The organism is Natronosalvus rutilus, from assembly GCF_024204665.1.
Taxonomy (GTDB): Archaea; Halobacteriota; Halobacteria; order Halobacteriales; family Natrialbaceae; genus Natronosalvus; species Natronosalvus rutilus.
In genome coordinates this window covers 1,009,955-1,239,250 of the sequence record NZ_CP100355.1, presented here as the reverse complement: position 1 = coordinate 1,239,250, position 229,296 = coordinate 1,009,955, and the positions used below count along the sequence as shown (strand labels likewise).

Below are 229,296 nucleotides of genomic sequence, written 5' to 3'. Positions count from 1 at the left end.
GAGAACCACCAGCCCGGCAAAGACGAGCAGACAGACGAGGAACAAGCCGAGTCTGGTCGCGACGTCGCCGAAAAACGGCGGTTGCGTGAGCGTGTAGTACACCCCGAAGTACGCCCAGGAGCCGATGACGATCGTCAGACCATGGACAATCGTCGCTCGAACAGGGGTGCGCCGGAGATGGACAGCCACGAGCGCAGTGAGTGTGAGTGCAGCCATCATCGTACTCAAGTGATGGGTAATGGGAAGCACCACAAGAGCGGTCGCGAACACGATGAACCAGCCCAGGTGCTGGGTCCGCAGGAGACGGTGAAACGCCACCGCACTCACGATGACGAGCAATATGCCGAGTACCTCATAGGAGACGGCGGCCGTTCGTCTGAGATACAGCCCCTCCGTGGCGAGAACGAGGCCGGCGACGGTGGCAACGGCGAGCGTTCGCCGGGCGTCCCAGCCACGATTGTGTGCGATTCGACGCGCGAACGCGAACGCGAACAGGCACGGGACCGTTCCCACGAGGGCAATCGTCGGCTGGCTGATCGAGAGCACGTGCACGCCGGTGACGAGCTGGAGTTGGCTCAGCAGAACCGGGAACACAAACCCCTGTGGATTCGACTGGAGCGGGATGTCGCCAGCAGTGAGGATCTGGCCGGCCTGGGAAGCGAACTTGAAGCCATCCGGGTTGAACGGCAACGGTGTCCAGTGTCGAGGCGCCAGCCGGATGGCGACGCCGACTACGAAGACCAGGGCGACGGCCAGGACTGTGCGGTCCCTCCGTCGACCCCCTCGGCCCGAACGCTCAGCCATTAGCGGTAATAACCCCGTCTCAACCCAAGTAGATTTGCTTCGTTCTCTGTAGTGGAACGAGTGTACAGGCATGAAGGACGTAGTCTGCATAGAGGTGTGCGTTCACGACGGACACCGACGCCGATGATCGTGGCGTGTACCGACTGCTGGGTGGTTGTCTCCCGTGGCTCGACAGAGACGGCGATCGAGTGGCCACTGCGTCGACTGTCACCTCGAGGGTGACAACCATGTCCCAGTCAACACCAGCAATAACTTGGTAGAAGGGATTACCAGCGTTCGGGTCCAATCCGCTCGTATGGCAACAGCCGTCACGGTTGACTAGACCGCAAAATCACGCCTCGAGGAGTTACAGGTGGAGATCCGGCTCCGAACGGGGGCGAAGGTTACCCAACCAGAACTCCTGTCTTGGTTGATCGAAAATGCGTACGAATCGCCGGCTTTGTGGAAATTCTCGGCAGTTCATACAAACAACATGTGGTATACACAGCGCGAGTCTCTTATTTGGATGAGGTCTCGTTGTCGGTAAGTCGATGCTTCAGGAAGTAGCCCACGCCCCCGAGTACACCGAGCGCGCTACCAATGCCGAAACCGGGCATGTCGTCACTGTCTGTCTTACCGTTCGGTGTCTCATCCTCGGTATCGGCCGATAGATCAGTCTCGGTGTCAACCGATGCGTCGTCCTCCGTGCCAGCTGATGGATCATCCTCGGTATCGTTTGATGCGTCATCCTTGGTGTCAACCGATGCATCATCGTCGGTTTCGTCTGGTGGTTGCGACTGTATCTCGAAATTCGACACGCGGAACCACGTCGTTCCATGATCGCCTGCCGAACACGCTCCCGACGGTGCGATGCCGATACGCACCTCGAGTGGCCCTGTTCCCGAGACGGTCTTCTGGACGTGTCCACGCGTGGTCCCACCTGCTGAGATTTCGAAGACTTGCTCGTCGTACAGATCTGGATTCCCAACGCTTCCCGTCCAAACGGGCGCCCCGTCCTCAAGCACCTGCACGTACGGCCGCTCCCACCACCCTTCAGCCTCAATTTCGTAGTCGAACGAGAGGAATACGCGTTCGTCGTTGATCGCCTGCGTTACCGACCCGCTGGAACACTGATGGACCCGAACCGTGAACGCCGTCTCGGTCCCTTCGACCGACGCGTCGTTCTCGACAGCCGTTTGCCAGGGTCCAATCGAATCCGATGCCGTCGGTGCTGTCTGTAAGGTGTCTGGATTCCGGTCGCCGAGGACGAAGTACTGCGGGTCGGGTGGAATCTCCGGGAGTGATTCGGAGCGAACGTATCGGTCAAGCCACGACGAGAGCGACGACGACCCACTCGCTTCAACAACCGCGGCCTCGAACCCTGCAAACGTGCTCAGATCGAATTCGTCCGTGGTGAACACGTCGTTGAGCGTCGCCGCCCCGTCCGAGACGCGCTGTATCTCGGCATCGAGTGCCGCCAATACGTGTGCACCCTTGTCGTAGTCCGCCATCGTTCGCTGCACCAGTTCTGCATCGGCTAACACAGCGTCTCGAGAGCGGTCGGTAGTAACCGCCTCCAAAAACGCATCAAACGTTCCCGCGCCCACGTTTAGTGCCACGAGATAGCCATAGTACTCAGCTATCGCTTCCTTCAACCAGTACATATCGCCACCGCCAAACACGCCGAACAGCGTGTGTACGTACTCGTGCGTCGCCACACTCTCGATGTCCGTGATTCGAGCAACGGTGGCGTGCATCACGACATCGTTTCGAATCGCGTAGCCGCCGGGTCCACCCCACAAGCGTGGGACGACAAACACAGCCATCCGGTCACGTGGAATTCGTGGCGCAATGGCGCTCTCGGCGAACGCGTATGCATCCAGCAGTTCCTCGTGCGGGACGGACCTCTCGACGCCCTCCGGAACGACGATCGTCATTTCCGTCCCTGCCGCCGACCGTGTGTACGTTTCTGCTGGTCCGGCGTAGACAAACCCGTCTCCCACGAACCCTTCTCCCTCGATGGACAGCGTCCGACGTTGCCGAGGTGCCTCACCGCTATAGCGAAACGGCAGCGACGGTCGGAGGCGCGGTTCGAACGCCACATCACCGACGGCGTACGTCCCTGGAACGCCGTCGGGTAGTGTCATCCCATCAGGCCGAGTCTCGATAATCAGCCGAGGTGTCGTCTTCCCATCCCACCGGAAAGAGGTGGCATCTTCGCGTGAAACGCCGCGTGTCTCGCGAACCGACGCCTCTCCCCACTCGAGTTTGCCAATCGTGATCGTCAGTTCCGCGATCGTATCGGGAATGTCGTATTCAAACTCATAGACGAATCGACCCGCATCGGCCTCGTATCGAACGTGCCCGTTCTCGGTGAGCACATTATCGGTCCTCGCAACGCTCGGCGATCGCGCCACCGCCATCGCTGACTGACTGGCCCCAGCCACGCCACCAGCCAGCACACCGGTTGCAGTCCCAAGGAAATATCGGCGTTCCATTAGCAGAGGGTCGATCCAAATAGTTGATAAATATAGTCATATGATTCAACCAATGTCATCGGGGTTCGAGGGCGTTCCACTCTAGTGTTGCTACCAGCACAAACTGCAGGGACTGGCACACGCGTTGGTGACTTCGAAGAGTGGCGAGTACGAGATCAGCGAGGCGTTTGACCTGCTGCTCCAGATTGGACGCACGATTGACGCGATCGGCATCGACGGCTGGTGAATCGACGTCGGCTACCCCGAGGATCGGGATGAAGCCGAACGGTTCCAGGAGGGTACTGAAGAGAAGGTTGCTGTGTCCTCAGACGACTACGGCCGTTCGGCGCAACCTTGCTCTTGGGAGTTGAGATTTTACTCATCGGTGCCACCACCCGTATCATTCCCAGTAGCGCCTGGCGATTCGTCCGCAGGTGTCTCTGTACCCGCTTCTGGTTCTGGAGCAGGCTCCTCGGGAGGGGCGTCCGACTCACCGGATTCTCCGGATTCATCTTCTGGGTCGGCCGGATCTTCCGCTCCCGATTCGTTTTCGTCGTCGGGCTCTGTGGCTGGCTCGTCAGAGTCGTCTTGGTCGGGTTCCCCAGTCCCAGCCTCGGATTCGCCACCGTCATCATCGTCAGTCGCACCACTGGCAGCGGTCACCGAAACCGTCGTCGAGGCGCTGTCGTCGCTCGTTCGTACGGTAACCTCGAACGAGACGTCCTGGTCGACGGGATAGGTGGTATAGCCGAGTTCGACGGGGTGTGTTGCCTCCCCAGCCACCGTCACCGACTGTGAGTCGACGACTTCACCCCCGACCACCAGTTCGATCGTATCCGTCCGCTCGGCCGTCGCCTCGTTCGTCAGCGTGGCCACCACCTGTAGGTGCTCGCCACCTTCGACCGGCGCGTTCGTCTGATCGATCACGACCGTGAGATCGCCACTGGCGGATCCGGTATTTTCATCGTTGTCGTTAGCCGTGATCGGTGCCTCGAGGACGACCTCTCCAGCCGCGTTCTGTACGATGACGAGATCACCGTCTTCGTTCCAAACCTGCTGGCGTTTTTCGCCCCAATACAGTGTCTCGTCTGTATCCTCGCCTTGGCCACTGACAATGGTCACATCGGCACCCGGTTCGAGCGTGAACCCACTTGGGAAGTCAAACCGCCGTAGATTCACACCTACACGGCCGCCGTCTTCCCGATCGCGGAGGGTCCAGCCGGTCATCTCGAGCGACTCATCGCCAGTGTTTCGTAGCGTGATGTATTCCTCGTCGGGATCATTGCCAAGGATGTCGTACTCGACGAGCGCGAGCGAGCTAGACGCACGACCCGTGGGGTCGTCAGCTTCGTCAGTCGACTCGTCTTCGTCGGACGGATCGTCCTCCCCATCCGAAGAGTCCTCGTCGGTCGCGCCGTCGCCCTCGGACGCGGCGTCGTCACCCCTAGTGGGTTCGGTCTCCCTGACCGCTTCGGGATCGCGATACATTTGGACGAGACTCGTCTCGGCTTCGAGATCGGTCACGATCGTACTCCACGCGCTGCCATCGCCGGCGAGTGCGCCACGGCCGGGACCGACGTCGTGTGATTCCGTCCAAATCGTCTCCCCCTCTTCGACGAGGACGAACTCGCCCTCGCCGCGGTCGACGACTAAGCTTCGGTGACCATCGTCAGAAACGCTGAGATCCTCCCCAGCCCACATATCGACGTCGGTGCTCCAGCGTTCCTCACCCGTGGTCGACTCGAGTGCAACAAGCGTCCCGTCGGGTTCCGACGAAAGAATCGTCTCCCCATCGCCCGACAGCGCGATCCACCCGCTATACTCCTCGCTCTCCCAGAGGAGGTTCCCTTCGAGGTCGAGAACGATCGTCCGCCCATCGTCCGTCCCGGCCGTCACCACCTCGTGTGCCGTGGAAATTCCGACCGAGAGGACGTCTTCATCGTGGTCGTGGTGCCACAGCTCGGTACCGGTGTCGTCGTACAGTCGGATGCCCGGTTGGCCGGTGGGTTCGGTTCCGTCGTCCCAGTGGTGGGCCGCCCCGACCGCGACGTACTCGCCTTCGTCGGCGAGTGCGACGGCAGACCCGGCTGCATCCTTGAGGGGCGCCGACCACAGCACCGAGCCTTGGCCGTCCGTGACTCCGACGCTGCCGGCAGCGTCAGCCGGGTATGAAACGGACGCTATGAGATCACCATCGGCCGTCGCGTCGATGTCCCACAGGCCGCGATGTTTGATGAGTGGCCCGGCACCGGCGTCGAGATCCAGCGGGCTGAACCGGTCGGCGTCCATCCAGGCGACGATCGCCGTCTGGGGTTCACGCACGAGGAGATGGCTGACGGCGCGATCGACGCCGAGCGAGAGCACCTCGCCGTCGCGCTCGGCGTCGTAGACCAGCACATTCCCGTCGTCGAAGCCGTACACGACGATGTCGCCCGAGGCGGCGAGGCCGGTTGTGAGTCCGGGTTGGTCGTACGTGTCCGAGACGGGCTGGTCGATCGCGGCCTTAGCCTGAGACGCGGGTGAGCGGTGACTCCCACCTCGTGCCGTAACGGAGGCAGCCATCAGACTGGCCCCCACTTCCATGAGATGTCTGCGCCGCATACCCGAGGCTACTACAGATGCCGTACTAAGAACATATTCACGACTGGCCTGATGGTCTGACAAATTGGCCTTCCGAACCGCTGGTCAGCAGCTACCAGGTCAGCCCTTCGTAGATGATCCCGTCTCGAGGCTCGATAATACAGCGGCCGTCGACGACGACCGGGGTGGCCATGTCGTCAAATGCTGAGTCGAAAGTAGTAAACTCGTCCTAGTAGGTAACTACGAGAGCGCCGTTACCTCCGTCACGTGCTTTCTTAGCCGAACCGGCGTACTTGATGTCGGGAAAGCAGCCGGCTACGTGGTCAACGGCGCGGTCGTAGACAGCGCCATTGCTGCCCTACGTCTGCATGCTTCGAACCAAGTTTAGCGAGTGATTATTCACAGATTATATATTTATTGACTTATAATTCAAACGCAATCTCTTGTACGAATATGATACATATAGAAATCTGGCTCCGGACATATCCACACATACAACAGATAGTAATCATTTAGATCGGTGGGCAGAAAGCGAGTAGAGAGTTTGAGACCAGCTAAGATACATCTTCCATAGTTTCTAGACATTGGTGCAATATTCACAGCAATCGATTCGAACTGGCGTCAGTGTATACGAGGCAGGCGAAATAACACAGATACTTCGGATTTTAAAAGAGGGACGAACAAGCAGTCGATAACACTGTCGTGGTTCCACTTGATACGATCGGGGGAGACCGTAACGAACACTGGCCAGCAACTCCCACATGGATCACATGTCATTTATATATGTATGTATATATTATTATAAATAATAACATGCTATTTTTCTTTTCCTATGAAATATAGAATTTGATTAAATAATTTATTGTTATCAAATTATTATTGGATGGTTGTCACAACTGGACAGTCTGCATTGAGAAGGATAGACTGAGCAACACTTCCAAAAACGGCTTTTCCAGCTGGGGAACGTTTTCGCCCTGCAACCACAAGATATCGGGCTTCCTGTTCACTAGCGTACTCGACAACACGGACTGCTGGGTCTCCCATTAACCCGACTGCCTCATACGAGGAATCAAGCACTGAGGTGGCTACCTCATCGGCGATCTCTGCCGCCACTTCTCGGACTTCATCCATACTGAGCGCGATACCGGTATCATCTACGTTTGTTTTTTCTAAATTGACGAACTCAGAGCGGGTCAACACATGCACAACATGAATAACGTCGTCGAATGCCTTCGCCAGGGCGTTTGCCTCGTGAAGAACATTCGCTGCTCGCTCAGACTTATCAACAGCCGCTATGATTGCCATGACATCGCTTAGTGTGACAATGACTTATTGGTATCGGCACAATCTGCCCGATAACGGTACAAGGAAGCATTTGATTTGGTTTCTCTCAGGAATCTAATAATTAAATTTATTTAAGTGATTCTGACTGATAGAAGGCCAATTCCACATTGTGGAAATCCAAACAAGAGTTCAGAGGTAATACAGACAGGGCATTACAGAACTACGCCTGTAATCTCGATCATAGAAACCTTATGAAGAATAGGTCAACCGGAGTTTTATTTCGTCTGCCACGGCCAATAGAACCTGTGAAAGTTCACCACGAAGACGATCGTCAAGCATACGATTAGTCGGACCGGAAATACTCATTGCCCCAATCAACACGTCTTCTTTTCCGACTATTGGAACTCCAACGCTTCGTAAGCCAACGATCCGTTCTTCATCGTTGATTCCATAGCGACGGTCCGCGACAAGGTCCAACTCCTCACGAAGAGCGTCTTTTTCGGTGATTGTGTTTTCGGTCTGTTTTGGAAGGCAAATTTCCGAGAGAATCCGGTCACGTTCGTTGACCGGGAGCATAGCAAGGATGCACTTTCCGGCAGCAGTTGAGTGCAGATGTACGCGTTTTCCAATCCGCGAGTCCGTCTGTACTGCTTGCTCTCCAACTTCATGGCAGATATGTACCGCTTGCCCGTACTCAAGGACTAAAAACTGCACACGTTCACCGGTTTGTCGTGCAATTTCTTTCGTCTTCTCCTCAAATAGCGGAAAGGCCTGTTGTCGATTCCGAGCATGAATTCCATGATCGAGGAAGCGAAGACTGAGCTGATATTTGTCACCCTCCCGGACGACATACTCCAGTTCCTCCAGTGTTTTTAGATAACGGTGCACCGTACTCGGTGGAAGGTCGAGGTTTGTAGCGAGGTCGGTTAGCCGTGTCCCATTACTGTTTTGGATCTCGTTTAGGATATCAAACCCATTGACGAGTGTCTGCATTGGTGTGGTTTCAGCCGTCATTGGTACCACCCTTATCACGACACCACATAAGTTTTCACATAGTGGAAACCACAACTCTAACACCTCTCGCTACATCTCGAAAATTCGAGCATAACGTATATATATGATGATAAACCATTTTACTGTGGGATGCTAGATAATGCCAAAGTGAACCGCCGGACGTATCTCAAATCGGCCGGTGTGTTCGGGACGGTTGCTATAGCGGGTTGCACATCGAGCGACAACGGTGAATATCCATCAGAAGAAATTGTACTGGTAAATCCATATCCGCCAGGTGGTGGGACTGACGTCTACTTCTCACCGTTTGTCGACGCGATGAGCGATGAGTTTGGGGTTGACGTTAGCCAGGAGTATGAATCCGGTGCCGAAGGGGCAATTGCGCATCGAGAAATGCATCAGTCCGATTCACAGTATCGATTTACGAATATTAACATCCCACTCCATACGCTCGTCCAAATCGAACAGGATGAGCCTGGCTATGATCTACGTGAGTTAACGGGGATTGGAGGCTTCGCATGGGACTCGGTCATCATCGTAACGCCAGCCGACTCCGACTACGATTCCATTGAGCCTCTCCTCGAGGCGTTCCAGTCGGGAGATCTCGACACCCTCGGCGGCGTCGGGGCGGGGAATACGTTCCACATGACCGCCTGGCAGATGCAACAGCAGTGGGATCTCGATTACGATCAATACGTGGGATATGACGGCGGTGGATCGCTCATCTCGGCCGTGCTTCGGGGGGAGGTTGACGCCGGCGTTGTGGGTGTTGTTCCTGCGACACAATACGTTGATGAAGGCGAAGTCAACGGAGTCATCGTCGTTGGTGATGAGCCACATCCCTCCGTGCCGGACGTCGATATCTCCGGGGACTACGACTTGGGTTCGGTCGCAGATACGGCTCTATTCACGCGGAGCCTATTCGGGACACCCGAGCTCGATGAGGACCATCAAGAGGTCATCGCTGAGGGATTCCAAAACGTCCTTGAGAGCGATGAGATTCAAGACTGGTCGTCGGAATCGGGGAACCCGATTATTCCCGAGGGACCAGAGTCGGCCCAAGAGAAACTCGATCAATCGTTCGATATCCAAGAGATCTACGACGAGTTCCAGCAGGAGACGGGCGAATAACCAGTCAGACGATGTGTTGGCCGACGCGTTTTATGCCAAACTCACGATGACCAAGCATTTCGGCTGCAACCGGACGGCCGCTAGCAACTGCTTCAATCGTCTCCGTCACGCGTTCACCTGCTTCATCAAGTTCCATTCCATCGGTGATGACTTCGCTCACATCAAGGTCGATATGGTCGGCCATCGCGTCGACGGTCTCCGGATTCCCACTCACTTTGATCACGGGGGTAATGGGCGTACCGGAGGGGTTTCCATTCCCAGTCGAGAAGATGATAACTGTCGCCCCACCAGCAATCATACCCGTCATTGACTCCTGGGCCGGCGCAGGGGTATCCATGAAATGAAGTCCCGGTTCACGAGGGGTTTCTCCGTAAGCGAGCACTGACTGAATCGGTTTCGACCCGCCTTTCTTGATCGCACCAATCGACTTCTCCTCGATCGTCGTTAACCCACCCTCAATATTGTCCTTGACAGGGTTGGATTCATTGATGTTGATCCCGATTTCCTGGGTCCGGTCCTGAACGTAATCCACGATCGCTTCGATCTCATCGGCAACCCCTTGATCGACCGCACGCTCGAGTAAATCGCGTTCAGCCCCCAGAATTTCGACGCTTTCTGAAAACATCCCGCGACCACCCGCGTCTATGACCGCATCGACGGCTCGACCGGTCGCGGGATTGGAGGCGATGCCGGACGTCGTATCGGAGCCCCCACACTCTGCACCAACGACGAGGTCGCCCAGATCTGCCTCAGTGGTTGGAACACTCGAGACCTCTTGTTTGATGGTAGTGGCCTTGCGGACGGCTTCACAGGTCGCACTCGGTGTCCCCTGTCCAAGAATTGTAACGCCGGCGACCGGCTTTCCCGTCTCAGCGATCGCCTCAAGAACAGGATCGATCTGTTGTTTCGTGTACCCGACGACGATGGCCCCACCGACGTTTGGATTACATCCGACGCTAGCGAACGTCTCTCGTTGGATGCGCTTATCCTCCCCTTTCAATGCTCGACCGTGCTGGTTGTAAACGGGGATGACTCCCTCGACCTCCGCCGCAACGTTTCGAGCGAGGGTATTCGAATAGGTGACAACGGAGAGGACGGCAACATGGTTGCGAATACCGATACTACCATCTGGGCGCTCATACGCTTCGAATGTAGCCATAATAGGAAGTTGGCCAAGAGAATCTTATAGTTTGTGGTCACCCGAGTCAGGAGATCGGTGTTATAATCATCGGATGTGAAACGATTGGGCGGGCAGCATGCCTCGTCGATATCCGTTTTTCTCATGTCGTCTGAACTCATGGACAACGAAGAGCCAATTGACTGTGCCGATCGACATTGTCGACACTGAGGCCCGCGAGCGGAGGCCAACAGTCAAGGCGGATGGCAGTCAAGCGAAGACTAGCACCCCAGTGCCGGAAGATTTTAGTCGTATCCAGACGGTCTCAGGATATGAGCATCCTCGTTACCGGCGGATACGGTAATCTCGGATCGAACATCACGCTTCGGCTCGCCGAAGCGGGGTATGAGGTTCTCGCACACGGGGTCAATCCGGATGAGCCAGACTATCTCGCGGCCCAGCCAGCCGAGGTTAGAGATCGAATTACGCGCGAGACAGCCGATCTCCGGGAACGAGACGAGCTAGCAGCCCTCTTTGAGCGCCGAGAAATTACCGGTGTCATCCACTCAGCAGCACTATTGCCGTATGTGTCTCGAGAGTTGCAAGCAAACGTTGAAATAAACGCTACTGGAACGCTCGCGCTGCTCGAACTTGCAGCAACACACGGTATTGACCGATTTGTATACGTAAGCTCCGGCTCAGTCTATCCAAACCGTGGCCCGGACGGTCAACCATACCATGAGTCAGAGCCAACCGCTCCGTCAATCGAGCGTCCATACTCGATCACAAAGTACATCGGCGAGCTGTATTGTGAGTACTTTCGGGCAACTGAACGGCTGGAGACAGTGAGTGTGCGCGTCTCTCGTCTCTGGGGGCCACCAGGGGCAGCAACTGGTGATTGGGCGTATCCGATGGACCGTCTCGTCAACGCAGGGCTTGAGGGGCGCGCTGTCGTGCACGAGTATGGTGGGGACCATCCGAACGATTACACCCATCACCGGGATGCCGCCGATGGGATCGTCCGTGCATACGAGGCGCCTACGTCACGCTTGAAACAATCGGTCTACAATATCTCCGGTGGACGGCACGTGACGGTTTCGGAAATCGCTGACATCTGCCGGAGTGAGTTCCCTGAGGTGGAATTCGAGTTCGGAGCGGGATATTGGTATGAACTTCGCCAGAGCATCCGACCACCGTTCGATATTTCTGCAGCCCGACGCGATCTGGGCTATAACCCAGCCTCCTTCGAGCGGCGGCTTCGAGACTATATCGAGTATCGACGCGCCCTCCCGGAAAAGAATAAGTAGGTGTATCTCAATTTCATATCGTATGTCGGACGCTGTAGTTATGAACCAAGCAGATAACGTGGCAACGGCGACGTCCACGCTCACAAAAGGCGACGTGATCACGTTAGGCGATCGTACGGTAGAAATCATTGAGGAGATCCCCTTCGGGCATAAAATCGCGTTACAGCCGCTTTCGATCGGCGATGATATCGTGAAGTATGGCCTCCAGATAGGATCCTCCGTAGACAACATCGACACGGGTGGGCACGTCCATATCCACAATGTCGAGAGCAACTACGGTCGTGGCGACCGGTAGCACGAGTTATCCCAAAAACTCGAATACTTCTCCAAACGTCCACGGGATGCCAAGAAGGATGTACCCAGCAACGACCATCAACGTGATGAGCGCCGTGATCGCTACGCGCCGTTTCTGCGTTCCGTAGCCAAATGCGACCAAGGAGCCATAGACGTATGGCACTGTCGCCAATAAGAAGCCGATCGCGTAGACTCCGATCACATAAACGGCGAAGAGAAGAGCCACAATACCTACGTTCCGGGTCGAGAACGATTGAGTCTCACTGATCTCTCCGTAGTCGATCGCCTCAGTTGAGCTGGTAACCGAGTCCTGGATATCTGCTGGCAACAGTCGCAACACTACGAGAAGGGCAAGAAGCCCCAACACTATCCCCGCCGTGAGCTGTGGATACATCGCCCCCGCCGATGAGTAGTCATCGCCCCCAAGGTAAATCCAAATGGCAAACGCGGCAACGAGGATCAAAAAGATCGTCTCGGAGTCAAACCAGGTGCGAATATCTGTCATTGCTCCCTATTCGTGAATAACATGTTTATACATTGTGCTCGGAGAATGGGTGGACACGAAGTGGTGGCCGGGATGACTGAGCTATCGAATCCCGTTCAGCGCGGCCCCAAGTCGACGGCTGATCGCTTCTAACCCCTGACGAACGTCAAGGAACGATACAACAAGTACTAGAACGGTAATGAGGACTAATGCGAGTGAAAGAGGCCGTTCGAGAAAAACCATTGGTGACCCACCTCCGATCTGGAGCGACCGATACAGGTTCACCTCAGCCGTCGGCCCGAGAATAATTCCCAGCAATAAGGCAATAATCGAGAAGTTATTTCGTATCATCACATATCCGAGCAGCCCGAAGAACGTAAGCTGGACGAGGTCGCCGAAGTTAAACCGGATGCTGTAGGCCCCAAGGAGTGAGACGACGAGAATAGCGGGGATGAGGAGTTCGTGATCTAGTATTGTCACGCGACCGAAGTAGGGGGCGAGCCAGTACATCGAAATCAGAAATACACACCCGAGTAAGATCCCCGCAAATAGGACATAGAGGCTGTCCAGATGCTGGGAAAACAGCGTTGGTCCCGGCTGGAGCCCCATATATAACAGCGCGCCGATCATAACTGCTGTCGTCGAATTACCGGGGATGCCGAACGTGAGCGTCGGAATGAGACTGCCCGAGACCATTGCGTTGTTCGAGGATTCAGAGGCAACAATCCCTTCGGGGTTGCCGTCACCGAAAGCGATTGGTGGTTTCCGGCGCAACGACGCCGTAACTCCGTACGCGACAAAATTTGCCACTGTTCCCCCAGCTCCCGGGACCGCTCCGACGAACAGTCCGATTAGTGAGGAGCGAACCACAGTCATCTTGTATCGGAACACATCCTTGATGCCCTCGAGTCGACTCCCGAGTAACTCTGCCGACTCAGAGATCTGTTTCCCCGTGCCAGCAAGCCGCATCATCTCAGTGAGCGCAAAGATTCCGACCAATGCAGGGATAAATTGGACTCCATCGTAGAGATATAGTGACCCGAAGGTGTATCTGACTTCACCGGTTGTTTCAGCAACACCGATAGACATCATCAAGAGACCAAAAAAGCCAGCGATTAAGCCTTTCAAGACATTTCCCTGAGTTGCAACTGCAATCACCGCAATCCCGAGGACAGCCATCATGAAGTACTCCGGCGATCCAAATAGCAAGACAAATTCACTCAGGACCGGCGTTGCCAAGATGACAATCGTAATTGCGAGTACACCGCCAATAATCGATGCCGTGATGGAGACGGAAAGGGCAGTGATCGCCTTTCCTTGTTTCGACATCGGATAACCATCAAGGGTCGTACACGCTGACGCACCCGTCCCGGGGATGTTTAAGAGGGTCGCTGAGATCGAACCGCCATAAATTCCGGTAACGTAGGTACTTCCCAGTAACAACAATGCCACGGGTGTCGAGAAGAAATCCAAAAAGGGGATCATCAATGCAATCGTAATCGGCGGTCCGAGACCGGGTATTGCACCGAACGCTAGTGCAATAGCCATCCCCACAAAAAGGATAATGACGACCTCCAGTGACAGAGGAACACCGAGCCAGAGCAACATAGCATGGTAACACTTTCACAAGGCAATATAGTTTTCGACAGAAGAGGAACATGAACGCCCCAACAATTATATCGCTGACGTGAATAGCACTCGTTCAGAGGCATCTAGTGGCATGACTGTTGAGCAGATCTGGGCAAATCACTCTCGTGACTGGATGGGAACGATTCTTGCCCTCATCACTGTAGTTCGCGCTGGTGTGGAGAGACCGTGATCAGCATCTGGACTCGATACCTCCCGGGCATACTCTTACTCGTCGGCCTAGCCCTCGTAGCACGAGTCGTAAGTCTCGTTGTTCCGGCCAATCAGTTAGTGGGGGCAATTGTGCTCGGAGCACTCGTGGGAAACGTGGTCGGGACCCCACCCCGGTTTGACCCTGGTATCCAATCATATAATCATTGGCTTAAGATCGGCATCGTGCTGCTTGGCGCTCAATTGATTATTGGCGACCTCTTTGCAACCGGACCACTGGTCGTGCTCCTCGTTCTCGGTGTCCTCATCGTTGTCCTCGTCGTTACCGAACTCGTCGGCCGAAATCGCGGTGTCAACCCACGGATGCGGTCGCTTCTCGGTGCAGGTATCGGAATCTGTGGCATCTCAGCCGTTGTTGCCGTCGCCGAGGGAATCCGAGCTCGACAAGAAGAGATTGCCTACGCCGTCACGACGATTCTCGTTTTTGACGCCGTTACCCTCGTTCTCTACCCGCTCGTGGGGACTATACTGAACCTTGAACCGGTCACGTTTGGCATCTGGGCGGGTCTGACTATGTTCTCAACAGGTCCTGTCGCCGCGGCAGGATTCGCCCATTCAGGCGATGCTGGTACGTGGGCAGTTCTCACGAAACTTGTTCGCAACAGTTTGCTCGGCGTAATTGTTATCTGGTTTTCACTTCGCTTTTCAGGGAGGGACCTGGAGAAGGAAAATTATGGCTTACAGGTTTGGCAATCATTACCGAAGTTTGTCATTGGCTTTTTTTTGCTCGCGGCCCTTGCGAGTGCCGGCGTGTTCTCCGCGCCACTGCTCTCGTGGTTCGATCGGGCGTCGCAGTGGGCGTTTCTCATCGCGTTTGTTGGCCTCGGTTTCGATCTGCGACTCACCAGGATGCGAGCGGCGAGTCTTACCCCCATGCTCGTTACGTCTGTCGTGTTCGTGACCGTCAGTCTCCTCACGCTAGCCCTCCTTCTCGTCATCCTCTAACGTTGTCAGTGTCTGACAGCGAGAGTTAGGAATAGAGTCTAATCTGTCTGGTTTCTCTCGACAGAAAAGGTCTGGAGTAGGCCACCGACACCCTCTTGCTCGGTCAGGGCACTTACTGGACACAGTATTACTTTGGGCGGTCCAGAACAATATTTGCGTCCTAATTAGAGTCAAAGATTATATAATAAATTTCTATTATGAAAGTGTCTGGTTAGTAAGGCACATATTAAGAAATACTCTATGATCCATATAGTTTAGAGTTTCTGATTATAAATGACAAATTCACATCTTTGCGGTATATTATTGTGAATTTTAGTTGATCATGCGAGTAGAATGTGTTCAGGTAGGTATACGTATTATAGAATTGATCGACAAGCCGTTGGTGTTAATTTGTACTCACAGAAAGCCCTTTACGTTCACAAGAGGAACTCTAATCTACTTTGTTGTATATCGACACTCACTAGAGTGACGAACAGTTGTGTTTATTATCCACACTACCATGGCCCACTGTTATTTTATTATCAATCCATATATATTTCTAATAGAGGTTAGAGAATAGACGGGGCCAGATTCAATTGCCCATCCTTGGGCTGATTATGATGGAGGCACCACTCCATGAGGGTTGCTCGTCAGACTGGAACATTAACGGTAGACATCGGGTCGAGGGTCTCTTCAAGACCGCTAGTAGAGATCGTTGTGGGGCAGACTCCGCTCTTAAGGCGGATACAACGTCTAGAATAGGAAAGCGGGGCAAACGCCGGGTATCCAGAGATTAGTATTACTTCACGGTGATCGTATCGTTGCGACGAATTCGGCCCTCCTCATCCCACAAGACGACTAGCAGTGCATCACAGTCGGGACAGCCCCACGCAGAATAGCCCTTGTGTGTCTTCTCTTCGAGTTCGCTCTGGCATCTTTCGCACATAGCCGATTTCAATCTATTCAAAGCACGCATTAGGGGTCAGTCACCCGTGTAATTGGAGTAGTGACATTTCAACCTTGTGGCCTGTGAGGCTACCTCAAAGCGACACAGTGAGAAGCCACAAGAGAACTCTCTCAACAGATTACCCCAGCAGAAATACGCCGTTCGTTACTGGCCTTTCTGGGAGACTGGCGTCCGTCCGCGCTCTTCCAGTTCCTCGTCTGCTTCGTCAGTATCTCCCTGTCCTCGGTTACTGGCGATGTGCTCCCAGATCTCTGTACAGCCGGCGCCGTCCTCCAGGTCATCAAGATGTTCGTCGTAGTGTTCGGGTTCATCGTCCATGTTACTCAAACTCCTAGTAACTTGATCACGAGCATCTCATATAAACTCTCTGGAAATGATTGATAAGTCACTGTTTTCGAATGATGGGTGGTCTAGTACCCCCCCCCCCCCCCCCCCGGCGCCATCGTCCCTGCGGATCGTTAAAGCGAGACAGCCCTCATACCCAGATAATAGCTCGCCACGATGATGCGGTTGCGCTCTTAGAACAACTCGATCTGAAAGAGTATGAGGCGACAGCTCTCGCCCATTTCTTAGAGTTTGGTCGAGCAACGGCGCCAACCATCTCTGAAGCGACCGGGATCCCCAAAGCACGGGTGTACGGCGTCCTCGAGTCGCTTTCGGATAAGGGATTCATCAAAATCATCCCCCGCTCGGCCAAAGGAATACTAGGCGAAATCACCCACAGAAATTCTCAATCGGGCCGTTGAGAGCCAACGTCAGGCGTACGAGGCCTACTGACAGGGGATTGATGGCTTCGTGAGGGATTTATCGGGCAGTTCGAAGCGCAGTGTCAGGCAGCGAGTCAAACCATTTCCCCCACGGAGGAGTTATTCTATGTCGTGGATGTCGGTGACCCGAGTGAGCACGAGACCCGAACGCTCTATCAGGAGGTCGACTCCCACATCTATATTATAACGAAGATTGAGTACCTCACCAAAGTAGAGCCTGATCTCCAAAAGGCCCTCGAATGCGAGATCAATGTACGCATCCTCTTCCTCGATCCAAAATATCTCTCAGAAAAGAACGAGGCCATCCAATCCGGGATCGTACGTGAGATCCAAACCTCGTATCCCGACGTCGACTATCGCTTCAGCAGTCAGATCCTCCCGTGGCGGGGCACCTTTATCGACCCAAGACTGGACTACGACTTCGGTCGGGCCGTCCTCCTCGTCGAAGCGAAGGAGATCCCGTTTCATATGCGACAAGCGGCCGTCACCGAAAACGGGGCGTTTATCGCCGGGCTCAGACCGTACTTCGATCTCATCTGGGAGTTCGACAGCGTACCCACCCCTGCAACCCAACTCAAATTAGGGGCCTCGAATACTGTCGAAAACGAGTTAGGAGGATTTCTGTTGGAGGAGCTCGCGGATACTCTCTTCTACGCTATGTTTGACCTCCCATCCGAGGTCCTCGCTGGTGCGGGTCGTCTCAATCGAGAAGTTCGAGACCAGGGTTTCGCCCGTCCGTGGGTTTTCGACCAGTTCGATTGGGGGCTCGCGCCCGGTTTCCTCACCAGCAATGGCAGCGACCAGTTCAGCCATCTCGTGGACGCTCGGGTCCTCGTCGGTACCAACTGCGTATTTCGAGAGACCCGTCTCACCCGCCTCGAGTTGCTGGACGAGTACCTCCGCACTCCGGACGTAGACGCGAGCAACGTCTTTGACGTGCACGAAGTTGCGTGACTGCGTTCCCGGTTCGTAGACGGTGAGCGGCTCACCTGCGAGCGCGCGGTTGACGAAGAAGTTGATCACGGTCCCCTTCGAGACCACGCGCTCGCCAATTCGGTGTTCGCCATACAGGTTCGATTTGAGATAGAGGTGGGCCGGGAAGGCATCCGTGGCCAGCGTTTCGATGACCTGCTCGCCGAGGTATTTGCTGCGGCCATACCAGTTGAGTGGGTCCCGGGGGTGGTCCGTCGTGATCGGGAATTCGACTGGGTCGCCGACGAGCGCCATCGAGGCGGGGAAAATCAGGCCGGTGCCGTGTTCGCGACAAAACCACGCGATGTCGGTGGTCGCCTGGACGTTGACGTCGTGGGTCAATTTGGAGTGACGCTCACAGTCGTCGACGCCGCTGATCGCCGCCAGGTGCATCACGATATCGGCCCCCTCAAGCACCTCGTACAGGCGCTCACGGTCGCGAACGTCGACATGCTCGATGGTCGTCTCGCCGATCTCACGAATTGTTCCTCGATAGAAGTTATCGATCGCGGTGAGCTCCCAGTCAGGGTGGGTCTGTTGGAGTTGGTGGACGACGCGGCTCCCGATGTAACCGGCAGCGCCGGTCACCACGATCGATGGGTAGTCAGTCATTGCTGAACCCCTCTTGAGGAGTCTGGTAGATAGGTGATTCCATTTGGTTGTCACCTGTGTGCTGCTGGGATCGGAAACGGCGAGCGAGATCCCGAACCCCGTCGCGCACGGTCCACTGCGGCTCGAAATCAGTCTGTGCGACGCGGTCGAAGTTGACGTGATAGGACGGGCCGGGATTTTCGTCCTCGAGATACGTCACCTCGAGGCCAGCACCGAGTTCGTCACGGACGATCTCGGCGATCGTTTCCACGCGGTAGTTCTCGTCGTTCGACCCTACGTTGTACACTGCGTCCGCCCAGCGGTCGGGGGCACACAGCGCCTGGTGGTAGGCTCGCGCGGCGTCCTGGACGTGAATGAATGGGCGCCAGTTCGTGCCATCCCCGTAGACCGTGAGCGGGCGGTTAGTCAGCGCGCGGAAGACGAAATGATTGACGACCAGGTTAAACCGAATGCCCGGTGAGTAGCCGTAGTTGGTGCTCATCCGGAGGGCAGTCCCAGAAAACGCACCCTCGTCGATATACTCTCGGAGGAGCTGTTCCCCCTCGTGTTTCGTCCGGGCGTACGGGTTCAGCGGGTCGGGGGAGGTTCGTTCATCGATGTCGGTGCTCGTCGCCCGGCCGTAATTGTTACACGACGAGGCGAAGACAACCCGATCGACATCGTTTTTCTGAGCCGCATTTAGGACGTTCCGAGTCCCCTCGAGGTTGACGGCAAAAGTTTCATCTTCGCGATCGTGTGTGGACGCTGCCCCCGTGATCGCGGCCAGGTGGATCACTCCATCGACCTCGCGCATCGCGTTTTCGACCGTCCCGTAATCGCGGACATCGCCGCGAACGAACGTCAGCGTCTCGGCAAAGCAGGCGTCGATGAGATTCGCCGGCGAGCCCGTCGCGAGCGAATCCAGGACCGTGACTCGGTGGATCCTCTCATCAGCCTGGAGCCGCGGGATGAGCGTGCTGCCGATGTAGCCACAGCCTCCTGTAACAAGTACGTGCATAGAAAAGGGTGCGCCTCAGTTCGCCTCGTAGGTGAGTTCGGCCTCGTCTGTGTCTTCGGTCTCCCAGTCATCAAGCACGCCGGGGAGGAAGCGATCCTCGTAGGCCGTGATCGTTTCCTGGCGGTCGACGAGCGTGTTCAGGACCTGGCGGATGCCCTCCTCGAAGGTCTGGCGCTGCTCGCCGATCAGGTCCATATAGCGGTCGTTTTCGATCTCCATCTTGTGGGTCTCGTCCTCGTCGCGGGGGTTCTCGAAATGCTCGACGGCGACGTCGAGGTCGAACTCATCGGAGACGTCGGCGATCGTCTCGGCGATCTCGACGATGCTGATCGCGCGCGTGACCTGGTTATAGACGACGTGGTCGGCCGGCCGGTCGTCCGGGTCGGCCAGGGCGACTTCAGTCAGGCCCTCGACGGCGTCCTCGAGGCTGATGAAGGGTTTGCGCTGCTCGCCCTTGCCGTAGACGGTCATCGGGTAGCCAGCGATCGCCTGGGCACAGAAGCGGTGGGCAACGACGCCGAAGTAGTAATCGAAGTCAAACCGGGTCGCCAGCCGTTCGTCGGCGGCCGTCTCGTCGGTTTCGGTCCCATAGATGATGGCGGTTCTCACATCGGAGATCGGGATGTCGAACTGCTTGTGTGCGAGGCGCATATTCGCCGCGTCATGGCTCTTGGTGAGGTGATACCACGAGCCCGCCATTGCGGGGTAGGGAACTTCGTCGCGTTCGCCCTGGTTCTCCATCGTTGCCCCACCCTCGGGGATTGGGAACACCGGGGCGCCGTAGACGCCGGTCGTCGTCGTCTCGACGAAGTGTGTGTCAGTCAGGTCGTGTTCTTCGAGCCCCCACAGCAGGTTGCGCGTCGCCTGCATGTTGTTGTGCTGGGTGTAGTTCGCGCGCTCGCCGTTGATCTGGGAGTACGGCGCCGAGGGCTGGGCGGCCGTGTGGACGATCGTCTCAGGTTCGTGGACCGAGAGGAGTTCGTCGACGAACGCCTTGTCCGTGAGGTCGCCCTCGACGAACGAGAGGTTGTGCAGATCATGTACGTCGCGGGCAGCCTCGAGACGCTCGGCCGGCTCGGCGACGGGCGTGGCGCTCGTGCTGCCGACCTCTTCGACCCACGCCCGGCGAGCGAGGTTGTCGACGAGGACGACGCGGTCATCAGTTCGCGATGCAATGCGAAGCGCGGTCGGCCACCCGAGGTAGCCATCCGCGCCAGTGAGGAGTATCGTCATGGTTACTCAAGTTTTGAATGACTTGACCGGTTCAAAAACTTGTTGCTTCAATGACGGTGTCATTATCGGTCAGGCCTGAAAACCAGTATGTTACCATTAACTGTCTAGATAACCAGAAAACATATATTGATGAGATGACCGACAGGGCTTTAACCGAGGATTAACATAACAATATGTTGTAGGATTTCGCAGGAGCATGCAAGGAAAATCAGATAGGGGGCTCATATGGACGTAGTGACAGTCGCGCTCACAGGCATCGCCGTAGCGCTTCTCGGTTGGGGATTCAATCGATATCGAACACAGTTTATCAAGACCGACCTGCTCATCGCAGGGGGGCTTGCAGCCGGTATTTTGACCTTCGTTATTCTACCTGGGCTGTACGATCTCCTGGGGACGGTCCTTGATATCAATCAGCGATTCGTCCTGTTGGCGCTGCTTGCGCACCTGACGACGCTCGCGATTATTCTCTACTTACTCGTCACGATTCGGGAGACAAACGAACGACTGTCGGATCTCGTTCGGAACATTTCGGCGAGTCAGGCTCCCCAGACCGACGGTGGCGAACGCACGATCTTCATCGTGATCCCGGCGTACAACGAGGGTCAAACGATTCGCTCGGTCGTCGAGCAATTGCCAGAACGCATCCATGGCTACGTCGTCCAGCCGCTGGTCGTCTCCGATGGCTCGACGGATGATACCGTCAAAAACGCCAGGCGAAACGGGGCGATGGTTGTCGAACACCCGATCAACCAGGGTCAGGGCGGTGCCCTGAAAACGGGCTTCCACATCGCCCGTGAACAGGGGGCGTCGATCGTCGTCACGATGGACGGCGACGGCCAGCACCCTGTTGAGGAACTCGAAGCGTTGGTGGCACCCGTTATCAATGGGGAGGCCGACTACGTCATGGGCTCGCGGTACAAGGGTGATAATCGCTCGGGTAACAGTCTCGTTCGCGAGAGCGGGATCTGGGCGTTCACGTGGCTGATTAACCTTCTGACGAAAGCGGAGATCACCGACTGTACGAACGGCTATCGAGCGATCCGAGGCTCTCGCCTCGAGGAGATGCAACTGACCGAAGAGCGGTTTAGCGCCCCCGAGTTGATCATCGAAGCGCGCAAGAACGGCCTTCGCATCAAGGAAGTGCCCATCACGATCGAAGCCCGCCAGGCTGGCGAGACGAAAAAGCCCCAGTTCGGCTATGCCGTTGGATTGACGCGGACGATTTTGACGACCTGGATTCGGTGATCATGGTCAAACGAAAATTGGCTCCTGAGATGCGCTTAGCGTGTTTTACACTGGATTTAGAAGATGACTGGTACTTCAACGAACCTGGTTTCGATCACCTCACCTTCGAGTACATTGATGAGTTCATTGAACTCGTCTCTTCACTTGATATCCCAGTCACCGTATTCGCAGTCGGAAAGACGCTGGAGAAATTCCCTGAAGATGTCGCTTTGCTACAAGATAAGTTAGACTCTGAATTTCATCTCCATTCTTACAGCCATGACATTACAAAGAGTTACGATTTCGAGGAAGAGGTCGCGAAAGGGATCGATGCGTTCGAATCTTTCTTCAAGAAAAAACCCCGAGGATACCGAGCGCCACAGGGAAATATCGAGCCTGGAGAAATTCGTCACCTCGATTCTGTCGGATTCGAATTTGATTCGAGCATTTTTCCGTCGTTTCGACCAGGGATCTATAGCAATCTCGACAAACCGCTGCATCCATATTCGCCGCCAGGAACCGAACAGATCGTGGAGTATCCGATCGGTGCCATTCCTGGGGTTCGGCTCCCAATCTCTCAGAGTTACGTAAAACTCCTCGGTCGGCCGTATCTCCGGTCGTTCAAGTACGTCCCACTTCCGAACGTCGTCGTAATTGACTCTCACCTTCAGGACTTCTATCGGACGGCGTCTCACGACAACCTGTCGACGCCATTACGCCAGATCCACAAGCGAAATCTAGGTAACTCTATCAAACTCTTTAAAACGCTCGTTCGCTACCTTCGGACGAGAGGGTACAAGTTCGTGACACTGACTGAGATTCACGACGGCAAGGTAGCGCTATGAATGTTCTCCTCCTTACGATGAATGAACCGATGTACATGCCGCGGTATCTGGAGCCACTGTTAGACGAGTACTCCGACGATATCTCAAACGTTGTGATCGCCCCACACCCGGGCGAGGGTCTATTGACAACAGCACGGATGCGGTACAGGATGTTCGGACCAGCTGTCTTCCTCCGCTACGGGTTTCACTTTGCAGGTGGGAAGTTCCTCGGAGCACTGCCGTATACGATTCAGAAGTCACTCATGGACCGATACTACTCCGTTCCGTCCCTCTGCAAAGCAAACGGCATTCCAGTCCAGACAGAGATAGACGTAAACAGTGAAGAATTCCGGTCAGAAGTCCGTGAGCAAAATATCGACTTAATCCTTTCGATCAGCTGCGGACAGAAACTGGGACCGGAACTGTTGTCGATTCCTGAATACGGAGCGATCAACCTTCACGGTTCGCTGCTTCCGAATTACCGCGGTCGCGCGACGGCATTTTGGGTACTGTATCATGACGAAGACCACAGTGGTGTGACTGCTCACTACATGAACGAAGCACTCGACGAAGGTGACATCGTTCTCCAGCGGAAGTTTCCCATCTCGGACGACGATACGATGCACGACGTCTATAATAAGGTCGTCAAGACGGGAGGAGAACTCGCCAAGGAAGTTATTGATCGAGTCGAGGCCGGGGAAATTGAGACTCAATCGAATCCAGTTGAAGACGGCGGATACTACACACTTCCTGGTCCAAAGGAACGACATGAGTTTCGTAAACAAGGAAATAAATTCCGATAGATGAATCTGCTTTACATCACGAAGACGTCGCCACTTGGTGACGCTGGAGGTGGGGAAAAACGAGCGCATGAGGTGATGTCGGGACTGGCTGAGAGAGGCCATGATATCGTTCTCCTCTGTGGCAAGACGGATCCAGAGCTCCCGAAGCGGACAACGGTTGACGGGTACGACGTACGTCACGTGACGTGCATACCGTCACTTTTCTTTCGCTTTCCAACAGCCAGTTTCTACGCAACACGCTACCTCTTTGCTTTTCTGAGTATCCCTGTCCTTGCTTGGATGCTGTTGCGAAACGAATTCGATGCCGTGATCGAGAACATGACGCCATACCCGACGCTCACCGTAATCTTCGCGAAACTGGCAAGGGTGCCGATTTTTGCGATCCAGCATGAATTCTATGATCGGTCATGTTACCGGACGTATGATCCAATAACTGCGACTATCCAATTGTTAGTTCAGAACATTCTTCGAGTGTTTTCTTACACAGCAATTATCGTACCGACATCTCACATCGCGAAAAAGTTAGAACAGTATGGAATCCCTCGCTCTCGAATCGTTGTAATCCCCAATGGTGTTGATGTAGAAGGGTATCAAATGTCTGATGTTGAGCATCGCCCGCAAGAATTGGTTACAGTTGGACGGCTCAGCAAGCGGAAAGGGCAACATTTCCTCCTTGAGTCATTTGAAGACGTTCTTACCGAGTATCCAAAAGCACATCTTCACATCGTTGGCAAAGGACCCGCAATGGATAGCCTCATGAGAACAACACACGACTTAGAGATTCAGAATTCCGTAACGTTCCACGGTTTTGTGTCCCATGAACGGAAGAGAGAACTGTTGAATACATCCGACATTTTTGTGTTTGCTTCCCGCCAGGAGGGGTTTGGCCTGGTCCTCTTAGAAGCGATGGCAGCTGGTCTCCCAGTCGTTGCAAGGTCGTTACCGGTCTATGAGGACTTCTTCCAGGATGGGACTAACGGACACCTCCTTAACTCAAATGATCAGGATACGTTTACAAATATGGTGCAGCGTCTGTTAGAAGATAGGGACAAACTCGAATCAATTCGATCAGTGAATGAGCGAACTGCAAAGCAATTCTCGTGGGATTCAACGGTAGATCAAACTGAAGCGCTTCTAATAGAGGCCACGTGAGATACAGATATGAGTAACCAAGATCCAGAGAAGAATATCAGTGTATTATTGCTAGCAGAGGATTTCTATCCCAAAAAATCGGGGGGCGCCTTTATCGATTGGAACGTTGCGAAACATCTCACTGACTGTGGAGACAATGTGACTGTTGTTACGACTCGAATAGCCGGAACGAAAAGTAGAGAGGCCGCCAGTAATGTTGACATCAGACGACCCTTCCCCGGTTCACCCGAAAATACGCAACCGAATTCACTTTATGGGCAGCTGCGACGGATTCTCTTTGTATTCCTTGTCTTCCCTTATCTTATCCGACTGATGTGGAATCGTGAATTCGATGTGATTTACTCAACGAACCACCTCTTCCACCCTCTTGCAGCAGTACTTCGGGTATTATTTGGAGTTCCACTCGTAACGTTTGTCGGCTATTCGCCAAGTATCCACGATAATGTTAGTCTAACTGACCCATTAGTGCTTTTAGAACGCATGAACTTCCGATTCTTTATGGGTGATAGAGCATTATGTCGAACACCTTCAATTGAGAAGGAAATTAGTCGTTTATCAGGCGTACCTATTGCAAGATTAGAAGGGATTGTTGATCCAGAAGAGGTCAATACCGCGATTACCCAAGAAGATACAGTCAAATTGCCACCAGAGAATGAGACGGAGGACACAGTATGGCTTATTTTCGTTGGTCGGTTAACTACGCTCAAGAATCCAATCAAGGCAGTCGATCTACTTTCGAACCTCCCAGAAGATTATTCTCTACTCCTAATTGGACACGGACCACAACGTGATGCCGTGGAAGATTCGATTCACCAAAAATCACTTGATGAACGAGTATTTTTAGCTGGCCAACTTCCGCATAAGCAAACACTTAGAGCCATTCACGGTTCTGATCTTCTTCTTCTTCCCTCAAAGATGGAATCCTATGGAGCTGTTGTCTTTGAAGCTTTATCGCTCAACACCCCTGTTCTTGCCACACCAGTCGGGATCCTCCCGTCCATTAACCATCCCCACCTTACGATTGCACAAGAAGAAGAGTTCGAGAAGATTCTTCCCAAGGTTGATCTTGAGACAAATACCGGTGTTGACGATGAAACGTTAGAGCGGTTTTCAGTCAATCGTTTCACACGAGAGGCACGTGCTCATCTGATTAAGGTTACATCGTGACGTCTTTTATAAGACGGGCGATTTCTCTTTTCTGATATTCAGAGGAGAATAGACCTCTGTTTTTCCATGTTCCGTCCCATTCCTTCCGAACAAGCCGATTAGCCATCTGTTCTTCAGTCTGAACAGTCTCTTCGACAACGAAACTTATGTCTCCTGCATCTCGCGCAACAACAGGCAACTCACTTTGGAGGGCTTCTAAGATTACGAGGGGAATACCTTCAAATTGTGATGGGTGTACATAGACTGATGCCGCTCGATAATAGTCTCCGATCTGTTCACGAGCGACGTATCCAGGCAAGACAACATCTTCAGACGAAAATCGATTCTTAAATATCTCTCGGTAAGGGCCCTTCCCAACGACTACAAACTGGAAGTCGGTTTTCACTAAAACCCGTTCTATTACTCGCTCTAAAAAGGACATCCCCTTTTGGCGAGAGAGACGACCGACAAAGAGCGCAATAGGGCGATCCGTCTTAAGATCCAGATTCGCTCTGACTGCTGCCACGTCGTCGGCAGGAAAAAAGCGGCTTTTATCCGGTTGAGGTGGGGGAATAAGATGAATATTAGAATTAGACACACCTCTAGTTTTAATTGATTGCTTTAGATTTGGTCCCAGTGAGACGACCTTATCGGAAAGAAATAGCGGAATTGATCCGATGATATTGTCTAGTAGAAAGACGGCGGGTGAATATGGTAGTTCATATCCACGGTATTCATTGAAAACATCACCACTAAATCTAATGATGGCCGGTACGTGATGACGTTTTCCGGCTGCTGCAACACCTAGTCCATGTGTCTGATATTTCCAAAGTTGTATTACAACATCAGGATCATGATCTAAAATATAGTGGGATACATGAGTATATGAATCTTTAATCTTTCCGAAAGGGGTTGGAGACCGTGCTGTAGAAACCGGATGGATTCTTGAATCCATTTGAACAGACTCAGGTATCTCAGACCCACCAATGAGGTCAGTGTCGTGGTTTGCTTGTGAGAGTGCTTGCACCCAGGTTTTAAGAACATTATTAATATTTGAAATATGATCTGAGTTAGATCCCAAGTAGATACCCACTTTCGCCATTACCAAGACAGTTTAGGCCATTAGTTATTCAACCTTCGGAAGTAACACAATGCTCGATCAAAATAGTTATCAAATTGGAAACTTGTTCTAACAGTTAAATTGGAGTCAAGTAGTAGGACTAACCAAAAACGATAAAGGTATCTTCTATAGTCGTAGACAAAGAGGCAATGGACCATCGCAGTTCTATTCGTCAAGTCCGGTTTCTTACTGTGATAGGCCTATTATTACTAACGGCTGGATTTTGGAGTGTTCGTTTAACTCCACTCACAGGTTATGAATTGTCAGTGTATACACCACATTTACAATATTGGGTAGCAATCACAATCACACTAACCATAATAGCCCTGTTAGTTATGTTTTTTGGTGATGTCCAAGGTAAATATTCGGGACTCTTAGGCATTTTAGCCATCATATATATAACCGGATTTCCACTCTTGCGAGGATACTATTTTTATGCACTCTCAGATGGGTTTGGTCATTTAGGATATGTTCGTGATGTCGGGACATATAGCATAATTCAAAGGACAAATTTGTATCCAGGAATGCACCTTGAAGCAGGGATCATCGGTCTTATAACTAGTCACAGTCCAGAGACGTCAATAATGCTAATGATCCCAATGGCTGTGTTGCTTTTTACTCTCAGTGTCGGGGTTGCCGTTCGAAGGTTAACTAACCACCAAACGAGCACCTCAGTTGGAGTACTAATGTCATTATTCATCGCTCCAAACATGTCTGCTCAAAACCCACTTCTTGAACCTACACCTAGTTCCGTAGCCATATTTTTCTCAGCATTTCCAATACTAGTGCTCTTATTTTTAATAGACCAGCGAAAATGGCAGTACACTACTATACTCTTGATTTCTTTCGTTTCACTTCTCTTGTTTCATCCACAATACGCAGTTGCCTTCATATTATTCACAGCCACAGTCAGCTTTTTAATATATCTACTGCCGACTAGAATACCAGGGAGAATTTCTAGAGATACAGGAATTCTGTCCATTATACTAGGGATCCTCATATATGGCTGGATAATTGATAAAACAGGAATGCGCGGTGCATTAGTTTATCTGATGAGAAGTGTTCTAGAGATAGGCGAGACTAGTTCTGCTGGTATTCAAACTCGAGGTGAGGGACTAGCAGCTGTTGGTACATCTATTATCGAAATTGCACTAAAAATCCTTTCTCCAAAAATTTTTCTATGTATATTAGCCGTAGCAACCATCATTAGAATCGAAGCAGTACGAAGATCGCGTCTCAGAAGGTGGTATTTGTCGCATGCTAGTGTTTATTTTATATCGTGTTCAACAGTAGCATTATTTATCATTGTATATTCCTCAATAGGACAACTGATCCAAGCAGTTCGGTACTCAGCGTTTCTGTTAGTTTTCATAACTATATTTGCCGCACTTGGTGTAGGGATTTCACAGAAAAACAGACTTGGTTCACTCAAAATAGGACTGACCATTATACTAATTATCTGTCTAGTAGTTACAGTGCCTGTATACTTTTTATCACCATACATTTATCAGGGTTCGCCGAATACTCCTGAGAGCGAATTTACAGGCTACGATATCACCTTCACATATCAAGGAGAAGCTGGTGTTGCCACCACTCGAGGGGAACCAGATCGGTTTTGGACAGGCTTATATGGTGACTATGAAAACCGAGTTCAAGGGCCAAGAAGTGACAACAAGGTATTAGCAGATATAGACTCAAATCGGGCGGAATCGTATTATGTACCATACCATTGGAATAGTAGCACACCATCGGGGGCTATTAGCAAAGAGATATATGTAATTTCGAGTGAGCGTGCCAAAGAAATTGATGTTGAACTTTATAGCGGGTTACGATTTACTAAAGATGAATTACGCCTTCTAGAAACAGACACAAGGTCAAAGAAGATTGTGGACACAAAAGGCAATACAGTGTACCTAGTTCATCCCATGGAATGAAAATCCTCAAACAGGATTAGATGCTAACCAAGGAAAATATGCCACAATAAGGCTCTATCTAGATGAGAGTTTGAGGAATGAGCAGGTGGTGGCGAGGAGTGTACATGCAACTCGCCAACCTGTGCTCAGAGGGACCTTGGATGTAGATTGTGATGAGGTTTGGGAGAACGGCCGCACCCCGACACTCGTCAAGGTGTGCGGGATGCGTGTGCATTCGATGGGAGTGTCGGTTCGAGAGGTCGTCGAAGTGTTCGAATTACACGGAATTGACTGTTCTCACGGCGCAATCTGAAACTGGACGCGCAGGCTTTCAGAGACTCAGAGCAACCCCCGATGGCTCTACGGTTGGGGTCGTGGTCAACGAGAAACAGATCGAGGTCGATGACGAATGAAAGCGGTTGTGTGCCGCGATCGACACCGAATCCAAGCTTCTGCTCGAGATTTACGTGCTCAGTCGTTGCGGGGTCAGTCCCGTGGCGGCGTTTTTGCACCGTCTCACCGAGAAACACGATCTCAACGAAACAGACATCTCGTCAGTGCTGGTGGCTATCTGACTGCTCTTGCTCGTCACAAATTGAGTGGCCAGCTCGATTACAGCGAACGAACCACAGTGAAAAATGGCATCATTCGATAAATAATCTAATCCCACTCCCATGTGAATATATTAAAATCTAGTTAGAGATACCCCAAATCTTCCAGGTGCTGCATTGGTGCATCAATTTCCGTCATATTCTCTTCGCCATTATTTTTCACACGTGATTCGACCCATTCCCTGATTGCAGTCATATCTTCAGGGAGGCCACCTTTCTCAGTTGTAGAAACCATTGATCTAAAAGAGTGAACACCAGGTTGAGGATCATCTGTAGCTGTTGTCTGCATCCCATGATCTGATACTATGAGAAGCCGATCCACTTGATCATGGAGCCAACCAACAAGTTCATCTACTTCGTTATAAATTGACTCCAATTTTTCCGGACGCTTTCCATACAAATGACCCATATGATCTAAAATATGGACGTGAGCGCCAACAACCGGTGTGCCAGCTTGAGACATTCCTGAAAGCCATCCAATTCCTTTTCCCGCATTAGCTAGATGATTCCGTCTAAAATTTTGCTCGCTCATAGATTTATTCTTAACAGCTGAAAACCATTCTCCTTCTTGCTCCCAATCAGGACAAGATGTTAACCCAGGCCAATTATAGACATCACCATTATTAAACATATGATCAAGAGAAGTCTTAGTCTCATGACCTTCCACCGAATGTTTAATTTTAATTGCCGGTGATTTAAGCAGTTTTGGTAACCTTGTTCCAATCTCTTCCAAGAATCTAAATCCCCTATTCTTTTTTTCCCAAGAAGATGGTAGAGTAACGCCGTGCTGATCTGGAAAGACACCTGTTGCAATTGTTGGCCAGACCTCATACGTTGCTGGCACATCAAGTGAATGAGCAAACGTATCAATACCATTATGATTTGACAGAAGGAGATTTTCACAGTCCCATTTTTTGACTAGATCATAATCGGCAGCATCAAGCCCAAGTACAACAAATGTATCTGACATAGCCCTAAATACTCCTATTAAATAATAATTGTTTTGACTTCCGATTCTGGGTTAGGTGTGCTAGTAAACATCAGGGTGTTCAGTCTAATCATCAAGTGTCATCACATATTCTTCAAAAAGTACGAGGTATTATTTAATGCCTTAATTCTCAAGGGCGGATAAATCATTATCAAACAAAAATATATCACTGCTCCAATTCCAACGACTGCAAAAAGCATAGGTAGAGAATTAATTACGATTAATGACTGAACTCCGCGAACTGCTATTGCCATACCAATACCTGCAATCATACACCAGGTGACCTCATAATAGGGGAACTCTATTCGCACATATGGTCTCAGATATGACAGAACAAGTAGGGTATAAACAGTTAGGGCAACACCAGTAGCAATCGCTGCCCCAGTGATACCAAATCTCCAGATCAGCAGGAAATTAAGTATAATATTTAGCGATAGGCTAATTGTCCTAGCTTTAGCAACCAATTCCGGATGGTCAATGGCTCTTAGTGCCCGGGAAAAAATTTCAGTTATTGCTTGGACAAAATTAATTAGCATAAAAATTATTAAAGTAAGCCAGGCAAGAACGAATTCCGGCCCAAAAAGAAGAGAGAGAATTTCACGTGATAACAAAATACTGCCGAAGAAGGCGGGTATGACAAATAATAATGAAGGGGTAATTGCATTGGATAATAGCGACTCAATTCGTTTTCTATCCTCATCGGCTTTCCACTCGCTTACTTGGGGGAAAATCGTTGTTGCTATAGTACTGCTAAATAAGGTAACTACCACGCCGATCCTCCAAGCCATTTCGTAGGCACCAACATGTGTTTGTGGGAGAAACAGACCGATAACTGCCACATCCATCCAGCTGTAGAAGGAGCCGCCGACTGCACCTATAAAACTGTATTTTGAGTACGTCCAGAGTGAGGTTGCATGTTTCCAAGAAACAGGGCCAAGTTTTGTCGAACTTTTTGACATACCCCACAGAAACACAGTTCCAAAACCAAGTATGAGGCTATATATAAGTCCAAGGTAGCCAAATCCCCTCCAGACAAACAATGCCCCAATACCAACCCAAATCGCTTGTCTAATGAATTGTAACGATGCTGTTTCTCCAACACGCAACTCACCTCTCAATGTCCGAATTGCCACCTCAGAAATAGAATTCAAAAAAAGAGCTATGATAAGTAAAAGAGTCACTTGCCCACCCATATAATTATTAATGGCGTCTTTGGTTATGAATAAACCGATGGACAAGACCGTTGAAAAGGCAAGTTTGAGAACCAAGCCAGTTGTTAAAATTTTTCCCGCATTTGACCCCTCACTTATTCGTTTTTCTATACCTTCTTGCACACCCATATCGGCTGGAACTGTGAGTATGGACAGCGAAGCTTGAAATAAGAAAAAAATCCCTATTTGTTCTGCACCGAGTTCACGGGCAAAGTACATAAGTCCTAAAAATCCTATAAATTGCGATCCAATTCTAGCACTAAATAACCGAACAACAGAACGTTTTATATCCATCAGAAATATAGTAATAAATTAAACGTCAGGAATGTATACCGCACACACTTCACGAATTCCCTCTTTGAACATAACCGCCGGCTCCCAGCCGGTTTCCTCGCGGATTTTCGTTGAATCAGCACACGTATCGTGGACGTACACGGAGTCCGGGATCGGATTCTCAACATACTCGGGTTCGACCTCGGTCCCAAGTTCCTGGTTGAGTAACTCCACAACGGTATTGAAGTCGTAGGCCTCCCCGGTGCCGAGATTATAGATGCCATCGAGTTTGTGCTCACCGGCTAACTCGAGACCGTGGACAATATCGGAGACGTGTGTGAAATCCCGCGTCTGGGTGCCGTCTCCATAGATAACGGGCGACTCTCCGTTCGCAATATCGTCAGCGAACTGTGCGATCACGTTCGCGTACTCACCTTTGTGTTCTTCAGCGCCACCGTAGCCCTGGTATACCGAGAAGAAGCGCATGCCGGCCATTGTCATCCCATAGTGGTTCGAGAAGTACTCGGCGTAGCGTTCACGAGCCAGCTTCGACGCCTCGTAGCCGGTGTTCACGGTCACGTCCATCGCTTCAGGTGAGGGTTCGGTCCGACTGCCGTAGATTGAGGACGTTGAGGCATACACGACCGTATCACACCCATCCTGGCGAGCTTGCTCGACGACGTTGACGAACCCCTCAATGTTCACTCGTGCCCCCTGACAGGGATCCTCCTCGTGCATCGCATATGATGAAAGCGCGGCGAGGTGATAGACGACATCGACGTCCGTTGGGAGATCGTCCTCGAGGACGCTCGCCTTCACGTACTCGACGTCAGCAGAGAGGTTCTCAGGCGTTCCCAGATATTCGTCGTCAACAACGATTACATCATTGTCTGATGAGAGGGCATTCGCAAGATTCGAACCGATAAATCCGGCTCCCCCAGTTACCAGAACACGTTGGTTTTCCATGCACCAAAGAATGGAATATCTACGTAAATACTTTCTGACATTGATTGTTTCCGAATGGGATGCATAAGTTCATTCAAGTTATTAGTATTTCTTCTCCCATCTAGTAATAGGCACATAAATGGCCTCAAGCTCGAGCAGGCCGTGAATAATCGCAATCTCAATCAGTCGGATTCTACCCCATCCGAACGTGGGGCGTGACGCTTAGTCCGACGTGCTCGTGGCCGGGTTGGGAACCTCCACCGCTGACTGACTCCCGGATCGATCACGATACGTTCCCAACGCCCCATACAAGCCGATTTCCTCTCCGAGGGGCGAAAAGGCAAGCGTCGGCCGATCGACGAAACAGAATTCCGCGAGGTGGCACTCGATGCCCTCGAGTATCCATTCCTCATTGTTCAGTGCCACGCCACCACCGAGAGTCACTAGCCCGGGATTGAACGCATTACAGAGCGTGCCGATGCCGGCGGCGTTGTAGCGACTTATCTGCTCTAAACACGATTGCGCGAACTGATCGCCCGCATGGACGGCCTCGAAGACTGCGGGCGCGGAGAGCTCGTCGTCCTCGGCCACCGTTCGCGTGAACGCACTCTCATCTGACGACCACTCGTCATCGGTCTCGAGTCGATGAGTCACATATTGTGGAATGCCCCGACCCGAACAGAACGCCTCCCAGGCACCGGTGACCCCGGTACTCGAGAGGTCGCTCTCGGGAGCCACCGACAAGAGTCCGAACTCCCCGGCCTGGGCTGATTCACCTCGAAGGGGATGACCACGATCGACGACGCCACCACCGATCCCCGTCCCAAACGTGAGGTGGAGGAGACAGTCGTGATCCTCACGCCGTCCAAAGTACCACTCGCCGAGTGCTGAGGCCGTGCAGTCGTTCTCGAGATACACTGACAGGTCGAACGTGTCTTCGATCGGCGTCCGCAGATCGATCTGTTCGATCAGGTCGCCCGCGGGCGTATCGAACTTTTGAATGTGCCCCGCCTTAGCATCTACCAGCCCCGGTGCAGAGATAGCAACCGCATCGAGGGGTCTGATCGACTGCAACTCCTCGAGTCGCTCGAGGAGTTGGGTCTCGAGTCGGTGGGCTTGGGTCGGTTCGGTCGATACGTCAGTTATAAAATCGCCATTTGGTGTCCCAATAGTAGAGTGGAAATTGGTGCTGCCAATGCCGAAGAGAGCGACGAAAGCCATACGAGATACACCCAAATCTGGCATATAATTATTTTGGCTGATATCGATTGCATGCCGGACAACCGTCGAAAGGGGGGTATACCGTCTATTTCGACAATAGGGCAACAGAGTCGTGCAAATCACCAATATAGTAACCGGCTAACTCCGGTTGAAGAACACCTGATTCACTCACCACCGTCACTATTTACTACCGTCTCCGGTCATTTACCCGTAATTCCGCAGAGTCTGTTCAACGCAGTCGGATTTCGATTGAGCCGACCTGATTATCGGCACAACTAGTCCGACGTGCTCGAGGACGAGTTAGGAACCTACATAGCCGACTGACTCCCGGTTCGATCACGATACGTCCCCACCGTACAAGCCGAGTTCATCACTGAGCGACGAAGCGAGCGTTGGACGTTCTACGAAACAGAACTTCTCGAGGTAGCGCTCGATACCTTCGAGTAGCACCGATTCGTTGTTCAGCGCGATGCCACCGAGGTCACCAGCTCCGGATTAAAAGCGTTGCAAGTGAGCCAACACCTTCAGCGTTGTACCGACTGATATGGGCCAGACACGATTGAGTAAACGAATCCCCGTTGGCGGCCTTGGAAACAGTTACCCTCGTTAGCATCGCTTCTGTAGCCATCGTCTACGTGCTGTTCTCATTATATCCCTCAAACACTCTCATCCGACGATTAATCTCGATCTGATAAATGGCGCTGCGCTTCGGCGAACATTCCTGGCCAGGGATCGGGAGCCACGTTCAGTACCTTGTACTTTTCATGGAAGGTCTCGAGCCATGCAGCCGCCTCTCCAGTGAGTACTAAGTCCTCAGGTGATTCAATGCCACATTCCGCGCGTTGGCTCTCAGGAGCCATTCCTTCCAGTGTCCGGTGACACGGCCCACACACCGAAATCAAATTTGCCGGGTCGTGCGGATCCTCACCGGCTGCTCGCAACGTTTTCTCGGGGACGATATGGTGAACGTGTAACGCACGACCACTTTCGCCTGCATCAACGCCCCCACACCGAAGACAGCACCCATCCCGCATACGGATTGCATTCGATATCCACCGAAAGTCTCGCCCTCGAGAGGTTCCGTCGGTGTAGTTGGGATGTCGCTCCCCTAATTGAAGATAGGTGGTCCACGCTTTTCCACAAATGCGTCTGCAGTAATGATGCTGGTCAGCCTCCCATTCACGGGCTTCGACCGGTGTCCCACACCAATTACAGTGCACGGTGACCACCGTCTGTTCATCATGAACAGTGGCCATGTGGATTCGAAGCCCCTTGGTTCCCTGGAACTCCCTTTCACAATAGGGACAGGGTTCCAGTGCAGTCTCGTCGTTAGGTTGATTCTTGGTCTTCATCCTCAAGCACTCGTCCGTCCGTATCGGCCTCGATTAACTCGATGAGTCGTTGTTCGAGGCTTTTCGTCCGTGGAACCGTCTCTTTCCACGCGTTCCACGTCTCGTCGTCGACCTGAAATTGATATTTGACCATGCATCCGTTTCGACAGGTTACGCCATTAGCGTTTCTTACTGTGTGTCTGGAATACTTAAACTTTGTTAGTCTAACTAAGTCTTAGTAAGTACTAAGTCGCTAGCGATCAGAGTCAGAAGTAGAGGCACAAGCGGCCACAAAATCTGCGGCCCGATGCTGCAACATCGAGCCTTGTGCCTTGGGTTAAGGCAATGACGACTACGACGACCACGCACGAAACCATTTCGGCCGGATCGACACAACCAACCACCATCCTCGAGCACCTGGACTCTCACTACATCTACCTGGGCGAGAACACCGAAGGCAGGCACCACCATCTCGAGGAACAATCTGCAACGGTCTACCTCACCGACCACCCACCGGAACGCTTCCGCCCCACCAACGCCGCGATTTACTGGTTTCACATCCATGGAGATCTCGAGCACGCCGAATCCTTTTCCTTGCAAAGCGTCCGCGAGTGGGTCACATACATCGACCACGTCTGCGGGTGGACGACTCCACCACTGCTGATCGACGCCACATTCATTCAGGGAGGGTTCAACTGATGACCCCCATCCACCTCACCGAAGATGACACCCGAATCGTCCTCACCCTCGAGCACCCCATCACCCCCGGCGACCTCGAGCGAGCCTACTGCGCCCTCCTCGAGGCGATGAATCAATGATCATCCTCGAGTGGACACCACGGGAGGGCCGCCCACGAAAAATTGTATTCGACCCCCAATCCGACCAGGCATGTGCGTGGCTTCGGTGTGAGTACGAACACCGGAACGGTGCGTGGCGCCTGTGTGGCTGTGAGCCCCTCGAGTCGCTCACGCTCGACCATCGGGGCACGGATCCCGCGACCGATCGCCCGCGCCACGGCGGTGATTGCGATGTGTGAGGGCCTCGAGGCCATCCACGACCGCCTCGCTGCCCTCGAACACGAAAACGACCACCTCACCGACCGCGTCGCAAGCCTGGAGACCGACCTCGAGCGCGCCCAGGAGACGATCGCGACCCTCGAAAGCGAGATTCACGACCTCCAAACTGCAAACGCGGCCCTCGAACGCGAAACCACAGATCTCCACGACCGCCTCGAGACCCACGACACAACCCTCACCCAGACCACGGCCCTCGCCGAGGCCACCCGCAAACGGACGGGAACCAACAAAGCCCGGATCGAGGAACTCCAGGCACGCGAACTCGAGAAGGGCGCCCACCTCCGTGACGAGCTGGTCGACCCCGAAGATATCAACGTCGTCGGCGACTACCTCGAGCGCTTCACCAAGGAAAGTGGACAAACCTACGTCCGCCTGCCCGATCACGACGATCCCCTCAAGCGTGGGGGTTCACCAACACTTACTCACGGCGATCTCCTCCCCATCCAGCAACTCGCCCGAATGGACGCGGACATGCTGCGTTCGACGACGAACGCCCTCCCCACGAGACTCGCGGCGAACCTGTGGAAGGCACGGACAGACTCGAGTGTGGGTGACGACCCCTGGACGAACGGCTGTACCTCGATCAGGGAGTACGTCAAAGCCAGCGACCTGAAACACTGGATCCGCCGCCAGGAACCGGGCGTCAGTGATTCGTATGCCAAAAAGCTCGTCTCGCGAACTATCGACGCCGTCCTCGACCTCTCGAACAACCGTCTCGCCGTCCGCAAACGCACGGAACGCAAGAACGGCCTCGAGTACACCGAACGCCGACTAATCATCCCGACGGACGCGGAGATTCCAGGCGAAACCAAGGGGGCCGACACGAAGCCACCGGAGACAGCTGACGTCCTCGGATGACCATGGACAGGGTTCGATAGGCTCCCTCGAGAGAGGCCAGACATCTCAAACAAATAACTGAACCGCGCGCTGGAACGGGTTGTTGGTGGGGTAGTTACTGGCTAGTGGATCGATCGAGCAGTCGTCGGCAGTCACTACAAGAGACCCACTGTACTGCACACCGAAGACGACGACTGTCCATGGGGGACACACCTGAGAAGGAGACCCCTCGGAACTTCCAGGTTTCGAGGACGAGCTATAGTTGGAATCCGACATCATCCATCAATTTTTCCTGCCGGGATTTCTCGACCTCGAGTTTGACGGTTTGGCCGATTCGCTGTTCCTGGTCGATGGTCCGGGTCAACTCCTTTCGAATCTTGAGTTCGAGCGCCAGCTCCCCGGCCGCCTGGGCTTCCTCGGCCATCTGGTGGAGCCGATGGCGAATCTCTTGCAGTTCGACCAGCGGGGAGACGTCTCGCGCCTTGCCCGAGCGGTACAGGTCCGAGAGCCACGTCTCCATGGTCGACAGATCCTCCGCGATGGTGTCCTCGGCGACGTCATACGTCTCGGCGAGGTCGGTGATCACGTCCTGTTCGTCCTCGCCGAGGATGACGACTCGTTTCCACAGTTCCCGCCGTCGGTTTTGTAAGTCCGGTCGCATGGCTTTCCCCCTGGTGGGCCAGTGATCACCACCGCCCATCCATATCGGGCCAGATGTGGCAGAATCTAGCACGCGACTTGAGAGAATAAAGCTTTGCCATCAACGGCGGCGTCCCGGCGTGGACCCTGCAGTCCGCAACGAAAGCCATAGGTTTGTGCTGCCACCGTCGACGAAAAGGGACTGCACCGGTCAGCCACAACCACCACGAGTAAAACAGACGCCTCGGGCATTTTCCATTGCGTGAACAGACAGATTTCAATACTCCTCGTCCGGGATCTCTGGATCGGCCGCGGGAGGCCATCACTCCGCATCAGGAGTGTTGTGGACGTTACGCGCCGCGTTGGCCTCCGCTACCCACGTCGGATCGAACGTGGTCTGGATCTGTTTGACCCGCCCCTCCCGACCCTTCGATTCGATCCACGTCTCGATCAGGCCCATCGTCTCGAGATCAGTGAGGACATCCCGAATCGCTCGATCGCCGATCCTCGCCGCTGATGGAATCTCAAACTGGTCATACCCTTGCTTGATCTGCGCGGTCGTCACTGGCTGACTGATCTCGCCCGTCGCGTCCTCGATCCACGAGGTGATGGCTCTGAGAACGAGGATATGTTGGAGCGGTAACCGGGACAGTTGCTCGACGATCATCGCCTTCTCGACGTGCTCGAGGTTCACGTCGATGCACTCACCTGTCACCGTCTCGAGGGCCTGCTCGTTCGCCGTCTCGCCGGCCTGGCGAAACAGCGTGAGTGCTTTTCGAGCATCCCCCCAGCGCATGGCGGCGTTCGCAATGCCATAGGTTCGAACCGCCTCGGGGAGAGCCCCCTCACGGAAGGCCTGCTTGAGGCGTGGTTCCAACACCGCCTGTAACGCTGTCTTTTCATACGGCGGGAAAAAGACCGCCTCGTCGCTCATCGCGCTCTCGACCCGACTGTCCAGACGCAGGTCGACTTCCATCAGTTGATTACTCAACAGCCAGAGCGAGAGGTTGATCTCGCGTTTGAGTTTGCCCTCCCCGCGCAACAGGCGATAGAAAAAGTCGTTAGGGTCATAGTTGGTGTCGTGTTGGAGCTGGTCGATCTCATCGAGGATCACCACCGTCCACGCGGGGTAGGCCTCGAGGGCCTCCCAGATTGCCTCAAACACCCCATCCAGTCCCACGTACGCCTTCTTTTTCTCGCCGGTCAACGCAACACAGATCTCATTGGCCGCGCTGAAGATCGTCCGACACTCCTTGAGATTGACGTACTCGACAGCGACCTGGTCGTGACGAGCGGCGAACTCCTGGGTCACCCGTCGCGCCGTCAGCGTCTTCCCGGTGCCGGGTGGCCCATAGATTGAGACCGTCGGCGGCAGATATCCCTCGTGGACGCCGTTCAGGATGGTCGCTAACTCACGTTCCTGGGCCTCACGGGCGACAATCTCGGCGGGGTCGGCCAGCGGATCGAGCGCCCCCTTGTCGGCAAACACGCTCTCGGTCGGGGCGGTGTCGTCGAAGAGGTCGTCGTACTTGCTCATGGGCTCCAGCGGAACTATGGTGGCTCTCGCGCGCCCAGCGGCCAAAAGCCGTTTGTCACGAGAACGTGTGTGTTCGAAACTCTGAAGGATCGAGACGGCCACGTTTGGTCTCCGCTGAGACGGCCACCGCCGTGTTCTCGACGCGTTGTCTCGAGAAGTCAGCGTGAGATTGAACGAACCCATCCCCCGTGGAACACTATCGAGAACTCGTTCCAGCGGAGCCGGTTCAACTCCCGACACAAGAGTTCCAGGATATCGACTGGCGGGTTGTCCAGTAGCTGGTGCCGTACGTTCTTTGAGTGGTTTCTGGGCCATCGACAGCAGCCAGCATCGGCTGGGCGAGGAGACCGAAGGGCGCAAGGCCTCGTTTGCCGTGGTGTTCGCCGCCTTGCTCAGCGAGTACTGTTCGGCAGAATGTGAGGAAGGGTGAGAAGATAACCGGCTGGTGAACATCCTGGCGGGGTTCTTCGCCCGACTCTACGCAACCGGTTGTTCGCTTCGAGAAAGACGAGCAAGCCTTGAATGAATTGACACTAAACAGCCTCACCAAGTATCTGTACCACTGGTCCTATAATCTGATAAATATCCAGGTCAGCCGGTAACTTCGTCGTCGTGGAGACGGTATAAGTAATATTATTTATATAATCTACAGCAATCAGTCTTGTGAGAAAGGCACAATAAACGGAGGGCCGATACGGATTCTCGCTGTCGCAATTTGTGGACGATGGAGGACTGAGCGAGTCGCTGCTGTTCTGTATTGCTTGGCCGAGAACACGCTTCTCCAGCCTGTATTTCTCGATAAATACTGGGGGCTATCTGTCTTCACGATCTCGGTTAAGCAGAGGTATTAGCTTAGCTAGAGTTGCCACAATCATACCGAAAAGTCGTTTCAGGCGTTCAAAACACACCTTGGCCGTTTCTTGAGTCGTGGGTGAGGAGTCCGTAGGGCATGAGAGTCTATCGTGGATAACATATACACTGCTATTCCACATAGGACCCCGATCAATCATATATCTTATGAATATGTCAGAGGGGGACTAGACAGTACGATAATATATAAATTAAGATTTATATCGAAAGTCCAGTTACAGAATGACAGCGGCGAATATCCTGGCATACTCGCATCTATCTTGCTTTCACAAGCGATCAGGTGCATCGCAGAGTTGGCTGAGCGGGTGTAGAAGCGACATGCCGGACTCCCTCCACGTCTACTCACTGACCAAATCACCCGAGTTCACGACCGCTATCCTCCGAATAGATTCAGAGAACTGTTTGATTGAGACCAGTATTCACGGATATAATGGGCAGAATATTTCGGTAGTCGCGAAACAGAGGATCCAGTTACGCTATTGCCGAAACCCCATCCGGTTATCAATTGTAATTCTATAGCGTTGGTTGATATGAGGCTACGTGGTCGGCATTCGGTCTGTGCCATCAGAGCCATCCCGAAGACAGCCCCGTCCCCTTTCTCTTCCAACTAAACTTTCGCTGATAGCGAAATGCGGACCTCGACCAATTTCTGACAGGGATTACAAACCTAGGTGTGTAATTGGAGGGAGAACCGGTTCGCATTATCCTGTCTTCGCTACGAGACCAGTCGGTCCGCACCGACCTCACCTGCGAAGTCAAACTATCGCCCAGCGTCTCGTACCTTTACAGCTGGACAGTAGTATCGGTGAATTCCCGTCAATCAGTGATTAGCGTTCAGGTCCAGCCACTGGAAGAAGGGATCGTGCCCAACTGTTTCGCTCATCCCGAAATCGGTTCGATCAGGACCGACATGGAGGACACACTCGTCGCAAAGAACGCGATCGCGTGTCTATCGAAAGGAGAGCGGGTCTGATTGCTTGGCACGGATTGTGGAATAAACAGGAAAAAAGCAACCACGGACGAGAAGATAGTAAGCCATATGTGACGGTAACCCATGTGTGTAGCCAACAATGGAGCAGAATTCAGAGAACCGAGGGGGAATCAAAGCGTCGGAGACGACTTTCGATATTATCGAAACGATTCACGAGGCTGGCCACATACGACTCGTGGACCTTGCTGAGGGCATCGGTATTGCGAACAGCACGGCGTTTGATCATCTCGCGACGCTCGAGAGGCGCGGCTACGTCATCAAGGACCCTGAGGGGTACCGACTGGGGTTGAAACTGCTCGACCACGGTATGCAGGCAAAAGACCACTATTGTGAGTTGCTCGATGCCGCTGAGCCGGTGCTCGAACAGCTCGTCGAGGAAACCGATGAGGCTGTTAACCTCGTCGTCGAAGAGCACGATCACGCCGTGTACATTGCGCGCTTGACCGGTGACCGGGGCGTGCCAACGAATTCCTGGGTCGGAAAGCGCAAGCAGATCCATACGCTCTCGGCAGGCAAAGCGATTCTTGCGCACTTACCCGCCGAACGTATCGACGAACTCGTTGGTCGGACGGGACTCGAAGAGGTGACGGCGAATACGATCACCGCTCGAGACGCCCTCAAAGATGAGCTCGAAACGATCCGTGAGCGGGGCGTGGCGTTCAACAATCGCGAGTCCCACGACAGTATTCGTGCCGTTGGCGCCCCGATCATCCTCGATGACACGGTTCAAGGTGCGGTGTCGGTGGCTGGCCCAGCCAGACGACTCACTGGTGAGTATTTCGAGACTGAGATTCCCGATCTGTTATTGGGGGCCGTAAACGAGATCGAACTCAAACTCGCCTACCAGTAATCGGTTTCGGGTGGAGGTTCGAGCAAACTGTCCCGTGACTAGCCAGTCGAGAGAGGTAGTCGATACAAAGAATTATATTACCGGTGTTGATATACCTCGTGTGATGCTCGACTTTGTAGAGTTAGAGGCGGGTCTAGACGCTGAAGAGCGCCTCATCCAGGATAGCGCCCGTGAATTTGTCGACGAGGAGGTTCGCCCCGGGATCGGCGAGCACTTCGAGAACGGCACCTTCCCCACGGAATTAATCCCCGAGATGGGCGAAATGGGCTTTTATGCGCCCAATCTCGAAGGGTACGGCTCGCCGAACGTTTCCGAGACCGCCTATGGATTGCTGATGCAGGAACTCGAGGCCTGCGACTCCGGACTTCGATCGATGGCCTCGGTCCAGGGCGCACTCGTGATGTACCCCATCCACGCCTACGGGAGCGAGGCCCAGAAAGAGGAGTGGCTCCCGAAACTCGGGGCGGGCGAGGCCGTCGGCTGTTTCGGGCTGACGGAACCCGAGCACGGATCGAACCCATCGGGGTTAGAGACGAACGCCGAACGCGACGCAGACGGCTACGTCCTTAACGGGTCGAAGACCTGGATTACCAACTCCCCAATCGCGGACGTTGCGGTCGTCTGGGCGAAGGATCGCTCGAGTGACGCCGCGGGTGGCGATGCGGTTCGCGGCTTCCTCGTGGAAACGGATCGCGACGGCGTCAGCACGAACAAGATCACCGAAAAGCTCTCCCTGCGTGCCTCCATTACGGGCGAGATCGGCCTGAACGACGTGCGCGTCCCCGAGGAGAACGTGTTGCCAGGCGTCGAAGGCATGAAGGGGCCGTTGTCGTGTCTCACCCAGGCACGCTACGGCATCGCCTGGGGCGCCGTCGGCGCGGCCCGCGATTGCTTCGAGACCGCCCGCCAGTACGCGACCGACCGCGAACAGTTCGGCGGGCCGATCGGCCGGTTCCAACTCCAGCAGGACAAACTGGCGGAGATGGCCACTCAAATCACGCTCGCCCAGTTGCTGGCTCACCGTCTCGCGGAGTTGAAAGCGTGCGGTGAGTTGCGTCCACAGCAGGTCTCGATGGCAAAGCGCAACAACGTCCGGATGGCCCGCGAGCAGTCGCGCGTCGCCCGCGAGATGCTGGGCGGAAACGGCATCACCACTGACTACTCGCCGATGCGCCACCTGGCAAATATGGAGACAGTCTACACCTACGAAGGCACCCACGACATCCACACCCTCGTATTGGGCCATGATCTTACTGGAATTCCCGCCTATGAGCAGTGAGAACACAGATGGTTGGAGAAGCACGCGAACCAGAGACTGAAGCGGGCCCGCTCGAGGGGGTGACGGTCGTCGACGCCTCACAGGTCCTCGTCGGTCCGTTTTGTACGATGCAGTTAGGCGATCTGGGCGCGGACGTGATCAAGGTCGAACGGCCAGGGAGCGGCGATCAGACCCGCGGCTGGCATCCACCAACGTTCGGAAACGGTGAGGAATCGCTCAGCGCCTACTACGCGAGCGTCAATCGCAACAAACGATCGATCACGTTGAACCTCAAGGACGAACGCGGGCGAGACATCCTTCGCGACCTCGCCCGCGATGCGGACGTGTTCGTCGAAAACTTTCGGGTCGGAACCACGGAGCGGTGGGGTCTGGACTATGAAGACCTCGCCGCCGTGAATCCGGATCTCGTCTACTGTTCACTCTCGGGATACGGCGAGTGGGGGCCGTACGCCGAGCGGCCGGCCTACGATTTGATCATGCAAGCTGAGAGCGGGATGATGAGTATTACCGGCGAAGCCGACGGAGATCCCGTCCGGGTTGGGGTCGCCATCGCCGACCTTGGCGCAGGCATGTATGCGACCCAGGCGATCCTGGCAGCACTCTTTCGCCGGGCGTTCGCCGATGCCGGCGGCCAGAAAGTGGACGTCAGCCTGTTCGATGGGCAACTCGCCTGGATGTCCTACATGGCCAGTAACTACTTTGCGACCGGAGAGCCGCCTGAGAAGATGGGATCAAGACATCCGACGATCGTCCCGTACCAGGCGTTCTCGACGACGGACGGGCACGTCGTCGTAGCCGCCGCCTCCGAAAAGCTCTGGCAAAACCTGTGTCACGCCCTCGAGCGACCGGATCTCCTCGAGGACGAGCGGTTTCGCTGTAACGCTGATCGCGTCGATCACCGCGACGCGCTGGAAGGGATTATCGCGGAAGAAATCAAGCCGTACGAAACCGACGAAATCGTCACGCTCCTTGAGGCAGCGGACGTCCCGGTGTCGCCCGTTTACGACATGGCAGACGCCTTTGCCCATCCACAGGCTAAGGCCCGTGGGATGAAAGCCACGGTCGAACATCCGCGCGCTGGGACTGTCGAGATGCCGGCAAGTCCAATGCATCTGTCGGCGTCGGCGACGACCGTTCACCGACACCCACCTGACCTCGGCGAGCACACAGAGGAAGTGCTCTCAGAACTGGGGTATGAGGCCGACACGATACGGAACCTCGAGGACGATGACGTCGTCTAACCCGCCGACCGACTGGCTGAGTGCCCGAGATGCCCGGTGGCGAGGACGAACGCCATCTGCGGGGCATCGCACCCGCCGGTGGCGAGAAGAGCACGACGACTGGCAACGGGGAAAACGATGAGTACGACACGCATCGCCGGTACTGGGCTTACCCGCTTCGGCGTTCACGAGGGGCGCTCTGGCCGGGATCTTTTCGCCGAAGCGGGGCTGGCAGCGCTCGCGGACGCCGGGATTTCACCCGAAGCGATTGAAGAAGTCTACTACGGGAATTTCATCGGCGAACTCGCCGAGGAGCAGGGGCATCAGGGACCGCTAATGGCCGACGCGATCGGTGTGGCTGCACCGACGAGGCGCCTCGAGGGCGCGTGCGCCTCGAGCGGACTGGCCGTCCGTGACGCCGTCCGTGCGATCGAAGCCGGCCAGACCGACGTCGCCGTCGTCGGCGGAATGGAGCGCCTGACCAACATGGGGACGACCGCGGTGACCGGTGGATTGGCGACGGCCGCCGACGCCGTATACGAAGGGCAGGCCGGGGTCACGTTCCCCGGGGCGTACGCACTGATGGCGCGAGCCTATATCGAAGCATACGGCGGCTCGAAAACCGACCTCGCCCACATCGCGGTCAAGAATCACGCGAACGCGGCCGCAAATCCAGACGCCCACTACCAGCACGAGATTACCGTCGAGGAGGCACTTGAGGCGCCAATCGTCGCCTCGCCGCTCGGGCTGTACGACGCGTGTCCGATCAGCGACGGCGCTGCCGCCCTCGTCCTGGTGAGCGAACGCTTCGCCGAGTCTCACGGCCTCGAGGCGCCGACGGCGATCACCGGTTCCGGGGCCGGGTCCGACCGACTCGCCCTCCAGGACCGAGCGTCGATGACGTACACGCCTGCGACTGAAAGCGCAGCCACTGAGGCGTACGCGGCCGCCGGAATTACCTCACAGGACGTCGATCTGGCTGAAGTCCATGACTGCTTTACGATCGCAGAGGTGCTGGCTCTCGAGTCCCTTGGCTTCATCGAGCGCGGCGAAGGAATGGGGTTGGCTCGAGATGGTGTGACGACCAGAGGCGGTCGATTACCAGTAAACCTCTCAGGTGGGCTAAAGGCAAAGGGGCATCCGGTCGGGGCGACGGGCGCCGCCCAAGTTGTCGCCGTTGCCAGGCTGCTCGCGGGGACCCACCCTAACGCGTCGGCCGTGCCGAACGCGAGGGTTGGCCTGGCTCACAACGCCGGCGGAACGGTTGCGACGGCCACCGTCCACATCGTGGAGGTGATCGAGTGACCGACGAGACCACCGGCGGATACGAAGCCTTCCTCGAGGCCGTCGACGAAGGTGAACCGTTTGCGCTCGCCTGTCCGAACGAGCACTGGTGGCTTCCACCGCGGCGTATCTGTCCAACTTGCGGAGCGACGGAGTTGACGCCCGAGCCGGTTCCGACAGTCGGCGCTCTCGAGACGTACACCCGGATCGAGATTCCACCGCCTGGGTTCGGCGATGACGCCCCGTATACGACCGCGGTTGCGGCCTTTGGACTCGTCAAGATGACCGGGCTGTTGCGAGGGGTCGACCCCGATGATGTCGAGGTCGGCCAACAGGTAACGCTTTCACTCGAGGAAACGGCTGCAGGTGAGCGAGTGGTTGCGTTTCGGCCACAATAACGTCGAAGCGACAAACTCGAGGAAACGGCGTCAGAGCAGAACCCGAGCGGCGGCGGGAAGAACCCGGTCGTGGCTGTCGATCCTTAGTCGGCGAGCGATTCGGGAATCGACAGCTCAACGTCGAAAAGCGGCGCGTACTGCTGTGCTCCGTAGACGTCACCCTCGCCTGGCCCTCCGCTCGGCTGTGGGCGAGAGAGCGTGAACTTGAGCGCTTTCGCAGGGTCGAAGTAGACGAACACGTTGATCTTTTCGAGTGGGATGTCATACAACGCTGCGATGTCCTCCTCCGTGACGAGTCGGTTGTCTCGGACGTACTCATACACCGCTTGGTCCGAAAAGATGACGTCGAACGTGATGTGGTCCACGCTCGCGTTTTTGCTCCGCACCGTTTTCGTGAGTTCGTACAGCGTTTTCTTAGGCATCGGCCTCACCTCCGACGGTCGTGTATTCAACCTCATGGAGTGCCCGTGGATGATCGAGTTCGAGGAGGTGGTTGACCGACCACTCGTAGGCACGATTCGCCTTGAACACCTCGTCTGACATGAACGCTGCCGTCCCAGCGGTGCCCTTGATTCCCGGTAACCGAACGTAGAAAAAGCTGCTGCCAGCGAGGCTCGTCACCTCTTTGGCCACCTGTTCGGTCGGGGCGATGCCTTCGACGACGACCGCGAGTTCGTGACTGGCCGTCTCGACGGTGGGCTCTAACTCGCCCATCACACCGTTTTTGCCGTAGACGTGGTAGTGCACCTCGTACTCATCGTCCTCGAACTGCTCTGCGACCTTCTCACGGGAGTACGCGATCGCCTCGTCAATCTGTTCGATGACTTTCGGGTCACGAAGACCAACGACCTTGATACGGCGCTCACCGACTGCACTCGCCCCCTCGAGTTTGACCTTATAGGAGTCGCTGTCGTGGAAGACGGGGCCGCTCACGCGGGTTCGTTCGCCGTCGACGGATTCATACACGCAGTTTTCCATATCGACGTACCCGCCCGGCACGTGTTCGACGTTGGGATCCGCTCGTTCGTACATCGCGTGGCCGGCAACGGATTCGGGTGTCGTATGCTGGTACTCAGAGAGAGCCTCAAGGACGACCTCCTCCTCACGGATCGTGCCCATGATGCTTTCTTTGCCCGCGAACGGCTTGGCGAGGAAGGACGCACACTCCATCACTTTCCCCGAAAAGTACGCGATGTCCTTTGGCATTCCGGACCAGATAGCCGGCGCGGCGAAGATCGCTGGATCGACCGCGCGACCGCAGATAATGACGTCGGCCCCACCGTCGAGGGCCTCGATTATCGGTTCGACGCCCATCGCCGCAACGATGGGGTCGGTCTCAGCGATCGTCTCGGTGTCCAGTGGTGCCCGGTCGTGGAGTCCTTCGACGACCTCGCCGCCATCGATACGCTGGATCAATGACTCACGGTCGACGTCCGAGTAGATGGTCGCGAGCGTGAACTCATCGAGGTCGTATTCGTCGGCAGTCTCATTGATGAGTCGGACGAACTGGTCGACGCCTCGATTCGAACCGGTGTCGGAAGCGGACCCGATAATCATCGGGACGTCGAGTTGGCGACTGCCCCGAAGCATCAATTCGAGGTCGTGTTGTTGCCATTTCTCTTCACACACGGGGGTATCCGATCCGAACGGTTGGGGGCCGATGTCGTTACTACCAGAGTCGGCGCAAATAAAATCCGGCTCCTTCTCGACGCCTCTCCAGAAGCTCTCTTCCTCGAACGGGACGGTCGCAAGATGCCCCGTCGGGCAGAGGATATCTACTTCTTCCATTTCGTAAACCAACTGGAGAAGCATCCTCTCCGCACTTATACTTTGTTGTGACCTGGAGTCGCTCTCCGAACAGGAATGATCGTTCAGCGGCTAGTCGCTATCTCTGTGGTCGAGTCGCGTACGGTACCGACGGAGGCCGTTGGTCCCCCAATCTAGAGCTTGTACGCGAGATACATCGCAAACAACGAGTACGCCAGCGCACCCATCGTGACCTCCAGTTCATACGAATGCGGGAGCGAAAACAGATACAGAAACAGGAGGTACGGCAAACAGAGCCCCACGCTGATTCCGACATTCCACTGCGTCGGGGAGAGCCCCAGCGAGCGGCGAACCCGCTCTCGCAGTGGCATGGCCCGTTTCGACTCCGAGAGCGGCGTCGCAACGACGCTCTCGCCAGGTGTGTCCATCGCCGGGGGATCCCGGGTCGAGTCGGGTCGTCCGTCCGATTCAGTCATAGTGATGTGGAGATGCGAGAGCGACGATATTAGTACTTTGCACCCGGCGTTGGCTGTCGGTTGCTCACGGGGCCTTTAGCTGAAGAAGAGGGCGCTAAGCCCCCGTCCTCAAGGAGCGAGGCGAAGCCGAGCAAGTAGGGCGGGGATACAGCGCCCGCACGACTCGCAACCGATTCTAATCAGAACAGCTAACACATCACAACCACTAGCAGAGAGCAAGTCGCATGGAGTACAGTCCACGATACCGTCTCTTCCCAACGACCGAGCAACGGGAGAGTCTCGACTGGACTCGTGACATCGTGCGACAAGTCTACAACAACGCGCTCCACGAATTCAACCAAATCCCAGAGGACGAAGGCACGCTTCGACAACGCGTCTGGCGGGTCCGCGACACGCTGCCCCAACTCAAGCAACAGTGGACTGACCTGAAACACGTCTACTCCACTGTGTTGCAAAAAGCCGTCGAGCGCATTCGAACTAACATCACCAATCTCGGTAAGCTGAAAGCCAAGGGGTACGATGTTGGCTCGTTAAACTGGAAGAAACCGCGAGAGTACAGGAGTTTTACGTATCGGCAATCGGGCTTCGAACTCGACACCAAGAGTGGCCCACGAGGCCGAGCGATACTCCGACTCACAAAGGTGCGCGGCGACACGCTGGAAATCCCTATCCGAATCCACCGTGACCTTCCAGAACACGACGCTATCAAGGAAGTTACGGTGAAGAAAGAGCCCACGGGAGCGTGGTACGCCTCGTTCTGCATCAGTACAGACAAACCAGCGAAACCAGAGCTCGACGAGATAGACACCAGAGATACAGTCGGTATCGACCTCGGTGTACTCAACTTCATCCACGACTCGGACGGCCGGTCCATCGAACGGCTCGAGTTATCCGTCGACCGAGAGCGACTCGAACGCGAGCAACGCTCGCTCTCTCGCAAACAGTACGAGTCGAACAACTGGGAGAACCAGCGACGTCGAGTCGCGAAGGTTCACGCGAGAATGTCGAATAAGAAGCGCGATTACAAGCACAAGCTCGCGCATTTCTACGCGACGGAATACAACGCCGTGTTCGTCGAGAATCTCGATGTGACGTCGATGCTCGAAGCCGATGGCAACGCACGGAACAAGGCCGAAGTTGGCTGGAGTGATTTCCGTGCAATTCTCGAACACCACTGTGACAAGCACGGCACCCACTACGTTGAGGTAAACCCTCGTGGAACGACGAAAGAGTGTGCGTCGTGTGGTGTGGAGACCGAGAAGCCAGTATGGGTTCGAGCACACTCGTGTCCGTCATGCGGGTTCGAGTTGGATAGGGATTGGAATGCAGCGTTAAACGTGAAATCACGTGGTCTAGAGAAACTAGGAGTGGTTCACTCCAAAGCAACGCCTGTGGAGACTGCGACCGCTGTGGACTCGGTTTCCGTGTCTGCAAGTCGCGTCGTAGAAACGGGAAGCCCCTGCCTCAAGGAGCCGCCGAAGGCGGCGAGTAGGCAGGGGTAGTTCACACTAAGTAGGCATTGAGGATCGTCAGATTTCGACGCAACCCATCGATCATCTCGTTGTGTTCCTCAAGCACGGCGTGGGCCTGTTGGAGGTGAAACGCGATCTCGTCACCGGTCGATCCGTCCGACGGGAGGTCACCGCGTTCGATAGCGACCAGGTTCGATTCCACAGTGGAGATCGCCTGTGACATATGTAGTCTAAACGACTGGAGGAGATCGATACGCCGCTCTAGTTTGGCAAGTGCCTGGTCACGGTGGCGAACTGCCTGATCGACGGACAAATGGTCAGTCGCCTGTTGAAGCTCCTCGAGTTCGGATTCCTCCGACTCGAGGAGAGACTCCAAGCGTTCGAGTGCAGCCGATTGTTGCTCGAGGATCGTTCTAGTCTCGGCGAAGGGGTTGGAGTTCGGTTCCGAGTCCTCGAACGCCTCGATCTCGCGCTCAACGGTCTGGCGACGTTTCTCGTCGAGTGCTGCGAGTCGGTTCACGAGGTCCGCCGTTTCGACGAGGGTAGTCATCGGTGTGGCACGTGGATGTCGTATCTGGCCGGTGCAGGATTATAGTAGTTACTACCGACGGCTCTCGGGGCCGCGTAACGAGCGGACTCATCCCCCCACAACAGGCGAGGAACCAGTTCATCGTCTGTTCGGCCAGAGATCAGTATCTGCGGGAGAAGAAACCTATAAGTGGGTGGAGTTGACACTGATGTTGTGAGGCAGTCACATGGCTACCAGTAGGCGAAAACTACTCGAACAGATCGGAGGGGCAGGCGCATCGCTCGGTGTGGTTTCACTCGCAGGATGTTTCAGTGGTGGAGAAGATACAGACCTCGGAAACAGGGAAGCGACGGCAGATCTCCCGTCGGAGGCCCGCGTCGAGGAGATGACCCACTATACCACGACCGAAGCATACTGGTCGGAGCGGTTCCATGCCGTACAACTGGTCGACCAACGCCTGACCGAACACCTCGGACTGCCGGTCGAGCCGAAAGGGCTCGAACTCTCTGCCTGGCCGGAGTACCAGACGGAAGGGCGCTTTGGGTTCTGGTCGAGCAACTGGTCGTCTGGAGACGGCGATCCAGACAGCCAGCTGATGGACACGTTCACCACGGACGCCGGATCGAATTACTGGCGATACTCGAACGAGGAGTACGACGAAATCGCCCGTGAACAGCGAAGAGCGACGGATCCGGACGAGCGCCAAGAACTGGTGTATGAAGCCCAGCGCATCCTCGGCGAAGAACGTCCCGAAAGCCAGATCGTGTACAACTATCGGACACACGCGATCAACAACGAGCGGATCGACGAGGATTCGGTCGTGCTCAATTTCATGGGCATTCGGAACATCTGGAACCTCGTGTCCATGGAGCCGCTCAACGACGAGGGCCGGACGATCGTCACGAACAATTTCGATCCGACCGACTCACTGAATCCCCTCCATCAGAACACTGTCGAAGCGCTGCGTAACGTCTGGGGCGTCGAGCTCACGCATGACTACCTCTACCAGACGGATCCAGAGATGAACCCGCAGCCGTGGGCCGCTGAAGGTCACGACTGGGTGGACGAGACGACGATCGACGTCCAACTCAGATCTGACCTGGTCGCTCACGACGGCGAGTCGATCACGGCTGAAGACGTCGTCTTCACGTTCGATCTCATCCTCGAGACCGAACCGCCAATCTATACGAACATCGTCAACACCGTCGTCGACACGGTCGAGCAACGCGGCGACTACGAAGTGCGCTTCGTACTCGGTGAGCCGTATGCGCCGTTTATCACGAGTACGCTCGGTCGCGTTCCAATTCTCCCCAAACACTACTGGGAAGAGATCATGGCCGACACGGGGAACGAAGACACGCCGTGGGAGATCTCGTTTATCGACCGTGATCTCGTCGCATCCGGCCCGTTCATCAAAGGGCGCTGGGAGCAAGGCGAGCGACTCGAGTTCGACGCCTTCGAGGACCACCCATTTGCCGCCCCCAACATCGATAAACGAATCGAGCGTAACCTCGCCTCGCGTGACGCAGAGATTAACGCCCTCGAAAGCGGGGAGTATGACACGTTCGAGACGTGGTTCGGTAGCCCATCCGACCTGAACGAACTCGCCGAAGAGAACGAGCACATCTCGATGGTCAAACACCTGACTGACACGCGAATGGCGATGTGGTCACAATGTGAACGCAAGCCGTTGGACGACGTCGCCGTCCGTCAAGCAGTCAACACCGTCGTCATGGCTACCCAACAGGAGATCATCAGCGAAATCTTCGACGACATCGCGGACCCTGCCTATTCGCCGATTAGCCCGTCACTCGAGTTCTGGCACAACCCAGATACACCAGTTTTCGAGGGTGGGCCCGAGGCCGCGGTCGAACTCCTCACAGACGCCGGATACCGATGGGATGAAAGCGGCCACCTCCACCTTCCAGAGGGCGAAACCGTCAACTAACCGGCGTCTCCGGATCAGGTAATTATATTTGTGAATAGCAACACCATCACCTATAAGCAGGAATAAACATGATAAATCGGAAATATTTGGCTCGGCGATTAGCATTGATGGGTGTGTCGTTTTTCATCGTAGTAACCATCCTGTTTTTTCTCTTTAGACAGGTCCCAGGTGGCCCCACAGCCCACCTCGTCGCAACCGGCGTCCCCCAAGACGTCCAGGAACGAGTCATCGAATCTTACGGCCTAAATGAACCCCTGTGGAAACAGTACGTTCTGTATATCACAAACGTTTTCCAGGGGGATTTGGGCCACTCGTTCTACTATAATCGGCCCGTCATCGACATCATCGGCGATCGGTTTTACAATACGATCATCTTGATGATGACCGCGATTCTCCTCGCGTATACTGTGGGCACGTATATCGGCGCCCAACTCGCCTGGATCCGTGGGTCGTCGATGGAACGGAAGGGGATGGTTGCGGTCCTCTTTTTCCGGTCCATGCCCGCGTTCTGGACGGGGATCCTCCTGCTGTACATTTTCGCATTTCAGCTGGAACTGTTCCCCCTCGGCGGGGTCCGAGGCATCGATGCCGACTATTCGACACAGTTAGGAAAGTTCTTGAGCGTCGACTTCCTGCATCACCTCGTGTTGCCGGTGCTGAGTATCGCCATCTTCTACGTCGGGTTTCCGATTTTGTTGATGCGGTCGAACATGCTCGAGGTGTTGACCGAAACGTACATTTTCACAGCACGAGCCAAAGGTGTTGCAGAGCGTCGAGTGATGCTGAGCCATGCAGCGCGAAACGCGATTCTGCCGATCGTGACGGCGTTGGGCATCGAATTCGGGTTTGCAATTGGCGGCCAGGTGCTCATCGAAACTGTCTTCTCATGGCCAGGACTCGGAAGGGAGATGGTCGATGCTTCGCTGCGAAATGATTATCCGCTCGCACAGGGGACGTTTATCCTGCTCTCGGCGATGGTCATTTCGATGAACTTCATGGCCGACCTCGCCTACACATACCTCGATCCGAGAGTCGAACTTGATCAAGAGTAATACCATGACAACGAAAGAATACACAACCGGCCAGTCGGGATCGAGCAGGGTGGAGAAGTACGTTCAAAGCGTCCGTCAGATCCTCAAAGAGCAGGGCCGGGTGTTCATCCAGTCACGGATGGCTCTCGCCGGGGTTGCGATCCTGCTCTTCTATACGTTCGTCGCCATCTTCGCGCCGATCCTCGCCCCGTATGGCCCACAAGAGCGCCACTATGCAGCTGATGGGTCCTGGATGAGCCTCGAGCCACCGTCACTCGCACACCCGCTTGGGACGACCGAGTCGGGATACGACGTGTTGTCCCAGGTGATTATGGGCTCTCGGATCGCCCTGTTCGTCGGATTACTCGGTGCGTTTATGGTTGCCGTCATCGGCACAGCCGTTGGCGTCGTTGCCGGGTACTACGGAGGGGCGGTCGACGAGGGACTCATGCGCTTTGTGGACATCCTCTACGGACTGCCGTTCGTGCCGTTCGTGATCGTGATCACGCTCATCTTCACGCCGAGCATCTGGAACATCATTTTCGGTATCGCGCTCCTGTACTGGCTGTCGACCGCTCGTGTCGTTCGGTCGGAAGTCTTATCGATCAAGGAACGGCCGTACATCGAGGCAGCACAGGCGAGCGGTGCGAGTCATCGTCGAGTCATGTTCGTACACGTTCTTCCGAACGTGTTGCCGATATCGGCGCTGTATGCGGCGATCGCGGTCGGCTATTCGATCACGGCCGAGGCCAGTATTTCGTTCCTCGGGTTCGGCGATCCAAGCGTCGCCTCCTGGGGGGTGATGCTCAACCAGGTCTATCACACGCAATCGCTCGAAGCCTGGTGGTGGCTCCTCCCACCGGGGCTTTCGATCACGCTCGTCGTAATGGGCGCATACCTCGCTGGACGAGGCTATGAAGAGATCGTCAACCCACAACTCCGAGAACCTTAACCGATGACTGAGACACACACTTCACTGGATTTCGACGAGAGCGCACCGGTCCTCGAGGTCTCACAGCTCGAGGTGAGTTACAACACGCGCGAGTACGGGAAAGTGACCGCAGTCGACGACGTGAGCTTCGCCGTACAGGACGACGAAATATTCGGCCTGGTTGGCGAGAGCGGCTGTGGAAAGAGTACCGTGGCCAAGGCCGTCCTCAACCTCTTGCCACGAAACGGCGCTATTGAATCAGGGGCCGTACGCTTCAAGGGCGTCGATATCACGGACCTCACACGCGAGGAGATGGACGCCCTTCGCTGGGAGCACATCTCCGTGATCAGCCAAGGTGCGATGAACGCGTTGAACCCAGTCCATCGAATTTCCGATCAAATCCTCGAAGCGATACAGACGCACCGGGATGTCTCGACTGCCGAGGCGCGTGATCGAATCGTCGACCTCTTCGAGTTAGTCGGGCTGGATTCCCAGCGGATGGACGAGTACCCCCACCAGTACAGCGGCGGGATGAAACAGCGCGCATACATCGCGATGGCGCTCGCGCTCGAGCCAGACATCATCATCGCGGACGAACCGACGACGGCACTCGACGTCATCGTTCAGGATCAGATCCTCAGGCAGATAAAAGAGCTCCAGTCCGAACTGGGGGTGTCGATGGTCTTGATCTCTCACGATATCAGCGTCATCGCCGAAACGTGTGAACGACTCGGCGTGATGTACAGCGGAAAGATGATGGAGTCGGGGAATCTCCAATCGATCTTCGCCGAGTCACACAATCCGTATACGTTGGGTTTGCAGAACGCATTTCCGACCCTCAAAGGGGAGAAACAGGACCTGATAAGCATCCCAGGAAGCCCACCCCCGATCACCAATCTTCCCTCAGGCTGTCGGTTCTACGACCGATGTCCGTTCGCGGAACCGGGCTGTCTGGATGCTCATCCTCCGCTCACGGAAGTGAACGACGATCATTATTCTGCGTGCTACCGCCACGAAGACGCCGAAATGATGCGCGAACAGGCTCGTGAACGTGACACGTGGCAGAAACAAGATCCGCACGCGGAATCGACAGAAACCAACGCCGCAGCGGTGGGCGAGGGTGAGACAAATGAGTAACACGAACGCGAGTACAACACAGATGGCTTCGACAACAGAAACGCCGGGTGTCGTCATGGAGTGTGAGTCCCTCGAGAAACATTTCCCCGTCAATCAGGGCCTGTTAGATATGCTCAGAGGGAAGGAACCGGATCAGGTCCGCGCGGTCGATGGGATCGACCTCCAGATTCGCGAGGGAGAGATCGTTGGACTGGCGGGTGAATCCGGATGTGGAAAGACGACGTTCGGGAAGACGCTTATCCGATTGCAAGATCCCACCGGTGGAACGATACGCTACAGGGGCGAGGACGCTACCGGTATCGATGGAGCCGAGTTGAAAGCGTTCCGCCGGAACGTCCAGATCATCTTCCAGGATCCCTTCGAAAGCCTCAACCCGCGTCTTACCGTCGAGAAAACGGTACGTGAACCGCTGAAAGTTCACGGAATTGGCGACGAGGAGGAGCGGTACCATCGAGTGACCGAGGCACTCGAACGTGCGGAGTTACGGCCAGCAGAATCGTATATCGACAAATACCCACACCAGTTGAGTGGCGGTGAAAAACAACGCGTCTCGATCGCTCGCGCGCTCGTGCTCGAACCGGATTTCCTGCTCGCAGACGAGCCGGTTTCGATGCTCGACGTGAGTATTCGGGCGGGCGTCCTCAATTTGCTCCAGCGGCTAAACGACGAACTGGGGATCACGATGCTGTTTATCAGTCACGACCTCTCCTTGCTCCGGCAGGTGTGTGACCGAGTCGGGATCATGTATCTCGGACGGCTCATCGAGTTAGGGGAGACCGAATCACTGATCGAGCAGCCATTACACCCGTATTCGAAGGCGTTACTCGCTGCCTCACCGGAACCGGATCCGTTTGCCGACCGGGACCACGTCGAGCTGAGCGGGTCGATTCCAGATCCGATCAACCTCCCCTCGGGCTGTAGGTTCAAAGACCGGTGTCCAGAACGTGAAGTGATCTGTGACCATATCGATCCGCCGCTGCTCGACGTCCAGACCGGGGTCAACCGAAAGGCAGCCTGTCATCTGGTCTATGATGACGCCGATAAAACGCGGTTCGAGGAGGCACTCGAGTCCGAAACGGAGGTTTCGGAAGCATGACCCGGTCATCGAACGCGGCCACAAGCGCGGTCGAAACCCGGGCCAACGCGGAACGGCTCGAAGCAGCGGGACGAAGGCGTGGCGAACGAGCAAAAAACGCGATCAGCCAGAACATCGAACGGTTCACGACAGCCCTCGAGCGCCAGAGTCATGACCCACACTCACTCTATGAGCGGGTTCGAGACCGCGACGAACTCCTCTCAGCGGAATCACGAGCGACGATACGCGGGATTTCGACAGCAACCGGAATCAGCGTCGACAAATTACTCGCCTACAATCTCTATCGAGAGCGCGTCTTTGGGAGAGGCTGTACGGCTGCGATCGCTACTGGCGACGCGATAGGTCCGGACGGGACGCTGTTCTTTAAACACAGTGACGCCGGGATCAGCGACGCGTTCGAGGGCCCAGCCTATCATCAGAACCAGGAGATCAACGTCGTTCGCGTCGAAGACGAGCCCGATTCGAACGCGAGCATACTCATCGCTGGTGCGGGCGTGACCGGGATGAAAATGGGCGTCAACGAACACGGACTCGCGATCGGCAGTACCTTCTCACGAACGACGACGTATACCGCAGACGACCAGAGCGAAGACGACATCGAAGTCTCTCAGGGGAGTCGACGCAGTGAGTACATGCGGGAGGCGCTCCTCGAGTGTGACTCGGCCAGGGAGGCGACAGCCTATCTGGCCTCACGTCTCGTTACCGAGCCGATGGATACACCGGGAAACATCCTGATCGCCGATCCGACCGAAGCGATCGTACTCGAAGGAGAATACGATCACATCGCTAGCGAGGCGACCCGAAACGGGCTTCTCGCTCGGGGAAACACGTTCGAACTTCTCGACGAGCTGGCGGTATCGCGTGAGGAGTATGCCTCGACCCATGCGCGATACGATCGAATAGTCGAACGATTACACGAGGAGTATGGGTCAATCGACATCGACACCCTGCAGCGCGTGTCCGTCGACCACGAAAACGGGCCTGGGGGGCGCTCGATCTGCGTGCACCCGGACGAGACGGACACAACGACTGGTGTTGACCACACCGACGATGATAACAGTGCAACGTGTTCGTCGGTACTCTGGCACCTTGACCCGAGTGAACCGGCTGAGAGTCGCCTCTACATCGCTCTTGGGACACCGTGTACTGCGTGGCGAACCGAGGCGCGAGAGGGATGGATCTGTCTGTCGCCCACTGATGGCATCGATGACGTGCCCGAATCGTTCTTAAATGGCGAAGCCTGGCTCGAACACTATCGTCCTGACGGCCCGATCGATGCTGACGTCGCGTTAACATCGCTCGAGGAGCACTAGGGCTCGAAATGGCCGCAATCAGACATAGACCGATAGTAGTCGTTAGAATTTTTCACGCAGAGATTGTGGGTCCTTGCAATGGAACATCTTGACGAGATCTCTGTCGAGGAGTTGCAAAACACCCTCGACAACGTCGACGGGAAAAGCCGACACAACGGCTATTGGCCGCGATTACGTACAAGAACGGTGTTCAACTGATTGAACTTACCGAGTGATACGGGGTTGAACGGAAAACGATCTACAATTGGCTCACGCGACTCGACACGGACAAGTCGCTCGAGCAGGCCGTCACTTATATAATTTATTTGGGAGAAAATAGAAACTCTCGGAAAACTATCAATATCAGCTCGAAGCAACCGTCCACGAATCTCCCGAGGAGGTAGGGCTCGACACGCCGGCGTGGACGCCAGCGCTGGTTCAGCAGTATCTTGCCGAGACCTATGATGTCGAATACTCACTCCCGAGCTGTCGGCGGTTGCTGAAAGAAGCGGATTGAGCTACCAGAAACCGCGACATACAGCCGCTGAGGCTGACGAAGACGACCAAGAGGCGTTCCACGACAAACTCAACAAAAGCGGCGGAAGCTGGACGCTACCGTAGTCTATATCAATCAACCCAAGCAATCCGTGCAAGTCGAGCCGGGTGCCGCATGGTTTCTGTGCGACACGCAGCCAGCTGTCGGACTCTCTGGGCAACGTGACTGGACGTATCTGTTGGGCGCGATCACCGAGGACGGTGATCGCTTTTTCTCCCGGTTCGAAGCGTACGTCACCGCCGATCACGCGAATATTTCATTTTCACAGTATGCAAAGCGTTCAAAGATGATTCGCTCGTTGTGCTCGATGGAGCGCCGTATTTCTAGGCGTCAGCCGTCACGGGCCGCCTGGTCCGTGACGACCTCGCCTTCGTCACGTTACGGGCGTACTTTCCCGAACTCGATCCGGTCGAAGAGTGCTGGAGACAACTCCAAACGACTCTCAGCAACCGGTTCTTTGAGTCACTTGCTGAGCTTACAACAGCGATCGACAACGTCCTCGACCAGCTCTCGGTTCCAAAAGTGAGTAACTATTTCTAATTACAGGACATCGAGGAGAAAGCCCACGACTTCAGTCGTGGGATGAATCCGACACTCCGCTACCCGAACCACTCTCGATAGCAGGCCTGAGTCTCCCATGCTAATCCATACGTTTACGAACCAATATTACGTAGTACGGAGTGATGAAGCGAGCCAACCAGTTCGACGTTCGCCCTCGCTCTACAAAAGAGCGAGAGGTGTTCGTTCGCTGGTTGGATGCTTCTGCGAGTCTCTGGAACGAGACCAACTACGCTCGTCGCCAAGCCTTCCTCACAGACGAAAGTGTCTGGGACGCCGACACCGGAAGGCTCGAATGCAAATACAAAGGCGTCCTCAGTAGTTCGGTCGCCCAGCAACTCATCCGCAAAAACTCCGAAGCGTGGCGGTCGTTTTTCGCCAGTAACGAGAAGTACCACGCCGGGAAACTCGATGCACGTCCGTCGCCACCGGGATACTGGGGCAACGAAGACGACGGACGAGTGCTTCGCACCTACGTCCGAAATGACCAGTACACCCTTGAGTTCGTGAACCGGTCCCGGCTCGAAGTCCCGATTGGCTCCGAACTTAAAGACGAACTCGGGCTGAACCGCAATCAGCGCCTTCGCGTTGAGGTTGCGGGCGACCCGAAGTGGAGCGGCAAACAAGGCCGACTCGAACTCGTGTACGACGAACTCGAAGAGACGTTCAGGGCTTTCCAACCAGTCACCATCGACAGTTCTCGACTGGATTCACCACTGGCTTCGGAAGAAGCCGCTCTGGACGTTGGCGCGAACAACCTCGTTGCCTGCACGACAACGACCGGCTCCCAATACCTGTACGACGGACGTACCTTGTTCACGGAGTTCCGTGAAATCACGGAACAAATCGCACACTATCAGTCGCGTCTCGAAGACCAACACACGTCCAGCAAGCGCATCGACCGTCTGTACCGAAAGCGCACGAACCGCCGCAACCACGCCCAAGACAGTCTCGTCCGCAACCTCGTGGAACGACTGCACGAAGAGGGCGTCTCAACGCTGTACGTAGGCGACATCAAGGGCGTTCTCTCGACGCACTGGTCGCCGCGTGTGAACGAGAAGACACACAACTTCTGGGCGTACCGGCGGTTCATCGACCGCCTCGAAGACGTGTGCGAGGAATACGGCATCACGGTCGGGGAAGAACCCGAAGCGTGGACGAGTCAAGAGTGCCCTGTATGCGGTGAACGCGACAATACACGTCGCCACGAGGATTCGTTGGCGTGTCCATGCGGGTTCGAGGGACACGCAGACCTCGTAGCCTCAGAATCATTCCTGAGACGGCAATCAGCAGTCGGGTCGATGGCACGGCCCGTGTACCTCAAGTGGAACAATCACGATTGGCGAGGTCACCACAGCCCGCCCTCCATCGCGGAGACAATGGCCAACGAGGCGTACACAAACCAGAGTACCGCACCGAGCGGGAATGTCGCTCTCGGGGACTCAGACGACTGAGACTCCCACGAGAGGAATCCCACGACTTTAGTCGTGGGTGGATGTCAATACTATAATGGGCGGCCCTTTTGGCACCAGTGACCCCCACAGACTCTTGGTTGATACGTTAATAGAATGCGACGCTCTTTGAGAGTAGCACACTCCACCACTACCTGCTCGCCGCAGGCGATGCGAGCAGTCGAGAATGTGTGTGGAAGCGACATCTCGCCGGGAGAGACACCGGGTGGAGACATTTCGCTCAGCACGTCGGGCGCTTTGCAAGAGGTGGGTTCCAGGGGACTCCACAACTAGTAGTGCTTCATCGGCGATCGAGGCGGATACTCCGACCCTTGCGGTCGGGGTTGTTGACCATCCTCGTTCGGCCGGGAGCGTCGCTACGGCTCACCGGCACTGGAGACAATCACGCACCCGACTCGCGAGGCCAGAACCGCGCGAGAAACGAGCCAGTGCCCGCAAGCACCAGGAACCCGAACGCGGCCACCTGCACCCACGTCCCGACCCGGAACGCCAGAACATCACCGTTTGGGACCCCAAGCGAGGCAATCGCAAGGGAGCAAACGGCGGCCAGTACCCACAGGCTAGCCTGGCTCGGGTTCCAGGCATCGGGGATCATCGCTGGATACTGCGAGAGATAGACCACGACCAACACGACCCCGGCCGCAAGGCCTGCCGTGAGCACGACCGCGGGGGTAAGCCAGACCGTGGTCACCTCCCCTGGACAGCCGAGCTGTCCCGGCTTGGGTTGCTCTGAACACATCTGGGCCTGGGGCAGGAAGGCACGCAAGACGTACAACGCGGCCGCCACGAGGGCAAGCCCCTCCCCGGGAGTGGCGCCCTCGAGATCAAACCACCACACCGTCCGACCGGAGGTGGCTGTGGGTTGGTCTTGCCAGGGGTCCTCAGCGCGCATGTTGGCTCACCCGGGGCCAACACGGAGATAATTCTGTTGCTCGTCCTCGGGGAGGTTGTGCGGTGTACAGGACAGCCGTGGAGCACACGCGCGGAGTTCTGGGGCACCCCGGTTGACATCCACCCACGACTGAAGTCGTGGGCATTCTCCTCGAATCTGTGTAAGCAGCTCTGGACAAGAGCCTGTCGAGTGTCGTTTATCTTCGTAGAGAGCCATCCACTTGCAGTGGATGTTCCCTGTCCAAAGTGTCTGTATGCTCCTTGCGAAGTGGTTGCTCGCGAAGTCATTGAGCAGGGGCTACGAACGACGTTTGAGTGTGGCGACTGCGGACATCGTTGGGATGTGGTCTTCTGATCAGTTTCGACTCTGAAGACTGCGAATCGATCACGGTCACTCCGTAATCAGCCCTCGGTATCTTCTTGTTGTTCCTGTTCGAGGCGTTGACAGCCGCTCACTAACGAATCGGGGATCTCGGTCGAAGCTGCGTGTAAGGCTTCAAAAACGACAGCGACGCGATCGAACTGCGGGCCTCGACCTGCAACCAACGGATCGGGCTCCCAGTCGATGAAACTCCGATCAGCCAATTTCGGCAGATGGTGATGGTGCAACTCCTGTCGAAGGTGTTCAGGATCACCAGGGTTGGTGGGGTTGATCGCACTCTCTGGTAACGGGACGGTGGTGTCTGGTGGGGCATCTAATAACGAGCTGATGAGTTGGCGGCGAGGTTCAGCTGAAAGGACCTCGAACACGCGATCCCACCCTTCGGTCACACGTCGTCCATCCCCATGTTGTTTGACTCGTGCTACCATACCAATCACTTGGACCCCTTCACAATAAGTGGTTCCCCTAATAACAGAAACTGTTATTACTTAAATATCGAGCTACGAGGCGAAATCTCTCTTCAAACCGGGTGCGTTCATGACATACCATGGTAACAACTCCTGAGTCTGCACTGAGCGTTTACCATCCACACAAACTGAACCGAATCGAGTGCGACATTCGCGCGCTGTATGCAACATCACTGTTGAGACCTATCACCGAGTGAGGATTTCAACACAGCCAGATAGACTTCGCTCCCCGCTCTCTCTATTCGTCTCTCTGCCGCCGCCTATGAGATGAACTCCTTGATAATCCGGCCTTCAGCCCGATGCAGAACGCCGCTGGCCGCCGATTGATTGACTTCAAGCGTTTCTGCCAGCTCAATGAGCGTACAGCCGCGAGGACTGTCGTAGTAGCCGCGTTCAACCGCTTCAGTAATGACCTCCCGTTGGCGCTCGGTCAGGAGTCCGCTCGCATCGTCTGATTGCGTGACCGACACGATTTCATAGGGGATGTCAGCCGCCGCTAACGCGGTAGTGAACTCCGACAACTGCTCCTGTGAGCCGATCAGTTCACCTGCTATCCACCCGTCGCGGATGATGAGGGGAAGTCGCGGAAGGTTCCCTGTCGTGATTCTCGCCTCATACGTTGACGGCATCGGGAACACCAACTGGGTCAGTACCATCCCCTCGTCGGAATGGAGCACTTCGTACGAGCGCACCTCCGGTGACTCGTCGAATCGGCGAACGATGGCGTCCTCGACCGGTGTCGTTACCTCGACCAATTCGAGCACGCCATCGTCTACGGGATGGGTCGCCAGGATCTTGAACTCGGTGTCCGAGAAGTCCGTCGAGACACCAGCCAGCCAATTGTCGTCATCTGCCCCAATATTGACCTTCAGGTGTACATGTGGCATAACACGCTGGAGTTAGCTGACGAACGGCTTAACAGACTCGCGGATAGCTTAAACGGGTGAATGTATTCACGCGTAAATCCGTGGCCTCGCTCAGCGTAGCAGCACCATGCCACCTATGGCAACTTCGCTCGAAAATAAGACCTCCCACAGGTCATCGAACGGGTGGCGGTTTGGCCGGGGATCACGACAGGTGAAGGACAATTCTGGTGGAGCGCCCTGACTCGTCCCACTGTCCTAGTAGAGAATATCTATGAGCACAATTGAAACGGTCATCCCCGTCGTGCAAGGACTACTCGGACTCGCCATGGTGGGTGCGGGCAGCGCGAAGATACTCGGCATCGACCTCGCGAAAAACGACTTTGAGCGGTACGGCTACCCCCAGTGGTTTTTCGTCGTGACCGGTGGTATCGAGGTTGTCGGCGGGCTCGGGTTGCTCATCGGGCTCGTGTTCGCGCCGATTCTCGCTGTCCTCGGCGGAATGTTAATCGCCGCCACGATGCTCGGGGCCATCTTGACGCATCTCTTCCGGGTTGACGATCCTCTCTGGAGATCAGTCCCGCCAGCGATTTACCTCATAGCCGGACTCTTCGTCACGGGTTTCCTGCTGCTCTCGTTTTAGCAGCGCGGTGAGGGTTCTTAAGCCCCGTCCTCAAGGAGCGACCGAGGGAGCGAGTAGGGCGGGAATCCAGCACCCGCACGACTCTCACCCAAAACTAATTACAATATATAACAAACCATAACTCATAGACGAAAGCACGTCGAATGGAGTACAGTCCACGATACAGACTCTTCCCCACGACCGAGCAACGGCAGTGCAGCACCAGCTCAGCAGACTATCGTTTTTCTGGCAGCTCGAGGCTGCTGCATACAGAGGATGAATGCAGCACAGCAGAGTTATTCATTCCGCGCTATTACTTCTGAACTATCCACTCAGGTCCCGGCGGTAGTGATCGATGCTTCAATGTCGAGAATGTCGGCAAAACAGGAGATCGTTGTAACCGATTACATGACCTCGTCATAGAACAGGGAAATCGGTTGGAAGATGAAGAAGTTCTCCTCCCGAACGACACACCACTGCCACCTACCCGTTGCAGGCCAGCCTTCCCATTTTGAAGCGAGATGACCGCTCTCGCGTAGGCAAGCCACACTTCTCAACCCCGTTCCGATGTGAAACGTCCACCACCAGAAGACATTTACTGATTTACAAGAGATGGCAGAATAGTAATGAAACGACGAACCCTCCTGGCGGGCGTCAGTCTCGGGCCCGGTCTCTTTGCAGGCTGTCTGGGCAGAACGCCTAAAGCCGATGGAAATCAGACAAACACCACCAATGGCACGTCCCCGTCTACAGAGAACAACACCACCCAGATGGATGACGCCCAGTCTAGCGAAATCGAATACGAGCAATGTGAAGCTCCCTATGTAAACCCCAACAAAACTGAACTCCCTGCACCGGCTCAAAAAGAGATAACGACTGCACTTCAAGGAGGTGAATATGAAACGACCAACGATCTTATTCTCCCGCAGGTATTTGATATTCAAGAATCATATATTAAAATGGATAGGACAGATGGAAGGACAGTCTACTATACTGCAAACGTAGAAAAAGACGGAGAGATCAACCGTCTCTCCCTCACGGAGGAGTTCCCCCCTGTCGGCTCACTGTATTTTAGAAACATAACACCAGAGATACGTACATTCGATATTCGCCTGGTCTATCATGCGGATATTACTACTGACTCTGCCTACAAAGGGCAGGGTGACGTGCTCTTCGACGAGACGGTGGAACTCGCGGCATTAGACAAGGTGGAAGGTCACAAAGTAGCATTGCTTGACTATGGAGAATACCGATTTGGAACTTATCGTCTTGAGATTAGCGTAGATGGCGAAAACGATGACGTGGTATGGAGTATGTCGGAAGAACACGATGCGCTCGATAATGCAATAGAATATACAGGTTCTGGAGAACTGTCCCCGCCTAAGCGTAGACTTTCAGAATACGGAACCCTCCGTAATTGCAGTTGGGACGAAGACGGCAATCTAGTTTCAGGCCTAGGATCACACTAACGACGATGGCTCCCGATTTAAATCATCGACGTCATGAGCGTGAGACGTATGCTACGTGAAATTTCTATCTTTAGTTCGTCATTCTGACAACTATCAGTAGGAACGTTTTCGGTCCATTATCTGCTTGTCCTGTACTGAGCGATCATCGTCTGCACAAATCAAGCCTGATCTCGTGCAACATTCGCGCTGTGAGTTCAGCACGGGTTGTTCGAACCATTCCGTTTCTGTCAGGAGTGGCGTGCCCAACCCGGAGTATATATTCAACACGACTGTATCTTTGTTTAATTGTCTCAAATAATTCAAATCTTCAGTATCGGTACGAACATTCTGTGTCGTCGCGAGATAGGACTCAACAGGATCTGCTATCGATGGTCACAGTTCGGCCTCCAGTTCACTCGTCAGTCTCCGGAATCCGCGACTGACGACTGTTCGTCCACCAGAACGGTGCCGGTGCTAGTGACGGTCACGTTGCATCCGGCGTACGGAAATGTGACCTGCCAGTTAGCGTCCTCGTCGGTTGCGGCAGGTGACAGATTGGCGAGCGCGTCAGGATCTATGGTGTTGTAAAGTGGCGGAAGTGATTCACCACGCCCCTCACCCGACCCAGGGCTGTCTGACGGTAACACTGGGATGTTAGTGACGGCACTGACTGCGTTGAGAACGGCTTCGACCACAGTCTCGTTGCCGTTCGGACTGTATTCAAATGTGTGTAGGTCCGTCGCAGGTGAGTCCCCCTCATCGACCTTACTACCCATTCTTACATATTGTTGATTGAGCATCGGTTTACCGCTTGCCTACAATTATGGAGGTCTTTTAAATACTGCTGTCACTCCTCACTACCATCATCCGTGGAATCGTGATGTGCGATAGTACTTCTGAGAAGATTTTGGTATCCCCGGCGAAGGCGGTCTGCAAACGAGGGGCGCGAAATACCGAGTTGGTCGGCAAGCGTTTCGAGGTCAGTAGCACGGGGGTGGTCGTAATAGCCTTCATTGAACGCGAGGAGTAACGCCTCGTACTGATTAGCGGTGAGGCCGTACTCATTACCTGCCTGCATCTCAGCCAGCGACTTCAGCCGTGTGAGTCGGGTGTTGATGTCGTGGTCGGCACAATATTGCTGAAACCCCGAGATTTGGGTTTGGTCTTCGGCGCGGAACTCGAACGTCCAGTGGTCGTGCGTGCCGACCGCCGACAACAGCGTGAGATCGTTATCAGGGACGGCGGTGAGGACGCCTTCCACGGCAGGGTTCCACTGGGCACGATATAACCCCCGGTTTTCGATGGAATCGATGCACGTTACCGACTCAAATGCTGATTCAGTTGTCAGGCTGCTTTGAATGTCGTCATTAGAGATGTCGTTTACCCAGAAATACGGGAGGAGGCCTTGGTCGGTGGGAACAACACGCTCTATCTCGACCGTTGCGTGCGGCAGGTTATCGAAAATTCGACCCAACGGGAAGTCCTCTGCCGGGATAGTGAACTCTGCGATGGTCGTCATACCAGCAGTCACAACGGCGAAGTGGAAAGTAGTACACTCTATTCGAGTCGCGGCTGAACCTACAATATCGATCACTGTCGTAGAACAGTTCATCTCTACTACAGTATTATTCGACAGGGCCTGACAGAGTGGAAGCAAGAACGGGCTCTCGAGCAGTTTTGCGAACACACGATCAAACTCCGTCGGGCGGCCGAACTCGCCGATGTGACCTACGTTGAGATGGTGTCGCTGGCCGTCGAGGAGGGCATCGACATCGGCTACTCGACCGCAGACCTCGAACGCGACCTCAAGCGGATCTGATGGTCGTCATTGATAGAAATCTCTCCCCGAAACCGTATCAAAGGTATCAGTCATCTACCCACTAGCCAGTAGAGTAATGTATCTATGTTCACATGTGGTAGTTGCGTGAGGGGGAGGGGCTCCAGTAGCCAGTCACAGCCGTGACACCCAACCCATACAATTGGCGTTCTCCTCACGTTTGCGCACCGAGTGGCTCCCATAGTTACTATTGAGAAGCAGTCACGTCTGGTACATCGAGTAGGCTGAAAACGGGAGAGGGGAGCGCTGACCCAGGTCGATGGTGGTAGCAGGGTGATAGCAGTGGAAGGTCGGTATCAGTGCGCCCCTCCCCATGTTGGGTTAGTAACACTATCCGAAAGAGTTGATGGACCCGGCAAGGGTGAAGGGGTTCTGAGTGCAGCCCCGAAAAGCATCACGCAATATCCCGACTCGTGTCATCGACCCACGACTGAAGTCGTGTGGAGGATGTCAATCTGTAGGTGAGTTTTGGAGGCGCTCCCAGATTTGCAAGCACTCCGTACACAGGTACCCGGCGTATCCGTCAACGACATGCCGGGTCACACACGTCTCGTCCCCACACCGTTCACATTCCATTGAACCCCCGGAACCGAATTGTCACTCAGTAAGATAGTATTTTCGGCCAACAAGGAAGTGAACGGGCAAGACGGTGTGTGACCGTCACACGTCGACGTAGCGGGCTTCCCACTCGCGACGGTCCTGGATCAGTTCGAGCCCCGTGTCAGAGATCATGTAATAATTCGTTCGCCGGTCAAGTTGCCCTTTCTCGACGAGAGCTTTGTTGACCAGCGTATCGAGATTCGGGTACAGTCGGCCGTGGTTAATATCGCTATTGTAGTACTGCTCGATTTCGTCTTTAACGTCCTGACCGGATGGCTGATCGGCACCGGCAATGACGTACAGCAGATCTCGCTGGAATCCCGTGAGGTCGTGCATGCTCTCGAACCCGATGATCGGTTGGGATATTGTAATAAACGCCATACACGATACTCACGCGTATTTTTGTGTCCCTACGCAGTCCCCAACGGAATATCTAAAGAGCACAAAGAAATCCGGCACACGTTGCACACGCTACACCGATATTCTATTCGTGCATCGCTCTCGAACGTCCAACTCGTGACGATTCCACGTCTGTCGAATCTACCGGAGAACGGTCTCACATCTCGAAGAACCCGTTCAAATTTTGGGAGACACAATTCGCGGAGTGCAATGACGTCCACCCGAAACCGGCAGTAGGTCATCGACAGTCAAGTAGCTCCTCGAGTAGGCTTGAAAGCCGCATAGGTATAAATTATATATATACTGTTGATCTACTATGCCGTATGAGGCATGACAGTTCAACAACCGACACGGCTGATAACCCTACCAAGTGGTCATCGGTCGGCCTCCCACTGCCAATCCGAGATACCAATCTCTTCAAGCACAGCGCAAGTTCGCATATTCTCCAGTTCCTCGCAGATAATCCTGATATCGATGTATCGATCCGTCAACTTGCACGTGTCACCCCAACGAGTGAGCGTGCGACTCGTGAAGCCGTCAATACCCTCGAAGCGAACGGGCTGATCGAGACAACTCACGAAGGGAACGCCCGTCGTGTCCGAATCAACAAAACACGACTCGACAAGCCAACGGATCCGATCCGTACGATCCCACAATCAGCGTTCCAGACCCCGGTGCGCATTGCTCGCCACTATATCACTGAACAACTCGCAGATGTCAACGGGATTATTCTCTTTGGAAGTACGGCACGCGGGGAGGCCGACCGCCAATCGGATATCGACTTGTGGGTACTCGTTGGTGAGGATCACATGCGTCAGCGTCACGAGGCAAACAAACTCGTCAAGCAACTCGAGGAACTCTATATTCCATCAACAATTGGGATAGCAACTCCCGAACACGCTGATTTCGAATCAAACTGGCCGGCGATTACGGCACAACTCGAAAACGAATCGTCTGACGACCCCTCGGCAGAACGGTATTCATTTGAAATTATTGTCGAAACTCCACAATCGATACTCGCCCAGCGAGACCGGGTCGATACTGAGGCGTTGTTCGGTGATGGGATCACCCTTCTCTCGACAGAGACCCTTGAGCGAGTGAAAGTGGAGATAATATCCGATGAGTGACCGGGGGAGCTACTCGAACAAATTTCTGCGGCAGAAGACGCCTTTGGGCACGCCTACGGCCAACCGACGTTCGAACCAGAACTGGACGCGGCTCCGGGAGCAGACGATGGAAAAATTCAGATCCAGAAAGCGTGTCGCCTCCTTGAGTTGATACACCGACTCGACGAACTCGGCGACTACTATGGAGCGGTTCTCGAGCACTCATTCATCGTTATCGAACATACGCTTCAGGGATACCTCATTTCTATTGCTGGAACCGACCCGAAGGAACTCCGAATTGACCTCCTCCACGCCCTGAAGGACGTGGAATCCGACCATCGGATTTCCGCCGAGTGTGACGTTCGAGGTTCCAACCCGCACTCAAGGGGAACCAGAGACACTCTGGCGAAACTCTCGTTTTCTCCCCTATATAGGGCTGTGGCCCGGTCAACCAGGCCCCACCGAATACCATGTCATCGCCGTGTGACGAACAGACCGCGTTCGTCACCGCCCCTTGTCTGTTCAGGGCCGGCATCTCACGGTATTCGTAGTACTTCATGGGACGCAGGGGCACACAAAAACGATTACGGTGGAAATCCGACTCGGCCACCGACAGCGGGTGTCGCACCAGGCCTACCGCTCGACCTACGCCTGAAGACGCAGGTATGCGCTCGAAAATCATATCATGACTCTCCGTATGAGTTCGCGAAAGGACAAGTGCCCCTTGAGGACGCGACAATCCAAATGCTGAAAGCGTTATATGATACCCGTCGAACAGAACACTACTACGGAACAACCGTCACGACAGAAGCCCAGGCAAAACGCATGCGAGACGTAGCAACTACCGTCCATTCTCATATCGTGATGTTCGATCATGAAACCGAACGATACTGTCGGTGTCCATCAACAGGGTACTGATCGGCAACGAGAAATCGTTTCACTGAAGGGTTGTTCGAGCCGTTATCGGCCAGTCTTCGAGTGAGACACCCCAATAGCGCACCAAAGGCGCCGACTGTCCACGGGTCACTCGAACGACGGAACCAACTCGAGTTCCACCATTATCTCCATCGGCGGCCGGGATGGCGACAGCCGACGCAAGTGACCCCGTCGGCAACCGTCTCCTCTTTCACCTCCGGAACCGGAATCGTGCCAGCTATAGGCTTCACAAGACATTCTTCGGTGAATGCTCGACACCCCACGAGTTCGGCTGTTCGCCCTTGGCATCCTTCTCCTCGCTTTCGTCGGCCTTTTTGTCGCGTACGGCGCCCTCGAGCCCGATCCTGCCCTCCACGACTACCCAGGTGATGAAGAGCTCGCAATCGATTACGACCGCTACGTCGGCCAGCAAGTCGACATCGGAGGGACGGTAATCGCCACCGACCCACTGACCATCGAGGTCGACCACGAGCACGGCACCGACACGTACGTCATCCGGAACGGCCCAGAAACAGCCGTCGGCCAGGACCTGCGTGTGTTCGGGACCGTCAGGCCAGATGGGGAACTCCTCGCTCAGGAGACGATTGTCCAAGAGCGCTGGGAACTGGCCTATATGTACCTCGTCTCCCTTCTCGCGGCGGGGTGGCTGGTGGTACGCGCGCTTCGGCACTGGCGCGTCGACCCCCAGGCGCTCGCGGTCATCCCCCACAAGGAGGACGCCGATGCCTGAGTTGCTCACCCACGTCCTCGTCGGGTTCACGCTGGCGACCGTCCTGTCATGGTACACTCGGTGGCTCACGGCCCCGTACGTGACTGTCGCGATGGTTGGCGCGGTCACGCCGGATCTCAGCCGATTCGATCTCCTCTTCCCAGCCAAGGCGATTGAAGCCGCACTGGGCATCCCCTTCGACTGGTGGGCGTTCCATACCCTCGGGGGCACCGTCCTCGTCGTCGCCCTCGGGGGCCTCCTGACACCAACTGCCTACCGGCGTGGCGTCGTCGCGATGCTCGCTCTCGGGGCGCTATCTCATCACGGCCTTGATCTCCTCCTGGTCAATCCGTCGGGCTACGCCTATCCCGTGTTCTGGCCGCTCACCCAGTATCACCCGCCCACCCCAGGCTTCTATTTGAGTAGCGATCGCTGGCCTGCCTTCTTTGCCGGAGTCGGTGCCACGGTGGTCTGGGCCATCGATCACCGCAGGTAAGCCGCACACGAGCCGCTCAAGAGCCATGAAGACACACCGATAGTGCTCCAATCGTGTTCTCGACGGGTTGAACAGCCGAGACTGCATGAGGTTACACGCCGCGATCAACAAGCTCGGCCTCGCCAGTGATCCCATTGACGGCGGTCACCCGCGCGGTCGTCTGAATCTCCGTAATGTCTCTCTCGAGAAGGCAGACGACTCGCCATCGATTTTACAGACAAGTGTCCTGTCGGGTTGTTCGCCGACGATGTCGACGATCACTTTCTTATCCGATTCGGATCTTTCGCCCAGAGGCTCGACACACCGTCAACACTCGCTGACGTCTGTCGGCATGCCCTCCGGCGCATTGTTCGCGCTTTCCCGTAATGTCTCATAACGCACTACACGATGCACGAGTAATAACACGTGGGCGAACAGTCGTACTGGCCCGGGTGATAGTCACCTACGTTGCCACTGTGCGAGTAACGCTCAACAAGCCAGTGACCCGATGCTACCCCTTCCCTGCGCAAGTTACACTGCCGGTATTACTTGTTCGTCACTTCTATCTCCTGATAAATGAGGTTGAGATACGTGATTTCGGGGTTTTTGACCGGCTGACCGATTTGTGGGTCAAGCCATTTCAAGGCCTCGTGATGGGCGATCATTGGTGTCCCGCCGGCATCGACGGCACCGAGAACGACCGAACCGTCGAGATAGGCGTTCCCGCTCCAGTCCCCGACGTTGGAACTGCCGTGGTCACCGGCTGGCGCATAGATGATCCCCTCGAAGTAGGTATGCCCGGCCATCTCCAGCTGAAAGTCTGAGGTCCCATACACCTGGAGATGCTCCGCATCGATAGATCCAGGACCCGGATCGTTCCCCTGACGGTCAGAATGCGTGCCCCGACACGTATTCTCATCGAGACACATCTGACTGCTCGAGAGCGAGAGATCGCCTGTCGTATACAGTTGAACGTCGTTGTCACCCCAGTTTTTGACGCGGAAATCGTGGTCAATGTGTATATCGCCATCCACAACGAGCACCACGTCGCCATCGGTGAGATCAACGACCAGCTCCTCACTGAGATCAATTTCGTCTGCATAGTACGTACCCGCAGTGACCGTTCCGCCATCGAGTTGACCCACGTGAGTGTAGTTAGCTGTGGCGTTCGCGACGAGGGCTGTAATCTCATCATCGATCGGGTCGAGGGAGTCGCCGACAGTGACCTCACCGCTGATGTTCGCATTGCCACCCAAGTTAGGATCCTCACGGGCGTGAACGGCGTTCTCAAAGGGGGTTGGCCGATCAATACGGCCCAGATTGACCGTGACTTTGCCTTTGTCACTTCCCGGGATCGGTTCGGCGATGACGCCACGGTCGCCGACTTCATTGGTGAAGTACTGCTCCCACCCGCCCCAGTACCGGCTTTCGATCGTGATCACGACGATCTGGTTTTCGACGATATGGTTCTGGCCCTCGACAGCGGTGACGTTGAGTTGCAACTCATCCGAGCGCAGTTCCTTCTCGCCGACGGCCTCCATAAGATGATAGTTGAGGGCGTTTTCCTCGTCGTCGTATTCGATCTTCGGTTTCGACACCATCCGGGCGTCCTCACCAGTGCCCCGAAAGACAGCCCCCGCCTCGAGGGCGACGACCGAGCCGCCGTGGCCTCGATACTCGACGGCACCAAACTGAATCGGGTCGGCGTACGCTGCATCGAGGTCTTCGTACTCGATCTGGATCGAGCCAGCATCATCCCGGATGACTGTTCCACCCTCACTCACCCCCAAGGAGATAGAGTGCGTCGTTTCTGGGGATTGAGCCTGGGACGTCATAGCCTGTTTGAGCTCGACGAAACTCTGTTCGGCCCGTTCGTCTTCGGCCTGGTTCTGGGTCGCCGTGATGAGGTCGGTCCCAACCGCCATAATGGTCAGTGAGCTAATGGCGACAATACCGATGAGGAGCACCAAGCCAAGGACTGGGGTAACCGCCCGTGTATCTGTGTTCATGAGAGCGCGATCAGGTAGTTAATGTGATATCTATTTTCAAGAGATATGATGGTTGTGGCCGGAACGGGGGAGAGCACTTCCAGCAAAGGGAGTAATCGGATGTTCGACTCTACAAACTTTGGAGAGCTAATCTTGCGCCCTCTGTGTGCCTTGTTTGAGGACCAGGGAGTCGGCTGCAAGCTGACGACTCATCTTCTCAGTCGTCCTGTTGGTGGGAGTGAAAAACCTCGATACTCGAGAGTGGGCGTTCAGTTAGGATGGTCCCATACGGCCAATACGATTACGTCCATTGAGACCAATCTGCTAGTAGCGCGGGGGAGGGGGTCGTCGTTGCTAACGGTGCCCTCACAGCCAACCAGCACCAACCATCATTGTTACCTCCGCGCTATCTTTAAGCAGCGAGAGAATCCCGCCGTTCACGGCGAGCGTGTTCGCACCAGACGTGTCTGTAACAGGACAGAGCCGAAACAGCACGACATCGATACAGCGGTCTCTAAACGCAGCTCGAAAGGTGTTATCCGTGAAGGACCACTGTGGGTCCATCACCACCACGTATATTGACGAAAAAGGTCGCTCTGTCGAGGGATGTTTCGAAGAACCGTGTCTCGAGAAGGGCATTATCCCGGGTCACACCGTCGCTGGCGTCTGTCCGTTGAGCGACTGGTGCGGTCGTTGCACGGTATCGAGAAGAGAGGAGAGGGAATTCGGTGCTCTCGAGTACGGATGTGAACCGTTAAGAACGGAACGTGGCGACCGGCGTTAGCGTCGCCGGGCGATCAACAACGCACCCGCCAGCATCGCAACGAGTGCACTCAAGCCACCGAATCCGGGGACGGTATCTGTATCGTCGTCGGCGTTCACCGGATCCTCATCAACCTGGTCAGCAGCCTCGGATGAATCGTTGTCAGCGTCGGCCGATTCGTTAGTCTCGGCTGATTCATTAGCGTCGTCCGATTCATCGGTGTCGGCTGAGTCGTCCGTTTCGTCCGAATCGTTATTCTCGTCCGATTCGTCAGTGTCAGCCGGGTCCTCGGAGTCTGCTGGGTCATCCTCTTCAGCCGGGTCCTCATCGTCTGTCACGGTCACCGTGGCCGTGGTTTCGTCATCTGCCGTCTGAATCGTCACGGTGGCCTCACCTGCCGTCTCAGGGGCAGTGACCTCGAACGTGAGGGTGTCATTAGCACCAGCCGCAACCTCAAGTGTATCCTCGCCGACGACCTCGTCGTCAAGGGTAAGCGTCACGTCAGCTGTCCCGGCTTCCTCACCGGTATTGGCGACCAGGACGCTCACCGGAATAGACTCGCCCGCTTCGACCGTCGTCGGCAGATCAAGCGCGCCGAGATCGAAACTCGCCGGTTCGCTCGGGGTTGGTGCGGGCATCGATGGTGGGGAGGGAGCTGACCCGCTGTCATCGGACTTGTCTTCCTCTACGGTCTGTACGACGAACCCCTGGTCGCGCAGACGTTGGACAGCCGGCTCTTGGTCGGACGACTCGAGGGTCAGATGCCACGTATACTCTCCGTCATCGAGGGTGTCTGCATCAACGGTGAACGCGAACTCGCCGGCGGAACCGTCGTGCTCGACCGGCTGAGAGAGGACCCGCTCGTGGGTGGTTCCGTTAATCAGCTCAAAGGTCGCGTTCCAGGACTCGTCGACGGTACTGTCTCGTGAAATTGTGACATTGATGTCACCATCGGTGCTGTCCTGTTCGAGGGTGGCTTCATAGCCAATACCCATGAGCCGCTCGTCAGTCGTACCGATGGGGACGTTACGTTCGGCATCGACGAGGGAGATCTCGTACGTCGAGAACGTACTCGCGTTCTCGAACATTTCGTGGTCGCCATCAACGTCGACTGGTATCGTGGTGGCAGAGCCATCAGGGGCGATCGCCTCGACGAAAAGCCCCTCTTCAGGAAGAAGGGTACCGGAGGAATTGTACAGTAAGAACGCGATCCGGTCGGCCGGAACGGATACTGTACTCTCGTTTGCGGTGACGGTCACCGACTCACCGGTTTTCGTGTTGTTGATCCAGAAGGTGGTGTTCGCTTCGCCACCGAATTCGACCGTCGCATCGGGTACAGTCGTCCGAATAGTCGGTGCATCGGCGTAGACGCCACTGTCACTCGTGGTGGTCCCATCGCCGTGTTCAATCGCGGTATGGCCACCGACCGACACCGGCTCGGTCACCGTCTTGGTCGTACCGTTATCGTCCGTCACCGTCAGCGTGACGTCGTAGGTATCGATGGTATCGAACGAGTGCGTGACGACAGAGCCCGTTGCGGTGGCCCCGTCACCAAAGTTCCACTCGTAGGCCGTGAGATTCCCGATTGACGCAGATGCGTTAAACGTCACCGTCTCGTTCACATCAGGTTCGGTGGGATCGACATCGAACTGCGGGACGGTTGTATTCTCTTCGAGGACGACCTCCGGGGTCATGTTATCCGTGACCTCGATCGTCTGCTCGTACGTCCGGTTGACGAACCGGTTGTCCCCTTCGGGCGGTTCAACCACAATGTCGACGGCACCGTTCAGCTCCACGCCGGATTCCTCCCCGAACTGGATTGTCCCGTTTTCGGTTGTGAGATTAGCGATGCCAGCCTTCGCATACATCTCCGTATTATTATGATAGAGCCTCGTCCACGCACCGGTGACCGGGTCACCGCCCTCATCAACGACCGTCACATCGACCAGATGACCCTCGGGAAGCCGCGTAGTCTCGAGGGCGGAATCGGTGTCCCCGGGAACGGTGGCAACGGCGTACATATCGACGAAGCCGTCGCGCGTAATATCACTGAGATTGCTATGGCGATAGTACTGGAGCTGGTACGGGTCGACTCGGCTGGGGAGCGTCAACGCGTACTCGCCACGTTCATCGATCGTTACCGTTTGGTAGCCATCGTCGGTGAAGACGAGGATCGTGTCACCAGCTGCCGTTTCGCCATTGGCGAGTTCGAGGGCGCCGGAGATTTCGGTCGAATTTCGGACGCGAGTGTCGCCAGCGAGTATAGCGATCAAACGGATCATCCGACAGAACAGTCACTGAGTGCGAACGCTTTTATTACCGGTGGGCCATGACGGTGTATGCAGCCCAGGTCCTCCACCCTGGCTATCGGGGCCGCCCTCCTCGTCGTGGTGAGCCTCGCCCTCGCCGGTCCCGTTGGCGGGGCGGGCTACGAGCTCACAGTGGCGGAGTCGATCGCGACACCTCCACAGACGGTCGATATCGAGGGCGAAACGTTTCCCGTCGAGGGAGTCGCCGCGATCGAGCCCGGCGATCCAATTGTGACGACTGTGCGTGCGCCTGCAGGATTCCGCCTCTATCTCTATAACGAGGCCGGTCAGAGCGAGTATAAGGAGGGCTGGGACCACACCGGCGGAACGATGCATGTGACGCTCGGCACCGCTGATGATGCACTCGATACCACGACGCTCGAACCCGGAACGTACCTGCTCTCCCTTCGGGATAATGAACGTCGGTCCGTCCACCCGGTCGTTATCCAGGGGTATGAGATTTCCCTCAAGGCACCGTCTAGCATCGAGCCTACTGAGGACATCGAACTCACCGCGACCGTTGAACCGATTGTTGTCGATGGCGAGCCAGTGCTCTCCGATAGTCCAGATGAAGTAACGGTTGCCCTCTGGGATGGCGAAAACGCGGCCGAGGTGACACTCGAACACACCGGAGCAGGTGAGTACGAGGCAACCCTCGATGCGGCAACGCTCGGAGCGGGGACTTACGAACTCTATGGCGGGGTCATGGAATCGAATCCCGATGGTGAGTACCCGACGGCGATCGCCGTCACTGACGGCCCCGAACTGACAATCACCGAGGAGTCAAGTGGGTCAGATGAGGCTCCAGGGTCGGGCGGTTCGACCGGTGGCGGCGACGTTGACGAGAGTGAACCGACGAAGCCGGAGACGAATCAGACGGAGGAGGACACGCAACTCGATGACCGCTCAGACGACAACGAGAGCACTGACTCGGGGGACGAGCTGGACAACACGAATGACACCGGCGACGAGGTAGTGGAGGACGATGACGGACAACCAGGCGAGGAGAATACGGCCAACGAGTCCGAAAACGGATCGACACCGGACGGAGAGAACTCGACAGCGACACCTGATCGACCAGACAATGAATCAACCGTCCTCAAACCCAACAAAACCGGATCCAACGACGGGCAATCGGAAACGGAGTCAGATGAACTCGGAAATCCGAGTGGGGTGTTGACACTGATTGGAATCATCCTTGGGCTGGGTGCAGTACAAAGGCGACAGACCCACTGAACTCAGTATTCAGTGGTCGCAAGGATTAACACCTATGAGTTTGAGTTGCTACTATGAAAGGTCACAGCAGAGTAAGTATTCTATTACTTGTCCTTTTGGTCGCTCTCGCACCGATAGCCGGGGCGATAGGGACTGTTGGTGGGACAACACAAGCAACCAACTCATCGACTGCAATCGATTCGAGCGAACGCGTTCAGGTCGCCGATAACGTCTATCTCTGGGACCGGTCGCCAGTCACGCTCAGAGCCGATCCAACTGCTGAACAGGCCGTTTCAGTCGGCTTTCAGATGGACCTCAATAGCCCGAGCGGGAAGGACTATCCGGACTTCAGAACGAACCTGACCACCTTTACTAAAGGTGAAGCTATCGACGTCCACTTCGACGCGAGCAAAGGCCAGTCCTCGAGTTCCTTCGACACGGGAGAAGAAATCCAGGTGCTGAAAGTCAAGACCAGAGGAGACGGCGTCGACGAGCTCGCCACCGGTAATGTCCACGAGATGTTTACCGAAGACACGCTGGAGTCGCTGAACACCAACGAGAACGTGACATTCACGCTTGAGAACGAGTCCCTCAGTGACGAAACGTTCACGCACACGTTCACGCCCGACAGCGAAGGCGTCTATACGGTGATTGCCGCTGCCGGCGACGGGCTCCGCGAGGATGACGGCAATCTCGAGATCGTCGACGAGACGACGGTCGTTGGTGCTGACGTCCTCCCCGTCCAGGATGAACGGTCAGCAGTTACCGTCGACGATAGTGAGACGCTCCCGGGTGATACCCTTTCCTTCGACGTCGATGCATCTACCCTCGGCGACAACCTCGAACACACGGTCGTGGTCTACGATGACTCGACGCTCAATTCGGAGAGTAATTTCTTCGTCCTGAATATCACCGAAGCCATTACGAGTGACTTCTCGGCCGAGGATGTGACGATCGAACACGATATTACGACGATAAACGGTGTCCATAACCTCGATAATGAGCGGTCGGTTTCAGGACCAACGGGTGTCGACACGGTCGTCGACTTCATCACGGGAGATATGAATGGACCCGTGATGAAGCCCACTGGCGACAGTGTCCTCAACGCCTCATCAACGGTGATCGCCGGAGCGAATGCGGATACTACCATCGAGGTCGAGACGCGTGATGACTGGTCCCAAGGCGAGTATCGCTGGCTCCATATCGCCACTGACCCTTCGACAAACGCGATCCAGACGAATACGGGAACGGTCGACCTCACCGAAGAGACTAGTGGCGGATCACCACCGCCGGGACCACCGGCACCACCAGGACCGCCAGCACCACCAGAGGACCCGCCAGCACCGCCGGTTGAGCCTGACCCGATCGCGATCGGCCACGAGTATCAGACGGCGCTCTTCGACGAGAAGACCGGCCTCCCGGTAGCCCGATTCGGCGACCAGGTGCCCGTACGCTCAGTCGTCTTCGATTCCGACGTCGAACTCGAGGTACTCGTCCAGGCGTACGACCTCGAAAACGCGCCGAAAGCCGTCAAGAGCGTGCCCGGGAAGGCCCTGTCGCTCCAACGGATCTCCGTCTCTGAAGGCTACGAAGCGACGCCCGGCACAATCACGTTCGTCGTCGATGCGGACCGCAAATACGACACGGACGCGGTGACTGCCTTCCGCTACAATGAAGAGAAACACGAGTGGGAAGCACTCGAGACCGACGTCATCGATAGCGCCGATGGCCAGTTGGTCGTCGAAGCCGAGACGCCGCACTTCTCGTATTTCGCTGTCGCGGAGACAGCCGAGTCCGAGCCAACGGAACCAACGGGACCAACGGCCGAGATCGAGATCCAGCCAAATTCGACGATCACCGACGGTGACACGGCGACACTCTCAGCCACCGGCTCCGACCCCGGCAGTGGCGAGATCGTCGGCTACGAGTGGAAGCTCGACAACGAAAAGCTCGGCGATGGCGAAACCGTCGAAGTCACGCCCGAGCCAGGCGAGTACGAGGTCGAACTGACGGTCGTCACCGACGAGGACTTAGAGGATACGACGACGGCGACGCTGACCGTCGAGGAAGCCAGCAGCCCACCCAACAAGGGCGCACAAACCCATCAGGTCGAGATCACCGTGCTGGACAACGAAGGCGAGCCGATCGGGGACGCCACGGTGACCATCGACGATCAGACGGCAACGACGAACGCCGATGGCGATGCCAAGTTCGACCTCGAAAACGGCGAGTATACGGTGACCATCGAGGCCGATGGGTACGAAACGGTCACCCAGAGTCTCACTGTTGACGGCGAGGCCACCGAAATGGTCATCGAAGCCGCCTCTGACGCCCCTGATGAGGACGGCTGGCCAACGTGGCTGCTCATCATAGTGGGTCTGCTCCTGCTCGCACTGCTCGGTGGTGGGCTCTACGTGTGGTATCTCATGGATGAACACGGCCTCGAGCCGAACGAGATCCCCGGTCACATTCGTAAGGATCTCACTGAGCGCTGGGAGTGGTATACGAGCTAGGCCGCGTTTGGCTACCCTGCTAAGAGTGTAGCAGTCGGTGCGGATGTCCGCGACGGGTGGCCACTAGAACTCGTAGCCTCGGTCGGCCAGCCAGTCGTCGTCAAATAGCGTATCAAAGTACTGTTCTCCACCATCACACGCCAGTACGGCAATTTCTGAATCGGGGTCCTGCGTGGCGATCTCGTGAGCAACGAAGAGGGCAGCCCCCGACGAACCGCCGATCAGTATCCCGTGTTCGTTCGCAGCGCGGCGTGCCTGACGGAACGAGTCGGCGTCAGAAACGCTCCGGACGTCGTCGATGTACTCGAACCACATCGTCGGTAATTTCTCCCCCTTTCCAAGGCCCTCGACGTCTGTGCTGTGTTCGCCGTCTGTCTCTCCATCGAATGCGGTGCTAATGTTGGATTCGATCGCATCGACCCCGATGGTCGTAATAGACGAATCGTACTCCTTTACCCACTTCGCGATCCCGGACATCGTTCCCCCGGTCCCCATCGGAGCGATCACGTGCGTCAGATCGGGATATTGATCCGTGAGTTCGGGACCAGTCCATCGTGAGTGGACTTCGGGATTCAGTTGATTCGTGTACTGGTCGAGCCAGACGCCATTTCGCTCCTCGGCAATCCGTTTGGCTTCTGTACGATAGTACCGCTCGTCGTCAGCAGAAACGTCAGGGCAGGCAACGAGCTCCGCACCCAGCGCCTCCACGTAGCCGAGTTTTTGCGGGCTATTTTCGATCGGGGCAGTGATGACTGCATCGTAGTCACGTCGATTCGCAACGAGTGCTAACCCGCCGGCAGTGTTGCCGGAGGAGGCTTCGACGAGAAGATCACCCTGAGATATCACACCCCGCTTTTCGAGAAGCGTGACCATCCCGAACGCAATTCGATCTTTCATCGAGCCAGTCGGGTTCTCAAATTCAGCCTTTACGTTGATATTTCCCTCTGCGGGCGACGTGGGATACGGAAGCAGGCTCGTATTCCCAATCCTGGCCAGGACGGGATCTGTGATATCTCTAGAATGGAAGTCCCGTGAGTCAGACTCCCTGCTGGCCTGTGATATATTAAGTTCCGTCATTTACCTAGGGCGTTTCCTACCACATATTTCGTATTTAAGTATTGTGTTCAGTTTAGTGTAAAGTCGGATTGTATAATAGAACCAGACCTCCTCTCGCACCCGAGGACACGGATAGGTGTCAATATCGGATCGAGGAGCAGACGACGCAGTCGAGGCACCAGGGGACGTGGCACCACGAGTTGCTCTGGAGTCGCCCAACGGGGAGACTAATGGAGAGACTCGAGCGAGGACTCGTCCAACAGTCGCCAGATACAGACGACCGAGTGTGGGGACACAAACCAGGAGGCCGAACATCGGGAGGACGACGAACAACTCGAGCGATTCCTCGGGAACGATTCCACAAAGCGCGTCGGTGACGCCGGCGCTGCGAGGCATCGGTCCTCGAGCAGGCCGTCGTGATCACTCCTCGAGCGTTTCGTCGGTGAACTCGAGCGTCGTCACGCCGTCTGCGGTCCGTTCGCCACCGTCTCCCGCAGACTCCACGATGGGAGCGTTCTCGAAGAGCAGGCGACGACCCAGTTTCGAACTCCGGTAGGCGGTCGCCTCGTCGTGAGCGACGGCCAGACCGTGCGTCTCGAACGTTCGGCATCGGTTGGTGACGTGTGCCGCCGAGTACGGGAGGTTGAGGGCGAGACTCTCGGTGGTGACCCAGCCGAGGTGGGCCGCGAGTTCGACCAGGATTGGCCGATCGGACGGGTCCATCCACTCCACGTCGTCGGACATGCGATACAGGGAATCCGTCACCGTCGCCCTGCTTCAATCTACGCCGCTGTTTCACATCGTGATTCTGGGACGTGCTCGAGATGTAACCCCCAGTCACGAGTAAGCATCGCTGTTAAAACCCTCAATTTGATAGGTTTTAACTGAAGGAGAGGGCATTAAGTCCCCTTCCTCAAGGAACGAGGCGAAGCCGAGTGAGTAGGCAGGGTTAGTTCATCCAGTTAGATCGAACTCAGTACTGTCACCGGACAGGGTGCGTTGTTGACCACGTATTCGACGTTGGGACCGAAGAATGCTCGCTGGGAAATGGGTCGAGTGTTCGTCCCCATCACGATCACGTCAGCACCGTTTCGATCAGCGATGTCGACGAGTTCCGCACCAGGTTTGTCTGATACCGTAACCGTGGTGACGACCTTCGCCCCGAGCCGTCTCCCGAGTTCTGCGTCGCGGTCGACGATTCGATTGCCGATGTCCAGCTGATTCGTGAGGTCGGGACTATCGACGAACTGGTCACTCAACCCTGGGCGAGCGACCACGTGTGCGATCTCGACCAAAGCGTTCTCCTCGGCTGCGATCGTGAACGCCACCTCAGCTGCGTGGCGGCTAGCCTGAGTCCCGACCGTCGGCAGGAGGATTCGCCGGATCGGTTCGTCTATCTGCCCTGGGTCGCGCTTTACGCTCTCGGACGTACTGACGACCATCGTTGGACACGGCATTTCCTGGATGACGCGATCGATCGTCTCGCTGAACAGCGGCCCGTCGGGATCGCTCCCGAGGGTCCGTTCGCCGACGACGATCATATCGTACCTGACGTCCGCGTTCTCGAGAATCGTATCCGCCACGCTACCGGGAGCGTTGCGTACGAGCCGTCGGATCGAACCCATTTGTTCTCCTAGCCGCTCTTCGAGCCCCGTGAGAACGCGTTCGGCCGATTCGGATTCGCCTTGCTCCGTCGTCTTCGAGTCGGTCTTTTTCCGGCCAAAGAGACGACCGCCAATCCAGCCATAGCCACTGTCGGCAGTCGACGCGTCGGAACCGTCGATGTAGAGGAGGTCCAGATCGGTCCGGAGGGGCCGGAACAACGGCCCGATGAGCCGGGCAGCGTACTGTGTGTCGACGGTTCCTCGCGTTGGCAACAGAACGCGCGTAAGATTGTTCACGAAGCTCTCCTTCAGATACTTCTCCCGCTCGATGCGCCTTCGTTCCGCATCGCCCATCTCGATCTTCGGAATCGACCAGCGCATGATAGCGGGCGCCATCAACGACGTCGCAATGGCGACCGCGACGATGATACTGTACATGCTTGTCGTCAAGATACCGAGTCCGAGACCGATCGTGGCGACAACGATCTCCATCGCCCCACGGGCGTTCATGCCGCCGCCGATCGTGATCCCCTCCCACCTCGACAGTCCGGCCAGTCTCGAACCGACCATGGTCCCGCTAAATTTACCGAAACAGGCGATTGCGAAGACGACGACCCCCACGGTGAACACGGTCGGATCTGCCAGTGCAGCCACGTCCATCCGTAGGCCCGCGATGGCGAAGAAAAGCGGCGCGAAGATGGAGAGCGTCATCGTCTCGAAGCTCCGTCGAACCTGGTAGTTGAATCGTTTCACCTGGCCGACCAACACACCGACGACGAACGCACCGAGAATCGCCTCGAGTCGCATATACTGGGTGATCGCTCCCGCGGCGAGTGCAAAGATCATCAGCGTGGATAGCAACGCGGCGTCGCTACCGACGGCATTATCGACCCATCGAATAGTCTCCGCAACGACGCGTCGTCCGACCGTAAATGCGACGCCGAGAAACACAACCACCGACAAGACTGTGGTCGCAGCCGAGCCGAGATCAACGACCCCCGTTCGAGCGAGTCCGGCGACCGTAGCCAGCAGGATCCAGCCGATCGTGTCGTCGATCATCCCTGCTGCGAGAATCAATTGACCAATGTCGCGTCGGATGACGTCCAGTTCAATGAGGACTTTCGCGATGACCGGAATTGCCGAGATGCTCATTGCAGTCGCGATAAAGAGGCTGAACACGAGGCGCTGACCGGGCGCCCCGATGAACTCGACGGGCAAGTACCACCCCAGTGCGAAGCCGGTCGCAAAGGGGACGACGATACCGCCGACCGAGAGAATAGCTGCTGTTCGCCCCTTGCTGATGATGAGATCGATGTCCGTTTCGAGGCCGGTGACGACCAGCAACATGATGAGTCCGATCCAGGAGACGACTTCGAGGAGGTGGAACTGACTCTCCGAAACCGCAAATAGCGACTCGTACACAGTAGGTGCGACGATGCCCAGGAGAGACGGCCCGAGGAGGACGCCCGCGAGCAATTCTCCAACGACCGCTGGTTGGCCGATCGAACTGAACGCCTCACCGACTAGTCGTGCGACGAAGAGCAGTAACGCCAGCTGTACGATGACGAGAAATAGTTCGTGGTGACCGAGTGGTTCGATAACTACCATCTCTCCATCTCCCAACTACTATGGTAGGCGTGCTACTCCGGCGAGATGCTTTATTCACCCTCCTGTGTCTGATGATATAATTTGTCAGCAATATTTAATAGGCGCTGATAGGTATCTCCGTTCTCGACTCTTTCCCCCTCTCGGTAGCATACTAGCCGGAATCATAATGAATGCGAAGGTGATACCAAGCACGTCTCCGTCCTTGGTGTCGACCTCGGCATCACAACCATCGCAACCACCTCAACCGGACGATTCTGGAGCGGTAGCGAACTCAATCACTGGCACCGAGAATATGAAAAGCGGCGTGGTGACCTGCAACAGACTGGCACGCGCTGGGCACACGAAAACGTCCAGCGAGTCGGTCACAAACAGACCGGACGCTTTGAGCAGATGCTTCACACCATCTCGAACGAACTGGTAGAGGAAGCCCTCGAAAACGACTGTACGCATCTCGTGTTCGAGCAACTCAAAGGCATCCGTGAACGCTTGCCGCACGCAAAAGCGGTTCACAAGTGGGCGTTCCACCGGTTGTTCGAGTACATCACGTACAAAGCCGAGTCGAAAGGGCTTGAGGTGAAACAGATTAATCCGGCGTACACGAGTCAGCGTTGCTCGAAGTGTGGCTTCACCCACGAGGAGAATCGTCCACACACCAACGGTCAGGACGAGTTCAAGTGTCTGAAGTGTGGGTATGAAGTTCACGCGGATTACAACGCGGCGAAGAATATCGGCCTGAAGTATCTCCGCGACCAGCAAAAGTCTGGGCGCGGAGGCGCACCCGTAGGCGTGCGCTTGAACAGCGGGATGATGAACGTGAACGGCGAGTATTCGTCTACCCCGTTGACGGGTTAGAACGGGAGTCCACGCTGAATGCCACGCCCTTCAGGGCGTGGTAGCTTACTACTGCGTCCGATTCTTTGTTCCAGTTCCTCGAGAAGACAGGCACCGGTGTCAGTACGGATAGCTCCCGTTCTATTGTTCTTTGATGCTGATCCCGTTTCCAACTCTCGATTGACATCGCAATCCATCGCCCAGACTACCCCCGACACGCACACGACGTCCTCGTTCGCACTGGATTGAGGACTGATCCGCGCCCTTGCGGACGATAAATTCTACTTCACATAAACATACGATCTTCAGGGAAGTCATAGCCTCCTGAGGGCCGTTCACCGCTTCCAAAGCGTTCCATTTGATTGGCGAGTTCCTGATAGTACTGTTTAACCTCGTCGGCGCGACGGCGGAGTTCTTCCTCATCGATCGTAAACTCATAAATGCGCTGAAGCGCTTCGAGGAAGAGTAAGGCCGAATCGAAATCGGGACCTGGCGGATGAGTCGGGGTGATAAGAGCGCCAGTTGGTGGTGCCTCACCGGTGAGATTTGAGGTTATCAGCTCGGAGGCAATGCCATCGAGGTAGCCTCCTTTGAGCGGTTTGATGTCAGTATTTTCCAGTTGTTTCGTTCGGTAGGATGTAGGCGCAACATAGAATACATCGTGTTCGTCGGGCCCGTGTGGGAATGGAACTCCGTGAAGAACAGTGATCTCACCAATTCCAGCCGATGACGCCCATTCTAGGAGGGCTTCAACGAACGAATCTACTGCCCAGGTAGGGATGAACAGTTCGCCAACGAGTACCGACAGATCAAGATCTGGTAGGTCGTAGAGACGTAGTGGCAAGCGCGGTTCTCCTTCTTCAAAAGGGGTTATGTCAGGGACATTTCGTGTCAGGATGTGGCCGAACTCTGTAGAATTGTTATTCTTGATGAGATGGTCCACAGCGGTGAGTCCAGCTAGTCCAACTGTTGATACCCCTATGACAAGCGTCTCGCTGGGAGAGACATCTGCCGAGCTAGTCACCTTGAATGAAGGTTCAGAAGGCATATCAAACGTACACGGTCCATCATTATAATGCCGCCACCATTCAGATGGGGAACGTCGACACTCGTGGAGAACCCAGCGCCTCGAGGACGGCGACGACGACGGCCACATGAAGTCCGTCCTGGTGGACCCGACGCATGCAGACCGCTGAAAGCGTCACAAGGACGATCTCGAGGATTGCTTCTAGGATACCGAGCTGAGCCCCTGGTACACGACCGAGGTTACAGCGCCAATGGTTTGGCTCTCGAAGTCCATCTCTGCCAAATGGGACAAACAGGAATTCCGCTGGCTGAGGTAGCTCGGAATTGGCTCCAGCGTGAAAATAAAAAACGCTATCGAGACTTTGACTTTGAGCGGAAGGAAGCGGAGTGGGAACTCGTTGGGGAACTTCTTTGTCAGTGCCCGTTTCAGGCCGCATTTATTTGGCAACACCATATCACGTGGTATGCAACAGAGCTGGATAAGACGGAATTTCTACGTCTCAGAGTAATTGACGGACCAGCAGACAGTTCCTGGCGAAAGCTCTCGCCGGATAATACGATACGAGGGGCCGCAAAGCGCATCATCGAATCGGAATTACCGGATACGTTCGAAGATATTGACGTAGCACATATCAGGCGGCTTGCTGACAGTTTCGAAACGACGATGCACGAAGAACGATTGACACTCTTTCAACCCGATCCTGATGAAGCGTCGATTGTCGTGGATGGGAACCACTATTCGACGGCGAAGGCGATTCATCAGATCCGAAGTGGCGCGTACGACCCGCAACCAGTCTATCTTGGGGTTCGTCAAGACTGTACGATACACGACGATGGTTACTCGTAGCTGACGATTGAACGGAAGCCACCGTACGCCATGCGCTCCGGATCGAAGGGCATCTCCTCTTCGTAGTTGTCGGAGTCCATTGTGGGATCTTCCATCACCTTCGCGTTCACTTCGTCGCGGTGGTCCCGCGACTCGAAGACGATAAATGAAAATACAACTGTCTCGTCGCTCTCTGTGTCTGCGAGTTGTGGGAAGGTCACCATTGGCATGCCGTCCATGTCGGGCTCCATGTCGTCTCCGACGCCTTCGAAATACTCGAGAGCGCCGTGTTTGATCCAGAGCTTTCCGGCCTCGCTGGCCATTTCACGGTATGCATCGAGCTGTTCGTTCAGGACCGGGATGACGAATCCATCGACGTATCGTTCCATAGCTTACGTAAGGAGGACGCGAGAGGAATTGAACTTTTTTGCACCAATCGAGAGTTATCTCAGGAACGAATTTTGCCCTTCTTCATACATCCTCTAAACCGGCCACGTCTTTCTGACAAGACCGGGTAGTTCATTTAGTGTGTGCTGAACTCAGGATGCTAATGTCACACGAGATGAGAGGTGACCTACGAGAGTCGGTGATCACTCAGTACAGGGGAAGTCCCATGAGGAATTTACTGAAAGGAGTTCTGCTGACGATAGAGATACAGAATAAGAAGAAGAGAGAGTGCGGCTGTGATTATAGAGATTAGGCGAGAAAACCCATGACTTCAGTCGTGGGAGGATGTCACCTAATCTGTACGTGCTCCCTTTGGTTCAGAACCATCAAGTCCTAGTTCTTCTGTGCCGGTAGACTCAGGCTCTTCCAGTTCAACACGCTCACGTTCCCCGGTAATGCGTATTAACTCAACTTGATGTTGATTCTCGGCGTGGACATTGAATTCTGTCTGCCCCCGTTCAAAGGTCTCATAGAGGCGGTCCAGGCCGCACGTATAACATTTACACTGATATTTGCTACTCTCCATTCTTTCCCCCACGAGTGTCTCTCTTCGACTGTAATTCGATGTCCTGCCCGTTGTAGGTGAATGAGACGGAGACGAAACCGCTATCGTGGGACAACACAGCCCCGAGGGCTTCAAGATCAATTACGTCGTAAAGAGGAGGGTGTAAGTCGGCAGGGCCGACACCTTCCATCTCCGCAATGGCCGAGATAATCTCTGTGATGACTGTGTCACTCCCATCAGGTTCACAGTATAAACTAATGGATTGTGCCATACCCACACATTGTACTCCCGAGACAAATAGATTGCGCACAATCGAGGAGCGAATATGAAAAAATCAGATTAAATTTGACTTTCCCAAATTGTAGTGGTAAAAATATCTGCCGTAGTCTTTTATTCCTCAGAAATTGTTTCTTCGCCGAAATGATTGAATGGTCGGTTGTGTTCGTATCGCTGGAGTTGTTCCCGTTCAATTGTTAGTCCCAACTCGTGTAATTTTTCAGTGATTGTGTTAATCTCCTCTGAATCTTTCGTTACGGCCAATGAGCGAAGATTCTCGGTGGCGCTCAGCATCTCGTCAACGCGTACCATATGGTCGATTTGAAGGATTTCCTTAGCAAGTTCTTCGCGTTGTTGAGGAGGAGCCGTACAGATAAACTGGAGTCGGATTGGGAACCCAGCTTTCTCGTAGTTGATGCTGGGTGCGTACCCTTCGATAACGCCGGCTTCTTCTAATTTCTCGATGCGGTTACGCACGGTCTGAGCGGAAACAGGGAGGTGTTCGGCCATATCAACCGGTGTTTGATGTCGGGCGTCCTCCTGCAATAGGTGGAGAATACCGTAATCGATCTCATCGAGTTCGGCCATATTCTTCGGTTAACGGGCTCAGACATAGATTCTTTGGACTGCAACCAATCCACAGACGAAGCCGTGTGATGGAAACGCCTTGTTGCACTGTGCGAGCGAGACCGCACACCATCACGAAACGCTGTCAGGAACACGGCCAACACTCCATCCACCACCAACTCGGGGAAAAAGAAGAACGCTACACCGAGTGGATTCTTCACCGGATGTCCCGAGTCGTGGTGGAGTTCGCCCAATAGTTCTCGAACCCAACCATCGTGTTCGAGGACTTGAGTGGGATTCGAGACGCCATCAAGTACGGAACGTACATGAATCGGCGTCTGCACAAACTCCCGTTTCACAAGTTCGAGAAACAGGTTCGCTACAAAGCAACGTGGAACCAAATTCCGTGCGAGACGGTTGAGTCACCGTACAACTCGAAGTCGTGTTCGTGTTGTGGGCACCGTGGCTACCGTCAGGGTCAGCGGTTCCGGTGTACGAATGACTCGTGTGAGGTTCAGCAAGACCACGCTGACCGGAACGCAAGTGTGAACGTGGCGTGGCGAGCGTGGGCGAAACACGCTAACGTGGACGTTGAATCGGTTAATTACCGGACTCACAAAACCCAACCCCAAGTTCGGTTGGTGCGTCTGTCCGGGTGGGGGCGTTCAGTAAACCGCCCATCTTCATCCCGCGAAATCGCTTCGCGTGGAGTGTTTACGACATAGGCTGAGGGAACAAGAAAAGCCACGGGTCACCCGACCCGTGGTCGTTAACTTGCATAGACTCCCGACTGTCAGACACAGGCCAACGAGGGAGTCGAACGAGGCCAACGGCTTTCCAAATCGATACCGTAGGTTGAGTGATGGCAGCGTATGAGATTACACTGCTGATTATAGCAATTGCGCTCTTCGGGACTGTCCTTCTCCCTCGGCTGCTCGAACATCGTCCACTCTCGTTTCCAATCATCTACGTCGGGGTCGGGTTCACCATATTTGCGTTCGTCCCCGGGGTTCCCGTCCTCGATCCGATCGAGAACTCCTACCTGACTGAACGACTCACTGAACTCGTCGTTATCATCTCGCTCATGGGCGCCGGATTGAAGATTGACCGCCCGTTCTCGATCCAGCGGTGGTCCGCAACATGGCGGTTGCTCGCCATCGCATTACCCCTCACGGCAGGAATCATGGCGTTACTGGCATGGAAGGTTATGGGCCTGTTTCCAGCTACAGCTATCCTACTCGGGGCGGTGCTCGCCCCCACCGATCCGGTGCTCGCCTCCGGTGTCGAAGCAGGCGCGCCGCTGACGGAACTCGAAGAGGAACAGGACCCCCAGTACGAGTGGGGGACAGTTCGGTTCGCGCTCACCTCCGAAGCCGGCTTCAACGACGGGTTGGCCTTTCCGTTGACAAATCTGGCCATCGCTGCAGCCGGTGCGGCGCTCGCAGAGGGGGCATCTCTGGCGTGGCTGATCGACTGGGCGCTGGTGGACGTTCTTTACAAGATTTTGGCCGGGGCCGTGCTCGGCTTGATTATCGGCGAGCTCGTCGCTCGCTTGTTGTTTCGCTTACCTGCGACGGAGAGCCTCTCCGAGATGGTGACCCGTGGCGAAGAGGTGATGGCAGGCGTCGAAGCGCTAGCCACGACCCTGGTCGCTTACAGTGTGACGGAACTCCTAGGGGGGTACGGTTTCATCGCAGTCTTCGTCGCCGCACTGTCGCTCCGCCATTTCGAGTGGGAACACGAGTACTACGTCGAACTGCACGATTTCGCTGTCGTCGTCGAACGACTCCTAATGGCGACGGTACTCGTGTTGTTCGGGGGTGCTATCGCTGGAGGATTACTTGGGCCCCTTACCTGGCTCGAGGGACTGATGGGGCTGGCGCTTCTCGTCGTGATCAGGCCGGCGGTCGGCATTCTAAGCTTCCTCGGTACCACGGCCACCTGGCCGGAACGTATCGTGATCGCGTTCTTCGGTATTCGTGGTATCGGGTCGTTCTATTATCTCTCCCACGCATTAGCGGAATCGTCGTTTCAAGAGAGAGAACTCCTCGTTGAAGCGGGTGAGCTCTGGGCCTTCGTCGGCTTCGTCGTCCTCATGTCGATTATCCTGCACGGCGTGAGCTCGAGCGCAGTCATGGACGCCTACGATCGATGGCGGCGGAGACACCGCGAACCGGGGAACGAGTAGCTATGTGCCCCACCACACGTTCTGCGTCCACTGTATTCCACCGAGACTCTTGGCAAAACTCGGAGAACCTAAGCGTTGTTCCAGCAACTGCATCACCTGGACTGATCGACCCTACTCTTCGTTGATTGACTCTTCTCGCACACTACATGTGCATTCAGCACGCTATTTGGAACACCTCACGGGATGAGAATTTTATCTAACCCTGACGGGTTCTGTCACAGCCGGATCGCCGCGATTACCAACCCAAAGTATGTTCATGGGCATTATCGTACGTATCACCACCAATGAGTTCCGAGCCAGAGAGTGGCCCGACTGGCGCGACGCTCTCGTATCGCAAAATCCTCGAACGGGAGATGGAAAACGCGCTCAAAGAGATCGAACGGCCAGCTACGGGGGTGTTCCTGTCGGGGGTTTCAGCAGGCCTCAATCTGAGCTTCGGTGCACTCTTCATGGCGATGGTCTTGACGTTCTCCACTGGTTTCGACTCAGAACTCACGAAACAGGCCACGTTGGCAGGTATCTCTGCGATCGCGTTCCTGTTCGTTGTCGTTGGACAGACGGAACTGTTCACCGCACACACTACAATGGCGATTCTTCCGTTGCTCGACGGTCGTGCATCGCTCACGGAAGTCGCCCGCCTCTGGAGCGTGGTGTACATCGCTAATCTGCTCGGCTGTGCTGCATTCGTTGGGTTGATCGTAGCAATTGGCTCGCCGATGGGGATAGCGGAACCGGCGTCGTTCGGATCGCTCGCTGATGCGCTTCTCGGATTTCCCTGGTGGGTGATCCTCCTTTCCGGCGTCATCGCGGGGTGGTTGATGGGGCTGGCGACGTGGCTGTCTGCTGCCAGTCGAGATACCATCGGCCGGATTGTGTTCGTCCTCCTCGTAACGGCGTTGATCGGCTTCGGACCGTTTCACCATTCGATCCTCGGAACCACAGAAGTACTCTCCGCGATGGTGCTCACAGACACGGTTACCCCTGTTGAATTCGGGTCATTTTTGGTGTTCACCACGCTGGGAAACATCATCGGTGGCGGGGTTTTCGTCGGGTTGATCAACTATGGCCACGTCGCATTAGCGGGCGAACAACAGGACGTCGATTTTGAGTCGAGGGATGGTGGGGAAACATAAGATGTCACCAGCGCTGATGTTCTTCGCTAGAACATAGCCGACTTTTGATGTCCCGTGCCGCAGAATTATCTAGCTTGCTGGAATAGGAACTGTAGAGCATTCATGTCCGGATCTTATTCACCAGAAGAAGGCGAAATCCACACCTATGAGCGGACGTTTACGAAAGCGGATGTCCGCCAATTTGGTGAGGTCTCAGGAGATCAGCAAGCGATCCACACTGAACCTGACGAAGCAGGCCGCTTAGTCGTCCAAGGATTGCTCACCGCTACCCTCCCGACGAAAATCGGTGGGGATCTAAGCTATATCGCGAAGACGATGGAATTCGACTTCCTCCAACCAGTGTATACCGGAGACACAATCCGGTGTGAATTGAAAACCGAAACAGTCGAAGAACGCGACGATCGCTATACGCTCTCGAATTCTGTCGTGTGCACCAATGAGGACGATGAAACGGTGATGGAGGCACACATCGACGGCCTCATCTGGAAAGAGTAGGATTTCAACGGCGTTTCTGCTTTGTCTCAAATTTCCGAAATTCGGTCTTCGGTCTCGTCGAGGACAAACGCAACTGCGTCGCGATGGTCGACTACTACTGACTGAGGATGGATTTAACACCGAAGGAAGGGAGGACCATGTTAACCAACATTCTCCAAATTCGTGAACTGCTGTTGATTAATTAGATACATCAGAAGCGAGCCTTATGCTCAGAATTCCTGTGAAGATATGAGACCCACCTCAATCGTCAGAAGTGGGGGTAACCATACTCCAGTTGAGATCCTCTCGTTCTTCAGGGTGGAAAGTGTCATCTTACACGAAGTCAAGGAGAAGCCCACGACTTCAGTCGTGGGAGTAGTCACAGGTCGTCGGCCCACTCCGCAGGGAGGATGCGTAGCAGGCCGTCGCTCGCGAGATCCTCGGTCGTAGCGAATAGGATATCATCGCCGCCGATGACGGCAGTACCGCCGCCGAATACCTCGTCCCAGTGGGTGAGGACAGCGTCGGGGATCGGTAGTTCGCGGACGTCCTGGCCGATTTCACTGCTGGCGACGTACTGCATCCCGTCGCGGCCCTGGATAGCGTCGTAGTCGAGGGAGACCAACACCGCGTCGTCGCGTGCGCGGATTCCCCAGAACGCCTCGGTCGAGTGGGCCAGATAGCCCTGGTTGAACGCTCGCTGTGGCGCCGGAACCTCACGGCTCTGCCTGTCGAAGGCCGCCTCGCCCAGACGATCGATATCCGCTGTTTCGGTGCCATCGTCGGCGTCAGTGTCCTCCTCGGTCGTCGTTTCGTCGCTCGACTCTTCCTCGCCATCGGTATCCGTCGTCTCGTCGCTCGACTCTTCCTCGCCATCGGTATCCCTCATTTCACGCTCGGTCGTCTCCGAGAGGTCCTCGCTCCCGAGACCGGTGTCGACAATCTCGCGCTGGCCGACCGATGCCGGCTCGACGTCAGATTCGGACTCGAGCCCCGATCCCACGTCCTCGACATCTGGGGACGTGTCAGCGACCTCCACGGCCGTCTCACCGATGGTGTGATCTTCCTCCCCGACGCTGCCGGCCTCATCGGCGACTGCATCGACGTCAGGCGACGTGTCTACCACGTCGGTTTGCTCGACGTCAGGCACCTCGCCGCGGCTGCGGGACCGCCGCTGGTCGAGCGCGGCTGCTATGAACCCAGCTCCCAGGGTGACCCTGGCGAGCCCGCGCTCGTGCTCGCCGGCCAGGAGCGCTCGGATACCGCTGAGGAGGCCCGTCCCCCCGATAATTGCCGTTATGGTACCCGATTCGACGCCGCGCCGGAGATATGGTGCTGCCCTCGAGAGGTACTCACGGCCGCTTCTCGCCGCGGCCCGCACGGTTTCGACTTCTGACTTCGACGCCGATCGTGCGCTGGTGTCGGTCTGGTTCACACCGGACTGTTCGGTCGCGACGCACAAACCCTCACCGCCATATCTCCCAAATATTTAACATTAGTTACGCCCAATTGCCGCGTTGCTGAGTAGATACTCTGTCTGGCGCACACGGTTTTATCGACGATTGAGAGTTCCAACAGAGCCGAATAGCTTACACGCTGACACGCGCGAGCGATTCCAGAGGGTTGCTCGACGAATACGACCGAGATTCATTTCGTTTCTGGTTGGCCACACGGGCTCCTCGAAACCACCCAGCGTTTAACTCTCTCGAGGATTAATGAGTGGTAATGGAGCGCCTGACTTCCCAGACAGAACACGAAACACAGACAGAGCACGAAACCACTGGAGAAGAGGGTGTTCGAACCTGCCCGGAGTGTGATTCGACGTCGCTCTCGAGAAGCGCAGACGGAAGTGAGATTAGCTGTGAGGACTGTGGACTGATTCTGGAAGAGGAGACGATCGACCGCGGGCCGGAGTGGCGAGCGTTCAACGCGGCCGAGCGCGACAGCAAGTCGCGCGTCGGTGCGCCGACGACGCAGACGATGCACGACAAGGGGCTCACCACGACGATCGACTGGAAGAACCAGGACGCCTACGGGCGCTCTCTCTCCTCGGAAAAGCGCAGCCAGATGAATCGGCTGCGCAAGTGGCAAGAGCGAATCCGAACGAAGGACGCCGGCGAGCGAAACCTCCAGTTTGCGCTCTCCGAGACTGACCGGATGGCCTCCGCTCTGGGCGTTCCGCGCTCCGTTCGAGAGGTCGCGAGCGTCCTCTATCGCCGCGCGCTCGAGGAGGACCTCATCCGCGGGCGGTCCATCGAGGGCGTCTCCACGAGCACGTTGTACGCGGCCTGTCGGATGGAGGGGATTCCGCGATCCCTCGACGAAATTGCCGCCGTTTCGCGGGTCGACCGGATGGAGATCGGCCGCACGTATCGGTACATCTCGAAGGAACTCGGCCTCGAGATGCAGCCTGTCGACCCGAAGAAGTACGTCCCTCGCTTCTGTTCCGAACTCGAGTTGCCCGAAGAAGTGCAATCGAAGGCCAACGAGATTATCGACACCACGGCCGAGAAGGGAATGTTGTCGGGGAAGTCACCGACGGGATATGCCGCAGCCGCCATCTATGCTGCAGCGCTCCTCTGTAACAAGAAAAAGACCCAGCGGGAAGTCGCGAACGTTGCCCAGGTGACCGAGGTCACGATTCGAAATCGATACCAGGAGCAGATTAGCGCGATGGGCATTCACGAGTAGTCGAAATCCGCCTCGTTGCTCGCCAGAGGGGTTCCGGTTCTGTATTAGGAACATCCCTCGAACAACGCCTCTCCCCGTGTCGATTAGTTGAACTGATTCGGTTCTGGAATCGCTTTACCAGTCATTAAAACCGTGTCATCTGGCGAAATGGAGCGTGGGTGGGTTCAACCTCGTGCTATCGTTCTCATGTTTTAAATATGATTTCGAAATAGCGCACGTTGATGAGCAACTCGCGAAGCCCTACCGATCCGAGTGGAAACGGGCGAAGCGCAGATAATACGACACGGAAGGCATCAGCGAGTAGTGCTGGGCACATGTCCGAATCAACAGTAAAAGCCGGTTCTTATCAGGAGGTCGAACAGGGAGAGACGTACGCTCACAGAGAGTATGGGCTGGTCGAAATCTCTGGAATCTGGAAGGGAACCGAACAACTCGAGCGGGTTCGTTACATGGACGAGAAGGATACGATCATCGTTCGATTTACGACACGTAACTCCGACGAACGAGCACGTGAGTTCGCGGAAACGTTCACCAACTTTGTCCGTGACCTCGAGTAAGAAAGTCTCAGAAAATCCGGCAGAAGTAAGTGTGCTTTTTTTAACTAACGGCATTGACCGATCACAGTATCGGTACAAAGCCGCTCACCGCCCGACAGCGTCCACGTACGATCGAATCCCACGAGTCTGTCCGTGTGCACCGCCAGAGATCCGGTTCGAACTAACGATGATTGAACGGCAGAACCCATGCTCACCAGATCAACCCGGGCCATCCTGATCGCAGCCGTCGGAATCGTCCTCATCCTGCACAGCTTTGCGGCGACCGGGATCGTCGTCGGAGAATCAACGAGCGAACCCACGACACACAGTCGTAACGATGCGGGGCTGATCAAGCCCCCCGATACGGTCGATAGCAAGTCGTCCGAGACGACACTCTCGGTATCGCCCTCCACGGTCACGTCCATCGTCTTTCTGGCTGGGCACGCCTACTCCGGGAGTTCCGATCCGCTAGAACACGACGTCCGCCAGGACATTTACGAGACGGTCCACCAGACGTCCGGGATCTACATCGGTGATCTTCGGGAAACCCACGACCTCCACCGCTCGACCCTCCGGTATCACCTCGAGGTGCTCGAACAGGAGGAGTTACTCGCCTCCGAGACGGTATTTGGGAAGATCTGGTACTATCCTGCCGGGAGCGACACGAATCAGCTCCGCGCCGCACTCACGCACGAACCGACCGGAGACATCCTCGAGGCGATCGCTCGCCTCGAACCCGTCAGCGTAACGGATCTCGCGAACGAAGTCGACCGGTCTGACAGCACGGTGTCACACCATCTGGAACGCCTCGAGGATAAAGGACTGGTCGAACAGGAACGTGGTAGCACGACGGTACTTTCACGGTTGGCACCAGAGGCCCGTGCCGAATTCGAAACGACGTCGGAGCTGGGACAGTGGACAGATTGACGAAGAGCCAGTCCCTCCACCACCTCGGTTAATGGCTATTACCTGTCAAGTTTGAAGGATTGGTCAGAACGCCCATATCAAACGGATTCGAACATCCGGGTATGGAGGGATAACGCGATGAAAGTCGTGAACAATCAGTTGCCCTCCTTTCATCAGTCGGCAGATATCTTGCTCGTCGAAGACAACGCTGGCGACGTTCGTCTTACCGAAGAGGCCTTCAAGGACGGGCAAATCGCGAACACGCTCTACGTCGTGAACGACGGCGTTCGCGCCCTGGACTTTCTCTACCAGCGTGGTGAGTACAAGGATGCGCCGCGGCCCCACGTCGTCCTCCTCGATCTGAGCCTCCCGCGAATGAACGGCGACGAAGTTCTCCAGAAACTTAGAGCTGATCCCGAGTTCGAACGGCTTCCGGTCATCGTCCTGACGACGTCAGAAGCGCAACACGACTTCGTGAGATCGATCGTCCCCGAGGCCGACGCCTATCTCGAGAAGCCGATCGACCCCGATGACTTCATCGATACCGTCCGTACGTTCGAGTCCGTCTGGCTGTCAGTCGGCTGGGCGGAAGAACGAAGAGAGTGACGGTTGGTCCGGGCAGTCATCTCTCGACGTGATCACTCCCCGAGCGTTTCGTCGGTGAACTCGAGCGTCGTCTCACCGGTCGCGTTCCGTTCGTTTCCGTCCTCCGTACCTTCCGCGATGGACGTGTTCTCGAAGAGCAGGCGGCGACCGAGCCTCGAGATGCGGTAGGCAGTCGCCTCGTCGTGGGCGACGACCAGGTCGTGCATCTCGAACGTTCGGCACCGTTTCGTGACGTGCGAGGCCGAGTAGGGCAGATTGAGCGAGAGACTCTCGGGAGTGACCCACCCGAGATGGGTCGCGAGTTCGACCAGGATCGGTCGATCAGACGGGTCCATCCATGCTCCGTCATCGCGCATACGTACACGTGACCCGTCATCGGTGCCCCCCATCAATCTACGCTGCTGTCGCACGCCGTGAGTCTGTAGACCGAAAGCTGTAAGCATTCTCCTCAAATCTCCGTACGTCGCGTCGCTCGTTCGGACCCGGACTGAGTCACAGTCCCGGCGTCCGTCACTATCTTTAAACAACGAGAGAATCCCGCCGTTCACGGCGGGCGTGAATCGCGTCGGTCGACTACATAAATCACGAACTACAGCACACCGAGTACCCCACGAAACAAGGTTTAATACAATTGGCCTCCTGAATCTGGTTAGGCCAAATGAAGTACAACCTTCAAACCGGGTCGCACACGGTATACGCGCTCCAATATCACTTTGTGACCGTCACGAAGTACCGTGCGGCTATCCTCACCGAAGAAATCGCAGAACGTATCGGTGAGATTGCGAACGAACTCTCGGAGGACTTCGGGGTTGACATTCAGAACGTGAATGGCGGGGCCGACCACATCCACATCCTGTTCACCGCGAAACCGACCACTGACATAACGAAGTTCATCAATTCGCTAAAGGGCGTGACGTCACGGAAGGTTCGGAGCGAGTACCCTGAAGTGAAACAGACGCTCGAAGATTCGTTCTGGCAACCGGGATACTTCCTCGCCAGCACGGGGCAAGTGAGCATTGACGTTCTCATGGACTACGTGGAGGATCAGTAATGTCGGCCACGGCGAACAAGACTCTCGAAGCAACACTTGCCCCGCCAACAGCGCACAAAGAGGAGAAGCTACAGGATACCCTCGAGACGTACCGCGAGGCGCTTCAGGATGCGTTTGCCTCCGGTGCAGATACGATGGGCGGAGTCTCCGAGGTAGTGACACCGTTCAACCTTCCGTACCAAGCGAAGGCTGCACTCTGTAGCTACGTCAAGAAGCTCCGAACGACGTACAATGCCCGTGAGATCGACGACGAACATCCGCTCCGACTCACGAACCAGGCTGCGACGTTCGACCACTCGAGCGAACGTGAGTATGAGTTTACGTGGTGGGCACCGCGACCGGGGCACGGAACGAACTTCTGGATTCCGCTTCGAATCAACCCGGAGCAAGAAGCCCTCTGGCACGATCTACTCACCGAGGATGCGAAAGCCGGTCAGATTCGGCTTCAGCGTCACCGGAAGAACTGGGTACTTCACGTCACCGTCGAGTACCCGATTGAAGAACCGACGACGGACGGTGACACCACACCAGTCGGGCTTGATATCGGCGAGACTGCGCTAATTACGGCTGTGGCCTTAAGCGCGGTACGCCGACAAGACCCGTTCTTTGGAGTGGCAAGCGTGCGAAACACCTCCGAAAGGAAATGTCGACCACGCTTCAGCGACTACAGGAACGCGATGCTGAATGGCGCATTGACGAACGGTTCGACTACTACCAAAACGCGCTTACGGATATTCTCGAGAAGGCCAGCTGCGAAGTCGTCGAATACGCTGACACCTTCGAGAATCCGGTGATCGTGATGGAGGACTTGACGTACATCCGCGAGAACTTGGACTACGGCAAGTACATGAACCGGCGTCTTCACGCATGGGCCTTTGCACGGCTTCAGGATCGTGTTGAGGACAAAGCGACGGACGCTGGTATCCCAGTCGAATACGTGAATCCAGCCTACACGTCCCAGACGTGCCACGAGTGCGGACACGTCGGGAAGCGAAGTACACAAGCGGAACTCCGATGTACGAACGACGACTGTCACGTCTCGACGTTTCAGGCGGATATCAGTGCAGCAGCAAGCATCGCTAAGCGGGTCGACCCGTGGGGAGAGAGTTGCACTTGGAAACCGTGTGACGATGACTCGCCACAGGATGGGAGCGGTTGTGACACCGCCGTAAGACCACCTAAGCCGAGCGCACCTACGCAAATGACGCTTGGAGCGTATGAGTCTTAAAACCTTACCGGCAAGTCCGGTATTCCTACTGCGTGGGAGGCCTCGCCGTTGACGGCGAGGAGGATGTCACCCGGTCCTGTACAGCTTGCCGTGTTCGTCGTAACGCGCCTCGAGGATGCGATCGAATTGCTCACCCGAGAGGTCGACCTCGAGAGCCCCGAGGTTCTCCTCAAGCTGGTCGACCGTCCGCGCGCCGATTATCGGGACGCAGTCGAAGTCGGGCTGGTCGATCAGCCAGCGAATCGCGACCTGGGCGGGCGAGGCGTCGCACTCGTCGGCGATCTCCCGGACCGCTTCGAGGACGTGCCAGCCGCGCTCTGAGACGTAGTAGTCCAGAAAGCGGTCGTCAAGCTGGGCGCGCGTCCCCTCGGGGGCCTCGAGGTCGTAGGTATCCTCGCCGGCGCGGTCGTACTTCCCGGTCAGGAAGCCCCCCGCCAGCGGCGAGTACGGACAGACCGCGAGGTCCTGGTCGGCACAGACGTCGAGGTACTCGGCGACGTCCTCGTAGTACGCCGCGTGGAAGAGCGGCTGGGTGACCGTGAACGCCTCGTAGTTGTTGACGTCGGCTTTCCACAGCCCCTTCGTGAGCTTCCAGGCGTCGGCCGTCGAGAGGCCGACGGAGTGGACCTTGCCGTCGCTCACGAGGTCGTCGACGGTCCGAAGCGTCTGCTCGATGGGCGTCTCGTCGTCGAACCGGTGGAGGTAGAGCACGTCGAGGTAGTCCGTCCCGAGGCGCTCGAGCGAGCCCTCGACTTCCGCCCGGACGTTCTTCTTCGAGAGGTTCTCCTGGAAGCGCGAGACGGTCGACCAGTAACACTTCGAGGCGACGACGAAGTCCTCGCGATCACGGTCGGCGAGCCACTCGCCGATCCAGCGCTCGGAGTCCCCATCGCCGTAGCCGTTGGCAGTGTCGATGAAGTTCCCGCCCCGATCGGCGAACGCCGACAGCAGGTCGTGGGCCGTCTCGCGATCGGTCTCGAGGACCCCGTTCGATTCCTGGCCGAAGCGCCACGTGCCAAGACAGAGTGGCGAGACCTGTAGTCCCGTCGTCCCGAGTCGTCGGTAGTGCATACAGTGTCACTGCCACTGCGAGCGGGTTAAGGGTTCCAGTGACTAGACCGCAACCGATGCCCCACCGACGAGTCCAGCGGTCACGAGAAGCCTCCCGAGACTGCCGACAAACGTCGCAATCGCGAATCGCAGGTAGTTCTTATCGAGGACCGCGAACGCGTAGATCGAGATCGTATCGGGGAAGAACGGGACCGACAGCGCCAACGCGAGACCGGCGTACCCGTATCGCCGGGCGAGTTGGGTGGATCGCTTCTCTGACCACTCCAGGACGTCCCATCTCGAGCGCCGAACCCAGCGGACGATCGGTCCGGATTGTTTGACCTCTTGACCGATGTGAAAGGCGAAGACGCTTCCGGCGGCCTTTCCGAGTGCGCTCACGAGCATAATAGTCGAGAGATGTACCCACGAGGGAAGCCCGAGGTCGAGGGGCGCGAGCAGGACGATTTCGCTCGGTCCGGGAAGTGCGAACGCGATCAGAAACGAGTAGACGAAGATAATACCCATTCCGGGCCAGCCCGTCGCCGACTCGACGAGCGCCTCGAGGTTCCCGCCAATCGCGATCGACAGTTCGGCTACGAAAAACGGTGTCAAGTGTATCATGCGGCTGTGTGGGACGTGCGTTGGAACGTTGTCCTCGCTTCGCATCCGACCGACTCGAACCTGTCGATGCGGGCTCGTCCCGATCGTGCGCTCCGTTCACAACTCTCGTTCGACACGTGGCGCTACCGAGGCAACGCCGTCCTCGGTGATGACCTCGCACCGGAGGCAGCCGGTGAACGAACCGAAAAGCGGGCGAATCGTACGCTGACTGGAAATGGGCGGTACCTCCTCACAGGACGGACATGTCTCGAGGACGGTCCCTCGATCCAGCGTTACCGGAACATCCCTCGGGCCTGCATCGGCTCTTCTTGCTGGTCCTGACCCTGGGGCTGCATCTGCTGGGCGAGTTGTTGTTTCTGGCGTTGGATCTCCTCGGCTTGCTCGCGGAGTTCGTCGGTGTCGACGTCGAACTCGACGAGTGGTTCGAGCGCGTTCTCGATGACAGACCGGGCCGCAGCCGGGTCAGGGACCCGTGGATCCGCCCGGACGAGTAGGAGTGCTGCCGGCACGTCCGCCTGGTAACACGCGGAGACGAGGGCGCCGGTCACGCCACCGACGGCCCCGGAGTCCGCCGCGAGTTCGATCCCCGCCGCCTCGAGTTCGTCTCGCAGTGTCTCGGTCGTGGCGGCTCCGATAACCTCGCCCCGTTGCTCCTCGGACTGGGCGGGCGCCCCGGCGAGGAAAATCGCCTGGTTGAAGTCGTCGACCAGCTCGTCGAGCACGCACCCACTCAGGTCGGTGAACGCGTCTTCCGGGATCGGTACGTCGCTCTGGAGTGTCAAGACGTCGGGGTCCGTCCCGCTGTAGACGCGAACCGTGTCCTGGACGAGTCCGTCCGCGAACGAGGCGACGGGTGGAAACGAATCGGATCGGATCGACCCGTACTGCTCGAGTCCCAGCTGGTCGGTGAGTTGATCGACCGCAATCGAGGCGACCAGCCCGTGTCCTGGCAGTCCCTCGATCAGCGTCGGTTGCGCCGCGTCGGGGTTGGACGACCGGTGGAATTCGACTCCGTCAGAGGGTGGCGTCATACCCGACGGACTACATCAGCCCGTCACATATGCGTGGGGGACGCAGGGTGGGTTCTTGTGAACTACCTCGGGGTAGAGTGGTTCGAAAGGACAAAAGCCATTCGTCATCACGGAAGACCGGAGATTATCCGACGCCTCTGAGGAACTTGTCTTGTCCATCTGTAGAAATTGATTTCGATGGTTTCTGGACGCCGTCGAACCGGTATGTCACCTCTATCCGGTCCGGTACTGATCGCGGTCATAACGAGGGTCACGATGTCGCCGATCACGGCCCGGACTGGAAGCGTATACGAACGCTCTCGCTGTCGAACTGTCTTCCCGCCCGATCACGCCCACGGATGGCCACGTAAAGAAGCGACGGGTCATCGATCCTTTTCATCAGAAAACGTAAACGCTTCCCCCAAACCTGTGTCGTGTTAACATGATCCTCGGTCGATGCCGACGATCCGCTGGACCACAACCCGAGGAACGACCATTGCCACTGCAAGATATCGCCCGCCCACGAAACGAACTTGTATCGGCCAGACCAGACACGCCGCTTCCCGAACTCGCCCAGTTGATGGACGAGCGCCGGGTCGGGTGTGTGGTGATCGAACGCGAAAACAGACCCGCAGGGATCGTCACCGATCGCGACCTCGGCATGCGGGCCGTCGGAGCAGGAAAAGACTCCACCGAGTTGACCGCACGCGACGTCATGACCGACGACCCGTACACCGCCGAGAGCGGTGACGGCGTCTTCGAACTCTGCGCACAGATGCGCGAACACGGCGTCCGTCGGATGCCGGTCGTCGAAGACGGCGAACTCACGGGGATCGTCACGCTCGACGACCTGGTCGTCCTCCTCAAGGACGAAATGCACAACATCTCGTCCGTGATTAGGGAGGAATCGCCGCCGTACTCGGCGTAGGTCGGCCGCTTTTTCCCAACGCCCTCCTCGTGACGACTCCGCGAAGACTGTGGGAGGAAAACCCGTGACGCTCCCGCGCCCCCCGTTTTACAGCCTTGGATCCAGTACGAAACGTATGATTGACCACAACCGCGCGCTCGTCGTACTCGGGTTTTCGGAGACGTCCCGGCGACTCCTGGAGTACGCTGGCAGACACGCTCAGGAGTGTGACGTGGAGTTGATCCTCCTGACCATCATGCCGACATCGGAGTTTCAGGAGCGCGATCGGGCGCGCCTCGCCATCCCGCACGTCGAGAAGTCGTATACGGTCGGGGAAGCCGAAGAAGAGGGCGTGCGTCACGCAAAGCGTCTTGCCAGGGAGGCCCTCGAGGGCTTCGACGTGTCCTACGAGATCGAATCCCACGTCGGACGACAGGCTAGCCTCGTCCTCGAGCGCGCCCGCGACCGCGACTGTTCGACGATCTTCATGGCAGGTCACCGGAACGGTCCGTGGCAAAACACCACCTTCGACAACGTGATGGCGGAGGTCGTCTCGGCGTTCGAAGGCCCCGTCACCGTGATGATGGGGCCGGAGCGCGACCGCGATATCGGAAACTCCGTCTAGCGGTTTCGTCTTACGCTTTCACCGCTGGTCAGCACAAATTAAGGGAGAGTCCCCGGCCTTGCGGAGCAACCGAAGGGGGCAAGTAGGGCACGGTGGGTTACACAGATTCGAGGAGAAAGCCCACGACTTCAGTCGTGTGGAGGATGTCAAGAAGTGATATCTGGTGTGACCGGCAGAGAAGGTGATGCGATATCGCGGTAGGCGCGAGGGAGCGCCGGGAGACTCATCCCTCCGGGCTGCCTCTCGAATGGTATGGACGTCACGGTCTACGGTCCGTTACGCGGCGCCACCGGGGCGAAGACGGTTACCCTCCAGTGCGACCCCGATACGGTCGCCGAGGTCGTCGACGCGTTTGTACAGGCGTATCCGCGCGCTCGTCCCCAGCTATTTACTGAGGATGGTGCGCTCCGTCCGAGCGTTCGCGTGACGGTCGATGGCGGCCGGGCGAGTTTCGACGACTCCTGTCCTGCGGGTGCGACTGTCTCTCTCTTCCCGGCGATTCAAACTGGTAGAAGGCGGATTCCCCGGGCCACCGCGCCCGGGGAGGAAGGCGACAACCAACAGTATAAAAATCATTAAGTAACCAGGCCTCTTCTTTGAAGATAGAGTGGACGACTACCTGAGACGCACAGCCATCACTCGACTCGTCTTGAGTGACGAGCAAGACGCTGAATTGCTCGAAGCCACGATTAGCGACTGGCAACACGGAGCCACACTCGCCTCTCAAATCGGTTGGGACGAAAACGAGGACTCCAAATATGGGCTCCAGAAACTCGCGTACTCTGATGTGCGCGAGGAAACTCGTCTCGGGAGTCAACACGCTATACTCGCCACTCACCAAGCCGCAAGCGCACTCACAGGCGTCAGAGAACTCAAAGACAAAGGCCGCAAGGTATCCTGTCCAGAGTTCACTAGCCCAACCATCAAGTACGATGCGAACACGCTGACGCTCTTTGAGGACAACACCGTCTCACTCACCACAATCGAGAGTCGAGTCCGGTGCGAACTCGCCCTTCCGGAAGATGAAGGCGGCTACCAGTACCAATTCCTGAACGACGACGAGTGGAGCGTCACCGAAAGCACGCTCACTGCTCGTGACGGGGACTACTTCTTGCACCTCGGGTTCCGCAAACCGAATCCGTTCGATAAACAAGAGTCTCCTGCCGAGGACAGAACAGTTCTCGGAGTAGACCTCGGCATCCAACGCCTCGCCGTCACCAGTACAGCACACTTCGAGTCAGGGAAGAAACTGGTTCACGACCACGACCAATTCGAACACGTCCGTGGTGGACTCCAACAGACTGGAACACAGTCAGCTCACCGAACCATCGTTGGTCGAGAAACCCGCGAAGAACGGTACTCGCGGGACAAACTGCACCGAGTCTCGAACGCGATTATCGAGGAAGCCGTTGAACACGAATGTTCTCACATCGTGTTCGAGGACTTGTCGTACATCCGCGACCGGATGCCGAACGCAAAGAAGCTCCACCAGTGGGCGCACCGAAAACTCATCCAGTTCGTGACGTACAAAGCCGAAGCACGCGGGATTCGTATCGAGTTCGTGGATGCGGCATACACGAGTCAGAGATGTAGTGAGTGTGGCCACACGAGCCGTGGGAATCGACCTGTGCAATCCCACTTCGAGTGTGTGAAGTGCGAGAAAACACTTCACGCGGATTATAATGCGGCGAAAAACATCGGGTGGCGGTTTGTCCGTCGTGGGCTCAACGACTCACGGCGGACGGGCAACAGTCAACTTGCCCTCAAGTCAGGGACAGTGACGCCGAACCGGGGGTTCATCCCGTACTCCATAGCGAGGTAGAGGCTGAGAACACTGACAAGCCCCGCGCCACCGTGCGCGGGGTTGTTGACGACGCATACGTTCCATACGTCTCCTGCCGAGTTTCCGAACGCTCAGAGGTCGTACTGCTCGCGGACGACCTCGGCGATCCCTCGCGCCTCGAGGCGATCCATCGGGGCGAGCATGGTAAGCTGTACGACGCCCGGGAGACGGCCGATTTCGACGCCGCCGGTGAACGTACAGCGCGCTCGGACCTCGCCCTCGGACATCTCGAGGAGGTCGCTAGCCCGTGCGAACGCGTTCTCGGTCGCGTCGTTGATCGTCGCCCCAGAACCGATGATCTGGATCGGGCCGACGTCCTCGACGGGCTCTACGCCGTACTCGACGCCGAGGTCCCGTCCTCGTTCGAGTTCGGCATCGGTGAAGGGCTTGCTGATGTGAGGCAGATCAGACTCGTTGGGCAACAGGAGCGGCCCCGCGAGCTCAAGGCCTTCGATGACCTCGACGTCGAACGTCGTACGCCCGCTGACGTCCGTGGTGTGTAAGGAGAGTTCGCCGTCGCCCTGATTGGCGTGCATGTCGCCGACGTAGATGCCGCCGCCGTCGACTTTCACCGGACAGACGAGGACGGCCCCCTCCCGTACCGCGTTGACGTCCATGTGGCCGTCGGTACGCTGTTCGAGGTCGGCTTCGGTCTCGAGGCCCCAATCGTGGTCAGCACCAATGAGGAACTGCCCGAAGTCGCCGGCGTTGTGTGAGTCTGGCATTTCGATCGGCGGCGTTGTCCCAATGTTACCGAGAAACGGCCGAAGGTGACCGAGCGTTCCCGGTATCTCCGATGGCTTGTACAGCACGATAGGGTGCTGGCGGGAGTGCTCGGGAAGTGCCATTGCCGCTTCGGCGCGGTCGGCGAGTTCGTCGGCGGCTTCGGCGTCCATCGTGAGGCCGACCTGCCGATCGTCGTCGAAGGCGACGGTGTACCCGAACTCGAACCCGAACGCCGAAGCGTTAGCTCCACACTCCGCACAACGGATCGACTCCTCGCCGGTACCCTCAACGACGCTGTCCGGCCAGTCGGTCCCGCATTCGGGACACCGGTGATCAACGAACGGATCATCTCCAAAGGCGTCCGCGCGCTCGACCATGCTGCCAGTGCTGGTCGCGACGCTCGTCACCTCAATGTCACGGATTTTGATCGCGATGGCGTCGCCGATTTCCGCGTTCTCGACACGAATTGGTCGGGTGACTTCGTGCCCCCCTCGAAACGAGGGAGTGATCATCGGTCCCCAGCACGCTGGCGGCGTGTGCGTCGTAACGGTGCCGCCGTCAGCGACGGTTCCTGCCCATTCCTGATCGGGTCCGACGAGGCCGAGCGTGTATTTGTCGACGGACAGCTCAGGCTGAATCTCGCGTTGTGCCATGTTGGATGGTATCTCACCACACGGCTTAACCATTGTTTGCTACGAGCGAGAATTTCTTCTCCGGGCTCAGTGCACAGATTTTCCCTCGGCGAGAGCCATCGCCCCGTACAGGCCGATGAAGTCCCCGAGTGGCGTCACCTCGAGCGTCGGGCGTTCGACGAACAGATAGTCGTCGAGGTGAGCCTCGATGGCCTCGAGGAGGACTTCGGCGTTGTTCAGTGCGACCCCGCCACCCACCGTCACCAGCCCCGGGTCGTGGGCGTTACAGACCCCGCCGAGGCCCGCGGCGTTCAACCGGCCGATTCGCTCGAGGTAGTCCTCGGCAACCTGATCGCCGGCGTCGACGGCCTCGAACACCGCCTCAGCGGTCACGGTCTCGTGATCGAGCGTCGTCTCCCGGGACTCCTCGGCGAGCAGGGAGCGAACGTACTGCGCGATTCCTCGCCCGGAGCAGTACGCCTCCCACGCCCCGCGCACGCCGCAGCTCTCGAGGTCCCCGTCCGCGACGATCGGTAGCAGGCCGACCTCGCCGGCGTGACCGTGCTCGCCCCGGAGCAGGTGCCCGTCTTCGACGACCCCGCCGCCGATCCCGGTTCCGAAGGTGACGTGGGCGACCGTGCGGTAGTCCGCGCCGGCGCCGAAGGCGTACTCCCCGAGCGCTGAGGCGGTGCAGTCGTTCGCAACCGCCGTAGGGAGGCCAAACGACGCCTCGATTCGCTCGGCGAGTCGTACCTGCGGAACGGTCTCCCCGCCGGGTGTGTCGAACGAAAAGACCGTGCCCGCGTCGTCGACGAGGCCGGCCGTGGCGATGCCGACCGCGTCGAGGTCGCCGTCCGCGTTCGCGGCCAGGCGCTCGAGCGCCTCGAGCGTCTGGGTCTCGAGTTCGTACGGTCGTGTCGGTTCGGTCGTGACCTCCCCCAGGAATCCTTCAGACGGCGATCCGAGAACGGAGCGAAAATTCGTACTGCCAATGCCGAAGACGGCGATCCGATTCATTGGACTCGAAAAATCGGCAGAAGGGTAAAGGTATGCTGGTATTAAGCGGGTGTGAGCATCGAGAGCATCGTTCTCGAACAGTTAGCGAGTACGTCACATGACAAATTCCGCGTGTGCAACAGTCCCGCTGGCGAGCCCGATTCCGTCGAGTCCGCTGGCGAACCTACTTTGGTCGAGTTATGAATTCACGCGTCTCGAGACAGTCGACCGATAATGTGACATCCTCCCACGACTAAATGCCCTTCAGGGCGGGATTCTCGTCTACGGAGACGAGGAAGCAAAAACGGCCGACGAACGCCGACTCGAACAACGCGTCGCCGACACGGAAGAGCAACGGGAACGACAGCAACGCGAATTCATCGATCGCCTCGCAAGGGGCGATATTTGAGGGGAGTCTCCTATCAGCAGACGAATCGTTTACTGACAGCGTAGCCGTTCACTGATCATAACCGGCCATTACCACATTATTCCTCTCGAGATCAACGAGACGCCGGAAGTACGGTCGAACACCGAGAACGGCCCGCGTAACCAACCATAGCTGTCCGTAAACCACTGATGACTCTACGTTACGGCGCTCGTACTTACCACCGACGACCACACAGTCACGCCTCGAGATGGCTCCCGCGATCGCTCACTTCCTCGTCGGCGCCTCGCTCGTCCTCCTGGTGGCAGCGCCGCTGGCGGCCCGGTACGACCTCGACGGTCGGTGGCCGCTGTGGCTGGTCGTCGTCGGCGGCATCTGGGGGCTGGGTCCGGACATCTACCACGTCACGCCGGTGTATCAGGCCCCGCTCGAGACGTTCCACTATACTTCGTGGGCCGACCTGTTCGCCTTTCACCACACCCTCGACCGGCCGTTCGTCCGCGCGCGGTACGACGCGAGCGTGTTCGGCGCAATCGCGCTCTTCCTGGGTGCGGTGAGCGTGTACACGGTCGCAGACGTGCTAGAACTGCGGAGGAAGGGAACCGAGGAGCCAGCACGGCCGACGCTGTCGTCTCCGTCGTTGCTGTTTCTCAGCGCGGCGATCCTCGGTGGGCTCGTGAGCCTGCTCGTGTACGCGACGATCGCCTGAGCGGTACGCTTCTCGAATACCAATCGAAACACGTTCTACGGTCGCGAAAATTGGATCGAGCCGTCAGTCGTCCATCGGCATCGTCATCGGCTCGACGCGCTCGCCGCGCGGGCCCTCGAGGTCCACCCCGGGGAGTAAATCCCGCAGGTACAGCCCCGTGTAGGAGTTCTCGCTCCGGGCAACCGCTTCGGGCGTACCCGTCGCAACGACCTCACCGCCGTTCTCGCCGCCCTCGGGACCGAGGTCGATGATGTGGTCAGCGTTTTTCACGAGGTCGAGTTCGTGCTCGATGACGACGACGGTGTTGTCGTTGTCCGTCAGGCGGTGGAGCACGTCGATGAGCTTGCGCTCGTCTTCCGAGTGCAGTCCCGTCGTGGGCTCGTCGAGCAAGTAGAGCGTGTTGCCCGTGTCTCGCTTCCCGAGTTCCTCGGCGAGCTTGATCCGCTGGGCCTCCCCGCCCGAGAGCGTGGTCGAAGGCTGGCCCAGTTTCATGTAATCGAGGCCGACGTCCTTCAGGAGCTGGAGGCGACGGCGCAGCTGGCTCGAGGACTCGAAGAAGTCGTAAGCCTCCTCGACGGACATCTCGAGGACATCCGCGATGGTCGCGTCCTTGTAGGTGACGTCGAGGGTGGCGTCGTTGTACCGAGCGCCGCCACAGGCCTCGCAGGGGACGTAGACGTCCGAGAGGAAGTTCATCTCGATCTTTACCGTTCCCTGCCCACCACACTCCGCACAGCGGCCCTCCTTGACGTTGAAGGAGAACCGTCCCTTCTCGTAGCCGCGCTGTTTGGCGAGTTTGGTCTGGGCGAACAGCTCTCGGATGTAGTCGAAGACGCCGGTGTAGGTCGCCGGGTTCGAGCGCGGGGTGCGCCCGATGGGCGACTGGTCGATCAGTCGAACGGTTTCGATCTGGTCGATCCCCTCGATGGCGTCGTGATCGCCCGGAATTACGGAGGTGTTGTCGTTCATCTCCCGTGCCAGGGCCTTGTAGAGCACCTTGTGCATCAGGGTCGACTTTCCAGAGCCCGAGACGCCCGTGATCGCCGTGAAACACCCCATCGGGATGTCCACGTCCACGTCGTCCAGGTTGTGCTGGCGGGCCCCGTGGATCGTCAGCGCGCCCTGTGGCTCGCGGCGCTCTTCGGGGACGGGAATGCCCTTCCGCCCGGAAAGATAGTCGCCAGTGATCGACTCCTCGCAGGCCTTGACCTCCTCGAGCGGTCCGTTGACGACGACCTCGCCGCCGCGTTTCCCGGGCCCGGGGCCCATGTCGATGACCTGATCGGCCCGACGCATCGTCTCCTCGTCGTGTTCGACGACGAGCAGCGTATTGCCGATGTCTCGAAGCTCACAGAGCGTGTCGAGCAAGCGGTCGTTGTCGCGCTGGTGGAGCCCGATGGAGGGCTCGTCGAGGACGTAGAGGACGCCGACGAGGCCGGAACCGACCTGCGTCGCCAGTCGGATGCGCTGGCTCTCGCCGCCCGAAAGCGTCGAGGCCTCCCGGTCGAGGGTGAGATACTCGAGGCCGACCTCGCACATGAAGCCCAGGCGGGCGCGAATCTCCTTGAGGATCTCCTCGGCGATGGTGAGGTCGCGACCCGACAACTCGGCTTCGAGCCCCTCGAAGTGCTCGAGGGCGTCGCCGATGGACAGGCGGTTGACCTCGTCGATCGAGGTCCCGCCGACGCGAACGTGGCGAGACTGTTCCTTGAGCCGAGAGCCGTCGCAGGCCGGACACTCCGTGACGGCCATGTACTTCTCGATGTGATCGCGCGTGCCGTCGGAGTCGGTCTCGAGGTAGCGCCGGTCGAGATTGGGGATGACGCCCTCGAAGCGCTTGGTCTTGCGCCGGATGCCGTTTTTGGTGCGGCGTTTGAAGACCACCTGGCGGTTCGTGCCGTAGAGGAACTGGTCCTGGATACTCGCATCGAGTTCTTCCCACGGCGTCTCGAGGCTCACGTCGAAGTGCTCGGCCACCGAGTCGAGTCGCGTCTGATAGTACGAGCGGTTGTAGCTCCAGGGTTCGAAGACGTGTTTGAGCGACTTCGAGGGGTCCTGGATCACTAGATCCTCGTCGACCTCCTTGGTCTTGCCCAGCCCCTCACACTCGGGACAGGCACCGTGCGGGCTGTTGAACGAGAAGCTACGGGTCTCGATTTCGCTGAACTGGAAATCGCTGTTCGGATTGCCCAGCGCCGTCGAGAACTCGACGGTCAGGCGGTGGTCGCCCTCACCAGCAAGGTCTCCTGTCGAGCGGGTATTCGACCCCAGGTCGATCTCGTCGCTCGGGTCGGGGATGATGAGTTTGAGGACGCCGTCGGCCTCCTCGAGGGCCGTCTCGACGCTGTCGGTGATCCGGGGACGGGCCTCCTCGCTGATCTTCACGCGGTCGACGATCACGTCGATGGTGTGGTCGTAGTTCTTGTCGAGGTCGGGTTTCTCGGTCGCGAGGTCGACTTCCTCGCCGTCGACTTCGACTCGAGAGTACCCCTCGGTCAGCAGTTCCTCGAACAGGTCCTCGAAGGCCCCCTTCTGGTCACGGACGATCGGGGCGGCGATCTTCGCGCGGGTGCCCTCCGGCAGGGCCATTACCTGCTGGACCATGTCCTGGGCGCTCTGGGTGCCGACTTCCTCGCCCGTGATCGGATCGTACTGCGTGCCGACGCGGGCGTAGAGCAGACGGAGGTAGTCGTGTAACTCAGTGACGGTCCCGACGGTCGACCGGGGATTGTTCGCCGCGTTCTTCTGGTCGATGGAGATGGCGGGCGAGAGCCCTTCGACGGTCTCGACCTGGGGCTTGTCCATCTGTCCGAGGAAGTTGCGGGCGTACGCCGAGAGACTCTCGATGTAGCGGCGCTGACCTTCGGCATAGACCGTGTCGAACGCGAGGGAGGACTTTCCGGATCCGGAGAGTCCGGTGACGACGGTGAACGATTCACGCGGAATCGAGACGTCGACATCCTTGAGGTTGTGTTCCTGTGCCCCACGGACGTCGATCTGGTCCTTGCTCATCGCTGCCCTCGTCTCGATTTGCGCGGTCGTTCGGCGGCTCGATTCATATACTGAACAGCGCGGAAACCCACGGGTGAAGTCGTGGGAGGAGCGCGTCGGTCGCGCCGCCAGCCACCGCGCGGTGGCTGGTTGGTTTCGGTACCATTATCGTTCGTGGGTGTGTCTTGCATGGTAGTTCTGGTGGGCCGAACGTGTCTGCCAGTACGGGCCGGTGTAATGCGGCCCCGGACAGACCGTCCCGGCGATGTGCCGAAACTCGGGGACGATGCCGCTGTCCCTCCGAGGCGGATTTCACCGCCCGCGAAACAGCCGCGTTCGAGTCCACCGGGAATTAAAGCGGTGTGGGTCAGTGCCTCCGCGCTGGAGAGTGGGCTTCCATACCCCTGTACCCCAGTGGGACACAAACCCCCGCTCGGGAGTACCCGTCCGTGGAATAGAGTAATTCCACACGGGGAACTGCTGGCGTGTAATCCGCCTGCGAGTTGCCGAGTCGTGGGCCGAAACCCCTCACGGGGGAAAGCCCATGACTTTAGTCGTGGGTACATTACGTACCATAGCCAGTAGCCGAACCGACTTAACGAGACTGATACTGACCTATCTCAAGTCGTGATACCAGGGATCGTGAATTACCGAATAGTCGGTGGTTCCCAACGTGTGGGGGACTCGATGTAAGTGAGCGATCTACTTCACTCGAGGCTCGATACCCGTCCGGACGTCACGTAAAAGGGCACCGTCTCCGTCCGCTCGTAGGTGCTCGCTTGCATCTGTTCGATCACGTCCCGCCCCATCTCGCGCCAGGCTCGCCGCAGGTCGTCGTAGCCTTCGTCCGTAAGGTCGCTCTCGAGCATCGTCGCCCGATCGTCGGCCAGTCCGGCCCCCGTCGCCTTTCGGCGGGCGACCGTCAGCGCGTGCTCGTCGTAGGGCGGTTCGATCGAACGGTCGTGGTCGTAGCGGGAGGTGGTGACGTCCTCGAGGTCGACCGACTCGAACACCTCTCGAGCACCGGCGCCGAGAGTCACGTCCGTCTCGATGCCGCCGAGGTAAGCCCGGCGAGCGCGGCGCTCGAGGGTCGCTTCCCGCGGGACTGTGGATTCGACGGTGACGGCGCCGTTGTCAGGTTCGACGGCGGCGACGCCCTCGCTCGAGACGCGGGCGAACTCCTGGACGGCTGCGGCCGGGTCGGGCAGGTTGATCAGGAGGGCCTGACAGAGCACGAGGTCAAAGCTGTCGTCGGCGAATGGGAGGCGAGTGGCGTCGCCCTGGACGACGGGGGCTGCCGACGTTTCTGCGTCCACTGGATCGCGAGCGAACTCGAGCAACGACCGGTCGACGTCACACCCGACGACCTCGCCAGGACACTCCTCGGCGAGGACGCGAGTGAGTTCGCCCGAGCCACAGCCCACGTCCAAGACGCGCTCGCGGGAAGCGAGGTCGAGACTCGAGAGGGCTTCACGGGAGTCGGCCCACATGCCCTCGCGGGTCCGGCGGAGGTAGGCTTCGGAGAACGCGCGCACGCCTCGAGGTTGCGGGTGGCGGGTAAAAAGGCGTCTGGATTGTGGCGACGAGGCGGTCTCGAGCTACGTGGGCGCTGGCGAATTGTGAATCGGGGGTCGACGTCAAGTAGCCTCAAGCGATGTCCAGCACCCTCGAGTGATTTCGATCGATACACAGCGCCCTGATCGACATCGAGCATTGATGCGACGTCGGTGGCCACAGCCCAGGCAGGGCCGTCGGCCTGGCACACACAAGAGGTACAACACGTCCCACCGTAGTGTGACTCGAGAACGATGCTCGAGACGGTCGGAATCGTACTGTTCGTGCTGGTGGTGGGGTTCGTGCTGTTTCTCCCGTCGATTGCCATCTCCTGGTGGCAGTCCAAAGAGCGGGACGACGACCACGAAGAGCGAGAGAGTCGCTGACGCGGCGTTTCGATCGGTTGAGGAAGATTTCGATGATTTATGAGAGTTCGCCGCCCACCCCGAGCATCCTCGAGGAGCAGATCAGGCCTCTTCGGCGGCGTATCGAAACGCCCGAAGCACGTTCCGTCCGTCCTCGGTGAGGGTGACGTACTTCTCGCGACCGACCTTATCGACCTCGAAGTACCCCTTCTCCAGCAAGGGATTCACGACGTGCCGATCCAGCAGTCGATAGTAGCCCTTCCGCGTCGTCGCCTCGGACCGCGCGACGAACGGGAACGCCGACTCGAGGGCGAAGTCGATCAGGTCTGTCTTGCTTACCCCGCGGTAGCGCCCGCTGGCCGTCTCCGCGGTCTCCGCGTCGACGTGTGCCAGAAACGCGACGTGAACGTCCGATGGTCGTTCGATGGGGTACCTTGGTAGTTCGAATATTTCCGCCACCTCCTCGTGAAGCGGTTCCTCGGGGATCCGCGACGCCTCTGGGCCGTACGACGGCCGGGCGTAGATCGGCCGTGCGCCGGTCGCCATGCAGGCGATCATGCCCGCGATGGCGGTGATCTTGCTCCCGGCGGAGAGGTTGACGAAGACGTCGTCGTCGGCGTAGTCCGCGATCGCTGCCGAAATCGTCCCAAGCGTGTCGTACAGGTCGAAGATGTCACAGGAGCGGCGGTCGACTGTGATGCGCTCGTTTGCCTCGAGTTCTTCGAGGAGCGCTCGAACGAACGGAATCTCCCGGTCGCTGTCACGGTACTCGATCGGTACGACGCGATCGGCCTTCCACCGCAGGATCGGTTCTTTCACGCGAGCGTACTCGAAGCCGAGCGGGACGACGTGAACGCGGTCGGTCACCGGCGAGTCGCGGCTCATACGTGGCCATGAACGACCAATAGTAAAAGGAATCCGTTACCGTCGTTACCAATACTACCGCCGCCCAGCGACCTGGACGAGCAACGCGCCCGCCAGCACTGCGGCCATGCCGAGACCGTCCGTGAGCGTGAGCGACTCGCCGAGGAAGATCCAGCCGAGGAGCGCCACCTGCACGAGCATCGTGTTGTTGATGACGCTCGATTCCGTCGCGGTAAGCGTCTGTAACGTCCGGTTCCAGAGGGTGAACGCGAACGCCGTGTTGACGACCGCGAGCCAGAGGACGATGGCCCAGCTCCGAAGGCTCAGCGACGGGAGGCCCTGCACGGCGATACCCGTCCCGAGGAGTAGAGCCGATCCGACCCCCATGCTGACCGTCGTTACGCCGAGCGCCGACAGCGTTCCGTCGCGATTCGCGTATCGGCCGAGGATCGACGCGAGGGCGTTCGAGAGGAGCCCAACGGCCATGATACCGAGGCCGACCAGCGCGAGGACGCCGAGGTCGAACGGGTAGAAGTAGACCCCGACGCCGACGAACAGGACTGCCATCCACAGCCACTGCCGTCGCGAGGCACGCTCGCCGAGCAGCGGGACACTACACAGGGCAACCACCGCGGGTGTGAACGTCAGGAGGAGGCTGACGGTCGCCGCTCGCAGGTACTGTAGCGCGAGGAACTGCGCCCCTTGCGTGATCGCGTACATGAACAGCCCGAGGGCGAGCAACACGGCGAGTTCTCGCCTCTCGAGCCGTCGGACGGATCGGTGCCCGCCCCCGCGGAGAAAGAGTGGAACCAGAACCACCGTCGCCACGCCGTAGCGCAACCCTGCGAACGTCACCGCCGGAATCTCCTCGAGGCCGACTTTGATGAGGACGTACGAAGACGACCAGAGGACAGTCACGAATAGTGCTTCGAAGACGGCTCGCGTACGTTTCGATCCGGATAGGCCGCCTGCTGTCTCCGTCGTATCCGCGTGAGTTCGCATCGAACGGAGGACGGCGGGCAACGATGGTAACAGTATATTCGTTACTATCGTTACTGATCGATACTGTTCGTTACTGTGCGTTACAGTCGACTGAGACTGACGAACTACAGAGCACGCCGGGGAAACGTGTAGAAGACGGGGAACTACCTCTTGCAGCGTTCATACTACTTCTCGCAGCGTTCAGTGACTGACCATGTTCTCCCGTTCTTGCTCGATTGGTGAACGCGGTCTTCCTCCCTTCCGACGCAACAGCCGCCGTTACTCGTGTTCTTCGTCCGGTGCCACCGGTTCGCCGTCTTCCATCGGCCACTCGAGTTCGACTTCGAACTCGGCTTCGTCGTCGGTGACCTCGTACTCGACTTCCAGTTCGAAGTGCTCTGGAACGTCCACCGTGAAGCCGTTCTCCCCCTGGATATCGATCGTCCCGTTCTCGACGCCGTCAGCGACTTCGCGCAAGATTGCCGCACCGTCTGACCGGCTCATCACCCGCTCGCCTTCGCGTTCCGTTTCGTCGGCTTCGGTTTCTGTCTCGTCGGCTTCCGATTCCGCTTCGGTCTCGTCTTCGTGTTCGTCGTCTGCCATACAGACAGCACCACGGCTGCTGGTAAAATAGACGTGCTTTCAACGGCACCTCTCCGCCTCGAAGATCTGTCGAACAGAGGCGATACCGAGATTCCGAATAGGAGCGATACCGAGACTCCCAAACGAGTGTCGAGGCCGGGGCTACGCCTCTCGCAGTTCCTTGACCTTCGCGATGTTCCAGGCGAAGCCCTTCCCGTCCTCGGTGGGCGTCTCGAGCGCGAACGGCAGGTCACGGAGGTCGGGGTGATTCACGATGGCGCGCATTCCGTCTTCGCCGATGTAGCCCTCGCCGATGAGCGCGTGCTCGTCCTTGTGGGTGCCCACGTCGTGTTTCGAGTCGTTGAGGTGGATGTACTCGAGGTGCTCGAGGCCGACCACGTCGTCGAAACGCCCGACGGTTTCGTCGACGGCTTCGGGCGTCGTGAGGTCGTTGCCCGCGACGAGCGTGTGGGCGGTGTCGATGCAGATACCGATGTCCTCGTCGGTTCGGTCGATGATGCCCGCGAGGTGCTCGAACTCACCTCCCAGCTTGGTCCCGCTGCCGGCGTCGGATTCGATCAGGATGGCCACGTCCTCGGGCACCTCGAGGTCGTCGATGACGCTCGCGGCGTTGTCCAGACCGCCCTCGACGCCCGCGCCGGTGTGGGCCCCGAGGTGGACGTTCACGTACGGGACGCCCAGCTGGTCGGCGGCGTCGAGTTCGGCCTGCATGCTCGCCATCGACTTCTCCCGGAGGCCCTCCTTAGGCGTACAGAGGTTGACCAGGTACGCCGAGTGGATCACCCACGGGCCCTCGAGCAACTCGTCGGTCTCCTCGCGGAAGCCGGCGGCGGCCTCCTCGCTAATTTCGGGCTGGGCCCAGACCTGCGGGGAGGTGGTGAAGATCTGGCCGCAGTTGCCGCCGAAGGCGAGCTGTCGGTGAACGGCGTTACGGACGTCGCTGTACGGTGGCGTTTCGTCGTCAGAGGAGACGCGCGATCCGGAGATTGACACGTGTGCGCCGACGTGCATGGACATATCGGGGTCTCTGTAGTGGGAGGTCAAAGGTACTTCGGACCCGGGCGCCGTGACGGACTAGAACGAGCGAGGTCGGCGCCGCAACCCCCGAGGAAATTTGCTCCTGGTCCACGGAGGGACGCCCATGGCACCTCGAATCCTCGTCGCGTTCGATGAGTCGTCCCAGGCGACCGCCGCGTTGCACCACGCTCTGTCGACGTATCCCGACGCGGAGATCCACGTACTTCACGTTAGCGACCCTCGAGAATGGTCCGGCACCGAGGGAATGGATGGGTTCTACTCCGACGACGCCTACAAAATTTCGCAGGAATCCGCCGAGCGGTTGCTCGAGGAGGCGATCGATATCGCGGCGGAGTACGACGCGGACGTGACGACTAGCACGACGATTGGGAAGGCGTCGTCGTCCATCGTGCGCTACGCGGAAGAGAACGACGTCGACCACGTCGTACTCGGCAGCCACGGCCGCCGCGGGCTGTCGCGGTTCCTGCTCGGGAGCGTCGCCGAACGCGTCTCGCGTCGTTCGCCGGGGTCAGTGACGATCATTCGCGAACCGGAAGCGAAGAAGGTGGCCTGATCCGGTCCCAGTGAGCGCCGCTCGTTCGACGGTCGAGCCACGATCACCGACTCGAGTACGACGCATATCGCGCTGACGGGCACTTTCCCCACTCTTCACGTCGGCGCTAGAACAGCCGCACGTCGATCCCACCGTAGTAGTTGACGAATCCCAGGGCGAGCAGGTACAAGACGCCGCCCAGCACCATGAGCGAGACGGTGAGCGAGAGCGGAAGGTCCGACGGCACCAGTTCAAATCCGTGGAGTGCCACCCCAACGAGTGCGAGAGCGAGGATCCACAGAGACAGCACCGCGACGGCGAAGACGGCACGATCGACGGTACTCATGAGATCCCCGACGCGTTCGGGGGTCTGCACTCCAAAGGTGAGAAGCGACGATCGATTCGATTCCAGTGCATTTCATTTCCACGCGGCCAGGTACTCGCCGAGGTCCTCGTGCAACTGTCGCGCCTGTGATTCCGTGAGGTCGACGATCGCATTTCGGCGATGCTCGGAGGATTTCGACTCCGGAAACGGCCGAAAATAGCCGTCGATCTCGAGTATTCGTTCGCCGTCGCGCTCTCGCACTCGCAGGTCGATCTCGTCGTACTGCATGCACCGACGTACACCCTCGAGTACGAAAATACCGAAGTGGCGAGCAAGCTGTTCGAAACCGCCGCACCCCTCTGCGTCTCCAGACGTTAAGGTCCCTCTTGGAGGAATCGTCCTTCCTGCTCGTAGATCGCGACCAGTTCGGCGATGAACTCCTCGAGCGTTTCGTCGTCCTCGAGGTGGCTTTCCATGCGCTCCGCGAGGTCGTCGTCGAGTTCGATCGTGCGGGTCATCGATGGGGAAAACGGGCCCCAACTCGATAAAACATCACCCGAACCAGGCCCGGACCCCGACCCGACTGGCCGAAGGCGTCTCCCGCGATGGTGACGCTCGGGCGCCCGCACAAGAACGATCCGGGACGTGGTCGTATAGCGCGGTAACTATATTGAAATGATTAAAAGTTGATGGAAGATGCCTGCTGCATACAGAGGATGAATGTTGCACGAGGCTGGGCTCGATTTGTGAAGAATAGTGGTTGCTCAGTACAGGGAATGGTACTGCTCGATCTCAAATTGCCGATAATACAAGGAGCGGTCTAAGCCGGGAACTTATCCGAATCGAGGGCCTCAACATGTATATGAGCGAACGGGCCGAGGCTTCTGAGACGACGTTCTGGGGGGATACGGATGACACCGAGGCCCTCCAGCACTATCGGACCCTCATCAATACGATCGACGATGGGATCTATCGACTCGACGCCGAAGGCCGCCTCGTCTCGGTCAACGACGTCATCGCCGAGATTGCCGGGTACACGCGTGAGGACCTGCTCGGCGAGCACGTGTCCGTGCTCTTCGGTGGTGACAGTGCGACGATCGAACGTGAGATCGACCGCCTCCGAGCGAACGCCTCCAATCAAAGCGAGTTACTCGAGCTCATCATGGAGACCGCCGAAGGGGAACGGATTCGCTGTGAAGTTCGGGTGAACGTGCTCGACGTAGGTGATACCGCGCAGGGAACAGTCGGAATCGTTCGCGAAATTGGCGAACGCAAACAGACGGACAGGGGAGCCACCGAAGCGACCTTTCGTCGACTGTTCGAGAACGTGCCCGGCAACTATCTTATCGTACAGCCCGGGGACTACGAAATCGTGGCCGTGAGCGATGCATATCTGGACGCGACGATGACCGATCGGGCGGAGATCATGGGGAAGACGTTGTTCGAGATCTTTCCGAACCACCCCGACAATCCGGCTGATGGCGCCGAGAACCTGCGCGAGTCGCTCGAGAGAGTAATAGAGGACGGGGAAGCGGACACCATGCCGGTAACGCACTATCCGATCCCCGACCGCGAGTCCGGTGGCGACGAATTCGAGGAGCGCTGGTGGAATCCGATCAATTCACCAGTATTTGACACGACTGGCGAAATCGACTACATCATCCACAGCGTCGAGGACATCACACCGATCGTCCAGGAACTCCAGGCAGACGGCGAGCAGGAACTGCTACAGGATCCAGACGGGGCGGGTTCACAGCTCGCATCGGACATCGTGCTGCGCGGACAGGAGTTACTACGACAAGCAAAGCGAGAAGCGTACGAACAACTGCACGAGAGCGAAGAACGCTTTCGCGCGTTGGTCACCACCACGTCGGATGTGGTGTTCAGTGCGAACGCAGACTGGAGCGAGATGCACAGTTTAGAGGGGTCTGGATTCCTCGCTGACACCGACGAGCAAGGGCCATCGTGGGTCGAAAAATACGTTCCGCCCGAAGACCAGCCGCGCGTTCAGAAAGCCATTGACGAAGCCATTCGCACGAAACGCAGCATCGAATTGGAACACCGGGTCATTCGTGAAGACGGCACAGTAACCTGGATCTCCTCTCGTGCTACACCGCTCCTGGATGAGAACGGCGAAATCACTCGTTGGCTGGGTGCGGCGAACGACGTAACCGAGCGAGTCGAACGTGAGCGCTATTTCGAGGATGCTAAAGAGCGACTGGAGGCGGCGGCCGAAGCCGGCGCCGTCGGGACATGGGAGTGGCATATTCCTGACGACAATATGGTCACGGGTTCGTCGTTCGCGAAGAAGTTCGGGATTGATCCCGACGCGGCCACTGAGGGCGTATCGCTCGACCAGTTCATCTCGGCCATCCACGACGACGATCGCGAGCGGGTCAAACGGAAGGTCGAGGACGCCATCGAATCGGGGGAAGAGTATGAAGAAGAGTACCGCGTCTGGGACGCCGATGACGAACTCCGGTGGGTAGTTGCGCGCGGTCACGTCGAGTACGACGACGACGGGAATCCAGTAACGTTCCCCGGTGCGCTGACCGATATCACTGAGCGCAAGCAGTTCGAGCGGAAACTCGAGAAATCCAACGAGCGTCTCGAACAGTTCGCCTACGCCGCCTCACACGACCTGCAAGAACCCCTCCGGATGATCACGAGCTATCTTCAGTTGATCGAGCGCCGCTACGCGGATGAACTCGACGAGGACGCTGAGGAGTTCATCGAGTTCGCCATCGACGGTGCCGACCGGATGCGTGACATGATCGAGGGGCTGCTCAAGTATTCACGGGTCGAAACGCGCGGCGATCCCTTCGAGCGGGTTGACCTGGACGCCGTTCTCGCGGACGTCCGCACGGATCTCCAGATGGTGACCGAGGAGAGCGATGCCGTGATCACGGCAGAGTCGCTGCCTTACGTCGAGGGTGACCCAGGGCAGTTACGCCAGGTATTCCAGAACCTGCTTTCTAACGCAATCGAGTACAGCGGCGACGACCCACCACAGGTAGATATTTCCGCTGTGCGGAACGGTTCGGAGGTAATCGTCTCAGTCACCGACGAGGGGATCGGCATCGACCCGGACGACAGAGAGCGTGTCTTCGAGGTGTTCCAGAGCCTGCATGCGCAAGACGAGCACTCGGGAGCGGGAATCGGCCTCGCGCTCTGTAAGCGCATTGTCGAGCGCCACGGTGGCGACATCTGGGTCGAGTCCGAACCGGGCGAAGGTGCGACCTTCTCGTTTACGCTCCCTGTTGCAAGCGGTGACGAGGCGTGAATACACTCAACTGATCGGTTGGGCTGCTCCAGTCCGAGTTCAGCTTTCTGCGAGATACGCTGATTGGTAGGAATCCCAGCGGTCAATAAGCACATTCTATCTACCAGCACGTTCACTACAAATCCGATGAAATCAACTGCCGTGTGAATCGTTCTATGCCACTCTCGGCGGCTGTGGCTAAACTGCAAAAGTGCGCACCGGCTCCTCGGTATCGTTTCGATAGCGGAGAATCCTCAGTACCGACTCTTCCAGTAGAATGGATACCCCTTGACGGCGACGGCTCGTACGAACGCAGGTCCTCGGCCGTGATAGACCATCCCGTTCACCGAGAGGAGAGCATTACCCCCGCCGAGGTCCACAATTCTCGGATGCCACCGGACGTCGTGTTCGATCGGTCGTTGGCCTCGAAGTCCTCGGAGGAGGTTCTTTGCAGCTGCTCTGGCTTCAAGTCCGGCGGAAAAGCCGTCCTTCATCTTCTCCGGGTAATCGACGACGTCACCTGCGGCGTACACGTTGTTGGTGTCGAGACAACGCAGATGCGAATCGACGCGCAGTCCGCACTCGTTTCGTGCGAGGCCAAAGTTCTCGATCACGGGGTTCGGCCGTACCCCACCAGCCCAGACAGTCAAGTCGTTCAGTTCGGTATCGTCACCGTCCAGCACGACGCCGTTTTCAGTCACCTCCATTACCTGTGTCCCCGTTTTGAGTCGGGCTCGCCGTCGTAACTCCCGGTCGGCAATTCTGCTGGCACGCGGAGGGAAGTCGGGGAGCAGACGGCGACTAGACGTTACCAGAGTTACATCAGTATCGGCAACAGACGAGAGCGCCGCAGTGGTCTCAACGCCAACTGGTCCCCCGCCAACGACCACAACGTCACGGATGTTCGGGGAGTTCACTGCGCTTTGTATCTCTCGGGCGTCGGTCCTGATGTCGAATACGTGCCTGCGGTCGTCGATGTTGTATGCCGTCACGCCGCCGACGGCAATCAGGAGGGTGTCGAAATGTAGCGACCCACTCCGGAGGTCGATTCGATTCTCGGTCGCGTCTATACCCTCGACCAGGCCCCGAACGAAGGTCACGTCCTTCTCGCGGAACGTACTTGGAATGTCCAGACGCGCTCGCCGAAGCGGCGTTCCAGTAATCACGTCGTAGAGGAGAAACGAGAACACGTGGTACTCGCGTTCAGAGACGAGGAGTACGTCGGTCTCGTCTGCTCGCTCTAAGTACGCCGCGGCGATCAGTCCTGCGTCCCCACCGCCTATGATGACTGTTCGCTCCATGTTGTCAGTAGTTCTTCATCGTTACTCGCACGGGAGGGATCCAGACAGCGAGATGTTACCAACGAGTACGACGCCATACGTCCGTGACATCCTCCCCGCCGTAAACGGCGGGGCTTCCCACGCCCACCAATGGGCGGTTCGTTGGGAGAGTTACGGTTTCGAGTCCGACGAACTCGTGGAGGTGCCACGCATCCGTTACTCCTATCCCGCACGGGACTCGGAGTTACCTGGTATTTTCTGTCGGTCTGCGTCCCACGGGCTTACTTTTTGATGAGGTAAACACCGAGTCAACTGCCAGTTTGTGGGGCGTCAAGACCCGGCGGGGAAACCGACAGGTTGACATCCGAGTATACGCCTGTGGGGCACCTAAGCCTTCCGAGATGGGCGTTTGCAAGACGAGGACCGCGCCGTATTTCCGCCCTGAAGGACGGGGTTTTGACAGCTGTAATTCAGATAAGCTGGTCAGTAGAACTGTAGATTGTAGATGACTAGAGACCTGCCCGCTTAGATGTGATCAAACTCCCCAGAAGAACGCGATGCCGAGCACGGTTACGACCGAGAGAAGCAACTGTAGGGGTGCGCCGACCCGGAAGTAGTCGGTGAACCGATAGCCGCCCGGACCGTAGACGAACAGGTTCGTCTGGTAGCCGATGGGACCCAGGAAGGTAGTACTGGCGGCAAAGGTGACCGCGAAGACGAACGCGAGCGGATTCGCACCGATGGCCGCTGCCGCGGCCACCGCAACCGGAATCATGAGGACGACGCTTGCGTTGTTGCTGACCAGCTCGGTGATAAGGCCGGTCACGATGTAGAACAACCATAGCACGACGAGCGTAGGGAGGAAGCCCGCGGTTGAGACGACCAAGAAAGCGAGATACGCGGCTGCGCCGGTTTGCTCGAGGGCGATCCCCAGCGGGATGACGCCCGCCAACAGGAAGATGATGTCCCACTCGACGGCGTCGTACAGCTCGTTCGGCTCGAGGACGCCGGTGACGACCATCGCAACAACGCCCGCAAGCGCCGAGAGCAGGATGGGGTAGAGTTCCAGTGCGGCGACGGCGACGACGCCGATCATGATTGCGACGGCGATCGGCGCTTTGTCTGAACGGTACTCGCGCCGGGGTGGTTCCCGAGCGACGATCACGTCGTCGCCTCTGGAGAGGCGATCCAACGTTTCCGGCGGCGCCTGTACGAGGAGCGTATCGCCGACCTCCAGGCGCCGTCCGACGATTCGCTCTGCGACGAGTTCTCCACGGTGACGCAGGCCGAGTACGGCTGCGTTGAACTCCTCGCGGAAGTGCTCGGGATCCAGTCGTTCTCCGACGAGCTGCGAGTCGAGCGAGACGACCAATTCGGTGAGTATGCCCTCTGAGTCGGCTGGCTCGATTTCTGCGGCCGATTGCGGATTGCCGACGAGTTCGACAGCTGCGACGCCCTCGAGCATCGTAATCGCGTCTCGATCCGTGCGGACCACGAGTACGTCGCCCTCCTCGATACGGGTCTCCTGACGGGGGGCGACCAACCGATCCCCACCGTGGACAATCTGGACGACGTCAACCTCGGGACCGAGCAGTTCGGTCGCGTCGGCCACCGTCCCCCCGACGAGCGGCGAGTCAGCGATGATCTCTACGTCGGCGATGTAGTCACCGACCTTGTATTCAGCGACGTAGTCCGCCTGCGGCGGTATGCGCTCGGGTAAGAGATAGTGTCCGACAAAGATCAGGTAGAGGCCCCCGGTGAGGACGACGATCACGCCAAGTTGGGTGAACTCGAACATCGAGAATCGGTGGAGCTCGGGGTAATCGGCCCCGAGACGGGCGCTGATGTCGCTAGCGAGGATGTTCGTGGAGGTCCCGATGAGGGTGAGCATGCCGCCGACCTGCGAAGCGTACGAGAGCGGGATGAGCAGCTTTGATGGAGAGGTATTTCCTCGGTTTGCGATGTCAGTCACGACGGGAACAAGCAATGCAACGACGGGCGTGTTGTTGAGAAACCCGGAAGCCGGGCTTGTGGCGAGGACAGTGACAAACAGCTGTTTCCGAATGCTGTCGCCTGCGAACGCTGCCATCCGATGACCGAGTTCCTGGACGAGTCCAGTACGGGCGATGCCGCCGCTCAGGATGAGCATCGCCAACACCGTGATTGTCGCGTCGTTGGCGAACCCCGAGATGCCGGTGCTCGGATCGACGCCCGTCCATGGCTCCAGCACAGCGAGGACGACGATGAGCAGGATTGCGGTCACATCAATCGGTAACCGCTCGGTGAGAAAGAGCACGAGCGCGAGCACGACGACGCCCAGCACAACGAGGATGTCCGTCGTGAGCTCCGGCTGTACCGTGGGCTCTTGGGCGAGCGGCGCGCAGACGGAACTCAACATGGTACGAGCTACATCGGAGGGTAATGTAATCCTTCTATTATTTTCTCGAACTGTGTGCGAGCGGTGGTGATTTGACGGCGAGCAGGGAACGGTTATGGGATGAACAGGCCCAAAAGCTCGCGCTTTAGCGCGGGTAGGATGTCAACCGCTCCGTTGCATGTCGACCAATTCCACGATGACCTGGAGGTCGACGCCGGTCGCAGATTCCAGGCGGTCGCGCACTCGATCGGCGAAGTCGTCGGGTTCTTGCTCGCCTGGTGGCCGTTCGACGAGCACCGTCACCGACGGTTGGGTACCGGTGTAGACATCGTGGGGTTCGTAGTCGACATCGATCTCGCGGAACTGCAGCTCCGCGAAAGCAGGATCGTCGCTCATCGTTTCCAGTTCGGATTGGATATCGTGTTCGACCGTGGCGGACTGGTAAGTCCCGTAGGTGACGGCGCCGAGAACGACCGAGAGCACGGCAATCGCGACGACGAGAACGACGACGCGTGACCGTAACCGGCCATAGACGCGCTCGATGTTCGCCGTTTGTTGGGGGCGATAGCCAGAGATCCAGAGCAAGATCAGTGCGGTGAGGTTGATCGAGAGTAAGTTGACGAGGACGAGCGTCCCGGCGGTGACGACGACCATGGGGGATCCCCAGGCGATTCCGAGCCCGGCGGTCGCGGCGGGTGGGACGAGTGCGACGGCGATGGCGACGCCGACGAGAACCGAGCCGACATTGCGAGTGAGACTAATGACCCCGGCGACACCAGAGCCGAGTGCGAGAAAGAGCGCAAGAGCGTTGGGGGTGATCCGCTCTCTGACCTGGGGAATCGTCGTGATGTCGAGCCCAGGCGGGAGCAGTACCGTCCCTCTAAGCAGCCAGCCGACCAATGCTGCTGTCACGATCGCAGCCGCGAGTCCACCCACCTGAAGGACGACACCGCGAGTAGCGAGTTCGTCCTCGTCGACAACGACACCGACGCTCGCCGCGAGCGCCGGCCCCATCAACGGAGCAACGACCATCGCACCGATGATCGTCGCGGCGGAATCGAGCAACAGCCCGGCGGTCGAGATGATCGTACTCACGACAAGCAAGATGACGTACGTCGAAGTGGCGGGCGCGAGGTCTTCCGCACGCGCCTGTAGTTCCTCCCGCGAGATCCTGGTCGCGCCAAACCTCCCGGTGAGTTCGGTCGTTCGGTTCGAGACAATCGTTTCTGCGGCCGTGACAACGATGTACGAGTCCTCAGCGAGACCGGCGGATCGAAACGACGAGAGGAGTGGTTCGACGGCGGCCGGCGGTACGGGGATCGAGACCACCGCCTCAAATTCTCCGCGGCTCGTTTCCTCGGAGACGGCATAGTCAACGCCCGTCCTATCCGCCGTCTCGAGGACGAGTTCTCTATCTCCCTGTGGCACGAAAACTTGCACGAGACGCATATCGGAACCACACCGAAGATCGGGATAGGTTGTTGCCACAGAGGGGAGACTGTCAGCGTCGAATGATATTGCAAACAGTTCAATTCGGGTGCTGTATAAAAAAAGAGGCTATGATGAAAACGCGTCCTTTGACATCCACCCACGACTTCAGTCGTGGGATTCCTTCCGTGGGACAGCAGGCCGTTCCTGTGTCCCCGGAAGCGGAATTCCCATCGAGATGGTGGTACTCTGGTTTGTGCGCGTATGCGTCAGGCCTCAGATGAGACGTAGTGTGCTTGGTATCTGCTTGCACCGCACGGGACGTGCCATCGCCCTTCCTCCCTATCGGGAGAGCAAGCCGTTCGCAGCGCAGGGTTGCTTTTTGTTGATGGAGACCCCCAATCCAACTCCAGTTTTCGCCGCGAGTCCGACTTACTCAAATGTAAGCTATCAGAATACTTAATTTTCGTGGTTTGTGTCTCGGGTTGTCGGATTCATCCCCCGACTAAAGTCGTGGGCTTTCTCCTTGACTCTCTGTAACTCGTATGCCTAAACTGACAGCATCTCGGTAGTTCGCCCAGACCATGCAAGCTGTGAAGTGCGAATGCAGCACGCGATGAAAGGTCAACGCACTCGGTGGGCCCGACGCATTTCGCCGCGACGAACTCGAGGCGTTCCTCCGCGACGGCCCTGGAAGGAGATTCAACGAGTGAGCGGGGAACATCGACCTGACCGACGACGAACTACGACTCGCGCTCGAGGCGGACCTCCTCGAGCAACTCGTTTCTACTGGGACGGCGACGCGAGCGCCGTGGACTACTCAGCTTCGTCAGTGTCGGCCGAGCGGCGCAAAGCCCTCGACATCGACCACGAGACGGCCTCGGGCGAACCGTCGCCGAGATGCTGGACGACGGCTACGTCGAACGGGGCGACGAGGGGCCCGACGTCGAAGGAGGGTTCGAGACGTAGGGTCTCGAGGCGATGCTCGATGCGTGGAGCGCAGGGCGGGTCTCGAGGCCTGGTCCGGACGGGACTACCCGAACAGCTCCCCGAGCCCTTCGCCCGACACGTCTTCGTCCTCATCTTCGGGCTCTTCTTCTTCGGGTTCCTCGTCCGCCTCCTCCTCCGGTTCTTCTGTCTCGGCGGTAGCGGCGGCGGACGCCGGCGCGCCAACGGCCGCCTCGGCAACGGCTTCCGCGACGTCCACGTCCTCGAGCGCGGCGACGAGCGCCTTGACGCGAGACTCCTCGACGTCGACGCCGGCGGCCTCCAGAACGTCGGTCACGCTCTCTTCGGAAATCTCTCGATCGGCTTCGTGCAGAATGAGAGCTGCGTATATGTATTCCATGGTGATCACCTCTGTGTTCGAGACCCGACGTGACAGGGGTGCTCCCGGTGAGTGGCGTCACGGAGTCTCGAGTTCAACCGACCTACGTTAACGACCCACATAGCCACTCCGTTGATCACGGAACGTGAAAGACACGTTATCGGACACTGCGTCCGTGCTGAAGGGCACGAGAGGATCGTCGCTCGATCCGACGAGCTACCCTTCGAAACTGCTGACGTGTTCGGGTTTGATCGAGATGATGACGCGTTCGGACTGAATCGGGTTCGGATACTCGTCCTCGCCCATGTATCGCTGGGCCAGTTCGTTGATGTGCTCGCGCGCACCGTCCGTCGTGACCTCGTCGACTTCGCCCGTCACCGACAGCATCCGATAGGGGTTGTCCGGGTCGGTCATGCTGATCGCGATCCGCGAGTCGTTTCGAGCGTTCTTCGTCTTGCGTCGGTCGCGTTCAGTGTTCACCAGCAGGCGATCCGCGTCGGCGTCGTAGTCGACCCACACCGGCGTAACGTGGGGCGCCCCGTCCGGGAGCAGGGTGGCGACGTGGGCGAACGTTTGCTTCTCGAACATGTCGTGGAAGTCGGTCGGTATCGATGCCATAGAAGGCGTTCGACAGCCCGGCACTAAGAGGGCGTCCCCGCTTACGCAAATCCGCGGCGGGCAAACGGTCGGAGTAGCTACTCGGCCACCGCTCGAGTCGGTCACTCGAGGCGCGCCTGCTCGACCAGTTCCACGGGATGGGGTGGGCGCTCCATCTCGTCATCGTCTTCGCCCTCGCCTGCGAGCACCTGGACGAGTTGACTCCGACAGGAGGTGCCGGTGGCCGTCACGCGGTCGCCTGGACTCGCCTCGACCTGGTCGGCGAGCAGGTTCCCGATGGCCACCGACAGATCGTAGTGCTCGGCCTCGTAGCCGAACGACCCGGCCATCCCGCAGCACGTCGAGTCCAGCGGGTCGACGGCGTAGCCGGCCCGACGAAGGACGCCCACGGCGTGGTGGTCGGTCCCCTGCGCCTTCTGGTTGCAGTGGCCATGGTAGGTCAGCGACTCGCCTGGTGCGTCGAACTCGAGTTCCCGATCGAGGCCCGCCCGTTCGACGTACTCGAGGACGCCGAACGCCGCGCTCGAGACGGCCTCGAGCGCCCGCGAGTCGACGTTCGCACCGTCGGCGAGCAGGTCGCGGTACTCGTCCTGGAACATCACGGCGTCGGAGGGCTCGACGAAGACGACCGACCAGCCGCGGTCGGCGTAGGGAGCCAGCGCGCGGACGTTGCGTTTCGCCCGGTTTCGGGCCTCCTCGAGCAGCCCCATCGAGTAGGCCGCCCGGCCGCTGGGGGCGAGGTCGGTCGGAACGCGAACGTGAACGCCGGCGGCCTCGAGCAGGCGAACCGCGGCTTTCCCGGGGCCAGGTTCACTGTAAGTTGTGAAGGTGTCGGAGAAGAGGACGACGGCGGCCTCGGCGTCGGATTCCGGAACGGCGGGACCGCCGCGTTCGTCCCACCAGTCGTGGAACGTCTCCCGTTCGAACGATGGTAGATGACGGTCGCGGGCGATTCCCAGGGTTCGCTCCATCACGGGTCGAACGCCAGGCAAGTCGGGGACGCGGTTCGAGACGGGCGCGACGGCGCTCGCGAGGGCCGCCAGCCGGTCGATGTTCGTGAACAGCTTCGTCCGCAGGCTCGCGCCCTGATCCTGGTGGTACTGGTGTTTGACCGCCGCCTTGAGCTTCGCCAGGTCGACGCCCGTCGGGCAGTCGCTCGAGCAGCCCTTACAGCCGACACAGAGGTCGAGTACCTCGGACTGGAACCGTTCGGAGTACAGTTCCTCCGGGGGAAGTTCGCCGGAGATGGCTGCCCGGAGCAGGTTCGCCCGCCCGCGCGTCGTCTGAATCTCCTCGCCGGAGGCGCGATAGGTCGGGCACATCACGTCGCTATCGGTCTGGCGGCAGGTACCACAGCCGTTACACAGTTCGACGAGGTGAGCGAAGCCGCCCTCGTCGTCGAACGAGAGCGTCGACCGTGGCTCGATCGAGCGGTAGGCGGGCCCGTACCGCAGGTTCTCACGCATGTCGGCGCCGACGCCTCGCTCGGTATCCGGGCCGACGTCGTTAGGGCCGTCGCGGTAGACGACGTTGCCGGGGTGGAGGCGCCATTCAGGGTCGAAGGCCGTCTTCGTCTCTTTGAACGCCGCCCACAGGTCCTCGCCGTACATCTTGGGCGTGAACGCCGTCCGGGCCTTCCCGTCGCCGTGTTCCCCGGAGAAGGCGCCGTCGTGCTCGAGCACGAGATCGGTCACGTCCTCGGTGATGGCCTGCATCGTCTCGACGCCGTCCTCCTCCTTGAGGTTCAGGATGGGGCGAATGTGGAGGGTACCGGCGCCCGCGTGGGCGAAGTACGCCGCCGAGGTGCCGTGGTCTCGCAGGATCTCCTCGAACCGCCGGACGTAGGTGGCCAGTTCGGCCGGCGGCACGGAGGCGTCCTCGATGAACGGGTAGGGCTTGGGGTCGCCGTCCATGCTCATAAGGAGCGGGATCGCCGCCTTTCGGAGCTTCCAGAGGTCGCCCTGGGCGTCGTCGGTGTAGGCCTCGACGGCGTCGAAGGCGTCGCCGTCGTCGACGAACTCCGCCGTCGTTTTTGCGATGGCGTCCTCGAAGTCCTCGACTATCTCTGAGTCGAACTCGAGCATGAGCGCCGCAGCAGCCTCCTCGGGGAGGGCCTCGGCGTAGGTCGCGTAGCCCTCCGACTCCCGAGCGAGGCGGAACACCTCGTCGTCCATCAACTCGACGGCGCTGACGGCGTGGGCGAGCGCGCGGGGAACGGCGGCGAGGGCGTCGATCAGGTCCGAAAACGAGTACACGACTAGCGCCGTCTCCTCGGGCACGGTCACGAGCGAGAGGGTCGCCTCGACGACGATTCCAAGGGTACCTTCGGCGCCCACCAGCAGTTTCGAGAGGTTGATCGCTCGCTCGCCGTCGTCGGTCTCGTAGATCACCTTCTGAAGGTTGTAGCCGCTGACCGACCGTTTGAGGTCGGGGTAGCGCGCCTCGATTTCGGCCTCGTGGTCCTCGACCACGCCGCGAACCGTCTCGTAGATGCGGGCTTCCCGGTCGTCCTTCGCGACGATTTCGTCCCACTCGGGCCCGTCCAGGACGACTTCCCGCGCGTGGAGCAGCGAGCCGTCGGCGAGGACGACCTCGCACTCCTCGACGTAGGCGTCGGTGATCCCGTAACGAACCGAGTGCGCCCCCGTCGAGTTGTTGCCGATGCCGCCGCCGATCGTCGCCCGGTTCGAAGAGGCCGGATCGGGCGCGAACTTCAGGCCGTGGGGCTCGAGACGGGCGTCGAGGTGATCCTGCACGACCCCGGGCTGGACGACTGCCCGCCGGCCGTCGGGGTCGACCTCGAGCACGTCATCCATGTGCGTGGTGAAATCGAGGACGAGGCAGCCCGGACCGACGGCCTGGCCGGCCAGCGACGACCCGGCTCCGCGGGGGAGGATCGGCACGTCGAACTCGGCAGCCGTTTCGACGGCCGCACGCACGTCGTCGACGTCAGTCGGGTGGGCGACGCCGGCCGGCCGGGCCTGGTAGATGCTCCCGTCGGTGGCGTAGAGCAACTGCGCGTACTCGTCGAAGGCGACCTCGCCCTCGAGGCGCGTCTCGAGCGCCTGGGCGAGAGCGGCGTACTCCTCGACGGGTGGGCGGTCCCCGCCGGTCGACTCGAGGTGCGATCCGACGTCGCCTGCCACAGGTGGAACGTCCTCAACTGCCATGCCCCCTCGTACACGGAGGGCGGTCAAATATGCTGTGCCAGTGAGTCTCTCACGAAGGACCCACAGCGGGTCGGCACCGACAACTTCCGGATCGACCAGCAGACATACGTCGCTCGCCTCGAGAGTCCTCCGTATGCGACTCGCGAGACTATCGACCCCTGACGGGCCCGTCTCGGGCCAGCTCGAGGTCGGGACCGCAACCCCTGAAGACGGCTACGACGGCGCCGTCCTCCGCGCCGACGACGGCACCTACGAGGTCGGTCGGGACGGCCGCCTCCTCCCGCCGTGTGACCCCTCGACGCTCTACTGCGTCGGGAGAAACTACGCCGAGACGCTCGAGCAGATGAATTACGAGCGCCCGGACGAACCGGACTTCTTCATCAAGCCTCCCGCTTCCGTGCTCGGACACGGGCAGCCCATCCCTTACCCGGAGTTCACCGACGAACTGACCTACGCGGGCGAGCTAGCGGCAGTGATCGACCGACGCTGTCGGGACCTCGAGCCCGAACAGGTCCCCGAGGTCGTCCGCGGCTACACGATCATGAACGACGTCGACGCCCTCGACCAGCAGGGTCGAACCGCCCGCAAAGCCTTCGACGGGTCGGCACCGCTGGGCCCGTGGCTCGTTACCGACGTTGACCCGACGCGCCTCGAGATGCGGACGGACGTCGCCGGAGAGCGTCGCCAGGAGGCGAGCACCGAGTTGATGCTGTTCGATCCCTTCGAAGTTGTCGCCTTCCTCTCCGAGCGATTCACCCTCCGTCCAGGCGACGTGGTCGCCTTCGGCAGCCCGGCGAATCCGGGGGTGCTCGAACCGGGCGATACCGTCGAGATTACCTACGATGGCGTCGGAACGCTGCGTAACACGGTTGAGAACTAGCCGAATTCGGACGGCCAATTCGGCCGAGCCGCCGCTCGGTGGACGCAAAATCGAGAGAAGGCAAGACCGAGCGATTAGAGGTAGGTGATCGACGGCGGCAACTCGAGCTTCATGCCCTTGCGCTCGCGGATCTCCATGATCGTCTCGCGCTGGAGCGAGTCGGCCATGACGTCGAAGCCGGCGTTCTCGGTGTTCCAGGCCGCACGGCCCTCGGTGGCCGAACGGATGTCGCTCGAGAACCCAATCATCTCCTCGACCGGTGCGACGCCTTCGACGACCATGAGGTCACCCTCCTGGTACATGTCGTCGACCTGGCCACGGCGGCCCTGGATCTCACCGGAGGCAGCGCCCATGTGCTCGTTGGGCACGTCGATCCGGACGTCCTGCATCGGCTCGAGCAGCTTGATGTGGGCGTCGATCAGCGACTTGTGGACGGCCTCCCGCGTGGCGGGGATGACCTGTGCCGGACCGCGGTGGATGGTGTCCTCGTGGAGCTTCGCGTCGTGCAGCCGGATCAGGGTTCCCTGGACTGGCTCGGCAGCCAGCGGCCCGTTGTCGAGGGCTTCCTCGAGCCCTTCGATGACGAGTTCCATCGTCTCGTTCAGGTGCTGGATACCCTTCGTGTCGTCGATGAGGATGTTCGTCCCGTGGATGTGCTCGACGTTCTGAGAGGTGTCCTTGTCGAGGCCAGCCTCCTGGAGCGCTTCACGGCGCTCGAGTTCGGGCATGTCCATCGAGGCTTCGCCGAGCTGGATCGTCTCGATCAGGTCCTGGGTCAGCGGCTCGGCGGAGATGTAAAAGCGGTTGTGGCGGTTGGGCGAGATGCCCTCGACCGTGTCGCTCGGTCGCTGGACGGCTTCGCGGTAGACGACGATCGGTTCGCCGGTGTTGACCGGGATGCCCTGGTTGGCCTCGATACGCTGGGTGATGACCTCGAGGTGAAGCTCACCCTGTCCGGAGATCAGGTGCTCGCCGGTGTCCTCGTTGATCGTGATCTGGATCGTGGGGTCTTCCTTCGAGACCTGACGGAGGGTCTCGATGAGCTTGGGGAGGTCGTCCATCGTCTTCGCCTCGACCGCCTTCGTGATGACGGGCTCGGAGATGTGCTCGATGGACTCGAACGGCGTCATCTCGATGCTCGAGACGGTCGAGCCGGCGATGGCGTCGCGCAGGCCGGTGACTGCGGCAATGTTCCCCGCGGGAACGTTCTCGACTTCCTCGCGCTCGCCACCCATGTAGATGCCGACGGACTGGACGCGGTTCTTGCCTGCGGTGCCCGATACGTACAGCTCCTGGCCCTTCTCGAGGGTGCCCGAGAAGACGCGCCCGGAGGCAATCTCCCCGGCGTGGGGGTCCATGGAGATGTCGGTGACCATGAAGACGACCTCGCCGGACTCGTCGACGAAACGCATCGTCTCGGCGAGTTCGGACTCGCTGTCGCCGCGCCAGATCCGGGGGATACGACGGGGCTGGGCGTCGACCGGGTTCGGGAAGTGCTCACAGACCATGTCCAGCACGACGTCCGAGAGCGGCGTCCGCTCGTGGAGTTCCTGGCGCTCGTCGTTGCGCTCGAGTGCCATGATGTCGCCGAAGTCCATGCCGGTGCGCTGCATCGACGGCATCGAGACGCCCCACTTGTAGAGGGCGGACCCGAAGCCGACGGTACCTTCCTCGACGCTGACCGACCAGTCGTCGACGTCGTCCATCTCCTCGGTCATGCCGCGGATGAGGTCGTTGACGTCCTGGATGACCGAGAGGAGACGCTCTTGCATCTCCTGGGGACCTTCCTGCAGTTCGGAGATCAGGCGGTCGACCTTGTTGATGAACAGCGCGGGCTTGACGCCCTCGCGGAGTGCCTGCCGCAGGACCGTTTCGGTCTGTGGCATGGCACCCTCGACGGCGTCGACGACGACGAGCGCACCGTCGACGGCACGCATCGCCCGGGTGACGTCGCCACCGAAGTCGACGTGTCCCGGCGTGTCGATGAGGTTGATGAGGTGGTTGGTGTCCTCGTATTCGTGGGTCATCGAGACGTTTGCTGCGTCGATGGTGATCCCACGTTCCTGCTCGTCTTCCTCCGTGTCCATCGCGAGCTGCTGGCCAGCGGTCTCATCAGAGATCATACCGGCGCCCGCAAGGAGGTTGTCGGAGAGCGTTGTTTTTCCGTGGTCGACGTGAGCGGCGATGGCGATGTTCCGGATGTTCTCCGGTTCGTCCATCAGCCGTTCACACTCTTGGACGATCTTTTTGCGTCGGCCCATATACCCACCTGTACCGGTAGCGGGGTCAAAAGGGTGCTGTTTCGTCTCGGCGGGAACGGGCCCGGAGAGCGCCTCGAGACTCGAATTGACCAGTTTACGTGAGATAATAGCACGCATCCAACGACCGGTGCTCGATCCACAGCCGATGAACACCGGCGTAAGAGCCATAGGCGCCCGACCCCTGTTATGGACACACATGGATTTGCGCATACAGGGACCGGGACCTGCCGCCCCGTTTCTCAGCGCCCAGGACCTGTTCGAAACCGAGTGTGACCTCTCACTCCCCGTCTACGTCCACCTACGTGACGACCCCGACGAGCGAACCTGGGCCGCTCATCAGGACGACCGGCACGTGCTCAACATCTCGAGACAGGCCGCATCCTCGGCGATGGCGCGCGAACTCGCGCTCCACGAGTTCGCCCACATGGCCCGCCACGAGCAGGACCACCCCTCTCACGTCCAGTCGACGGAAGAGGTCCTCTACCTCGCACTGGCCGGACAACGCGTCGAGCAGTACAAGCTCTCACACTGCTACCAGATCGCCAACCACATGAAGGACATCTACGCCGACGACATCACGCTCTCGGTCGGCCCCGGAGAAAAGCTGCTGGCGTTCCTCGAGTCCTCGCTCGCGACCGCCCTCCGTGATCGGCCGGAGACGCCGCCGGGTTCGAGCCCTGGCGTCGAACGACTCTCCCCCGCCGCCGATCCCGATATTACCGCCGTCAACGCGGCCTTCGCGCTCGCACTCGCCGAGCGACACGACCTGCTCGACGCCGACCACCGCCTGTACGACCTCGCCCACGCGGCGGCGATGGACGCCCCCCAGATCGACTTCGAAGCGTTCCGACGGCGATTCCGAGAACTCAGCCAGGATCCCGACCCGAGCACCTACCGACAGGTGCTCGTCGAGACCACCCGATCGTACGTCGGCGAGGGGACTCGAGCGGCGGATTGAACGACTGCCGAACACTGCCAATTAGTCGTCCCTCCCGCTCGAGGTATGTCGTCTCGACCCAAACGTTTAATGTTCGATACTTCATAGGTGCGGAACATACTACTGATGCTTTCGGGGAAGGATTGTCGTGATGGGACGACGGAGCACGCATTCGCCGACGAACTGTCCCGGTTGAAACGACGAGGGGCGAACGTCCTCGTGACCGGTGTCGTAGCGGCCGACCAGCGACAGGTAATCGCTCGCCGGTTGCTCGGGACGGCTCCCGAGGAAGACCGAAAGCGCATCGTGATTTCGACGCCCGGCACGGAGTTTGACATCGAGCGTCTGGTCGACGACGCAGGTTCCGGGACCGTCGAAATCGTCAGTTACCAGGGAACGACCCGTAGCGTCTCGGCGGAGGCGGCGGAAACGACGGAAACGACGGAGACGGCAGAGACGACGGGGGGAGCGACTCCATCAGCACCTCCGACACCAGGCACCGAGACACCGATGACGACCGCCGAAACCCTCGGCGACGTCGGCGTCGCCGTCTCGAGCGCCATCGAACGATTCGAACGCGACGGCGACCTCGAACCCGGCGTGCTTCGCGTCGGCGTCGACTCGCTCGTGCCGTTCCTCGAGGAGTACGGCAGGGAAGCCGTGTTCCAGTGTTTGCACTTGCTCAACGGACGAACTCGAGCGGCCGGCGGCATCGCCCACTACCAGCTCCCCATCGAACACGATGCGAGCACCGTCTCGATCATCACCCCCCTGTTCGATGTCGTCGTCGAACTTCGAGAACGGAACGGCGTCGCCCAGGAGCGATGGTCGCTCACAGAGAGCGACCTCTCCACCGGCTGGGTACCGATGACCCAGTGAGTGGGGTGCATCAAGGCGCCGGTCAGGTGTCCCAGTCTGAACGGGGTCGACTTCAGAGACTACTGAGATGAAGCCGACATTCGAAGCAGTCGATGGCGGGCTCGAGATTATCGATCGGATAGAGCGACATCGCTACCGATTAACGACCCACGAGTCGGTGTCGCCGAAGCCGGTTAGCGCCGATTGTATTCGATACCCCGTCGATGCAGCCGTTAGATTTCAGGCAGATGTGATCACGCTTCCGACGAACGACTTTCCCCACATTCGTGACGAAACGGGAGCAATGATCGACGACGACGGGCCGACAACACAGACGTTCCTCGACGAGGGTACCTATACGCTCGAACTGTCCACACCGTTCAAGATGTATATCAACGTCGATAGTTCGATACACGTCTACTTCGACTCCGATCGAACGCACATATCACTGAACGATTCGACGGAGGTCCACGTCGGCGTCCGGTCGTATCACACGCGCCCTGCGGGGACAATTACGACGACCAGCGATCCAGCGGACGTGATGGCGGCGGTATCGATGTTTGGCTCAGCCCTAAAAACACAGTCTCCCGAACGTTCGTATCCGACGCTTCGGGGACACCCGCCTGCACTTCAACTCGGCGACGAACTTCGCGTTCCAGAACAGTTCGAGCAGCCGGATACTGGCGTCCTGATCGAAGTGCCACCGAAACTCCGAAACATCTTCATCGTGACACCTCTCGCCTACTACCTCGGGGCATCGATAACGTCCGGGTCAGCGCCGCGGTTGCGAACTAAATCTGGTTTTTCATACTCGCTCGACCGCAATCCAGGATTCGAAGCGACCGTCGAACGCGTCCTGAAGCAGGTGTTCTTCCTGGATTGTATCGTTCGAACGGAGGGAACGACTCCGGTTCCGCTTCATGAACGGAAGGCAGTCGAACCCACACTCGAGTTCGATCTTGCCGATATATACGATGAACCACTCGCTGAGCAACTCGAGGCATATCTAGGCGTGCCATTTTCGATACTCGAACCGCACATCCCCGAGTGGCGACTCGAGGCACACCTCGACCCGACTGCCGACTCGGTCGAATTCCTTCCATTCATTTCCGATAGCCTCGCAGCCATCCGAGTGAAAGACAACGAGCAAAACGATGTCAACCAGCCACAGGAGCAAATCGAGGCGATCAAATCATTCACGAGAGGAGATTTTGTCCGAAGCGCTGACACCAGTCGAGGACGAGAACACACATCCAGTTCGAAGCACGTCGACCAACAAGCGTTAGCAACTATCGAACAGGTGTGGAGACACGACAGGTCTGCACAGATCACTAGCACTACTCCGTTATCGGCATTTCAGCACAACATTGGTCGGGAGCCACGAGATGATCCCATCGAGATTGAAGTCATCTGTAATGATTCGGAGATGCGGAAGGAACTGGAAGAAGTAAATGGAATCTACGGAGACCGGGAGGAGCTCCCGTTTCAGGTCACCGAGTATTACGATCTCACGAGCGGCGAACTCGAAGAAGTACTCTCTAGAGACAGCGACTTTCTCCATTACATCGGACATATCGACGAAGGGGGATTTCAGTGTGCAGACGGAAAGTTACCGGGAACGGCGGTTGAGCACGTCGGTGCTAAAGCGTTTTTGCTCAACGCCTGCCAGTCACACGACCAGGGGCTGCACCTCGTCGAAGCAGGGAGTATCGGCGGAATCGTCACGCTCGGTGACGTGATTAATAGTGGTGCAATCAACGTTGGATCTGCAATTGCTCGACTCCTCAATCGCGGCTATCCGCTTCACGCGGCACTCGAACTCGCTCGAAAAAAGAGTCTCGTCGGACAGCAGTATCGACTGGTCGGAGATGGCACAACGACGATTGCCCAATCTGAGACAGGATATGTAAACGTATGCCATTTGGAAAAAAATGGGTGTAGATATGATATTAGTCTTGAAACATATGTTGCATCAGTTTCAAGAAAAGGAAGTATTTTCTCACCATATCTTGAACAAGTTAAAGATTATTTCCTAATGCCAGGAATGATAGGTCCGTTTACTATTACGATAGAAGAGATGAGTCAGTACCTTCAACTAGAGGAAATGCCAGTAATCACTAACAATAAACTTTGTTGGAGCAACGACCTCAGCGTAAACGATTTGTAAGAATTAAGGTCCGTGGTACGAGGTTCCGCTTCCAGCAACGGCCGTCCCCGCCTGGGACAGCAACAGCATTGCCGTGAACAGGACGCCGATCATTCGTGGGTGGTTCTTCAGGTAGTCGCTAAGTTCCGTCATAGTACATCCAATCCATGGTACCGACACGTAATGAATTTATTTTAAGAAATCAAACACAGAATACATGGGAAAATCTGATAGTATAAATAGTTAAACATCGATCTGATATAGAAAAAGGGGACTGCGACGAGGTAGCCAGAAAATCGGGGGTGAATAATCGTTATTCGCTGAGTAACCGACGAAGCGCCCGGTCGAACCCCTCGCGCGAGAACTCACCTCTGATCGAATCCGCCCGCTCTCGCCACTCGTCTAAGTCAGCCAGTACCTGCTCGTGCCGCTCGTCGACGTCGACACCCGCCTCGCGTTCGTTCTCGAGCAGCGCCCGCTCCGTCGCGAGTCGAAAGTACTCGCTCATCGCCTCCTCGTAGGCGTGCTGGAGAACCAGTCGGTCGATCGTCGACCGCAGTTTCTCGACCGAGACGGGCGTCACCAGATACTCGTCGGCGCCGCGGTCGATGGGGTCGTCCGTCGGGACGTCGCTCGCGACTGCGAGAATAGGCGTCGATGGCGCGTTCTGGCTGAGCGCATCGAGAACCCCTCTGGGGTCCGGACTCTCGAGTTCCCAGTCGACGAGGATGACGTCGTCGCCTGCCTCTAGCTGATCAAGGATTGATCGGTCGAAGTCGATGCGGCGAACGTCGTACACCGCGGAGAGAGCGTCAGCATCCGATACGACCTGAGAAATGTCGTGGTGAACGGCGAAGACGCGAGGTGACGTAATAGACAACACAGTTAGTATTTAGAATCCACGTGCAAGGACTATAAATCTGACTCGCCTTGCAGGCAAGTGCAAGCAAACTGGTCGGAGAAGGTTGCTATCCGTCGCGGCTGGCTCGTTCAGCGTATGCAGTCTAGGCCAGCAACGTCACTCTCGCGGCCGCACTTGAGGATGACGGTAACGAACGTCGAGCGTGCTCGAAGGATGCTGGCTCGACGTGAGAGGTGACTCGGGTTCGACAGTCAGTAGTCGGTAGGTAGCGATCACCAGTTGGTAACCGAAATCGGATCGAAACCGGAAAAAGCGAAAGCGAAACGCAGTTATCTCGCAGCAGCCGCAACGCGTTCTTTCTCTTCTTTCTGATTGATCGCGTACGTCTGCACGTCGTAGTTCGACGCCCCGATGAGCTGGCTGGCGAGCGCTTCCGAAGCTGACGTCGGCGACTTGAACGAGGCGCTGTGAGCGCCCTCGGCGATGAACTTCAGGGCCTGGTCGACGCGGCGCTGGGGCGCGACGTCGACGGCCTTGGGGACCGAGATACCGCCGTACTTGAGGCGGACGGTCTCCTCGCGCGGCGCTGCGTTCTCGACGGCGGTGACGAGGACCTGGACGGGGTTCTCCTCGGTGCGGTCGTTGACGATCTCGAACGCGTCGCGAACGATCTTCAGCGTCTGCTGTTTCTTGCCCGTGTTCTCCTCGGTCTGCATCAGGCGGTTGGCCAGTCGCTCGACGACGGAGAGTTCGGACTTCTTGAACTGCTTGCTCGCGTGGCGACCCGCCGTGTGTGCGATGGGCGTCACCGACAGGTAGCGCTCGGTCGAGGGGTCGTTGTAGGCGATCTCGGAGACGTCCCACGTGCCAAAGAGCTTGGCAGTGAGGTCGCTGCCGCCAGCGGGCGCGTCGGGTTCGGGTTGTTCCTGCTCGCTCATGTTATCGCACCGGTTTCTCCGCGTTGCCGCGAACCAGTTCGAGCATGGCGACACCGTTGACCTTGTCGACCTTGTAGTTGACGCCGGAAAGGTCACCCATGGCACGACCCTTCGCGCCACCGATACCGGCGATGGTGACCTCGTCGTGTTCGTCGATGAACGAGATCGCCCCGTCGCCAGGACAGAACGCCGTGACCTGCTTGCCGTTCTTGATCAGCTGGACACGGACACACTTCCGGATGGCCGAGTTGGGCTGTTTCGCTTCGATGCCGACCTTTTCGAGGACGATACCGCGGGCCTGGGGCGCACCCTCGAGCGGGTCCGATTTCTCGCGCAGGCCGCGTGCTCGGCGCGCGTAGTCAGAGTCGGACCACCGCTGGTTCTGGCGGTCCTTCTTGAGTTTGCGCGCGGCGTATTTGCCGTTTGCCATGGCGATGGCTATCCGACGAAGGCACTTAAGCATCCCCTTTTCCCTCCGGGAGAAACGCCTCGAGAGCGCTTTATCGAACCCCTTCGAGAGATCTGAGGGCGTTTCGCGGTCTCGAGTTACGGCCACAGCGCGGCCTATCGCCACTCGGCGGCGCGGAGAATTCCGTACGCCAGTCTCAAGAGTCGTTCAGGCGTCGTCGTCGACACGGGTTCGTCCGAGTAGCAGCGACGAGACGACCAGAAGGGCGAGGGACGCGCCGGAGGCGGTCATCCCCGGCATTTCGTCGCCAGGTTGGCGGGTCGCATCGGATTCGTCCCCATCGCCGTCAGCGTTTTCGGTCGTTTCGCTCTCGTTCGACTCGCTCTCGTTCGACTCGCTCTCGTTCGACTCGCTCTCGTTCGTCTCCTCTCCGCTGTCACGTGCTTCCTCGCCTTCCACTTCCGCTTTCTCCGTCGCGTTGGCCTGTCCGGAGTGTGAAACCTCGAGTTCGTAGTCGACCTCGGACGTGCCGGCGTTGTACACCTGCAGCAGATGAGTGTCGCTTGATTCGACATCGGATAAGTCGAGGGAAACGGTGCCGTCTCCGTGTTCGCCGGTGGCGAGTTCTTCGGTCGCCGAGTCGAAGAGCGTTACGTCGAGGCCGGCCGCGTCGTCGGACGTGATCGTCACCGAGAGGTCGTCGCCCGCGTTCAGATCGATCATGGAAATGTCGAAGTCCATCCCGTCGACCGTTCCTTCGAACGATCCGTTCTCGAGGACGGCCGGGGTCGGTTCGTACAGGACGCTGAGGTCGGTTTCGGTCGCCGTCTCGCCGCGGTTTTCGACCGCGACCGTGTACGTCCCGTCGGTGGGTGCGCCGACCACGTTGACGGCCCGGTAGTCTCCGTCTCGGACGTCGGTCCCTACGGCGGACCCGGACGGGTCGGTGACCGTCACCTCGAGGTCGGTGCCGGAAAGCGCACTCACGGTGAAGAGGTCGCCGGTTTCCAGTTCGGCATCGTAGGTGGCCGTCTCGCCCTCCTCGAGTTCGAGACCAGGGAAATAGCCGTTCTCGAGCGGATCCGGAACTTGCGCTCTGGACGGATCGGATTCGAACCCGTCGTAGTAGACGTCGAGAACGAACGTGACTGCCGTCTCGCCTCGATTTTCGATCTCGACCGTGTACGTTCCGTCGGTAGGTGCGCTAGTGAGGTCCGCCGCGTAGAAATCGTCGTGCGGGAACGATTCACCGACCGCCGATCCGCTCGGGTCACGGATCGTCACGGCAATGTCGGCGTCCGAATCGAAGTCCGCCAAAACCGAGAAGAAATCGTTCTCGGTGAGTTCGGCTTCGTAGGTGACCGACTGGCCCGCCTCGAGTTCCTGTCCTTCGTAGGTCCCTTCCTCGAGTGGGTCAGGCACGTCGTCGGTCGACGGCTCAGAGCCAGTCTCGGAGCCGCTGTCGTGGTAGACGTCGAGGGTAAACGTCGCCGCCGTGGAGCCTTCGTTCGCGATTTCGACGGTATAGGTGCCGCCCTCGTCCACCGACGGAAGTTCGGCGACTTCGAAACCCGTGTCACTGAACGTCTCGCCGACTACCGTCCCGCTCCGGTCACGAATCGTTACTCGGAGGTCCGTCCCGGATTCAAATAGTGCAACAGCCGCGAAGTACTCGCCTTCGGAGAGTTTCGCATCGTAGGTGACCGACTGGCCCGCCTCGAGTTCCTGTCCCTCGTAGGTCCCTGCCGCGATGGGGTTCGGAACCTGATCACCCGTGGACGAGTCGGCTACAGCAGTCGTTCCGACGGGTGAAACGCTGACCGCGGCCCCGCTCGTCGTCGCGAGAAGCAACACTGTGACGATAGTTACGATCGTAAAAGATCGACAATTTCTCTTGAATTTCTGTAATCCGGACATTCTTTCCTGGGCAAAAGACCCGACCGGACGTATTTTACTGTTGTGCCCGATTTGTCCGCGAAATCGTCCCGGTGGCGAATTTCTCTGGGTGCGTATGAACCAACCACACCGCCATCACTCGAGTTCGAACGAACCGTCCGCGGGAACGACCGACGACCGGTCGAGTTCCGTGACGGACGCGTGACCCGCCAGTCCGAGCGTCAGGTCGAGGTCCGCCAGAAAGTTCCGGCAGACCTCCCGAACCCCGTCTTCGCCGTCGATCGCGAGGCCGTACACGTAGGGGCGTCCGAGCAGGATCATCTCGGCGCCGAGGGCAAGCGACGTGACGGCGTCCGCACCGCGACGAATGCCACTGTCGAAGAGTACCGGAGCGTCGCCGTACCCCTCGCTGGCCAGTCGGTCGACCACTCGAGGGAGCGCTTCGATCGCAGGGAGCGCGTTGTCGACCTGGCGCCCGCCGTGGTTGGAGACGATTACGCCGTCGGCGCCGGACTCGAGCGCCAATGAGGCGTCTTCCGGGTGGACGATTCCTTTGACGAGAATCGGCAGGTCGGTGAGACCGGCGAGCCACTCGAGGTCGTCCCACGTCAGTGAGGCGTCGCCGAAGACGTCCACGAACTTCATGACCGCGGCGTCGGGGTTCTCCTCGGGCGGATCGGCGAGCCGGTCCCGGAACGCCGGATCCGAGAAGTAGTTCGCGACGCCCTCGCCGTCGAGGAACGGGAGGTACGCCTGTTCGACGTCGCGCTCGCGCCAGCTGATGATCGGCGTGTCGACCGTGACGACCAGCACCTCGTAGCCCGCGATTTCCGCGCGCGAGACGAAACTCTCCGTGAGGTCGCGATCTGAACTCCAGTAGAGCTGGAACCACGCGGGCGCGTCGCCGGTTGCCACGGCGACGTCCTCGAGCGTCTCGGAGGCGGCGGTGCTCTGGACGAACGGCAGACCGAGACCGGCGGCCGCCCGCGCCGAGGCGAGTTCCGCCTCCTCGTGGAGGATCGACTGAACCCCGATCGGTGCCAGCGCAACCGGAGCGGGGTAGGTTTCGCCGAACAGGTCGACCGAGAGGTCCCGCGTAGCGACGTCCCTGAGCATCCGCGGGACGATCCGCCACTGCTCGAACGCCGTCCGGTTCGCCGCTTTCGTCCGTTCAGCTCCGGCGCTTCCTGCGACGTAGCCGAACGCCTCTGGCTCGAGTTCCGCCTCGGCTGCCGTCTCGAGCGCCTCGTAGGACGGCGGCAGCGAGGGTGGCTGTCCGGCGAGCATTCCCTGTGTGTAGATCTCGGTCAGCCGTTCCCGGCCGTAGGTTGGCCCATCGTCGGTCATGCCTGTCGGTCTGTCACGAACGACCGTATACGTTCGGGGCTTCTCGAGGAACGCCGATATCAAGGCGTCCTCGAGGCGAGAGGACGAACGCAGCACATCGAGCGGACGCTCAGGCTAACTGCACGTCGTCGATCCCGAAGTGACGGTCGGCGAGCGTCCGCGCGTCCTCGATTCGTCGGCCGTCGGTGCCGATGGCGACCCCACGGTCGTCCTCGGGCACCTCGACGTAGGCGACCGTCGTGTCGTTCTCGCTGATCGTGACGTTGCGGACCGCCGCGGGCGCCAGGGTATTCGCCACGAACGCCTCGGGGTCGTTCGAGCCCTCGACTAGCCTCACGGATCGCCCCGTTCGGCGCTCGAACTGCTGGACGTGCTGTCCGCGGGCGCCGACTGCCTGCCCCATCGTCCCCGCGGGGACGACGATCACCAGGTGGTCCTCGAAGACGAGACAGTCCTGGCCGGAGATTCCGGAGACGTCCTCGAATAGGGCGATGAACTGGCGTGCGTCGTCCTCGAGGGTGATGGTCATCTTGGTATAGGGCGTCTAGAAAACGGAGTCGTTTCGCGTGTCAGTCCGCCCGATTCGGCGACGACCCCATCCGCAGGTCGACGTCGCCGGTACCGAGCTTGATCGGCTTGCCGACGATGACGTTCTCGGTGACGCCGTCGAGTTCGTCGATCTCTCCGTGGATGGCGGCGTTGAGCAGGTGGTTGACCGTCACCTCGAACGCCGCGCGGGCGAGCACGGAGTCCTTCGAACCCGAGATGCCGTGACGACCGATCGACTCGATCGTCCCCTCGTTGGTCATCATGTCGGCGACCAGCATCAGGTGGCGAACGTTCACGTCGTCGAGCCCCTGCTCGGCCAGCGTGTTGTTCGTCTCCTCGATGATCGCCTCGCGGGCGGCCTCGATGCCGAGATTGCGGTGAATCTCGTGGATGTTGTTACAGGTCGTCCGCGAGGCGTCGACGCCCTCGATCGAGAGCACGTCGCCGAAGGCCGACCCCTCGGTGTAGAGCACGAACTCCTCGCGCTCCTCGACGCCATCGTCGGTCTCGACCTCGAGGTCCTCCCGGCGGATGACGACCCGCGAGATGTCCTCGATCCCCTTGAACGTGATGTCCCGGAGCTCCTCGACCAGCTGGAGGAGGTCCCGGTAGGACGGCTCTTCTGGGCCGAACTCGATCTGGGTTCCCTGCTGGGTCGTCGACACGCCCAGGGAGTCTTCGATGATCTCGGCAACCTCCTCGGCCGTGATGAGTCGCTCCTCGAGCGTGTCCTGGTTGAGGTCGATCTGGACGCGCATGTCGGCGACGTTCGTCGACACGTCGCCCAGCGCGAGGATTTTCGTCGCCTCGATGTTCCAGACGACTTCGTGAGCTTTCTCGCGTTCGGTCGCGTACTCCTCTGCGAGGTGGACCTGCATCGTCGGCGTGTCCGGCGTCTTCCGGGCGTCGACGAGTTCGATCAGTCGGGGCAGTCCCTGGGTGACGTCGATCTCGGCAACCCCTGCATAGTGGAACGTGTTCATCGTCAGCTGCGTCCCGGGCTCCCCGATGGACTGGGCGCTGACGGTCCCGACGGGGTCGAGCGGGTCGACGCGCGTCTCGACGTACTCGGTTTCGACGGCGCTGACGATATCCTGGGCCTGCTCGATCGTTACGTCTCCCTGATCCTCGAGCACCGCGTAGACGCGATCCTTGAGCCGTCGCGGGAGTTCGCTATCCTCGACGATGACGATGGCGTCGTCGTCGACGTCGTAGTCCTGGACGAAGACGTTCTCGGTCTTAGTCATCCGAGCTCACCCCCTCGGGCTCGGCAACTCGACGGCTGTCGGCGTGTTCCGAGAGGTTCGTCTCGATCCGCTTGCCCGAGAGGAACGCCTCGCGCTCGGCCTCGGAGTCGAACTCCTCTTCGAGCACCGTCTCGGCGATGCCCTCGACGTCGACGTCGTGGTCGTCGTCGTAGGCCACCTGCACTGGCGAGGTGCCGTCCTCGCCGAACTCGAACTGCACGATGGTGTCGCCCGTGTCCCGGACGGTGCCGTCGTACTGGGCCTCGAGTTCCGAGAGCGCATTGATCAGCCGACGCTGGAGGTAGCCGGACTTCGAGGTCCGGACTGCCGTGTCGACCAGCCCCTCGCGGCCACCCATCGCGTGGAAGAAGAACTCCCGTGGGTCCAGGCCGACCGTATAGGAACTCTCGACGAAGCCGTGGGCCTCCGCGGAGAGGTCGTTTTGCTGGTAGTGGCTCAGGGTGCGGTTCTCGTAGCCGCGGTTGATCCGCTCGCCACGAACTGCCTGCTGGCCGACACAGCCGGCCATCTGGGTCAGGTTGAGCATCGAGCCACGCGCCCCGGATTCGGCCATGACGACCGCGGGGTTGTCGCCCTCGAAGTGCTCCTCAGCGATGTTCCCCGCGTTGTCACGCGCCCGCGAGAGCGTCTGCATAATCTTCATTTCGAGCGTCTCGTCGAGCGTCCGCCCGGGCAGGCTCTCGAGTTCGTTGTGCTCGTAGGCCTCGATGAGTTCCGCGACGCGATCGTAGGCCTCCTCGATCGTCTCGTCGATGCGCGCTTCGGCCTCGGCCGGAATCGTCTCGTCGTCGATCCCGATCGAGAACCCGAAGTGCATGATCGCCCGCATCGCGAGCGTCGAGAGTTCGTTGATGAAGACGCGCGAGCGCGTGTTCCCGTACTGCTTCGTGATCGCGTCGACGATCTCGCCGCCGAACTCGCCGACTTCGTCCTCGGCGATCGTTCCGGAGACGAGCTGGCCATCCTCGATGACGACGTCGTCACCGACCGTTCCCGTGAACTCGAGGTTCATGTCGTCGGGCAGCAGTTCGGAGAAGACGTCCCGGCCGGTCCAGAACGGTTCGTCCTCGTCGTCGATGCCGCTGGGTTCGGGCAATTCGTCGATCCGGGTCGCCCGGAGCAAGTCGAGCGCCTGCGTCTCGTTGAACCGGGGGTTGTCCTTCGTCAGCAGGTACGTCCCGGAGATGTGGTCCTGAATCGCCCCGATGATGTTCTTTCCGAAGCGGGGGCTCAGGATCTGTTCTTGCACGCGCATGAGGACGCGCGCCTCCGCGCGGGCCTCCTCGTTCTGTAGGGCGTGCATGTTCATCTCGTCGCCGTCGAAGTCGGCGTTGTACGGCGGACAGACGACGGTATTCAGCCGGAAGGTCTTGTACGGCATGACCACGACCTCGTGGGCCATGATCGACATCCGGTGAAGCGACGGCTGGCGGTTGAAGATGACGATGTCGCCGTCGATCAGGTGCCGGTTAACCTCCCAGCCTGGACCGATCGTCTGGGAACTCTCGAGTTCACCTTCCTCGGACAGCCCCGCGAGCGCCTCGCAGTTCTTCTCGGTCACCTTGAGGCGGCGGCCGTCCGGTCGTCGCACGTAGTTCGCGCCGGGGTGGCTGTTCGGCCCGTTGGCGACGTAGCGTCGAGCCTCCTCTAAGTTGCGTTCGGTGACGAGCATCGTCTGGGTCATCTCCGTCGCCACGCGGTCGGGGACGCCGACCTCGTTGAGGCTCAGGGTGGGGTCGGGTGAGATGACGGTCCGGGCCGAGAAGTTGACACGCTTCCCGGACAGCGAACCGCGGAACCGGCCTTCCTTCCCCTTTAGCCGCTGGGAGAGGGTCTTCAGGGGCCGTCCGGAGCGGTGTCGCGCCGGCGGCGTGCCCGAAATCTCGTTGTCCATGAACGTCGTGACGTGGTACTGGAGCAGTTCCCACAGGTCCTCGATGATCAGCTGGGGCGCACCGGCCTCGCGGTTCTCCATGAACCGCTGGTTGATCCGGATGATGTCGACCAGCTTGTGGGTGAGGTCGTCCTCGCTGCGCTGACCGTTGTCCAGCGTGATCGACGGGCGAGCGGTGACCGGCGGTACCGGCAGCACCGTCAGAATCATCCACTCGGGACGGGAACGACTGGCGTCGATGCCGAGTACCTCGAGATCCTCGTCCGGGATCGCCTCGAACCAGTCGCGGATGTCCGAGGGCATCAGCTTGTTCGTGTCCTCCTCGGTCAGGTCGATGTCGAGGGCCTTCTCGATCGCCTTGCGCTGATCCTCGCGCGGACGGAACGAACCCGAGAGGATCTCGTTGATCCGGGTGAGCTCGATGTCGGTCTTCTCTGCGAGTTCGTCGGGCGTCGTTCGGTCGATGCCCTCCTCCTCGTTGCCCTGCATCGCACCGGCGATGCGCTGGGAGTACTCGCTCGTAAGAACCTGCTGGACCTCGTAGTACGTGGTCGGCTTCTCGTGGTCGATGTCGTACTGGATTTCGGCACAGAACGGACATCGGTCCTTCTTTCGTGCCTGCCGGATCGCCGCCTTCGTCACGTCGTTCAGGTCGTGACCCAGCTTTCGGTACTCCGTGATCTGGTCGCGAAACTCCTGGCGCTCGTCCTCGGTGAGCAGGAGCTTCGAACACTCACGGCAGGTCCCGCGGAGTAGTCGTCGGATGAGTTTGGTGAAGCCGACGTGGATCACCGGCGCCGCGAGTTCGATGTGGCCAAAGTGGCCGTTACACGACCCCGAGTGCTTCCCACAGGTCTTGCACTCGAGTCCGGGGTCGATGACGCCCAGTCTGGGATCCATCAACCCCATGTCGATGGGGAAGCCGTCGTCGTCGTAGGTGTCGGCGGTGATGATCTTCGTCGCGCTCATCTCCCGGTACTCTTCGGGCTCCATGAGCCCGAAGTTGATCGATCCGATGTCTTTGGGTGTGCTGTGTTGCATGTGTTAGACGGCGTCCTCCAGTTCGAGTCGCGGGGCGATGCCGAGGGCCTTCATCTCGTCGAGCAGCAGCTTGAACGCGTAGCTCATCTCGATCTCGTGGATGTCGGTCTCCTCGTCGCAGTTCGGGCAGTACACCCGACGTTGCTCGACGTTCTCGACCGCGCTCATCCCACAGTTGCCACAGATGTGGATGAACTCGCGGTCGGACTCGTCCAGCAGGCGTTCCTTGAGCGTCATGGCCGCCCCGTGGCCGATGAACACGTCGCGCTCCATCTCCCCAATGCGCAGCCCACCCTCGCGGGCGCGCCCTTCGGTGGGCTGACGGGTGAGCACCTGCACCGGCCCGCGCGAACGGGCGTGCAGTTTGTTCGAGACCATGTGGTAGAGCTTCTGGTAGAAAATGACGCCAACAAAGATTTCGGCCTCGATCTTCTCGCCCGTCACGCCCGAGTACATGACCTCCTTGCCCGCGGAGTTGAAGCCGGCCTCCTCGAGTCCGCCGCGAAGTTGGTCCTCGTCCTCGCCGAGGAACGGCGTGCCGTCGACGCGACGACCTTCCATCGCGCCGAGTTTGCCGCCGATCATCTCGAGGATGTGCCCGACGGTCATCCGCGAGGGCAGGGCGTGAGGGTTGACGACCAGGTCGGGAACGACGCCCTCCTCGGTGAAGGGCATGTCCTCCTGGGGCGCCAGGTGACCGACGACCCCCTTCTGGCCGTGGCGGCTGGCGAACTTGTCCCCGAGTTCGGGGATTCGTTCGTCGCGCACCGAGACCTTCGACAGCTTCGAGCCGTCCTCTCCCTCCATCAGGGTGACGGTGTCGACGACGCCGGATTCGCCCGAACGCATCGTCACAGATGTCTCCCGGCGCTTCTGTGGCGAGAGGCCGCCCATGTCGTCGGGTTCCTCGAGGAACCGCGGTGGGCTCGTTTTGCCGAGCAAGACGGAGTTCTCGTCGACGTTCGTCTCGGGGTTGACGAGGCCGTCCTCGTCCAGGTGGGTGTAGGCCTCCTCACCGCGAGCGCCGCGAACGTCCTGGCTCGGAATCTCGAAGCGGTCTTCCTGGCCGCCCGGATACCGGCGCTCCTCGCCCTCGTAGGTCCGGAAGAAGTGCGAGCGAGCGAGCGCGCGCTCGACGGACGCCTTGTTCATAACCAGCGCGTCCTCGATGTTGAACCCCTCGTAGCTCATGACGGCGACCACGAAGTTCTGGGCAGCAGGGCGCTCGTCGAACCCGATCTGTTCGGTCGTCTGGGTCTTGACCATCGACAGCTGCGGGTAGTGCAGCAGGTGCTGGCGCGTGTCCGGCCGGATACGATAGTTCGCGCTAGGTAGGCCCAACGACTGCTTGACCATCCCCGCCCCCATCGTAATTCGTGGACTCGCATTGTGCTCGGGGTAGGGAATCATCCCCGCACCGATCCCGAAGATCAGCGAGGGATCGATCTCGAGGTGGGTGTGGTCGTCGTTCAGATCGTCCTCGTCGACGGCGACGTAGATGTCCTCTTCTTCCTCAGCGTCGATGAACTCGATGTAGCCGTGGTCGACGAGGTCCTCGAACTCGAGGTCACCGTCGCGAAGGGCCTCGATTTCGGCGTCCGTGATGCGGGGTTCACCGTCCTCGACGACCAGCAGGGGACGACGAGCACGGCCCGCGTCGGCGTTCACGATGACCTCGCGCGTGCGTTCTTTCACCGAGACGTTGACCATTTCGCTGACGTCGCCGATGCGTCGCGCTTCGCGAATCTGTTCGGCCAGCTTTTCCGGGTCCGGGTGCGTACCCACCAGCGACCCGTTGACGTACACCTTGGCTTCTCGTTGTTGGCTACTCATGTGTTAGTCGTCCGCACTCGTTGTCGTTCGTTCGACGCCCTCGATGCCGGGAATGCCCTCGACACCCATCGACGCCAGTTCGCGTTTCAGGTCCTGTTCGTCCTCGACGTGCTGGGAGAGTTCCATCGCCTGTGCGAAGTTCTTCACCAGCCCACAGTTCGGCCCCTCCGGCGTCTCGGAGGGACAGATGCGACCCCACTGGGTCGCGTGCAAGTCTCGCGCCTCGAAGTGTGGCTGCGAGCGCGAGAGTGGGCTCCGAAGCCGGCGCAGGTGACTCAGGACGCCCATGAAGTCTGTCCGGTCGACCAGTTGTGAGACGCCGGAGCGTCCGCCGACCCAGTTCCCCGTCGCGATGGGGTGCTCGAGTCGTTCGGTCAGGACGTCAGAGCGCACGACGGTGTTGACCGACAGGTTCCGGTTTCGCATGTTCGCGCGCTCGAGCTGGTACTTCACGTCGCGTGCCAGCTTGTTCAGCGCCGTCCGGAACAGGTCGCGCATCAGGTCGCCGCTGACTTTGAGCCGCTTGTTCGCGTAGTGGTCCTTGTCGTCGGATTCGCGCCGGTTGAGCGCGAGTTCGAAACACGCCTCGGCCATCCGACAGAGGTAGTGGGCCTTGTTGATTCGGACGTCCTCCTCCTCGACACCCTCCTCGTGGAGGTGAGGCAGGAGGTAACGGTCGATCACGTAGTTCGCCCGCTTGAGCTGGTAGTTCTTGCCCTGGCCGGAGGCGACGCGCTTGCCCAGCGCCTCGATGGCCTCCTCTTTCGTCTGCACCTCCGCCTCCTCGAGGTTCTCGAGCATGTACTTGACGACCTCGGGGTCGTTCGAGACCTTGTGGACGATCTCCTCGTCGGACTCGAGACCCAGCGCGCGCACGAGCGTGACAAAGTTGATCGATCCCGATACCGAGGGGAACGAGACCTCGAGCAGGCCGTTCCGGGTTCGCTCACACAGCACCAGAGCGCGGTAGCCACGGCGCTGACTGAAGGTTTTGGCGACCTGGATCTCGTCGCCGTACTTCGTGTCGTACTCGGCGAGAATCTTGTTCGGCGCGAGGTCCTCGCTGGTCATCAACACGCGCTCGGAGCCGTTGACGATGAAGTAGCCGCCTGGGTCGGCGGGGTCCTCACCGATTTCGATGAGTTCCTGGTCGGAAAAGCCCGCGATGTTACACTTCTCGGAGCCCACCATGATCGGCATCCGGCCAATCTTCGTCTCCGTCGAGTCGACGACGCGCTCGTCGCCCTCCTCGCCCTTGACGATGCTCATCTCCATGAAGACGGGCGCGGAGTAGGTGATGTTGCGCAGGCGGGCCTCTTGCGGGTAGAGCAGTTCCTCGGACCCGTCGGCCTCGCGAACTCGGGGCGTCACGACGCGCACGTCCCCGAGATCGACGCGGACGGGTTCCTCGCCTTCCTTGTCGCCGATGTCCGTGTCGATGGTCTCCTTCTCGTCGACGACCTCCTGCATCCCTCGAGTGAGGAAGGAGTTGAACGAGCGGTAGTGATGCTCGGCCAGTCGTTCTTTCGAAAAATACTCCCGCGAGATGTCCCGTCTGAGTGTTCGATCCAGTTCCATTTATTCCACCACGAGTCGATAGACGACGGCCTGATCCGTCGTTCGCGAGTTTCGCACGATCTTGATGACGTCCCCGACCTCGGCTTCGTCGGGCAGCGCCTTGTCCGTGCGTTTGATCTTCGGCAAGTCTGTACGGTCGATGTCGTACTCGTCGAGCACGTCCTCAAGTACCTCCTCGTCGAGGATGGTGTGCTCTGGCACGAGTTCGTGTTGGCTTACGTCTACCATGTGTTGTTGGTCCGGCCTACCGGGGGAGAAGCGGCTGTCACGAGATACTACAGGGACGTATTGCCGGAAGGCATTTAACGGTTACTAAGTTGCCCCACAGGCACGGCTAGTCGGCCCGCCGGCCATCACCCGTCGCCGGCGGCGTCACATACCAGTACGTACCACACGTATTGATTAAATCCTTTGCGGAGAATTGGCAACCGTTCGTCAGGTAGTTCGCTTCGCCGTTCGATAGCTAGTCTGGCTCGAGGTTCGGGTCGTCTCGAACAGTTCGAACGGAATCGAAAATTCAATAAATCGTGTTGCGTCCCGGCCTACCAAACCGTCACCGATTGGAAAGCCTTAATACTGCGACCGGGAAACAAAGAGTTGCAGGGTGCCCGGGTGGTGTAGTGGCCCATCATACAACCCTGTCACGGTTGTGACGCGGGTTCAAATCCCGCCTCGGGCGCTTTCTCATACTTCAAATTCGTAAGCGGCTAGTTCGTCGATTTTCGAACGACAAAGTCGCGACTGAGTGAATTCCATGCCCATTTCCAGAATCTCACATTTATCAACGAAAGGGAAGCAATCTATTCTATGAGTAATTCGAAGAACGTTGGAGACGAGACGGAGGCAGCCATCTTAGCGCACCTTGTTGCTCGTGGTCTCAGCGTATCAATTCCTTTCGGAGATAACGATCCGTACGACCTCATCATCGACGCGGGAGAAACCTGTCATCGCATTCAATGTAAAACTGCGTGGAAAAACAAAGAACACACGATCAGATTCAATACCCACTCTCAGACGACTCGAGGCGGCGACTACCATGAGCAGACCTACGATGGAAAGATCGATGCCTTTCTCGTTCGCTATCCGCCGACGGAGACATTATACTGGGTCGATATCGAAGATGTGACGGAGCAGAAAATGGAACTCCGGTTTGAATCGAAAATCGCACACCCATCGATAAACTGGGCAGAAGAGTACGAGCTGGACGAGCAAATTCCGCTATCGTCGCCGTAAGTTGGGTAACACGTTCACGGAATACTAATTATTTAGTACACACCGGTTCATCTTCCGATGATGAGCGACGTCGTCCCCCGAGTCATTGTAGACCACACTCTCAAGGCTGACGCTGTGGAACCGTCACCTCGAGACGCGGAGCGTGGTCCGACGTGACCGAAACCATGCGCGTCCTGGTCGTCGACAACGACGCCAGGTTCGCCGAGTTGACGACGACGATGCTCGAGCGCGAACGCGATGACATCGCGGCGACGGACGTCTCGAGCGCGGACGAGGCCCTCGACGTCCTCGAGACCGACCCCATCGAGTGTATCGTGAGCGACTACGACATGCCCAGCACGAACGGACTCGAGTTGCTCGAGGCCGTCCGCGAGCGGGATCCGGAGTTGCCCTTCATCCTGTTCACTGGGAAGGGCTCCGAGGAGATCGCGAGCGAAGCGATCGCCGCCGGGGTGACCCAGTATCTCCAGAAACAGCCCGGGAGCGACCGGTTCACCCTGCTGGCGAACCAGATCACAAACGCCGTCTCACAGTACCGGACGGAGACCGAGCTCCGGGAGAACGAACGGCGGTACGAACGGACGCTGACGGCGCTCCACGATACCACGCGCGACCTGATGCGAGCGGGGACGAAGCGCGAGATTTACGAGGCCGCCGTCGAAACCGCAGGCGCGATCCTCGAGGTGCCGATCGTCTCCGCGTATCGATTCGAACCCGCCGAGGGGGCGCTCGCTCACGCGGCGTCAACGGCCGAGACGCGCCAGCTGCTGACGCCCGCGGAGACGATCGGGCGTGGCGACGGGCTGATCTGGGAGGCGTTCTCGGAGGGCGAACCGCAGTACTACCCCAACGTCCGGGCGGCAGGGGTGACGGACGTCGCCGACACGGTGAGCCGAAGTAAACTCGTCGTTCCCCTCGGGACGCACGGGGTCGTCGTCGCCGGGAGCGAGCGACCCGACCGGTTCGACGAGTCGATGCGCGAGTTACTCTACATTCTGGGGGCAAACACCGAGGCTGCCCTGGACCGGGCCGAGCGCGAGCAGTTACTGCGCGAACACGACCGTACACTCACCGAGCAAAACGAGGAGCTGACCCGGCTGAATCACACGAACGAGATCGTCCGGGCGATCAACCGTGGGATCGCCAAGGCCTCGACTCGCGAAGAGATCGAGCGGACGGTCTGTCAGCGCCTCGCCGAAACCGACCGCTACCTCTGTGCGTGGATCACCGCGGGCCAGGAGACGCCGTCGCCGACCGTCTGGGAGGGAATCGACGTCACCTACGTCGACCGCGTTCGCGAGGACGGGGCCGGGGCGCCCGAAGCGGCCCTGATCGAGCGCGCGCTCGAGACCGAATCGGTGCAGGTAGCCGAGAACGTGCTCGACGACGAGGCGTGGGCTGACCGGCGAAAGGCGGCGCTCACCTACGGCTACCAGACGGTGCTCGCCGTGCCGCTGGTCGACGCCGAGCGGCGATACGGCGCCATCGTGGTCCACGCCCCGCAGGCCGACGCGATCAGCGAGAGCGAGCGCGAGGTCCTGGGCGAACTCGGCGAGACGATCGGCCACGCGATTCGGTCGGTCGAGCGCACCCAGGCGATGCTCACCGACAGTCGACTCGAGATCGAACTCGAGTGTCAGGACCCGCAGATGCTGTTCAATCGGATCGGAACGATCGCCTCCGGGACGATCACCCTGGAGGGAATCATCGACCGGGCCCAGGAGACCGTCCTGTTCGTTTCGATCGAGGAGCCGCCGATCGACGAGATCCTCGAGCTGGCGGAGCGATGGGCGGTGGTCGACTCCCTCTCAGTCGTCTCCGACGGCGAGGAGTCGACGCTATTCGAGGTGACGATCACGCCGACGCCGTTCGTCGAGATACTGCGAGAGTACGACGCCCACGTGACGTCGACCACGACGAGCGACGACGTAACGACCATCGCGCTGTCGGTCCCGAGCCAGATCGATACGCGAGCACTGGTCGAATCGATTCAAGACCACTATCCGGAGACGAAACTAACGGCTCGCCGGGAGACGACGGCGAGCGTCTCAAGCACCCGATTCGACGCGCGCCTCGAGGAGTCGCTGACAGCCAAGCAGTTCGAGGCGCTGCAAGCGGCCCACTACAGCGGGTTCTTCGAGTGGCCACGCGAGAGCACGGGCGAGGACCTCGCTGCGGCCCTCGACGTGACGCCGCCGACCTACCACTATCACCTGCGAGCGGCCCAGCGAAAGCTGGTCACGCTGGCGTTCGGACTCGACTCTAATTAATTAGTATCTCCATTTGAGACCATCTAAACAAATAGAAGCTATTTTTAATGGCCCCGCGTCCATACCATTAGTTGGCGATCTGAGACAGACTGTCGCCACCCCCCCCCCCCCCCCCTTAACCCCCCACCCCACTTTTCGAACCCCTCGAGTGTCGACTGGACCTCTCAGCCGTGGATTTATATACGAACGAGGGGCCAGACCGGCCATGCGACCACCACATCGGTTCGGCGCGGACGACAGGGCGATCGAAGGACTCCCCATCAGGTTGATCATCGCGCTCGTCGTCGGCGTCGCCAGCCCAGCGATCATGATGAGCATGCTCGGCGGAATCGGAACGCTGGCCGAGACGGAAACGGACGTCGAGATCGACCCCGTGACGGTCGACGCCGGTCGAACGACGAGCGTCGATCTCACCGTCCTCGGTGACGACGGCAACACCGTCGAAGACGCGACCGTCATCGTGATGAGCGACGATGCCTGGCTGGATTCGGCCGTCAAAGGTGAGACCGGAAGCGACGGCGAGGTCACCCTGCGACTCGACCCGACGCTCAGACAGGGCCAGCGAACCGGGACGCTCCAGGTCGACGTCGTCCCGCCGACGAACACCGACTACGTCGACGACCAGTCGAACACCGAAATCGTCGTCATCGAGAACTGAGGCTATCCCTCCCACTCGATCCACTCTCGTTCCCAGCCGGTTCGGGACTGGGCACGGCGCGTCGCGTGTTCGACGTCCTCTCGAGCCGTCCGGTTGCGCTCGACGGCCCCGACCTGCTCGCCGTCGACGAGCAGGGGTTCGAACGAGACAGCGCCGAATCGCTCGGTCGTGCCGTCGGGCCGACGCGCCTCGAGGCGCTGGGGCTGAGCGCCCCGCGGATACACGATCCGGCCGCCCTCGCGACACTGCTCGAGCAGTTCCCTGGGGGGCGAAACGGTCGCCGCCTCGAGTAAAATCCGATCGAACGGTGCGTACGCCGGCAATCCGCGGGCCCCGTCTCGACAGTCGACGAGGACGCCGCCGTACCCTGCTCGCTCGAGGTTCGCACGAGCCTCGTACACCATCGGGCGGGCGATGTCGACGGCGTGGACGTTGGTCTCGCCGACGAGTTCCGCGAGAACGGCGGCGGTGTAGCCAACGCCGGCCCCGACGACGAGGACGGAGTCGCCACGTCGAGGGGCGAGCGCCTCGAGTAATCGCGCGACCGTGCTGGGGGCCAGCACGCGCGTTCCGTGACACTCGTGGGCTCGATCGGCGTAGGCTGCCGACTCGTTCTCGACGAACTCGTGGCGCGGGACGTCGCGCATGGCGACGGCGAGCGACTCGTCCGCGAGGACGCCTTTCGACTCGTGGACGAGGCCGTCGACCATGTCCTCGCGCAGTACCGCCGGATCCATAGAGACGGTATCGCCGCGACGGTAATCAACGACTCGCTTGCTGTGGGCAACTCGTTGTCACGTCAGGCGAGCGAGCGCCGGCCAGCGAGCACAACATACGCCGTGCCGGGAACCGACTCGACGGTCCACCGCTCGAGCCCCGCTCGCTCGAACCACTCGCGGTACCTATCGGTCGGGTAGACGCGCCCCGCCGTCGTCTCGAGCAGGGTTTCCACGGCGACCCGCGTCGCTGGCGGCCCCTCGAGTCGTTCCGCGACGACGAGCCAGCCGCCTGGCTCGAGGGCGTCCGCCGCAGCGTCGACGAGCGTTTCGTTCGCCGCTGGACCGAGGCACGACAGCTGATCGACGGCAACGATCAGGTCGAATCCGTCGACGACTGCCCCCTCGAGCACGGCCACCGGTTCGCCGGCGAGGATGGCCCGCGAGTCGGTAACGGCCTCCGGGTCGCCGTACAACGTGACGTCGACCCCACGGCGCGCGAACTCGACGGCACGTCGTCCTGGCGCACCGCCGACTTCCAGGACGCGTCGGGCCTCGGGAGCGACGCGAATCGCCGCGGTGACGAGCGCGCGAGTCGTCGCCTCGTCCGCGGCCGCTGCCCTGCCGAGGCGGTTTCGCCGCTCGGTGTCCGTCTCGGTCGGCCGGTCGTCGGTCAGGAGCCAGTCGGTCTCGAGACCCCGGTCCAGCCGATCCAGGGTCGTGGGAAGCGACCCGATGGACCGGACGTCCGCCTTCGCCAGAAAGCCGAGCGAGCGATTCGTGGGTTCGTACGCGCCCACGACGTCCTCGAGGAATCCCTCGGCCTCGAGGACGTCAACGAGCGTCTCGGCCGCGCGTTCGCTCAGGTCGGTTTCGCTCGCCAGGTCGGTCGGCGTCTCCGCGGTGGTCATCAGCGCCTCGAGCGCGCCGGTCTCGCGGGCGGCGCGCAGGAGCAAGCAGAGTTCGAGCGATGGCATCGCAGGTGGCTGTGACATGTCCTCGAGTCGTCGATGGTCCGCGGAGTCGAAAAAGCACGCGTACTCGTTCGTCACACCGATCGCTCGCCGCCTGTCTCAACCACGCATCCGAACAAACCGTACCGCCCCGCGTTCCTCGCGCTCGAGCGACCCGTCCTCGCGCTTTCGAGCGAACGTCAACGTCTGAGAGCCCAACCCGCCCTCGAGCGGAGCGAGGAGTCGCCCGCCCGGGCGGACCTGCTCGACGACCGGGTCGGGGAACGCGGGAGCCGCGCAGGTCAGGTAAGCCGCGTCGTAGGGGGCGTGCTCGGGCCACCCGTCGCGCCCGTCGCCGGTCCGGACGACGACGGCCTCGTAGCCGAGGTCAGCGAGACGACCTCGCGCGTCGTCGGCGAGTTCGGGATCGTACTCGACGCTGTAGACGTTGTCGGCGCCGACCAGTTCGGCGGTGACCGCGGCGTGGTAGCCACACCCCGTGCCGATCTCGAGGACGGCGTCGCCGGACTCGAGGGCGAGTTCGTCGGCCATGACGGCGACCATGTGTGGGGCACTAATCGTCTGGTCGTTGCCGATGGGCAGCGGTCGATCGGCGTAAGCGTTGATCCGTCGGTCTTCGGAAACGAACGCGTGCCGGGGGACGGACTCGAGCGCCGACTGGACGCGGTCGTCGATCCCGTTACGAGCGGCGACGGTTTTGGCGAGTCGTTCGCGTTCGTCGCGTCGGTTTCGGGGAGCGTCGTGGGTCATGGTCTCGATCTAGATCGTGGTCGTGGTCGTAAATCGCGAGCGTGTCGTGAGCGTGATCGCGAGCAGAAACCGCCTACCAGGCCGACCAGGCCGTGCTCGTCTCGTCGTAGGCGTAGACCCGCTTGACATCCTTCGCGAAGGCCATGTCGCCGGCCTCCTCGAAGCGGTCGCGGTGATAGCCCTCGGCGTCGCCGCGGACGACGAACGCGTCGATCTCGAACTCGTCGTCGCCGAAGGAGTCGGTCTCCCCGACGGTGAACTCGTAGTCTCCCGGAACGTAGACGGTGAGACTCCGGCTATCCTCTCGCCGACCATCCTGGGGATGGATCGTGACGTTGACCGAGACGTTGTCGACCTCGCGGGTCCAGACGGTCGCGGCCTCGTCGGCCGGGGCCGACTCGACGCGTTTGTCCCCCTCGAGTTCAATGCTCGTGACCCGGACGGTCGCGAGCACGTCCTCGGTCTCGAGGAGGAACTCGTCGCCCACCTCGACGGTCTCGTCCTCGGGCGTGGTCACGTTCGCGGTGAAGGACTCGCCGTCCTGGGAGACGACGACGTCGAGGGTCTCCTCGCGGTCGGGCTCGGGCTGAATCTTGTGGACGTGGCCGCACTCGCCGCAGCGGACGGTGAGGCTGCCGCCGCCGGGCGAGAGCACCTCGTGGACCGTCTCGAGGTCGGGCGAACACGACGGACAGGGCGTCGGGATTCGGTCCTGGTCCTGGGCGTGGGTATCGCTCATAGCACGCCTCTACAGGCTCCGGGCGTAAAAGGCGATTGAAGCGGGTCCGACGCTTGAGGAGGACCCAACCGCTTCAGCCCAGCGACCACCCACCGTGGCGCGCGCCGAACCGCGGCGAACCCGCGGTGAGTCGCGGTTCGGCTCGTGCGAGGGATTCGCGAGCCAGCGGCGAGCGAAGCGGCTGGGGAGGGTGAGGCGTGCGGGTCGTGGCTGCTCTCGAGCGAGGCCGTGGCTCGAGCGACGAGTCCGCAGAAAACTGAGCCCTCGAGACGACGATTAATCGACAGTGGCGGCTCGAGGCGACGGGAGAGAGAAAGCGACTCGAGACGGTAGGTCCGATAACGGCAACGGAGACGACCCAGAACGACTACTCGCCCGTCGGCAGCGCCACCTCCTCGCCGTCGGCGTACACCGTCGGCTCGCGGAGAATCCCGTCCAGGTGAATCGGCGCCTCCACGTCGCCGCCGATCCCCGCATCGTCGCCGATCGCAATGTGGACCGTCCCGGCCGCCTTCTCGTCCAGCAGGACGCTCCCGACCAGCGTCGTCACCGCGACGTTCGTCCCGATGCCCAGTTCCGCCAGGTTGTACGCCGCGTCGCCGATCTCCTCGGCCGCCGTCTCGACCGTCTCGCGGATTTCCGGGTCCGAGATCCGGGTGACGAGGCCGTCTTCGACCTCGAACTCGAGCGTCTGACCTGGCTCGAGCAACCCGTGGGGCATCATGGTGCCGTCGACGACGAAAGTCCCGTCGGCAGTCTTGGGGCTGACGAACACCTCGCCGGCGGGGAGGTTCGACATCCGGCCGGGTTCGTGGACGATGCCGGTGTCCGAGAGGAACTGCCGGTCGCCGATACCGAACGTGACGTCGGTGCCGATAGGCGTCGTCACGCGAACCTCGTCGGCACCGTCGACCTGCTCGCGAACGTCCGTACAGTGGGCCGCGATCGCCTCGTAGTCGGCGTCCAGGCCAGTGGTGAAGACGTCCTCGGTGATCCCGGGGAGAGTCGCGACGCGAGCACCGGCCTCGTTGGCCTCCGTTCGCGCTCGGGTGTGGCTCAGGCTCTTGCTCGTCGGCGCGAGGACGACGTCCGCCTCGGCCATCGCGGCTGCTACGGGCGCCGGCGGTTCGCCGCCGTGGGTCTCTCCTGGCGGGTAGCGCACGATCACTGCATCGTCGGTGATCTCGCTCGCCACCTCATAGAGCGCCGCCCCGATCTGGACCCGCTTGTCGTCGGTAACGACGACACACGATTCGTCGGGCTCGAGGGCCAGGCACTGTCGAACGGCGGTCTCGGCAGGTGATCGAAGATCCGTCATGGATACAGATCGACGGACGGTTCGGAAAGGTGTTCCGGACGGCGAAAATTACTGAATTTCGACGTGTCCGGAATGTCGACAAGTACGGCGTTCGATCACTCGCGAGAGCGTCTCGAGCGCGTCGAGCGCCGGGCACTCGGGCGCAACTGTGCGAAGCGGGCGGCCCATCGACTGCGCCTCTGCGATCGCGGGTCGCGTTTCGATCCGCACCCCGGTGCCCCGAAGTGGCGCTCGACTGGATCGAGTAGGTATTCGTCGCGACGGGAACGCGATCGGTTGACCACAACTGCTGCGAGCGGCGTCTCGAGCGCCAGTGCGAGCTGGCAGGTTCGGTACGGGTCGTGGATGGCGACCTTAGACGGCGTCGTGACGAGCACCGCCGCGTCCGCGCTGGCGAGTTGTACTCCCACGTCACGGGCCAGTCTGGCCGGGCAGTCGACGACGACGCGACCGTAGCGTCGGTCGAGCGCGTCCACGATACGCGGGAGTTCGGCGAGGTTCGACGCCCGAGCACCCTCGAGGGTACGACCGCAGGGGAGGATCCGGACGGACCCGGTCGAATCGACGGCGTCCAGGGGCGTCGCCCGGCCGACGAGGACGTCGTGGAGGTCCGGGCCGCGTCCGGATCCTGCCGGGAGGTCGGCGGCGGCGAGGTCCGCGTCGACGACGACCGCTCCGAGTTCGGCGCCGAGATTTAGCGCCATCGTCGACTTACCGACGCCGCCTTTTCCACTGGCGACGGCGACGATCATCGTTCCAGGGGATCTCGAGGAAGGTGGATGGCTCGATAGGGGTAGGGTATGCGAGAGGAGTGGGTGACTCGAGAACGGTTCGCGGGCTCGGGGGAAGCGCCAGTACCGCGGCCAGGATCGGGATCATGATCTGAATCGCGCGCAGTATCGGAATCCCAACTGGAGCCACCGTCCAGAACCGCACCGACCGGCGCCCACGGCGCGAGCGACGCCAGGACGTCGTCCGGTCGGGCCGGTCCGTCCTCGCAATCCCCCCGTTTGGCCGATACGAGTTCGACTGGGGACTCGAGTGCCGCCTCGAGTTCGGTTCGAGCGTCGATGGGATCAGGAGTTCGAGCATCGGTTCGAGCGCCTGTGAGATCGGCGGATCCGTCGGACGCCAGCGTCCGCTCTGCCGCCGCCGCGTCGTCGACCGCATCGGACACCGGCGTCGCGAATCCGAACCCCGACGACGGCCGGGTTCGAGACAGGCCGTCCACTCAGCCGTCGCCCCCTCGCCGTCTCGCGGCGACCACGTCGGTCCGGGTACGGTACTTCGCACGCGGACGCGCTGAGGCGTCGAGTACGTGTTCCACACCGTCGCGCAGACGAACGCCACCCCGGAGACGGTCGTCGCCGTCGCCTCAACCTCGACCATGGTCGCTCCTGCCGCCTGCTGGTATTTAAACTCGAGTACGACGGCTTTCCCGACTCGAGCACGGTAGCTTGCCTGACGACACGGCGCCCGGGGCTGGAGTGGACGACGGGTCGACGAGCGGTGGGGCCGGTGGACTCGAGGCGACTGCGGTCGAGGCGGTGGACTTGAGGCGACTGCGACCGAGATCCGAATGATCAAATCCGTGAGTCCACTGGGGACGGGCATGGAGGTTCTGTTCCGGTTGCTGGCGTTGCTCGCCGTCGTGCTCGCCGGCGCCGGACTCCGAACGGCCGGGATCCTCGACGCGACGCGGACGACGCGGCTGAACGCCGCTACCTACTACGTCGCCATGCCGGCCCTGATCTTCGTCGCCACCTACGACCAGGCGATCGCGTCGCTGCTCTCGCCGGCCCTCTTCGTCGGCATCGTCGCCGTTCTGGCGACCACGGCGGCGCTGGCGTGGACCGTCCACCGCAAACGCGACTCGAGCGCCCGGCGGAGCGTCGCCGTCGTCCAGTCCTACCACTCGAACCTCGGCTACCTGGGGATTCCGCTCGTCGCGGCGACTTTCGACGCGAGTGTAACCGCGATCGCGAGCGTGATCCTCGGCATCGCGACGCTGCTCCAGGCGCCCCTGACGATCACGATTCTCGTGGCGTTCAACGGGGCCGAAACGAGCGCGAGACGCCAGTTCGTTCGACTCCTCGGGAACCCCGTCCTGGTCGCACTGGTCGCTGGCATGGTCGTCGGCTCGGTCGGCCTCTCGGTGCCGGGGCCGTTCGTCGCTGGCCTCGACGTCCTGGCCACCCTGGCGCTTCCGCTCGCGCTCGTCTGCGTCGGTGCCTCCCTCGAGTTCGATCTGCCCGAACTCGATCCTGTCGCGACGGGCGCCGTGACTGCGATGAAGGTCGCGGTCATGCCTGCCGTTGCCTGGGCGATCTTCTCCGCACTCGCGGTCGACGACGCGACGTTCACCGCCGCGGTCGTCATGCTGGCGATGCCGACGGCCGTCTCGACGTACGTCTTCTCGAGCGAGCTTGGCGGCGACGAACGGTTCGCCTCGCTCAACGTCTTCGTGACGACGGTGGCGTCCGTGCTGACGCTGTTCGTCGTAATCGCGCTCGTCAGCGGCGCGTGAGTCGGCGGCGATTCGGGAGACGGCGCGACGAAACGGCCGAACCGTATATAGTGCTCCCGCGGTGACAGCAGGCATGAACGTTCCCGAGGCCGCGCAAACCGGCGAGGCCACCCTCGCGGAGATCCAGACCGCCGTCGTCGGCGAGTCCGGGCGACTCGAGACCATACTGACCGCCATCCTCGCCCGGGGCCACGTCCTGCTCGAGGACGTCCCCGGCACGGGGAAGACGCTGACCGCCCAGACGATTGCGACGGCACTCGACCTCGAGTTCACCCGCGTCCAGTTCACGCCTGACCTGCTCCCGGCGGACATCACGGGCACGCACATCTACAACGAACACGACGCGACCTTCGAGTTCGAACGCGGCCCGATCTTCGCGAACGTCGTCCTCGCCGACGAGATCAACCGCGCGCCGCCGAAGACTCAGGCCGCCCTGCTCGAGGCGATGGGCGAGGGACAGGTGTCGGTGGCCGGGGACACGTACGACCTGCCGGAGCCGTTTTTCGTCATCGCGACTCAGAACCCCGTCGAGCAGGAGGGGACGTTCCCGCTCCCGGAGGCCCAGATCGACCGGTTCATGGTCAAGACGTCGATGGGGTACCCCGACCGCGACGGCGAGTTGACGCTGATCGATCGTCGAGCGAGTCGCCAGTCCAGGACGCCCACGGTCGAGAGCGTCGTCGACCGCGAGGCGGTGCTGGCGCTACAGGACGTTCCCGAGACGGTGACCGTCGACCCCGCCATCCGGGCGTACTTGATCGACGTCTGCCGGGCGACCCGTACCGACGACCGCGTCCAGGTCGGCGTCTCGCCGCGGGGCATCCAGCGACTGTTCGAGGCCAGTCGGGCGCGAGCAGTGCTCGCCGGGCGGGACTACGTCGCCCCAGAGGACGTTCACGCGGTCGTTCACCCGGTCCTCGACCATCGACTGGTGCTGACGACCGAGGCGGACGTTCGTGGCGTCGATCGGGCAACGGTGATCGACAGCGCGCTCAACAGCGTCCAGGTGCCGTCGATGGGCGAGTGAGGCGTCGAGACGCTCGAGCGGTTTCTGGACCAAGACGGTAGCTCGAGTCCGCCGTCGAGACATACTATACTTATTGTACCAAAGGTCGTGGGAGCGACAGGCCCGAGAAGAAGTGAACGAACACGGCGAAGATGGACAGGCCGAAGACGGACACTCGAGAGCGAGCGAGAAGCCAGCGCGTTAGAGGAGGTACGTCTCGTGGCGCTCACCCAGGTCCTCGAAGTCGTCGGCCGCCTCGACGAGTTCATCGGCGGTCGAGGCTTCGAACGCCATCACCTCGACCTTGACGCCCTCGTGGCGCAGGTGCGAGCACAGCCTCGAGAAGTCGCCGTCGCCGGTACAGAGGACCATCGTGTCGACGTGGTTGGCGAGCGTGACGGCGTCGAGGCTCATCCCGACGTCCCAGTCGGCCTTCTTCGTCCCGTCCGAGAAGCGCTTGATGTCCTTGATCTTGGGCTCGAAGCCGATGTCGTACAGCGCCTCGAAGAAGCTCTCCTCCTCGGGCGAATCGGCCCGGATGACATAGGCGATCGCACGTGTGAGTTGACGGCCGTCGACGGCCTCCTCGAGGAGTTCCGAGTAGTCGATGTTTCGACTGTAGATGCTTTGGGCGGTGTGATACAGATTCTGCGCGTCGACCAGAACCGCGACGCGCTGGCCCGGATGAACGTCTGTCATACGGTGTCTTGTGTGGGCCACCGTGAAAACCGCTTCCATCTCCAATGTCGTGAAAAGAACGCCGGGAGGGAAAATGGGGTCGAATCGACTCGAGGCGGCCAAATTCGGTCCTTTCGCCGGTCGCGAACCATGCGAGTGACTGGTATCGGCTTATCCGTCTCACGGGTGAAGGGAGTCCCATGGAAAGAGACAATTCAGTATCACGACGGCGAGTGCTCTCCGCCGCGGGCGCCGGTGTCACCCTGGCACTGCTCGCGGGCTGCACGGAAGGGGGAGGACCGGGGGAGAACAACACCACCGGCGGTGACAACGAGACAACGGGTGGTGGCGACGAAAACGAGACCGGTGCTGGCGGAACGGATAACGAGACCGAGGCCGGCAACGAAACCGGAGATGCCAACGAAACCGGAGATGCCAACGAAACCGCCGCGGGCGGTTCCGGCGAGTGGGAGGGCGTCGACGAAATCGTCCTCGACGGAATCACCGAGGGGTGGGAGGGCGTCGAACCGGCGCCAATCGAGGGCGAGACTAACCCGACGCTCATCCTGACCGAGGGCCAGGAGTACGACATCACCTGGGAGAACGCCGACGGCCAGCCACACAACATCGTGATCTGGGACGACAACGACGAGGTCGTCGAGGACTACCAGACCGAGATCATCGAGGAGGAGGGCGAAACCCAGACGCTGACGCTCCAGGCCACGTCGGAGATGACCCAGTACGTCTGTGAGGTGCACATCGGGACGATGATCGGCGAGATTCAGGTCGAGTCGGGTGGGTGAGCAGATCGACTCCGCTGCGTGATCAGTTCCGCAGCCGCGCGATGCGTTTCTCCGTCGGTGGGTGCGTCGAGAGCACCTGCTGGAGGAGGCTCCGGTCGGTGTTCAGGATGCACAGCGCGCTAACGCTGTCGTCGATTCTCGACTCGCGCCCCTCGGCGCCCCGGGAAATCTTCTCGAGGGCTCGAGCCAGCGGGTCACCGGCGCCGATGGCCTCGCGGGCGTCGGCGTCGGCGACGTACTCGCGGTAGCGGCTGATCGCCATGACGAACAGCATGACGAGGAAGTTCGCCGCGATGGAGGCGACGTACGCGAGGACGAAGCTCCCGATGTTGTTCTCGCCCATCCCGCGAACGACGAAGAAGACGGCGTAGCTAACGATCATGCCGATCGACTGGCCGAGCACCATCGTGATCACGTCGCGGTTGTTGATGTGGGCGAGTTCGTGGGCGATGACGCCCTCGAGTTCGTCGCGCTCGAGCAACCGGATGAGTTCGGTCGAGACGACGACGATGCCGGCGCCCTTGCGGCCGGTGGCGAATGCGTTGGGGACGCCCATATCAGCGACCATGAGCCGCGGTTTGGTCTCGAGGCCCATCCGATCGCAGAGCGTTTCGGTCATGTGGTGGATCTCCTGGTACTGCCCGGATTCGGGCATGTCCTCGGCGCCAACGCTCCTGACGGCCATCCATCGCCCGAGTTTGTACTGAATCGCCGGGACGACGACGATCCCGACACCCAGGACGAGGTACAGCGGCGCGCCGAAGGCGGCGGCGAAGACGAAACCCCCGAGAAGGTAGAAGCCGAACAGGATCGAACCGACGATTGCCATCCGGACTTTCAATCCAAAGTCGTTCATACGCGCTCCAGTTAGCGATTCAGACGTATAAATATCGCGGGAAGTCACGGACTCGAGCCGATTTGTGCCCGAAATTCGGGCCGCCAATCAACTCGAGCCGTCAACCATGTGACCGACGCTGGAATCCGTCGCGTGATAACACGCCAGGCAGATTTGACGAGAGGCGCAACCGATAAGTTCCTCGACTGCCGTGTGTCTCGTATGCGTCGCGTTACGCTCGCGGTCGAGGCCCGTTCGACGGCCCGGAGCGACGCGACTCCTCGTTTTCGCCCCACAAAATCGAAAAAACGTGCGTAAGAGTGCTCACTGCGAGATTAGCACCCTCGTTTCGGGCACGTTTCGGATCGAACGCACGGTCTAACAATTCACACTTCAGAGGGCAGCGCGGTCGTTTCGCGCCGCTCTCGATTGCAGAACCCACGGCCCACGACCCACGGTCGACAAACCCACACCAATGACACACGACATCGACTTCACGGGCGTCTTCCCGGCGATGTGCACGCCCTTCGACGCCGACGAGCGAATCGACTACGAGACACTCCGCGCGGACGCCCAGCGCCTCGAGACCGCGGGCGTCGACGGCCTCGTCCCCGTCGGCTCTACTGGCGAATCCGCCACCCTGACCCACGACGAGCACGTTCGCGTGCTCGAGGCGGTGATCGACGCCGTCGACGACGTGCCCGTGATCGCGGGCACCGGTTCGAACAACACGCGCGAGGCGCTCGAACTCTCCGAGCGCGCGGCCGATGCCGGCGCCGATGGCCTCCTCCTAATCTCGCCGTACTACAACAAGCCCGAACAGCGCGGTCTGCTCGAGCACTACCGGACCATCGCGGACGCGGTCGACGTGCCCCAGATCGTCTACAACGTGCCCTCGCGGACGGGCCGGACGATCGAACCGGACACGGTCGTCGAACTGGCCGACCACCCGAACATCGGCGGCTACAAGGCCGCAGAAGGCGACCTCGGCGTCATCGGCGAAATCGTCGAGCGGACCGCTGACTCGGACTTCTCGGTGCTCTCGGGCGACGACGCGCTCACCCTCCCGATGCTCTCGATCGGCGGACGCGGTGGCATCAGCGTCGTCGCCAACATCGAACCCGAGCGAACCGTCGCGATGGTCGGGGCCGCCCTCGAGGGCGACTACGAGCGCGCCCGGGCCATCCACCACGAACTCGGGCCGCTGATGCGCGAACTCTTCGTCGAGACGAACCCCATCCCAGTCAAGGAGGCGATGGCGATCCGCGGGTACGGCCCCGCGAGGCTACGCCCGCCGCTCACCCGCCTCCAGGACGAGTACCGCGAGGACCTCGAGGCCATCCTCGAGGACCTTGAGAACCAGCCCACCTCCCGGGCGGAGGCCGAGTGATGAGCGTCCGGGTCGGCGTCACGGGCGCAGCCGGCCGCATGGGGCGACGCGTCCTCGGCGTGCTCACGGACCGCGACGACTGCGAGGTCGCCTTCGCGGTCAACCGGAGCACCGACGTCGAGCGCCTCGCAGGCATCGAGATCGAGTCCGCTCTCGAGATCCACCCCTTGCTCGAAGAGCGCGACCCGGACGCGGTAATCGATTTTACGGGACCGCAATCGGCGCTCGAGTACGCCGCCGCCTGCGCCGAGGCGGGTGTCCCGTTCGTCACGGGGACGACGGGATTTTCCGACGAGGACAAGTCACAGCTCGAGGCCTACGGCGACGAAACCGCGCTGCTTCACAGTCCGAACTTCGCTCGCGGCGTCCAGGCGCTGCTCGCGCTCGTCGGGGACGCCGTTGCGAGCCTGCCCGGTTACGACGTCGAACTCGTCGAGACCCACCACAACGGCAAGCGCGACGCCCCGAGCGGGACGGCTAACCGACTGCTCGAGGAGATTGAATCGGCCGGCGACTTCACGGATCGCGTCCACGGCCGAGAAGGCGAGCAGCCGCGTCGAGCGGGCGAGATCGGCGTTCACGCCCTGCGAGCCGGGAACGTAACGGGGGAACACGAGGTCGTCCTCGCCGGCAACCACGAGGAACTGCGACTCACCCACCGCGCCGAGGACCGCGGGGTCTTCGCCGCCGGCGCCGTCGACGCGGCGGTCTGGCTGGCCGGCCAGGAACCCGGCCGATACGACTTTTCGGAGGTACTTTCAGCATGAGTCCATCGACCGACGGCAATACGAACGCGAATTCGAACGTAAACTCGGACGCGAGCGCACTCGAATCCGCGATCACCGACCTGTGGAACCGCTACGAGGCGAACGGCGTCGACGCCGAGTCAGCGACCGAAGACGACATGGCGACGCTCGAGGCCTTCCTCGACGCGCTCGAGGCGGGCGACGTTCGCGCGGCCGAACCCCACGGCGAGGACGGCGAGTGGACGGCCAACGCCTGGGTCAAGCAGGGCATCCTGCTCAACTTCGGCCTGCGCGAAACCCGCGCCCGCGAGTACGGCGGCGTCACCTACAACGACGTGCTCCCGCTCGCGGACTCGAGCGACTTCGGCGAGCGCGGCTCCCGAAACACGCCCGACGGCACAGTCGTGCGCCGGGGCGCTCACGTCGGATCGGACTGCATCCTGATGAGCCCGGCGTTCGTCAACGTCGGCGCCCACGTCGGGGACGGAACGCTCGTCGACTCCTGCGATACGGTGGGTTCGTGCGCCCAGATCGGCGCGAACGTCAAGCTCGGCGCCAACACGCTGATTGGCGGCGTCCTCGAGCCAGTCGAGAACGCCCCGGTCGTCATCGAAGACGGCGTCTCGCTGGGCGCAGGCTGTCGCGTCACCTCTGGATTCGTCGTCGGCGAGAACTCCGTCGTCGGCGAGAACACGCTACTCACGCCACGAATCCCGGTCTACGACCTCGTCGAGGAGGAGATCATCTACGGCGAGTTGCCCGCGGAGCGCCGCGCATTCACCCGGTTCGTCGAGTCCTCGATCAGCGACCACGACCTGTTCGAGGGCGGGGCGTACAAGCCCGCCGTCGTCGCGACCGCCCTCGAGGACCGGACACTCGAGCGCTCCGAACGCGAGGAGGTGTTACGAGACCAATGAGCGCGGCCGAATCGGGGGTACCGAACCCGCCAGTTCGCCGCCTCGGCGACTGGAGCGCGAGCCACCTGCGGGACCTAGCCGACGACTACGGGACCTCGCTGTACGTCCTCGACCTCGAGCGCGTCCGCGAGAACTACGAGCGACTCGAGACCGCGTTCCCCGAGAGCGAGATCATGTTCGCAGCGAAGGCGAACGCGCTCGGCAGGGTACTGGAGACGCTACTCGAGGCTGGCGCGGGCATCGAGTGTGCCTCCGCCGGCGAACTCGTCCGGGCGCTCGAGGCGGGCGCGCCGGGCGAGCGGGTCCACTACACGGCGGTCAACCCGCCCGCGACGGACCTGGACCTCGCGGTCGACGCGGCAGCCGACAATCACGCGCTAACGATCACCGCCGGCGCCGAAGACACCATAGATCGCCTCGAGGAACGCGGCTACGACGGCCGGCTCTGCCTGCGCGTGAACCCCGGCATCGGCGCGGGCCACCACAAGAAGGTTCGGACGGGCGCGGACGCGAAGTTCGGCGTTCCAGCGAACAGGGCGGTCGAGACGGCCGTCGACGCCGCCGAGCGCGGGTTCGACGTCGTCGGCGTCCACGCCCACGTCGGCTCCGGCGTCTCGAGCGACGACCTGGACGCTCACCGCGAGTTCGTCTCGCGGATGGGGGACCTCGCGCGGGAGGTGAACGAGGCGTTGACCGCCGCTCCCGATGCGCAGGCAGGCCTCGAGTTCGTCGACGTCGGCGGCGGTTTCGGCGTCCCCTACCGCGAGGACGAGGCGCCGCTCGACCTCGAGGCGGTCGCCGAAGCCACCCGTGACGCACTGGGGGAAGTCGACGCCCGACTGACGATCGAACCCGGTCGGTACTTGGTGGCCGACGCCGGGGTGCTCCTGACGCGGGTAAACACGGTCAAGGACGCCCCGGAGACGACCGTCGTGGGCGTCGACGCGGGTATGACGACGCTGGCTCGACCGGCGATGTACGGGTCGTACCATCCGATCCGGAACCTCGAGGCCAACGCCGTCGATCGGCCCGAGACCCCGCAGACGGTGACGGGCCCCATCTGCGAAAGTTCGGACGTCTTCTGTACGGACCGCTCGTTGCCGGAGACGGCCCGTGGCGACCTCCTCACGATCGGCAACGCCGGCGCCTACGGCTACGAGATGGCGAGTACGTACAACTCCCGTCCGCGGCCCGCCTCGGTCGTCCTCGAGGCCGACGGCTTGGCGACGCTCTCGCGGCGCCGCGAGACGCTTGAGGACGTCGTTCGACTCGAGCGGGCCGCTGGAGATGGCGAGGTCGATAGCGACGAACCGAACCGCGGCTCACCGCGGGAGGTGTCCCGATGAGCGCCTTCGCCGACGTCCACTTCGAGAAGTACCACGGGACCGGCAACGACTTCCTCGTGATCGACGCCGAGACGTACGTCCCCGACCGTCGGGGGCTGGCCGCACGCGAGTGCGACCGCGAGGCGGGCGTCGGCGCCGACGGCATCCTGTTCCTGGCGCTCGAGGACCGGTACAACCCGCCGCGGGTAATCATGACGCTCGTCCAGCCCGACGGCGGGACGGCGCCGATGTGTGGCAACGGTGCCCGCTGCGCCGGCCGGTGGGCCATGGAGCGTACCGGGAGCGACGAGGTCATGATCGATACCCAGGCCGGGACGCGCCACGCCTATCGCGTGGAGAGCGACGGGAGCAACGGGAGCGGCGAGGAGGACCAAGACCAGGACGACCGGATCGCCGTCGAGATGGGCGAACCGACCTTCGACCCGAAGTCGATTCCAGTACTCGCGGACGACCCCGTGGTCGAGGAATCCATCGAGGGCCTCGAGGTCACGGTTGTCAACACGGGCGTTCCACACGCCGTCGCGTTCGTTGAGGACGTGGACGCGGTCAATCTCGAGGCCGTCGCGAAGCCGGTTCGCCACGCCGAGGACTTTCCGCTGGGGACGAACGTGAACCTCGCGAGCGTCGAGGGTGACGGGTTCCGCCAGCGAACCTTCGAACGCGGCGTCGAGGGCGAAACCGATGCCTGCGGAACCGGTGCGGTGGCCATCGCCGCGGCCGCCCGCCGACTGGGGCTCGCCGACGGCGACTCGATTTCCGTTAGCCCACCGGGCGGCGATCTCGAGGTCGTCTTCGACGGCGACACCGCGACCCTGATCGGCCCGGTCGAACACGAGTTCGACGGCGAGGTGCAGACGACCCACTTCTCGTCGTTCGACCCGTGATGGGGGATTCGGAGGGGTTCGACCCGATCGCCTTCCTCAAGGCCGCGGTCGAAATCCCTTCCCACCCCGACGCCGGGGTCGCGGAGATGCGAGCCTTCCTGGTCGAGACCCTCGAGGACCACGGGGTCGAGGGGACGTTCGACGAGGCGGGGAACATGCTGGCGACGCGCGAGCCGGCGACAGCCAACGAACGGCGGGACGGTGACCTACACTACGTCCTCAACACCCACATCGACACCGTCTCACCGCACGTCCCGCTCGAGGTCGGGGACGGCGAAATCCGCGGCCGTGGATCCTGTGACGCGAAGGGACAGGTCGCCGCGCTGCTCGCCGCGTTTCTCGAGGCCGAGACAGCGAATCGAGTGACGCTCGCGATCACCCCCGACGAAGAACTTCTCTCGACAGGCGCCCACGCCCTCGCCTCCCGGCCTGACTCGCCAATCCAGGACGCCGACGCCGTCATCGTCGGCGAGCCGACCGGCCTCGACGTCTGCACCGCCGCGAAGGGGCGCTTCGAGGGGACGGTCGAACTCTCGGGGACAAACGCTCACGCCGCCGAACCGCAGTCGGGCGTCAATGCGGTGGCCGCCCTCAAGCAGGTTCTGGGGGCGCTCGAGACGTTCGACGACCGGGAGGACGCGCCGCCTACCCACCCCAACCTCGGGGCCGCGACGCTCACGCCGACGGTCGTCGAGGGTGGCGAGGCCACCAACCAGGTGCCCGACAGGGTTCGCCTCACGGTCGATCGGCGGAGCGTTCCACCCGAAACTGCAGACGGGTTCGAGCGGGCGCTGGTGACCCACCTCGAGGCGGCCGTTCCTGCCGACGTCGGCGTCGACTTCGCCTTCACCGAGCGGCCGACGCCGTTCCTCGAGGCCTGGGCGACCGACGCCGAGACGTCGATCGTCGACGCCCTTGCGGCGGCGAGCGGAGGCGAGGTGCGCCCGTTCACGGCCGCCACCGAGGCCTCTTACTTCGCCGCCCACGCGCCTACTGTCGTCTTTGGACCGGGGGTGCTCGCGGACGAGGACGGCGCCGTTGCTCACTCCCCACGGGAGTACGTCGAAACGGCCGCCGTTCGGGCGGGAGCGGAGGCCGTGAAGCGAGTGCTCGAGTCGCCGTGAGTGGCGAGCACCGGGCGAGCATCGATCCACAAGGCGGATCCGGGTCCGAAGCCCTTTCCTCGAGTCCGCGCGAACGGGCGGTAGAGACCAAGAATGAACGGGCACGCCGTCGACGAGAGCGGGAGAGACGAAAATGCCGACCTGCGGACCATCGCAGACTACCAGTTCGGGGCCGGCGCCGGCGCGGCGCTGTTCCCGCCCGGCGAGGACCGTCGCATCGAACGGACGACCTCGGGTCGTCCCCAGCAGATCCACGCTGGCCGTGGGCGAATCGTCTCCTTCGGCACCGACGGCCGCTTCACCCTCGGCCTCGAGGGCGGCCGCCGCCTCCACCAGGCGCTCGAGCCGCCTGCCTACCGAATCGTCGTCGACGACGAGAGCGAACCGTTCGTCCGCGACGGTAAGAACGTCTTCTCGAAGTTCGTCCTCGAGGCGGGGCCCGAGATTCGGCCGGGCGACGAGGTGCTCGTCGTCCACGAGCGGGGCGACCTGCTCGCAGTCGGCCGCGCGGAACTCGACGGCGAGTCGATCCTCGACTTCGAGTCAGGGATGGCGGTGAACGTTCGGAGCGGAGCGAGTCGGGCGGACGACTAGCTCAGTGATTCTACCCGTCTCACTCGAGGCGTCGCGCTCGAACCAGCGCTTTGAGCGGGGCGAACGAGACGACGCGACCGTCTTCGACCCGAATGTCGAACGTCTCGGCCGCCTCGTCGGAGGCCTCCCGTAGCGTTCGTTCGACCCGTTTTCGCTCCTCGCCGGTACAGGACTGGCCGTCGGTCCAGGATTCGAACTCGAGTTGCTTTCGCAGCTGAACCGTCTCCTCGAGCGCGAACCCCGCTTCGCGGAGCCACTCGTGCCACCGTTCGATCGTGTAGGACTCGATGTGGGTCGGGTCACGGAGCCGTTCGACGCGGTTGATGAACTCGCCGAGCGACGGGTCCACGGGCGCTACGTTATCCTCGAGCGCGAGCGTTCCACCTGACTCGAGCACGCGGGACACCTCGCTCACGAACGCCGTCGGGTTCGGGAAGTGGTGGGCGGCGATCCGACAGGTGACGGCATCGAACGCGTCGCGGGCGAACGGAAGGCGCTCGGCGTCGACGACGGCCCCCTCGAGGCCGTCGAAGGCGTCGACGGCAGTTTCGACCATGGACGGCGCGGCATCGCTCGCGACGACGGTTGGAACGCCTCGAGCGGCGACGGCACCAGCGGTGTGGCCCGCGCCCGTCGCGACGTCCAGGGCGCACGTCGCATCCGCACACCACGACGTCAGTCGCTCGAGGTCGGCGCCGCGGCGATGGACGTCGCTGTCGAGGTAGTGGTCGGTAGCGGTGTCGAACGCAACGGCCGTCTCCCGTTTTCCATCGTGTTCCTCGGTCACTGGCTCGCTATCAGTCGAGGAGTGCTGTATAGATGTCGACCGTCCGACCGTTGCCGCGCGCTCGAGGCCACCGTCCTCTCGAGTCCCCGAGTCGCACGATCGAGGTCGTACGTCGGTCCCGACTCGAGTCAGTACACTGACCGGTGATAGACCTATGGTACTCGGTGGCATAGAGGTAGTATGCTTCCACGACTCCGACGATTCCTGGTCATGCTCGGCGGGGCGGTCGTCGCCGCGGCCGTGATCACGCTCTTGTTCGCCCCACCGACGCTCGTCGCTGGGGTGGTCACCTTCGCCGTCGTGATGGTCGCCGGGGCCACGCTCTCGTACGTGATCGGCTACCTCGAGACGCCGTGGGCGACGCCCGGCTACGTCGACGCCGACGAGGAAATTCGATCGCGTGACCACACCGAGACGGCCGACCGCGACGCCGAAGAGCTTCAATGGGCGATCCGGGAGGGGATCGGTGTCGCCATCGCCTCGATGTTCGGACTGCTGTTGCTCGTCGCGTTCTTGCTCCAGGCGACCACCCTGTTTACCGGATCGGCGCTGACGGCGACTCAGATCGGCGTCTGGGCGGTCATCGCGATCCTCGGGGTCACGTTGATGGTGCTCGGCCTGTGGAGCTGGCGCGGACGTGACGACCTCGAGAGCGGCGATTCACCGGAGTCCGGAAGCCTCCGGTGAGGTTGTATCTCGGGTTTCGTCGCTCGAGTCGAGATGCCAACAGAGACGCAGCAGGCCCGAGGGACACGGGGTACAACGGACGCGAAGGGCACGAGGGTTCAACAGACGCGGAGGCCGCGAAGGCCCCAAAGAACGTTGCGGGACGCGAGGGACGCGAGAGACGGTTCCGGTGGGTTTTTGCCCGCGGCTGGCCACGTCTCGAGTATGTTTGGAGGTGGCGGCGGACTCAATCCACGGAAGATGGAACAGATGATGAAACAGATGGGGATCGACGTCGACGAAATCGACGCCGAGGAGGTCATCATCCGGACGGCCGACCACGACCTCGTCTTCACCGACGCGGACGTCACGAAGATGGACGCCCGCGGCCAGGAGACCTACCAGGTCATCGGGACGCCTGAGGAGCGCGAGCGCGGGAGTGCCGGTGACACTGGCGGCGCCGACGCGGACACCGACGAATCCGGCGCCGATACCGGGTCGGCCATCCCCGACTCGGACATCGAAATCGTCGCCGCCCGCACCGGCGTCAGCGACGACGAAGCCCGCGAAGCCCTCGAGGCCGAGGACGGCGACCTCGCAGCCGCAGTCGAACGCCTCGAGTGAGCCCGGTACTCGCGTGACGGGATTACCTGACGGTGGAGACGAGAGTGGGACTGACGAGCGAGACACGAACGCAGACGTGAACGCGAGCGACGCGGGCGAACCGGTAGCCGAAGCCGAAGCGGAACCCACCGACCGACCGCCAGTCCTGCTCGTCCACGAGGACCGCGAACACCTCGTCCAGCCCGGCGAGGAGTTCGGCTCCGACCTCGGTGTCCTCGAGGTCCCCACCGACGTCGAACCAGGGCAGGTCCTCGAGACCCACCTCGGCACCGAGTTTCGCGTCCGAAAGCTCCGCGGTCCCGACCTCTTCCATCACTTCGAGCGCACCGGCGCCCCGATGGTGCCACGAGACGTCGGCCTCGTGATCGGCGAGACTGGCATCGGTGTCGGCGACCGCGTGCTCGACACCGGTACCGGAACCGGCGTCCTCGCGGCCTCGATGGCCCGCGCTGGCGCATCGGTGGTGAGCTACGAGCGCGACCCCGAGTTCGCCGACGTCGCACGGGAGAACATGGCCCTGGGTGGCGTCTCGAGCGACGTCGAGGTTCGGACGGGCGACCTTCGAGATGACCTCGAGACCCTCGCAGCGGGCCCCGGTTTCGACGTCCTCACCCTCGATACGGGCGACGCGCCGACCATCGTCGAGCACACGCCCGACCTCCTTGCCGAGGGCGGGTTCGTGGCCGTCTACAGCCCGTTCGTCGAGACCGCCCGCGAGACCAGCGAGGCCGCTCGCGAGGCCGGACTCTCGAATGTCGTCACCCGCGAGACCATCCAGCGGGAGATGACCTTCGACGACCGGGGGTCGCGGCCGTCGACCGCCCCCGTCGGCCACACCGGGTACCTGATCGTGGCTCGACTCGAGTGATCGATCGGTCGAGTGATTAACTATCGAGTTCGCCCGCTACGGGCGTCAATGACGAACTCGAGTGATCGATTCCGCGAGGATCAGTTGTCGTCTTCGCGCCACTTGTACTCGCACTCCGCGCAGATGAAGAACCGGGTCTCGGACTCGTCCGCCGAGCGCGTCTGCTGGAGGTACCAGTACGCCTGGTCGTGGCCACACTCGGGGCACCGGGCCTCGGTCTTCGGGAGCGACGTCTCGTCGGAGGACTCAATCACCTCGGTCGCCTCCTGGTCTTCGGTGACTACGTACTCGTCGCTGTCGCCTTTCGGTTTCGTAAAGTCGCAGCTACCGCAGACCCAGTAGCCATCGTCCGCCTTCATCATCGAGCCACATTCGTCGCAGAATTCCATGTATCCGGCTACGGGAGTCGAGACACATTAATGGCGCGTTCCGCCGCGGACGGCAGGAAATCGAGAGACTCGAGCAAGGAAACGGAAACCGAGCGGCGAAGGGCCTCGAGGGCGATTGAGGCGTCGAGACGCTCGAGCATCGTGCTCGCCGTTCCGTCACGACCGCGAAAAAACGGAAACAGGCGATCCCCCCAGTGGATCGGTTGGTGGTGGATGGTTTCCCCCCATCGCTCGCCCGCGTCTGCCGGGCACCCCATACACACGGCATCCGCGGTGCGCAGCAGCCTGTCTAACGTGCTGCTAACTCGGGATAGCAGGTTCTTCCATATAAAAACATGGGATTTTTCGCCTCGAGGAACGACAGGAGGCCGCCTCAATCCGATCCTGAACACGTTCCGACAGCCGTTGAAGCGTCTGCGTCTCTCGTTTTCCGCCTACTGCTGCTCGCACAGGAGTTCGTCCACCAACAGTCGACCGCAGCCGCGCATCGTTCGAGCGCGGACAGGAAAGCGGCCGCGTCGCTCGAGTTACTCGAGCAACCAGCTCAACACCGCCTTCTGGGTGTGGAGCCGATTTTCTGCCTGATCGAACACGATCGAACGCTCGCTCTCAATGACGGCGTCGGTGATCTCCTCACCGCGGTGGGCCGGCAGACAGTGCATCACGGCCGCTTCGGGCGCGTGCTCGAGCAGTTCCTGGTTGACCTGGAACCCCTCGAACGCCCGGAGGCGAATCTCGCGTTCGTCCTCCTGGCCCATGCTGACCCAGACGTCGGTGTAGACGACGTTCGCGTCCGTCACCGCCTCGACGGGGTCGTGCGTAACCGTCGGCGCCGTTCCGAGATCGGCCGCCCGCTCGAGGACGGCCTCGTCGATGCCGTGATCCTCGGGCGTCGCCACCGTGAGGTCGATTCCGGCGAGCGCACAGCCGAGGACGAACGACTGAGCAACGTTGTTCCCGTCGCCGATCCAGGTCGCCGAGACGGAATCCAGGTCGGCGAAGCGCTCGCGGATCGTCAGGAGGTCAGCCAGCGTCTGGCACGGGTGGGCGTCGTCGGTCAGCCCGTTGACGATCGGCACGTCCGCGTACTCGGCCATCACCCGAATATTCTCGTGTTTGAACACCCGTGCCATCACCGCGTCGACGTACCGCGAGAGAGTCCTCGCGGTGTCTTTGAGTGGTTCGCCACGACCCAGCTGGATGTCGTCGGCTCCGAGGAAGATGGCGTGACCGCCGAGGTGGGTCATCCCCGTCTCGAAGGAGACGCGCGTCCGAGTGCTGGGCTTCTGGAAGAGCATGCCCAGCGTTTTCCCTGGCAAGTCGGCGTGGCCCTCGCCGCGCGTCTGGGCGAGTTTGTAATCGGCCGCCCGGTCCAGGACGGTAAACAGTTCCTCGCGAGAGAGGTCGTCGATGTCGAGCAGGTGGCGCACGTCACCCTCGATTCCGGCCGCCGAGCGACTCGCGTGGGCGGGACGACTCGAGTCGCCCGTCATCACGCGTCCTCCCCCCGGAGCATGTTCCCGACGCGTTCGAGGACCGCGATCGAGCGCTCGTAATCCGCGAGCGAGAGGCGTTCGTCGGGGGCGTGATCGAGGTCCGAGTCGCCGGGGCCGTAGGTGACCATCGGGCAGTCCCACGCGCCGGCGTAGAGGTTCATGTCGCTCGTTCCGGTCTTCCGGAGGAGTCTCGGCTCGCCGCCTTCCTGCCGGATCGCGACACGGAACGCCCGTGCGATTTCGGTGCGTGGACTCTCCATCACCGGCGGGATCGGCTCCTTCCAGGAGACGGTGCCGACCTCGAGGGCGGCTTCCGCCGTCTCTCTCACGCTGTCGGCGTCGAGACTCGGCGGGATGCGGAGTTGTGCCTCGAGGGTCGCCTCCACGGAGAGGCCGTCCTCGGTGGTGCCGCCCTCGAGCGAGACGGGTTTGGCGGTCACTTGCTCGAAGACGGGTTCGTAATCGTCGGGCTCGAAGGCATCCTCGACGGCCGACCACCAGCGAGTGGCCTGCTGGATGGCGTTCGGTTCAGGCCGGGAGGTGTGACCGGACTCGCTGGTGGCGACGTAGGTGCCGGCCAGGAAGCCGCGATAGCCCAGCGTGATGCCGTCGACTCCGGAGGGTTCGCCGTTGATCACGGCACCCGGTGCCTCCCGGTCGGCGACGAGGTGGCGCGCGCCTCGCGAGTCCGTCTCCTCGCCGACGACGCCGACGAAGGAGAGGCCGGTGGTAACGGCGGCGACGGCCATCGCGGCCAGCGGGCCGGTAGCGTCAACGCTGCCGCGGCCCCAGAGGACATCCTCGCCTGCGGTCGCGACCTCGGCGTCCACGTCCTCGTCGCTCGCCGATTCGACCCGAACCGGAATCTCTCCCGGGACGGTGTCGACGTGGGAGGTCAGGAGGACCGCATCGTCGGCCGGCGCCCGTACGTTGCCGACCTCGTCTATCCAGACCTCGCGGTCGTGGCTCTCGAAGAAGTCGGCGAGCACTTTGGCTGCCGCGTCCTCCTTGCCCGAGGGCGACGGGGTCGAGACGAGGTCGATCAGCAGTTCGCGAGCCGCCGCTCGAGTGACTGCGCTCGACTCGAAGTCGGTGCTCGTCTCGCTTCCGTCGGTCTCGTCGGCGGGAGCGGTCGCCGCCTCGTCCGTTTCGTTCGCGTCCATCTCTGGCGTGGCCTGCGTCATTGTTCTTCCATGTCTCGAATCATTGCTCTGCCGTGGGTGTGAGAATCGCCGACAGTGCGTCGACGACCTGGGCTGCGTGCTCGCGCTCGAGAACCAGCGGCGGGAGCAACCGAACGACGCTTCGACCCGCCGGCAGGGCGAGTATCTGATGCTCGAGTGCGAGATCCCGGAGCACGCGGTTGGCCCCGCGCTTGACTTCGAGGCCGAGCATCAGGCCCTCGCCGCGGACGTCCCGGAGGGACACGTCGGACGCCTCGAGTTCGGCTTTCAGGGCGTCGCCAACCTCGGCGGCGTTGGTTGCTAAATCCTCGTCGACCAGGACGTCGATGGTGGCATTCGCGGCTGCGCAGACGAGCGGGTTCCCCGAAAACGTCGACCCGTGGGGACCGGCGTTTTCGGCGATCCAGTCGGCACACAGCGTCGCCCCGAGCGGAAGCCCACTGGCGAGCCCTTTCGCGGTCGTGAGGATGTCGGGCTCGACGGGGCTGCCGATGGCCTCGTTCTGGCAGGCCCACGTCGTCCCGGTCCGGCCGAGTCCCGTCTGGATCTCGTCGAAGATCAGTGCCGTCCCCGTCGCCTCAGTGACCTCGCGGGCCGCCTCGAGGTAGCCCGCCGGCGCGGGGTGGATGCCGCCCTCGCCCTGGATCGGCTCGAGGATCACCGCGGCGGTGTCGTCGTCGACGGCGTCAGATAACTCGTCTGCGTCCCCGTAGGTGACGAACTCGACGTCTTGGAGCAGCGGCTCGAAGGGCTTCCTGTACTTCGGTTTCCACGTCGCCGAGAGCGTCCCCGCCGTCCGGCCGTGGAAGGCGCGCTTCGCGGCGACGATCTTCGTCCCGCCGGTCGCGCTCCGGGCGAACTTCAGCGCCGCCTCGTTAGCCTCGGTACCTGAATTGCAGAGCCAGACGTTCTCGAGGTCGCCGGGGGCGAGCGCGGCCAGCCTGGTGTGGAGGTCGGTCCGGGACTTGACCGGGTACGAACCCTGGACGTAGAGCAACTCGCCCGCCTGCTCCTGGATCGCCTCGACTACCTGCGGGTGGCAGTGACCCGTCGGCGTGCAGGCGTAGCTCGCGCCGAGGTCGAGGTAGTCGGTGCCGTCCTCGCTGGTGAGGAACGCGCCCTCGCCCGAGGCGATCGAGATGGGTTTCTCGGAGAAGACGAACCCGCTCATTGGTTGGTCACCTCGAGCGCCGCCTTCTCGTCCGCGTCGTCATCGTCAGTTTCGCCATTGAGCCCCAGGCCCAGCGCGCCAGGGGTGATCGTCGTCCCGTGACCCGCGATGGCATTCGAGACGGGATCGTTCGCGTTCGCATCCGCGACCACGACCGAACTCGCGCCGGTCTCGAGGGCCTCTTTCGCGGCCATGACCTTCTTCGTCATGAAGCCCTCGGCGGCGTCCTCGACAGCCGCGAACGACTCTTCGTCCGTCGCCTCATCGATCTTTGTCGACTCATCTTCGGGATCGGCGTAGATCCCCGAGACGTCCGTCAGGAGCACGAGGTCGGCCTCGAGCGCCCCCGCGACGGCCGCGGCCGTGCGGTCGGCGTCGGCGTTGACCGCGGTGCAACCGCCGTCCTTCTCGGCGCCGAGGACGGGTCCGCCCACGACGGGGACGTACCCGCCCGCGAGCAGGGTCTCGAGGAGGCCCGCATTGACGTCCTCGATGGTCCCGGAATGATCGCCGCGCTTGATCTTCTTCTTGCCGTCCTCCTGGACGCGGACGGCCGACTTCCGCTTCCCCGAGAGGAGCTGGCCGTCGACGCCCGAAAGGCCGACCGCGTCGACGCCCTCGTTCTGCAGGGCCTCGACGAGGTCGGTGTTGAGCTTCCCGGGCATGACCATCTTGAACACGTCCATAGTGCGCTCGTCGGTGAACCGCCCGACGACGCCGCTGGGAGTCTCGACGTAGGTGGGCTCCTCGCCCAGTTCCTCGAGTGTCTCGTCGACCGCCGTCGAGCCGCCGTGAACGACGACGACCTGCTCGCCGTTGGCTACGAGGTGAGCTACGTCCGCCAGGGCTTCCGCGGGGTCGACGGCTCGAGCGCCGCCGATCTTCACTACTATTGTCATCTCAGGGCGCCCCCACGGGATGCAATCCCGTAAACTCGAGTCCGGCCGTCTCTTCGAGCCCCAGTGCGATATTCGCGGCGTGGACGGCCTGTCCGGCCGAGCCCTTCATCATGTTGTCGATGGCCGAGAAGACCACGATCCGTTTGTTCGAGGGGTCGAGCTCGAAGCCGACCTCGGCGATGTTCGTCCCCGCGACCGCTTTGGGTTCGGGGTAGCGGTAGACGCCCGAGCCGCCGGCGGCCATGCGGACGAACGGTTCGTCCTCGTAGGTTTCGCGGTAGGCGTTCCAGAGGTCGCCCTTCGAGACCGGGCCCGAGGGGAAGACGTGACTCGTCGCGCTCGCGCCGCGAACCATGTCCACCGCGTGGCAGGTGAACGCCACCGAGGTGCCGAGGAACTGCTCGATCTCGGCCTCGTGGCGGTGACCCGTCGGCGCGTAGGGGCGGACGACACCCGAACGTTCGGGGTGGGAGGACGCCTCGCCGCCGCCGGCGCCGCCTTCCGAGGAGCCGACTTTCACGTCGACGACGATCTGCTCTCCCCCCTCGAGGAGACCGTGCTCGAACAGGGGGTACAGTCCCAGGATCGTGGCGGTGGCGTTACAGCCCCCGCCAGCGACCAAGTCGGCGCCAGCGAGGTTCTCGCGGTTGATCTCGGGGAGGGCGTACTCCGCGCGCTCGAGGTACTCTGGACTCGTGTGCCCGTCGTACCACTCGTCGTACTGTTCCTCGCTCTCGAGGCGGAAGTCCGCCGAGAGGTCGACCACGGTGTCCGCGACGTCGAGGTACTCGTCGATCTGGCCCATCGAGACGCCGTGTGGCGTCGCTGTGAAGAGCACGTCGACGGACTCGAGGTCCTCGGGGTCGCTGAATCGCAGGTCGCTCCCGCGCAGAGGCGGGTGCTTCGAGCCGACGCTCTTTCCCGCCGCGGAGCGGCTCGTGGCCTGCTGGATCTCGAAATTCGGGTGGCCGGCGAGCAGGCGGAGGAGTTCCCCGCCCGTGAAGCCGGTGCCGCCGACGACGGAGGCGGTGACGGTCTCGGCGTCGGTCGCCGTCGCGTCGTCCGCGGCTTGTGCGCCCGTGGCCATCACAGCGTCACCTCGAGTTCGGTGTCGTTTGCCCCGTCCTCCTCGGTCGTGGCCTCGGCCTTCGCCTCGAGCCAGTCGACCACGGTCCCGGGGACATCCACGTCGACGGCGTCGTTGAGCGCCTTGAACTCGACGGTGTGATTGACCTCGTGGACGGTGTACGAATCACCAGTTTCCATGAGGTCGATACCCAGCAGACCCCCGCCGACGGCGTCGCTGGCCTTTGCGACCAACTCGAGCGCCTCGTCGTCCAGCTCGAAGGGCTCGGTCGTGGCGCCCTTGGCCGCGTTGGTGAGCCAGTGGTCCGAGGAGCGAACCATCGCCGCCACGGGTTCGCCGTCGACGGCCAGCACGCGCATGTCGCGACCGGGCTTTGCGACGAACTCCTGGACGTAGAACACCTTGTGCTCGTAGTGCCCCAGGGTTGCCTTGTGCTCGAGGATCGCTTCCGCGGCGTCACGGGAGTCGATCTTGGCCATCAGGCGCCCCCACGAGCCCACGACGGGCTTGAGGACGCAAGGGTAGCCGAAGCTCTCGATGGCCTCGAGGGCGCTCTCTTTGGTGAACGCGACCTTCGTCGCAGGCGTGGGGACGCCCGCGGACTCGAGCGCGAGACTGTTCTTGACCTTGTCGGCGCAGATTTCGGCCGTCTCGTTGCTGTTGACCACAGGGACCCCGTAGGCCTCACAGAAGCGCGTGGCGTAGAGGCTCCTGCTGGTGGCGAGACAGCGGTCGACGACGAGGTCGAGGTCCGCGAAGGTCTCGCTGGCCTCGGCGACGTCGAAGGTCTCCTTGCGCACGTCGATCTTTTCGACCTCGTGGCCGCGCTCGCGGAGCTCGTTGAGGAGGAGCTTCTCGTCCTTGCGGATCCGGGAGTAGAGGATTCCTATATGCAAGGTCACTCACCCCAGTCCTCTTCGAGCTCGGGGGCTCGCTCGAGGACTGGCGGCTCGGTGTCGATGACTTCGAGTTCGGCTCCGCAGGTGGTACAGTCGACGATTTCTCCGACTTCCAGATCGTCGTGCAGGGTCAGGTCCGCCCCACACTCGACGCATTCTGTCATTGTACTCCCCTCTCGGGGACGAGGTACCTTAAATCCTTCGAACCTACCAAATATATTATAAAACTATACTCGTCCCTAAAGACGCCAAAATGCTATTTTCCCGCAAATCTTGTTTCGAATGTCATCGAAATAGTATAGTGTCCCCTGGCGGGGACGGCGGTGATCGCGGCGGCCGCACCGCCCAGCCAGGACTAACGGGACGACGCTCACGCATACGTCATCACCTCGGACCGTAGCTCGTCGTGGGCCGTCTCGAGAGCGGTCTCGAGGTCGCCTACGGCCACTTCGTGGCTCTCGAGCGCGTCACGAGCGGACTCGAACTGGGACTCGACGGCGTCGGGCGCTGGCCCACCCGTCGAGTCGCGACTGGCCACGCTCGCCGCAGGGTCGAGTGCCGACTCGACTGCCCCGGAATCGGCGTAGTTCTCGAGCGGTTCGCCGAGTACGTCCTCGGCGGCGGACTCGATGGCCGCGTAGTCGGCCCCGTTCTCGGCGGCGATGGCCACGATCTCGTGGGCCGTCCGGAACGGCACCCCGTTCGCGGCCAGCAGGTCCGCGACGCCGGTCGCCGTCGAGAAGCCGGCTCCTGCCCCCGCGGCGAGGGCGTCCTCGTTCCACTCGGCAGTGGCAACCGCGCCGGCCGCCACGCGCGTCGCCTCGAGGACGGCGTCGACCGTCGACCACGCGTGCGGGGTGGCCCGCTGGAGGTCGCGGTTGTATGCGCGTGGGAGTCCCTTGAGCGTCGTCGTCAGGCCCTGCACCCCGGCGGCTGCATCGCCCGCGACCGCGCGAACGAGTTCGAGCGTGTCTGGGTTCTTCTTCTGGGGCATGATCGACGACGTCGAGGAGTAATCGTCCGAGAGGTCGACGAAGCCGCGGTTGGCGAAGAGGATCACGTCCTCGGCCAGCCCCGACAGCGTCGTCGACAGCGTCGACAGCGCCTGGACAGTCTCGAGCAGGAAGTCCCGGCTCGAGGACGCGTCCATCGAGTTCTCGATCACGCTGTCGAACCCGAGCAACTCGGCCGTCCGCTCGCGGTCAATATCGAAGGTCGTCCCCGCGAACGCGGCCCCGCCCAGCGGCGAGGCGTTGATCCGCGCGTAGGCCTCGAGCAGGCGTTCGGTGTCGCGACGAATCGCTCCCTCGTAGGACAGCGCCCAGTGGGCGACGGTCGTCGGCTGGGCGGGCTGGAGGTGGGTGTAACCGGGCATCGTCGTCTCGACGTGCTCGCTCGCGACCGCTGCGAGCGCCTCGCGCAGCGCGAGCGTCGCCTCGAGCGCCTCGAGGACGTCCTCACGGAGGCGGTAGCGGATGCACGCGGCGACCTCATCGTTGCGGCTACGGGCGGTGTGCATCTTCCCGCCGTCTGCTCCAACCCCGTCGATGACGGCCGTCTCGATGGCCTCGTGGACGTCCTCGCCGTCGGGGAGGGTCGCGTGCCCGTCGACCTCGATGGCGTCGAGCGCGCGCAGAATGTCGCCCGCGGTGTCGTCGTCGACGACTCCGCACTCGGCGAGCATCACGACGTGCGCACGGTCGACCGCGAGGTCCGCTTCGAAGATACGCTCGTCGGCCGCCAGCGAGGAGAGGAATCCGCGTGCGGGACCGCCGCTGAAGCGGTCACGGCGGACGACGCTGCCGGCGTCGCTCTCGTCAGTCGAACTCGAGCGGGGCGCGTCGGTGTCGTCCTGCAGGGAATCCTCTCCGGTCATGATCACTCGTCGGTCGTCTCGTTGGCCCCGCCGTCGGTCGCCATCTCGAGGCTCTCGCCCTCGCCTTCGAGCGACTTGTTGGCCAGGCGGCGCTGGAAACCGTGGTACTTCGCGACGCCCGTCGCGTCCTCCTGGTCGATCTTGCCGACGGTCTCGGTGTCGAAGGAGGCGTGGGCCGCCGAGTACGCCGCGTACTCGCTGTCGCGGGCGACGGGGCGGGCCTGGCCGCCCTCGAACTTGATCGTCACCGTGCCCGTGACGCGCTTCTGCGTCTCGGCGATGAAGCCCTCGAGCGCGCTCACGAGCGGAGCGTCGACCAGGCCCTCGTAGCCCTTCTGGGCCCATTGCTGGTCGACTTGCTGTTTGAACTGACGCTCCTCCTGGGTCAGGACGAGGCCCTCGAGGGACTCGTGGGCGTTGAGCAGTGTCGTCGCCGCGGGGTGTTCGTAGTTCTCCCTGACCTTGAGCCCGAGCATGCGGTCTTCCATCACGTCCGTGCGGCCGACGCCATGGGCGCCGGCAACCTCGTTGAGGTGCTCGATGAGGGCTACGGGGTCCATCGCCTCGCCATCGACGGCGACGGGGTAGCCTTCCTCGAACTCGATCTCGATCAGTTCGGTCTCACCGGTGGGCTCCTGGGTCCACTCGTAGATGTCTTCGGGTGGGACGTAGCTGGGATCCTCGAGTTTGTCGCCCTCAACCGAGCGACTCCAGAGGTTGGTGTCGATCGACCAGTCGCCCTCGTTGCCGCCCTCGACGGGCAGGCCCTTCTCAGCGGCGTACTCCTGTTCCCACGTGCGCGTGAGTCCCAGTTCACGGATGGGCGCGATGACCTCGAGGTCCGAGTCGCGCCAGACGGCCTCGAACCGGAGCTGATCGTTCCCCTTGCCGGTACAGCCGTGAGCGATGCCCGTACAGCCGTGTTCCTCGGCGACCTCGAGGATCTTCGAGGCGATCACGGGGCGGGCGAGTGCGGTTCCGAGCGGGTAGCCCTGGTAGGTCGCGTTCGCGCGAACGCCCTCGAGACAGAGTTGGGCGAATTCCGCTCGCGCGTCGACGACGTAGTGCTCGAGGCCGAGGGCCTCGGCGGTTTCTTTGGCTTCGGCGAACTCCGAAGCGGGCTGACCGACGTCGACCGTGACGCCGATGACGTCGTCGTATCCGTATTCTTCCTCGAGCAGCGGGACGCAGATGGTCGTGTCCAGTCCGCCCGAGAACGCGAGTGCAACGCGTGTCATATCGTACTCGAGTACAATCGCTTACGGGACTTAAATTCGTTGGTTTAGATATTGTAAATTAAGAGTGGAGCGGACGCTAACCGGGAAAAACAGGAAATCCTGCAACGTTGAGCAATACCGAAATCTGGGGATGAAGTAGTAGTGGGCCTAGAGGCCCGGTCGTCGTCGCGGGGCGACGACGCTCGCGCTACCGAGGACAGCGAGGACGGTAGTCGCAAGTGCGCTCATCTGGACGAACGTAAGATACTCGAGCTATTAAAGGCTACTGGGTGGGCAAATGTTACGTTCGGTTGGCCGTCAGGGCTCCGATTCGTTCGTTGCGACGTCGCCGTTCGACGGTTCGGAGTCGTCGGCGAGCGTCAACACGTTCTCCCGACCGATCCGGAACGCCTCGATCGTCCCCTCTTCGCGGAGGCCGCTGACGACCTGACTGGTCTTCGCCTCGGTCCACTCGAGCGTCGAGACTACCTCCTGTTGTTTCATCCGGCCGCCATGTTGCTCGAGCAGCCGGATGACGCGCTCTTCGTTGCTGAGTAACGCGTCCGGCGGCGTCGGCTGCTGGCGTCGAGGCGTCGACTCCGGTTCGGACGGTTCCGTCTCGGGTTGCTCCCGCCAGGACCCGATCGGGAAGTCAGTGGAATCACCGTTCCGCAGGGCGAGCCAACCCACCGCAGCCACGGTCGCGAGGACGAGGAGTCCGAGGGCCGCCAGCCAGGACAACGGGAGGGGCGACTGGTCGTCCGCTTCGCGTGGTGGCGACTCCGAAGTCTGCACCATGAGTTCGACGAACGGTTCGTCCTCGAGGAAGTCCGTCTCGTCGCCGTTCCAGATCGCCGCCTGCTCGCGCCGGTCGTTGGGGAAGGGTTCGATCGTCTGGGCGCGGAAGTCCGCCGGCCAGGTGACGATCAACTGCGTGCGGTCGTCGAGTTCGAGGTGGCCGAAGGCGTCGCCGATCTGAATCCGATGGTTGAGTTGGACGTTCGCGAACTCCTCCCACAGGAACTGGACGCGGACGTAGCCGGTTTCCTGGGGGGTCGACGTCTCCTCGAGCGAGACGCGGTAGCCGCTTGCGGTCATGTCCCGGCCCGTCTCCGTGGCGGCGGCGTCGACCCGCTCGGACCAGTTGGCCTCGACGTTCTCGAGGTACGTCTCGTTTTCCGCCTCGATCGTCGACCGGACCGACTCCCAGCGGTCGGTGGCGTTTTCCTCGCCGTCGAGTCGGTACCGGTACTCGAGGGCCCAGGTGGCCGATCCGTTCTCGTGGACCGTCACCTCGATCGTGAGTTCGTCGTACCCGGGCGGCGTCGCCCCCGTAATCGCGCTCTCGTTACCCGTCTCGTTGGCCGCGTTCCCACCCGTATCGTCGCTCTCGTTGGCGTCTCCGGTGTCGTTCGCGTCGTCCGTCTCGTTGGGGTCCTCCTGGAGAGCAGTACTCTCGAGCGACTCCACCGACGGGTCCGTTAGAACGGTCGCATCGCTCACCGATCCAGCTGCCATCCCGGCGTCAGTCGAACCGTCCAGGCCGAGACGTGCACCCGCTTCGGCCTCGAGGTCGCCGCCGTCGGCGACAGCGATCGATGGAAATCCCGCGCACAGACACCCGAGCACGACGAGCACTCCGAGGAGCGCCCGGTGCTCCCTCGCATCCATCGTTCACCATTGGCAGGGCCGGACAAATAGGTCTTTCCGACCCGGAACCGGTTGCGCCCACTCGAGCGGCGCTCTTTCGCTCATTCTGCCGACGTTTTCCGCGGCGGACTCGCAAGCGGTATGCGGCGATCGACCCCTCGAGCACTTGCTATATAAAGTATAGTTTTGGACAATCGTCCACCGAACACCGCCACGCTCATACTGTCCCGGAGAGTACCCCAGACCAGTGTACAGCGTCAACGTCCCCGTTCCCGGCCGCGTTCGGGCGCTCGCGGCCGACCTCTATCCATCGCTGGTCGGCTTCGACACCGTGCGGGACGACCACTCCCTCCTGCTCAAGCGTCTCGGCGACGCCCCCCAGGTCGACCGCCTCCAGCACCGTGCCCACCGCGCCCTGGAGGGCGCTCCCGCGGTCGAGGCCGCGATCACCGGCATCGACTACTTCGCCGATCCGCCACTGGGCTCGGCGCCCGTGGTCTACCTCGCCGTCGAGAGCCCCGGCCTCGAGCAGATTCACCGCGACCTCGCCGAGGTATTCGACCCCGTGGAGGAACTCGAGGGGCCCGATTACGTTCCGCACGTAACGTTAGCCAGGGGTGGTGACCTCGAGACCGCCCGCCGGCTCGCCGACCGCGAGATTGACCAGGTTACGTGGACGGTGAGCGAACTCGAGTTCTTCGACGGCCAGTATCGCCTGCCAGTGAGTCGGATTTCGTTGCCAGCTTAAGTACGGCCCTGAACCCGCGAGAGAACACGAAAAACTGCGAGAGGCCGTGGAGTCTACGCCGCCCCTCTTAGGGCGCCGGCGGTTCGCCCGCGTATCGATCGTGGTCGCCGTAGAAGTTCATCATGGCGAATTTGAGCTTCTCCGGGTCCAGGTCCAGCAGTTCCTCCCGTTCCTCGTGCGGAAAGGTACCGTTGACGCTGTAGGTTCCCAGATCGGATTTGGCGCGTCGCGAGTAGCGCCGGTCGAGGAGGGCGCGGACGCCGACGTCCTCGGGCGATCGAATTACCCGCCCCAGCGCCTGTCGGGTCTTCCGGACGGTGGGGATCTCGACGGCGTAGCGCCACCCCGTGTCGGTCCCCTCGAAGGCGACGTCGTAGGCCTCCTGGACCGCCTCGGCACGGTCGTCGAGGTGCGGGTAGGGGACGCCGACGACCAGCACCGTGTGGGCGTCGTCGCCGTCGAAGCTCACGCCCTCGGCGAGGGTCCCCCAGAGCGAGGTACAGCAGACGGCGCGGTCGTTGGCGACGAATTTCTGGCGAAGCTCCTCGGCGCCGACGCCCGGCTCGTCCAGGTAGACCGTCGCGTCGGTCCGTGACTCGAGGCGCTCGGCGTATCGGGCGGCTTCGCCGTAGTTCGGGAAGAAGGCGAGCGTGTTTCCCGGCGTCATTCGGACGGCGTCGTAGATGGCCTCCTCGACCTCGGTCTGGACCTCGGGGTCGTCTCGAGCGGAGGCGAACAGCGCGGGCGTCTCGACGGCGTAGGTTCGCCTGCGATCCTCCGGGAACTGCAGCCCGTAGGCCATCGTCACGCACTCCTCGAGGCCGAGGACGTCCTCGGTGACCTCGAACGGCTGGATGGTCGCACTCATCAGGACCGTCCCGGAGACGGCCTCGAAGAGCTGTCCGGTGACGTGGCGGGGGAGACAGCTGTACAGTTCCGCCCGCCCGTAAACCTCGTCGGTGCCCGCGTCCCGACGAACGGAGACGACGGGGTACAGCCCCTGGTCGGTCCCCTCGTCCATCCAGGCCGCGACGAACGCGGCCGCCTCGAGGGTCTGGCACTCGGTTCGGGTCGCGGTCTCGCCCTCGCGATAGGCCTCCTCGTACTCCTCGTCGAGTTGCTGGCCCAGTTTGCGCGCGGCCTCGAGGTCGCCCTCGATGCCCTGGCCCGAGTACGCCTGCAGGAAGGCGAGCGTGAGGTCGTCCCGGCGGTCCTCGTTGCTGATCGGGACGTCCTCCCAGTTGTCGCCGACCGACTCGCGCTGACCGAAGCCGAAGCTGTCCTCGTAGGTCCCGACCAGCGCGTCGCGAAACGCCTCGAGCACGTTCGTGGCGTCGTCGGCCCGTGGGTCGTCCGTCTCGGCGAGTTCGTCCAGCGCGCTGTCGAAGGTTCGCTCCGAGCAGGCACGGCTGGCGTGGTCGCGCGCGGCGTCTTCGACGTTGTGAGCCTCGTCGAACACGGCGATGACGTCGTCGGGGTCGCGCCCGAGCCAGCGGAAGAACTGCTCGCGGATCATCGGGTCGAGCAGGTGGTGGTAGTTACAGACTACGAGGTCGACCCCCTCGAGGCCCTCCTTCAGCAGTTCGTAGCCACAGAGTTCGCGCTCGTCGGCGTACTCGTAGATCTCGTCGGGCGTGCGGACGTCCTCGAACAGCCAGCCGAAGAACTCGTCGGTCGCTTCGGTATCGAGCAGGTTGTTCCGGTAGTGGTCACAGACGTTGGCCTCCCCGAGCTCCTCGATCTGCTCCTCGAGGTTCTCGAGTTCGTCCATTACGGCCGCGCGGGCGTCCGCGGCGGACTCGCTGCCCGCCTGGCTCTCGGCCAGCAGATCGCGCTGGCGCCGCTCGAGTTGGGCGTGGTCGCTCTCGGCCTCGACGAGCGCACGGGTGTTGTCCCGCAGGGTCTGGCACTCCTCGTAGCCGACGTCGATGTGACACATCGAGGACTTTCCTTTAAAGACCACGGCACGGATGGATTCCTCGCGGGTGATCGCACGGGCCTCGGCGACGAACTGGCGCATCTGCTGGTGGACGTTCGTCGTGATGACGACCGTCTTGTCCTGCTCGCGAGCCACCTCGAGGGCGGGGACGAGCGCCGAGAGGGTCTTCCCGGTCCCACAGGCGCCCTCGAAGAGGACGTTCTGCCCGCGCACGAGGGTATTGTAGATGCGGTCCATCGCCTCGCGCTGGTTCTCGTAGGGCTCCTCGTACGGGAAAAAACGCAGGTACTCGCCCACTCCTGGCACGAGTGATGATTGGGCACTCATCCGATAAAAGGGTTCGTCTCGCCCGTGGGTTCGTTCGATTGAGTAGTCCGATCGGCTCGAGTTCGGTCAGTGGGACTCGAGTCCAGTCAGGACGATTTGGGTCCAGTCAGGACGACCCGGGGCCCGCCATCTCGGGTTCTATGTAGACGCGCTGGATCTGACCGTCGTGTTCGCGCAGAGCGTCCTCGATGTCGGTAATCCGATCGTCGATGGTTTCCGTATCGAGAGTCGGATCGAACGCGACGTCGGCGGTGACCAGCAACTCCTCGGGGCCGAAGTAGACCGTCCGGAAGTCGACCAGGTCGACGACGCCGTCCCAGTCAGCGATAATGTCGCGAAGTTCGTCCTCGGCGGGCTCGGGAAGGCTTTCGCCGAGGATGAGCCGCTTGTTCTCCCAGGCCAGCGCGACCGCGAATCCCATGAGCAAGATACCGATGACGAGAGCCGCGCCCGCGTCGTAGATCGGGTTCTCGAACGTTCTCGAGAGGTAGATCCCGAAGAGGGCGATGCCGGCCCCGGCGAGGGCAATGGCGTCCTCGGTGAGGGCAGTCAGCGTCGTCACGTCGCTGGTCTTGCGGAAGGCCTCGCGTAAGGTCTCCCAGCCGTGCTCGTCCATTTGAGCGGTGATCCCCTGGTAGGCCTTCCAGAAGGCGTACGTTTCGAAGACGATCGCTCCGATCAGGACCGCGTAGTTGATATAAATAGGGTCGACCGAGGCGCCGAGTATCGGTACGGGTTCGCTCGCCCGGTGGACCTCGCCCTCCTGCAGCGCCTGGTAGCCGTGTTTCGCGCTCTCCCAGCCGGCGATGCCGAAGAGCATGATGCTCACGAGAAAGCTGTAGAAGAACTGCGCCTTGCCGTGGCCGAACGGGTGCGACCGGTTCGCTTCCTGGGCGCCGTAGCGGATGCCGATCAGCAAGAAGACCTGGTTCCCGGTGTCGGAAATCGAGTGATAGGTCTCCGAGAGCATCGCGGGGCTCCCGGTGAGCGTGAAGCCGATGAATTTGAGGACGGCGATCGCCCCGTTCGCGAACAGCGCGGCGAGCACGACTTTAGTGCTACTGGCCATCGGTTCCTCCTTCGAGACAGGTCACTAAAGAAGTACGGCAGTCGAATCGAGTCGAGGGGTTTCGAACGCCCGTCACCGGGACGTTCCCTCGAGCCACGTCCCGAAAACGGACAGACACTTTTATCCGCCCGTTGCCCCGAGAGAGCACAATGGGAATCGGGAACACACGGGTTACGGTCGTCGCCGCGTTCGTCGCGCTGATCGTTCTCTCGGGGACCGTCGCCGGGGTCCCCGGTGCGGTCGCTCCCGTTGCGGACGCTAACGGAGCCGGCGGAACGACACTCGAGGGACAGACGGCATCGGCGCTCGGGACCGCCCAGGACGACGGCGACATCGTCCAGGCGTGCGCCGCGGACCCGCCGGAAGACTTCGATGCACCAGCGGACGGAAACGAGACCATCGGCTGGTTCGACGGCTACTGGTACAACCAGCCCCTCGAGGTCGACGCCTCCGACGGTCTAACCCAGGCGGAACTCGAGAAGGTCAGCGCCCGAACGGCCGCCCGAATCGAGGCGCTCCGGTGTCTCTCGTTCGAGACGCTGCCGCCGGTCGAAATCGTCGACCGCGAGACGTTCGCCGAGGAGAGCGCCGGCCAGTACGAGGACGTCGACCAGCGAACCCGGCAGTTCGACAACGCCCAGTTCGAGACCCTGCTGCTCATCGGCAGCGACGACGACGCGGTCGACGTACGCCAGGCGGACCGGAGCACGACCGTCGGCGGCTACTACGACTACGTAAACGACGAAATCGTGGTGATCTCCGAAAACAGCGACCAGCTGCAACTCGACGAGGCCATCCTGGCCCACGAACTCGGTCACGCCCTCCAGGACCAGCACTTCCCGCTCGAGGAGTACGTCCGCAACACGACCGACCGCGACAACGCCATCCTGGGCGTCATCGAGGGCGACACCCACCGGATGGAACAGCAGTACCTCGCGTACTGCGAGAACGACCAGTGGAACGAGCCCTGTATCCTCGACGACGGCAGCGGCGGTGAGGAGGGCGATCAATCACAGGCGCCCCCGAACTGGGGGCTGTACTTCATGCAGTTCCAGCCCTACAGCGACGGCCCATCGTTCGTCCAGTCGGTCTACGACGAGGGCGGCTGGGACGCCGTCAACGCCCTCTACGACGACATGCCCGACTCCGCCGTCGAGGTGATCTACCCCAAGCGCTACGGCGAGTTCGACGCGAACGACCTCGAGGTATCCGACCGCTCGAGCGACGACTGGGAACGACTCACGTTCGAGGAGGGGCCGGATTACAACGTGATCGGGCAGGCCGGCCTCTCGGCGATGTTCATGGACCCCGCCTACGACGGGACGCCGGTCGTTCCCCCGGAATCGTTCCTGAATCTCGAGGCCAGCGGTGAGGTCAACACCACCGATCCCCTGAACTACGACCTCGAGCCCACGAACGGCTGGCAGGGCGACAAACTGTACGCCTACGAGAACGGTGAGGGCGAGACGGCGACCGTCTGGGCCCTCGAATGGGAGAACGCCACCGAGGCCGCCACCTTCGTCGAGACCTACGAGCGACTGATCGAGGTCCGGGGCGGCGAGCGCGTCGACGGCACCGCCCACACCTACGCCTTCGACGACGGCTCCGAGTTCGACATGGCGCTGACGATCTACCCCGAGGACGACCAACTCTTGATCGTCACCGCACCCACCGTCGACGACCTGACGGCCGTCCACGGCGACGTCGAGGTGCTCGAGGACGGCGAGAGCCCGCTCGTGGATGGCGACGACAGCGAGACCGGCGACTCGAACGACTCGAACGGCTCCGAGAGCGACGCGGACGGTGACGACTCGAGCGACGACGAGTCGACGGACGACGACAGCATTCCCGGATTCGGGATCGGTGCCGCCGTGAGTGCCCTACTCGTCTCGCTCGCGGGCCTGGCTCGCGTCCGGCGGAATCGATAGGAATGCCTTACTCGCTGGCTCTCCTCGAGTGACCCAATGCGAACGCGCGGCTACCTCGTTCTCGTCACCATCACCCTCCTCGTCGTTCTCGCCGGCTGTGCGGCCCCCTTGACGACGCCGAGCGACGCGCCCGCCTCCGCCGAGCGGGATCTCGGAACGATCTACGGCTACAACGCGACGAGCACGCTCGACGTCGACGATCCCGCCCGGTTGAGCCGATCCGAACTCGAGACCGTCACCTACCGCGCGATGGCCCGCCTCGAGGAGCTTCGCGGCCTTCGGTACACCGAGGACGTCGAGGTCGAGGTGTGGTCCCGCGAAGAACTCCGCGAGTGGTACGGCGAGAGCGAGCCCGCGGACGCGTTCACGAACGAACTCTGGCGCGCCGCGTTCGTCGTCGACGGCGAGACCGACGTCAACGAGGCGTTCGACTCGTTGTACGGCGATTCTGTGCTGGGCTTCTACGTCGACGGGCGAATCGTCGTTGTCACCGACGACCCCGACGCCGACCGCCTCCGAATCGACCGTACCACGCTCGTCCACGAACTCGCCCACGCCCTCCAGGACCAGCAGTTCGGCCTCGAGCGCCAGGGGACAACCATCGACGCGCGCCGCGCGGAAAACGGCCTCATCGAAGGCGAAGCGGCGTTGCTCGCCCACCGCTACGAGCAGCGGTGTCGCGACGATTCGGCGTGGGAGTGTCTCCCGGAAACGAGCGACGGCGGCCTCGAGGGAGACGGTGAGCCAGAGAGCGGCGACGAACCATCGGACGGCGACGATGCCGGCGAAACGAACCGGTCGCTGAACGTCGGGCTCTACCTCTCGATTTACGCACCCTACGCCGAGGGACCGACGTTCGTCCAGTCGGTCTACGACGCCGGTGGCTGGGGCGCCGTCGACGCCGCCTTCGCCGATCGGCCGACGAGCACCAGCCAGCTCGTCCACCCCGAGCGCTACCCCGACGACCGGCCGGTCGACGTTGCGGTCGACGATCGCTCGAGCCCCGCGTGGTCGCCGATCACCGACGACAGCAGCGAAATCCGAACCGAGACCGTCGGCGAGGCGACCCTCTTCGGGGCGTTGTGGACCAACGGCGCCCTGGATCACTCCCTGCTCGAGGAGGAGAGCGAATTATCGCGGTACAACTACTCACATCCCGCCACTTCGGGGTGGGCCGGCGACACGTTCGTCGCCTACGAGGCGACGTCTGGCGACGGTTCGGGCGAGAACGGGGACGGCGATGGTGATGGCGACGGCGACGAGGGCGGAAACGGAGCCACCGGCCACGTCTGGGCCCTCGAGTTCCACACGCCCGCGGCCGCCGACCGCTTCGCCAGCGCCTACGAGCGCGTGCTCGAGAACCAGGGCGCCGAGGAAGTCGACGCCGAGAGCGCGACGTACCGAATCGGAACCGACGAGCCCTTCGCCGGGGCCTATCGGATCGCCGTCGACGGAAGCCGCGTCGAACTCGTCGGCGCGCCGACGGTCGAGGGAATCGAGGGGATTCGTCCGTCCGAGGAAACGGGGACGACGACGTCGATCGCTATGGGTGGAAACCCGCTCGAGGTGCCGACGGTGGCGGGGACGGTTTCGAGTTCGAGTCCGAGGGAGGTCACGAACCTGCCCACTGAGCCTGATCTCAAACCTGCACGCTGAGCCTGATCCCGAACCCGCCCGAGACGGCGGTTCGGCCGGGGAACGACCTGCTAGCGCTCTTCCCGCTCGCTCCGGAGCCACGCCTGGATGAGCTCGTTCACGTTGTGAAAGATGACGGCGACGGTGAACAGGGTCGTCGCCAGGTAGATCACGAAGCCGGGTGGCCCGCCGACGGTGGCACCGAGGATGCCGCCGGTGATGCCGACGACGGTGAGTTCGAGCCACGTCAGGAGCACTCGAGAGCCCAGCCGTGGTGGTGACGACTCGAGCGCTCGCGACTCCGATTCCGGTCGGCTGTCGGGACGGTCGCTCGATCGTTCATCGCTGTACCCTCTCTCCATCAGTAGGACTCACCCGCTTCGATCGGTCCGCTGAACGTGGAGTAGAGGACCACGAAGTAGACGAAGATCAGCGGGAGCAAGATCGCCGCCCCGATCGACATGAGGTTGAGCGGGAGTGTCGAGACGATGGCCGACTCGACCGTCAGGCCGCCGGCCCGGTCGATCGCCGGGTACATTAGGCCGGCGACGATGCCGACCAGTGCGAAGACGAGCCCCGCGGCGGCGACGAAGGCGAGGTAGTAGCGGTCCTCCCGCGTCGCCAGCGCGTACACGCCGGCGAGGGCGAGCGTCACGACGACGAGCGCGACCACCGGCGCGGAGAACAGGCCTGGTCGGAGGTCGGGCGCCGCGACGTAGACAGAGCCAATCGTCGCCACGACCAGGACGAGGTACGCGCCGAGCGCCCGGTAGCCGTCAGTCCGGAGGTCGTCGCGCAGGTCTCCTCGCGTCTTCAGCCGGAGGAACGCCGCACCGTCGACGACGGTCAGCGCGACGAGGGCGAGTCCGACGATAATTCCCGGCAGCGTGACGATCGTCGTCGCACCCAGCAGCCAGTTCGCCGTAAACATCCCCAGGAAGAACGGCGCCGTGAGGCTGCCGACGACGAACGCCCGCCCCCACCAGGTCTGCCACGTCTCGTCGTGGCGCTGTTCGTACATCTCGGGGGAGAGTCCGCGAACGATGAGCGCGCCCAGGATAGCGAACATCAGGAGGTAGTGGCGGCTGAACAGGTTGGCGTAGACGGACGGGAACGCCGCGAACATGGCCCCGCCGAACACGACGAGCCACACCTCGTTGCCGTCCCAGAACGGTCCGATCGCGGCGAGAAGCTGTTCGCGCTCCTCGGCGTCCTCTCGCGTCGCGAACAGCGCGCCGGCACCGAAGTCGAACCCGTCGAGGAACAGGAACGTCCCGAGGATGAAAAACAGGAGGCCGAACCAGAGGTCCGCGAGCGGGAGTCCGAACAGCGGTTCGGCCGCGAGCGCGTCGACGTCAGTCATCGACGCTCACCTCGGATGCCGGCGTCTCGGACGCGTCTCGAGCGGCGGATCCGTCGACGTCCGGCGGCCCGGCGCGAACGATCCTGGCGACGACGTACGCGTAGAGCGTGAGCAAGCCAAGGTAGACGACGGCGAACCCGGCGAGCGTCAGCGTCGCTTCGGCGCCAGTAAGTCCCGGCGAGACGCCGTCGCTCGTCCGCATGACGTCCTGGATGACCCAGGGCTGGCGGCCGACCTCGGTGACGATCCAGCCCAGTTCGACCGCGACGATCCCGAGCGGCGCCGAGAGCATCAGCGCCTTGTGGAGCAGGTCGTCCTCGAGGAGTTCGCCGCGCCACCAGCGGTAGCCGCCCCAGACGGCCAGCAGGATAAACCAGAAGCCGAGCGCGACCATGATGCGAAATGCCCAGAAGACGATCGCGACGGGCGGCTGGGGCCCCTCGAACTCCTCGAGACCCTGAATCGTCGCCTGCGGGTCGCCGCCGCTGGCGAGCCACGACGCCCCGCCGGGGATGCCGATGCCGAAGACGTTCTTCGCGCGTGGATCGAGCAGGTCGGTGAGACTCGTCGGGAACGCGACGAGGTACTCGGGGACGTAGGTGTCGGTCTCCCAGACGGCCTCCATCGCGGCGAACTTCTGGGGTTGAGTCTCGAAGACGTGGCGGGCGTATAGATCGCCGTGGATCACCTGCAGCGGTGCGGTGACGATCAGTGCGATCAGGCCGAACTTGAGCGTCGTCTCCCAGAAGTCGACGTTCTCGACGGGGTAGTCCCACACGTGATGGCGAAAGACGAAGTACGCACCGAGGCCGGCCATGAACAGCGCGACCGATTCCACTGCCGCGTTTTGCATGTGGACGAACATCCACGGGAACCGGGGGTTGGCGTAGGCGGCAATCGGGTCGACCAGGGTGACGATCACCTGGTCGTTCTCGGTAACCAGTTCGTAGCCCCGCGGCGTCTGCATCCAGGAGTTCGCGATCAGAATCCAGACGGCCGACAGCCAGGTTCCCAGGCCGACGGCCACCGCCGAGACCATGTACAGCGCGTCGCCGACGCGCTCGCGGCCGAAGACGAAGACGCCGAGGAACGTCGCCTCGAGCATGAACGCCATCATCCCCTCGAGCGCGAGCGGGCCGCCGAACAGTTCGCCGGCGGTCGTCGAGAACGCCGCGAAGTTGGTGCCGAACTCGAACTCGAGGACGATCCCCGTCACGGTTCCGACGACAAAACTCACGGCGAAGATCTTCGTCCAGAACCGGCGCAACTGCTCATAGATGGCCTCGCCGGTTCGAATGTCCTTCCACGTGAAGTAGACGAGAAACGGCGCGAGGCCCATGCTCATCACGGGAAAGATGATGTGGACGATGGTCGTGAGGGCGAACTGGAGCCGACTCGCGAGGACCGGGTCGATCATCGCGGGACGTACCCGTCGTCACTGTTCGGTTCGTCGCACACTACGACCGAGCCGTCGGCCGGGTGTAAAACCGAGCCCATTGGTGGAGATAGGGGCAACGTCCCCCTATCGTTTGTGGTCGGAACATCGAACGTCTTACAGGAACGAAACGAGCGCCGGGGTGGAGGCGTCGGCGGGGCTTCGTGAAGACCCCACACTAGCCAGCGACGAAGTTTATAACCGAGCGGGACATAGGACCGCTCGACCGAATGGAAGAGAGTATTTCGGGATTCAAAGTCCGTGGTGACTGGGGCGACGTCGTCGAGCACGGCGAGCGGATCACCCAGGCGCTCCGCGAGACGGGCGTCGACGATCCCGACCTCGACGCTGGCGTGCGGTTCGCGCGCGCGTTCAACGAGTGGGACGAGTGGCGACCCAAGGCCCACGAGCGCCTCGAGACCGAGGTCAGCGAGAAGACGGCCGAACAGGCCAGCGTCGAGGAGGGCAAGGGCGAAAAGGCCGGCAAAAATCCCGACGAAGACCTGAAAACGGCCGGCGAGAAGCTGTCCGCCTCCTACGAGGCCCTCGAGGCCGACGAGGCCGACGAGGCCGTCGATAGCTGGCGGGAGTCGGTCGATTACGTCGCGCGCGCGGCCGACACCGCCAGTCGAAAGGCGATTCGGCGGGTCGAAGACACCGTCTACCAGAAGGTGATGACCCAGCTCGCGCCGTACTACTTCGACAACGAACTCGTCAGCGCGAACATCCAGCAGAGCGGCCGGGGCAACGCCGATCGGTTTGTCTTCGAGGTGAACGTCAACGACGACGTCCTCAAGGCCGACGTCTCGGAGCGACTCGCCGAGTACGAAGACGAGGTCGACCGCTGGCACGTCGAAACCGAGAAGGACACGGAACGAGCCGAGGCTGTCGAGGGCGTCGAGCCGCCGCCAGAGCCCAGCGACGGGTCGCGATCGACGACGAACTGACGACGGCACATTCCTCTCTTCCCCTCCATCATCCGACAATTATCCGATGCGTAGCGATCGGTGAGCGACCACGAGGTGCCTACGAACAGCCTCGAACCGCGTCCGGCGACGCCGCTGGGTCGGCACACACTTGTACCGGTTGGCCGAATAGCGAACGAATGGTCGAGATCGCGACCCTCCTGACCTTCGCCCTCGCCGCCCTCGCCAGCCTCTTCATGGCCTGGGCGATCGGTGCCGGCTCGAGCGGCTCCACCCCGTTCGCCCCCGCCGTCGGCGCGAACGCCATTTCGGTGATGCGAGCGGGCTTTCTGGTCGGAATACTCGGGTTCGCCGGTGCCGTCTTGCAGGGAGCGAACGTCTCCGAAGCAGTCGGCGCGGAACTCATCAATGGCGTCGTCCTCTCGCCGGCCGCCGCCACCCTCGGACTGTCGATCGCCGCCGTGTTGGTCGCTATCGGCGTCTTCGCGGGCTACCCCATAGCGACGGCGTTCACGGTGACGGGATCGATCATCGGCGTCGGTCTCGCGATGGGCGGGACGCCGGCCTGGCCCAAATATCAGGAGATTGCCGCACTGTGGCTGCTCACGCCCTTCGTCGGCGGCGGGATCGCGTACCTGATCGCCCGACTGCTTCGGGACGAACCCGTCTCCGAACGAACGCTCATCGTCGGTCTCGCCGGCGTCGTCGGCGTTCTCCTCGCGAACATCGAGTTCGCCGCCCTCGGCGGGGCCGGCGAGAGCGCGTCGCTGGCGCTCGCAGCGGGTGACGCCGTTCCCGGCCCCGCGCTCGTCGGCCCGCTCGCGGTGACTGCCCTCGTCGCTCTCTTCTGGGCGCTCCTCTTCTGGACCGACACGCGCGGAACGATCGAGCGCGGCGAGCGACACTTCCTGCTCGTCCTCGGAGGATTGGTCGCATTCTCGGCGGGCGGGAGCCAGGTCGGCCTCGCCATCGGCCCCCTGCTCCCCCTCTCGGGCGACCTCGAGATCCCCCTCACGGCGCTGCTGGTCGGCGGCGGCGTCGGCCTCCTGGTCGGCTCCTGGACGGGCGCTCCGCGGATGATCAAGGCGATCTCCCAGGACTACTCCTCGCTCGGACCCCGCCGGTCGATCGCCGCGCTCATCCCCTCGTTCGCCATCGCCCAGTCGGCCGTCCTCTACGGCATTCCGGTCTCGTTCAACGAGATCATCGTCAGTGCGATCATCGGGAGCGGCTACGCCGCCTCGAGCGCCGACGGCGGCGGGGTAAGCGCCCGAAAGATGGGATTGACCGTGCTGGCGTGGGTGCTCTCGTTGGCCGGGTCGATCGTCCTCTCGTATGCGGGCTTTCGACTCGTCGACTGGGTCATCCTGTAACCGGCCGCGGATCGAACGGATTTTGGTCGCTCGGGCCCGACGTCGAGTATGGCAGACGCCCAGCCGATCCAGTGGCGGCGGGACGCGACGACCTCGCGCGCGGTGCGAGCGCTCTGGGCGTTCGGCGTCGGGACGTTCTTCGCTGTCATCTCGATCGTCGCCGTCTGGCGAGTGTTCGACCTGCTCGGACAGGCCGGAACGACCATCCTGTCGACGACCGTCGCCGGTACCGGATTCGATCTGACGAGCGCACAGGCCGTCCTCGTCGCCGCCCTCCTCGGTCTGGCCGCGTCAATTCTCGCCCTCGCCGCCAGCGCCCACACGCAGGCACACCTCGAGCGACTCTCCGCAGGCCTTCCGCTTCCGGTGTCGACCTCCGACGAGCGTGGCCTCCAACGAGCGATGGACGCGGCCCTCGGCACGCTCGCCATGGTCGGCGTCGTCGGCGCGTTGATGTTCGCCGGCCGTCTCGTCTCCCAGGGCGACTTACTCGCCGTCGGGGCCGGCCCGTTCACGTTTCTCGCCGCGTTCTCGCTCCCGCTCGCGCTGATCGCACTCGTCGGTTCCTCGTTCCTGCGCTCCGTGGGGACCATCGACGCCGACGAGGGCGTTATCTACCTCCACGACCCCGAAGAACGGATCGCCCTCGAGCACCTCGAGGACGCGTCCGTCCGAACGGTAGGTGACACCGCAATCGTCACCCTCGAGTACGCTACCCCCGGCGGCCAGTACGTGCCCGGCCCACGGCGACTGGTCGTCCCGCCGGTCGTGGCGCGGGAACTCGAGGGGCTGGTCGGGCGGTCTCAGTAGCGCGAGATCGGTTCGGTGTTCGAGCGTCTCTCCTCATCGCTCCAGTGCTCGAGTGGGACTCGTCAATTCGACTTTCGAGGTACCTCCGCACGACGCTCGAGTAGCCACCCCATCGTTTCGGCCTTCGAATGTGCCTCTGAACGGCAAAACAGACCGCTTCGCGGGTCGAGTCCGTCGGTCCGACCGGTTACTCGTCTTCGATTGTTACGCTCTCGTCCGTGTCCGCGTCTCCGTTTCCGTTCTCGTTCCCACTTCCGTCTCCATCGTCGCCGTCACTGTCGTCACGAGGCTCGTCCTCGTCCCCGTCCACATCGACCGCTTCTCCGTCCTCCTCGAGGCCGAGTTTTTCGAGTCGAGCCTTCATGATTCGGGTATTTTCGACCTCTTCGACGGTGATCTCGACGCCTCCGTCGTCGTCGTACATGATGGTTTCGCCCTCCTCCACCAGGCGCCCGGCACGATTGAAGATGAACCCCGCGATGGTCTCGAACTCCTCGCCCTCGGGGAGTTCGATGCCGAGGGCCTCGTTGACCTCCTCGATGTTGACCTCGCCGCGGACGACGACAGTGTCGTCGTCGACCTCCTCGACCGGTTCCTCCTCGCCGCCCTCGAGGATCTCGCCGACGATCTCCTCGACCATGTCCTCCATCGTCACCAGCCCCTCGGTGGTGCCGAACTCGTCGATGACGATGGCCATGTGCATCCGGTTTTCGCGCATCTCGCCCAGCAGTTCGTCGACGTTCTTCGACTCCGGGACGTGCAGCGTCGGACGAATCACGTCCTCCATCGTGAGATCCGTCGACTCGCCGTAGTTCAGGTCTCGGACGAGGTCCCGGATGTGGACGACGCCCTGGACGTTGTCCAGGCTGCCCTCGTAGACCGGAATCCGGGCGTGGCCGCTCTGGATGCTGGTCTCGATGGCCTCGTCGATGCCGGCATCCCGCGGCACGGCCGTCATGTCGAGTCGGGGCGTCATCACCTCCTTGACGATAGTGTTGTTGAACCTGAAGATCCGGGTGAGCATCTCGTGTTCTTCCTCCTCGAGGACGCCCTCGCGCTCGCCCGATTCGATCATTTCCTGGATCTCGTCGCGGGTGACGTAGGGCGTTTCGATGGCGCCGGTCGCCGAACCAGTCAGGCGGTTGATCTGGCGGGTGAGGTAATCGAAGAGGACGACGAGGGGGTAGAGCAGGTACTCGGTCGCTTTGAGCGGTTTCGCCGTTCGAATCGACCAGGTCTCGGTGTGCTCGATGGCGTAGGACTTGGGAGCGCTTTCGCCGAACAGGAGGACGATTGCGGTGATGCCGAAGGTCGCCATAAACACCCCGGCCAGGCCGCCAAAGTGAATCGACAGGACGGCCGTCGCGATGGACGACATGGCGATGTTGGCGATATTGTTGCCGACCAAAATCGTGACCAGGAGCCGATGGGGATCCGATTTGAGCGCCTGCACCCGCTCGGCGCCGGGAACGCCCTCTTCGGCCATCGACTCGACGCGGTGTTTCGGCAGGGAGAACAACGCGATCTCCGAGGACGAGAAGAAGGCGGAGACCCCGATGAGCAAGATTACGGTGATCCCACCGAGGATCGTCACGATCGATTCGTCCATCTCCAGCCCCAGTCCTGGGACCGTGTACGCGAACACGACCGCTTCGAACAGCGAATACACCATTAACTCCCTGTCTGTTATCACCGGACTGATTAACGTTTTACCCTTTTGAGCCCCGACACCGTTTTTGCACTCGTCTCCCAATCGGGAGTTATGTCAGCACCGACCGACTCGCCGCGGACGCTGTATCGACTGCAGGGGTGTCCCTACTGCGAACGGGTCGTCTCTCGACTGCAGACGTACGGCCTCGAGTATCGATCGCGCTTCGTCGAACCGATGCACTTGCGACGGAACGCGGTCAAGCGCGCGGCCGGGGTCCGGTCGGTTCCCGTCCTCGTCGACGAAGAAACCGGCGTTACGATGGCCGAGAGTGCGAACATTGTCGACTACCTGGATTCGGTTTACGGTGATGGCGCTGCAGGTACTATGGGGGCTGCGGAGGCTGCAGGCAACCGAGGTGACGACTAGTGGTCGACTTCGACGTCGTCGACCTCGGGCCGGCCGATCACCCCGAAACGGGAACGGCAGCGCCGGACTTCATCCGACCACTCGTCTCGAGCGAATTCTGGGAGGATCGATCGTTGGCCGACCTCGCGTCCGACGAGGATGGCGACGGCCTTATCCTAGTGTTCACCCCCATGATCGGCTCGTTCGTCGCCCAGTACGTCTGGACGGAACTCGCCGAACGAGACTGGAACGAGCGCGCCCACGTCGTCGGCGTCTCCGCCGCGAACCCCTACGGCATTGCTGGCTTCCTCGAGGAACGCGACCTGCCGTTCGAGATCGCCGCCGATCCGGGCAACGACGTCGCCGAAAAGTACGGAATCGCTCACGACCTGGACGGGATGGCCGGCCTTAGCGAGCCACGTGTCGCCTTCTTCGCCGTCGACGCCGACCTGACTGTGACGGAGTCGTGGGTCGCCACCGAGTGGCCCGAATTCCCCGACTACGACGCGCTCGAGGAGACGCTGGGGCTCGCGTAGCGGACAGCTTCTCAGAAACCGGCTCAGGAAATCGGGATCGGTCGGCACGAACGCTCGAGTGCTCGAGCGCCTCAGAAACCAGTCTAGTACGAACACTTCGAGTACCCGAGCACCCGAGCGTCCGCTCACCGCGAGTTGAGGCCCGGATAGTCCACGATAATCCCATCGACGCCGACCGATCGCAACTGGTCGAACTGGATCCAGGTGTCGACCGTCCAGACGTTGATCGTTCGTCCCTCGTCGCGAGCGACCTCGAGCAGGTCGACCGTCGGCGGTTCCGAGACGCCGGCGTACGGTTCCGTCGACAGCGCCGTCCCGGCAATCGCGTTTCGTGGCGGATGGATCGCCTCGCTGTCGTACTCGCGGGCGACTTCGAGGCCCGTCTCGAGGTCGTCCGCGACGAGCGTTCCGATGGAATACTCGGGTGCCACGTTCCGGGTGGCCGCGAGCGCGCCAGCACAGAACGACGAGAACAGCACCTCGCCGTCGAACCCGTCACAGACCTCGACGACGCGCTCGACGAACGGCTCCCAGATCGCTCGGCGTTCGGCGCGCGCACTCGGCGACAGCGATTCCGCCGGACGGATCGACGGGTTCCCCGGGTTCTTGAGTTCGACGTTGACGCCGACGCCGGGGCCGACGGCCTCGAGGAACGCCTCGAGGGTCGGGACCGTTTCGTCCGTCTCCAGGACCCGGGCGTTCGAGAGGGCCTCGAGTGTCTGCTCCCACACCAGCCCCTCGGAATCGGTGAGCGGACGTCCGTCGCGGGTTCCCTCGAGTCGGTCGTCGTGAATCACGACCGGCGTCCCGCAGGCGGCCGGCTGGACGTCGATCTCGATCATGCCCGTCGAGGGGTGCTCGCTGGCGATTCGGGCCGCCTCGATCGTGTTCTCGGGGGCGATTCCGGCGAATCCGCGGTGGGCGATGACCGCTGGCTCGGGCATGGCTAGCAGGATGGCCGGAGGCGAGTTGTAGGTTCCGAGTCCGAACTACTCGCGAAGCGTCGCTAGCGTCGCCGCCGCCTCGTGGGCCGCCTCGAGGCACGCCTTCGCGTACCGCGGGTCGTCGGCCTCGGCGGCCGCTCGCGAAAATCGCTCGAGTGCAGTTACGAGCGCGTCCGTGCCGGCCTCGAGGTCGCTGCCGACGTCGACATCCGACCCGGAACCGCTCGATGGGATAGGCGACGGCGCTCGGCTTGTTTCAGCGGTTTCGGTGGTTCCGGGGGTGTCGGAAGCATCGGCGAGGCCGGAGGTATCGGACGTCTCGCGAGAGGCCCCCGGTCCTGGTCCCTCGTTCACCGTACTGGAGGTGGCGCGGGTTTCGGGCGCCGCCGCCGATCGGTTTGCGTCAGTGGCGTCAGCACTGACGCTCGAGGCCGCGTTCTCGGGGTCGTTCGCGGCTTCCGTCTCCCCGGCAGGTACCTCGTTCGAGGGGTGTTCGTCTGCTCGCGTCCCCCCGGTCGACCCCGCTGCTGTGGCCCGATCCTCATCGCCGGTACCGTCGTCGACTGATGCCTCGACGCCCTCCGGCCCGCCGTGACAGCTCGGGCAGAACGTGGTCCCCTGATAGCGAAAGAGGGGGTCACCGCAGACGTCGCAGTGGGTATTGGTCATCGTCGCTCCCTTGAGCAAGAGGTCGCTCATCCGCTGGGTCGCCTCGCGATCAGCCTCGTCGCGCTCGTACTTCTTTCGAAGCTTCTCGCGTTCGGCTTCCTTGTCGAAGTCGCTCATATCCGGTGTATGGGAGGCAAACGTCGAAAAAGCTACGGACTGACGCGGGCTGGCGCCGGCCTCGAGGTTGTATCGCCCTGCCCGCTCACTCGACCCGGCGATACATTCCCTTCGACGCCGGGCGGGTCTCCTCGAAACCGAACCGCTCGTAGAACCCGTCGACGTCGGCCAGCAGGTTGACGTACGCAGACTCTGGCGCCGTCTCCTCCATGTAGTCCCATAGTCGGTCCATGATGTGCGTGCCGAGTCCCCGCCCCTGGTGGTCCGGGTGGACGGCCATGTCTGAAATGTGATAAACCGCCCCGTCGTCGCCGACGATGCGCCCCATGCCGACCGGTTCGCCCGAGGGGTCATGAGTCACGTGCACCGCGAACACCGAATTTGGGAGACCGCGCTCGACCGCCTCGAGCGACCGCGGGGCCATGTCCGCGGCTTCCCGGAGGGCGACGAACGCTTCGGGGCTCGGCGGCCGGGAAACGAGGGTGTACGGCCCCGGGAGGTCGGCTTCGGGCCCCTCGGTATCCTCGGCTCCCTCGCTCCCCTCGACTGCCGCGCCGTTCGTCTCGCCGAGTACCGCTCGTTCGACCGCGTCGACGGCCGCCTCCGGCGTCTCGACAGTCTCCACGCCGGGGACGTCGTGGGTCTCGAGGCCGACGACCGGGCGACCGTATACGAGGGCGAAACCGATCTCCGAGAGGGTTCCGGGACCGCCAGATAGCGCGACGACCGCATCGCCGTTCAGCGGAACGAGCGCGTTCCGGGCGTGACCCATTCCGGTCGTGATCACCGTATCGACGAAGGGGTTCGCATCCGCGCGCTCGCTCGAGGGGAGGATGCCGATGGTTTCGCCGCCGGCTTGGCGTGCCCCCCGACAGACCGCCTCCATCGTCCCCCCGCGGCCGCCACAGACGACCGCGTGGCCGCGTCGGCCCAGTTCACGACCGACCGCGACCGCCTGCTCGGTCTCCTCGTCCGTGATCGACCCACCGCCGACGACACTGACGCGCATGCTCGAGGGAGGGTCGCGAGCGTTCAAGGCTGGTTCGATTCCCGACGATCGCCGGCGACTCGAGCGTGTCTGCCCACGGATCGTCTGATCGCCCGAACCGTGCTGCGAACCCGTCTTTCCGACGGATTTAACGCCCTGGCAGGAGACGGTGAACGTGGTATGACAAAAGTGAGCGTGGTCGGCGCGGCCGGCACCGTCGGGGCCGCGGCGGGCTACAACATCGCACTGCGCGGGATCGCTGACGAACTCGTCTTCGTCGACATTCCGGACAAGGAAGACGACACGGTCGGCCAGGCGGCCGACGTCAACCACGGCGTCGCCTACGACTCGAACACGGTCGTCCGCCAGGGCGGCTACGAGGACACGGCGGGATCGGACGTCGTCGTCATCACGGCCGGCATTCCGCGCCAGCCAGGCCAGACCCGGATCGACCTCGCGGGCGACAACGCCCCCATCATGGAGGACATCGGCTCCTCGCTCGCCGAGCACAACGACGACTTCGTGACGATCACCACCTCGAACCCGGTCGACCTGCTGAACCGGCACCTCTACGAGACGGGTGATCGAAGCCGGGAACAGGTGATCGGCTTCGGCGGCCGCCTCGACTCCGCCCGGTTCCGGTACGTCCTCTCCCAGCGCTACGACGTCCCCGTCCAGAACGTCCAGGCGACGATTCTCGGTGAACACGGCGACGCGCAGGTGCCCGTGTTCTCGAAAGTACGCGTCGACGGCGAGGATCGCACCTTCGACGACGACGAGAAGGAGGAGATTCTGAACGAACTCCAGACCTCCGCGATGAACGTCATCGAGAAGAAAGGCGCCACCGAGTGGGGCCCCGCCGCCGGCGTCGCCCACATGGTCGAGGCCGTCCTCCGTGACACCGGCGAAGTGCTGCCCGCCAGCGTCGTCCTCGAGGGCGAGTTCGGCCACGAAGACACCGCCTTCGGCGTCCCCGCGAAGCTCGGCTCGAACGGCGTCGAAGAGATCGTCGAGTGGGACCTCTCGGCCTACGAGCGCGAACAGCTGGGGGAGGCTGCCGAGAAGCTCACCGATCAGTACGGGAAGGTCGCCTGAAACGGGCTCGAATCGCGTTCTGACGGCGAATCTCGAGTTTGAATTAGATAGCTGATAGCGACAGGAGTGGAATCCGACTCGAGGAGCGAAAGAAGGGAACGATCAGCGTCTCCGCGAGAGCCGAACTAGCCGTCCTCGAGAAATCGCAACTGGCGTCTCAGAACGGGCCACCGCCACCCATCCCGCCCATTCCGCCGCCGCCCTGCTGTTGCATCTGCTGCATCATCCGCTGCATCTCCTTGTCCGATCCCATCCCCTGGAACTGCTTGAGGGTGCGCTCCATCATCTTGAACTGCTGGAGGAGTTCCCGAACGCTCTCCTCCGAGGTCCCGGAACCGCGAGCGATCCGGCGGATCTGATCGGCGCCGATCGCCCGTGGGTACTCCTTCTCGGCGTCGGTCATCGAGTCCATGATGACCTCGAACGTCCGCATCCGGTCCTGGGTGACGTCCATCGCGTCGTCGGGCAACTGGTCCTTGATCCCGCCGCCGAAGCCGGGAATCATGTCGAGCACCTGATCGAGGGGCCCCATATTGTTCATCGCCTCCATCTGCTTTTGCATGTCCTTCAGCGTGAACTGCCCCTCGAGCATGTCCTCGGGGTCCCAGTCGTCTTCCTCCTCGCCGGTATGCTCCATCGCGCGCTCGACGCGCTCGGCGAGCTGGGCGAGGTCGCCCATCCCCAGAAGTCGGGAGATGAATCCGTTGGGCTCGAAGCGCTCGATGTCCTGGACCTCCTCGCCGGTCCCGAGGAAGGCGATAGAGGAGTCGGTCTGGTCGACCGCCGTCAGCGCGCCACCACCCTTCGCCGTCCCGTCGAGTTTCGTGATGACGACGCCGTCGATGCCCACGGACTCGTCGAACTGCTGGGCCTGATCTTTCGCGCCCTGACCGATGGCCGCGTCGAGCACCAGCAGGCCGACGTCGGGGTCGACCACGTCCTCGATGTCCTCGATTTCGTCGATCAGATCGTCCTCCAGGGCGTGGCGACCCGCCGTGTCGACGATGTGGACGTCTGCCTCGCTTGTCGCCTCGAGGCCGTCGCGGGCGATCTGGACCGGGTCGTCGCCATCGGGGTCGCCGTAGAAGTCGACTTCCGCGCGCCGGCACATCTCTTTGGCCTGCTCGTAGGCACCGGGCCGGAACGTGTCGGTCTGGATCACGGCGGGCCGGAGCCCCTTCGTCGAGAACCACCACGCCATCTTCGCGGACGTGGTCGTCTTCCCCGATCCCTGGAGACCGGCCAGCAGGATGGTCTGTTCCTCGAGCGGGAGGTCGGTCGACTCACCGATGAGGTCGACCAGTTCCTCGTAGACGATGCGGAGGACAAAGTCGCGGGCGGGCGTTCCCGCCGGCGGCTCTTCCTCGAGCGCGCGGGTCTTGATGTTGTCCGAGAGCTCCATCACCAAGGAGACGTCGACGTCAGCCGACAGCAACGACCGCTGAATCTCCTTGACGACGTCCTCGACGTCCTCCTCGGAAATGCGCGACTTGCCGCGGAGTTTGTCGAGGGTGCCTCGGAGGGAACTTCCGAGATCGTCGAGTACCATTTGCATGCCGATAGGCGACGATGCGGTTAAAGCCTTGTCCGTTGACCGCAGTCACAGCGCCGCCAGTTCGTCAGGCACACCAATGGCGTGAATCCGGTCGCCCACACGAATCGGTTCGCGGCCTGCCGGGAACGGGTGGAGGTCGCCGTCGCGTTCGATTACCAGGACGGTTCCCGGAACCCACTCGACGAACTCGCCCTCGAGGTCGTCCCCGGTCTCGACCGTTCGCGCCGAAATCGTCTCCGGTGCACGCTGGATGCGCCGAACCAGTTCTCGTCCGTCGTCGGGTTCCGTGGCCCGGATCGCGAGGCGGTAGCGGTGCTCGTCCTCGAGATCCGCCGTCAAACCGGCCTCGACGAGGATCGTCGCAGTCTGATCGTCGACGTCGTGGACGCTCTCGAGCGGGCGGGTCGACGAGTCTACCGGGAGTTCCTCTCTTCGATGTCCGAACGAGTGGTCGAGACAGAGAGCGTGGTCGTCCTGTACGATCTGCGTGACGGCCACGAGCCACGGAACCGGCGACTGACGGTACAGGTATCAGACGTGGTGCTCGAGATTCCGTCGCCGAATCGTGGTGGTGCCGTAGGAACCGATCCGCGGGTACGGGTCAGCAAGTGTCGCTTCGCGCGTACGATTCCCGAACCCGCCGCCGGTGAACGGGGTTCGCTCGAGGAGCCGACGGCAGCTGGAAACGAGGGTGAACCTGTCGAGTCGGACTGACTCGAGGACGGGTGACCCGGTGACTCAAGCGGTGCGGGTGTCGTCGGTCGAGTCCATGCGGTATAGGCGATTCCAGGCGGTGCTGGTCGGGTACAAGCGATGTATCGGTACAAGCGGTGTCCTCGGTCGGAGTACAGAATCAGGCCTCCCGCTCGAGCACTTCGACGCCGACCAGCGTGTCACCCGTGAGCGCCCGAACGTAGGCGCCGCCCGCGATGGAGACGTGAGAGAAGTCAGCCTCGTCGAGCCCGTACATTTTGATTGCCCGTGAAGTGTCGCCGCCGCCGACGACCGAGAAGCAGTCGGTTTCGGCGATGGCGCGGAGGACCTCGACGGTGCCGTCCGCGAAGCGCTCGTCCTCGAAGACGCCCAGTGCGCCCTTCACGAAGACCGCCTCGGAGTCCCGGACGAGGTCGGCGTACGCGTCGGCGGTGTCGCTGCCCACGTCGAGGTAGGAGGTGTCCTTCTCGAGGTCCTCGACGTCGACTTCGGCGCGGTCGCCGTCGTCGCCCTCGTAAGCGAGGTCCGTCGCGAGGGTCAGGCGGTCGCCGTAGGTCTCGAGGATACGCTCGATGGTGTCGGCGTGGTCGTCCCACTGGTGGTCGAAGAACTCGGTGCCGTCGACGTCGTAGCCCACGTCGTGGCCCGCGGCCCGGAGGAAGAGCTCGCCCACGATGCCGCCGAGACAGAAGCGGTCGACCGTCTCGTCGACCTGCTCGATGACCGGGATCAGATCCTCGGCCTTGGTTCCGCCCAGCACCATCGTCACGGGGCCGTCGAATTCGCGGTCCTGGATGGCGGAGTTGGCGGTGTACTCGGCGTCCATCACCGGCCCCGCGTAGGCGTCCATCACGAGGGGGAAGCCGACGAGGGAGGCGTGGGCGCGGTGGGCCGCCGAGTAGGCGTCGTTGACGTAGGCATCGAAGTGCGGAGCGAGGGTTCGCACGAACTCGCTGTCGGCGTGTTCCTCGGGGTCCTTCTCGGGGAGTTCGTCCTCGCACATGCGGACGTTCTCGAGCACCAGGACGTCGCCGGTCTCGAGGTCGTCGATGGCCTCGAGGGCTTCCTCGCCGTAGGTGTCCGCGACGAAGTCGACGGGTCGGTCGAGGTGGTCGGCGAGGATCTCGGCGTGGCTCTCGAGCGAGATGAACGTGTCCCGACCGGGTCGGCCCTGGTGAGCCATGACGGTGACAGCGTGGTCGTCCTCGAGTAGCGCGCGAATCGAATCGGCGTGGCGAGCGAAGCGCCGGTTGTCCTGGCCGCGGCCGTCCTCGACGGGCGCGTTGAGGTCGACGCGGACGAGCAGTCGTTGGCCTGGCTCGAGGTCGTCGATGGTGTCGAACATATCCGTACGCGCATCACGCGGTTGCTTAAAAGGGGCGGAATTGCCAGGTGTTTCGTCCGGACCGTCGCGAACGACGACTCGAGTGGGCTACTGCGTCGGGGCTTCCGCTTCGGCTTCGTCCTCGGCGATCACGTACGTCGCGAGGTCAAGCATGCGGTTCGAGAAGCCGTACTCGTTGTCGTACCACGTGAGGATCTTCACGAGGCCGTCCTCGAGCACCATCGCGGACTCGAGGTCGACGTACGAGGAGAACGGGAGGCCGACGATGTCCCGGGAAACTATCTCCTCGTCGGTGTACCCGAGCACGCCGGCGAGTTCGCCGTCGGCGGCCTCGCGGATGGCGGCCTCGAGGTCGTCTTTCGTGACGTCGGCCTCGAGGTCGACCGTCAGGTCGGTGATCGAGCCGTTGGGGACGGGGACGCGAATCGCCATGCCGTCGAGTTTCCCCTCGAGTTCGGGGAGAACCTCGGTGGTGGCGATGGCGGCGCCTGTCGTCGTGGGGATTATGTTCTCGGCGGCGGCGCGACCGCGGCGGCGCTTCGATTCGGGGCCGTCGACGAGCGACTGCGTGCCGGTGTAGGCGTGGACCGTAGTGAGCAGGCCCGAGGCGATGCCGAACTCCTCGTCGAGCACCTTGGCGACGGGGGCGACGCTGTTCGTGGTACAGGAGGCGTTCGAGAGGATGTCCTCGCCCTCGTACTCGTCGTGGTTGACGCCGTAGACGAACATCGAGACGTCCTTCTCGCCCTTCGGCGGCGCGGAGATGATGACCTTGTCGGCGCCAGCCTCGAGATGCATGACAGCGTCGTCGTGGGAGCGAAACAGGCCGGTCGCCTCGAAGGCGACGTCGACGTCGAACTCCTCCCACGGCAACTCGGTGGGGTCGCGCTCGTTGAGCAGTCGAATCTCCTGGCCGCCGACGAACAGGGTGTCACCGTCGCGCTCGACGTCGTCGAGGCGACCGTGGACGGAGTCGTACCGGAGCAGGTACTCCATGTCGTCGTTGTCCATCACGTCGTTAATCGCGACGATCTCGATTCCGTCGTACTCGAGGGATGCACGCAGGACGTTCCGGCCAATGCGGCCGAATCCGTTGAGGCCGACGCGAACAACGCCGTCCGTGGAAGTGTCTTCGGCGAATGAATGTTCACTCATATCTGAGTACTAAGCTGTCCAGGGTTAAAGTAGTTGCCCTGGTTCTGGACACTGTCCAACGTGCCTCAGGACCGATACTAGCAGGCAGACCATAATTAGCACAAGGAGTTTTCGAACGTTCTGTCCCGCGAGAGTAACGTGATGGTGGAGCAATATAGGACCCGCTAAACCCCGTTTATGAAAAAATTAAAAGATATGTGTTCGGCCGTGTGTCCCATTACCAACCCGACGCAGTATGTCGATTATTCTCTCGAGTACTCAATTACGAGTTAACATCTATCAGTCTGTCCGAAACAATTATACCCGTCGCCGGTGGAGTGGACCTCGTATGCTCCGCGTCGGAATCAACGGATATGGAACCATCGGGAAACGCGTCGCGGACGCCGTCTCGGCGCAGCCCGACATGGAACTCTGTGGCGTCGCCAAGGTTAGCCCCGATTACGTCGCCATCGGCGCCGTCGAGGCCGGCTACCCCCTCTACGTGGTCGACGAAACGCGGATCGAGGAGTTCCGCGAGATCGGCGTCGACGTCGCCGGCACGGTCGACGAACTCGTCGAGGAAAGCGACGTCGTCGTCGACGCAACGCCCTCCGGGATCGGTGCCGAAAACCGCTCGCTCTACGAGCGCCACGACACGCCCGCGATCTTCCAGGGCGGCGAGGACGCCACCGTCGCCGAAGTGAGCTTCAACGCCCGCGTGAACTACGACGAGGCCGAAGACGCCGACTACGTCCGTGTCGTCTCCTGTAACACGACCGGACTCTCCCGGCTCGTCGCCCCGCTCGAGGAGGCCTACGGCATCGAGAAGGTACGGGCGACGCTGGTTCGCCGCGGCGGCGACCCGAACCAGACCGGACGCGGCCCGATCAACGACGCCGTCCCCGACCCCGTCTCCATCCCCTCCCACCACGGTCCCGACGTGCAGACGCTCTTCCCCAAACTCGACATCGACACCATCGGCCTGAAGGTGCCGACGACGATGATGCACGTTCACGCCATCAACGTCACCCTCGAGAACCCGCCTGCGAGCGAAGACGACGTACGCGACTTGCTCGCGGCCCAAGAGCGAACCATCATGGTCCCCGAGTACGCCCGCATCGACGGCGCCGGGACGCTCAAGGACATGGCGGCCGACGCCGGTCGACCCCGCGGCGACATCTGGGAGAACTGCATCTGGGAGGAGTCGGTCACGCTCCAGGGTTCGGACCTCTACTGTATGCAGGCGATTCACCAGGAGTCTGACGTCGTTCCCGAGAACGTTGACGCCCTGCGCGCTATCTCCGGTCACCTTTCGGGCCCCGAAAGCCGGTCGCTGACGAACGAGACGCTCGGCATCGGCTTCGGAGGCCTTCGCGACCGACCGGTGAAGCGTCTCGATACGCAGACGGCCGACGACTGACGGCTGACGGCTGAACCGGCGGCTGATGATCGACGACTGACTGCTGGCGACTACCAATCCACGTTCCATCTGCCACCACTCCGTATCATACCGAGTTCGCCAGCGGCAGCAAAGTCCCGTCACTCGAGCACGTCGGTCCCGTTCTCAGGATCTCGCCTCGAGGAATACCTTTTTGGACCTGCCACTTCTAGAGTCCCTCATGCGCCGAGACGACCGCGACGAACCCTTTGACGACCTCTTTCGGGAGATTGAACGGATGATGAACGACATGATGGCCGGCGGAGACGTCGGCTTCGAGTCGCGGACGGACACCGACGCTGGCTTCGGCGCCGACACCCACGTCGACGTTCACGACACTGAGGAGGAGGTCCGCGTCATCGCCGACCTCCCCGGCGTCGAAAAGCAGAACATCGAACTCGAGTGCGACGGCAAGACGCTCACCATCTCAGCCCGGAGCGACCACCGCGAGTACGACGAGCGCGTCTCCCTTCCCCGCCGGGTCAACGAACACACCGCCTCGGCGACCTACAACAACGGGGTGCTCGAGGTCGTCTTCGAACCCGCCGAGCAGTCCTCGGACATCAGTCTCGAGTAACCGGTCTCGCCAGCGGTCTCGGTACGCAGTCGATTTTTCCTCGCGTCTGTACGATCAGTGCCAATCTCTTCGCCCTCACCAGCGGTCACCGGCGGTTACCGGCGGTCACTAGCGGCCGTCGAATACGAGCACACACGCAGCGACCGTTTGGCTGTTGGCTGCAACTGTAAACAGTTATCCGACTGCGCGCGCAACCCACCCACAAGATGGCCAAGGACGTCAAACCCACTCGGAAAGAGTTGATGCAGATCGAGGATCGCATCGACCTCTCCGAGCGCGGGCACGGGACGCTCGAGAAGAAACGCGACGGGCTGATCATGGAGTTCATGGACATCCTGGACCAGGCCCAGGACGTCCGCGGCGAGCTCTCGGAGGACTACGAGCGCGCTCAGAAGACGATTAACATGGCGCGTGCGATGGAAGGCGACGTCGCCGTTCGCGGCGCGGCCGCCGCCCTGCAGGAACACCCCGAGATCACGACCGAGTCGAAGAACATCATGGGCGTCGTCGTCCCCCAGATCGAGTCCTCGAAGGTCACGAAGAGCCTCGACCAGCGCGGCTACGGGATCATGGGCACCTCCGCGCGTATCGACGAGGCCGCCGAAGCCTACGAGGACCTCCTCCAGAGCATCATTCTCGCCGCCGAGGTCGAGACGGCGATGAAGAAGATGCTGCGGGAGATCGAAACCACCAAACGGCGCGTCAACGCTCTCGAGTTCAAACTCCTGCCCGACCTCTACGAGAACAAGGAGTACATCGAGCAGAAACTCGAGGAGCAAGAGCGCGAGGAGATTTTCCGGCTCAAGAAGATCAAGGAGAAGAAGGAAGCCGAGGAAGACGAAGAGAAGGAACTCGCCCGCACCCAGCGCGACGCCGAGGAGCGCGAACCCGCGACCGCGAGCGGCGTTCCCGGAACCAACTGAGACCCAGTACCGTCCCGAAGACCGCCGACACGCGTTTATCTCGATGAACTGCTCCTGTGACGTCGATCCGATCACCTTCGTGGTTTCGCCCTCGCTTCGAGCCTATGCTCCCGAGGAGGCCGACGCGGCGGCGATCTGTCCGCGCTGCCTTCGCGTCGAGCCCTCCAGTTCCGGGGCGGGCGATCCCGACTTCTCGCGCGTGAGTACTTCGTTTCCGTCGGGCGACGCGGGAATCGCACTGGCGCTCGCGATCGGGCTCTGTGACTCGCTGGCGACGAACCGCACGAAACTCGAGGACGCCCTCGAGACGGTCGAGCGTCACGGGGCCGACCCGCTGCTCGCTATCGATCGGGTGCTCGCTGAACCCACGGTGGAACCGGCGGTCGACCTCGAGCGCCGTCGTCACCAGCTCGAACAGTTACTCTACTGATCGGATGGTCGGCCCTCTGAGGTCACGAAAACACGAGAGACTAGTCCACGGAGCCAGGAACGCTACCCAGCCTCCGTCGAACGTCGACGCTGGCCGATCGGACGGATTTCGAGTCTACTCGAGCGACTTCGCCCGGTTCTGGAACTCACCGCCACAGTCACACGTTCCGGGATGCGTCTTCGACTCGACGACGGTACCGCAGCGGAGACACTCGTACGTCGAGAGAGACTCCGGATCGTTCTCGCCTTCGACGTCCTGATCGTGGGGCATGTGCCATCCTTACAGCGCCATTTGCATATATCGCCCGAAACGTGTAAATGGGGAAGAATAATAATTTCTGTGATTTTTCAGCCGTTCCCCTCGAACGCGGCGTTCTCCGGTACTGGCGCCTGCGCTCCCACGAAAGAGGCCCCGTCGATGACCGAACCGCTGAGACGAGTCTCGAACGTCGATGTCACCCGCTCGAGTACACGCTCTCCAACCGGCTACTCCGGCGGCTGTAGCGCCGTCGCCGCAGAACGAACCTGCTGAAACAGCTCGCGCCCCCACTCGTAGGCCGCCTGCGAGTCGTTCTCGATGACCCCCTGGACGTCCCCCTCGTTCGTGAGAGTGACGAACGTGTACGGCTTCGTCGGCGTCTCGAGTACCGCCAGCCCGTACGGAATCTCCTCGATCGTCGCCGCTTCGAACGCATCGACCTCGAGGAAACGTTCGAGGGCGTTCGTGTGGGCCTCGAGGAGAAACGACAGGAGGTCGTCCGTCAGAACGACCTCGACCGCGAGGTCGCCGTCGGTCGTTTGCTCGTTGAGGATGCGACGAAACTGCGGCGTGCGTTCGGTCGCACCGAGCGCCCAGGCGCGGTCGGCGTCTCGCATGCAGTCGGCGATCCGTTCGACCGGCGCGTTCGGCGCGTGCGAACTGGGTTCGTGGATCGTCGCCTCCTCCAGGACCGCCATCGACAGCGGCGCGTCGGGCGGGGCAAACTGCAGGACGTGACTGGCCGCCGTGATGGACTCGAGCGCTCGCTGGCTCCGCCGGTACTCCTCGAGCGCGAGTCGACCTGCCGTGGTCAGCCGTACCGACCCGTCGCGACGCTCGAGGAAGTGGCAGGTCTCGAGTTCGCGAATGGCGCGGTCGAGCGTGGAGGACGAGCAGTCGACGGCGTCCAGGAGGTCGCCTTTCGGCCGCGGCCCCGCCTCGAGTGCTGCCAGCAGCGGGTGACGGCGGGACACCACCTCGAGCGGTTCGGCGGGCGACGGTGCGGTCATCGTTCGTCATCGACTCCTCTGCTCGCAGTAAAAAGTCTCTCGGTCGTTCACAGTTCGCAGTTTACGGCTCGTGGCCGGCGGTTGGTGATCGACGGCTTGTGATCGGTGCCCCTTGACTCACAATTCGTACCTCGTGACTCGTGACATGCGACCCCTGGCTCCTGACCCGTCGCCCCCATCCAGGGAGTTGGTCTAAAGGGGTAGCCAGCCACTCTTACTCGAAGAGTCGACAGGAAGGTTGGTCGCTGTAGCCGCCTAGATGCCCGTATCGTACCGGAGGATGCCCGCAATGCCGCCGAAGGCGTTGTAGAGCTGTTCGCCCTTCTCGAAGTCACTCGAGATGAACTTGGTCTCGGTGCCGCGCTGTTCGGCGATGGTGATGAGGTGCTCAATAGCGTCCTCGCGGTCTTCGTCCGTGGCCTCGACCGCGGTGCCACACTCGCTGCACTCGTGAGAGGGCGTGGCCTTCCGGCGGTCGATCAGGTCGTAGTCGGTGTTGCCACAGGCCTCGCAGTCGAAGGTGACGACGTCTTTTCGGAGGTCCTCGCTGATCAGGAGGGTCTCGACCGACCCCATCACGAGGTTGCGCCGAGTCTGGTCGAACCCGTAGGTGGCGAGTTCCCCACTGTGGAGTTCCTTGAAGAAGCGTTCCATGTGCTTCTTGTCCTTCATCACCTCTGCGTCGGCCAGGGCGTCGGAGGCGTTGTCGACCAGGTCCTTCAGGCCGGACTCGTCGGTGTAGGAGACGTCGAATTTTCCGAGTACCGTATCCTGGATCTCGTGGTGGAGGTAGTCGCCGTCGAGGAACTCGTCTTTCGTCGGGGAGGGACCGCCGACCAGGACACCGTCGAGTTCGTGACGCTTGGGGACGAACAGGTCGTTGGCCATCCCCGCGACCTCCTGGTAGAAGTTGTCGATGGCCTCGAGGCGCAGGCGGGCGAATCGCTGGGCGGACTGGCCACCTTTCCGCTGCTTGCCGGGAACGAGCGAGGAGGCGGACTTGACGGGTTCGATGCGCTTGCCCTTCAGCCAGCCGACGTTGGCCTCTCGGCGGTCGAGGACGATCAGCCCGTAGAGGCCGTGGTCCTCGAGCATGTACTCGAGCGGATCTGTCAGGAAGTTCGAGTCGCAGTGGTAGCGGAAGGACTCGACGGGATCCGGTGGGCTCTCGAGGACGCGCGTGATCATCTCTGTCTGGCCACCGCCGGAGTCGACGGCGCCCGAGAACAGCACCATACCGTTCTCGGGCGGGTACGTGTCGTAGTAGCGGAGCCGATCCTTGATGCTCTTGAGGGCGTCCTGCACGTTCGTCCGGGTCTGCTTGGACTTGATGTTCGCCGCCTCGCTGTGCTCCTGGGTGACGTGGGCGACGACGTCGCTGACCTGGCGGTCCTCGGGGACGTAGATCGTTACGAGTTGTGTGCCCGACCCCTCGTAGTTGTCGAGGTCTTCGATAACCTTCCGGAACTCGTATTTTTTCCGGTCGGAACTGGCCTGCTCTCCCTCCTGACTCATTGTCTCTCTAGAACGGAGCCGCAGGTAAGTACCCTTTGACACGTCGTGGGACGCGTTGCCACCGGGCCTCGGCTACCACCCGAAGGATTACGTTCAGGCGTGCTGTCACGACAGTCATGCAACGCCGCGCCCTCCTCACCGGGTCCGCCGCCGCCCTCGTCGCCGGAGTCGCCGGCTGTCTCGGCGAGATTGGACCGACCTCGAGCGCTCGAGCAAAGAACACCGAGCGTGAACTCGCGCTGGTCGAACAGGATTCGGTCCCCGACGAGTACGGATTCTCGATCGAGACGACGCTGCTCGAGGAGACAGTAGCGGAAGATAGTCCAGCACGGCTCGAGGTACGGACGACCAACGAGGGCGACGAACGGGCGCTCTCCGTGGGCGAAGCCGGGTGTAGCCTGTTCAACCGGTCGCGAGGGGGAAGCGACGACCCCGAGGGGCTGTGGCTCTACAGGCACACCGACCACCTCGAGCGCGTCGACGGCAGGTGGGTCGAGGACCGCGATGCAGAAGAAGGGAGAGCGTTCACGACTCAGGGCTGTCCGCCTCGAGCGTACGACCCCGGCGAGTCGGTCGTCACCGAGTACGAGGTGTGGCACGACTTCCAGGTCGAAGGCTACTTCCAGCCCGGAACCTACCGCTGGAGCCAGCGCGTTTCGGGGTGGGACGACCCGGACGCGAGATGGGGCACGGACAAAGCCGTCTCGCTCGAGTGGGGGTTCGCGCTCCGGGTTTCGAACCCAGATTCGTGACGACAGCCGCACGAAGTGACGAACGTCTGCACCCGTGGTCGACCATCGGTCGCGAGCGGCCTTTTTGTCGTAGCGTTTTACGCCGAGCGGTTCCTCGCGAAGTCGTTCGAAAGACGCGAAGCGTCTGTCGTGATGACGAGAAACCAGAGGTTTCTCGGACCACGAGGTATCCCGAGGCGTAACGGGTACTGTGTACGTCCCGAAGCCGCTTTACCCCTCGAGACGCTTTCCTCGGTAATGAGCCAGCCGACGCCCGAGGTCTACGAGCAGGGCAAGGGCATGGACGCCCACAACCAGGTGATGCGCGAGGTTCGCTCGCGAAAGGAGAAGAGCTACGACCCTCACGAACCGACGCGGGTCTGGCTCGACGAGGACAATACGCCCAACGGCGTCAGAGAGAGTCTAACGATCATCCTCAACACCGGCGGCTGTCGCTGGGCGCGGGCGGGCGGCTGTACGATGTGTGGCTACGTCGCCGAGAGTGTCGACGGCGGGACGGTTCCCCACGAGGCGCTGATGGACCAGATTCAGGTCTGTCTGGATCACGAAGCCGACGAGGCCGACGAGCCAGCACCGCTGATCAAGATCTACACCTCCGGGTCGTTCCTCGACGAGCGCGAGGTGAGCGCCGAGTCCCGGAAGGCCATCGCCGAAACCTTCGGCGACCGCGAGCGGATCGTCCTCGAGTCCCTGCCCGACTTCGTCGACCGCGAGAAGATCGGCGACTTCACGCAGTACGGCCTCCAGACCGACGTGGCGATCGGCCTCGAGACGGCGACCGATCGGGTTCGCCGCGATTGCGTGAACAAGTACTTCGACTTCGAGGCGTTCGAGGCGGCCTGTGCGGAGGCGGTCGCGGCGGACGAAGCCGGTGGCGCCGGTTCCGAGGGCGACGTCGAGTCTGGCGCTGCAGGCAGCGAAGCCGGCAGTGGAGGCGAAACTGGCAGCACAGGCGAAACTGACAGCACAGGCGGCGCCGGCATCAAAGCCTACCTCCTCATGAAACCCCCCTTCCTCACCGAATCGGAGGCCCTCGAGGACATGGTCGCCTCCGTCGAACGCTGCCTGGCCGTCGACGGCTGTCACACCGTCTCGATGAACCCCTGCAACGTCCAGCGCTACACCATGGTCGACGACCTCTACTTTCAGGATGGCTACCGCCCGCCGTGGCTCTGGTCGGTCGCCGCCGTCCTCGAGCGGACGGCCGACGTGGCGGGCATCGTCGTCTCCGACCCGGTCGGCCACGGCACCGACCGCGGCGCCCACAACTGCGGGGAGTGCGACGACCTCGTCCAGAAGGCGATCAAGGACTTCGATCTGCGACAGGACCCGTCGGTGTTCGAGCAGGTGTCCTGTGAGTGTGAGGCGACCTGGGAGGCCGTCCTCGACCTCGAGACGGGATTCAACCAGCCGCTCACGCGATAGCGGGAAAGCAGAGCGACAGTATCAGAACAGCGGGTAGAACAGGCCCCGACTCGAGTCCCAGTAGACGGTGTCGCCCTTGATGGGCAGCAAGTTCTCGAACTCGGCCAGCGACTCGAACTGCACCCCCGACATGGTCAGGTGAAACGGATTGCTACAGAGTCGGGGTTCGACGTTGAGCGGCCCCGATCGCCAGATGAAGCCCGCCTCGGGAATGTAGGGGTAGGCCTCCACCTGGTAGGTGAGGGCGTCACGGGCCTCCACGACGGCGGGGACGCAGTAGAGGTTCAACATTCTCGCGAGTTGCTGATGGGCGTCGCCGAGTGCGATAACGTCTCCTCGCTCGTCGGCAGGGAGAGCGGCGTAGCGAACCGTCTGGTCGACGGTGAGTCCCTGGGCGAACAGTCCGAGCAGTCGCTCGCGGTAGGCCGGATTCAGTTCGCCCGTTCCCCGGACGAACCCGCCGACGCTCCCGCGTTTGATGCAGGTCTCGCCTGCCTCAAGCGAATCATACCCGTCGAGGAAGAAGAGTCGAACGTGTGATTGCTCGAGGGTCTCGGGTCGCAGCGTGCCGTCTGGACGACGTAATCGGTAGCTCCTGCCTCGAGAATCGCGGCTGGGTCGGAGGTGGGTTCGCCGGGGAGGTCTGGGTCGAGACCGGGATCAGGGTCGGGATCGGATTCAGAATCGAAATCAGAATCAGAATCGGGAAGCAACGCCAGAATCGGAACCAGTGGTCGAGCCTCCTCGAGCGTCGAAACCGTCTCGTGGGGCGAATCCGTCGCCACGAGGAGACAGTCGACCGACGCCGACGAATCCGCCACGAGTTGCGCGCACGAATCCTCGACAGTCGATTCGGTTCGTACGGACCACCCCGCCTTCGACAGTACGGACGTGAGATCGTCACTGCAGGGCGGCGAACCGACCAGCAGGAGCGACATACTGGGGGAATCCATGTTGATAGCGGTCGATTCCCACACACTAAAGCCGTTGTAGCTCCCGCGAGTCGCCGTCGTGGCCCGCTCGAATCAGTCGCTCGCCGCCGTCCCGTCGATCGCCGCTGAACGCGTCGGCACGTCGGCCGTCGGGATCTGCATCCTGACGACGGTACCTCGCGGATCGTTCTCCTGGAAGGTCAACTGCCCGCCGGACTGGGTGATCACCCAGTTGACGAGCCACAGTCCGAGCCCGCTGGCGTGACGGAGCTGGGTGATCTCTTCGTCTTCCTGCAAGAGCGCCCGCTCTTCCCCGGGGATACCGGGGCCGTCGTCGGCTACCGTGAGTGTGAGCGTGTCGTCGTCGTCCACCTCGAGACCGATTTCGATCGTCGGTTCCCCCCGATCGCTGTGCTCGATGGCGTTCTCGAGGACGTGAAAGATCGCGTCGCCGAGGAGTTCGTCGGCGCGAGCGTGCGCTCGATCGGGGAGCGCACAGCCGACGTCCACGGCCGGGTACTCCGCGTCGATTCGGCCGAGGGCGGTTTCGACGCAGTCGACGACGTCGACGGGGCCGGTCGCCGCGCCGTCACGATCAAGCGTCCGTTCGACCGCTCGCGTCTTCTCGGCGAGACTAATGAGCTCGCCCGCTCGTTCCTGAATTGCTTCGGCAAAGTCCCGATCGGCCTCGTCCTCGACGGCCTCCGCGAGCATCTCCGCGCAGCCGTTGATGATGTTCATGCCGTTTCGCAGGTCGTGTCTGAGGACGCGGTTCAGGATTTCGACGCGCTTCTGGTGCTGTTTCTGGGCCGTGATGTCGGTGTAGAGGCCGAACGCGCGGTCGGTCGATCCGGTCATGTCCATCGGGACGACCCGCATCATGAAGTCGCGAAGTCCGTCGCTCGTCCGACGCTTGACTTCCGCTTCTACGGCCTCCCCCCGCGTCCCGCGCTCGTTGATCTCCTGGGCGTTCGCGAAGTGATCGGGGGGCACGATGAACGAATCGAGCGGTTCCTCGAGCAGTTCGGACTCCTCGTACCCGAAGATTCGCTCGAACGCCGGGTTCACCTGCTCGACGATCGGACCCTCGGGGACGCGCTTCGTGCTGACGATCGCATCGGGCACGTTCTCGAAGAGCGCGGCGAAGCGGTCACGTTCCGCCTTGAGCCGGGTTTCGAACGCGAGGCGGTCGAGCGTATCCGAGACGTGCGAGAGCAACAACTCGGTCAATTCCTGGTCGGCCCGGTCGAACGCCCCCACGTCCGTCGAGACCGCCTGGAAGATTCCGCGGTCGCCGATCGGCGCGCTCAGCGCCGACCGGTAGGAGTCGCGTTCGGGCGTCGCCTCCTCGTCGGCTCTGAGGTCGTCGAGCCGGTACGTTCGGTCGTTTCGATAGGTCTTCCCAGCGATGCCCTGGTCGATCGGCGCACGACTCGAGAATCCGTCCTCGTGGATCGTCGAGGAGACGGCGACGGTCTCGAGGTACTCGCCGTCGACGCGGTCGACGACGCAGACGTCGAATTCGAGGACGTCCTCGGCGGTTTCGACGGTGAGGTCGTAGACGTCCTGGGCCGTCTCACACGAGTCGAGGCGGGAGGCGATCTCGTGGAGTTTTGCCATCTTCTCCCGGTGGTCGACGAGTTCCTGCTCCATCAGCTTTCGATCGGTGACGTCCCGGAGGATGCCGACGCTGCCGGAGAGGTCGCCCTCGCCCTCAAGGAGGGTGGTGTTGACCTCACAGGGGACGAGGTCGCCGTCTGCGGTGACGATGTCGACGTCGTAGGTCGCTACCTCGCCTCCGTCTTCGTCTCCGTCTCCATCGCTAGCAGCGAGCCGTTCGACCTCACGGACCCCGCGCTCGAAGCTCTCCTCGGTGAGTACCTCGGAGGCGTGGAGTCCGACGAGGGTGTCCCGATCGTAGCCGGTGATCTCGACCATCGTGTCGTTGACCGTGACGAGCGTTCCCCGGGTGTCGACGGCGTACAGGCTGTCGCCGACGGCCTCGACGACCGTCTTCGCTCGCTCGAGTTCGCGCTCGCGGGCGGCCTGGTCGAAGGCGGCCTCGGCCGTCGCCGCGAGAATTTGTATCAGGGTGAGGTCGGTCTCCTCGATCGTTGCGGGGCCGGACGCGGCGACGGTCAGCAGGCCGTGCTCGCCGAGCGGGTAGATGACGGCGTTACCGACCTCGTCGGTGAGGTCGTAGGGGACCATCTCCGCGGAGGCGTCCTCGATGACGACCGGCGATCCCGAAGCGTACGTCGACCACAACGGGTCGTCGCCGGGACCGACCGGCGTAAACTGCACCGTTTGCTCCTCGAGTCGATCGCTCACTGCGACCAGGTCGAGTCGGTTCGCGTCCTCGTCGTAGACCCGGATACCGGCGAGGGCGTCGTCGATAATCTCGTCCGTCGCGTCGATGACGAGCGCGCCGATTTCGGCCTTCGAACTCGTCTGCATCAGCTCCTGGGTCGTCTCCTGGAGGGTCTCGAGCGCGAGCGAGCGCCGGAACTCCGACGTCATGTCGCGGATGAACGAGAGGGCTCCCCTGATGGTACCGTCAGCGTCGACGAGGGGCGTCGTGGACCACTCGCACCGAAACGACGTCCCGTCTTTGGCGACGTTTCGCGAGATGCCGTGGTTCGTACTCGGCTCGCCTTCGAGCCAGGTCGCCCACCAGTCGGTGATCGCGTCGCGTCTCTCCTGGGGGATGACGAGGTCGGTCGCGTGACGGCCGAGCGCTTCCGCCGCGGTGTAGCCGAACAGGTCGGCCGCGGCGTCGTTCCAGTGGTGGACCTCGAATTCGGGGGTCCACTTGATGATCGCGAACGGCGACCGTTCGACGATGAGCTGGACGTGGTCGGTCGACGACTCGAGGAACGGTTCGTTGCGCTCGTCGTGCGTTTTTGCGAGCGAGGACGAGTCGCTGGAGTCAGGGTGGGGGTCGAGTTCGGAGTCTAAGTTGGAGTTGGAGTTGGAGTCAGGATCAGGTTGTGAGTCTGAGTTTGGGTCGGAGGTAGGGCCGGATTCGGAGCCGTGACCGAGGTCGGCGCCAGCACCGGTTTCCGTCTCGACGATTGCCTCGAGAACGCGAGTCACGAGCGTCTCGACGCCCTGTGACTTCGGAACGTACCCGGTGACGCCGGCGGCGAGCGCCTCGCCCGCGATGGCTTCGTTGCCGGCGTCGGTGTAGAGCACGACTGGAACGTCCGGCGCCCGCCGGCGAATCGCTCGGTGGAGGTCGAGGCCAGTTCTCGCTGCGGAGCCGAGGTCGTACTCCGTAATGACGCAATCGGCGGACTCGAGTCGGTCGAGACACGCCTTGTCGCTCTCGACGCACTCGAGGTCGAGACCGACTGCTCGAACGGCGGAGGCGACGCGATCGGTGCAGTCGGGATCGACGTAGATGACGCGGGTTCGTGTGTCCATGACTCGAGTTCCAGAACGGGTGCTGTCGTTCAGTTGCAATCTACAAGGAACGGCCCCGTCTTTAGTGTTCGAGTCGACTCAGGAATTGAGTCCACTTTAACCTATGGGAAATTAACGGTGGTGAGGGCTCGCGAACCGTTTTTCCCGGATACTCTGACGAGAACCCCTCGAGAGCTCGCCGCGACAGCCTGCAACACATTTATAATCGCTTGCGCAGTTAGTATTGTATAAGATGAGCAATACTGATATCGACGCGTCCGAGGTCGCCCGCCGCATCGCCGACGACGATGCCGAGAACCTGTTCGTCCTCGACGTCCGCAACGAAGACGACTACGAGGAGTGGCAGATTCCAGCCAGTACGAACGTCCCGGTCTACGACGAACTGCTCGAGTACGACTACTCTGGGCTCGAAGATCACCTCGAGGACCTCCCCGAGGACGAGGAGATTGCCGTCGTCTGCGTCGCGGGCGTCACGTCCGCCCGCGCCGCCGAGTTCCTCCGCGACCACGGGTTCGACGCGAAGTCGATCCCCGACGGGATGAACGACTGGGGCCGCGTCCACCGGGAGTACGAGATCCCCGATGCCGAAGGCGTCGTGCAGATCGTCCGACCTGGCACTGGCTGTGTGTCCTACCTCGTCCACGACGACGAGGAAGCCGTCGTCGTCGATCCGACCCAGTACGTCGACCGGTACCTAGGCGTCGCCGACGACCGCGACCTCGAAATCGTCGGCGTCGTCGACACCCACGCCCACGCCGACCACGTCTCCGGGGCGCGTCGACTGGCCGGCGAACTCGACGTCCCGTACCACCTCCACGCGGCGGACGCGGGCGAACTCGAGACGATCACGGCCCTCGCAGACGGCGACACGATTTCGGTCGGTGACCGGGAGCTCGAAACGATGCACACGCCCGGTCACACGCCCGGAAGCGTCTCGTTCCGTTTCGGCGACGCGCTCCTCTCCGGGGACACGCTGTTCCTCCGGAGCGTCGGCCGTCCCGACCTCGAGGACGGCTCCGAGGACGCCATCCGCGAGGCGTCCGGCCAGTTGTTCGACAGCCTCGACGGACTCCTCGACCTCCCCGACGAGACCGTCGTCCTCCCCGGGCACTTCAACGACGAGGACATGCGCCCGCTCGCGACTGAACTCGGCGATCTCAAGGCGGAGTCGACGAACGAACTCCTGGGGTACGTCGAAGAAGGCAATCAGGAGGAGCTCGTCGAAACAATAGTCGAGAGTCTCTCCGACGAACCCGCGAACTACAACGAGATCAAGCAGATCAACTGGGGCAAAGAACAGCCAGGTGGCGACGTCGAAACCCTCGAACTCGGACCCAACAACTGCGCCGCCAACTGAGCCGTCGTCGTTCGTTCGAGCGCAGCCAGTTCGATTAGAGTTTTTCGAGCAGAGTCCGCTCGAGGCCGACCCCCGTCGTTGATTATCGCTCGACGGCCCGTTCGAACCCGCGCAGAATCTCCTGTCCGTCCGTCCCGCCGACGTCAGGAAGCGTCGCCCGTTCGGGGTGGGGCATCAATACCGCCACCGTCTCGCTCTCGCCCAAAACGCCCGCGACGCTGTGTTTCGAGCCGTTCGGATTGGCGTCATCGGTGAGGTTGCCCTCGGCGTCACAGTACCGAAAGAGGACGCGGTCCTCGGTCTCGAGGCGGGTGAGTCGGTCCTCCTCGATCTCGAAGCGGCCCTCGCCATGGGCGATCGGGATCTCGATCACGTCGCCCTCCTCGAAGGCGGCCGTCCAGGGCGTGTCGGTTCGCTCGACGCGCAAGAAGACGTGCTCACACTGGAAGCGGGCGCTCTCGTTCGTCGTGAACGCCCCCTCGGTCAGGCCGGACTCACAGCCGACTTGGGCGCCGTTACAGATCCCGAGGACGGGTACGCCCTCGGCGGCGGCCTCGCGCACCTCCTTGAGGATCGGGGATCGGGCGGCCATCGCGCCCGCGCGAAGGTAGTCGCCGTAGGAGAAGCCGCCGGGGAGGACGATGCCCGTCGTGTCCGCGGGGAGGTCGTCCTCGTGCCAGACGATTTCGGCGTCGATGTCCAGGTGTTCGAGGGCGGCTTCGGCGTCGCGGTCGCAGTTCGAGCCGCCGAAGCGGACGACGGCGACCGTCACTGTCGGCACCCCCTGGTGTGGCGAGTCCCGGTCGACGTCGGAGTGACGGCGACCGTCGCCGTCGGCACCGTCGGCTTATCGGTCTGACGAGTCCCGGTCGGCGTCGGCATGGGAACCGGCGTCGACGCACGTGCAACCATCATCTATCGCTCGTCGACCGCCACGTCGTAGTCGTGGATGGTCGGATTCGCGAGCAGTCGTTCGGCCATCTCGTCGGCTCGATCGGCCGCCTCGTCGGCCGACGCCGCCTCGAGGTCGATTTCGAAACGGTCGGCCGAGCGAAGCGCCTCGAGCGAGAACCCCAGTCGCTCGAGGGCACGGCGGGTGGTCTCGGCCTCGGGGTCGAGGACGCCGCGCTTGAGTCGGACGGTCACCGTGGCGGTGTAGGCGGTCATCGTCTGAATCCCCGCATCCGTGCTCAAAAACGCTTTCGGGTTCGCCTCGACATACACGTTCGTGGATAGCCTCGACTGCCGCTCGAGATTCCGAAAGTTCTCGACAGCGGGCAGGCGTTCAGCGGCCGAAGGGAGCGCCAAGGGGTTTGGTCCGTGTCGGCGTGACGGCCGGCCCTCTCGCATTCGATGGCGGAGCTCGACGGGTTGCGACGTGAAATCGAGAAGACGGCGTTCGTGAGGACGAAAACGGACGTCA

General features: G+C 60.6%; 207 protein-coding genes, 1 tRNA gene and 9 pseudogenes (2 of these 217 only partly in view). 98 read left to right on the top strand and 119 right to left on the bottom strand.

Going from position 1 to position 229,296, the window contains the following annotated elements; genetic code table 11:
* Together NGM29_RS06020 and NGM29_RS06015 are read right to left on the bottom strand one after the other, a co-directional pair.
* Positions 1 to 804, bottom strand: the start of a protein-coding gene (locus tag NGM29_RS06020) for a sodium/phosphate symporter (protein WP_254159532.1). Its footprint begins 849 nt before the window's first position; only the first 804 of its 1,653 coding nucleotides appear in the window; it begins with the start codon at positions 802 to 804; the stop codon falls past the left edge of the window.
* Between the two features lie 497 nt (positions 805 to 1,301).
* Positions 1,302 to 3,164: a M61 metallopeptidase family protein gene (locus NGM29_RS06015; protein ID WP_254159531.1), complete on the bottom strand. Its 1,863-nt coding sequence runs from the start codon at positions 3,162 to 3,164 to the stop codon at positions 1,302 to 1,304.
* A gap of 235 nt (positions 3,165 to 3,399) precedes the next feature.
* Here NGM29_RS06015 and NGM29_RS06010 point away from each other — a divergent pair.
* A pseudogene (locus NGM29_RS06010) lies at positions 3,400 to 3,573 on the top strand (UTP--glucose-1-phosphate uridylyltransferase); the annotation flags it as partial.
* A gap of 62 nt (positions 3,574 to 3,635) precedes the next feature.
* Here the strand turns inward: NGM29_RS06010 and NGM29_RS06005 are convergent.
* The 3 genes from NGM29_RS06005 to NGM29_RS05995 form a co-directional block, all read right to left on the bottom strand.
* Positions 3,636 to 5,822 carry a lamin tail domain-containing protein gene (locus NGM29_RS06005; RefSeq protein WP_254159530.1) on the bottom strand — a complete coding sequence of 729 codons (2,187 nt, stop codon included), beginning with the start codon at positions 5,820 to 5,822 and terminating at the stop codon, positions 3,636 to 3,638.
* An 894-nt stretch (positions 5,823 to 6,716) separates the two neighbouring features.
* Positions 6,717 to 7,145 (bottom strand): universal stress protein, encoded by a 429-nt coding sequence (locus NGM29_RS06000; protein WP_254159529.1) that lies wholly within the window; start codon positions 7,143 to 7,145, stop codon positions 6,717 to 6,719.
* Positions 7,146 to 7,373: 228 nt separating this feature from the next.
* Positions 7,374 to 8,138, bottom strand: coding sequence for an IclR family transcriptional regulator (locus NGM29_RS05995; protein ID WP_254159528.1), 765 nt, complete (start codon positions 8,136 to 8,138; stop codon positions 7,374 to 7,376).
* Positions 8,139 to 8,285: 147 nt separating this feature from the next.
* Between NGM29_RS05995 and NGM29_RS05990 the strand changes: the two genes are divergently transcribed.
* Complete coding sequence (locus NGM29_RS05990) at positions 8,286 to 9,266, top strand: Bug family tripartite tricarboxylate transporter substrate binding protein (RefSeq protein WP_254159526.1); 981 nt, start codon at positions 8,286 to 8,288, stop codon at positions 9,264 to 9,266.
* 4 nt (positions 9,267 to 9,270) lie between these two features.
* Here NGM29_RS05990 and NGM29_RS05985 read toward each other — a convergent pair whose 3' ends face one another.
* Positions 9,271 to 10,425 (bottom strand): UxaA family hydrolase, encoded by a 1,155-nt coding sequence (locus tag NGM29_RS05985; protein WP_254159524.1) that lies wholly within the window; start codon positions 10,423 to 10,425, stop codon positions 9,271 to 9,273.
* Positions 10,426 to 10,715: 290 nt separating this feature from the next.
* Between NGM29_RS05985 and NGM29_RS05980 the strand changes: the two genes are divergently transcribed.
* Both NGM29_RS05980 and NGM29_RS05975 read left to right on the top strand, forming a co-directional pair.
* Positions 10,716 to 11,690 carry an NAD-dependent epimerase/dehydratase family protein gene (locus tag NGM29_RS05980; RefSeq protein ID WP_254159523.1) on the top strand — a complete coding sequence of 325 codons (975 nt, stop codon included), beginning with the start codon at positions 10,716 to 10,718 and terminating at the stop codon, positions 11,688 to 11,690.
* A 40-nt stretch (positions 11,691 to 11,730) separates the two neighbouring features.
* On the top strand, positions 11,731 to 11,985 hold the full coding sequence (locus NGM29_RS05975; RefSeq protein WP_254159522.1) for a UxaA family hydrolase: 255 nt from the start codon (positions 11,731 to 11,733) through the stop codon (positions 11,983 to 11,985).
* A gap of 6 nt (positions 11,986 to 11,991) precedes the next feature.
* Here NGM29_RS05975 and NGM29_RS05970 read toward each other — a convergent pair whose 3' ends face one another.
* A complete protein-coding gene (locus tag NGM29_RS05970; protein ID WP_254159521.1) occupies positions 11,992 to 12,489 on the bottom strand; it encodes a tripartite tricarboxylate transporter TctB family protein in 498 nt (165 codons plus the stop codon).
* Between the two features lie 81 nt (positions 12,490 to 12,570).
* Positions 12,571 to 14,076, bottom strand: a complete 1,506-nt coding sequence (locus tag NGM29_RS05965) for a tripartite tricarboxylate transporter permease (protein WP_254159520.1) — start codon at positions 14,074 to 14,076, stop codon at positions 12,571 to 12,573.
* 207 nt (positions 14,077 to 14,283) lie between these two features.
* Here NGM29_RS05965 and NGM29_RS05960 point away from each other — a divergent pair, with 207 nt between their 5' ends.
* On the top strand, positions 14,284 to 15,270 hold the full coding sequence (locus tag NGM29_RS05960) for a YeiH family protein (RefSeq protein ID WP_254159519.1): 987 nt from the start codon (positions 14,284 to 14,286) through the stop codon (positions 15,268 to 15,270).
* Positions 15,271 to 16,360: 1,090 nt separating this feature from the next.
* On the opposite strand, the gene NGM29_RS05955 is transcribed toward NGM29_RS05960, so the two are convergent.
* Complete coding sequence (locus NGM29_RS05955) at positions 16,361 to 16,534, bottom strand: hypothetical protein (RefSeq protein WP_254160677.1); 174 nt, start codon at positions 16,532 to 16,534, stop codon at positions 16,361 to 16,363.
* An 80-nt stretch (positions 16,535 to 16,614) separates the two neighbouring features.
* Here NGM29_RS05955 and NGM29_RS05950 point away from each other — a divergent pair, with 80 nt between their 5' ends.
* Positions 16,615 to 16,962, top strand: a complete 348-nt coding sequence (locus tag NGM29_RS05950) for a helix-turn-helix domain-containing protein (protein WP_311136844.1) — start codon at positions 16,615 to 16,617, stop codon at positions 16,960 to 16,962.
* 630 nt (positions 16,963 to 17,592) lie between these two features.
* Here the strand turns inward: NGM29_RS05950 and NGM29_RS05945 are convergent.
* From NGM29_RS05945 to NGM29_RS05935, 3 genes are read right to left on the bottom strand one after another with little or no spacing between them, the layout of a single operon-like run.
* Positions 17,593 to 18,567, bottom strand: coding sequence for an NAD-dependent epimerase/dehydratase family protein (locus tag NGM29_RS05945; RefSeq protein ID WP_254159518.1), 975 nt, complete (start codon positions 18,565 to 18,567; stop codon positions 17,593 to 17,595).
* Entirely contained in the window at positions 18,560 to 19,564 is a 1,005-nt protein-coding gene (locus tag NGM29_RS05940; protein WP_254159516.1) for an NAD-dependent epimerase/dehydratase family protein, read from the bottom strand. Before NGM29_RS05940 ends, NGM29_RS05945 begins: the two co-directional genes overlap by 8 nt.
* Positions 19,565 to 19,579: 15 nt before the next feature.
* Positions 19,580 to 20,797, bottom strand: coding sequence for an NAD-dependent epimerase/dehydratase family protein (locus tag NGM29_RS05935; RefSeq protein ID WP_254159515.1), 1,218 nt, complete (start codon positions 20,795 to 20,797; stop codon positions 19,580 to 19,582).
* A gap of 225 nt (positions 20,798 to 21,022) precedes the next feature.
* Between NGM29_RS05935 and NGM29_RS05930 the strand changes: the two genes are divergently transcribed.
* Genes NGM29_RS05930 through NGM29_RS05910 form a run of 5 tightly spaced genes read left to right on the top strand, consistent with a single transcriptional unit; the run spans position 21,023 to position 25,967 of the window.
* The gene (locus NGM29_RS05930; RefSeq protein WP_254159514.1) at positions 21,023 to 22,042 is read left to right on the top strand and encodes a glycosyltransferase family 2 protein; all 1,020 of its coding nucleotides are present in this window, start codon (positions 21,023 to 21,025) and stop codon (positions 22,040 to 22,042) included.
* A 2-nt stretch (positions 22,043 to 22,044) separates the two neighbouring features.
* On the top strand, positions 22,045 to 22,866 hold the full coding sequence (locus NGM29_RS05925; protein ID WP_254159513.1) for a polysaccharide deacetylase family protein: 822 nt from the start codon (positions 22,045 to 22,047) through the stop codon (positions 22,864 to 22,866).
* On the top strand, positions 22,863 to 23,648 hold the full coding sequence (locus tag NGM29_RS05920; RefSeq protein ID WP_254159512.1) for a methionyl-tRNA formyltransferase: 786 nt from the start codon (positions 22,863 to 22,865) through the stop codon (positions 23,646 to 23,648). Before NGM29_RS05925 ends, NGM29_RS05920 begins: the two co-directional genes overlap by 4 nt.
* Positions 23,649 to 24,800: a glycosyltransferase family 4 protein gene (locus tag NGM29_RS05915; RefSeq protein WP_254159511.1), complete on the top strand. Its 1,152-nt coding sequence runs from the start codon at positions 23,649 to 23,651 to the stop codon at positions 24,798 to 24,800. It begins immediately after the preceding gene.
* A gap of 9 nt (positions 24,801 to 24,809) precedes the next feature.
* On the top strand, positions 24,810 to 25,967 hold the full coding sequence (locus NGM29_RS05910) for a glycosyltransferase family 4 protein (protein WP_254159509.1): 1,158 nt from the start codon (positions 24,810 to 24,812) through the stop codon (positions 25,965 to 25,967).
* Here NGM29_RS05910 and NGM29_RS05905 read toward each other — a convergent pair.
* Positions 25,957 to 27,048, bottom strand: a complete 1,092-nt coding sequence (locus tag NGM29_RS05905; protein ID WP_254159508.1) for a glycosyltransferase family 4 protein — start codon at positions 27,046 to 27,048, stop codon at positions 25,957 to 25,959. The two genes, NGM29_RS05910 and NGM29_RS05905, sit on opposite strands and share 11 nt — an antisense overlap.
* Before the next feature lie 284 nt (positions 27,049 to 27,332).
* Between NGM29_RS05905 and NGM29_RS05900 the strand changes: the two genes are divergently transcribed.
* Entirely contained in the window at positions 27,333 to 29,000 is a 1,668-nt protein-coding gene (locus NGM29_RS05900; RefSeq protein ID WP_254159507.1) for a hypothetical protein, read from the top strand.
* A 104-nt stretch (positions 29,001 to 29,104) separates the two neighbouring features.
* Positions 29,105 to 29,636: pseudogene (locus NGM29_RS05895) on the top strand (IS6 family transposase); the annotation flags it as partial.
* A gap of 39 nt (positions 29,637 to 29,675) precedes the next feature.
* Here the strand turns inward: NGM29_RS05895 and NGM29_RS05890 are convergent.
* The 6 genes from NGM29_RS05890 to NGM29_RS05870 form a co-directional block, all read right to left on the bottom strand.
* On the bottom strand, positions 29,676 to 30,560 hold the full coding sequence (locus tag NGM29_RS05890) for an alkaline phosphatase family protein (protein ID WP_254159506.1): 885 nt from the start codon (positions 30,558 to 30,560) through the stop codon (positions 29,676 to 29,678).
* 101 nt (positions 30,561 to 30,661) lie between these two features.
* Positions 30,662 to 32,083 carry a flippase gene (locus NGM29_RS05885; protein WP_254159505.1) on the bottom strand — a complete coding sequence of 474 codons (1,422 nt, stop codon included), beginning with the start codon at positions 32,081 to 32,083 and terminating at the stop codon, positions 30,662 to 30,664.
* Between the two features lie 18 nt (positions 32,084 to 32,101).
* Entirely contained in the window at positions 32,102 to 33,028 is a 927-nt protein-coding gene (locus NGM29_RS05880; RefSeq protein ID WP_254159504.1) for an NAD-dependent epimerase/dehydratase family protein, read from the bottom strand.
* A gap of 201 nt (positions 33,029 to 33,229) precedes the next feature.
* A complete protein-coding gene (locus NGM29_RS05875; RefSeq protein ID WP_254159503.1) occupies positions 33,230 to 34,228 on the bottom strand; it encodes an ROK family protein in 999 nt (332 codons plus the stop codon).
* A gap of 677 nt (positions 34,229 to 34,905) precedes the next feature.
* A complete protein-coding gene (locus NGM29_RS21415) occupies positions 34,906 to 35,262 on the bottom strand; it encodes an HNH endonuclease (protein ID WP_425499250.1) in 357 nt (118 codons plus the stop codon).
* 295 nt (positions 35,263 to 35,557) lie between these two features.
* On the bottom strand, positions 35,558 to 35,713 hold the full coding sequence (locus NGM29_RS05870; protein ID WP_254159501.1) for a hypothetical protein: 156 nt from the start codon (positions 35,711 to 35,713) through the stop codon (positions 35,558 to 35,560).
* 191 nt (positions 35,714 to 35,904) lie between these two features.
* Between NGM29_RS05870 and NGM29_RS05865 the strand changes: the two genes are divergently transcribed.
* Together NGM29_RS05865 and NGM29_RS05860 are read left to right on the top strand one after the other, a co-directional pair.
* A complete protein-coding gene (locus tag NGM29_RS05865; protein WP_254159499.1) occupies positions 35,905 to 36,258 on the top strand; it encodes a hypothetical protein in 354 nt (117 codons plus the stop codon).
* A gap of 329 nt (positions 36,259 to 36,587) precedes the next feature.
* A complete protein-coding gene (locus NGM29_RS05860) occupies positions 36,588 to 37,493 on the top strand; it encodes a DUF8008 family protein (protein WP_254160435.1) in 906 nt (301 codons plus the stop codon).
* A gap of 235 nt (positions 37,494 to 37,728) precedes the next feature.
* On the opposite strand, the gene NGM29_RS05855 is transcribed toward NGM29_RS05860, so the two are convergent.
* Both NGM29_RS05855 and NGM29_RS05850 read right to left on the bottom strand, forming a co-directional pair.
* On the bottom strand, positions 37,729 to 38,133 hold the full coding sequence (locus tag NGM29_RS05855; protein ID WP_254159498.1) for a hypothetical protein: 405 nt from the start codon (positions 38,131 to 38,133) through the stop codon (positions 37,729 to 37,731).
* A 300-nt stretch (positions 38,134 to 38,433) separates the two neighbouring features.
* A complete protein-coding gene (locus NGM29_RS05850; protein WP_254159497.1) occupies positions 38,434 to 39,648 on the bottom strand; it encodes a Cdc6/Cdc18 family protein in 1,215 nt (404 codons plus the stop codon).
* A gap of 295 nt (positions 39,649 to 39,943) precedes the next feature.
* On the opposite strand from NGM29_RS05850, the gene NGM29_RS21145 reads away from it, so the two are divergent.
* The 6 genes from NGM29_RS21145 (at position 39,944) to NGM29_RS05825 (ending at position 46,540) form a co-directional block, all read left to right on the top strand.
* The gene (locus tag NGM29_RS21145; protein ID WP_256548186.1) at positions 39,944 to 40,078 is read left to right on the top strand and encodes a hypothetical protein; all 135 of its coding nucleotides are present in this window, start codon (positions 39,944 to 39,946) and stop codon (positions 40,076 to 40,078) included.
* A 1,510-nt stretch (positions 40,079 to 41,588) separates the two neighbouring features.
* The gene (locus NGM29_RS05845) at positions 41,589 to 42,359 is read left to right on the top strand and encodes an IclR family transcriptional regulator (protein WP_254159496.1); all 771 of its coding nucleotides are present in this window, start codon (positions 41,589 to 41,591) and stop codon (positions 42,357 to 42,359) included.
* 103 nt (positions 42,360 to 42,462) lie between these two features.
* Entirely contained in the window at positions 42,463 to 43,638 is a 1,176-nt protein-coding gene (locus NGM29_RS05840; protein ID WP_254159495.1) for an acyl-CoA dehydrogenase family protein, read from the top strand.
* A gap of 8 nt (positions 43,639 to 43,646) precedes the next feature.
* Entirely contained in the window at positions 43,647 to 44,879 is a 1,233-nt protein-coding gene (locus NGM29_RS05835; protein WP_254159494.1) for a CaiB/BaiF CoA transferase family protein, read from the top strand.
* A 117-nt stretch (positions 44,880 to 44,996) separates the two neighbouring features.
* Positions 44,997 to 46,163, top strand: coding sequence for a thiolase domain-containing protein (locus tag NGM29_RS05830; RefSeq protein WP_254159493.1), 1,167 nt, complete (start codon positions 44,997 to 44,999; stop codon positions 46,161 to 46,163).
* Entirely contained in the window at positions 46,160 to 46,540 is a 381-nt protein-coding gene (locus NGM29_RS05825) for a Zn-ribbon domain-containing OB-fold protein (protein WP_254159491.1), read from the top strand. The genes NGM29_RS05830 and NGM29_RS05825 overlap by 4 nt, the downstream gene beginning before the upstream one ends.
* An 83-nt stretch (positions 46,541 to 46,623) precedes the next feature.
* On the opposite strand, the gene NGM29_RS05820 is transcribed toward NGM29_RS05825, so the two are convergent.
* From NGM29_RS05820 to NGM29_RS05810, 3 genes are all read right to left on the bottom strand, one after another.
* Positions 46,624 to 46,962, bottom strand: coding sequence for a DUF4387 domain-containing protein (locus NGM29_RS05820; RefSeq protein ID WP_254159490.1), 339 nt, complete (start codon positions 46,960 to 46,962; stop codon positions 46,624 to 46,626).
* Positions 46,955 to 48,328 (bottom strand): acyclic terpene utilization AtuA family protein, encoded by a 1,374-nt coding sequence (locus tag NGM29_RS05815; RefSeq protein WP_254159489.1) that lies wholly within the window; start codon positions 48,326 to 48,328, stop codon positions 46,955 to 46,957. Before NGM29_RS05815 ends, NGM29_RS05820 begins: the two co-directional genes overlap by 8 nt.
* A gap of 152 nt (positions 48,329 to 48,480) precedes the next feature.
* On the bottom strand, positions 48,481 to 48,783 hold the full coding sequence (locus tag NGM29_RS05810; protein ID WP_254159488.1) for a hypothetical protein: 303 nt from the start codon (positions 48,781 to 48,783) through the stop codon (positions 48,481 to 48,483).
* Positions 48,784 to 49,007: 224 nt separating this feature from the next.
* Here NGM29_RS05810 and NGM29_RS05805 point away from each other — a divergent pair, with 224 nt between their 5' ends.
* Positions 49,008 to 50,285: an RNA-guided endonuclease InsQ/TnpB family protein gene (locus tag NGM29_RS05805; protein ID WP_254159487.1), complete on the top strand. Its 1,278-nt coding sequence runs from the start codon at positions 49,008 to 49,010 to the stop codon at positions 50,283 to 50,285.
* A gap of 1 nt (position 50,286) precedes the next feature.
* Here NGM29_RS05805 and NGM29_RS05800 read toward each other — a convergent pair whose 3' ends face one another.
* Complete coding sequence (locus NGM29_RS05800) at positions 50,287 to 50,805, bottom strand: hypothetical protein (protein WP_254159486.1); 519 nt, start codon at positions 50,803 to 50,805, stop codon at positions 50,287 to 50,289.
* Between the two features lie 205 nt (positions 50,806 to 51,010).
* On the opposite strand from NGM29_RS05800, the gene NGM29_RS05795 reads away from it, so the two are divergent.
* The 8 genes and pseudogenes from NGM29_RS05795 to NGM29_RS05760 all read left to right on the top strand — a co-directional run bounded on the left by NGM29_RS05795 (position 51,011) and on the right by NGM29_RS05760 (position 60,787).
* The gene (locus NGM29_RS05795; protein ID WP_254159485.1) at positions 51,011 to 52,732 is read left to right on the top strand and encodes an ABC transporter substrate-binding protein; all 1,722 of its coding nucleotides are present in this window, start codon (positions 51,011 to 51,013) and stop codon (positions 52,730 to 52,732) included.
* 68 nt (positions 52,733 to 52,800) lie between these two features.
* Positions 52,801 to 53,784, top strand: coding sequence for an ABC transporter permease (locus tag NGM29_RS05790; RefSeq protein WP_256548185.1), 984 nt, complete (start codon positions 52,801 to 52,803; stop codon positions 53,782 to 53,784).
* A gap of 4 nt (positions 53,785 to 53,788) precedes the next feature.
* Complete coding sequence (locus NGM29_RS05785; protein WP_254159483.1) at positions 53,789 to 54,715, top strand: ABC transporter permease; 927 nt, start codon at positions 53,789 to 53,791, stop codon at positions 54,713 to 54,715.
* Positions 54,716 to 54,718: 3 nt separating this feature from the next.
* Entirely contained in the window at positions 54,719 to 55,831 is a 1,113-nt protein-coding gene (locus NGM29_RS05780; protein WP_254159482.1) for an ABC transporter ATP-binding protein, read from the top strand.
* A 22-nt stretch (positions 55,832 to 55,853) separates the two neighbouring features.
* A complete protein-coding gene (locus NGM29_RS05775; RefSeq protein ID WP_254159481.1) occupies positions 55,854 to 56,927 on the top strand; it encodes an ABC transporter ATP-binding protein in 1,074 nt (357 codons plus the stop codon).
* On the top strand, positions 56,924 to 58,240 hold the full coding sequence (locus NGM29_RS05770) for a C45 family autoproteolytic acyltransferase/hydrolase (RefSeq protein ID WP_254159480.1): 1,317 nt from the start codon (positions 56,924 to 56,926) through the stop codon (positions 58,238 to 58,240). The genes NGM29_RS05775 and NGM29_RS05770 overlap by 4 nt, the downstream gene beginning before the upstream one ends.
* 78 nt (positions 58,241 to 58,318) lie before the next feature.
* Positions 58,319 to 59,315 (top strand): annotated as a pseudogene (locus NGM29_RS05765) (IS630 family transposase).
* 143 nt (positions 59,316 to 59,458) lie between these two features.
* Entirely contained in the window at positions 59,459 to 60,787 is a 1,329-nt protein-coding gene (locus tag NGM29_RS05760) for an RNA-guided endonuclease InsQ/TnpB family protein (protein ID WP_254159479.1), read from the top strand.
* Between the two features lie 400 nt (positions 60,788 to 61,187).
* Here the strand turns inward: NGM29_RS05760 and NGM29_RS05755 are convergent, their stop codons facing one another.
* From NGM29_RS05755 to NGM29_RS05745, 3 genes are all read right to left on the bottom strand, one after another.
* A complete protein-coding gene (locus tag NGM29_RS05755; protein WP_254159478.1) occupies positions 61,188 to 61,544 on the bottom strand; it encodes a hypothetical protein in 357 nt (118 codons plus the stop codon).
* A 554-nt stretch (positions 61,545 to 62,098) separates the two neighbouring features.
* Complete coding sequence (locus NGM29_RS05750; protein ID WP_254159477.1) at positions 62,099 to 62,506, bottom strand: hypothetical protein; 408 nt, start codon at positions 62,504 to 62,506, stop codon at positions 62,099 to 62,101.
* 299 nt (positions 62,507 to 62,805) lie between these two features.
* Positions 62,806 to 63,432, bottom strand: coding sequence for a helix-turn-helix domain-containing protein (locus NGM29_RS05745; RefSeq protein ID WP_254159476.1), 627 nt, complete (start codon positions 63,430 to 63,432; stop codon positions 62,806 to 62,808).
* Positions 63,433 to 63,682: 250 nt separating this feature from the next.
* Here NGM29_RS05745 and NGM29_RS05740 point away from each other — a divergent pair, with 250 nt between their 5' ends.
* Complete coding sequence (locus tag NGM29_RS05740) at positions 63,683 to 64,051, top strand: DoxX family protein (protein WP_254159475.1); 369 nt, start codon at positions 63,683 to 63,685, stop codon at positions 64,049 to 64,051.
* Positions 64,052 to 64,656: 605 nt separating this feature from the next.
* Positions 64,657 to 65,499, top strand: a complete 843-nt coding sequence (locus tag NGM29_RS05735; RefSeq protein ID WP_254159474.1) for a hypothetical protein — start codon at positions 64,657 to 64,659, stop codon at positions 65,497 to 65,499.
* Between the two features lie 398 nt (positions 65,500 to 65,897).
* On the opposite strand, the gene NGM29_RS05730 is transcribed toward NGM29_RS05735, so the two are convergent.
* On the bottom strand, positions 65,898 to 66,278 hold the full coding sequence (locus tag NGM29_RS05730) for a HalOD1 output domain-containing protein (protein ID WP_254159473.1): 381 nt from the start codon (positions 66,276 to 66,278) through the stop codon (positions 65,898 to 65,900).
* Between the two features lie 47 nt (positions 66,279 to 66,325).
* Positions 66,326 to 66,997: a helix-turn-helix domain-containing protein gene (locus tag NGM29_RS05725; RefSeq protein WP_254159472.1), complete on the bottom strand. Its 672-nt coding sequence runs from the start codon at positions 66,995 to 66,997 to the stop codon at positions 66,326 to 66,328.
* A 66-nt stretch (positions 66,998 to 67,063) separates the two neighbouring features.
* Between NGM29_RS05725 and NGM29_RS05720 the strand changes: the two genes are divergently transcribed.
* Positions 67,064 to 67,297, top strand: coding sequence for a UPF0175 family protein (locus NGM29_RS05720; RefSeq protein ID WP_311136850.1), 234 nt, complete (start codon positions 67,064 to 67,066; stop codon positions 67,295 to 67,297).
* A gap of 678 nt (positions 67,298 to 67,975) precedes the next feature.
* Here the strand turns inward: NGM29_RS05720 and NGM29_RS05715 are convergent.
* Positions 67,976 to 68,251: a PadR family transcriptional regulator gene (locus NGM29_RS05715; RefSeq protein WP_254160431.1), complete on the bottom strand. Its 276-nt coding sequence runs from the start codon at positions 68,249 to 68,251 to the stop codon at positions 67,976 to 67,978.
* A gap of 386 nt (positions 68,252 to 68,637) precedes the next feature.
* Here NGM29_RS05715 and NGM29_RS05710 point away from each other — a divergent pair, with 386 nt between their 5' ends.
* The 4 genes from NGM29_RS05710 (at position 68,638) to NGM29_RS05700 (ending at position 71,561) form a co-directional block, all read left to right on the top strand.
* On the top strand, positions 68,638 to 69,441 hold the full coding sequence (locus tag NGM29_RS05710; protein WP_254159471.1) for a nucleotidyltransferase domain-containing protein: 804 nt from the start codon (positions 68,638 to 68,640) through the stop codon (positions 69,439 to 69,441).
* 21 nt (positions 69,442 to 69,462) lie between these two features.
* Positions 69,463 to 70,338 carry a DUF8154 family protein gene (locus tag NGM29_RS21585; protein ID WP_484549576.1) on the top strand — a complete coding sequence of 292 codons (876 nt, stop codon included), beginning with the start codon at positions 69,463 to 69,465 and terminating at the stop codon, positions 70,336 to 70,338.
* 265 nt (positions 70,339 to 70,603) lie between these two features.
* On the top strand, positions 70,604 to 71,086 hold the full coding sequence (locus NGM29_RS05705; protein WP_254159470.1) for an OB-like fold-containing membrane protein: 483 nt from the start codon (positions 70,604 to 70,606) through the stop codon (positions 71,084 to 71,086).
* Positions 71,079 to 71,561 carry a metal-dependent hydrolase gene (locus NGM29_RS05700; protein ID WP_254159469.1) on the top strand — a complete coding sequence of 161 codons (483 nt, stop codon included), beginning with the start codon at positions 71,079 to 71,081 and terminating at the stop codon, positions 71,559 to 71,561. The genes NGM29_RS05705 and NGM29_RS05700 overlap by 8 nt, the downstream gene beginning before the upstream one ends.
* 524 nt (positions 71,562 to 72,085) lie before the next feature.
* Here NGM29_RS05700 and NGM29_RS05695 read toward each other — a convergent pair.
* On the bottom strand, positions 72,086 to 73,549 hold the full coding sequence (locus NGM29_RS05695; protein WP_254159468.1) for a DUF7289 family protein: 1,464 nt from the start codon (positions 73,547 to 73,549) through the stop codon (positions 72,086 to 72,088).
* Between the two features lie 759 nt (positions 73,550 to 74,308).
* Positions 74,309 to 76,564: a PKD domain-containing protein gene (locus NGM29_RS05690; RefSeq protein ID WP_254159467.1), complete on the bottom strand. Its 2,256-nt coding sequence runs from the start codon at positions 76,562 to 76,564 to the stop codon at positions 74,309 to 74,311.
* 66 nt (positions 76,565 to 76,630) lie between these two features.
* Here NGM29_RS05690 and NGM29_RS05685 point away from each other — a divergent pair, with 66 nt between their 5' ends.
* Both NGM29_RS05685 and NGM29_RS05680 read left to right on the top strand, forming a co-directional pair.
* Complete coding sequence (locus NGM29_RS05685) at positions 76,631 to 77,836, top strand: ICP22 family protein (protein WP_254159466.1); 1,206 nt, start codon at positions 76,631 to 76,633, stop codon at positions 77,834 to 77,836.
* A 287-nt stretch (positions 77,837 to 78,123) separates the two neighbouring features.
* Positions 78,124 to 80,328 (top strand): carboxypeptidase regulatory-like domain-containing protein, encoded by a 2,205-nt coding sequence (locus NGM29_RS05680; RefSeq protein WP_254159465.1) that lies wholly within the window; start codon positions 78,124 to 78,126, stop codon positions 80,326 to 80,328.
* A 63-nt stretch (positions 80,329 to 80,391) separates the two neighbouring features.
* Here NGM29_RS05680 and NGM29_RS05675 read toward each other — a convergent pair whose 3' ends face one another.
* The 3 genes from NGM29_RS05675 to NGM29_RS05665 all read right to left on the bottom strand — a co-directional run bounded on the left by NGM29_RS05675 (position 80,392) and on the right by NGM29_RS05665 (position 84,596).
* On the bottom strand, positions 80,392 to 81,315 hold the full coding sequence (locus NGM29_RS05675) for a PLP-dependent cysteine synthase family protein (RefSeq protein ID WP_425499249.1): 924 nt from the start codon (positions 81,313 to 81,315) through the stop codon (positions 80,392 to 80,394).
* Positions 81,316 to 81,804: 489 nt separating this feature from the next.
* A complete protein-coding gene (locus NGM29_RS05670) occupies positions 81,805 to 82,128 on the bottom strand; it encodes a hypothetical protein (protein WP_254159463.1) in 324 nt (107 codons plus the stop codon).
* Positions 82,129 to 82,346: 218 nt separating this feature from the next.
* Positions 82,347 to 84,596, bottom strand: a complete 2,250-nt coding sequence (locus tag NGM29_RS05665; RefSeq protein ID WP_254159462.1) for a cation:proton antiporter domain-containing protein — start codon at positions 84,594 to 84,596, stop codon at positions 82,347 to 82,349.
* Between the two features lie 174 nt (positions 84,597 to 84,770).
* Between NGM29_RS05665 and NGM29_RS05660 the strand changes: the two are divergent.
* Positions 84,771 to 85,448: pseudogene (locus tag NGM29_RS05660) on the top strand (RNA-guided endonuclease InsQ/TnpB family protein); the annotation flags it as partial.
* 265 nt (positions 85,449 to 85,713) lie between these two features.
* Here NGM29_RS05660 and NGM29_RS05655 read toward each other — a convergent pair.
* Positions 85,714 to 86,475, bottom strand: a complete 762-nt coding sequence (locus NGM29_RS05655) for a proteasome assembly chaperone family protein (RefSeq protein ID WP_254159461.1) — start codon at positions 86,473 to 86,475, stop codon at positions 85,714 to 85,716.
* A 261-nt stretch (positions 86,476 to 86,736) separates the two neighbouring features.
* Between NGM29_RS05655 and NGM29_RS05650 the strand changes: the two genes are divergently transcribed.
* On the top strand, positions 86,737 to 87,300 hold the full coding sequence (locus NGM29_RS05650) for a hypothetical protein (RefSeq protein ID WP_254159460.1): 564 nt from the start codon (positions 86,737 to 86,739) through the stop codon (positions 87,298 to 87,300).
* Here NGM29_RS05650 and NGM29_RS05645 read toward each other — a convergent pair.
* From NGM29_RS05645 to NGM29_RS05635, 3 genes are all read right to left on the bottom strand, one after another.
* Positions 87,291 to 87,668 carry a DUF1428 domain-containing protein gene (locus tag NGM29_RS05645; protein WP_254159459.1) on the bottom strand — a complete coding sequence of 126 codons (378 nt, stop codon included), beginning with the start codon at positions 87,666 to 87,668 and terminating at the stop codon, positions 87,291 to 87,293. The two genes, NGM29_RS05650 and NGM29_RS05645, sit on opposite strands and share 10 nt — an antisense overlap.
* 573 nt (positions 87,669 to 88,241) lie before the next feature.
* Entirely contained in the window at positions 88,242 to 88,502 is a 261-nt protein-coding gene (locus NGM29_RS05640) for a HalOD1 output domain-containing protein (RefSeq protein WP_254159458.1), read from the bottom strand.
* Positions 88,503 to 88,621: 119 nt separating this feature from the next.
* On the bottom strand, positions 88,622 to 89,095 hold the full coding sequence (locus NGM29_RS05635) for an Lrp/AsnC family transcriptional regulator (protein ID WP_254159457.1): 474 nt from the start codon (positions 89,093 to 89,095) through the stop codon (positions 88,622 to 88,624).
* A gap of 92 nt (positions 89,096 to 89,187) precedes the next feature.
* Between NGM29_RS05635 and NGM29_RS05630 the strand changes: the two are divergent.
* The 4 genes and pseudogenes from NGM29_RS05630 to NGM29_RS05615 form a co-directional block, all read left to right on the top strand.
* Positions 89,188 to 89,799, top strand: a pseudogene (locus tag NGM29_RS05630) (IS200/IS605 family accessory protein TnpB-related protein); the annotation flags it as partial.
* A 137-nt stretch (positions 89,800 to 89,936) separates the two neighbouring features.
* A complete protein-coding gene (locus NGM29_RS05625; protein WP_254159455.1) occupies positions 89,937 to 91,262 on the top strand; it encodes a cation:proton antiporter in 1,326 nt (441 codons plus the stop codon).
* A gap of 284 nt (positions 91,263 to 91,546) precedes the next feature.
* Positions 91,547 to 92,395 (top strand): formate/nitrite transporter family protein, encoded by an 849-nt coding sequence (locus tag NGM29_RS05620; protein WP_343233649.1) that lies wholly within the window; start codon positions 91,547 to 91,549, stop codon positions 92,393 to 92,395.
* A gap of 102 nt (positions 92,396 to 92,497) precedes the next feature.
* Positions 92,498 to 92,890 carry a MaoC/PaaZ C-terminal domain-containing protein gene (locus tag NGM29_RS05615; RefSeq protein ID WP_254159453.1) on the top strand — a complete coding sequence of 131 codons (393 nt, stop codon included), beginning with the start codon at positions 92,498 to 92,500 and terminating at the stop codon, positions 92,888 to 92,890.
* A 358-nt stretch (positions 92,891 to 93,248) separates the two neighbouring features.
* On the opposite strand, the gene NGM29_RS05610 is transcribed toward NGM29_RS05615, so the two are convergent.
* A complete protein-coding gene (locus NGM29_RS05610) occupies positions 93,249 to 94,304 on the bottom strand; it encodes a hypothetical protein (protein ID WP_254159452.1) in 1,056 nt (351 codons plus the stop codon).
* 290 nt (positions 94,305 to 94,594) lie between these two features.
* Here NGM29_RS05610 and NGM29_RS05605 point away from each other — a divergent pair, with 290 nt between their 5' ends.
* From NGM29_RS05605 to NGM29_RS05590, 4 genes are all read left to right on the top strand, one after another.
* A complete protein-coding gene (locus NGM29_RS05605; protein WP_254159451.1) occupies positions 94,595 to 95,560 on the top strand; it encodes a transcription initiation factor IIB in 966 nt (321 codons plus the stop codon).
* A 314-nt stretch (positions 95,561 to 95,874) separates the two neighbouring features.
* Positions 95,875 to 96,117 carry a hypothetical protein gene (locus tag NGM29_RS05600; protein ID WP_254159450.1) on the top strand — a complete coding sequence of 81 codons (243 nt, stop codon included), beginning with the start codon at positions 95,875 to 95,877 and terminating at the stop codon, positions 96,115 to 96,117.
* A 186-nt stretch (positions 96,118 to 96,303) separates the two neighbouring features.
* Positions 96,304 to 97,023, top strand: a complete 720-nt coding sequence (locus NGM29_RS05595; protein WP_254159449.1) for a winged helix-turn-helix transcriptional regulator — start codon at positions 96,304 to 96,306, stop codon at positions 97,021 to 97,023.
* Positions 97,024 to 97,140: 117 nt separating this feature from the next.
* Complete coding sequence (locus NGM29_RS05590; protein ID WP_254159448.1) at positions 97,141 to 97,608, top strand: response regulator; 468 nt, start codon at positions 97,141 to 97,143, stop codon at positions 97,606 to 97,608.
* A 32-nt stretch (positions 97,609 to 97,640) separates the two neighbouring features.
* Here the strand turns inward: NGM29_RS05590 and NGM29_RS05585 are convergent, their stop codons facing one another.
* Entirely contained in the window at positions 97,641 to 97,964 is a 324-nt protein-coding gene (locus NGM29_RS05585; RefSeq protein ID WP_254159447.1) for a hypothetical protein, read from the bottom strand.
* Between the two features lie 302 nt (positions 97,965 to 98,266).
* Here NGM29_RS05585 and tnpA point away from each other — a divergent pair, with 302 nt between their 5' ends.
* Positions 98,267 to 98,659, top strand: coding sequence for an IS200/IS605 family transposase (tnpA, locus tag NGM29_RS05580; RefSeq protein ID WP_254159446.1), 393 nt, complete (start codon positions 98,267 to 98,269; stop codon positions 98,657 to 98,659).
* A pseudogene (locus tag NGM29_RS05575) lies at positions 98,659 to 99,887 on the top strand (RNA-guided endonuclease TnpB family protein). Before tnpA ends, NGM29_RS05575 begins: the two are co-directional and overlap by 1 nt.
* 66 nt (positions 99,888 to 99,953) lie before the next feature.
* Here the strand turns inward: NGM29_RS05575 and NGM29_RS05570 are convergent.
* The 3 genes from NGM29_RS05570 to NGM29_RS05560 all read right to left on the bottom strand — a co-directional run bounded on the left by NGM29_RS05570 (position 99,954) and on the right by NGM29_RS05560 (position 102,589).
* Positions 99,954 to 100,958, bottom strand: coding sequence for an aldo/keto reductase (locus NGM29_RS05570; RefSeq protein WP_254159445.1), 1,005 nt, complete (start codon positions 100,956 to 100,958; stop codon positions 99,954 to 99,956).
* A gap of 42 nt (positions 100,959 to 101,000) precedes the next feature.
* On the bottom strand, positions 101,001 to 101,558 hold the full coding sequence (locus NGM29_RS05565; RefSeq protein ID WP_425499231.1) for a YqaA family protein: 558 nt from the start codon (positions 101,556 to 101,558) through the stop codon (positions 101,001 to 101,003).
* A gap of 272 nt (positions 101,559 to 101,830) precedes the next feature.
* On the bottom strand, positions 101,831 to 102,589 hold the full coding sequence (locus NGM29_RS05560; RefSeq protein WP_254159444.1) for a proteasome assembly chaperone family protein: 759 nt from the start codon (positions 102,587 to 102,589) through the stop codon (positions 101,831 to 101,833).
* 475 nt (positions 102,590 to 103,064) lie between these two features.
* Here NGM29_RS05560 and NGM29_RS05555 point away from each other — a divergent pair, with 475 nt between their 5' ends.
* The 4 genes and pseudogenes from NGM29_RS05555 to NGM29_RS05540 form a co-directional block, all read left to right on the top strand.
* Complete coding sequence (locus NGM29_RS05555) at positions 103,065 to 103,496, top strand: CBS domain-containing protein (protein WP_254159443.1); 432 nt, start codon at positions 103,065 to 103,067, stop codon at positions 103,494 to 103,496.
* 115 nt (positions 103,497 to 103,611) lie between these two features.
* Positions 103,612 to 104,100, top strand: coding sequence for a universal stress protein (locus NGM29_RS05550; RefSeq protein WP_254159442.1), 489 nt, complete (start codon positions 103,612 to 103,614; stop codon positions 104,098 to 104,100).
* A gap of 252 nt (positions 104,101 to 104,352) precedes the next feature.
* Positions 104,353 to 104,679, top strand: a complete 327-nt coding sequence (locus tag NGM29_RS05545) for a MoaD/ThiS family protein (RefSeq protein WP_254159441.1) — start codon at positions 104,353 to 104,355, stop codon at positions 104,677 to 104,679.
* Positions 104,680 to 104,707: 28 nt separating this feature from the next.
* A pseudogene (locus tag NGM29_RS05540) lies at positions 104,708 to 105,945 on the top strand (RNA-guided endonuclease InsQ/TnpB family protein); the annotation flags it as partial.
* Between the two features lie 69 nt (positions 105,946 to 106,014).
* Here the strand turns inward: NGM29_RS05540 and NGM29_RS05535 are convergent.
* Positions 106,015 to 107,322 carry an acetamidase/formamidase family protein gene (locus NGM29_RS05535; RefSeq protein WP_254159439.1) on the bottom strand — a complete coding sequence of 436 codons (1,308 nt, stop codon included), beginning with the start codon at positions 107,320 to 107,322 and terminating at the stop codon, positions 106,015 to 106,017.
* A 66-nt stretch (positions 107,323 to 107,388) separates the two neighbouring features.
* A complete protein-coding gene (locus tag NGM29_RS05530) occupies positions 107,389 to 108,318 on the bottom strand; it encodes an ROK family protein (protein ID WP_254159438.1) in 930 nt (309 codons plus the stop codon).
* Between the two features lie 614 nt (positions 108,319 to 108,932).
* Here NGM29_RS05530 and NGM29_RS05525 point away from each other — a divergent pair.
* Positions 108,933 to 109,391 (top strand): hypothetical protein, encoded by a 459-nt coding sequence (locus NGM29_RS05525; protein ID WP_254159437.1) that lies wholly within the window; start codon positions 108,933 to 108,935, stop codon positions 109,389 to 109,391.
* Positions 109,392 to 109,454: 63 nt separating this feature from the next.
* Here NGM29_RS05525 and uvrA read toward each other — a convergent pair whose 3' ends face one another.
* Positions 109,455 to 112,403, bottom strand: a complete 2,949-nt coding sequence (gene uvrA / locus NGM29_RS05520) for an excinuclease ABC subunit UvrA (protein ID WP_254159436.1) — start codon at positions 112,401 to 112,403, stop codon at positions 109,455 to 109,457.
* Positions 112,404 to 113,089: 686 nt separating this feature from the next.
* Positions 113,090 to 113,917: a class I SAM-dependent methyltransferase gene (locus tag NGM29_RS05515; protein ID WP_254159435.1), complete on the bottom strand. Its 828-nt coding sequence runs from the start codon at positions 113,915 to 113,917 to the stop codon at positions 113,090 to 113,092.
* A 273-nt stretch (positions 113,918 to 114,190) separates the two neighbouring features.
* On the opposite strand from NGM29_RS05515, the gene NGM29_RS21140 reads away from it, so the two are divergent.
* Complete coding sequence (locus NGM29_RS21140) at positions 114,191 to 114,322, top strand: hypothetical protein (RefSeq protein ID WP_256548184.1); 132 nt, start codon at positions 114,191 to 114,193, stop codon at positions 114,320 to 114,322.
* Between the two features lie 81 nt (positions 114,323 to 114,403).
* On the opposite strand, the gene NGM29_RS05510 is transcribed toward NGM29_RS21140, so the two are convergent.
* The 4 genes from NGM29_RS05510 to NGM29_RS05495 all read right to left on the bottom strand — a co-directional run bounded on the left by NGM29_RS05510 (position 114,404) and on the right by NGM29_RS05495 (position 117,760).
* Positions 114,404 to 115,186, bottom strand: coding sequence for an HFX_2341 family transcriptional regulator domain-containing protein (locus tag NGM29_RS05510; protein WP_254159434.1), 783 nt, complete (start codon positions 115,184 to 115,186; stop codon positions 114,404 to 114,406).
* A 54-nt stretch (positions 115,187 to 115,240) separates the two neighbouring features.
* A complete protein-coding gene (locus NGM29_RS05505) occupies positions 115,241 to 116,167 on the bottom strand; it encodes a DMT family transporter (RefSeq protein WP_254159433.1) in 927 nt (308 codons plus the stop codon).
* Positions 116,168 to 116,425: 258 nt separating this feature from the next.
* Complete coding sequence (locus NGM29_RS05500; protein ID WP_254159432.1) at positions 116,426 to 116,749, bottom strand: amphi-Trp domain-containing protein; 324 nt, start codon at positions 116,747 to 116,749, stop codon at positions 116,426 to 116,428.
* 141 nt (positions 116,750 to 116,890) lie between these two features.
* Complete coding sequence (locus tag NGM29_RS05495; protein WP_254160427.1) at positions 116,891 to 117,760, bottom strand: deoxyribonuclease IV; 870 nt, start codon at positions 117,758 to 117,760, stop codon at positions 116,891 to 116,893.
* Between the two features lie 130 nt (positions 117,761 to 117,890).
* Here NGM29_RS05495 and NGM29_RS05490 point away from each other — a divergent pair, with 130 nt between their 5' ends.
* A complete protein-coding gene (locus tag NGM29_RS05490; RefSeq protein WP_254159431.1) occupies positions 117,891 to 118,340 on the top strand; it encodes a universal stress protein in 450 nt (149 codons plus the stop codon).
* 106 nt (positions 118,341 to 118,446) lie between these two features.
* On the opposite strand, the gene NGM29_RS05485 is transcribed toward NGM29_RS05490, so the two are convergent.
* From NGM29_RS05485 to NGM29_RS05475, 3 genes are all read right to left on the bottom strand, one after another.
* A complete protein-coding gene (locus NGM29_RS05485) occupies positions 118,447 to 118,665 on the bottom strand; it encodes a hypothetical protein (RefSeq protein WP_254159430.1) in 219 nt (72 codons plus the stop codon).
* A gap of 72 nt (positions 118,666 to 118,737) precedes the next feature.
* Positions 118,738 to 118,932, bottom strand: coding sequence for a hypothetical protein (locus NGM29_RS05480; protein ID WP_254159429.1), 195 nt, complete (start codon positions 118,930 to 118,932; stop codon positions 118,738 to 118,740).
* Positions 118,933 to 119,018: 86 nt separating this feature from the next.
* The gene (locus NGM29_RS05475; RefSeq protein ID WP_254159428.1) at positions 119,019 to 119,162 is read right to left on the bottom strand and encodes a DUF7557 family protein; all 144 of its coding nucleotides are present in this window, start codon (positions 119,160 to 119,162) and stop codon (positions 119,019 to 119,021) included.
* Between the two features lie 344 nt (positions 119,163 to 119,506).
* On the opposite strand from NGM29_RS05475, the gene NGM29_RS05470 reads away from it, so the two are divergent.
* Complete coding sequence (locus NGM29_RS05470) at positions 119,507 to 121,927, top strand: PAS domain-containing sensor histidine kinase (RefSeq protein WP_254159427.1); 2,421 nt, start codon at positions 119,507 to 119,509, stop codon at positions 121,925 to 121,927.
* Between the two features lie 233 nt (positions 121,928 to 122,160).
* Here the strand turns inward: NGM29_RS05470 and NGM29_RS05465 are convergent, their stop codons facing one another.
* The 6 genes from NGM29_RS05465 to NGM29_RS05440 all read right to left on the bottom strand — a co-directional run bounded on the left by NGM29_RS05465 (position 122,161) and on the right by NGM29_RS05440 (position 132,106).
* Positions 122,161 to 123,207 (bottom strand): NAD(P)/FAD-dependent oxidoreductase, encoded by a 1,047-nt coding sequence (locus tag NGM29_RS05465; protein ID WP_254159426.1) that lies wholly within the window; start codon positions 123,205 to 123,207, stop codon positions 122,161 to 122,163.
* Between the two features lie 514 nt (positions 123,208 to 123,721).
* Positions 123,722 to 125,584, bottom strand: coding sequence for an SLC13 family permease (locus NGM29_RS05460; RefSeq protein ID WP_254159425.1), 1,863 nt, complete (start codon positions 125,582 to 125,584; stop codon positions 123,722 to 123,724).
* A gap of 141 nt (positions 125,585 to 125,725) precedes the next feature.
* Positions 125,726 to 127,012: a TIGR00341 family protein gene (locus NGM29_RS05455; protein ID WP_254159424.1), complete on the bottom strand. Its 1,287-nt coding sequence runs from the start codon at positions 127,010 to 127,012 to the stop codon at positions 125,726 to 125,728.
* Positions 127,013 to 128,024: 1,012 nt separating this feature from the next.
* Positions 128,025 to 128,339 (bottom strand): 50S ribosomal protein P1, encoded by a 315-nt coding sequence (gene rpl12p / locus NGM29_RS05450; protein WP_254159423.1) that lies wholly within the window; start codon positions 128,337 to 128,339, stop codon positions 128,025 to 128,027.
* A gap of 195 nt (positions 128,340 to 128,534) precedes the next feature.
* Positions 128,535 to 128,936, bottom strand: a complete 402-nt coding sequence (locus NGM29_RS05445; protein WP_254159422.1) for a PPOX class F420-dependent oxidoreductase — start codon at positions 128,934 to 128,936, stop codon at positions 128,535 to 128,537.
* A gap of 101 nt (positions 128,937 to 129,037) precedes the next feature.
* Positions 129,038 to 132,106, bottom strand: a complete 3,069-nt coding sequence (locus NGM29_RS05440) for an FAD-binding and (Fe-S)-binding domain-containing protein (RefSeq protein ID WP_254159421.1) — start codon at positions 132,104 to 132,106, stop codon at positions 129,038 to 129,040.
* A 133-nt stretch (positions 132,107 to 132,239) separates the two neighbouring features.
* Here NGM29_RS05440 and NGM29_RS05435 point away from each other — a divergent pair, with 133 nt between their 5' ends.
* Positions 132,240 to 132,986, top strand: a complete 747-nt coding sequence (locus NGM29_RS05435; protein WP_254159420.1) for a fumarylacetoacetate hydrolase family protein — start codon at positions 132,240 to 132,242, stop codon at positions 132,984 to 132,986.
* A 74-nt stretch (positions 132,987 to 133,060) separates the two neighbouring features.
* On the opposite strand, the gene NGM29_RS05430 is transcribed toward NGM29_RS05435, so the two are convergent.
* Positions 133,061 to 135,247 carry an elongation factor EF-2 gene (locus NGM29_RS05430; protein WP_254159419.1) on the bottom strand — a complete coding sequence of 729 codons (2,187 nt, stop codon included), beginning with the start codon at positions 135,245 to 135,247 and terminating at the stop codon, positions 133,061 to 133,063.
* Positions 135,248 to 135,443: 196 nt separating this feature from the next.
* Here NGM29_RS05430 and NGM29_RS05425 point away from each other — a divergent pair, with 196 nt between their 5' ends.
* From NGM29_RS05425 to NGM29_RS05415, 3 genes are all read left to right on the top strand, one after another.
* Entirely contained in the window at positions 135,444 to 136,205 is a 762-nt protein-coding gene (locus tag NGM29_RS05425) for a DUF5781 family protein (RefSeq protein WP_254159418.1), read from the top strand.
* Positions 136,206 to 136,310: 105 nt separating this feature from the next.
* Positions 136,311 to 137,063 (top strand): DUF7504 family protein, encoded by a 753-nt coding sequence (locus NGM29_RS05420; protein WP_254159417.1) that lies wholly within the window; start codon positions 136,311 to 136,313, stop codon positions 137,061 to 137,063.
* 283 nt (positions 137,064 to 137,346) lie between these two features.
* A complete protein-coding gene (locus tag NGM29_RS05415; protein ID WP_254159416.1) occupies positions 137,347 to 139,209 on the top strand; it encodes a hypothetical protein in 1,863 nt (620 codons plus the stop codon).
* 3 nt (positions 139,210 to 139,212) lie between these two features.
* Here the strand turns inward: NGM29_RS05415 and NGM29_RS21135 are convergent, their stop codons facing one another.
* From NGM29_RS21135 to NGM29_RS05360, 12 genes are all read right to left on the bottom strand, one after another.
* The gene (locus tag NGM29_RS21135; protein ID WP_256548183.1) at positions 139,213 to 139,341 is read right to left on the bottom strand and encodes a DUF7503 family protein; all 129 of its coding nucleotides are present in this window, start codon (positions 139,339 to 139,341) and stop codon (positions 139,213 to 139,215) included.
* 160 nt (positions 139,342 to 139,501) lie between these two features.
* Positions 139,502 to 139,987: a HalX domain-containing protein gene (locus tag NGM29_RS05410; RefSeq protein WP_254159415.1), complete on the bottom strand. Its 486-nt coding sequence runs from the start codon at positions 139,985 to 139,987 to the stop codon at positions 139,502 to 139,504.
* Between the two features lie 392 nt (positions 139,988 to 140,379).
* Complete coding sequence (locus NGM29_RS05405; protein WP_254159414.1) at positions 140,380 to 140,988, bottom strand: 30S ribosomal protein S7; 609 nt, start codon at positions 140,986 to 140,988, stop codon at positions 140,380 to 140,382.
* 1 nt (position 140,989) lies between these two features.
* Positions 140,990 to 141,418 (bottom strand): 30S ribosomal protein S12, encoded by a 429-nt coding sequence (locus NGM29_RS05400; RefSeq protein WP_253432648.1) that lies wholly within the window; start codon positions 141,416 to 141,418, stop codon positions 140,990 to 140,992.
* Positions 141,419 to 141,604: 186 nt separating this feature from the next.
* On the bottom strand, positions 141,605 to 143,248 hold the full coding sequence (locus NGM29_RS05395; protein ID WP_254159413.1) for a COG1361 family protein: 1,644 nt from the start codon (positions 143,246 to 143,248) through the stop codon (positions 141,605 to 141,607).
* 180 nt (positions 143,249 to 143,428) lie between these two features.
* Complete coding sequence (locus NGM29_RS05390) at positions 143,429 to 144,640, bottom strand: alpha-hydroxy-acid oxidizing protein (RefSeq protein WP_254159412.1); 1,212 nt, start codon at positions 144,638 to 144,640, stop codon at positions 143,429 to 143,431.
* Between the two features lie 109 nt (positions 144,641 to 144,749).
* Positions 144,750 to 145,169, bottom strand: a complete 420-nt coding sequence (locus NGM29_RS05385; protein WP_254159411.1) for a NusA-like transcription termination signal-binding factor — start codon at positions 145,167 to 145,169, stop codon at positions 144,750 to 144,752.
* A 40-nt stretch (positions 145,170 to 145,209) separates the two neighbouring features.
* Positions 145,210 to 146,436, bottom strand: a complete 1,227-nt coding sequence (rpoA2, locus tag NGM29_RS05380; protein ID WP_254159410.1) for a DNA-directed RNA polymerase subunit A'' — start codon at positions 146,434 to 146,436, stop codon at positions 145,210 to 145,212.
* A complete protein-coding gene (locus tag NGM29_RS05375) occupies positions 146,429 to 149,392 on the bottom strand; it encodes a DNA-directed RNA polymerase subunit A' (protein WP_254159409.1) in 2,964 nt (987 codons plus the stop codon). The genes rpoA2 and NGM29_RS05375 overlap by 8 nt, the downstream gene beginning before the upstream one ends.
* Positions 149,393 to 149,395: 3 nt before the next feature.
* Positions 149,396 to 151,225 (bottom strand): DNA-directed RNA polymerase subunit B, encoded by a 1,830-nt coding sequence (gene rpoB, locus NGM29_RS05370; RefSeq protein WP_254159408.1) that lies wholly within the window; start codon positions 151,223 to 151,225, stop codon positions 149,396 to 149,398.
* 3 nt (positions 151,226 to 151,228) lie between these two features.
* Positions 151,229 to 152,803, bottom strand: a complete 1,575-nt coding sequence (locus NGM29_RS05365; protein WP_254159407.1) for a DNA-directed RNA polymerase subunit B'' — start codon at positions 152,801 to 152,803, stop codon at positions 151,229 to 151,231.
* Positions 152,804 to 153,031 carry a DNA-directed RNA polymerase subunit H gene (locus tag NGM29_RS05360; protein ID WP_254159406.1) on the bottom strand — a complete coding sequence of 76 codons (228 nt, stop codon included), beginning with the start codon at positions 153,029 to 153,031 and terminating at the stop codon, positions 152,804 to 152,806.
* Between the two features lie 378 nt (positions 153,032 to 153,409).
* Between NGM29_RS05360 and NGM29_RS05355 the strand changes: the two genes are divergently transcribed.
* The 4 genes from NGM29_RS05355 to NGM29_RS05340 all read left to right on the top strand — a co-directional run bounded on the left by NGM29_RS05355 (position 153,410) and on the right by NGM29_RS05340 (position 156,964).
* A tRNA-Asp gene (locus NGM29_RS05355) sits at positions 153,410 to 153,482 on the top strand.
* 128 nt (positions 153,483 to 153,610) lie between these two features.
* Positions 153,611 to 154,036 carry a group I intron-associated PD-(D/E)XK endonuclease gene (locus NGM29_RS05350; protein ID WP_254159405.1) on the top strand — a complete coding sequence of 142 codons (426 nt, stop codon included), beginning with the start codon at positions 153,611 to 153,613 and terminating at the stop codon, positions 154,034 to 154,036.
* 152 nt (positions 154,037 to 154,188) lie between these two features.
* Positions 154,189 to 156,306, top strand: a complete 2,118-nt coding sequence (locus NGM29_RS05345; RefSeq protein ID WP_254159404.1) for a bacterio-opsin activator domain-containing protein — start codon at positions 154,189 to 154,191, stop codon at positions 156,304 to 156,306.
* A 205-nt stretch (positions 156,307 to 156,511) separates the two neighbouring features.
* Positions 156,512 to 156,964 carry a DUF7382 domain-containing protein gene (locus tag NGM29_RS05340; protein WP_254159403.1) on the top strand — a complete coding sequence of 151 codons (453 nt, stop codon included), beginning with the start codon at positions 156,512 to 156,514 and terminating at the stop codon, positions 156,962 to 156,964.
* A gap of 2 nt (positions 156,965 to 156,966) precedes the next feature.
* On the opposite strand, the gene NGM29_RS05335 is transcribed toward NGM29_RS05340, so the two are convergent.
* The 7 genes from NGM29_RS05335 to NGM29_RS05305 all read right to left on the bottom strand — a co-directional run bounded on the left by NGM29_RS05335 (position 156,967) and on the right by NGM29_RS05305 (position 162,692).
* Positions 156,967 to 157,701 carry a protein-L-isoaspartate O-methyltransferase family protein gene (locus NGM29_RS05335; protein WP_254159402.1) on the bottom strand — a complete coding sequence of 245 codons (735 nt, stop codon included), beginning with the start codon at positions 157,699 to 157,701 and terminating at the stop codon, positions 156,967 to 156,969.
* A 62-nt stretch (positions 157,702 to 157,763) separates the two neighbouring features.
* Entirely contained in the window at positions 157,764 to 158,732 is a 969-nt protein-coding gene (locus NGM29_RS05330) for a class I SAM-dependent methyltransferase (RefSeq protein WP_254159401.1), read from the bottom strand.
* Positions 158,733 to 158,753: 21 nt separating this feature from the next.
* Positions 158,754 to 159,404 (bottom strand): protein-L-isoaspartate(D-aspartate) O-methyltransferase, encoded by a 651-nt coding sequence (locus NGM29_RS05325; protein ID WP_254159400.1) that lies wholly within the window; start codon positions 159,402 to 159,404, stop codon positions 158,754 to 158,756.
* Positions 159,405 to 159,477: 73 nt separating this feature from the next.
* Complete coding sequence (locus NGM29_RS05320; protein ID WP_254159399.1) at positions 159,478 to 160,143, bottom strand: HVO_0476 family zinc finger protein; 666 nt, start codon at positions 160,141 to 160,143, stop codon at positions 159,478 to 159,480.
* A 367-nt stretch (positions 160,144 to 160,510) separates the two neighbouring features.
* A complete protein-coding gene (locus NGM29_RS05315; RefSeq protein ID WP_254159398.1) occupies positions 160,511 to 161,461 on the bottom strand; it encodes an aminopeptidase in 951 nt (316 codons plus the stop codon).
* A 95-nt stretch (positions 161,462 to 161,556) separates the two neighbouring features.
* Complete coding sequence (locus NGM29_RS05310; RefSeq protein ID WP_311136843.1) at positions 161,557 to 162,213, bottom strand: P-loop NTPase; 657 nt, start codon at positions 162,211 to 162,213, stop codon at positions 161,557 to 161,559.
* Positions 162,210 to 162,692, bottom strand: coding sequence for a hypothetical protein (locus NGM29_RS05305; RefSeq protein ID WP_311136842.1), 483 nt, complete (start codon positions 162,690 to 162,692; stop codon positions 162,210 to 162,212). The genes NGM29_RS05310 and NGM29_RS05305 overlap by 4 nt, the downstream gene beginning before the upstream one ends.
* Before the next feature lie 381 nt (positions 162,693 to 163,073).
* Here NGM29_RS05305 and NGM29_RS05300 point away from each other — a divergent pair, with 381 nt between their 5' ends.
* Together NGM29_RS05300 and NGM29_RS05295 are read left to right on the top strand one after the other, a co-directional pair.
* Positions 163,074 to 163,988 (top strand): AEC family transporter, encoded by a 915-nt coding sequence (locus NGM29_RS05300; RefSeq protein WP_254160425.1) that lies wholly within the window; start codon positions 163,074 to 163,076, stop codon positions 163,986 to 163,988.
* 73 nt (positions 163,989 to 164,061) lie between these two features.
* Positions 164,062 to 165,015 (top strand): AAA family ATPase, encoded by a 954-nt coding sequence (locus NGM29_RS05295; protein ID WP_254159396.1) that lies wholly within the window; start codon positions 164,062 to 164,064, stop codon positions 165,013 to 165,015.
* Positions 165,016 to 165,195: 180 nt separating this feature from the next.
* On the opposite strand, the gene NGM29_RS05290 is transcribed toward NGM29_RS05295, so the two are convergent.
* Entirely contained in the window at positions 165,196 to 165,693 is a 498-nt protein-coding gene (locus NGM29_RS05290) for a LabA-like NYN domain-containing protein (protein ID WP_254159395.1), read from the bottom strand.
* A 179-nt stretch (positions 165,694 to 165,872) separates the two neighbouring features.
* Here NGM29_RS05290 and NGM29_RS05285 point away from each other — a divergent pair, with 179 nt between their 5' ends.
* The gene (locus NGM29_RS05285; protein WP_254159394.1) at positions 165,873 to 166,475 is read left to right on the top strand and encodes a cupredoxin domain-containing protein; all 603 of its coding nucleotides are present in this window, start codon (positions 165,873 to 165,875) and stop codon (positions 166,473 to 166,475) included.
* Between the two features lie 22 nt (positions 166,476 to 166,497).
* Here NGM29_RS05285 and NGM29_RS05280 read toward each other — a convergent pair whose 3' ends face one another.
* Positions 166,498 to 167,331, bottom strand: a complete 834-nt coding sequence (locus NGM29_RS05280; protein WP_254159393.1) for a M48 family metallopeptidase — start codon at positions 167,329 to 167,331, stop codon at positions 166,498 to 166,500.
* A 454-nt stretch (positions 167,332 to 167,785) separates the two neighbouring features.
* On the opposite strand from NGM29_RS05280, the gene dapA reads away from it, so the two are divergent.
* The 7 genes from dapA to NGM29_RS05245 all read left to right on the top strand — a co-directional run bounded on the left by dapA (position 167,786) and on the right by NGM29_RS05245 (position 174,311).
* Positions 167,786 to 168,700 (top strand): 4-hydroxy-tetrahydrodipicolinate synthase, encoded by a 915-nt coding sequence (dapA, locus tag NGM29_RS05275; RefSeq protein ID WP_254159392.1) that lies wholly within the window; start codon positions 167,786 to 167,788, stop codon positions 168,698 to 168,700.
* A complete protein-coding gene (gene dapB, locus NGM29_RS05270) occupies positions 168,700 to 169,467 on the top strand; it encodes a 4-hydroxy-tetrahydrodipicolinate reductase (protein ID WP_254159391.1) in 768 nt (255 codons plus the stop codon). Before dapA ends, dapB begins: the two co-directional genes overlap by 1 nt.
* Positions 169,464 to 170,363, top strand: coding sequence for a 2,3,4,5-tetrahydropyridine-2,6-dicarboxylate N-succinyltransferase (locus NGM29_RS05265; protein ID WP_254159390.1), 900 nt, complete (start codon positions 169,464 to 169,466; stop codon positions 170,361 to 170,363). Before dapB ends, NGM29_RS05265 begins: the two co-directional genes overlap by 4 nt.
* Entirely contained in the window at positions 170,360 to 171,709 is a 1,350-nt protein-coding gene (gene lysA / locus NGM29_RS05260) for a diaminopimelate decarboxylase (protein ID WP_254159389.1), read from the top strand. Before NGM29_RS05265 ends, lysA begins: the two co-directional genes overlap by 4 nt.
* Positions 171,706 to 172,593, top strand: a complete 888-nt coding sequence (dapF, locus tag NGM29_RS05255; RefSeq protein WP_254159388.1) for a diaminopimelate epimerase — start codon at positions 171,706 to 171,708, stop codon at positions 172,591 to 172,593. The genes lysA and dapF overlap by 4 nt, the downstream gene beginning before the upstream one ends.
* Positions 172,593 to 173,717, top strand: a complete 1,125-nt coding sequence (locus NGM29_RS05250; protein WP_254159387.1) for a M20 family metallopeptidase — start codon at positions 172,593 to 172,595, stop codon at positions 173,715 to 173,717. Before dapF ends, NGM29_RS05250 begins: the two co-directional genes overlap by 1 nt.
* Before the next feature lie 93 nt (positions 173,718 to 173,810).
* A complete protein-coding gene (locus NGM29_RS05245) occupies positions 173,811 to 174,311 on the top strand; it encodes a PUA domain-containing protein (protein WP_254159386.1) in 501 nt (166 codons plus the stop codon).
* Positions 174,312 to 174,330: 19 nt separating this feature from the next.
* On the opposite strand, the gene NGM29_RS05240 is transcribed toward NGM29_RS05245, so the two are convergent.
* Positions 174,331 to 175,098, bottom strand: a complete 768-nt coding sequence (locus NGM29_RS05240) for a class I SAM-dependent methyltransferase (protein ID WP_254159385.1) — start codon at positions 175,096 to 175,098, stop codon at positions 174,331 to 174,333.
* 180 nt (positions 175,099 to 175,278) lie between these two features.
* On the opposite strand from NGM29_RS05240, the gene NGM29_RS05235 reads away from it, so the two are divergent.
* The 3 genes from NGM29_RS05235 (at position 175,279) to NGM29_RS05225 (ending at position 177,256) form a co-directional block, all read left to right on the top strand.
* Positions 175,279 to 175,785 (top strand): hypothetical protein, encoded by a 507-nt coding sequence (locus NGM29_RS05235; protein ID WP_254159384.1) that lies wholly within the window; start codon positions 175,279 to 175,281, stop codon positions 175,783 to 175,785.
* A gap of 204 nt (positions 175,786 to 175,989) precedes the next feature.
* Positions 175,990 to 176,388: a nascent polypeptide-associated complex protein gene (locus NGM29_RS05230; protein WP_254159383.1), complete on the top strand. Its 399-nt coding sequence runs from the start codon at positions 175,990 to 175,992 to the stop codon at positions 176,386 to 176,388.
* Positions 176,389 to 176,464: 76 nt separating this feature from the next.
* Positions 176,465 to 177,256 (top strand): methyltransferase domain-containing protein, encoded by a 792-nt coding sequence (locus NGM29_RS05225; RefSeq protein ID WP_254160423.1) that lies wholly within the window; start codon positions 176,465 to 176,467, stop codon positions 177,254 to 177,256.
* An 80-nt stretch (positions 177,257 to 177,336) separates the two neighbouring features.
* Here NGM29_RS05225 and NGM29_RS05220 read toward each other — a convergent pair whose 3' ends face one another.
* The 12 genes from NGM29_RS05220 to NGM29_RS05165 all read right to left on the bottom strand — a co-directional run bounded on the left by NGM29_RS05220 (position 177,337) and on the right by NGM29_RS05165 (position 189,145).
* Positions 177,337 to 177,645: a transcription factor S gene (locus NGM29_RS05220; RefSeq protein ID WP_254159382.1), complete on the bottom strand. Its 309-nt coding sequence runs from the start codon at positions 177,643 to 177,645 to the stop codon at positions 177,337 to 177,339.
* Between the two features lie 8 nt (positions 177,646 to 177,653).
* The gene (locus NGM29_RS05215) at positions 177,654 to 177,902 is read right to left on the bottom strand and encodes a hypothetical protein (RefSeq protein WP_254159381.1); all 249 of its coding nucleotides are present in this window, start codon (positions 177,900 to 177,902) and stop codon (positions 177,654 to 177,656) included.
* Positions 177,903 to 178,172: 270 nt separating this feature from the next.
* Positions 178,173 to 179,138, bottom strand: a complete 966-nt coding sequence (gene argF, locus NGM29_RS05210) for an ornithine carbamoyltransferase (RefSeq protein ID WP_254159380.1) — start codon at positions 179,136 to 179,138, stop codon at positions 178,173 to 178,175.
* Positions 179,138 to 180,325: a [LysW]-lysine hydrolase gene (locus NGM29_RS05205; RefSeq protein ID WP_425499229.1), complete on the bottom strand. Its 1,188-nt coding sequence runs from the start codon at positions 180,323 to 180,325 to the stop codon at positions 179,138 to 179,140. The genes argF and NGM29_RS05205 overlap by 1 nt, the downstream gene beginning before the upstream one ends.
* Positions 180,326 to 180,344: 19 nt before the next feature.
* Entirely contained in the window at positions 180,345 to 181,496 is a 1,152-nt protein-coding gene (locus tag NGM29_RS05200) for an aspartate aminotransferase family protein (RefSeq protein ID WP_254159379.1), read from the bottom strand.
* Positions 181,493 to 182,395, bottom strand: a complete 903-nt coding sequence (locus NGM29_RS05195; protein WP_254159378.1) for an acetylglutamate/acetylaminoadipate kinase — start codon at positions 182,393 to 182,395, stop codon at positions 181,493 to 181,495. The genes NGM29_RS05200 and NGM29_RS05195 overlap by 4 nt, the downstream gene beginning before the upstream one ends.
* Position 182,396: 1 nt before the next feature.
* Entirely contained in the window at positions 182,397 to 183,482 is a 1,086-nt protein-coding gene (gene argC, locus NGM29_RS05190) for an N-acetyl-gamma-glutamyl-phosphate reductase (RefSeq protein ID WP_254159377.1), read from the bottom strand.
* Positions 183,482 to 184,384: a lysine biosynthesis protein LysX gene (gene lysX / locus NGM29_RS05185; protein WP_254159376.1), complete on the bottom strand. Its 903-nt coding sequence runs from the start codon at positions 184,382 to 184,384 to the stop codon at positions 183,482 to 183,484. The genes argC and lysX overlap by 1 nt, the downstream gene beginning before the upstream one ends.
* A complete protein-coding gene (gene lysW / locus NGM29_RS05180) occupies positions 184,381 to 184,545 on the bottom strand; it encodes a lysine biosynthesis protein LysW (protein WP_253432542.1) in 165 nt (54 codons plus the stop codon). The genes lysX and lysW overlap by 4 nt, the downstream gene beginning before the upstream one ends.
* Positions 184,546 to 184,751: 206 nt before the next feature.
* Complete coding sequence (gene argH / locus NGM29_RS05175) at positions 184,752 to 186,257, bottom strand: argininosuccinate lyase (protein WP_254159375.1); 1,506 nt, start codon at positions 186,255 to 186,257, stop codon at positions 184,752 to 184,754.
* A 2-nt stretch (positions 186,258 to 186,259) separates the two neighbouring features.
* Complete coding sequence (locus NGM29_RS05170) at positions 186,260 to 187,495, bottom strand: argininosuccinate synthase (protein WP_254159374.1); 1,236 nt, start codon at positions 187,493 to 187,495, stop codon at positions 186,260 to 186,262.
* Positions 187,496 to 187,792: 297 nt separating this feature from the next.
* Entirely contained in the window at positions 187,793 to 189,145 is a 1,353-nt protein-coding gene (locus NGM29_RS05165; protein ID WP_254159373.1) for a helix-turn-helix transcriptional regulator, read from the bottom strand.
* A gap of 226 nt (positions 189,146 to 189,371) precedes the next feature.
* On the opposite strand from NGM29_RS05165, the gene NGM29_RS05160 reads away from it, so the two are divergent.
* The gene (locus NGM29_RS05160; protein ID WP_254159372.1) at positions 189,372 to 189,872 is read left to right on the top strand and encodes a 2'-5' RNA ligase family protein; all 501 of its coding nucleotides are present in this window, start codon (positions 189,372 to 189,374) and stop codon (positions 189,870 to 189,872) included.
* A 67-nt stretch (positions 189,873 to 189,939) separates the two neighbouring features.
* Here NGM29_RS05160 and NGM29_RS05155 read toward each other — a convergent pair whose 3' ends face one another.
* On the bottom strand, positions 189,940 to 192,096 hold the full coding sequence (locus NGM29_RS05155; protein ID WP_343233693.1) for an ATP-dependent DNA helicase: 2,157 nt from the start codon (positions 192,094 to 192,096) through the stop codon (positions 189,940 to 189,942).
* A 148-nt stretch (positions 192,097 to 192,244) separates the two neighbouring features.
* On the bottom strand, positions 192,245 to 193,207 hold the full coding sequence (locus tag NGM29_RS05150) for a cation diffusion facilitator family transporter (RefSeq protein ID WP_254159371.1): 963 nt from the start codon (positions 193,205 to 193,207) through the stop codon (positions 192,245 to 192,247).
* A gap of 149 nt (positions 193,208 to 193,356) precedes the next feature.
* On the opposite strand from NGM29_RS05150, the gene NGM29_RS05145 reads away from it, so the two are divergent.
* Together NGM29_RS05145 and NGM29_RS05140 are read left to right on the top strand one after the other, a co-directional pair.
* On the top strand, positions 193,357 to 195,135 hold the full coding sequence (locus tag NGM29_RS05145) for an Hvo_1808 family surface protein (RefSeq protein ID WP_254159370.1): 1,779 nt from the start codon (positions 193,357 to 193,359) through the stop codon (positions 195,133 to 195,135).
* A gap of 36 nt (positions 195,136 to 195,171) precedes the next feature.
* Positions 195,172 to 196,791 (top strand): Hvo_1808 family surface protein, encoded by a 1,620-nt coding sequence (locus NGM29_RS05140; RefSeq protein WP_254159369.1) that lies wholly within the window; start codon positions 195,172 to 195,174, stop codon positions 196,789 to 196,791.
* 50 nt (positions 196,792 to 196,841) lie between these two features.
* Here the strand turns inward: NGM29_RS05140 and NGM29_RS05135 are convergent, their stop codons facing one another.
* From NGM29_RS05135 to NGM29_RS05125, 3 genes are read right to left on the bottom strand one after another with little or no spacing between them, the layout of a single operon-like run.
* Positions 196,842 to 197,132 carry a hypothetical protein gene (locus tag NGM29_RS05135; RefSeq protein ID WP_254159368.1) on the bottom strand — a complete coding sequence of 97 codons (291 nt, stop codon included), beginning with the start codon at positions 197,130 to 197,132 and terminating at the stop codon, positions 196,842 to 196,844.
* Positions 197,132 to 198,133, bottom strand: a complete 1,002-nt coding sequence (locus NGM29_RS05130) for a cytochrome d ubiquinol oxidase subunit II (RefSeq protein ID WP_254159367.1) — start codon at positions 198,131 to 198,133, stop codon at positions 197,132 to 197,134. Before NGM29_RS05130 ends, NGM29_RS05135 begins: the two co-directional genes overlap by 1 nt.
* Entirely contained in the window at positions 198,126 to 199,550 is a 1,425-nt protein-coding gene (locus NGM29_RS05125; protein WP_254159366.1) for a cytochrome ubiquinol oxidase subunit I, read from the bottom strand. Before NGM29_RS05125 ends, NGM29_RS05130 begins: the two co-directional genes overlap by 8 nt.
* A gap of 248 nt (positions 199,551 to 199,798) precedes the next feature.
* Between NGM29_RS05125 and NGM29_RS05120 the strand changes: the two genes are divergently transcribed.
* The 3 genes from NGM29_RS05120 (at position 199,799) to NGM29_RS05110 (ending at position 202,677) form a co-directional block, all read left to right on the top strand.
* Complete coding sequence (locus tag NGM29_RS05120; RefSeq protein WP_254159365.1) at positions 199,799 to 200,515, top strand: DUF5828 family protein; 717 nt, start codon at positions 199,799 to 199,801, stop codon at positions 200,513 to 200,515.
* A gap of 158 nt (positions 200,516 to 200,673) precedes the next feature.
* Positions 200,674 to 201,867 carry an inorganic phosphate transporter gene (locus tag NGM29_RS05115; protein WP_254159364.1) on the top strand — a complete coding sequence of 398 codons (1,194 nt, stop codon included), beginning with the start codon at positions 200,674 to 200,676 and terminating at the stop codon, positions 201,865 to 201,867.
* A gap of 48 nt (positions 201,868 to 201,915) precedes the next feature.
* Positions 201,916 to 202,677, top strand: a complete 762-nt coding sequence (locus NGM29_RS05110; RefSeq protein WP_254159363.1) for a hypothetical protein — start codon at positions 201,916 to 201,918, stop codon at positions 202,675 to 202,677.
* 187 nt (positions 202,678 to 202,864) lie between these two features.
* On the opposite strand, the gene NGM29_RS05105 is transcribed toward NGM29_RS05110, so the two are convergent.
* Complete coding sequence (locus NGM29_RS05105; protein ID WP_254159362.1) at positions 202,865 to 204,349, bottom strand: hemolysin family protein; 1,485 nt, start codon at positions 204,347 to 204,349, stop codon at positions 202,865 to 202,867.
* 90 nt (positions 204,350 to 204,439) lie between these two features.
* Here NGM29_RS05105 and NGM29_RS05100 point away from each other — a divergent pair, with 90 nt between their 5' ends.
* Together NGM29_RS05100 and NGM29_RS05095 are read left to right on the top strand one after the other, a co-directional pair.
* Positions 204,440 to 204,754 carry a glutaredoxin family protein gene (locus NGM29_RS05100; protein ID WP_254159361.1) on the top strand — a complete coding sequence of 105 codons (315 nt, stop codon included), beginning with the start codon at positions 204,440 to 204,442 and terminating at the stop codon, positions 204,752 to 204,754.
* Entirely contained in the window at positions 204,754 to 205,269 is a 516-nt protein-coding gene (locus tag NGM29_RS05095) for a redoxin domain-containing protein (protein ID WP_254159360.1), read from the top strand. The genes NGM29_RS05100 and NGM29_RS05095 overlap by 1 nt, the downstream gene beginning before the upstream one ends.
* A 125-nt stretch (positions 205,270 to 205,394) precedes the next feature.
* Here NGM29_RS05095 and NGM29_RS05090 read toward each other — a convergent pair whose 3' ends face one another.
* The 4 genes and pseudogenes from NGM29_RS05090 to NGM29_RS05075 all read right to left on the bottom strand — a co-directional run.
* The gene (locus NGM29_RS05090) at positions 205,395 to 206,213 is read right to left on the bottom strand and encodes a glycerophosphodiester phosphodiesterase (protein WP_254159359.1); all 819 of its coding nucleotides are present in this window, start codon (positions 206,211 to 206,213) and stop codon (positions 205,395 to 205,397) included.
* Between the two features lie 45 nt (positions 206,214 to 206,258).
* A complete protein-coding gene (locus NGM29_RS05085; protein WP_254159358.1) occupies positions 206,259 to 206,999 on the bottom strand; it encodes an Sjogren's syndrome/scleroderma autoantigen 1 family protein in 741 nt (246 codons plus the stop codon).
* Between the two features lie 85 nt (positions 207,000 to 207,084).
* Positions 207,085 to 207,489 (bottom strand): annotated as a pseudogene (locus NGM29_RS05080) (GNAT family N-acetyltransferase); the annotation flags it as partial.
* A 72-nt stretch (positions 207,490 to 207,561) separates the two neighbouring features.
* Positions 207,562 to 208,008: pseudogene (locus NGM29_RS05075) on the bottom strand (TIGR00725 family protein); the annotation flags it as partial.
* Between the two features lie 159 nt (positions 208,009 to 208,167).
* On the opposite strand from NGM29_RS05075, the gene mdh reads away from it, so the two are divergent.
* The gene (gene mdh / locus NGM29_RS05070; RefSeq protein ID WP_254159357.1) at positions 208,168 to 209,082 is read left to right on the top strand and encodes a malate dehydrogenase; all 915 of its coding nucleotides are present in this window, start codon (positions 208,168 to 208,170) and stop codon (positions 209,080 to 209,082) included.
* Between the two features lie 157 nt (positions 209,083 to 209,239).
* On the opposite strand, the gene NGM29_RS05065 is transcribed toward mdh, so the two are convergent.
* Entirely contained in the window at positions 209,240 to 210,631 is a 1,392-nt protein-coding gene (locus tag NGM29_RS05065) for a signal recognition particle protein Srp54 (protein ID WP_254159356.1), read from the bottom strand.
* 51 nt (positions 210,632 to 210,682) lie between these two features.
* Complete coding sequence (locus NGM29_RS05060) at positions 210,683 to 210,976, bottom strand: hypothetical protein (protein WP_254159355.1); 294 nt, start codon at positions 210,974 to 210,976, stop codon at positions 210,683 to 210,685.
* On the opposite strand from NGM29_RS05060, the gene NGM29_RS05055 reads away from it, so the two are divergent.
* Positions 210,950 to 211,351 (top strand): DUF7125 family protein, encoded by a 402-nt coding sequence (locus NGM29_RS05055; RefSeq protein WP_254159354.1) that lies wholly within the window; start codon positions 210,950 to 210,952, stop codon positions 211,349 to 211,351. The genes NGM29_RS05060 and NGM29_RS05055 overlap by 27 nt on opposite strands.
* A gap of 139 nt (positions 211,352 to 211,490) precedes the next feature.
* Here the strand turns inward: NGM29_RS05055 and NGM29_RS05050 are convergent, their stop codons facing one another.
* Both NGM29_RS05050 and gap read right to left on the bottom strand, forming a co-directional pair.
* Positions 211,491 to 212,696 (bottom strand): phosphoglycerate kinase, encoded by a 1,206-nt coding sequence (locus NGM29_RS05050; RefSeq protein WP_254159353.1) that lies wholly within the window; start codon positions 212,694 to 212,696, stop codon positions 211,491 to 211,493.
* Between the two features lie 87 nt (positions 212,697 to 212,783).
* A complete protein-coding gene (gene gap / locus NGM29_RS05045; protein WP_254159352.1) occupies positions 212,784 to 213,851 on the bottom strand; it encodes a type I glyceraldehyde-3-phosphate dehydrogenase in 1,068 nt (355 codons plus the stop codon).
* A 328-nt stretch (positions 213,852 to 214,179) separates the two neighbouring features.
* On the opposite strand from gap, the gene NGM29_RS05040 reads away from it, so the two are divergent.
* The 4 genes from NGM29_RS05040 to NGM29_RS05025 all read left to right on the top strand — a co-directional run bounded on the left by NGM29_RS05040 (position 214,180) and on the right by NGM29_RS05025 (position 217,198).
* Entirely contained in the window at positions 214,180 to 215,250 is a 1,071-nt protein-coding gene (locus NGM29_RS05040; RefSeq protein WP_254159351.1) for a type II glyceraldehyde-3-phosphate dehydrogenase, read from the top strand.
* 199 nt (positions 215,251 to 215,449) lie between these two features.
* Positions 215,450 to 215,845: an Hsp20/alpha crystallin family protein gene (locus tag NGM29_RS05035; protein WP_253432479.1), complete on the top strand. Its 396-nt coding sequence runs from the start codon at positions 215,450 to 215,452 to the stop codon at positions 215,843 to 215,845.
* Between the two features lie 206 nt (positions 215,846 to 216,051).
* Positions 216,052 to 216,768: a V-type ATP synthase subunit D gene (locus NGM29_RS05030; RefSeq protein ID WP_254159350.1), complete on the top strand. Its 717-nt coding sequence runs from the start codon at positions 216,052 to 216,054 to the stop codon at positions 216,766 to 216,768.
* 43 nt (positions 216,769 to 216,811) lie between these two features.
* On the top strand, positions 216,812 to 217,198 hold the full coding sequence (locus tag NGM29_RS05025; RefSeq protein ID WP_254159349.1) for a DUF6276 family protein: 387 nt from the start codon (positions 216,812 to 216,814) through the stop codon (positions 217,196 to 217,198).
* A 114-nt stretch (positions 217,199 to 217,312) separates the two neighbouring features.
* Here NGM29_RS05025 and NGM29_RS05020 read toward each other — a convergent pair whose 3' ends face one another.
* The 3 genes from NGM29_RS05020 to prf1 all read right to left on the bottom strand — a co-directional run bounded on the left by NGM29_RS05020 (position 217,313) and on the right by prf1 (position 219,981).
* The gene (locus NGM29_RS05020) at positions 217,313 to 217,468 is read right to left on the bottom strand and encodes a rubrerythrin-like domain-containing protein (protein ID WP_254159347.1); all 156 of its coding nucleotides are present in this window, start codon (positions 217,466 to 217,468) and stop codon (positions 217,313 to 217,315) included.
* A 215-nt stretch (positions 217,469 to 217,683) separates the two neighbouring features.
* Positions 217,684 to 218,466, bottom strand: coding sequence for a helix-turn-helix transcriptional regulator (locus tag NGM29_RS05015; protein ID WP_254159345.1), 783 nt, complete (start codon positions 218,464 to 218,466; stop codon positions 217,684 to 217,686).
* 255 nt (positions 218,467 to 218,721) lie between these two features.
* On the bottom strand, positions 218,722 to 219,981 hold the full coding sequence (gene prf1 / locus NGM29_RS05010) for a peptide chain release factor aRF-1 (RefSeq protein ID WP_254159343.1): 1,260 nt from the start codon (positions 219,979 to 219,981) through the stop codon (positions 218,722 to 218,724).
* A 116-nt stretch (positions 219,982 to 220,097) separates the two neighbouring features.
* On the opposite strand from prf1, the gene NGM29_RS05005 reads away from it, so the two are divergent.
* Entirely contained in the window at positions 220,098 to 220,733 is a 636-nt protein-coding gene (locus tag NGM29_RS05005; protein ID WP_254159341.1) for a hypothetical protein, read from the top strand.
* A 237-nt stretch (positions 220,734 to 220,970) separates the two neighbouring features.
* Positions 220,971 to 222,158, top strand: a complete 1,188-nt coding sequence (locus NGM29_RS05000) for an archaeosine biosynthesis radical SAM protein RaSEA (protein ID WP_254159339.1) — start codon at positions 220,971 to 220,973, stop codon at positions 222,156 to 222,158.
* A gap of 21 nt (positions 222,159 to 222,179) precedes the next feature.
* Here NGM29_RS05000 and NGM29_RS04995 read toward each other — a convergent pair whose 3' ends face one another.
* Positions 222,180 to 222,449: a hypothetical protein gene (locus NGM29_RS04995; RefSeq protein ID WP_254159337.1), complete on the bottom strand. Its 270-nt coding sequence runs from the start codon at positions 222,447 to 222,449 to the stop codon at positions 222,180 to 222,182.
* A gap of 15 nt (positions 222,450 to 222,464) precedes the next feature.
* Here NGM29_RS04995 and NGM29_RS04990 point away from each other — a divergent pair, with 15 nt between their 5' ends.
* Positions 222,465 to 222,698: a hypothetical protein gene (locus NGM29_RS04990; protein ID WP_254159335.1), complete on the top strand. Its 234-nt coding sequence runs from the start codon at positions 222,465 to 222,467 to the stop codon at positions 222,696 to 222,698.
* Positions 222,699 to 223,183: 485 nt separating this feature from the next.
* Here the strand turns inward: NGM29_RS04990 and NGM29_RS04985 are convergent, their stop codons facing one another.
* The gene (locus tag NGM29_RS04985; protein WP_254159333.1) at positions 223,184 to 226,516 is read right to left on the bottom strand and encodes a PAS domain S-box protein; all 3,333 of its coding nucleotides are present in this window, start codon (positions 226,514 to 226,516) and stop codon (positions 223,184 to 223,186) included.
* A 232-nt stretch (positions 226,517 to 226,748) separates the two neighbouring features.
* Between NGM29_RS04985 and NGM29_RS04980 the strand changes: the two genes are divergently transcribed.
* The gene (locus NGM29_RS04980; RefSeq protein ID WP_254159331.1) at positions 226,749 to 227,873 is read left to right on the top strand and encodes an MBL fold metallo-hydrolase; all 1,125 of its coding nucleotides are present in this window, start codon (positions 226,749 to 226,751) and stop codon (positions 227,871 to 227,873) included.
* A gap of 82 nt (positions 227,874 to 227,955) precedes the next feature.
* Here NGM29_RS04980 and purQ read toward each other — a convergent pair whose 3' ends face one another.
* From purQ to NGM29_RS04965, 3 genes are all read right to left on the bottom strand, one after another.
* The gene (gene purQ, locus NGM29_RS04975; RefSeq protein ID WP_254159329.1) at positions 227,956 to 228,645 is read right to left on the bottom strand and encodes a phosphoribosylformylglycinamidine synthase I; all 690 of its coding nucleotides are present in this window, start codon (positions 228,643 to 228,645) and stop codon (positions 227,956 to 227,958) included.
* A 143-nt stretch (positions 228,646 to 228,788) separates the two neighbouring features.
* A complete protein-coding gene (gene purS / locus NGM29_RS04970) occupies positions 228,789 to 229,040 on the bottom strand; it encodes a phosphoribosylformylglycinamidine synthase subunit PurS (RefSeq protein WP_253432447.1) in 252 nt (83 codons plus the stop codon).
* Between the two features lie 253 nt (positions 229,041 to 229,293).
* Positions 229,294 to 229,296, bottom strand: the final stretch of a protein-coding gene (locus NGM29_RS04965) for a DUF7853 family protein (RefSeq protein WP_254159326.1). Its footprint extends 294 nt past the window's final position; 3 of the gene's 297 nt are visible here — the last part of the coding sequence; the start codon falls outside the window, past its right edge — the gene reads right to left on this strand; it ends in the stop codon at positions 229,294 to 229,296.

Excerpts from the sequence above, each read along its gene's own strand:
- NGM29_RS05525 (WP_254159437.1), top strand. The coding sequence starts at position 108,933 with ATGGCTCCCGCGATCGCTCACTTCCTCGTCGGCGCCTCGCTCGTCCTC.
- NGM29_RS05115 (WP_254159364.1), top strand. The coding sequence starts at position 200,674 with ATGGTCGAGATCGCGACCCTCCTGACCTTCGCCCTCGCCGCCCTCGCC.
- NGM29_RS05775 (WP_254159481.1), top strand. The coding sequence starts at position 55,854 with ATGGCTTCGACAACAGAAACGCCGGGTGTCGTCATGGAGTGTGAGTCC.
- NGM29_RS05810 (WP_254159488.1), bottom strand. The coding sequence starts at position 48,783 with ATGACTGAATCGGACGGACGACCCGACTCGACCCGGGATCCCCCGGCG.
- NGM29_RS05460 (WP_254159425.1), bottom strand. The coding sequence starts at position 125,584 with ATGTTGAGTTCCGTCTGCGCGCCGCTCGCCCAAGAGCCCACGGTACAG.
- NGM29_RS05635 (WP_254159457.1), bottom strand. The coding sequence starts at position 89,095 with ATGGCCGAACTCGATGAGATCGATTACGGTATTCTCCACCTATTGCAG.
- NGM29_RS05015 (WP_254159345.1), bottom strand. The coding sequence starts at position 218,466 with ATGACCGCACCGTCGCCCGCCGAACCGCTCGAGGTGGTGTCCCGCCGT.
- NGM29_RS05465 (WP_254159426.1), bottom strand. The coding sequence starts at position 123,207 with ATGGAGCGAACAGTCATCATAGGCGGTGGGGACGCAGGACTGATCGCC.
- argC (WP_254159377.1), bottom strand. The coding sequence starts at position 183,482 with ATGGCCACGGGCGCACAAGCCGCGGACGACGCGACGGCGACCGACGCC.
- NGM29_RS05705 (WP_254159470.1), top strand. The coding sequence starts at position 70,604 with ATGCTCGACACCCCACGAGTTCGGCTGTTCGCCCTTGGCATCCTTCTC.
- mdh (WP_254159357.1), top strand. The coding sequence starts at position 208,168 with ATGACAAAAGTGAGCGTGGTCGGCGCGGCCGGCACCGTCGGGGCCGCG.
- rpoA2 (WP_254159410.1), bottom strand. The coding sequence starts at position 146,436 with ATGACTAAGACCGAGAACGTCTTCGTCCAGGACTACGACGTCGACGAC.
- NGM29_RS05445 (WP_254159422.1), bottom strand. The coding sequence starts at position 128,936 with ATGGCATCGATACCGACCGACTTCCACGACATGTTCGAGAAGCAAACG.
- NGM29_RS05620 (WP_343233649.1), top strand. The coding sequence starts at position 91,547 with ATGAGTTCCGAGCCAGAGAGTGGCCCGACTGGCGCGACGCTCTCGTAT.
- NGM29_RS05880 (WP_254159504.1), bottom strand. The coding sequence starts at position 33,028 with ATGGAAAACCAACGTGTTCTGGTAACTGGGGGAGCCGGATTTATCGGT.
- NGM29_RS05475 (WP_254159428.1), bottom strand. The coding sequence starts at position 119,162 with ATGACCCGCACGATCGAACTCGACGACGACCTCGCGGAGCGCATGGAA.
- NGM29_RS05085 (WP_254159358.1), bottom strand. The coding sequence starts at position 206,999 with ATGAGCGACTTCGACAAGGAAGCCGAACGCGAGAAGCTTCGAAAGAAG.
- NGM29_RS05565 (WP_425499231.1), bottom strand. The coding sequence starts at position 101,558 with ATGATACACTTGACACCGTTTTTCGTAGCCGAACTGTCGATCGCGATT.
- NGM29_RS05695 (WP_254159468.1), bottom strand. The coding sequence starts at position 73,549 with ATGAACACAGATACACGGGCGGTTACCCCAGTCCTTGGCTTGGTGCTC.
- NGM29_RS05970 (WP_254159521.1), bottom strand. The coding sequence starts at position 12,489 with ATGACAGATATTCGCACCTGGTTTGACTCCGAGACGATCTTTTTGATC.
- NGM29_RS21415 (WP_425499250.1), bottom strand. The coding sequence starts at position 35,262 with ATGCGGGATGGGTGCTGTCTTCGGTGTGGGGGCGTTGATGCAGGCGAA.
- NGM29_RS05930 (WP_254159514.1), top strand. The coding sequence starts at position 21,023 with ATGGACGTAGTGACAGTCGCGCTCACAGGCATCGCCGTAGCGCTTCTC.
- purS (WP_253432447.1), bottom strand. The coding sequence starts at position 229,040 with ATGACCGCCTACACCGCCACGGTGACCGTCCGACTCAAGCGCGGCGTC.
- NGM29_RS05390 (WP_254159412.1), bottom strand. The coding sequence starts at position 144,640 with ATGACCGACGATGGGCCAACCTACGGCCGGGAACGGCTGACCGAGATC.
- lysA (WP_254159389.1), top strand. The coding sequence starts at position 170,360 with ATGAGCGCGGCCGAATCGGGGGTACCGAACCCGCCAGTTCGCCGCCTC.
- NGM29_RS05310 (WP_311136843.1), bottom strand. The coding sequence starts at position 162,213 with ATGATCGTCGCCGTCGCCAGTGGAAAAGGCGGCGTCGGTAAGTCGACG.
- NGM29_RS05130 (WP_254159367.1), bottom strand. The coding sequence starts at position 198,133 with ATGACTGACGTCGACGCGCTCGCGGCCGAACCGCTGTTCGGACTCCCG.
- argH (WP_254159375.1), bottom strand. The coding sequence starts at position 186,257 with ATGACCGGAGAGGATTCCCTGCAGGACGACACCGACGCGCCCCGCTCG.
- NGM29_RS05265 (WP_254159390.1), top strand. The coding sequence starts at position 169,464 with ATGAGTCCATCGACCGACGGCAATACGAACGCGAATTCGAACGTAAAC.
- NGM29_RS05980 (WP_254159523.1), top strand. The coding sequence starts at position 10,716 with ATGAGCATCCTCGTTACCGGCGGATACGGTAATCTCGGATCGAACATC.
- NGM29_RS05655 (WP_254159461.1), bottom strand. The coding sequence starts at position 86,475 with ATGCCTTCTGAACCTTCATTCAAGGTGACTAGCTCGGCAGATGTCTCT.
- NGM29_RS05325 (WP_254159400.1), bottom strand. The coding sequence starts at position 159,404 with ATGACCCACGACGCTCCCCGAAACCGACGCGACGAACGCGAACGACTC.
- NGM29_RS05035 (WP_253432479.1), top strand. The coding sequence starts at position 215,450 with ATGCGCCGAGACGACCGCGACGAACCCTTTGACGACCTCTTTCGGGAG.
- NGM29_RS05805 (WP_254159487.1), top strand. The coding sequence starts at position 49,008 with ATGGAGTACAGTCCACGATACCGTCTCTTCCCAACGACCGAGCAACGG.
- NGM29_RS05470 (WP_254159427.1), top strand. The coding sequence starts at position 119,507 with ATGAGCGAACGGGCCGAGGCTTCTGAGACGACGTTCTGGGGGGATACG.
- NGM29_RS05020 (WP_254159347.1), bottom strand. The coding sequence starts at position 217,468 with ATGCCCCACGATCAGGACGTCGAAGGCGAGAACGATCCGGAGTCTCTC.
- NGM29_RS05320 (WP_254159399.1), bottom strand. The coding sequence starts at position 160,143 with ATGAGCGATACCCACGCCCAGGACCAGGACCGAATCCCGACGCCCTGT.
- NGM29_RS05400 (WP_253432648.1), bottom strand. The coding sequence starts at position 141,418 with ATGGCAAACGGCAAATACGCCGCGCGCAAACTCAAGAAGGACCGCCAG.
- NGM29_RS05710 (WP_254159471.1), top strand. The coding sequence starts at position 68,638 with ATGAGGCATGACAGTTCAACAACCGACACGGCTGATAACCCTACCAAG.
- NGM29_RS05000 (WP_254159339.1), top strand. The coding sequence starts at position 220,971 with ATGAGCCAGCCGACGCCCGAGGTCTACGAGCAGGGCAAGGGCATGGAC.
- NGM29_RS05170 (WP_254159374.1), bottom strand. The coding sequence starts at position 187,495 with ATGACACGCGTTGCACTCGCGTTCTCGGGCGGACTGGACACGACCATC.
- NGM29_RS05830 (WP_254159493.1), top strand. The coding sequence starts at position 44,997 with ATGAGTACGACACGCATCGCCGGTACTGGGCTTACCCGCTTCGGCGTT.
- dapB (WP_254159391.1), top strand. The coding sequence starts at position 168,700 with ATGAGCGTCCGGGTCGGCGTCACGGGCGCAGCCGGCCGCATGGGGCGA.
- NGM29_RS05145 (WP_254159370.1), top strand. The coding sequence starts at position 193,357 with ATGGGAATCGGGAACACACGGGTTACGGTCGTCGCCGCGTTCGTCGCG.
- NGM29_RS05235 (WP_254159384.1), top strand. The coding sequence starts at position 175,279 with ATGCTTCCACGACTCCGACGATTCCTGGTCATGCTCGGCGGGGCGGTC.
- NGM29_RS05530 (WP_254159438.1), bottom strand. The coding sequence starts at position 108,318 with ATGAATCGGATCGCCGTCTTCGGCATTGGCAGTACGAATTTTCGCTCC.
- NGM29_RS05150 (WP_254159371.1), bottom strand. The coding sequence starts at position 193,207 with ATGGCCAGTAGCACTAAAGTCGTGCTCGCCGCGCTGTTCGCGAACGGG.
- NGM29_RS05315 (WP_254159398.1), bottom strand. The coding sequence starts at position 161,461 with ATGACGGATCTTCGATCACCTGCCGAGACCGCCGTTCGACAGTGCCTG.
- NGM29_RS05860 (WP_254160435.1), top strand. The coding sequence starts at position 36,588 with ATGTGTGAGGGCCTCGAGGCCATCCACGACCGCCTCGCTGCCCTCGAA.
- NGM29_RS05430 (WP_254159419.1), bottom strand. The coding sequence starts at position 135,247 with ATGGGCCGACGCAAAAAGATCGTCCAAGAGTGTGAACGGCTGATGGAC.
- NGM29_RS05945 (WP_254159518.1), bottom strand. The coding sequence starts at position 18,567 with ATGACTGACTACCCATCGATCGTGGTGACCGGCGCTGCCGGTTACATC.
- tnpA (WP_254159446.1), top strand. The coding sequence starts at position 98,267 with ATGAAGTACAACCTTCAAACCGGGTCGCACACGGTATACGCGCTCCAA.
- NGM29_RS05220 (WP_254159382.1), bottom strand. The coding sequence starts at position 177,645 with ATGGAATTCTGCGACGAATGTGGCTCGATGATGAAGGCGGACGATGGC.
- NGM29_RS05845 (WP_254159496.1), top strand. The coding sequence starts at position 41,589 with ATGGAGCAGAATTCAGAGAACCGAGGGGGAATCAAAGCGTCGGAGACG.
- NGM29_RS05965 (WP_254159520.1), bottom strand. The coding sequence starts at position 14,076 with ATGTTGCTCTGGCTCGGTGTTCCTCTGTCACTGGAGGTCGTCATTATC.
- NGM29_RS05300 (WP_254160425.1), top strand. The coding sequence starts at position 163,074 with ATGGAGGTTCTGTTCCGGTTGCTGGCGTTGCTCGCCGTCGTGCTCGCC.
- NGM29_RS05485 (WP_254159430.1), bottom strand. The coding sequence starts at position 118,665 with ATGAGTACCGTCGATCGTGCCGTCTTCGCCGTCGCGGTGCTGTCTCTG.
- NGM29_RS05535 (WP_254159439.1), bottom strand. The coding sequence starts at position 107,322 with ATGGCACAACGCGAGATTCAGCCTGAGCTGTCCGTCGACAAATACACG.
- NGM29_RS05165 (WP_254159373.1), bottom strand. The coding sequence starts at position 189,145 with ATGGATGCGAGGGAGCACCGGGCGCTCCTCGGAGTGCTCGTCGTGCTC.
- NGM29_RS05510 (WP_254159434.1), bottom strand. The coding sequence starts at position 115,186 with ATGAGCCGCGACTCGCCGGTGACCGACCGCGTTCACGTCGTCCCGCTC.
- NGM29_RS06000 (WP_254159529.1), bottom strand. The coding sequence starts at position 7,145 with ATGGCAATCATAGCGGCTGTTGATAAGTCTGAGCGAGCAGCGAATGTT.
- NGM29_RS05120 (WP_254159365.1), top strand. The coding sequence starts at position 199,799 with ATGGAAGAGAGTATTTCGGGATTCAAAGTCCGTGGTGACTGGGGCGAC.
- NGM29_RS05865 (WP_254159499.1), top strand. The coding sequence starts at position 35,905 with ATGACGACTACGACGACCACGCACGAAACCATTTCGGCCGGATCGACA.
- NGM29_RS05950 (WP_311136844.1), top strand. The coding sequence starts at position 16,615 with ATGATGGGTGGTCTAGTACCCCCCCCCCCCCCCCCCCGGCGCCATCGT.
- NGM29_RS05005 (WP_254159341.1), top strand. The coding sequence starts at position 220,098 with ATGCAACGCCGCGCCCTCCTCACCGGGTCCGCCGCCGCCCTCGTCGCC.
- NGM29_RS05905 (WP_254159508.1), bottom strand. The coding sequence starts at position 27,048 with ATGGCGAAAGTGGGTATCTACTTGGGATCTAACTCAGATCATATTTCA.
- NGM29_RS05550 (WP_254159442.1), top strand. The coding sequence starts at position 103,612 with ATGATTGACCACAACCGCGCGCTCGTCGTACTCGGGTTTTCGGAGACG.
- NGM29_RS05585 (WP_254159447.1), bottom strand. The coding sequence starts at position 97,964 with ATGCGCGATGACGGAGCATGGATGGACCCGTCTGATCGACCGATCCTG.
- NGM29_RS05570 (WP_254159445.1), bottom strand. The coding sequence starts at position 100,958 with ATGCACTACCGACGACTCGGGACGACGGGACTACAGGTCTCGCCACTC.
- NGM29_RS05505 (WP_254159433.1), bottom strand. The coding sequence starts at position 116,167 with ATGCGAACTCACGCGGATACGACGGAGACAGCAGGCGGCCTATCCGGA.
- NGM29_RS21140 (WP_256548184.1), top strand. The coding sequence starts at position 114,191 with ATGCTCGAGACGGTCGGAATCGTACTGTTCGTGCTGGTGGTGGGGTTC.
- NGM29_RS05755 (WP_254159478.1), bottom strand. The coding sequence starts at position 61,544 with ATGTGTTCAGAGCAACCCAAGCCGGGACAGCTCGGCTGTCCAGGGGAG.
- NGM29_RS05820 (WP_254159490.1), bottom strand. The coding sequence starts at position 46,962 with ATGCCTAAGAAAACGCTGTACGAACTCACGAAAACGGTGCGGAGCAAA.
- NGM29_RS05205 (WP_425499229.1), bottom strand. The coding sequence starts at position 180,325 with ATGACGCAGGCCACGCCAGAGATGGACGCGAACGAAACGGACGAGGCG.
- NGM29_RS05750 (WP_254159477.1), bottom strand. The coding sequence starts at position 62,506 with ATGGTAGCACGAGTCAAACAACATGGGGATGGACGACGTGTGACCGAA.
- rpl12p (WP_254159423.1), bottom strand. The coding sequence starts at position 128,339 with ATGGAATACATATACGCAGCTCTCATTCTGCACGAAGCCGATCGAGAG.
- NGM29_RS05100 (WP_254159361.1), top strand. The coding sequence starts at position 204,440 with ATGTCAGCACCGACCGACTCGCCGCGGACGCTGTATCGACTGCAGGGG.
- rpoB (WP_254159408.1), bottom strand. The coding sequence starts at position 151,225 with ATGAGTAGCCAACAACGAGAAGCCAAGGTGTACGTCAACGGGTCGCTG.
- dapA (WP_254159392.1), top strand. The coding sequence starts at position 167,786 with ATGACACACGACATCGACTTCACGGGCGTCTTCCCGGCGATGTGCACG.
- dapF (WP_254159388.1), top strand. The coding sequence starts at position 171,706 with ATGAGCGCCTTCGCCGACGTCCACTTCGAGAAGTACCACGGGACCGGC.
- NGM29_RS05490 (WP_254159431.1), top strand. The coding sequence starts at position 117,891 with ATGGCACCTCGAATCCTCGTCGCGTTCGATGAGTCGTCCCAGGCGACC.
- NGM29_RS05405 (WP_254159414.1), bottom strand. The coding sequence starts at position 140,988 with ATGAGCGAGCAGGAACAACCCGAACCCGACGCGCCCGCTGGCGGCAGC.
- NGM29_RS05605 (WP_254159451.1), top strand. The coding sequence starts at position 94,595 with ATGGAGCGCCTGACTTCCCAGACAGAACACGAAACACAGACAGAGCAC.
- NGM29_RS05785 (WP_254159483.1), top strand. The coding sequence starts at position 53,789 with ATGACAACGAAAGAATACACAACCGGCCAGTCGGGATCGAGCAGGGTG.
- prf1 (WP_254159343.1), bottom strand. The coding sequence starts at position 219,981 with ATGAGTCAGGAGGGAGAGCAGGCCAGTTCCGACCGGAAAAAATACGAG.
- NGM29_RS21135 (WP_256548183.1), bottom strand. The coding sequence starts at position 139,341 with ATGACGGAACTTAGCGACTACCTGAAGAACCACCCACGAATGATCGGC.
- NGM29_RS05230 (WP_254159383.1), top strand. The coding sequence starts at position 175,990 with ATGTTTGGAGGTGGCGGCGGACTCAATCCACGGAAGATGGAACAGATG.
- NGM29_RS05770 (WP_254159480.1), top strand. The coding sequence starts at position 56,924 with ATGACCCGGTCATCGAACGCGGCCACAAGCGCGGTCGAAACCCGGGCC.
- NGM29_RS05985 (WP_254159524.1), bottom strand. The coding sequence starts at position 10,425 with ATGGCTACATTCGAAGCGTATGAGCGCCCAGATGGTAGTATCGGTATT.
- NGM29_RS05940 (WP_254159516.1), bottom strand. The coding sequence starts at position 19,564 with ATGCACGTACTTGTTACAGGAGGCTGTGGCTACATCGGCAGCACGCTC.
- NGM29_RS05595 (WP_254159449.1), top strand. The coding sequence starts at position 96,304 with ATGCTCACCAGATCAACCCGGGCCATCCTGATCGCAGCCGTCGGAATC.
- NGM29_RS05935 (WP_254159515.1), bottom strand. The coding sequence starts at position 20,797 with ATGACGATACTCCTCACTGGCGCGGATGGCTACCTCGGGTGGCCGACC.
- NGM29_RS05925 (WP_254159513.1), top strand. The coding sequence starts at position 22,045 with ATGGTCAAACGAAAATTGGCTCCTGAGATGCGCTTAGCGTGTTTTACA.
- NGM29_RS05855 (WP_254159498.1), bottom strand. The coding sequence starts at position 38,133 with ATGCGACCGGACTTACAAAACCGACGGCGGGAACTGTGGAAACGAGTC.
- NGM29_RS05875 (WP_254159503.1), bottom strand. The coding sequence starts at position 34,228 with ATGGCTTTCGTCGCTCTCTTCGGCATTGGCAGCACCAATTTCCACTCT.
- uvrA (WP_254159436.1), bottom strand. The coding sequence starts at position 112,403 with ATGAGCAAGGACCAGATCGACGTCCGTGGGGCACAGGAACACAACCTC.
- NGM29_RS05350 (WP_254159405.1), top strand. The coding sequence starts at position 153,611 with ATGAGTAATTCGAAGAACGTTGGAGACGAGACGGAGGCAGCCATCTTA.
- NGM29_RS05800 (WP_254159486.1), bottom strand. The coding sequence starts at position 50,805 with ATGACTACCCTCGTCGAAACGGCGGACCTCGTGAACCGACTCGCAGCA.
- NGM29_RS05500 (WP_254159432.1), bottom strand. The coding sequence starts at position 116,749 with ATGGCAGACGACGAACACGAAGACGAGACCGAAGCGGAATCGGAAGCC.
- NGM29_RS05200 (WP_254159379.1), bottom strand. The coding sequence starts at position 181,496 with ATGAGCGGGTTCGTCTTCTCCGAGAAACCCATCTCGATCGCCTCGGGC.
- NGM29_RS05480 (WP_254159429.1), bottom strand. The coding sequence starts at position 118,932 with ATGCAGTACGACGAGATCGACCTGCGAGTGCGAGAGCGCGACGGCGAA.
- NGM29_RS05340 (WP_254159403.1), top strand. The coding sequence starts at position 156,512 with ATGCGACCACCACATCGGTTCGGCGCGGACGACAGGGCGATCGAAGGA.
- NGM29_RS05030 (WP_254159350.1), top strand. The coding sequence starts at position 216,052 with ATGGCCAAGGACGTCAAACCCACTCGGAAAGAGTTGATGCAGATCGAG.
- NGM29_RS05850 (WP_254159497.1), bottom strand. The coding sequence starts at position 39,648 with ATGAGCAAGTACGACGACCTCTTCGACGACACCGCCCCGACCGAGAGC.
- NGM29_RS05910 (WP_254159509.1), top strand. The coding sequence starts at position 24,810 with ATGAGTAACCAAGATCCAGAGAAGAATATCAGTGTATTATTGCTAGCA.
- NGM29_RS05295 (WP_254159396.1), top strand. The coding sequence starts at position 164,062 with ATGAACGTTCCCGAGGCCGCGCAAACCGGCGAGGCCACCCTCGCGGAG.
- lysW (WP_253432542.1), bottom strand. The coding sequence starts at position 184,545 with ATGACAGAATGCGTCGAGTGTGGGGCGGACCTGACCCTGCACGACGAT.
- argF (WP_254159380.1), bottom strand. The coding sequence starts at position 179,138 with ATGACGGGCGACTCGAGTCGTCCCGCCCACGCGAGTCGCTCGGCGGCC.
- NGM29_RS05285 (WP_254159394.1), top strand. The coding sequence starts at position 165,873 with ATGGAAAGAGACAATTCAGTATCACGACGGCGAGTGCTCTCCGCCGCG.
- NGM29_RS05545 (WP_254159441.1), top strand. The coding sequence starts at position 104,353 with ATGGACGTCACGGTCTACGGTCCGTTACGCGGCGCCACCGGGGCGAAG.
- NGM29_RS05435 (WP_254159420.1), top strand. The coding sequence starts at position 132,240 with ATGCGACTCGCGAGACTATCGACCCCTGACGGGCCCGTCTCGGGCCAG.
- NGM29_RS05245 (WP_254159386.1), top strand. The coding sequence starts at position 173,811 with ATGAACGGGCACGCCGTCGACGAGAGCGGGAGAGACGAAAATGCCGAC.
- NGM29_RS05415 (WP_254159416.1), top strand. The coding sequence starts at position 137,347 with ATGATCGACGACGACGGGCCGACAACACAGACGTTCCTCGACGAGGGT.
- NGM29_RS05685 (WP_254159466.1), top strand. The coding sequence starts at position 76,631 with ATGCAGCCCAGGTCCTCCACCCTGGCTATCGGGGCCGCCCTCCTCGTC.
- NGM29_RS04995 (WP_254159337.1), bottom strand. The coding sequence starts at position 222,449 with ATGTTGAACCTCTACTGCGTCCCCGCCGTCGTGGAGGCCCGTGACGCC.
- NGM29_RS05840 (WP_254159495.1), top strand. The coding sequence starts at position 42,463 with ATGCTCGACTTTGTAGAGTTAGAGGCGGGTCTAGACGCTGAAGAGCGC.
- NGM29_RS05680 (WP_254159465.1), top strand. The coding sequence starts at position 78,124 with ATGGACCTCAATAGCCCGAGCGGGAAGGACTATCCGGACTTCAGAACG.
- NGM29_RS05625 (WP_254159455.1), top strand. The coding sequence starts at position 89,937 with ATGGCAGCGTATGAGATTACACTGCTGATTATAGCAATTGCGCTCTTC.
- NGM29_RS05440 (WP_254159421.1), bottom strand. The coding sequence starts at position 132,106 with ATGGCAGTTGAGGACGTTCCACCTGTGGCAGGCGACGTCGGATCGCAC.
- NGM29_RS05105 (WP_254159362.1), bottom strand. The coding sequence starts at position 204,349 with ATGGTGTATTCGCTGTTCGAAGCGGTCGTGTTCGCGTACACGGTCCCA.
- NGM29_RS05715 (WP_254160431.1), bottom strand. The coding sequence starts at position 68,251 with ATGCACGACCTCACGGGATTCCAGCGAGATCTGCTGTACGTCATTGCC.
- NGM29_RS05795 (WP_254159485.1), top strand. The coding sequence starts at position 51,011 with ATGGCTACCAGTAGGCGAAAACTACTCGAACAGATCGGAGGGGCAGGC.
- NGM29_RS05495 (WP_254160427.1), bottom strand. The coding sequence starts at position 117,760 with ATGCACGTCGGCGCACACGTGTCAATCTCCGGATCGCGCGTCTCCTCT.
- NGM29_RS04985 (WP_254159333.1), bottom strand. The coding sequence starts at position 226,516 with ATGGACACACGAACCCGCGTCATCTACGTCGATCCCGACTGCACCGAT.
- NGM29_RS05250 (WP_254159387.1), top strand. The coding sequence starts at position 172,593 with ATGGGGGATTCGGAGGGGTTCGACCCGATCGCCTTCCTCAAGGCCGCG.
- NGM29_RS05215 (WP_254159381.1), bottom strand. The coding sequence starts at position 177,902 with ATGGGGTGCCCGGCAGACGCGGGCGAGCGATGGGGGGAAACCATCCAC.
- NGM29_RS05890 (WP_254159506.1), bottom strand. The coding sequence starts at position 30,560 with ATGTCAGATACATTTGTTGTACTTGGGCTTGATGCTGCCGATTATGAT.
- NGM29_RS05885 (WP_254159505.1), bottom strand. The coding sequence starts at position 32,083 with ATGGATATAAAACGTTCTGTTGTTCGGTTATTTAGTGCTAGAATTGGA.
- NGM29_RS05915 (WP_254159511.1), top strand. The coding sequence starts at position 23,649 with ATGAATCTGCTTTACATCACGAAGACGTCGCCACTTGGTGACGCTGGA.
- NGM29_RS05135 (WP_254159368.1), bottom strand. The coding sequence starts at position 197,132 with ATGGAGAGAGGGTACAGCGATGAACGATCGAGCGACCGTCCCGACAGC.
- NGM29_RS05670 (WP_254159463.1), bottom strand. The coding sequence starts at position 82,128 with ATGTCCGACGACGTGGAGTGGATGGACCCGTCCGATCGGCCAATCCTG.
- NGM29_RS05975 (WP_254159522.1), top strand. The coding sequence starts at position 11,731 with ATGAACCAAGCAGATAACGTGGCAACGGCGACGTCCACGCTCACAAAA.
- NGM29_RS05110 (WP_254159363.1), top strand. The coding sequence starts at position 201,916 with ATGGCAGACGCCCAGCCGATCCAGTGGCGGCGGGACGCGACGACCTCG.
- NGM29_RS05065 (WP_254159356.1), bottom strand. The coding sequence starts at position 210,631 with ATGGTACTCGACGATCTCGGAAGTTCCCTCCGAGGCACCCTCGACAAA.
- NGM29_RS05025 (WP_254159349.1), top strand. The coding sequence starts at position 216,812 with ATGAACTGCTCCTGTGACGTCGATCCGATCACCTTCGTGGTTTCGCCC.
- NGM29_RS05815 (WP_254159489.1), bottom strand. The coding sequence starts at position 48,328 with ATGGAAGAAGTAGATATCCTCTGCCCGACGGGGCATCTTGCGACCGTC.
- gap (WP_254159352.1), bottom strand. The coding sequence starts at position 213,851 with ATGAGTGAACATTCATTCGCCGAAGACACTTCCACGGACGGCGTTGTT.
- NGM29_RS05615 (WP_254159453.1), top strand. The coding sequence starts at position 92,498 with ATGTCCGGATCTTATTCACCAGAAGAAGGCGAAATCCACACCTATGAG.
- NGM29_RS05040 (WP_254159351.1), top strand. The coding sequence starts at position 214,180 with ATGCTCCGCGTCGGAATCAACGGATATGGAACCATCGGGAAACGCGTC.
- NGM29_RS05920 (WP_254159512.1), top strand. The coding sequence starts at position 22,863 with ATGAATGTTCTCCTCCTTACGATGAATGAACCGATGTACATGCCGCGG.
- NGM29_RS06005 (WP_254159530.1), bottom strand. The coding sequence starts at position 5,822 with ATGGCTGCCTCCGTTACGGCACGAGGTGGGAGTCACCGCTCACCCGCG.
- NGM29_RS05375 (WP_254159409.1), bottom strand. The coding sequence starts at position 149,392 with ATGCAACACAGCACACCCAAAGACATCGGATCGATCAACTTCGGGCTC.
- NGM29_RS05735 (WP_254159474.1), top strand. The coding sequence starts at position 64,657 with ATGAAACGACGAACCCTCCTGGCGGGCGTCAGTCTCGGGCCCGGTCTC.
- NGM29_RS05640 (WP_254159458.1), bottom strand. The coding sequence starts at position 88,502 with ATGGCACAATCCATTAGTTTATACTGTGAACCTGATGGGAGTGACACA.
- NGM29_RS05365 (WP_254159407.1), bottom strand. The coding sequence starts at position 152,803 with ATGGAACTGGATCGAACACTCAGACGGGACATCTCGCGGGAGTATTTT.
- NGM29_RS05780 (WP_254159482.1), top strand. The coding sequence starts at position 54,719 with ATGACTGAGACACACACTTCACTGGATTTCGACGAGAGCGCACCGGTC.
- NGM29_RS05760 (WP_254159479.1), top strand. The coding sequence starts at position 59,459 with ATGAAGCGAGCCAACCAGTTCGACGTTCGCCCTCGCTCTACAAAAGAG.
- NGM29_RS05700 (WP_254159469.1), top strand. The coding sequence starts at position 71,079 with ATGCCTGAGTTGCTCACCCACGTCCTCGTCGGGTTCACGCTGGCGACC.
- NGM29_RS05455 (WP_254159424.1), bottom strand. The coding sequence starts at position 127,012 with ATGCGTCTCGTGCAAGTTTTCGTGCCACAGGGAGATAGAGAACTCGTC.
- NGM29_RS05645 (WP_254159459.1), bottom strand. The coding sequence starts at position 87,668 with ATGGAACGATACGTCGATGGATTCGTCATCCCGGTCCTGAACGAACAG.
- NGM29_RS05600 (WP_254159450.1), top strand. The coding sequence starts at position 95,875 with ATGTCCGAATCAACAGTAAAAGCCGGTTCTTATCAGGAGGTCGAACAG.
- NGM29_RS05090 (WP_254159359.1), bottom strand. The coding sequence starts at position 206,213 with ATGCCCGAGCCAGCGGTCATCGCCCACCGCGGATTCGCCGGAATCGCC.
- NGM29_RS05790 (WP_256548185.1), top strand. The coding sequence starts at position 52,801 with ATGATAAATCGGAAATATTTGGCTCGGCGATTAGCATTGATGGGTGTG.
- NGM29_RS05740 (WP_254159475.1), top strand. The coding sequence starts at position 63,683 with ATGAGCACAATTGAAACGGTCATCCCCGTCGTGCAAGGACTACTCGGA.
- NGM29_RS05745 (WP_254159476.1), bottom strand. The coding sequence starts at position 63,432 with ATGCCACATGTACACCTGAAGGTCAATATTGGGGCAGATGACGACAAT.
- NGM29_RS05335 (WP_254159402.1), bottom strand. The coding sequence starts at position 157,701 with ATGGATCCGGCGGTACTGCGCGAGGACATGGTCGACGGCCTCGTCCAC.
- NGM29_RS05590 (WP_254159448.1), top strand. The coding sequence starts at position 97,141 with ATGAAAGTCGTGAACAATCAGTTGCCCTCCTTTCATCAGTCGGCAGAT.
- NGM29_RS05730 (WP_254159473.1), bottom strand. The coding sequence starts at position 66,278 with ATGCTCAATCAACAATATGTAAGAATGGGTAGTAAGGTCGATGAGGGG.
- NGM29_RS05195 (WP_254159378.1), bottom strand. The coding sequence starts at position 182,395 with ATGACAATAGTAGTGAAGATCGGCGGCGCTCGAGCCGTCGACCCCGCG.
- NGM29_RS05870 (WP_254159501.1), bottom strand. The coding sequence starts at position 35,713 with ATGGTCAAATATCAATTTCAGGTCGACGACGAGACGTGGAACGCGTGG.
- NGM29_RS05650 (WP_254159460.1), top strand. The coding sequence starts at position 86,737 with ATGGGACAAACAGGAATTCCGCTGGCTGAGGTAGCTCGGAATTGGCTC.
- NGM29_RS05955 (WP_254160677.1), bottom strand. The coding sequence starts at position 16,534 with ATGGACGATGAACCCGAACACTACGACGAACATCTTGATGACCTGGAG.
- NGM29_RS05420 (WP_254159417.1), top strand. The coding sequence starts at position 136,311 with ATGCTTTCGGGGAAGGATTGTCGTGATGGGACGACGGAGCACGCATTC.
- NGM29_RS05050 (WP_254159353.1), bottom strand. The coding sequence starts at position 212,696 with ATGTTCGACACCATCGACGACCTCGAGCCAGGCCAACGACTGCTCGTC.
- NGM29_RS05360 (WP_254159406.1), bottom strand. The coding sequence starts at position 153,031 with ATGGTAGACGTAAGCCAACACGAACTCGTGCCAGAGCACACCATCCTC.
- NGM29_RS04980 (WP_254159331.1), top strand. The coding sequence starts at position 226,749 with ATGAGCAATACTGATATCGACGCGTCCGAGGTCGCCCGCCGCATCGCC.
- NGM29_RS05425 (WP_254159418.1), top strand. The coding sequence starts at position 135,444 with ATGGATTTGCGCATACAGGGACCGGGACCTGCCGCCCCGTTTCTCAGC.
- NGM29_RS05560 (WP_254159444.1), bottom strand. The coding sequence starts at position 102,589 with ATGACGCCACCCTCTGACGGAGTCGAATTCCACCGGTCGTCCAACCCC.
- NGM29_RS05385 (WP_254159411.1), bottom strand. The coding sequence starts at position 145,169 with ATGACCATCACCCTCGAGGACGACGCACGCCAGTTCATCGCCCTATTC.
- NGM29_RS05290 (WP_254159395.1), bottom strand. The coding sequence starts at position 165,693 with ATGACAGACGTTCATCCGGGCCAGCGCGTCGCGGTTCTGGTCGACGCG.
- NGM29_RS05725 (WP_254159472.1), bottom strand. The coding sequence starts at position 66,997 with ATGACGACCATCGCAGAGTTCACTATCCCGGCAGAGGACTTCCCGTTG.
- NGM29_RS04990 (WP_254159335.1), top strand. The coding sequence starts at position 222,465 with ATGGGCGTCGCCGAGTGCGATAACGTCTCCTCGCTCGTCGGCAGGGAG.
- NGM29_RS05140 (WP_254159369.1), top strand. The coding sequence starts at position 195,172 with ATGCGAACGCGCGGCTACCTCGTTCTCGTCACCATCACCCTCCTCGTC.
- NGM29_RS05835 (WP_254159494.1), top strand. The coding sequence starts at position 43,647 with ATGGTTGGAGAAGCACGCGAACCAGAGACTGAAGCGGGCCCGCTCGAG.
- NGM29_RS05995 (WP_254159528.1), bottom strand. The coding sequence starts at position 8,138 with ATGACGGCTGAAACCACACCAATGCAGACACTCGTCAATGGGTTTGAT.
- NGM29_RS05280 (WP_254159393.1), bottom strand. The coding sequence starts at position 167,331 with ATGAACGACTTTGGATTGAAAGTCCGGATGGCAATCGTCGGTTCGATC.
- NGM29_RS05125 (WP_254159366.1), bottom strand. The coding sequence starts at position 199,550 with ATGATCGACCCGGTCCTCGCGAGTCGGCTCCAGTTCGCCCTCACGACC.
- NGM29_RS05665 (WP_254159462.1), bottom strand. The coding sequence starts at position 84,596 with ATGGTAGTTATCGAACCACTCGGTCACCACGAACTATTTCTCGTCATC.